Annotated in this window: 211 protein-coding genes, 2 tRNA genes and 3 pseudogenes (1 of these 216 cut by a window edge); 71 read left to right on the forward strand and 145 right to left on the reverse strand. The window is 40.7% G+C overall.

The window, feature by feature from the left end; genetic code table 11:
• A pseudogene (locus ESV85_RS00005) lies at window positions 1–251 on the reverse strand (hypothetical protein); the annotation flags it as partial.
• A 190-nt stretch (window positions 252–441) separates the two neighbouring features.
• On the opposite strand from ESV85_RS00005, the gene ESV85_RS00010 reads away from it, so the two are divergent.
• Window positions 442–1863 carry a Gfo/Idh/MocA family oxidoreductase gene (locus ESV85_RS00010; RefSeq protein WP_146914245.1) on the forward strand — a complete coding sequence of 474 codons (1422 nt, stop codon included), beginning with the start codon at window positions 442–444 and terminating at the stop codon, window positions 1861–1863.
• Between the two features lie 215 nt (window positions 1864–2078).
• On the opposite strand, the gene ESV85_RS00015 is transcribed toward ESV85_RS00010, so the two are convergent.
• Entirely contained in the window at window positions 2079–3125 is a 1047-nt protein-coding gene (locus ESV85_RS00015) for a type IX secretion system membrane protein PorP/SprF (protein WP_146914246.1), read from the reverse strand.
• Between the two features lie 82 nt (window positions 3126–3207).
• On the opposite strand from ESV85_RS00015, the gene ESV85_RS00020 reads away from it, so the two are divergent.
• The 5 genes from ESV85_RS00020 (at window position 3208) to ESV85_RS00040 (ending at window position 14855) form a co-directional block, all read left to right on the forward strand.
• Window positions 3208–8745, forward strand: coding sequence for a gliding motility-associated C-terminal domain-containing protein (locus ESV85_RS00020; protein ID WP_146914247.1), 5538 nt, complete (start codon window positions 3208–3210; stop codon window positions 8743–8745).
• 1 nt (window position 8746) lies between these two features.
• Complete coding sequence (gene yaaA, locus ESV85_RS00025; protein WP_146914248.1) at window positions 8747–9499, forward strand: peroxide stress protein YaaA; 753 nt, start codon at window positions 8747–8749, stop codon at window positions 9497–9499.
• Window positions 9500–9603: 104 nt separating this feature from the next.
• Window positions 9604–13104 (forward strand): gliding motility-associated C-terminal domain-containing protein, encoded by a 3501-nt coding sequence (locus tag ESV85_RS00030; protein WP_146914249.1) that lies wholly within the window; start codon window positions 9604–9606, stop codon window positions 13102–13104.
• A gap of 137 nt (window positions 13105–13241) precedes the next feature.
• Complete coding sequence (locus tag ESV85_RS00035) at window positions 13242–13511, forward strand: gliding motility-associated C-terminal domain-containing protein (protein ID WP_146914250.1); 270 nt, start codon at window positions 13242–13244, stop codon at window positions 13509–13511.
• Between the two features lie 114 nt (window positions 13512–13625).
• The gene (locus tag ESV85_RS00040) at window positions 13626–14855 is read left to right on the forward strand and encodes an MFS transporter (RefSeq protein ID WP_146914251.1); all 1230 of its coding nucleotides are present in this window, start codon (window positions 13626–13628) and stop codon (window positions 14853–14855) included.
• A 73-nt stretch (window positions 14856–14928) separates the two neighbouring features.
• Here ESV85_RS00040 and ESV85_RS00045 read toward each other — a convergent pair whose 3' ends face one another.
• Window positions 14929–15189: a hypothetical protein gene (locus ESV85_RS00045; protein WP_146914252.1), complete on the reverse strand. Its 261-nt coding sequence runs from the start codon at window positions 15187–15189 to the stop codon at window positions 14929–14931.
• A gap of 100 nt (window positions 15190–15289) precedes the next feature.
• Window positions 15290–15363, reverse strand: a tRNA-Arg gene (locus tag ESV85_RS00050).
• 181 nt (window positions 15364–15544) lie between these two features.
• On the opposite strand from ESV85_RS00050, the gene ESV85_RS00055 reads away from it, so the two are divergent.
• Complete coding sequence (locus ESV85_RS00055) at window positions 15545–16300, forward strand: porin family protein (RefSeq protein WP_146914253.1); 756 nt, start codon at window positions 15545–15547, stop codon at window positions 16298–16300.
• Window positions 16301–16347: 47 nt separating this feature from the next.
• Here ESV85_RS00055 and ESV85_RS22415 read toward each other — a convergent pair whose 3' ends face one another.
• Window positions 16348–16749, reverse strand: a complete 402-nt coding sequence (locus ESV85_RS22415; RefSeq protein WP_223275874.1) for a PA-phosphatase — start codon at window positions 16747–16749, stop codon at window positions 16348–16350.
• A gap of 218 nt (window positions 16750–16967) precedes the next feature.
• Complete coding sequence (gene rpoN / locus ESV85_RS00065) at window positions 16968–18422, reverse strand: RNA polymerase factor sigma-54 (RefSeq protein ID WP_146914255.1); 1455 nt, start codon at window positions 18420–18422, stop codon at window positions 16968–16970.
• A 177-nt stretch (window positions 18423–18599) separates the two neighbouring features.
• Here rpoN and asnS point away from each other — a divergent pair, with 177 nt between their 5' ends.
• Window positions 18600–20051, forward strand: a complete 1452-nt coding sequence (gene asnS / locus ESV85_RS00070) for an asparagine--tRNA ligase (protein ID WP_146914256.1) — start codon at window positions 18600–18602, stop codon at window positions 20049–20051.
• A gap of 38 nt (window positions 20052–20089) precedes the next feature.
• Here asnS and ESV85_RS22725 read toward each other — a convergent pair whose 3' ends face one another.
• The 9 genes from ESV85_RS22725 to ESV85_RS00115 form a co-directional block, all read right to left on the reverse strand.
• A complete protein-coding gene (locus tag ESV85_RS22725) occupies window positions 20090–20365 on the reverse strand; it encodes a type II toxin-antitoxin system RelE/ParE family toxin (RefSeq protein WP_146914257.1) in 276 nt (91 codons plus the stop codon).
• A 17-nt stretch (window positions 20366–20382) separates the two neighbouring features.
• Window positions 20383–20607, reverse strand: a complete 225-nt coding sequence (locus ESV85_RS00080; protein ID WP_146914258.1) for a hypothetical protein — start codon at window positions 20605–20607, stop codon at window positions 20383–20385.
• A gap of 51 nt (window positions 20608–20658) precedes the next feature.
• Window positions 20659–21846, reverse strand: coding sequence for an MFS transporter (locus tag ESV85_RS00085; protein WP_146914259.1), 1188 nt, complete (start codon window positions 21844–21846; stop codon window positions 20659–20661).
• 62 nt (window positions 21847–21908) lie between these two features.
• Window positions 21909–23378, reverse strand: coding sequence for an NAD(P)H-hydrate dehydratase (locus ESV85_RS00090; RefSeq protein ID WP_146914260.1), 1470 nt, complete (start codon window positions 23376–23378; stop codon window positions 21909–21911).
• A gap of 2 nt (window positions 23379–23380) precedes the next feature.
• Entirely contained in the window at window positions 23381–24694 is a 1314-nt protein-coding gene (locus tag ESV85_RS00095) for an MFS transporter (protein WP_146914261.1), read from the reverse strand.
• Window positions 24695–24753: 59 nt separating this feature from the next.
• Window positions 24754–25215, reverse strand: a complete 462-nt coding sequence (locus tag ESV85_RS00100; RefSeq protein WP_146914262.1) for an ExbD/TolR family protein — start codon at window positions 25213–25215, stop codon at window positions 24754–24756.
• 1 nt (window position 25216) lies between these two features.
• Window positions 25217–25852, reverse strand: a complete 636-nt coding sequence (locus ESV85_RS00105) for an ExbD/TolR family protein (RefSeq protein WP_146914263.1) — start codon at window positions 25850–25852, stop codon at window positions 25217–25219.
• A gap of 1 nt (window position 25853) precedes the next feature.
• Window positions 25854–26183 carry a hypothetical protein gene (locus ESV85_RS00110; RefSeq protein ID WP_146914264.1) on the reverse strand — a complete coding sequence of 110 codons (330 nt, stop codon included), beginning with the start codon at window positions 26181–26183 and terminating at the stop codon, window positions 25854–25856.
• Window positions 26184–26235: 52 nt separating this feature from the next.
• Window positions 26236–27042 (reverse strand): MotA/TolQ/ExbB proton channel family protein, encoded by an 807-nt coding sequence (locus ESV85_RS00115; RefSeq protein ID WP_146914265.1) that lies wholly within the window; start codon window positions 27040–27042, stop codon window positions 26236–26238.
• Between the two features lie 590 nt (window positions 27043–27632).
• On the opposite strand from ESV85_RS00115, the gene ESV85_RS00120 reads away from it, so the two are divergent.
• From ESV85_RS00120 to ESV85_RS00130, 3 genes are all read left to right on the forward strand, one after another.
• Window positions 27633–28088, forward strand: coding sequence for a hypothetical protein (locus ESV85_RS00120; RefSeq protein WP_146914266.1), 456 nt, complete (start codon window positions 27633–27635; stop codon window positions 28086–28088).
• 519 nt (window positions 28089–28607) lie between these two features.
• Window positions 28608–29969 (forward strand): Gfo/Idh/MocA family protein, encoded by a 1362-nt coding sequence (locus ESV85_RS00125; RefSeq protein ID WP_146914267.1) that lies wholly within the window; start codon window positions 28608–28610, stop codon window positions 29967–29969.
• Between the two features lie 105 nt (window positions 29970–30074).
• Window positions 30075–30704 (forward strand): hypothetical protein, encoded by a 630-nt coding sequence (locus tag ESV85_RS00130; protein ID WP_146914268.1) that lies wholly within the window; start codon window positions 30075–30077, stop codon window positions 30702–30704.
• Here ESV85_RS00130 and ESV85_RS00135 read toward each other — a convergent pair.
• Entirely contained in the window at window positions 30701–31984 is a 1284-nt protein-coding gene (locus ESV85_RS00135; protein ID WP_146914269.1) for an aspartate kinase, read from the reverse strand. The two genes, ESV85_RS00130 and ESV85_RS00135, sit on opposite strands and share 4 nt — an antisense overlap.
• 57 nt (window positions 31985–32041) lie before the next feature.
• On the opposite strand from ESV85_RS00135, the gene fbp reads away from it, so the two are divergent.
• Together fbp and ESV85_RS00145 are read left to right on the forward strand one after the other, a co-directional pair.
• On the forward strand, window positions 32042–33079 hold the full coding sequence (fbp, locus tag ESV85_RS00140) for a class 1 fructose-bisphosphatase (RefSeq protein WP_146914270.1): 1038 nt from the start codon (window positions 32042–32044) through the stop codon (window positions 33077–33079).
• Between the two features lie 69 nt (window positions 33080–33148).
• The gene (locus tag ESV85_RS00145; RefSeq protein WP_146914271.1) at window positions 33149–34315 is read left to right on the forward strand and encodes a PQQ-dependent sugar dehydrogenase; all 1167 of its coding nucleotides are present in this window, start codon (window positions 33149–33151) and stop codon (window positions 34313–34315) included.
• A gap of 203 nt (window positions 34316–34518) precedes the next feature.
• On the opposite strand, the gene ESV85_RS00150 is transcribed toward ESV85_RS00145, so the two are convergent.
• The 3 genes from ESV85_RS00150 to ESV85_RS00160 all read right to left on the reverse strand — a co-directional run bounded on the left by ESV85_RS00150 (window position 34519) and on the right by ESV85_RS00160 (window position 37818).
• Window positions 34519–35577: an NAD(P)H-dependent glycerol-3-phosphate dehydrogenase gene (locus ESV85_RS00150; RefSeq protein ID WP_146914272.1), complete on the reverse strand. Its 1059-nt coding sequence runs from the start codon at window positions 35575–35577 to the stop codon at window positions 34519–34521.
• Entirely contained in the window at window positions 35555–37252 is a 1698-nt protein-coding gene (locus ESV85_RS00155) for a 1-acyl-sn-glycerol-3-phosphate acyltransferase (RefSeq protein ID WP_146914273.1), read from the reverse strand. Before ESV85_RS00155 ends, ESV85_RS00150 begins: the two co-directional genes overlap by 23 nt.
• Window positions 37253–37338: 86 nt before the next feature.
• Window positions 37339–37818: a DUF4199 domain-containing protein gene (locus tag ESV85_RS00160; RefSeq protein WP_146914274.1), complete on the reverse strand. Its 480-nt coding sequence runs from the start codon at window positions 37816–37818 to the stop codon at window positions 37339–37341.
• A 148-nt stretch (window positions 37819–37966) separates the two neighbouring features.
• Between ESV85_RS00160 and ESV85_RS00165 the strand changes: the two genes are divergently transcribed.
• On the forward strand, window positions 37967–38941 hold the full coding sequence (locus ESV85_RS00165) for a polyprenyl synthetase family protein (protein ID WP_092898919.1): 975 nt from the start codon (window positions 37967–37969) through the stop codon (window positions 38939–38941).
• Between the two features lie 309 nt (window positions 38942–39250).
• Here the strand turns inward: ESV85_RS00165 and thrC are convergent, their stop codons facing one another.
• Genes thrC through thrA form a run of 3 tightly spaced genes read right to left on the reverse strand, consistent with a single transcriptional unit; the run spans window position 39251 to window position 43939 of the window.
• Window positions 39251–40546, reverse strand: coding sequence for a threonine synthase (thrC, locus tag ESV85_RS00170; RefSeq protein ID WP_146914275.1), 1296 nt, complete (start codon window positions 40544–40546; stop codon window positions 39251–39253).
• Between the two features lie 4 nt (window positions 40547–40550).
• Window positions 40551–41489, reverse strand: a complete 939-nt coding sequence (locus ESV85_RS00175) for a homoserine kinase (RefSeq protein WP_191321866.1) — start codon at window positions 41487–41489, stop codon at window positions 40551–40553.
• Window positions 41489–43939 carry a bifunctional aspartate kinase/homoserine dehydrogenase I gene (thrA, locus tag ESV85_RS00180; protein WP_146914276.1) on the reverse strand — a complete coding sequence of 817 codons (2451 nt, stop codon included), beginning with the start codon at window positions 43937–43939 and terminating at the stop codon, window positions 41489–41491. Before thrA ends, ESV85_RS00175 begins: the two co-directional genes overlap by 1 nt.
• Window positions 43940–44360: 421 nt before the next feature.
• Between thrA and ESV85_RS00185 the strand changes: the two genes are divergently transcribed.
• Entirely contained in the window at window positions 44361–44783 is a 423-nt protein-coding gene (locus ESV85_RS00185; protein WP_146914277.1) for an META domain-containing protein, read from the forward strand.
• A 7-nt stretch (window positions 44784–44790) separates the two neighbouring features.
• Here the strand turns inward: ESV85_RS00185 and ESV85_RS00190 are convergent, their stop codons facing one another.
• The 3 genes from ESV85_RS00190 to ESV85_RS00200 are packed head-to-tail and all read right to left on the reverse strand — an operon-like array spanning window position 44791 to window position 46405.
• The gene (locus ESV85_RS00190) at window positions 44791–45246 is read right to left on the reverse strand and encodes a hypothetical protein (protein WP_146914278.1); all 456 of its coding nucleotides are present in this window, start codon (window positions 45244–45246) and stop codon (window positions 44791–44793) included.
• Window positions 45247–45252: 6 nt separating this feature from the next.
• Window positions 45253–45705 (reverse strand): nuclear transport factor 2 family protein, encoded by a 453-nt coding sequence (locus tag ESV85_RS00195; RefSeq protein WP_317130762.1) that lies wholly within the window; start codon window positions 45703–45705, stop codon window positions 45253–45255.
• Between the two features lie 22 nt (window positions 45706–45727).
• Window positions 45728–46405 carry an SDR family NAD(P)-dependent oxidoreductase gene (locus ESV85_RS00200; protein ID WP_146914280.1) on the reverse strand — a complete coding sequence of 226 codons (678 nt, stop codon included), beginning with the start codon at window positions 46403–46405 and terminating at the stop codon, window positions 45728–45730.
• A 59-nt stretch (window positions 46406–46464) separates the two neighbouring features.
• Here ESV85_RS00200 and ESV85_RS00205 point away from each other — a divergent pair, with 59 nt between their 5' ends.
• The 8 genes from ESV85_RS00205 (at window position 46465) to ESV85_RS00240 (ending at window position 57122) form a co-directional block, all read left to right on the forward strand.
• Window positions 46465–47358 carry a mechanosensitive ion channel family protein gene (locus ESV85_RS00205; protein WP_146914281.1) on the forward strand — a complete coding sequence of 298 codons (894 nt, stop codon included), beginning with the start codon at window positions 46465–46467 and terminating at the stop codon, window positions 47356–47358.
• A complete protein-coding gene (locus ESV85_RS00210) occupies window positions 47339–47677 on the forward strand; it encodes an MGMT family protein (protein ID WP_146914282.1) in 339 nt (112 codons plus the stop codon). The genes ESV85_RS00205 and ESV85_RS00210 overlap by 20 nt, the downstream gene beginning before the upstream one ends.
• Before the next feature lie 240 nt (window positions 47678–47917).
• Complete coding sequence (locus ESV85_RS00215) at window positions 47918–49087, forward strand: ATP-binding protein (RefSeq protein WP_146914283.1); 1170 nt, start codon at window positions 47918–47920, stop codon at window positions 49085–49087.
• 161 nt (window positions 49088–49248) lie between these two features.
• Window positions 49249–53535 carry a DNA polymerase III subunit alpha gene (dnaE, locus tag ESV85_RS00220; protein ID WP_146914284.1) on the forward strand — a complete coding sequence of 1429 codons (4287 nt, stop codon included), beginning with the start codon at window positions 49249–49251 and terminating at the stop codon, window positions 53533–53535.
• A gap of 168 nt (window positions 53536–53703) precedes the next feature.
• The gene (trxA, locus tag ESV85_RS00225; RefSeq protein WP_092898939.1) at window positions 53704–54024 is read left to right on the forward strand and encodes a thioredoxin; all 321 of its coding nucleotides are present in this window, start codon (window positions 53704–53706) and stop codon (window positions 54022–54024) included.
• 66 nt (window positions 54025–54090) lie between these two features.
• Window positions 54091–55146: a tRNA 2-selenouridine(34) synthase MnmH gene (gene mnmH, locus ESV85_RS00230; protein ID WP_146914285.1), complete on the forward strand. Its 1056-nt coding sequence runs from the start codon at window positions 54091–54093 to the stop codon at window positions 55144–55146.
• Window positions 55118–56161 carry a selenide, water dikinase SelD gene (selD, locus tag ESV85_RS00235; RefSeq protein WP_146914286.1) on the forward strand — a complete coding sequence of 348 codons (1044 nt, stop codon included), beginning with the start codon at window positions 55118–55120 and terminating at the stop codon, window positions 56159–56161. The genes mnmH and selD overlap by 29 nt, the downstream gene beginning before the upstream one ends.
• Window positions 56162–56210: 49 nt before the next feature.
• Window positions 56211–57122: a TolB family protein gene (locus ESV85_RS00240; RefSeq protein WP_146914287.1), complete on the forward strand. Its 912-nt coding sequence runs from the start codon at window positions 56211–56213 to the stop codon at window positions 57120–57122.
• On the opposite strand, the gene ESV85_RS00245 is transcribed toward ESV85_RS00240, so the two are convergent.
• The 9 genes from ESV85_RS00245 to cmk form a co-directional block, all read right to left on the reverse strand.
• Window positions 57123–57677 (reverse strand): DUF502 domain-containing protein, encoded by a 555-nt coding sequence (locus ESV85_RS00245; protein WP_146915127.1) that lies wholly within the window; start codon window positions 57675–57677, stop codon window positions 57123–57125.
• Between the two features lie 86 nt (window positions 57678–57763).
• Window positions 57764–58393 (reverse strand): DUF1080 domain-containing protein, encoded by a 630-nt coding sequence (locus ESV85_RS00250; RefSeq protein ID WP_146914288.1) that lies wholly within the window; start codon window positions 58391–58393, stop codon window positions 57764–57766.
• A gap of 136 nt (window positions 58394–58529) precedes the next feature.
• Entirely contained in the window at window positions 58530–59141 is a 612-nt protein-coding gene (gene nqrE, locus ESV85_RS00255) for an NADH:ubiquinone reductase (Na(+)-transporting) subunit E (RefSeq protein ID WP_146914289.1), read from the reverse strand.
• 15 nt (window positions 59142–59156) lie between these two features.
• The gene (locus tag ESV85_RS00260) at window positions 59157–59840 is read right to left on the reverse strand and encodes an NADH:ubiquinone reductase (Na(+)-transporting) subunit D (protein ID WP_146914290.1); all 684 of its coding nucleotides are present in this window, start codon (window positions 59838–59840) and stop codon (window positions 59157–59159) included.
• A 30-nt stretch (window positions 59841–59870) separates the two neighbouring features.
• Window positions 59871–60635 (reverse strand): NADH:ubiquinone reductase (Na(+)-transporting) subunit C, encoded by a 765-nt coding sequence (nqrC, locus tag ESV85_RS00265; RefSeq protein WP_146914291.1) that lies wholly within the window; start codon window positions 60633–60635, stop codon window positions 59871–59873.
• The gene (locus ESV85_RS00270) at window positions 60622–61839 is read right to left on the reverse strand and encodes an NADH:ubiquinone reductase (Na(+)-transporting) subunit B (RefSeq protein WP_146914292.1); all 1218 of its coding nucleotides are present in this window, start codon (window positions 61837–61839) and stop codon (window positions 60622–60624) included. Before ESV85_RS00270 ends, nqrC begins: the two co-directional genes overlap by 14 nt.
• Window positions 61840–61844: 5 nt before the next feature.
• A complete protein-coding gene (locus ESV85_RS00275) occupies window positions 61845–63197 on the reverse strand; it encodes a Na(+)-translocating NADH-quinone reductase subunit A (protein ID WP_146914293.1) in 1353 nt (450 codons plus the stop codon).
• A 134-nt stretch (window positions 63198–63331) separates the two neighbouring features.
• Window positions 63332–64228, reverse strand: a complete 897-nt coding sequence (locus tag ESV85_RS00280; RefSeq protein WP_146914294.1) for a 4-hydroxy-3-methylbut-2-enyl diphosphate reductase — start codon at window positions 64226–64228, stop codon at window positions 63332–63334.
• Window positions 64212–64916, reverse strand: coding sequence for a (d)CMP kinase (gene cmk, locus ESV85_RS00285; protein WP_146914295.1), 705 nt, complete (start codon window positions 64914–64916; stop codon window positions 64212–64214). Before cmk ends, ESV85_RS00280 begins: the two co-directional genes overlap by 17 nt.
• 129 nt (window positions 64917–65045) lie before the next feature.
• Here cmk and ade point away from each other — a divergent pair, with 129 nt between their 5' ends.
• The 6 genes from ade to ESV85_RS00315 all read left to right on the forward strand — a co-directional run bounded on the left by ade (window position 65046) and on the right by ESV85_RS00315 (window position 71997).
• Window positions 65046–66692: an adenine deaminase gene (gene ade, locus ESV85_RS00290; RefSeq protein ID WP_146914296.1), complete on the forward strand. Its 1647-nt coding sequence runs from the start codon at window positions 65046–65048 to the stop codon at window positions 66690–66692.
• Between the two features lie 250 nt (window positions 66693–66942).
• Window positions 66943–67236 (forward strand): hypothetical protein, encoded by a 294-nt coding sequence (locus ESV85_RS00295; RefSeq protein ID WP_146914297.1) that lies wholly within the window; start codon window positions 66943–66945, stop codon window positions 67234–67236.
• A 139-nt stretch (window positions 67237–67375) separates the two neighbouring features.
• Window positions 67376–69808, forward strand: a complete 2433-nt coding sequence (locus ESV85_RS00300) for a TonB-dependent receptor plug domain-containing protein (protein ID WP_191321867.1) — start codon at window positions 67376–67378, stop codon at window positions 69806–69808.
• A gap of 357 nt (window positions 69809–70165) precedes the next feature.
• On the forward strand, window positions 70166–70348 hold the full coding sequence (locus tag ESV85_RS00305) for a hypothetical protein (RefSeq protein WP_146914299.1): 183 nt from the start codon (window positions 70166–70168) through the stop codon (window positions 70346–70348).
• A 97-nt stretch (window positions 70349–70445) separates the two neighbouring features.
• A complete protein-coding gene (locus ESV85_RS00310) occupies window positions 70446–71594 on the forward strand; it encodes a DUF4221 family protein (RefSeq protein WP_146914300.1) in 1149 nt (382 codons plus the stop codon).
• Window positions 71584–71997 carry a hypothetical protein gene (locus tag ESV85_RS00315; protein ID WP_146914301.1) on the forward strand — a complete coding sequence of 138 codons (414 nt, stop codon included), beginning with the start codon at window positions 71584–71586 and terminating at the stop codon, window positions 71995–71997. The genes ESV85_RS00310 and ESV85_RS00315 overlap by 11 nt, the downstream gene beginning before the upstream one ends.
• 39 nt (window positions 71998–72036) lie before the next feature.
• Here ESV85_RS00315 and ESV85_RS00320 read toward each other — a convergent pair whose 3' ends face one another.
• Together ESV85_RS00320 and ESV85_RS00325 are read right to left on the reverse strand one after the other, a co-directional pair.
• A complete protein-coding gene (locus ESV85_RS00320) occupies window positions 72037–73617 on the reverse strand; it encodes a peptide chain release factor 3 (RefSeq protein WP_146914302.1) in 1581 nt (526 codons plus the stop codon).
• Between the two features lie 313 nt (window positions 73618–73930).
• A complete protein-coding gene (locus ESV85_RS00325; RefSeq protein ID WP_146914303.1) occupies window positions 73931–75166 on the reverse strand; it encodes a sensor histidine kinase in 1236 nt (411 codons plus the stop codon).
• 238 nt (window positions 75167–75404) lie between these two features.
• Between ESV85_RS00325 and ESV85_RS00330 the strand changes: the two genes are divergently transcribed.
• Entirely contained in the window at window positions 75405–75875 is a 471-nt protein-coding gene (locus ESV85_RS00330; RefSeq protein WP_146914304.1) for a Dps family protein, read from the forward strand.
• Window positions 75876–75933: 58 nt separating this feature from the next.
• Here ESV85_RS00330 and ESV85_RS00335 read toward each other — a convergent pair whose 3' ends face one another.
• The 8 genes from ESV85_RS00335 to ESV85_RS00370 all read right to left on the reverse strand — a co-directional run bounded on the left by ESV85_RS00335 (window position 75934) and on the right by ESV85_RS00370 (window position 88165).
• Entirely contained in the window at window positions 75934–77226 is a 1293-nt protein-coding gene (locus tag ESV85_RS00335; protein WP_146914305.1) for an OmpA family protein, read from the reverse strand.
• Window positions 77227–77352: 126 nt separating this feature from the next.
• On the reverse strand, window positions 77353–77901 hold the full coding sequence (locus ESV85_RS00340) for a lipocalin family protein (protein ID WP_191321868.1): 549 nt from the start codon (window positions 77899–77901) through the stop codon (window positions 77353–77355).
• Between the two features lie 10 nt (window positions 77902–77911).
• The gene (locus ESV85_RS00345; protein ID WP_146914307.1) at window positions 77912–78697 is read right to left on the reverse strand and encodes a tryptophan-rich sensory protein; all 786 of its coding nucleotides are present in this window, start codon (window positions 78695–78697) and stop codon (window positions 77912–77914) included.
• 2 nt (window positions 78698–78699) lie between these two features.
• Window positions 78700–80091 (reverse strand): mercuric reductase, encoded by a 1392-nt coding sequence (locus ESV85_RS00350; RefSeq protein WP_146914308.1) that lies wholly within the window; start codon window positions 80089–80091, stop codon window positions 78700–78702.
• 121 nt (window positions 80092–80212) lie between these two features.
• On the reverse strand, window positions 80213–80794 hold the full coding sequence (locus tag ESV85_RS00355) for a hypothetical protein (protein ID WP_146914309.1): 582 nt from the start codon (window positions 80792–80794) through the stop codon (window positions 80213–80215).
• Window positions 80795–80964: 170 nt separating this feature from the next.
• A complete protein-coding gene (locus tag ESV85_RS00360; RefSeq protein ID WP_146914310.1) occupies window positions 80965–83898 on the reverse strand; it encodes a prolyl oligopeptidase family serine peptidase in 2934 nt (977 codons plus the stop codon).
• 334 nt (window positions 83899–84232) lie between these two features.
• On the reverse strand, window positions 84233–85936 hold the full coding sequence (locus tag ESV85_RS00365; protein WP_146914311.1) for an amidohydrolase: 1704 nt from the start codon (window positions 85934–85936) through the stop codon (window positions 84233–84235).
• Between the two features lie 147 nt (window positions 85937–86083).
• The gene (locus ESV85_RS00370; RefSeq protein ID WP_146914312.1) at window positions 86084–88165 is read right to left on the reverse strand and encodes a T9SS type A sorting domain-containing protein; all 2082 of its coding nucleotides are present in this window, start codon (window positions 88163–88165) and stop codon (window positions 86084–86086) included.
• Between the two features lie 94 nt (window positions 88166–88259).
• On the opposite strand from ESV85_RS00370, the gene ESV85_RS00375 reads away from it, so the two are divergent.
• Window positions 88260–89555, forward strand: a complete 1296-nt coding sequence (locus tag ESV85_RS00375) for a UDP-N-acetylmuramoyl-tripeptide--D-alanyl-D-alanine ligase (RefSeq protein WP_146915129.1) — start codon at window positions 88260–88262, stop codon at window positions 89553–89555.
• Here the strand turns inward: ESV85_RS00375 and ESV85_RS00380 are convergent.
• On the reverse strand, window positions 89548–89967 hold the full coding sequence (locus tag ESV85_RS00380) for a type II toxin-antitoxin system VapC family toxin (protein ID WP_146914313.1): 420 nt from the start codon (window positions 89965–89967) through the stop codon (window positions 89548–89550). The two genes, ESV85_RS00375 and ESV85_RS00380, sit on opposite strands and share 8 nt — an antisense overlap.
• Window positions 89957–90283, reverse strand: a complete 327-nt coding sequence (locus ESV85_RS00385; protein ID WP_146914314.1) for a DUF6364 family protein — start codon at window positions 90281–90283, stop codon at window positions 89957–89959. Before ESV85_RS00385 ends, ESV85_RS00380 begins: the two co-directional genes overlap by 11 nt.
• A 133-nt stretch (window positions 90284–90416) precedes the next feature.
• Here ESV85_RS00385 and ESV85_RS00390 point away from each other — a divergent pair, with 133 nt between their 5' ends.
• The gene (locus tag ESV85_RS00390; RefSeq protein ID WP_146914315.1) at window positions 90417–91094 is read left to right on the forward strand and encodes a DUF2461 domain-containing protein; all 678 of its coding nucleotides are present in this window, start codon (window positions 90417–90419) and stop codon (window positions 91092–91094) included.
• 31 nt (window positions 91095–91125) lie between these two features.
• Here the strand turns inward: ESV85_RS00390 and ESV85_RS00395 are convergent, their stop codons facing one another.
• The 7 genes from ESV85_RS00395 to ESV85_RS00425 form a co-directional block, all read right to left on the reverse strand.
• Complete coding sequence (locus ESV85_RS00395) at window positions 91126–91962, reverse strand: Cof-type HAD-IIB family hydrolase (protein ID WP_146914316.1); 837 nt, start codon at window positions 91960–91962, stop codon at window positions 91126–91128.
• A complete protein-coding gene (locus ESV85_RS00400; protein WP_146914317.1) occupies window positions 91962–92234 on the reverse strand; it encodes a hypothetical protein in 273 nt (90 codons plus the stop codon). Before ESV85_RS00400 ends, ESV85_RS00395 begins: the two co-directional genes overlap by 1 nt.
• 17 nt (window positions 92235–92251) lie before the next feature.
• Window positions 92252–92674 carry a hypothetical protein gene (locus ESV85_RS00405; RefSeq protein WP_146914318.1) on the reverse strand — a complete coding sequence of 141 codons (423 nt, stop codon included), beginning with the start codon at window positions 92672–92674 and terminating at the stop codon, window positions 92252–92254.
• Between the two features lie 44 nt (window positions 92675–92718).
• A complete protein-coding gene (locus tag ESV85_RS00410) occupies window positions 92719–93138 on the reverse strand; it encodes a hypothetical protein (RefSeq protein ID WP_146914319.1) in 420 nt (139 codons plus the stop codon).
• Window positions 93139–93260: 122 nt separating this feature from the next.
• Window positions 93261–93334: transfer RNA gene (locus ESV85_RS00415), tRNA-Ala, on the reverse strand.
• A 48-nt stretch (window positions 93335–93382) separates the two neighbouring features.
• Window positions 93383–94003: a recombination mediator RecR gene (gene recR / locus ESV85_RS00420; protein WP_146914320.1), complete on the reverse strand. Its 621-nt coding sequence runs from the start codon at window positions 94001–94003 to the stop codon at window positions 93383–93385.
• 12 nt (window positions 94004–94015) lie between these two features.
• Window positions 94016–94309 (reverse strand): ATP-dependent Clp protease adaptor ClpS, encoded by a 294-nt coding sequence (locus ESV85_RS00425; protein ID WP_146914321.1) that lies wholly within the window; start codon window positions 94307–94309, stop codon window positions 94016–94018.
• A gap of 53 nt (window positions 94310–94362) precedes the next feature.
• Here ESV85_RS00425 and ESV85_RS00430 point away from each other — a divergent pair, with 53 nt between their 5' ends.
• The 3 genes from ESV85_RS00430 to ESV85_RS00440 all read left to right on the forward strand — a co-directional run bounded on the left by ESV85_RS00430 (window position 94363) and on the right by ESV85_RS00440 (window position 96678).
• Window positions 94363–95805: a sodium:solute symporter gene (locus tag ESV85_RS00430; RefSeq protein WP_146914322.1), complete on the forward strand. Its 1443-nt coding sequence runs from the start codon at window positions 94363–94365 to the stop codon at window positions 95803–95805.
• A gap of 6 nt (window positions 95806–95811) precedes the next feature.
• Window positions 95812–96309 (forward strand): hypothetical protein, encoded by a 498-nt coding sequence (locus ESV85_RS00435; protein ID WP_146914323.1) that lies wholly within the window; start codon window positions 95812–95814, stop codon window positions 96307–96309.
• Window positions 96310–96459: 150 nt separating this feature from the next.
• Window positions 96460–96678: a hypothetical protein gene (locus ESV85_RS00440; protein ID WP_146914324.1), complete on the forward strand. Its 219-nt coding sequence runs from the start codon at window positions 96460–96462 to the stop codon at window positions 96676–96678.
• A 60-nt stretch (window positions 96679–96738) separates the two neighbouring features.
• Here ESV85_RS00440 and rsmG read toward each other — a convergent pair whose 3' ends face one another.
• Genes rsmG through ESV85_RS00455 form a run of 3 tightly spaced genes read right to left on the reverse strand, consistent with a single transcriptional unit; the run spans window position 96739 to window position 99121 of the window.
• On the reverse strand, window positions 96739–97383 hold the full coding sequence (gene rsmG / locus ESV85_RS00445) for a 16S rRNA (guanine(527)-N(7))-methyltransferase RsmG (RefSeq protein WP_146914325.1): 645 nt from the start codon (window positions 97381–97383) through the stop codon (window positions 96739–96741).
• A complete protein-coding gene (locus ESV85_RS00450) occupies window positions 97383–97994 on the reverse strand; it encodes a sigma-70 family RNA polymerase sigma factor (RefSeq protein WP_092899014.1) in 612 nt (203 codons plus the stop codon). The genes rsmG and ESV85_RS00450 overlap by 1 nt, the downstream gene beginning before the upstream one ends.
• The gene (locus tag ESV85_RS00455; protein WP_146914326.1) at window positions 97985–99121 is read right to left on the reverse strand and encodes a glycosyltransferase; all 1137 of its coding nucleotides are present in this window, start codon (window positions 99119–99121) and stop codon (window positions 97985–97987) included. Before ESV85_RS00455 ends, ESV85_RS00450 begins: the two co-directional genes overlap by 10 nt.
• 121 nt (window positions 99122–99242) lie before the next feature.
• Between ESV85_RS00455 and tgt the strand changes: the two genes are divergently transcribed.
• Genes tgt through ESV85_RS00470 form a run of 3 tightly spaced genes read left to right on the forward strand, consistent with a single transcriptional unit; the run spans window position 99243 to window position 102357 of the window.
• Window positions 99243–100373 carry a tRNA guanosine(34) transglycosylase Tgt gene (gene tgt / locus ESV85_RS00460; RefSeq protein WP_146914327.1) on the forward strand — a complete coding sequence of 377 codons (1131 nt, stop codon included), beginning with the start codon at window positions 99243–99245 and terminating at the stop codon, window positions 100371–100373.
• A 1-nt stretch (window position 100374) separates the two neighbouring features.
• Complete coding sequence (locus tag ESV85_RS00465; protein WP_146914328.1) at window positions 100375–101448, forward strand: LptF/LptG family permease; 1074 nt, start codon at window positions 100375–100377, stop codon at window positions 101446–101448.
• Window positions 101449–102357 (forward strand): DMT family transporter, encoded by a 909-nt coding sequence (locus ESV85_RS00470; RefSeq protein ID WP_146914329.1) that lies wholly within the window; start codon window positions 101449–101451, stop codon window positions 102355–102357. It begins immediately after the preceding gene.
• A gap of 6 nt (window positions 102358–102363) precedes the next feature.
• Here ESV85_RS00470 and ESV85_RS00475 read toward each other — a convergent pair whose 3' ends face one another.
• The 3 genes from ESV85_RS00475 to ispE all read right to left on the reverse strand — a co-directional run bounded on the left by ESV85_RS00475 (window position 102364) and on the right by ispE (window position 103817).
• Window positions 102364–102696, reverse strand: coding sequence for a type II toxin-antitoxin system PemK/MazF family toxin (locus ESV85_RS00475; RefSeq protein WP_146914330.1), 333 nt, complete (start codon window positions 102694–102696; stop codon window positions 102364–102366).
• A complete protein-coding gene (locus tag ESV85_RS00480; RefSeq protein WP_146914331.1) occupies window positions 102683–102925 on the reverse strand; it encodes a CopG family transcriptional regulator in 243 nt (80 codons plus the stop codon). The genes ESV85_RS00475 and ESV85_RS00480 overlap by 14 nt, the downstream gene beginning before the upstream one ends.
• A gap of 82 nt (window positions 102926–103007) precedes the next feature.
• On the reverse strand, window positions 103008–103817 hold the full coding sequence (gene ispE / locus ESV85_RS00485) for a 4-(cytidine 5'-diphospho)-2-C-methyl-D-erythritol kinase (RefSeq protein WP_146914332.1): 810 nt from the start codon (window positions 103815–103817) through the stop codon (window positions 103008–103010).
• A 535-nt stretch (window positions 103818–104352) separates the two neighbouring features.
• Here ispE and ilvD point away from each other — a divergent pair.
• The 9 genes from ilvD to leuB all read left to right on the forward strand — a co-directional run bounded on the left by ilvD (window position 104353) and on the right by leuB (window position 115611).
• Entirely contained in the window at window positions 104353–106032 is a 1680-nt protein-coding gene (ilvD, locus tag ESV85_RS00490) for a dihydroxy-acid dehydratase (protein ID WP_146914333.1), read from the forward strand.
• 3 nt (window positions 106033–106035) lie between these two features.
• Window positions 106036–107730, forward strand: a complete 1695-nt coding sequence (gene ilvB / locus ESV85_RS00495; protein ID WP_223275875.1) for a biosynthetic-type acetolactate synthase large subunit — start codon at window positions 106036–106038, stop codon at window positions 107728–107730.
• A gap of 9 nt (window positions 107731–107739) precedes the next feature.
• Window positions 107740–108240 (forward strand): acetolactate synthase small subunit, encoded by a 501-nt coding sequence (gene ilvN, locus ESV85_RS00500; RefSeq protein WP_057939693.1) that lies wholly within the window; start codon window positions 107740–107742, stop codon window positions 108238–108240.
• A 62-nt stretch (window positions 108241–108302) separates the two neighbouring features.
• Complete coding sequence (gene ilvC / locus ESV85_RS00505; RefSeq protein ID WP_146914334.1) at window positions 108303–109346, forward strand: ketol-acid reductoisomerase; 1044 nt, start codon at window positions 108303–108305, stop codon at window positions 109344–109346.
• A 19-nt stretch (window positions 109347–109365) separates the two neighbouring features.
• Complete coding sequence (locus ESV85_RS00510; RefSeq protein ID WP_146914335.1) at window positions 109366–110874, forward strand: 2-isopropylmalate synthase; 1509 nt, start codon at window positions 109366–109368, stop codon at window positions 110872–110874.
• A 2-nt stretch (window positions 110875–110876) separates the two neighbouring features.
• Window positions 110877–112283 (forward strand): 3-isopropylmalate dehydratase large subunit, encoded by a 1407-nt coding sequence (gene leuC, locus ESV85_RS00515; RefSeq protein WP_146914336.1) that lies wholly within the window; start codon window positions 110877–110879, stop codon window positions 112281–112283.
• Window positions 112284–112391: 108 nt separating this feature from the next.
• Window positions 112392–112982: a 3-isopropylmalate dehydratase small subunit gene (gene leuD, locus ESV85_RS00520; protein WP_146914337.1), complete on the forward strand. Its 591-nt coding sequence runs from the start codon at window positions 112392–112394 to the stop codon at window positions 112980–112982.
• A gap of 6 nt (window positions 112983–112988) precedes the next feature.
• A complete protein-coding gene (locus ESV85_RS00525; RefSeq protein WP_146914338.1) occupies window positions 112989–114575 on the forward strand; it encodes an alpha-isopropylmalate synthase regulatory domain-containing protein in 1587 nt (528 codons plus the stop codon).
• Window positions 114544–115611, forward strand: coding sequence for a 3-isopropylmalate dehydrogenase (gene leuB, locus ESV85_RS00530; protein WP_146914339.1), 1068 nt, complete (start codon window positions 114544–114546; stop codon window positions 115609–115611). The genes ESV85_RS00525 and leuB overlap by 32 nt, the downstream gene beginning before the upstream one ends.
• Window positions 115612–115663: 52 nt before the next feature.
• Here the strand turns inward: leuB and ESV85_RS00535 are convergent, their stop codons facing one another.
• On the reverse strand, window positions 115664–116539 hold the full coding sequence (locus ESV85_RS00535; protein ID WP_223275876.1) for a VOC family protein: 876 nt from the start codon (window positions 116537–116539) through the stop codon (window positions 115664–115666).
• Window positions 116540–116603: 64 nt separating this feature from the next.
• The gene (locus ESV85_RS22705; protein WP_146914340.1) at window positions 116604–117512 is read right to left on the reverse strand and encodes an SRPBCC domain-containing protein; all 909 of its coding nucleotides are present in this window, start codon (window positions 117510–117512) and stop codon (window positions 116604–116606) included.
• A gap of 211 nt (window positions 117513–117723) precedes the next feature.
• On the opposite strand from ESV85_RS22705, the gene ESV85_RS00545 reads away from it, so the two are divergent.
• The 5 genes from ESV85_RS00545 to ESV85_RS00565 all read left to right on the forward strand — a co-directional run bounded on the left by ESV85_RS00545 (window position 117724) and on the right by ESV85_RS00565 (window position 127337).
• Entirely contained in the window at window positions 117724–118704 is a 981-nt protein-coding gene (locus ESV85_RS00545) for a GlxA family transcriptional regulator (RefSeq protein WP_146914341.1), read from the forward strand.
• Between the two features lie 1309 nt (window positions 118705–120013).
• The gene (locus tag ESV85_RS00550) at window positions 120014–123244 is read left to right on the forward strand and encodes a SusC/RagA family TonB-linked outer membrane protein (RefSeq protein WP_146914342.1); all 3231 of its coding nucleotides are present in this window, start codon (window positions 120014–120016) and stop codon (window positions 123242–123244) included.
• A gap of 11 nt (window positions 123245–123255) precedes the next feature.
• Window positions 123256–124731, forward strand: a complete 1476-nt coding sequence (locus ESV85_RS00555) for a SusD/RagB family nutrient-binding outer membrane lipoprotein (protein ID WP_146914343.1) — start codon at window positions 123256–123258, stop codon at window positions 124729–124731.
• Between the two features lie 1053 nt (window positions 124732–125784).
• Window positions 125785–127164 carry a Fic family protein gene (locus tag ESV85_RS00560; protein WP_103923950.1) on the forward strand — a complete coding sequence of 460 codons (1380 nt, stop codon included), beginning with the start codon at window positions 125785–125787 and terminating at the stop codon, window positions 127162–127164.
• Window positions 127140–127337 (forward strand): hypothetical protein, encoded by a 198-nt coding sequence (locus ESV85_RS00565; RefSeq protein WP_146064351.1) that lies wholly within the window; start codon window positions 127140–127142, stop codon window positions 127335–127337. The genes ESV85_RS00560 and ESV85_RS00565 overlap by 25 nt, the downstream gene beginning before the upstream one ends.
• A 187-nt stretch (window positions 127338–127524) precedes the next feature.
• On the opposite strand, the gene ESV85_RS00570 is transcribed toward ESV85_RS00565, so the two are convergent.
• From ESV85_RS00570 to ESV85_RS00600, 7 genes are all read right to left on the reverse strand, one after another.
• Window positions 127525–129135 (reverse strand): bifunctional metallophosphatase/5'-nucleotidase, encoded by a 1611-nt coding sequence (locus tag ESV85_RS00570; RefSeq protein WP_103923876.1) that lies wholly within the window; start codon window positions 129133–129135, stop codon window positions 127525–127527.
• 622 nt (window positions 129136–129757) lie between these two features.
• Window positions 129758–130366: a TlpA family protein disulfide reductase gene (locus tag ESV85_RS00575; protein ID WP_103923875.1), complete on the reverse strand. Its 609-nt coding sequence runs from the start codon at window positions 130364–130366 to the stop codon at window positions 129758–129760.
• A 45-nt stretch (window positions 130367–130411) separates the two neighbouring features.
• Window positions 130412–131839, reverse strand: coding sequence for a bifunctional metallophosphatase/5'-nucleotidase (locus tag ESV85_RS00580; protein WP_103923874.1), 1428 nt, complete (start codon window positions 131837–131839; stop codon window positions 130412–130414).
• 260 nt (window positions 131840–132099) lie between these two features.
• Window positions 132100–133194: an efflux RND transporter periplasmic adaptor subunit gene (locus ESV85_RS00585; RefSeq protein WP_103923873.1), complete on the reverse strand. Its 1095-nt coding sequence runs from the start codon at window positions 133192–133194 to the stop codon at window positions 132100–132102.
• A gap of 20 nt (window positions 133195–133214) precedes the next feature.
• Window positions 133215–136385, reverse strand: coding sequence for an efflux RND transporter permease subunit (locus ESV85_RS00590; RefSeq protein ID WP_103923872.1), 3171 nt, complete (start codon window positions 136383–136385; stop codon window positions 133215–133217).
• 9 nt (window positions 136386–136394) lie between these two features.
• Window positions 136395–137780, reverse strand: coding sequence for a TolC family protein (locus tag ESV85_RS00595; protein ID WP_103923871.1), 1386 nt, complete (start codon window positions 137778–137780; stop codon window positions 136395–136397).
• A gap of 118 nt (window positions 137781–137898) precedes the next feature.
• Complete coding sequence (locus tag ESV85_RS00600; RefSeq protein ID WP_103923870.1) at window positions 137899–138300, reverse strand: hypothetical protein; 402 nt, start codon at window positions 138298–138300, stop codon at window positions 137899–137901.
• Window positions 138301–138842: 542 nt separating this feature from the next.
• Between ESV85_RS00600 and ESV85_RS00605 the strand changes: the two genes are divergently transcribed.
• The 11 genes from ESV85_RS00605 to ESV85_RS00655 all read left to right on the forward strand — a co-directional run bounded on the left by ESV85_RS00605 (window position 138843) and on the right by ESV85_RS00655 (window position 154816).
• Complete coding sequence (locus ESV85_RS00605) at window positions 138843–139322, forward strand: hypothetical protein (RefSeq protein ID WP_146064350.1); 480 nt, start codon at window positions 138843–138845, stop codon at window positions 139320–139322.
• Between the two features lie 55 nt (window positions 139323–139377).
• Window positions 139378–141558: a TonB-dependent receptor family protein gene (locus ESV85_RS00610; protein ID WP_146914344.1), complete on the forward strand. Its 2181-nt coding sequence runs from the start codon at window positions 139378–139380 to the stop codon at window positions 141556–141558.
• A gap of 42 nt (window positions 141559–141600) precedes the next feature.
• Window positions 141601–142020: a hypothetical protein gene (locus ESV85_RS00615; protein WP_146914345.1), complete on the forward strand. Its 420-nt coding sequence runs from the start codon at window positions 141601–141603 to the stop codon at window positions 142018–142020.
• Window positions 142021–142108: 88 nt separating this feature from the next.
• Complete coding sequence (locus tag ESV85_RS00620; RefSeq protein ID WP_146914346.1) at window positions 142109–142369, forward strand: hypothetical protein; 261 nt, start codon at window positions 142109–142111, stop codon at window positions 142367–142369.
• Window positions 142370–142393: 24 nt separating this feature from the next.
• Complete coding sequence (locus tag ESV85_RS00625) at window positions 142394–143902, forward strand: efflux RND transporter periplasmic adaptor subunit (RefSeq protein WP_146914347.1); 1509 nt, start codon at window positions 142394–142396, stop codon at window positions 143900–143902.
• A gap of 11 nt (window positions 143903–143913) precedes the next feature.
• Window positions 143914–147000: an efflux RND transporter permease subunit gene (locus ESV85_RS00630; RefSeq protein ID WP_146914348.1), complete on the forward strand. Its 3087-nt coding sequence runs from the start codon at window positions 143914–143916 to the stop codon at window positions 146998–147000.
• Window positions 147001–147012: 12 nt separating this feature from the next.
• Window positions 147013–148236: a TolC family protein gene (locus ESV85_RS00635; protein ID WP_223275877.1), complete on the forward strand. Its 1224-nt coding sequence runs from the start codon at window positions 147013–147015 to the stop codon at window positions 148234–148236.
• A gap of 440 nt (window positions 148237–148676) precedes the next feature.
• Window positions 148677–149852 carry a DUF4856 domain-containing protein gene (locus ESV85_RS00640; protein ID WP_146914349.1) on the forward strand — a complete coding sequence of 392 codons (1176 nt, stop codon included), beginning with the start codon at window positions 148677–148679 and terminating at the stop codon, window positions 149850–149852.
• A gap of 114 nt (window positions 149853–149966) precedes the next feature.
• The gene (locus ESV85_RS00645; protein ID WP_191321869.1) at window positions 149967–151055 is read left to right on the forward strand and encodes an imelysin family protein; all 1089 of its coding nucleotides are present in this window, start codon (window positions 149967–149969) and stop codon (window positions 151053–151055) included.
• The gene (locus tag ESV85_RS00650; protein WP_223275878.1) at window positions 151042–152418 is read left to right on the forward strand and encodes an HTTM domain-containing protein; all 1377 of its coding nucleotides are present in this window, start codon (window positions 151042–151044) and stop codon (window positions 152416–152418) included. Before ESV85_RS00645 ends, ESV85_RS00650 begins: the two co-directional genes overlap by 14 nt.
• Window positions 152399–154816, forward strand: a complete 2418-nt coding sequence (locus tag ESV85_RS00655; RefSeq protein WP_146914351.1) for a TonB-dependent receptor domain-containing protein — start codon at window positions 152399–152401, stop codon at window positions 154814–154816. The genes ESV85_RS00650 and ESV85_RS00655 overlap by 20 nt, the downstream gene beginning before the upstream one ends.
• A 292-nt stretch (window positions 154817–155108) precedes the next feature.
• On the opposite strand, the gene ESV85_RS00665 is transcribed toward ESV85_RS00655, so the two are convergent.
• The 3 genes from ESV85_RS00665 to ESV85_RS22160 form a co-directional block, all read right to left on the reverse strand.
• Window positions 155109–155693 (reverse strand): haloacid dehalogenase type II, encoded by a 585-nt coding sequence (locus ESV85_RS00665; protein WP_146914352.1) that lies wholly within the window; start codon window positions 155691–155693, stop codon window positions 155109–155111.
• Window positions 155694–155825: 132 nt separating this feature from the next.
• Entirely contained in the window at window positions 155826–155990 is a 165-nt protein-coding gene (locus tag ESV85_RS22155) for a hypothetical protein (RefSeq protein WP_191321870.1), read from the reverse strand.
• Window positions 155987–156160, reverse strand: a complete 174-nt coding sequence (locus ESV85_RS22160) for a hypothetical protein (RefSeq protein WP_191321871.1) — start codon at window positions 156158–156160, stop codon at window positions 155987–155989. Before ESV85_RS22160 ends, ESV85_RS22155 begins: the two co-directional genes overlap by 4 nt.
• A 192-nt stretch (window positions 156161–156352) precedes the next feature.
• On the opposite strand from ESV85_RS22160, the gene ESV85_RS00670 reads away from it, so the two are divergent.
• The gene (locus ESV85_RS00670) at window positions 156353–156553 is read left to right on the forward strand and encodes a hypothetical protein (protein WP_146914353.1); all 201 of its coding nucleotides are present in this window, start codon (window positions 156353–156355) and stop codon (window positions 156551–156553) included.
• A 251-nt stretch (window positions 156554–156804) separates the two neighbouring features.
• Here ESV85_RS00670 and ESV85_RS00675 read toward each other — a convergent pair whose 3' ends face one another.
• From ESV85_RS00675 to ESV85_RS00730, 12 genes are all read right to left on the reverse strand, one after another.
• Window positions 156805–157710, reverse strand: a complete 906-nt coding sequence (locus ESV85_RS00675) for an ArdC family protein (protein ID WP_146914354.1) — start codon at window positions 157708–157710, stop codon at window positions 156805–156807.
• A gap of 848 nt (window positions 157711–158558) precedes the next feature.
• A complete protein-coding gene (locus ESV85_RS22425; protein ID WP_146914355.1) occupies window positions 158559–158789 on the reverse strand; it encodes a GDCCVxC domain-containing (seleno)protein in 231 nt (76 codons plus the stop codon).
• Between the two features lie 3 nt (window positions 158790–158792).
• Entirely contained in the window at window positions 158793–159392 is a 600-nt protein-coding gene (gene merTP / locus ESV85_RS00685) for a mercuric transport protein MerTP (RefSeq protein WP_146914356.1), read from the reverse strand.
• Complete coding sequence (locus tag ESV85_RS00690) at window positions 159389–159754, reverse strand: ArsR/SmtB family transcription factor (RefSeq protein ID WP_146914357.1); 366 nt, start codon at window positions 159752–159754, stop codon at window positions 159389–159391. The genes merTP and ESV85_RS00690 overlap by 4 nt, the downstream gene beginning before the upstream one ends.
• A gap of 522 nt (window positions 159755–160276) precedes the next feature.
• Window positions 160277–161251, reverse strand: coding sequence for a lysozyme inhibitor LprI family protein (locus ESV85_RS00695; RefSeq protein WP_146914358.1), 975 nt, complete (start codon window positions 161249–161251; stop codon window positions 160277–160279).
• Window positions 161252–161388: 137 nt separating this feature from the next.
• Complete coding sequence (locus ESV85_RS00700; protein ID WP_146914359.1) at window positions 161389–163998, reverse strand: DEAD/DEAH box helicase; 2610 nt, start codon at window positions 163996–163998, stop codon at window positions 161389–161391.
• Entirely contained in the window at window positions 163998–164999 is a 1002-nt protein-coding gene (locus ESV85_RS00705; RefSeq protein ID WP_146914360.1) for a virulence RhuM family protein, read from the reverse strand. The genes ESV85_RS00700 and ESV85_RS00705 overlap by 1 nt, the downstream gene beginning before the upstream one ends.
• Window positions 165000–165001: 2 nt before the next feature.
• Complete coding sequence (locus ESV85_RS00710; protein ID WP_410488834.1) at window positions 165002–166603, reverse strand: site-specific DNA-methyltransferase; 1602 nt, start codon at window positions 166601–166603, stop codon at window positions 165002–165004.
• A 69-nt stretch (window positions 166604–166672) separates the two neighbouring features.
• Complete coding sequence (locus tag ESV85_RS00715) at window positions 166673–166870, reverse strand: helix-turn-helix domain-containing protein (RefSeq protein ID WP_146914362.1); 198 nt, start codon at window positions 166868–166870, stop codon at window positions 166673–166675.
• A 112-nt stretch (window positions 166871–166982) separates the two neighbouring features.
• Window positions 166983–167786: an ImmA/IrrE family metallo-endopeptidase gene (locus tag ESV85_RS00720; protein ID WP_146914363.1), complete on the reverse strand. Its 804-nt coding sequence runs from the start codon at window positions 167784–167786 to the stop codon at window positions 166983–166985.
• Window positions 167786–168202 carry a hypothetical protein gene (locus ESV85_RS00725; RefSeq protein WP_146914364.1) on the reverse strand — a complete coding sequence of 139 codons (417 nt, stop codon included), beginning with the start codon at window positions 168200–168202 and terminating at the stop codon, window positions 167786–167788. The genes ESV85_RS00720 and ESV85_RS00725 overlap by 1 nt, the downstream gene beginning before the upstream one ends.
• Before the next feature lie 8 nt (window positions 168203–168210).
• Entirely contained in the window at window positions 168211–168786 is a 576-nt protein-coding gene (locus ESV85_RS00730; RefSeq protein WP_146914365.1) for a hypothetical protein, read from the reverse strand.
• A 291-nt stretch (window positions 168787–169077) separates the two neighbouring features.
• Here ESV85_RS00730 and ESV85_RS00735 point away from each other — a divergent pair, with 291 nt between their 5' ends.
• The 3 genes from ESV85_RS00735 to ESV85_RS00745 are packed head-to-tail and all read left to right on the forward strand — an operon-like array spanning window position 169078 to window position 171887.
• On the forward strand, window positions 169078–170214 hold the full coding sequence (locus ESV85_RS00735; protein WP_146914366.1) for an SAVED domain-containing protein: 1137 nt from the start codon (window positions 169078–169080) through the stop codon (window positions 170212–170214).
• A gap of 4 nt (window positions 170215–170218) precedes the next feature.
• The gene (locus ESV85_RS00740; RefSeq protein ID WP_146914367.1) at window positions 170219–171454 is read left to right on the forward strand and encodes a nucleotidyltransferase; all 1236 of its coding nucleotides are present in this window, start codon (window positions 170219–170221) and stop codon (window positions 171452–171454) included.
• On the forward strand, window positions 171435–171887 hold the full coding sequence (locus ESV85_RS00745; protein WP_223275879.1) for a hypothetical protein: 453 nt from the start codon (window positions 171435–171437) through the stop codon (window positions 171885–171887). The genes ESV85_RS00740 and ESV85_RS00745 overlap by 20 nt, the downstream gene beginning before the upstream one ends.
• A 79-nt stretch (window positions 171888–171966) precedes the next feature.
• On the opposite strand, the gene ESV85_RS00750 is transcribed toward ESV85_RS00745, so the two are convergent.
• The gene (locus tag ESV85_RS00750; RefSeq protein ID WP_146914368.1) at window positions 171967–172176 is read right to left on the reverse strand and encodes a hypothetical protein; all 210 of its coding nucleotides are present in this window, start codon (window positions 172174–172176) and stop codon (window positions 171967–171969) included.
• A gap of 339 nt (window positions 172177–172515) precedes the next feature.
• Between ESV85_RS00750 and ESV85_RS00755 the strand changes: the two genes are divergently transcribed.
• Window positions 172516–172746: a hypothetical protein gene (locus ESV85_RS00755; RefSeq protein WP_146914369.1), complete on the forward strand. Its 231-nt coding sequence runs from the start codon at window positions 172516–172518 to the stop codon at window positions 172744–172746.
• Between the two features lie 415 nt (window positions 172747–173161).
• Here the strand turns inward: ESV85_RS00755 and ESV85_RS00760 are convergent, their stop codons facing one another.
• The 37 genes from ESV85_RS00760 to ESV85_RS00940 all read right to left on the reverse strand — a co-directional run bounded on the left by ESV85_RS00760 (window position 173162) and on the right by ESV85_RS00940 (window position 206156).
• Window positions 173162–173812 (reverse strand): DUF305 domain-containing protein, encoded by a 651-nt coding sequence (locus ESV85_RS00760; protein WP_146914370.1) that lies wholly within the window; start codon window positions 173810–173812, stop codon window positions 173162–173164.
• A gap of 168 nt (window positions 173813–173980) precedes the next feature.
• A complete protein-coding gene (locus ESV85_RS00765; protein ID WP_146914371.1) occupies window positions 173981–174325 on the reverse strand; it encodes a four-helix bundle copper-binding protein in 345 nt (114 codons plus the stop codon).
• 512 nt (window positions 174326–174837) lie between these two features.
• Window positions 174838–177093, reverse strand: a complete 2256-nt coding sequence (locus tag ESV85_RS00770; RefSeq protein WP_146914372.1) for a multicopper oxidase domain-containing protein — start codon at window positions 177091–177093, stop codon at window positions 174838–174840.
• Window position 177094: 1 nt separating this feature from the next.
• A complete protein-coding gene (locus ESV85_RS00775) occupies window positions 177095–179212 on the reverse strand; it encodes a copper-translocating P-type ATPase (protein WP_146914373.1) in 2118 nt (705 codons plus the stop codon).
• Entirely contained in the window at window positions 179209–179766 is a 558-nt protein-coding gene (locus ESV85_RS00780) for a DUF2911 domain-containing protein (RefSeq protein WP_146914374.1), read from the reverse strand. Before ESV85_RS00780 ends, ESV85_RS00775 begins: the two co-directional genes overlap by 4 nt.
• 87 nt (window positions 179767–179853) lie before the next feature.
• Window positions 179854–180318 carry a heme-binding domain-containing protein gene (locus ESV85_RS00785; RefSeq protein ID WP_146914375.1) on the reverse strand — a complete coding sequence of 155 codons (465 nt, stop codon included), beginning with the start codon at window positions 180316–180318 and terminating at the stop codon, window positions 179854–179856.
• Entirely contained in the window at window positions 180319–180909 is a 591-nt protein-coding gene (locus ESV85_RS00790) for a DUF3347 domain-containing protein (protein ID WP_146914376.1), read from the reverse strand.
• A 44-nt stretch (window positions 180910–180953) separates the two neighbouring features.
• On the reverse strand, window positions 180954–182402 hold the full coding sequence (locus tag ESV85_RS00795) for a multicopper oxidase family protein (protein WP_146914377.1): 1449 nt from the start codon (window positions 182400–182402) through the stop codon (window positions 180954–180956).
• A gap of 18 nt (window positions 182403–182420) precedes the next feature.
• A complete protein-coding gene (locus ESV85_RS00800; RefSeq protein WP_223275880.1) occupies window positions 182421–183395 on the reverse strand; it encodes a DUF3347 domain-containing protein in 975 nt (324 codons plus the stop codon).
• A gap of 32 nt (window positions 183396–183427) precedes the next feature.
• The gene (locus tag ESV85_RS00805) at window positions 183428–183778 is read right to left on the reverse strand and encodes a hypothetical protein (protein ID WP_146914378.1); all 351 of its coding nucleotides are present in this window, start codon (window positions 183776–183778) and stop codon (window positions 183428–183430) included.
• A 446-nt stretch (window positions 183779–184224) separates the two neighbouring features.
• Window positions 184225–184719 (reverse strand): hypothetical protein, encoded by a 495-nt coding sequence (locus tag ESV85_RS00810; protein ID WP_146914379.1) that lies wholly within the window; start codon window positions 184717–184719, stop codon window positions 184225–184227.
• A gap of 170 nt (window positions 184720–184889) precedes the next feature.
• The gene (locus ESV85_RS00815) at window positions 184890–185420 is read right to left on the reverse strand and encodes a hypothetical protein (RefSeq protein ID WP_103923825.1); all 531 of its coding nucleotides are present in this window, start codon (window positions 185418–185420) and stop codon (window positions 184890–184892) included.
• Window positions 185421–185490: 70 nt separating this feature from the next.
• Window positions 185491–186612: a hypothetical protein gene (locus ESV85_RS00820; RefSeq protein ID WP_146914380.1), complete on the reverse strand. Its 1122-nt coding sequence runs from the start codon at window positions 186610–186612 to the stop codon at window positions 185491–185493.
• A gap of 39 nt (window positions 186613–186651) precedes the next feature.
• Window positions 186652–187317, reverse strand: coding sequence for a hypothetical protein (locus ESV85_RS00825; RefSeq protein ID WP_146914381.1), 666 nt, complete (start codon window positions 187315–187317; stop codon window positions 186652–186654).
• Window positions 187295–188221 carry a DUF4099 domain-containing protein gene (locus tag ESV85_RS00830; RefSeq protein ID WP_103923822.1) on the reverse strand — a complete coding sequence of 309 codons (927 nt, stop codon included), beginning with the start codon at window positions 188219–188221 and terminating at the stop codon, window positions 187295–187297. Before ESV85_RS00830 ends, ESV85_RS00825 begins: the two co-directional genes overlap by 23 nt.
• A 10-nt stretch (window positions 188222–188231) precedes the next feature.
• Window positions 188232–188861, reverse strand: a complete 630-nt coding sequence (locus ESV85_RS00835; protein ID WP_103923821.1) for a M23 family metallopeptidase — start codon at window positions 188859–188861, stop codon at window positions 188232–188234.
• Window positions 188862–188872: 11 nt separating this feature from the next.
• Entirely contained in the window at window positions 188873–190864 is a 1992-nt protein-coding gene (locus tag ESV85_RS00840) for a type IV secretory system conjugative DNA transfer family protein (RefSeq protein ID WP_103923820.1), read from the reverse strand.
• 42 nt (window positions 190865–190906) lie between these two features.
• A complete protein-coding gene (traN, locus tag ESV85_RS00845; protein ID WP_103923819.1) occupies window positions 190907–191743 on the reverse strand; it encodes a conjugative transposon protein TraN in 837 nt (278 codons plus the stop codon).
• Between the two features lie 6 nt (window positions 191744–191749).
• Window positions 191750–192973 carry a conjugative transposon protein TraM gene (gene traM, locus ESV85_RS00850; protein WP_103923818.1) on the reverse strand — a complete coding sequence of 408 codons (1224 nt, stop codon included), beginning with the start codon at window positions 192971–192973 and terminating at the stop codon, window positions 191750–191752.
• Window positions 192963–193394: a hypothetical protein gene (locus ESV85_RS00855; RefSeq protein ID WP_103923817.1), complete on the reverse strand. Its 432-nt coding sequence runs from the start codon at window positions 193392–193394 to the stop codon at window positions 192963–192965. Before ESV85_RS00855 ends, traM begins: the two co-directional genes overlap by 11 nt.
• On the reverse strand, window positions 193372–193980 hold the full coding sequence (gene traK, locus ESV85_RS00860) for a conjugative transposon protein TraK (RefSeq protein ID WP_103923816.1): 609 nt from the start codon (window positions 193978–193980) through the stop codon (window positions 193372–193374). The genes ESV85_RS00855 and traK overlap by 23 nt, the downstream gene beginning before the upstream one ends.
• Before the next feature lie 2 nt (window positions 193981–193982).
• Complete coding sequence (locus tag ESV85_RS00865; protein ID WP_103923815.1) at window positions 193983–195137, reverse strand: plasmid transfer protein; 1155 nt, start codon at window positions 195135–195137, stop codon at window positions 193983–193985.
• A gap of 78 nt (window positions 195138–195215) precedes the next feature.
• Window positions 195216–196004: a hypothetical protein gene (locus ESV85_RS00870; RefSeq protein ID WP_103923814.1), complete on the reverse strand. Its 789-nt coding sequence runs from the start codon at window positions 196002–196004 to the stop codon at window positions 195216–195218.
• Window positions 196001–196663 (reverse strand): hypothetical protein, encoded by a 663-nt coding sequence (locus tag ESV85_RS00875; RefSeq protein ID WP_103923813.1) that lies wholly within the window; start codon window positions 196661–196663, stop codon window positions 196001–196003. Before ESV85_RS00875 ends, ESV85_RS00870 begins: the two co-directional genes overlap by 4 nt.
• The gene (locus ESV85_RS00880; RefSeq protein ID WP_103923812.1) at window positions 196660–197313 is read right to left on the reverse strand and encodes a hypothetical protein; all 654 of its coding nucleotides are present in this window, start codon (window positions 197311–197313) and stop codon (window positions 196660–196662) included. The genes ESV85_RS00875 and ESV85_RS00880 overlap by 4 nt, the downstream gene beginning before the upstream one ends.
• Window positions 197310–197972 (reverse strand): hypothetical protein, encoded by a 663-nt coding sequence (locus ESV85_RS00885; protein ID WP_146914382.1) that lies wholly within the window; start codon window positions 197970–197972, stop codon window positions 197310–197312. The genes ESV85_RS00880 and ESV85_RS00885 overlap by 4 nt, the downstream gene beginning before the upstream one ends.
• 11 nt (window positions 197973–197983) lie before the next feature.
• Window positions 197984–200476, reverse strand: a complete 2493-nt coding sequence (locus ESV85_RS00890) for a TraG family conjugative transposon ATPase (RefSeq protein ID WP_103923810.1) — start codon at window positions 200474–200476, stop codon at window positions 197984–197986.
• Between the two features lie 2 nt (window positions 200477–200478).
• On the reverse strand, window positions 200479–200760 hold the full coding sequence (locus tag ESV85_RS00895) for a DUF4133 domain-containing protein (protein ID WP_077353341.1): 282 nt from the start codon (window positions 200758–200760) through the stop codon (window positions 200479–200481).
• Window positions 200760–201074 carry a DUF4134 domain-containing protein gene (locus ESV85_RS00900; RefSeq protein ID WP_223275881.1) on the reverse strand — a complete coding sequence of 105 codons (315 nt, stop codon included), beginning with the start codon at window positions 201072–201074 and terminating at the stop codon, window positions 200760–200762. The genes ESV85_RS00895 and ESV85_RS00900 overlap by 1 nt, the downstream gene beginning before the upstream one ends.
• A gap of 47 nt (window positions 201075–201121) precedes the next feature.
• Window positions 201122–201451 carry a DUF4134 family protein gene (locus ESV85_RS00905; RefSeq protein ID WP_103923808.1) on the reverse strand — a complete coding sequence of 110 codons (330 nt, stop codon included), beginning with the start codon at window positions 201449–201451 and terminating at the stop codon, window positions 201122–201124.
• Window positions 201448–201840, reverse strand: coding sequence for a hypothetical protein (locus tag ESV85_RS00910; protein ID WP_103923807.1), 393 nt, complete (start codon window positions 201838–201840; stop codon window positions 201448–201450). Before ESV85_RS00910 ends, ESV85_RS00905 begins: the two co-directional genes overlap by 4 nt.
• A 2-nt stretch (window positions 201841–201842) precedes the next feature.
• A complete protein-coding gene (locus tag ESV85_RS00915) occupies window positions 201843–202187 on the reverse strand; it encodes a hypothetical protein (RefSeq protein WP_103923806.1) in 345 nt (114 codons plus the stop codon).
• Window positions 202188–202189: 2 nt separating this feature from the next.
• A complete protein-coding gene (locus tag ESV85_RS00920) occupies window positions 202190–202843 on the reverse strand; it encodes a ParA family protein (RefSeq protein ID WP_223275882.1) in 654 nt (217 codons plus the stop codon).
• The gene (locus ESV85_RS00925) at window positions 202827–204155 is read right to left on the reverse strand and encodes a relaxase/mobilization nuclease domain-containing protein (RefSeq protein ID WP_103923805.1); all 1329 of its coding nucleotides are present in this window, start codon (window positions 204153–204155) and stop codon (window positions 202827–202829) included. The genes ESV85_RS00920 and ESV85_RS00925 overlap by 17 nt, the downstream gene beginning before the upstream one ends.
• On the reverse strand, window positions 204152–204517 hold the full coding sequence (locus ESV85_RS00930; protein WP_103923804.1) for a plasmid mobilization protein: 366 nt from the start codon (window positions 204515–204517) through the stop codon (window positions 204152–204154). Before ESV85_RS00930 ends, ESV85_RS00925 begins: the two co-directional genes overlap by 4 nt.
• A 152-nt stretch (window positions 204518–204669) precedes the next feature.
• On the reverse strand, window positions 204670–205590 hold the full coding sequence (locus ESV85_RS22710; RefSeq protein WP_103923803.1) for a helix-turn-helix domain-containing protein: 921 nt from the start codon (window positions 205588–205590) through the stop codon (window positions 204670–204672).
• Window positions 205587–206156 (reverse strand): GNAT family N-acetyltransferase, encoded by a 570-nt coding sequence (locus ESV85_RS00940; protein ID WP_103923802.1) that lies wholly within the window; start codon window positions 206154–206156, stop codon window positions 205587–205589. Before ESV85_RS00940 ends, ESV85_RS22710 begins: the two co-directional genes overlap by 4 nt.
• Before the next feature lie 689 nt (window positions 206157–206845).
• Between ESV85_RS00940 and ESV85_RS00945 the strand changes: the two genes are divergently transcribed.
• The 3 genes from ESV85_RS00945 (at window position 206846) to ESV85_RS00955 (ending at window position 208345) form a co-directional block, all read left to right on the forward strand.
• Window positions 206846–207253 (forward strand): helix-turn-helix domain-containing protein, encoded by a 408-nt coding sequence (locus tag ESV85_RS00945; RefSeq protein ID WP_103923801.1) that lies wholly within the window; start codon window positions 206846–206848, stop codon window positions 207251–207253.
• 68 nt (window positions 207254–207321) lie between these two features.
• Window positions 207322–208068 carry a ParA family protein gene (locus tag ESV85_RS00950; protein ID WP_103923800.1) on the forward strand — a complete coding sequence of 249 codons (747 nt, stop codon included), beginning with the start codon at window positions 207322–207324 and terminating at the stop codon, window positions 208066–208068.
• Window positions 208069–208075: 7 nt separating this feature from the next.
• Window positions 208076–208345, forward strand: a complete 270-nt coding sequence (locus tag ESV85_RS00955; RefSeq protein ID WP_014773269.1) for a hypothetical protein — start codon at window positions 208076–208078, stop codon at window positions 208343–208345.
• Between the two features lie 260 nt (window positions 208346–208605).
• Here ESV85_RS00955 and ESV85_RS00960 read toward each other — a convergent pair.
• The 24 genes and pseudogenes from ESV85_RS00960 to ESV85_RS01070 all read right to left on the reverse strand — a co-directional run.
• Window positions 208606–209820: pseudogene (locus ESV85_RS00960) on the reverse strand (IS256 family transposase).
• A gap of 127 nt (window positions 209821–209947) precedes the next feature.
• On the reverse strand, window positions 209948–210178 hold the full coding sequence (locus ESV85_RS00965) for a hypothetical protein (RefSeq protein WP_014773267.1): 231 nt from the start codon (window positions 210176–210178) through the stop codon (window positions 209948–209950).
• Window positions 210179–210188: 10 nt separating this feature from the next.
• Entirely contained in the window at window positions 210189–211055 is an 867-nt protein-coding gene (locus ESV85_RS00970; protein WP_014773266.1) for a patatin-like phospholipase family protein, read from the reverse strand.
• 86 nt (window positions 211056–211141) lie between these two features.
• Window positions 211142–212512, reverse strand: coding sequence for a TolC family protein (locus ESV85_RS00975; RefSeq protein WP_014773265.1), 1371 nt, complete (start codon window positions 212510–212512; stop codon window positions 211142–211144).
• A gap of 11 nt (window positions 212513–212523) precedes the next feature.
• Entirely contained in the window at window positions 212524–215598 is a 3075-nt protein-coding gene (locus tag ESV85_RS00980) for an efflux RND transporter permease subunit (RefSeq protein ID WP_014773264.1), read from the reverse strand.
• A gap of 4 nt (window positions 215599–215602) precedes the next feature.
• Window positions 215603–216637 (reverse strand): efflux RND transporter periplasmic adaptor subunit, encoded by a 1035-nt coding sequence (locus ESV85_RS00985; protein ID WP_103923946.1) that lies wholly within the window; start codon window positions 216635–216637, stop codon window positions 215603–215605.
• Between the two features lie 71 nt (window positions 216638–216708).
• Window positions 216709–217302, reverse strand: a complete 594-nt coding sequence (locus tag ESV85_RS00990) for a TetR/AcrR family transcriptional regulator (protein ID WP_200820542.1) — start codon at window positions 217300–217302, stop codon at window positions 216709–216711.
• Between the two features lie 151 nt (window positions 217303–217453).
• Entirely contained in the window at window positions 217454–217885 is a 432-nt protein-coding gene (locus ESV85_RS00995; protein WP_014773261.1) for a PaaI family thioesterase, read from the reverse strand.
• Between the two features lie 52 nt (window positions 217886–217937).
• Window positions 217938–218426 carry a luciferase family protein gene (locus ESV85_RS01000; protein WP_014773260.1) on the reverse strand — a complete coding sequence of 163 codons (489 nt, stop codon included), beginning with the start codon at window positions 218424–218426 and terminating at the stop codon, window positions 217938–217940.
• A 13-nt stretch (window positions 218427–218439) separates the two neighbouring features.
• A complete protein-coding gene (locus tag ESV85_RS01005; protein ID WP_014773259.1) occupies window positions 218440–219321 on the reverse strand; it encodes a dioxygenase in 882 nt (293 codons plus the stop codon).
• 84 nt (window positions 219322–219405) lie between these two features.
• A complete protein-coding gene (locus tag ESV85_RS01010) occupies window positions 219406–220071 on the reverse strand; it encodes an NAD(P)-dependent oxidoreductase (RefSeq protein ID WP_014773258.1) in 666 nt (221 codons plus the stop codon).
• Entirely contained in the window at window positions 220071–220448 is a 378-nt protein-coding gene (locus ESV85_RS01015; protein WP_014773257.1) for a DoxX family protein, read from the reverse strand. Before ESV85_RS01015 ends, ESV85_RS01010 begins: the two co-directional genes overlap by 1 nt.
• Window positions 220449–220559: 111 nt before the next feature.
• The gene (locus ESV85_RS01020) at window positions 220560–221045 is read right to left on the reverse strand and encodes a hypothetical protein (protein WP_014773256.1); all 486 of its coding nucleotides are present in this window, start codon (window positions 221043–221045) and stop codon (window positions 220560–220562) included.
• Complete coding sequence (locus ESV85_RS01025) at window positions 221017–221370, reverse strand: nuclear transport factor 2 family protein (RefSeq protein ID WP_014773255.1); 354 nt, start codon at window positions 221368–221370, stop codon at window positions 221017–221019. The genes ESV85_RS01020 and ESV85_RS01025 overlap by 29 nt, the downstream gene beginning before the upstream one ends.
• An 83-nt stretch (window positions 221371–221453) precedes the next feature.
• Window positions 221454–222215: an SDR family NAD(P)-dependent oxidoreductase gene (locus ESV85_RS01030; RefSeq protein ID WP_144605546.1), complete on the reverse strand. Its 762-nt coding sequence runs from the start codon at window positions 222213–222215 to the stop codon at window positions 221454–221456.
• A 45-nt stretch (window positions 222216–222260) separates the two neighbouring features.
• Window positions 222261–223130 carry an SDR family oxidoreductase gene (locus ESV85_RS01035; protein WP_014773254.1) on the reverse strand — a complete coding sequence of 290 codons (870 nt, stop codon included), beginning with the start codon at window positions 223128–223130 and terminating at the stop codon, window positions 222261–222263.
• A 96-nt stretch (window positions 223131–223226) separates the two neighbouring features.
• Window positions 223227–223493 (reverse strand): ArsR/SmtB family transcription factor, encoded by a 267-nt coding sequence (locus ESV85_RS01040; protein WP_160111209.1) that lies wholly within the window; start codon window positions 223491–223493, stop codon window positions 223227–223229.
• 370 nt (window positions 223494–223863) lie between these two features.
• Window positions 223864–224862, reverse strand: coding sequence for a DUF2971 domain-containing protein (locus ESV85_RS01045; protein ID WP_103923797.1), 999 nt, complete (start codon window positions 224860–224862; stop codon window positions 223864–223866).
• Between the two features lie 141 nt (window positions 224863–225003).
• Window positions 225004–226209 (reverse strand): SIR2 family protein, encoded by a 1206-nt coding sequence (locus tag ESV85_RS01050; protein WP_103923796.1) that lies wholly within the window; start codon window positions 226207–226209, stop codon window positions 225004–225006.
• Window positions 226210–226296: 87 nt separating this feature from the next.
• Entirely contained in the window at window positions 226297–228207 is a 1911-nt protein-coding gene (locus tag ESV85_RS01055; protein ID WP_103923795.1) for an ATP-binding protein, read from the reverse strand.
• An 85-nt stretch (window positions 228208–228292) separates the two neighbouring features.
• Window positions 228293–228937, reverse strand: a complete 645-nt coding sequence (locus ESV85_RS01060; protein WP_255590697.1) for a tyrosine-type recombinase/integrase — start codon at window positions 228935–228937, stop codon at window positions 228293–228295.
• Window positions 228935–229081: pseudogene (locus ESV85_RS22630) on the reverse strand (phage integrase N-terminal SAM-like domain-containing protein); the annotation flags it as partial. The pseudogene ESV85_RS22630 and the gene ESV85_RS01060, both read right to left, overlap by 3 nt.
• Before the next feature lie 250 nt (window positions 229082–229331).
• Window positions 229332–230348 carry a toprim domain-containing protein gene (locus tag ESV85_RS01065; protein ID WP_160111208.1) on the reverse strand — a complete coding sequence of 339 codons (1017 nt, stop codon included), beginning with the start codon at window positions 230346–230348 and terminating at the stop codon, window positions 229332–229334.
• A gap of 192 nt (window positions 230349–230540) precedes the next feature.
• Window positions 230541–230686, reverse strand: partial view of an AAA family ATPase gene (locus ESV85_RS01070; protein ID WP_103923792.1) — the 3' portion only. It continues 877 nt past the right edge of the window; only the last 146 of its 1023 coding nucleotides appear in the window; its start codon lies off the right edge, out of view; its stop codon occupies window positions 230541–230543.

The following is a 230686-nucleotide window of genomic DNA, read 5'->3' on the forward strand; positions in this document are numbered from 1 at the left end:
TCGATAGGAAACAATACCGTCGTATTAAAACCATAATGTGTGGCAAGGATCTTCGCCATCATCGGCATAGATTCCTCAGACCTATACTCATCGTCACCTGAGATCAACACGATATTTTTGCCTTTTCTAGGCCCATCTTTCCCTTCAAAATGTAAGAAAGTAGTGCCATTTTGGGCTGAAACACAGGAAATTGAAATAACTGCCAGCAAAATCACTAAATACGCAGGCTTGTTGAGAGATTTATTATTCATGGTTTTTTAAAGAATGAATTCGGAAAATAGTAAATCTTTCAAGGGTTTTCGTCCTGAAAGCAAATTTCTATTTCGGTATCGATTCCGTTAATTCTTTCTCCTTTCAACAAAAAAATGAAAAGAGTAGCGGCAAAAAATCCCTACTTTCTCATCCGCAATACAATTCGAACTCCCAAAATACCTTCATAATATGCAAAAGGACAGAAGAAACTTTCTCAAAACTGGTTCACTAGCCGCTTTCGGACTCAGTGGAATTTCAATCATCCCATCCTCAGTGCTAGGCAAATCCATGGGTCATATAGCTCCAAGCGATAAAGTAAATCTTGCCTGTTGTGGTATCGGAAATAGAGGAGCTCAGATAATGGAAGCTCTCTACGCCACCGGCCTATGTAATATCGTAGCACTTTGTGATGTAGATATGGGAGCTCCGCATACCACCGCGATGATGAACAAGTTTCCGAATGCCAAGCGTTTCCAGGACTTCAGAACGATGTTTGATGAGTTTGGAAATGGATTTGAAGCTATTACGGTAGGAACCCCTGATTTTTCCCATTTCCCTATTACCATGCTAGCGATGTCAGAAGGCAAGCATGTCTATACAGAAAAGCCAATGGCTCGTACATTCAATGAGGTTTCGCTCATGATGGATAGTGCCAAAAGACATAATGTGGTCACTCAAATGGGTAACCAAGGACACTCAGAAGCCAACTACTTCCAGTTCAAAGCTTGGAAAGAAGCTGGAATCATCAAGGATGTGACCGCAGTGACAGCTCATATGAACAGCCCAAGAAGATGGCATGGATGGGATGTGAATATGCAAAGTTTCCCAAAAGCTGAGGCTATTCCTTCCACAATGGATTGGGATACCTGGATGATGGCAAGAAGTGAGCATGACTATAACAAAGATTTCATCAACGGCCAATGGAGATGCTGGTATGACTTCGGAATGGGTGCTTTGGGAGACTGGGGAGCACATACCATGGACACGGTACACGAGTTTTTAGATTTAGGCCTTCCCTACGAGGTGGATCCAGTGATGCTCAGAGGTCACAATCCTTTCTTCTTCCCAATGTCATCCACTCTTGCGTTCAAATTCCCGGAGCGCGGAGATATGCCTGCATTGACGATGACTTGGTATGATGGTGTAGACAATGTTCCTCCGGTACCTGCTGACTATGGAACATCAGAATTGAATGCTGATATTCCAGCTGCGAGCAACGGTCAAATCCAGCCTGCTAAACTGAACCCAGGTAAAATCATCTATGGTAAAGACCTTACGTTCAAAGGTGGATCTCATGGCAGCACGCTTTCCATTATTGGAGAGGAAAAAGCTAAAGACATGGCTAGTAAACTTCCTGAAGTACCAGAAAGTCCTTCAAATCACTTTGCAAACTTCTTGAAAGCATGTAAAGGAGAAGAGCAAACACGTTCCCGATTCGAAATTGCGGGACCACTAAGTCAGGTATTCTGCTTAGGTGTATTAGCCCAACAGTTAAATACAACGTTGAAATTTGACAGAGAAACACAACGTGTTACGAATAACCCTTTGGCAAATCAACTGCTGGGCGGTGAAGTACCTAGAAAAGGCTGGGAAGAGTATTATACTCTTTAAGAAAAAAGATATTTAAAGTCAAAAGCTGAAACGAGAAATCGCTTCAGCTTTTTTATTTTCAAACCACGAAGCTCACAAAGGTTTCGCAAAGACCACAGTCTACTTTCCATAAGATAGACCTCAATTCTTTCCTTGATATTTAATCAAAAGGATTGAATATCAAGGAGACTTTGTCAATTCGGGAGCCTCGTCAATCGTAATTCTAAAATCGTAGATTAAAATTTAGGGCAAGGAAGCAGAGTATCTCTTCGCTGTGGTTTTCCTTGGTTGCTATTTGGCAAAGTCCAAGACAAGCTCAACTCATGCGCTCCACCTGACTGAATACCTAATTGTGAAACTGTGTAATCAAAGCTGTAGCCGACATTTAACCCAGAAAGTAGGTTCAAGCCAACCATCATAACAATTGCATCACGATTACTTTGTTGTTCCACCTTTTTGTATGGAAGTCCTCTGTACCAAACACCGAAAACAATTGGCTCAACATAAAAATAAGCTCCTACATCCAGTTGCTCAAAAGGCCCCTGCTTTTTATAATTAATAGTGGGAGTTAAATAACGCTGCTTTCTTATGTGAGTAAAATCGCTTCTCATGGAACCTTCACCCAAAGAAATTCTGTAGCCCGCATGTGCAGAAAACTTTACAGGCAGTGGACTATCGCCATTTATAAACGATTGATTAGGCTGATTTACATGATGGGCTGATCCACCTATCCAAAAATCTTCCGTAAAAAACAGTCCTCCGAAGGAAAGTGAAAGCATATTGACAGGATCACCTAAACCAGCGATATCACTTCCAGGGAATATAGGACCAAATGGATCGTTTGGATTGATTTGATTGGCGAAAATCAGATTTTCATAAAAGCCAATCTCTCTACGAATATAGCTTGCCTGAAATCCAGGGCGAAAATAAGTCTTTTCTCCTAACTTCAACTCGTAAGAATACAGCGCTGAAATGGTGGTAGAGCGTAGCTTGGAAGCTCCCTCGGTATCCTGCATAACCATTACGCCTATCCCAGAGTTATAATCATTCAGGTAAGTATCGTAATACGCCGAAAAAGTAGTGAATTGTGCATCGATACTAGGCCATTGATTCCTATAGTTGAACCCCACACGGCCAGTCAACTCAGATCCTGCAAAAGCTGGATTTAAGTAAAGAGGTGCCGCATAATATTGGCTATATTGCGGGTCCTGTGCATAAGCATTGGTCCCAATAAATAGTCCAACCACACAAAGAAAAACAACGTAAACCAGAGACCGTAACAAGTATTTGTTCGTTAATTTGAATATTCAGTAGGCTTCTTCAACGTTACAGAACGTATGTTGTTTTAGAAGCATTTCGAAAATTATGAAAAGCAGCCCTAATTCCATAAGGTTACCCTACATTTTTACTATTGCCCTCCTATTTACAACTTTTGTAATTAATACTGTTGTCTATTCGCAGGGATTTAACAGCAATGAGTGGATTTTTGGATATTGTGGTGGCGCTACAGAAAACAATTACTTATCCTTCGGAAAAGGCAATTCGCCTACTGTTCAGTCAATTCCAGGATCAATTGTCTTCACGAAAAACAATTCTGCCTTAGCAATTGATCCGATTTCCGGGCAACCCTTTTTTCTTACAAATGGCGAGTTGGTTTATGATTTCAGTGAGAATCCAATCCAAGGTGTGGGTTCAGGCCTAAATGGAAATATCGATGGTGTCCAACAAGTCGCCACTGGGTTTTTAGAATATGACCCAGCTGGCAACAAACTCTTCTATATTTTCTATTTATCTCTCAGTGGAGATTTACAATATGCTGTGGTAGACATGAATGCCCCTGGCCAAGCGACAGGAAATGAAAGGCCATTGGGAGAAATCACATCCAAAGACAATTCAATTGGTAATGGCTCTGGCGCACTGTTAGTTGTGAAAAGTCCTTCATCTCCTTCCTATTTGATCAGTTTCGATAATGGAAATCTAATCTCACGGAGTATAGGTGCGAGCGAGGGGAGTTTTTCAACTACAGACAGCCAAGCGATTTCGTCTACCCCAAAGCAAATTGTCTTCAATGAAGAAACCAGTCAATTAATCATCATACCTGAGTCTGACTCGGATCCTATTTTAGTACTGAATTTTAACACAAGCGGAGGATCATTTGGATCTCCAACTCCTATCTCCCAATCTTCAGGAATCGGAAGTTATGGCGGAGCAGAGTTTTCTCCTGACGGAAATTACATTTATTATTCAGCTGGAGATTCCTTACTCAGAGTGCCTACAGCTGATTTATCGGCAACTCCGGAAGTAATGCCAATCGCTGGTCCCGGCACTCCACCTGCAGGCATTTTCGCAGTCTATGACATCAAAGCTGGCCCTGATGGAAGTCTTTATTACTTGTATGAAGAAGTGGATGGCGGTCCGCAAATGATGGGAAAAGTGACCAATCCGAACGAAGCGGATTTGACCTTGATAGAAGTGGAGGAAGACCCGTTTTCCGGGACAGATTTTTGTGGTACAGTTTTCCCATCTTTTGCTCCAAACGCAGATATAGAACCCACAGTCGATTTCACTTGGGCTCCAGACATGCCATGTGCCAATAACCCAGTCCAACTTACTTCTGTTTTAACCCCTGAGAACTACAGACCTGTAAGTTTCCATTGGGCATTTGATCCTCCACTCCGTGATTCGACAGGGAATGAGTTACCTGCTGATTACACTCAGGAGCATTTTCTTATCCCAGCTGACGCAGCACAGGAAACAAGTTTAAATGTCATCCTCACAGTTACTTTTGCAGATGGAGAGACTAAGGAAGTCAATCATACGATCTCGCTGACCAAAAATGACTTAAAAGCTAATTTCTCTCCTCAAGATACTACACTCTGTGAATCTTGCATAGATATTGGCCCATTGCTATCAGCTCAAAAAGGTGAAGAAGATGGAGGCGGTGTAGGTAGTGGACAGGGCGGAGAAGACAATTATGAATATTTCTGGTCTAATTATCGAAACGAAGGCTGGACCGATAGAAAAGATAATCTGGTATGTAAACCAGGATTGTATTGGGCTTTAGTTCGTGAGCCTGGTTCCTCTTGCTATGCATATGCTGAGATTCGAGTTAAAATGTGGGACGTGCAAGACCAAACCAACAATATTTGGTACTTCGGAGATGGCGCTGGTTTGGATTTCAACCCAGATCCTGACGACCCTGACGCACCTACTCCACGACCAATAGCATCCCGACATCCACAAAATATCCCTGCTGGAACTACTACTATTTCTAGTCAAGACGGTCAAGTGCTTTTCTATACGGACGGGCAATCTGTATGGGACCTTAATGGAGACTTGATGCAAAACGGCAATGATATAGGCGGTGAAAACTCTAGTAGCCAAGGGGTGATCGCTGTTCCAGTTCCAGGAGAAGAAACACTCTTTTACCTCTTCACCACACAAGTAGCCGCAAATGGAGAAAATGTAGCTAAATACTCACTGGTCGATATCAAATCTGAAAACCCAACCGGAGTAGGAAATGTAGTCACTAAAGACAATTTCCTCTTTAGTCCTTCCACTGAGCATTCCGCAGCTTTGGATGCAGGAGACACCACCTGGGTAATGTATCATGAGCTAGGCAATAATACCTTCCGAGCATATCCTATTTCAGCTAGTGGCATCGGTCAGCCAATCCTCAGTTCTGTAGGAAGCAATCATGGTTTTAATTCGGGAGTAGGAGCTATGAAATTCAACTCTGATGGTGACCAAGTAGCAGTCACGATTACCGAAGGAGGCTGTAACAAAGTCGAAATTTTTGATTTTGACAGTGAAACAGGAGAAATGAGTGAATATGCCCGAATTGACTTAGGCTGTAATGGTGAAGTATACGGATTAGAGTTTTCTGAAGATGGGGAACGAGTTCTAGTCTCCTATTTAAATGGCGGACCGGGAATAGAAGAGTTCATCATCAAAGCCAATGATAACGATGATCCTGATGCGGCTATTTGTCCTTCTTGCTTTAATGGAGCCAAGACTAGAGCACAAATAGAAGCCTGTATCATCAGTACCAAAAAGCAAATCAGTCAAACAGCTGGACTTAATCTTGGTGCATTACAAATCGGGCCCAATGGTCAAATCTATGCAGCAGTAGTCGGTGACAATAGGATAGGACAAATCAACGTAGGTTCTGGCTGTAATTCTCAAAGTACCTTCACTCAAGATGGCGTAGAAGCCATGCCTGGCACATCCAATTTGGGGTTACCTTCTTTTGTACAAAACTCAGGGAGTTCAATACCGGAACCTAGCCTCGCTGCTCCATTAAGACTTTGTTTGGATCCTGAGCTTGGCGCTGGAGCGCTTCTCGAAGGCGGTGGAGAACCTGATATTGACAGCTATTTCTGGACCATCACCAACAATGACGATGGTACCATTATCCGAAATGACTATGGTGGACCTGGAGATGAATTCCAAAACTTGGATCAGATTTTCAATGCCCCTGGTACGTACACGATAGATCTTAGAGTGGACAGGTGTGGTGATCCAGAGTATTTCCGCGCGAGTACTGAGATCTTGGTAGAAGCGCCACCAGAATTGACTTTGGCAGATGATGCTACTCTGTGTGCTGGCAATCCTGTTACCTTGACAGCAATAGAAGGATATGACCCTGCTGAGGGTTTATATGATTTCCAATGGACAAATGCTGCTGGGCAAGTTTTCGGTGATGAAAATTCTAATGAAATCATCGTCGATGAGGAAAGTATTTATACCGTCAACGTGAGCTACAGATTGCCAGAGGGACTTTCGGATGACGAAGCATTACTTTATGAAACATGTCCTTCGACTGCAGAGATTTTCGTAGGGCCTGCTTTCGAATTTGATCTTACTCAGACTGCAACGGAAGTTTGCTATGAAGAAACTACGGTGACTTTTGCACCGAATACCCCAATCACCGGCGAATGGTTTTACGAACTAAATGGTGATCCAAACCGAGTAGCTTTAGGTGAGTTCTTTGAGCTTGAGCTTTATATCAATTCTCTTCCTGGACCTGGAGATTACGTAATTATTTTTGTTACTCTGGATCCTATTCTGGCTGAATGTACTATTGAGAAGAAGTTAGATTTACGTGTGAATGAACTACCTCTCTTCACTGCTGTGCAAACGACTCCAGCTACGGATTGTAACACACCGGATGGATCATTTGAGATCACCATGCAGGCAGATGCGGAAACATTAACTGTTTTAGAAACAGGAGATACTTTCTCAACTGTACTCTCAGGGAATTCTATTCAAGTAACTGGATTACTTCCTGGAATTTATACCGTTGAAGCAGAAAATAGTGCTGGCTGTACATACACTGCGTCTGTCACTGTAGAGAATAGCAATCCTCCTGCTGGCTTTGAATACACCATTACTCCAACCGATGAAATATGTGGCCCTTCTGGAGTTCAAAATGGCTTGCTTACTGTAGATTTCACTAATTCTCCTCAGTCTGGCACTTACACAGTAACTAGACAGGGTGATGGTCAAGTTTTCCAAGGCACATTCTCTACTACTAGTCAGTTTGATATTATTGTTCCTTATGGAGATTATGCGGTTGAGATTCAAGACCCCACTGGCTGCGCCATTCCAGATCCGACTATTTATAATATAGCTCAGAAATTCGAAGTAGTGTTTTCGGTTCCTTCAGACTTAACTGCCTGTGAAAGTTTCACTTTCACCCCTACTTCTCCTGATGGATTAACTTACACAGTAACCAATTCCACAGGAACTATCATTTCTCCAGATGCAAATGGAGAGTTTAAACTCACGCTATCTGATACCTATACGGTCAGAGGTGAAGATCCTAATGGTGTAAATTGTCCAAGAGAAGAAACGATTGTGGCAAACATCACACAACCAATTGATTTCGAAATTTCACCACCAATTGTCGATTGCCAAGTAGGCGTTCAATACGAAGCAATTTTGAATAATGTAGCTCCTGCAGACGTAATTTTCCTTTGGAAAGACAATTCTGGTGTGATCGTGGGAAGAAGACAAACATTTGTTCCTAGCAGATCAGGAGATTATACCTTGGAAGTACAACCTGTATCTGGAGGGCTATGTCCGCTTGACAAGAAGTCATTTACAGCAGAAGTTATTTCCCAAAGAGTAGATGTTAGCTTGGACATTGTACCGTTCTGCATAGAGCAAACGAGTACTACCATTACGATAGTAGCAGATATGACCAATGTGGCAGATATAGAGTGGTATTCTGTGGTCAACGGTACAAGGACTAGAATACCTGCATTTGATGGATTACCAATCATTGAGGTGTCGCAGGAAGGAACTTATGAAGTTTTATTGAGAAGCAGTATAGGGTGCGATTTAGGTCGTGCCAACGGGGTGGTAGCGAAGTCTACTATCATTCCACCAGTAGTTCCGGTAGGATTTACGATTTGTGCTATTGAAGGCGTCACTCAGTCCATTGACCCGGGTGTATACGATAATTACTCTTGGAAGCTAAATGGCGTGGAAGTTTCGCAAGACCCGATATTCACTCCGACCGAAGGTGGTATTTATGAACTTACGGTTTCCGATAATTTGGGCTGTGAATACATTGCAACCTTCGACGTATTGGAAGATTGTTCCTTGAAAATAGTCTTTCCTAATGGAGTGGTTCTGAATGATCCGAATAGAAATTTTATCCTTTATGCAAATGAATATATCGATGATATAGAAGTCTATATTTATAATCGTTGGGGGGAATTAATTTTCTATTGTGAGCACGAAAATGTAGAACCTAGACAACCTTTCTGCCCTTGGGACGGACAAGTACGAGGAGAATATGTTCCAAACGGAACATATGCGGTGGTTGTCAAGTTTACTAGCAAAGACCAGAACAAAACCGAAAAATTAACCAAAGCGATTACAGTAATTCAATAGTATGCTTATCCTGATTTCACCAGCGAAAACGCTGGACTATAGTAGTCCAAATTTCACCGAGTCAACACAACCTGATTTTCAAACTGATACTCGCTCATTAGTGAGAATCATGAAAAAGAAATCAGCCAAGGAAATAGGCGAGCTAATGCATATCTCTGAAAACCTGGCGGAGTTGAATGAGGAGCGTTTTAAGACTTTTCAGAAGGATTTCACTTTTGAAAATTCGAAACAAGCGTTATTGGCTTTCAAAGGAGACGTCTATACCAAAATTGATGTGGAGGAGTTTTCTAAGGAGGAGTTTGACTTTGCGCAAGAGCATCTACGAATACTTTCAGGATTATATGGCTTGCTGAAACCTCTTGATTTAATACAGCCTTATCGATTGGAGATGGGGATTAGACTGGAGAATAAAAAAGGAAAAAATCTCTATGAATTTTGGGACAATAAAATCGCTAAAGCAATCAACGAAGCTGCAAATGGTCAAACTATTATAAATCTTGCTTCCCAGGAATACTTCAAAGCCGTACATCAGAAATCTTTAAAAAGTCCTTTGATCAATATTGAATTCAAAGAATTTAAAGACGACAGCTACAAAATCATCGGCTTTTTTGCCAAGCAGGCAAGAGGAATGATGAGTAATTTCGCTATTAAACACAGAATTACTAATCCTGAAGAATTGAAGACTTTCAATGAAGGTGGATATGAGTATTCTGATAAGTTGAGTGATCAAAATAACTGGGTTTTTGTAAGATAATTACTCAAATCGCTTGATCCCTTATACGAGGACACCTCAAATATTTTTTCGACTGTATAAAACTGTAACTTAGAGGCAGTAAATAAAACTTCATAGCCCATATTTTGACCCGAGCATCCTTTAAAATACTGTCAGTTGCCTTATTCACCCTTTTGGTGAGTTTCGTTGCCGATGCGTCATTGGATAAAATGTACAAGGATGGCAATGATGCACTGAGAACACAACTAAATCTTGGTGATCCTGAGCTGATCGGCCCTGGTATGCTTTGTAATATTTCAGGTACGGTGGTCGGGAGTTTTAGCGGTGCTGGAGATCCAGTTACCGACCTCTATGAATGGAAAATATATGGACCTTCCGGTGATCTCTTATTTTCTAAGACTCCCGGGGAATTTCAAAAAATCGATTACACATTTATTACTAATGGTTCCCACAGAATAGAGCTAGGAGTGAGTCGTGGGGGGATTCCAATAGCCAAACTTAGCAAAGTTGTAGAGGTCATTCAAAAACCTGTAAAGCTACTCTCTAATGAGTACATCTCCTGCTCATCAAGCCCTCTAGAAATTCAAGCAATAGACCCTTCAAGCAGTAACTTTTCATCTTATAAATTTGAATGGAAAAATGGGGCGGGCACCGTTGTTTCTACTTCGAATACCTTGATTACAACGGATGAGGGAGATTTTACTGTGAAGTATTTTATTGAAAGCCCGTCAGGAGAAAAAACATGTGAGGCTTTATTGACCACCAAGGTTTCAAATATTTCCACCATAGTGATTGAAAGTTCGGATACAGGAGTTTGTATAGACAGCGAAATTTCTTTTGTAACTAATCCCCAACTGACGGGAGAATGGTTTGTCCAAAAAACTGGGGATCCTTCAAAAAAATCTTTTGGAATTAGAAACTCCTTAACTATTCGACCAGGGTCAGATTTAATTGGTTTTGGCGATTATGAAGTTTCGTTTTTATTATCCAATACCTTAAACCCAGCCTGCGCACCAGAGGGAAAAATAAATTTCCGCTTTAATCCTGAGCCTATTTTTGTCTTTGAATCCGCAGATACCTCAAGCGGATGTCTTCAAGCAGATGGTAAGCTGGTGATGAGAGCCGTGACGGATTTAGATTTTATTAATATTGAAGGTACTGGACTTTCTTACGGTCCCTACGCAGCTGGAGATCTGATAGAAATCCCAGGTCTAAAATCCGGCACTTATAATTTAATTGGAGGCTTAGGTCCATGTATTAATTCATTAGGCTCAGTAGTACCCTTGAACAATCCACCACCAGCCTTGGAGTTTACGGTTGATGATATAATCGGAGAGTCTTGCACGGTAAATGGAAAAATTCCGGGGTCCTTTCAAGTGACTATGCTAAACGGAGCCAATCCCACTGCTTTTTACCGAGTGGTGAATGAAAAAGGGGGAGTAGCTATGAATCAAGTATTACCAAATTCTTCCGTATTTCGTGTGGATATTCCTGGAGGGATATACTTTTTTGAAATTTATGATGATAATGATAAGTGTATTTTGCCCAGTAGAACTGAGCTAATCATTCCTGGAAAAGATCAAACTACCTTTCAAGTCCCAAATACCATAAATATTTGTCAATCATTCAACTTGATACCTGAAACTTCTCAAGCTCTGATTTTCACCATCACACGCCCCGACTTAAGTATTGAAGTGAAAAATGCGGGGGAGGAAATTCTTTTGGATCAAAAAGGGGAATATAAAATTATTGGAACCTTGCCAAATCAGAGTGATGTATGTCCAACTGAAAAAATAATTGAAGTAGATTTAATAGATCCAGTAGATTTCGAAATCACTCTTGTCAGTGAAGATTGCACGGTGGGAAATAGAAGCTATGAAGCTAATATTTACTCTAGAGATCCTGCCACCGTATTATTTTTCTGGAGAAATGAGAAAGATGAAATTATCGGTACTAGCCAAAGGCTTGATCTCCCTCCTACTTCTTTTGGAAATTATTCGCTAGAGGTTCAGCCTGCCAATAGTAAAGCATGTCCTATTGCACCTAAAGCATTTCTTGCAAAAGAACCCGTTCTATCTGTGGATGTATCTTTGACAGCTACCAAACTTTGCGAATTTGGTCCAAAGGCGATTCTTAACATGAGCACCACTTTTCCAGAAGAAGTCACAGATGTAGAGTGGAGAAGATATGACAAGGATGGAAACATTGAGTTTCTCAATCAATATGACGACAAATACCAAATCGAAGTAGACACAGAAGGCACCTATGAGGCAGCCGTTTTCGCACGTGTGCCATCTCTGAATAAAAATTGCGAATTGGGTAGAACTACAATTCAACTAGATTTGACTCCCGACAAAGTCCTCTTTGATATTCCTACTGAGCTGACTGTATGTGACTTTTATGAACTTATCCCAAGCACCACGCAAGATTTAATTTTTTTCGTTACAACTCCATCTGGAGAAATCATCGAAAAAGCTGCTGGAGAAAGTTTTTCGATTGAAGAAGCCGGCGTATACACATTCTTGGCATATGATAGTAATAGCCCATCTGCTTTCTGTCCAGAACAGAAAGAGCTTATAGCTACAGTAGTAGATGCCGTAGATTTCAAACCCGTTCTTTTCGAAGAATCTTGTGATGGAAGTTCTACCTATCAGGCGTCAATCAGTAATTACGCAATTAGTGATGTTGATATACTTTGGAAGGATAAAGGCAATAATGAAGTGGGGACTGGCGAGTTCTTGACTATAATTATTCCGGGGGTTTATAGTTTGGAAGTACAGCCTTCAGGTGCGATCCCTTGCCACATAACCTCAATAACTTTTGAAGTTTTACCACCAGTGTTGTCTATAGATGTGCTACTCGTAGCAGAACCGCTTTGCCCTGATGCCACTTCCGCTGCATTGCGAGTTGAGACTGACTTTGAACAGGTAAGCAAAATAGAATGGTGGTTCACTGATGCAGAAGGAAATGCAATACTCCTTGCCAGTGAAACAAACAAAAGAGAAATTTTAGCTATCAAAGAAGGCACCTATGAAGTAAGGGTTTTCAATCAAGTGCCCTGTTTGTTAGGCTACGATAAAGCTTTAATAATGAGAAGTTCTGATACGAACAGACCTGTTGTTGAGGAAAATTTTCTGATATGCCCAAAATACGAAATTGCTCCAACGATTAATCCAGGCCAATTCGCAAGCTATGAATGGTTTTTTGAGGATCAACTAGTATCTACTAACTCAACATACAAACCACTTCTGATTGGGAATTTTCGTCTGATTGTCTACAGTGCAGAAGGTTGCGCTTATCAGACTGATTTTACTACTGAAGAGGAATGTGAACTGAGGGCAATCTACCCAAATGCTGTGCAGCCTGGCAATCCTGAGAAGGAGTTTTTGCTATATACTAACTATCTAATTGATGAATTAGATTTAGTAATAATGAATAAATGGGGGCAAGTGGTTTTCCAATGCACGCAAACAAACCTGATTTCTGAGGAATCTACCTGTTCTTGGGATGGTACTTACGGTGGAAAAGCCATTCCAAACGGAACATATGCAGTTCGGATCAATTTTAAGAATTACGAAAAAAACATCACAAAAACAGAGTTTGGCTCTGTCCTCATTATAGAATAGTAAATGAAACGGTTGATTAGGAAGGATTGAAATGTTTTTTTAAGTGCCATTGGTACCTACACAGACATTATAAAAACCTAATCAGGTTGGCGATTTCAGGTTATTAGTTACCGCAGAAGATAATCTATCCCAATGCAATGGTTTTGAGTGATCCTGAACGGAACTTTAGAGTGCTTCTGAGCGAAGGAGTGACCAATGCAGAACTATTTATTCTCAATCGTCAAGGAGAGCTTATTTTTCATGCCGCCTCAAGTGAGATACCAATCGCTATACCTGTACTAACATGGGATGGTAAATCCAATGGTAAGTGGGTTCCAACAGGTATTTACGTGGTGGATATTATGCTACGCAATTCAGTTTATGGGTTTGAAGAAAAAGAGGTAGGCTCATTGACTGTACTGGATTAAAGACAGAATTCAGAAGAATATTTTTTATTAGCGGGAAAGCTGAATGCAATATTTTTCCTATTTTTCCATCTTTACAATCGATTGTTCACAACCCAAAATTCTAAAACCTATCATATGACACAAACCATCAACAAAAGTGCGCTGTTCAATGCAAGCTGCTTTGCACTGATTACCACGGCTTTCACCTTCTCCATTCGAGCAGGAATACTACCTCAATTAGGGGCTGAGTTTAATCTATCCAATGAGCAACTTGGGTTTATCAACTCCATGTGGTTCTTAGGATTCCCAATTTCTATGATCTTAGGCGGTCTTCTTTACCATAAGGTTGGCCCAGCTAATATTATGAGAATTGCATTTGTGATGCACACGCTAGGTATCCTTCTTACAATCTTTGCAGGCGGCTATACTACCTTATTACTCTCTACACTATTTATTGGATTTGGAAATGGTTGTACTGAAGCTGCTTGTAATCCATTGATTGCAGATATGTACACTGGGGTAAAAATGAATAAAATGTTGAATCGATTCCACATGTGGTTCCCCGGCGGGATCGTAGTTGGAAGTTTGATTTCAAAGTTTATGACTGATTTTGGAGCTAGCTGGCAAATACAAATGTGGATATTAATGATCCCTACAGTGATTTATGCCGTATTATTCTTTGGCAAAGCATTCCCAAAACCACAAGTATCAGAAGCTACATCAATCCCTATGAACTTGAAGGCCATGATCTCTCCTTTGTTCATCTTCCTATTTGTAGCAATGGCATTTACTGCAATTACAGAGTTCGGCACAACACAATGGGCTAACGTAGTACTGAATAGCTCAGGAGCGAGCGGAATGCTTCTTCTTGCACTTACGACTGGCGTAATGGCTGTAGGCCGATACTTTGGGGGACCTTTGGTGGCAAAACTTGGACAGACAGGCGTACTTCTAGCAGGCGCAATAGTTGCGACCATAGGCATCTATATGTTCAGCACTGTGACAGGCCCTATGGCCTACGTAGCCGCAATTATTTTTGGCTTAGGCGTGTGTTATTTCTGGCCAGTAATGATCGGAGCTACTGCTCAAAGAGCTCCACTTACCGGAGCACTAGGTATGTCCATAATTGGTGGTGTAGGTATGTTCTCAAATTTCATTTTCAACCCAATTACTGGTAGATGGATTGATTCTGCACGAATTGCAAATGAAAAACTTGGTCTTACCGGAGATGCATTGGAATTAGCTACAGGTCAAGAAACCTTGCAGAAAATGATGATGTTCCCAGCGATATTAATTGTCTTATTTACTGTATTCTATTTCTGGCAAAGAGGAAAAAATCCTGATATTGCAGGTGCAGCACATTAAAAAAAGCAGCCTTCGGGCTGCTTTTTTTTTGCTCTTTTGAATTCAAGAAAGATCTAATCAAGAAGGGGATATACTATTCACAAGTATAGCTGGTGTACTCGTCCTTAAACAGTGACCAGATCTTGCCTGCGTCATCCCGATAAGTAATAGTCTGCGTTTTCTCTAAGATCTCAATATTGCCATTAGAAACGACTGTACTCCCATCTACCAGCACAATAGTACATGAGCCATTAATCTCCTTTACATCCTGCAGCAAATCACAGCCTGAAAGGGAGACACCAAAGAGTGACACAAGGAGGAGTTTTAAGAAAATAGTGTTGATCTGGCTTTTCATAGTAGAAGATCCGAAGTTGAGTAAAAATAACAATTGAATCAACTTATAGGACAACTAGTGCATAAAAAAGAAAAAGGTCTGATAATAATATCAGACCTTGTGACCTCGTCAAGATTCAAACTTGAAACCTCCTGAGCCGTAATCAGGTGCTCTATTCAGTTGAGCTACGAAGCCGAATTGGAATGCAAAGGTATTTAAAATTAGATTTTATGCAAGTACACCCACATAAGAAATTTATATTTTTTTGTAATGCCACTAGTTTCCACTTAAGAATAATTAAGATCAAAAAAGGGGTAAATCCTTTGGGATTTCCTATTTTTGCCCGCATTGAGTGCATTTTAAGTAAACCAATTTGATGAAAAAAATATACACCTTCCTGCTCGCTTTTCTTTTGATTCAAGGAGCCTTCGCTCAGGACAGTTTGCAAATCGCTAAAAAGCCAAAGACTCCTATCGGAGGCAGACCAAATATTCCAAGTGACCTGAAGTTCGAATTTGGCTTTAATCAACTCAACAACAGATCAGAAGACCTAGGCATCAGTTTCTTTGCCTCTCGTACTTTCAATGTTTACTATCAATATCCAGTCTCCATATTTGGAGATGCCTCTGGATTTACAATGGACATTGGCCTTGGTTTAGGAACTGACAAATACGCCTTCAAGGATGATCAAACCTTGTATAACAATCCTACTGCAGGTCCAGAATCTAGCGTCTTAAAAGACATCAAAGATGTGTTGGGAGATGACATTAACATCAGCAAGAATGTGGTCGCAGCAAATTACTTTGATATCCCGCTTGATTTCACGTACCACTTCAATAAAACCAACTATTCCAAAGGTTTTAAAGTAAGCGTAGGCGGTAAATTTGGTTACTTGTATGAATCACATACTAAAGTGAAATATGAGGACGCTAATAGCCTTAAACGACAAGTTAAAGATTCTCAGAATTATGGTTTTGAAAAATTCAGATACGGATTATCATTTAAGGCTGGTTCTCCAGGATTCTATGTATGGAGCTATTTCGGCTTGAATCAAGTATTTCAAAAAGGTCTGGGTCCAAATGATACCCAAGCTACTCAAGTCAACTTTGGTGTAGCTGTAAACGTTTTCTAAGGCTTTATTCTTTAAAGAAATTTAAACCGGGCAAATGCTCGGTTTTTTTATGCCCAAATCCAGCTAAACCCAATAAAACAAGTTGAAAAACCAAAGATCAATCCCACATAAAGCTCAACGGGTTTATGTGCATTTAGGTACAACCTAACGGTTCCTACCAAACCCGTCAACACCAATGAACCCAATAATGGATAAAGGGGCTGAAAATTGGGAAACTTGAGCCCTAGCACAAGTACAGCTGCAAGTAATCCGCCCATTCCTGTCATATGCGCTGACATTTTCCAGAAAAAAGTAACAATCGTCAGCACAAGTATAGCCAATGTAATGACACCCAGTACCTGCCACAGAATTGGATCAAACTCTTTCTTCTGATATAAAAAATATACGGTGAGTATGTAATAAATGCTAGTAACCGAGAACGGGATAGCTCTATCTTTCAATTCGGCCATGTGAACACTTTTGAGTGTCCCACTTAGCCGCAACCCAAACACAGTAACCATTGGAATAACCAAAGTAGATAAAGCTATTAGGTAAAATAATGAGCCCTTGAATGAGTCTGGAATACTAGTAGCTTCGGGAACAACAAATAGTACCAATCCAAAGACTAAAGTTGGAATGACCAATGGCTGTAAAAGGACTGAAACTATTAACGAAATAATCCTCCGCACTACAATTCCTTTCTTAATCTTGCTACAGGGATTTGCAGTTGCTCTCTGTATTTAGCCACAGTTCTTCGTGCAATGTTATATCCTTTACCGTTAAGCATTTTAACAAGCTTATCGTCTGAAAGTGGCTTCTTTTTATCCTCGGCATCCACCATGCTTTGCAGTACGGATTTAACTTCACGATTACTTACATCTTCTCCACTATCAGTAGCTATACCTTCAGAGAAGAAATATTTAAGCGGATAAACTCCAAACTCAGTCTGAATCGCTTTACTATTTGCAACTCTAGACACGGTAGAAATATCCATATCAATTCGCTCAGCGATGTCTTTCAAAATCATTGGGCGAAGATTAGTCTCATCTCCATCAATGAAAAACTCTTTTTGATACTGAAGAATTGCCTCCATTGTTCTTAAGAGGGTATTTTGCCGCTGTTTAATTGCATCAATAAACCACTTGGCTGCATCCAGCTTTTGCTTCACAAAAGTGACTGTATCCTTTAGCTTCTTATCTTTTTTATCACTCTTATCATACGCATCAAACATCTCAGAATAGGATCTGGAAATCCTCAACTCTGGCGCATTCTTAGAGTTTAAGCTTATCTCAAACTTGCCTGCTGTATTAGTAAGCATGAAATCTGGTATGATGTATTGCGTCCGAACCAAGCCATCAGCAACTCCTCCTGGCTTTGGATTAAGCTTAGTAATCAAATTAACAGCATCCTTGGTCTCTTCATCATTGAGATCACAACGCTTCTGAATCTTAGCATAATGCTTTTTGGTGAATTCATCAAAACAATCCTGCATAATCCTTAGCGCATTCTGCACTATTGGATCATCTGGATGCTCTTTGCGCTCAAGCTGAATAATAAGACACTCCTGAAGATTTCTGGAAGCTATACCCGCTGGATCAAAATTTTGGATTTTTCTCAAAATCTCCTCCAGCTCGTCAATATCGGTTTCAATATTTTGGCTGAAAGCCAAATCATTAATAATAGACTCTAAATCTCTACGGATGTATCCATCATTCTCAATACTTCCTATCAATTGCTCACCGATGATCTTTTTCCTATCGTCAAGTCTAAGGAAACTCAATTGAGAAACTAACTGCTCGTGAAGTGAGGATTGACTGGAAATAGGAATTTCTCGATCTTCCTCATCTGCATTGTAATTTCCATCACCTTGCATTTTATAACCACCATACTCATCGTCTAGATAGTCATCGATATTTACATCACGATCATCTTGCGGAGATTCCTCTTCATAATTATCTTCAAAGTCATCATCGGCACTGTCTTTTTCTTCTGTTTTGCCTTCTTCCAGCGCAGGATTAATCTCGAGTTCCTCTTCAATTCGAGTATCTAATTCGGCTGTCGGTACCTGCAGCAATTTGATAAATTGTATTTGCTGAGGTGAAAGCTTCTGGGAAAGTGATTGGCTAAGATTTAACTTTTGCATTCGGGATTGGGTAAAACCTGCTGTTAGGGTTCAAAAAAGGCCTTTTCCCCTGAAAAAGCCCTTATGCCAAAGTTAGGAAAAACGAGCAATCTTTTGATAAAAAGCTTATTTAATCGTTTTTTTGCATTCCTTTAAATTATTAGCGGGCTTCGTGGCACCGCATTAACATATCACCAAATGGCATTTAACAAACGAGTCAAAATCAAGACCATCCTGGATACTAATCCTATTGGAACAGAAGTGACGCTCATGGGCTGGGTTCGTACAAAGAGAGGAAACAAAAATGTTTCATTCATTGCACTGAATGACGGTTCCATCATTACCAATTACCAAGTGGTGGCAGACCCCAATCTGATTTCGGAAGAAATTCTTAAGAAATGTACAACTGGCGCTTGTCTTAAAATAACAGGACATGTCGTCGAGTCTCAAGGTGCAGGGCAAAGTTCTGAGTTAAATGCTACTACTATAGAAGTATTGGGTGAAGCTGATCCTGAAAAATACCCTTTGCAGCCTAAGAAGCATTCCATGGAGTTCCTTCGTGAAAATGCTCACCTGAGAATGCGTACCAATACTTTCAGCGCAGTATTCAGAGTGAGACATGCCTTAGCTTTTGCTGTTCATAAATACTTTAATGATAAAGGCTTTTTCTACATCCATACGCCTATCATCACTGCTTCAGATGCAGAAGGAGCTGGAGAGACCTTCAAAGTCACTACGCTTGATTTAAAGAACCCTCCAAAGACTCCTGAGGGAGCGATTGATTACAAGCAGGATTTCTTCGAAAGAGAAACAAATCTGACTGTATCTGGCCAATTGGAAGGTGAATTGGCAGCAATGGCACTCGCTGATATCTATACCTTTGGACCAACTTTCCGTGCTGAAAATTCCAATACAACTCGTCACTTGGCTGAGTTCTGGATGATCGAACCGGAAATGGCTTTTTATGACGCGGAAGACAATGCGGATCTAGCTGAAGATTTCTTGAAATATGTGATACAATATGCACTTGACAATTGTGCTGAAGATTTGGCCTTTCTTGATTCAAGACTTCAGGAAGAAGAAAAATCTAAGCCAGCTGACCAACGCAGCGAAATGAGCGTACTAGATAAACTGAAATTTGTAGCCGATAATGACTTCGTAAGAATCACTTATACTGAGGCTATAGAAATATTACGTAACTCTACCCCTAACAAGAAAAAGAAATTCTCTTACCTCATCGACGCTTGGGGAGCTGATTTGCAATCTGAGCACGAGAGATTCTTGGTGGAAAAGCATTTCAAAAAGCCAGTTATCCTGACAGACTATCCTAAAGATATCAAGTCGTTCTACATGCGTCAAAACGACGACGGAAAGACTGTTGCTGCGATGGACATACTTTTCCCTGGGATCGGCGAAATAGTCGGTGGTTCGCAGCGTGAGGAGCGAATGGATGTACTCACAGCGAGAATGGAGGAAATGAATATTCCACAGGACGAAATGTGGTGGTACCTAGACACCAGAAGATTTGGAGCTACACCGCACGCCGGTTTCGGACTTGGCTTTGAGCGAATGGTACTCTTCGTCACTGGAATGGGAAATATCAGGGATGTGATCGCATTCCCACGAACTCCTGGAAATGCAGAGTTCTAAAAATTACAAATCCCCGGCAGAAATGTCGGGGATTATTTTTACGGCCAATTTTGAGGATTTCTCCGTACATCGAAAACCTCTAAAACGATTAAGTTCTTTGCGTCAAACCGGTAAAACAAAATAACCTGTTTTCGTAGTACAAATGAATAAATAGCTCGCTCGTTAGAAAAAACCCTTCCTAATTCAGGACTATCTGACAAAAGCATTAAAAGACCATCAAGCCTGAGAAAAAACTTCTTAGATGTGTTGACCCCAAACTTTGTTATCAAATACTCCTGAATTAAAGACAAACTGCGAGTCGCCTTTTTCATCATTCGTACCTTCCTCCCCACTAAAGAAAACTTTTTTTAAGATCAAACCAATTCTCAAGATTTGATTCATCAAAACTTTCGTCATAAGATTTGAACAATTGTTCTCGCTGCTCTTGTGTAAGCTGAAAAGCAGAAGAATCATCATCCAGGTGACTAACAACATCTATTAATACCTCTAGAACTCCTTCATCAGAAATTGATTCTACTTTTTTCTGCAGTATTTCCTTTAGATCAGTAACAGACATGATTAATAGCGGTTTAAATAAATTTACACTGAATCTACAAAATAAAAAAAATTAACTCACCACCTTAATTCTCAAAGCTAGCGGAATACATAGCAAACTAAATGCAATGGCTATATAGCCAACCACATTGTAATTGGTCAATTCACCTGCAGCATTTTCGCCGATGATAATCCCTGCTAGTAAAGTTGCTACTCCGGTCGCTAATTGCTGCACGGCTGAGTTGAAACTCAGAAAGCTACCTCTGTTTTCTGGCTTGGCAGTTCCCGTCACAATCGCCGCTGCTGGCACATAACGACCATTAGAGGTCACAAAGAACATCGTTGAAATCATTAACACAAATGGAATAGGAGTCACACCCAAGTGAGTAATGATGGCAATAGGAATCAAGTTCAAAAGCATGAAAATGATAAAGATCTTTTGCTTACCGTATTTATCAGAAAGCTTTCCTACCCAAGGCGAAGTGAAAATCGTAAATGCTCCACCCGCCATGTAGATGTAAGTGAGTTGAAGTTCGGTAAAACCAACATTTGCAACCGTATACGGACTCAAAAAGGGGATTATCATGAATTGACCAAACATCATCATGACAGAAAGCGTGATAGCCCGCATCTGGTTGGAATCACTAGTAACTCTACGTATCACCAAAAGTGGATTCGGGCGTACGATTTCATTTTTAAGGTGTTCTGTGATATTTGGAATGTACTTAATGATCATCCCAAGACTTAATACAGATAGTCCTGTAAGTAAGAAAAATGGCGTGTGCCAATCAGATAAACTAGCTAGAAACAACCCAAGAGGCACTCCCAGAACTGAAGCAACTGAGAAAGCTGCCATGACTAATCCCATAGCTCTTCCTCTTCTGGAATCTGGAATCACATCACCTATAATTGCCAAAATCAATGCTGACGTTAATCCACCAAAAATACCAGAGATTACTCGGGCAGCCAAAAGAACAGGATAGCTAGGTGATAATGCACAACCTAAGGTGGAAATCGCAAAACCTATATAAACCCAAACGAGTATTTTCTTACGATCAAATCTATCCAATACAAATGCTCCAAAGAAGCTGGAAATCCCCGCACTGAAGGTATAGCATGAAACCAATAGCCCAAATTCACGAGGCGAAATATCAAAGATCCTCATCAATTGAGGCCCTAATGGCATCAAAATCATGAAATCGACGATATGGATAAAATTAATGGCCGCTAGGGTCCAAAGCAAAAGCTTCTCTTTGTTCATGGTAAAAATAGATATTCGAAGAACTTCATAGAAGCTTATAAAGTTTGCCTAAAAACAACTAATCATGAGATATTTAACTGAATGTATGTTTCTGGTATAGCAGCAATGATGTCACTGGCAATCATAGACCTCCTTTTCGATTTGGAGGCAATTTCTCCTGCCATGCCATGATGAAACACCCCACATAGCGCGGCATTCTCAGCGATATACCCCATCCCTAAATAGGAAGTAATCATACCAGTAAGCACATCTCCAGACCCTCCTGTAGCCATGTATTTGTTTCCAGAGGAATTAACGACTTGTCTTCCATCTGGTAAACTAATGACTGTATTTGCTCCCTTAAGTACCAAGATCAACTCGTTATCCATCGCAAACCTTTTGGCTAGCTCAAGTCTTTCCAAATGATTATTTGCTTTCCCAACTAACCTAGTGAACTCACCTATATGTGGCGTAAGAACTGAATTTTTTGGAATTAAAGGTAATAAGTCAGGGTTTCTAGCAAGCAAATTCAATCCATCAGCATCTATAACAATTGGCTTTTTGAAATCTTGCAAAAACTGCTTAAACAACCTTGATCGATTTTCTGTGCCCCACCCTGGTCCTATACCTACAGCATCATAAAATTCAGGATTTGGAATCAATCCCCATGAAGCCATAGCTTCTGGTACAGAGGTCTGAATAATTAAACGCTCAGAATCTTCCATATGACAGGTAACTAGCCCAGAACCTGTTCGAAGTGCGCTTTTAGCACAAAGAATAAGAGCTCCCATCTTGCCTGGACTTCCCCCCACAAGAAGGATTTTTCCCATGTCACCTTTATAACTGAATCTATTAAAAGTCTTATGTAACACAGGGATGTCTTTAGACTCTAAATAATAAAAAGATGAATGCAAACCTTCATATGCCTCACCCAATATCCCAATCTTGAGTACCACCAACTCTCCTACAAATTCAGCATGCTCCGGGAGAATAAGTGAAAGCTTAGGGAATGCAAAACTGATTGTAAAATCAGCTTTCACAGCCTTTCCTTTTAATATTTCATCTGAAGGCAAACCCGAGGGAACATCTACACTGATCACTATCCCCGCAAATTCATTTAGCTTTTGGATAATCTTAATGCCAGTAGGTCTAAGATCACCTTTTAACCCAACGCCTAAATACGCATCAATTAAAATTCCATTTTCAGGAAACAACCAATCTTCGAACTCTAAGACCGGTATAGAGTTAGGTAGATTCTTAAAGTTAAAAAGGGAATCTGAACTCAATTTATCTACAGAGTCAAAACACTTAAGTATACTAACGGAATAAGATTGCTCTGATAGTAATCTAGCAATCGCTAATCCATCACCCCCATTATTCCCTCCGCCTACTGCGATTTGAATAATACTCTCAGTAGAAAATCCATGTTCTAAGAACCAACTCTCAAAAGCAAGAGAAGCAGATTCCATCAACTCGTGACTACTTTGTCCAGTTAATTTTAAATGTTGCGAATCAAGTTCTTTGACTTGTACTCCTGATAGTATTTTTTGCATGGTTATGCTCTTTCAGTATCCAACCCCTTTTTAGGGATAGATACTAAAAGTAGGAAACCTAGCCCAACAAGAAAAAATATACCTAGCGAAAGAGCGCTATTTCTCATACTTCCTGTGATTTGCTCAATAAACCCATAGGAAAATGTTCCAAGGACAATAGCCAACTTTTCTGTCACATCATAGAAGCTAAAATAAGAAGCATGATCTGTGGTATTTCTAGGAATCAATTTGGAAAAAGTAGATCTAGACAAGGATTGAATCCCCCCCATCACCAATCCAACTACGAATGCCAAAGCAAAAAATTCATATACCGTGTATACATAATAGGCACCAGCACAGATCCCAACCCAAATCAGTACCATGATCACTAAACTTTGCTTATTCCCGTACTTCTTTGAGATAAATGCAAAGAAATAGCTTCCAGCAATCGCTACAATCTGAATAATCAATATGGTCATGATCAATTGATCACCAGGTAATCCTAGTTCCTTGTCTCCGAATGTGGCCGCTAAATACATTACCGTCTGCACTCCCATCGAGTAAAAGAAGAACGACGCCAAGAAGCGATACATAACTTTAATATGCTTAACCTCAATCCACACTTTTTTGATTTCATGATAACCTTTAAGCAAAAACTCCTTCTTAATATCTTTACCAAAAGGATTGTGAGGTAGAACTCTGAAAGGAATCTGGGAAAATCCAGCCCACCATAGTCCAGTAATCAAAAAAGAGAATCGTGCAGCCATTCCATCATCTGATAACATAAACCAAGTTGGAAACTGAATCATCAGCAAGTTAACCACTAGCAGAATTACACTACCGATGTACCCTAGCGCGAAACCCTTAGCGCTTAATATATCATATTTATCAGGAGTCGTGATCTCAGGTAAGTATGCATTATAAAACACAATACTGCCTGCATAGCCTACACTTGCCAGAACACTGAAGCATATACCCCACTCCAAGTTATTCCCATCAAAAAAGAATAAGGCAATACATGATAGGGAGCCTAGGTAAGCAAAGAACTTCATGAATTGAAGTTTCTTTCCACTTGCATCTGCTATACCTGAAAGTATAGGAGAGATCAAAGCTATAATCAAAAATGAAAAAGAGATGGAATAGGAGTACAAAACAGTATTGATGATTTCAAAACCAAAAAAATCAACAGTATCATTAGCATTATGTCCCTTAGTAACACTGGAGAAATAGACAGGGAAAATAGTAGAGGTAATTACAAGACTATAGACTGAATTTGCCCAGTCGTACATCGCCCAAGAATTCTGGACCTTCTTAGTGTTTTTAAGAGTTGCTAGCATAGTACAAAAAAAAGCTATCCCGATTTACAGGATAGCTTTTGTATTAAAATAAAGTATAATTACTTTTTAACTTTACCGATAGATGCATAAAGTATTCTTCTTGCATCGGCTTCTCTAAGTTCGTTCTGAACATCTGAAATAGGTCCCATTTTCACATCTCTATCTACTTTCATAGAAATAGTAATACCGCCTCTATCTGATTCAGGAAGCATATCACGCTCTTGGTTTACCCATTGCACTATCTCAGGAGTATTCAAGAGAACGTCATTTGCCTGTACTCTAGGTTCAATACCATAAAGTGATGTATTCTTAGGCTTTCCAATGAAAATATAAGAAATAAGCGTTTTCTTCTGAAGCTTCTGAAGCTGCGTTGCTGCAGGGATCTTTTGCTCCACTAGAATCTCCTGCTCTCTCAACACAGTACTAACCATGAAGAAAAAGAGCAACATAAAGATAATATCAGGTAACGCAGATGTGTTTATACCTACTTCCGGTTTCTCTTTTTTTCCGAACTTTCCCATATCAATTCCCTCCTATTTTTTCAGGTTCTGCAATGGATATCGCCATCGGTATCCCTTCTTTTCCACGGTCTATTAGGCTTTCTTCCGCATCATTTTTACCTGTCAAAGCCCTGTACTCATCTGTACTGAGATTAACTCTTTCAGCATATATATCAAAATATGCCTTCTTCGCTAAGTCAAATACTTCAAGGTACTTCTCATAGCTCGTACCACGGTCAGTCTTAATTGATATAACCGCTTCCCCTGGATCATCAGATGAGTCTGGGAGCCTAGCCGCTAGCGCTTTCAAAGAAGCTGGTAGCGAGTTATACAAAGCAACTCCTTCTTCATCAGGTGACCCAAAGTTCAAGATGAATGCTTTCAATTCTTCATCAAGTCCTTCTGTGTCATCTCTGTAATCCCCTTCGATCAAATATTGATCATTCGAGTTTATTCGGATAACGAAGATGTTTCTTTCATTCAAATCAATCTTCGGCGGAGGATTGTTTGGGTCTAACTTCGGAGGAAGGACGTTCAAAATACCTTTATCCGATGCGATCGTAGTAGTGACGAGATAGAAGATCAATAGCAGGAAAGCAATATCTGCCATAGAGCCTGCATTTACCTCCGTATTCATTCTTTTTTTCTTTCTAGCCATATTACTTTATCGCTTTAGTCACTTCTGTCAACAAAATGCTACCTAAAGCAAGTATTGAAAGAATGTAAGTGGTGATAAGCATACCGCCAACCAATTGCGACCCACCTGGAGTCAAATTGAAAGGAGATGCTTCAAATTTAGGAAGTACTTCGTTGCTCGAAATAGAGTAGGCAATGAAGAATAATACAACAATACCGACAATCCCTGCAGCAGTTTTAAGCAAGCTTTTAGGGTCGTCCAAAGATTTGATCAATGGCAATAACACCGCCACTGCAGCTCCGAGTATTACAAGTAGGTAACTTCCGTATAATAAGATATCATAAGTATCCATAATGTTAGCTTCTTTGAGGTTAATAAATATTTAAGATAGACAAACTGACGGCTTACTTGCCAGTCAACTTGTGCTTAACCAAGATATCAACCAATGAGATAGAAGCATCTTCCATATCATTAACCAAAGAATCGATTTTAGACACCAAGTAGTTGTAGAACAATTGTAGGATAATCGCAACGATCAAACCAGCAACTGTAGTCAAAAGGGCGATTTTGATACCACCTGCTACGAGAGAAGGAGAGATATCACCTGCAGCTTCGATAGAGTCGAATGCACCGATCATACCAATTACTGTACCCATGAAACCTAACATTGGTGCAAGAGAGATAAACAAAGAGATCCAAATAAGACCTTTTTCTAATCTACCCATTTCTACCGAACCGTAAGCAATAATAGATTTCTCTACCATTTCGATTCCTTCTGAGTATCTCATCAAGCCTTGTGTAAAGATCGAAGCTACTGGGCCTTTGGTGTTCTTAGTAAGGTCCTTAGCTGCTTCAACTCCACCTGACTCAAGAGCATCTTCTACTTTGATCAACAATTTCTTCGTGTTGGTTGTAGATAGATTCAGGGTGATGATTCTTTCCAATGCAACAGCAAGACCCAAGATCAAACAGATCAATACTGGAGTCATGTAAAGAGGATCACCTTCGATGAATTTCTCCTTTACAACTTGGTGGAAACTTTGCTCCTCTGCGACGATCTCGTCATCTACAATTGTGGGAGATGAAGCAGGCTCAACTGCTACTGTGGTTGTTTCTTCTTGTGCTGCGGTCTCTTCTGCCTCTTGTGCGTTAGCAAAAACAGGTGCGAATAGGATGCCTGCAAGCATGAACAAAGCGATTAACTTTCTCATAATGTGGATTTTAAATAGACTTTTGATAAAGGTTAAATGGTTTCTACTCTAGAATCGAGTTTTAAAGTTATCATTTTTTAAATTCAAAAAACAATCGACTCTTTTAGAATTTTGTGAAAAATCAGGCTTATATCTCAGGAATAAGCAAGCTTTTACACGAACGGAAATTTTTCCTTTTCCTTTGAAAAAGACACTTTCCTCCAAAACTCGATCGTAAGGTTCTTATTTTTTCGCAGAAAGAAAAATTAAAATGTTACTGAGGGGCTAGCTTTTTTCTAATTAATCGGAATGTCCTGATTAATTGGTTTTTACATTTTATAGAAATGGAGCAAAATCCCTTCAAATCCTTTGTGGTGCTACATAAACAATAGAAAAACCATATACTAGCACCTGTTTCTTTTCTAAGTAATAGCCGAAAATAATTTTGTTAATATTCCGTAATGACCCATTCTAATTAGAAAATCACCTCTCACATTTATATGAAATTTGTTTCACTTGGCTTTTACTATTTTTCATCATGCTTCCTTCCTTAGCTAAAAACTCCAAAAAAGCGATTTCCAGTTAATGCTATCTTAGTATACCTTTATCGCATGCCCATCTCTTCTTTATCTTTAAGACACTCATCTAATCCAAAACTTGCAAAAGCTGTACAATCGCTGAACTCACTATTGGATGCAATAGGGCAAAAAAACATTCCACAATACACCGAAGCCCACATCAATGAAATTGTGGCAGGTATAAACAATTTTCCGGGACCTGCACCCCAGCTTGTCAAGCAAATTACAGCCTCACAAGCATCTATTTTAAAACTCCTTGAAAAGGAAGTCGGGTTAATCTCCAAAAATCATTTTCAACTGCAATGGCTTGCTTTGGGCATGGCAGCTTTTGGTATTCCAATGGGAGTAGTCTTTGGTGCCGTGCTTGGGAATATGGCATTTATAGGCATAGGATTGCCAATCGGGCTGGCAATTGGTATTGCAGTAGAAACATCAAAAGACGCTGAAGCGGCAAAACAAGGCAAACAACTGGATTGGTCCTCTAATTAAAGATGCTTTGCAGCCAAAACCATGTACTGTAGGAAACCACGTGATTAATAGGATGTAGTTCCATCAGGGTATCTGAAAAGCACTTTTATCTAAGGTTCCTTTATTACTTTCTCTCCTACACTCAAAATGTGAATTGAAGACGCTATATATAGTAATGTCTAGGGCTTTCATAACACCTTCTATTCTTCTACACTATCGTTTGCTCGGCTTGGGCCACATTATACCTGTCTATTTTTAAAACAATCCACAGCAATCGTTGTCGCAACTTATGTCAAGGATAGCTGTAGGCTTACTAAAGCATTTTTATCAAAGTTTCTATTCTCTAAGGCAATCAGGGCACACGCCCGATTGACCAGCATGATAGTATCAAAATTTTATGTGGAAAACACCTTAGACTTAAATGCATTTTTCGGAGCAAAGCATCTGAAACCCCATCGTTCTGATATAAAGCCATACAGCTAAAATGCTCTTGCCAAAGCCGTTGGTTTTTGTAAATTATAACCCTCAAACCCTTAACCTATGAATCCACTAAACAGAAGAGAATTTTTAAAAGGAAGTACAGCTCTTATGTCACTAGCAAGTTTTGGCTTGCTAGGCATGAACTTTAAAGAGCGTGAAGGACCGCTACAAGTGGCGCTTATCGGAACAGGCTGGTACGGCAAATCGGATCTTTTCCGATTGATACAAGTGGCGGATGTGGAAGTCGTGGGACTTTGTGATGTAGACAGCAAGCAATTGGCAGAAGCTGGCAAGCTCGTCGCGACAAGACAGAAATCCGGAAAAGTACCGGCACTCTATGAGAATTATAAAGAACTTCTGGCAACCGAAAAACCAGAGTATGTATTGGTGGGAACGCCAGATCATTGGCATGCGCTGATTGCAATTGATGCACTGAAAAGCGGAGCTCATGTGTATTTGCAAAAGCCTATATCGGTAGATGTGATCGAAGGAGAAGCGATTTTGGCAGCAGCTAGAAAATATGACCGTAAAGTTCAGATTGGTACTCAGCGCCGAAGTACTCCCCACCTAGTCCAAGCAAAAAAGGAAATCATCGACTCAGGAATACTTGGTAAAATCTCACATGCGGAGGTTTGCTGCTATTATCATATGCGTAATAGAAGCCATCCGGATGTCATCCCGGTTCCGGAAAATTTGAATTATGATCTATGGGCAGGCCCTGCTCCTATGCTCCCTTATCGTGGTATTTTACACCGTGGCTGGAGGGCATTTATGGAATATGGCAATGGCATAGTGGGCGACATGTGTGTGCATATGTTTGATGCTGTACGCTGGATGCTGGATCTAGGCTGGCCTGTGCAAGTGACCTCCACAGGTGGGATTTACGTGGACAAAGACTCTATCGCCAATATCTCAGACACTCAAACTGCACTTTTTGAATTTCATGAAATGAATGTGGTCTGGCAGCATCGCACCTGGGGCAATCCTGTGGACAAGGATTATCCATGGGCATTTAAGATTTATGGTGAAAATGGAATGTTGGCAGGAAGTCCTATGAGAGCCGATTTTTATCCTGACGGAAAAGGCGACCCAATTCATTACGATGTGTTACTGGAGAAGGAGCAATTCCCGGAGGACGTCACCGAAAAAGACATAGAAATCCATGCAGCTCCCGCCACAAGAGAGCAAATGAAGGATTGGTTAAAATCAATTGAAAACGAAACGCTCCCAGTTGCAGATGTTCTTCAAGGTCATATTTCTACTGCTTCTTGTATTCTGGCTAACATGTCCATGGCACTAAATGGCAGACCGCTTCGCTATGACCCAAAAACCATGACCGTAATTGGAGATGAGGAAGCCACTGCGCTTTTGAGAAGACCTTACCGAGAAGGGTATCTGCATCCTGAACCTAATACGGTGTAGACCTTAAAATAAGAGTCAAATTTTATTTTAAAGATCTCCAAGTTCTCAGCAATTATTTACAGACTTATAAATTCATTATCCTACCTATATTAAACCCCAAAACCTATGAATCCTATTTACTCCATGTGGTTAATCTTTTGGTTAATCCTAACTCCTCAAATCAAACCTATAGGGATTTTTGAGAACTTCGAAGACATCGGTAATCCCAAATTGAAGGGATCGGCTACTTTTGATCCAAAATCAGAAACTTATACTCTCACAGGGTCTGGCTACAATATCTGGTTTGAACGAGATGAATTTTCATATCTTTTCAATACCATGGAAGGTGACTTTACGCTTTCTGCTGACTTCGAATGGGTAGGTGAAGGTGTGGATCCACACCGCAAAACAGGCTGGATGATTCGCTCTTCAACAGATGACGGGGCCATTCATTGCTCAGCTGTATTACATGGCGATGGACTTACTGTCCTACAATGGCGAGTAGCACAAGATGCGATGATGCGCGATCCCGAGGATGAAATATTTGCAGTGAACTCCCATTACAAAACCCTTGAACTCGAGCGAAAAGGCAACACAATCATCTTCAGAGCAGCTAAAGAGGGTGGAGAAATGGAAGAAATCGGAAAGCATGAAATGCCGGCATTAGCAGGTAAAGTTCTCGCTGGACTTTATATCAATTCCCATAATCCTGAATTGACTGAGAGCATTAAAATCACTAACGTCAAAATTCACTAAAAAGGCTTTTCTGTAATTTTTCTTCGCACTGCCTGATACGTATTTCGAGTACTTTGATTCAGTAGTATATCATACCCATCTAGATAAACTTGGGTTTGATCAGGATCAGCATGCAAAATTGTCAGCAGTTCCAAACCTTCATTATAACGTATCTCAAAACTACCTTTTAGGTTCTGGAGCAACTTCTCCAATTTAAAAAGCTGTGCATCGATCACGATAGAAATGCTGATTGCAGCCACTTGAAGCATGTTGACCCGTAACTTCAATGCTTTCAACTGCTCATAGACTTCGTGGATTTGATCCTCTTCGATAAATTTGAAATCAGTTACCTTAAAGCTGACCAGAATCTGATTTTGTTTCAAAACGACTGTTGGAATGGTAATCTGCACAGCTGAGCTATGAATTTTTGTCCCGGCTGAATTAGGATCAAGAAAAGACTTCACAAATAGCGGAATTCCAGCATTTGCCAGAGGCTTGATCGTCTTAGGATGGATAACTGACGCTCCGTAATAAGTCATTTGAGCAGCTTGCTGATAATCCAGCTCAGCAAAAAGTTTAGTATCTGAAAAAAACTTCGGATCTGCATTGAGTACTCCTGGTACGTCTTTCCAAATTGTCACAGATCCAGCGTCCAAACTTGCTGCCAGAATTGCCGCCGTAAAATCTGAACCCTCTCTCCCCAATGTAGTCGGTCTTCCCATAGGATCTGCTCCTATAAATCCCTGAGTCAAGACTGGGAATTGCTCCAATTTTGGCTTCAGTTGAGTCTGGCAATTTCTGCGCGTTTTCTCCCAATCTACTTTTGCAAATCGGAAATCACTATCTGTACATATCAACTCCCGAGCATCCTGCCATAGAATAAGCAAGTTTTGAGAACACAAATACTCCATGACGATTCGGGAAGAAAGCAATTCTCCAAAACCTATAATCCGGTCATAATACTCATCATAATTTTCCTTAGAAATAGGCTTGTTAAGCTCATGATGGAGCAGGATGAAGTAATTCTCGATTTTAGGAAAAATTACATGGCCATCAGGGAAGAGTTCTTTGCAAATAGCTAGGTGAAAGTCTTTTAAAATTGAACTATTCTTAGAATAATCCAGATTCTCCAATTTGAGTGAAAGGATGTCTTCCAGGTGATTTGTAGTTTTCCCCATAGCAGAAACAACAATCACAAAATTATTCCGCAATCGATTACGGAGAATATCAGCCAAGTTTTGAACTGCGGGCGCATCTTTTACCGATGCTCCTCCAAATTTATAAATTTGAGTTTTTGTCATGAAAATATTTACCTATTTTTCCAAAGTATTCAACTACCAATTGAACTATTCTAATACATGAAAATTCTTCCTTACCAGCCTGACCAAAGCGGTTTAGCCTACTCTGTCGGCACTACGCTAGACCGATTCATCAAACTCAAACAAAGCGACTTCCCTTTTGCTTCGGGTGAACTTTCCCAACTTCTACGCGATATCGCACTTGCCGCCAAGATAGTAAATCGCGAAACTACTCGGGCAGGTCTATCGAATATTGGCGGGGCTTTTGGCCAAGTCAATGTACAAGGTGAAGACCAACAGAAACTCGACGTCATAGCAAATATCAGATTTATGCGTGCCTTAAGTAAAGGTGGCGAAGTCTGTGCCATAGTTTCCGAAGAAGAGGATGCCGTGATTGATTTGCAAAATACCTCTGGAAAATATGTAGTGGCGATAGATCCACTGGATGGCAGCTCAAATATTGACGTGAACATCAGTATAGGAACGATTTTTTCGATTTACCGAAGAAAGACTCCAACTGGCAGCCCAATCCAAAAGGAAGACATAATGCAAGCAGGCACCGAACAGGTGGCCGCTGGCTATGTACTTTATGGTTCTTCTACTATGTTGGTCTATACCACTGGTTGTGGTGTTAATGGCTTTACATATGAGCAGTCTCTAGGTGAATTTTTCCTTTCTCACCCCAACATCCAAGCTCCAACCAATGGAAAAATATACTCTGTAAATGAAGGGACTCAAAGAGAATGGGAAGATGGCATTTTAGCTTACATAGATCAGTGCAAGGATAGGCGATACTCTGCAAGGTACATCGGTTCGCTAGTCGCGGACTTTCACAGAAACCTGCTCAAGGGGGGTATTTATCTCTATCCAGCTACGAAAAAGAACCCTACCGGGAAATTACGACTGTTGTATGAAGCGAATGCCTTGGCACTTATCGCCGAGCAAGCTGGCGCCATGGCCACAGACGGAATCCAAAGAATACTGGAAATTCAGCCCACCACCCTTCATCAAAGAACTCCACTTCTAATTGGCTCATCTGAGATGGTAAAAGAAGCAGAATCCATGATTTCCACTTTAATAAAAGCACCTCTTCTTTAAGTAGCTCGTGTAAAAAGATTTAAGAATCGAAAGATGTGTTTTATCTTGTGTCAAGATTTTAACATAACTATGAAAAATATCAAACGTTACCTACCTATTGCGCTGTTCGTAGCCGGTGCTTCCACTTGGATCTCCTGCTCACCAAAAGAAACAGAAGTTGCCGTTGAACCTATCGATGAGACATATGCTGTTCAAACTGAGAAGATGTTGATCAAAGTCGATACTCTTTACACAGAATTTGACAATCCTTGGGGAATGACCTGGCTTTCCGATGGCAGAATGCTAGTCACTGAGAAAAAAGGAGAAATCCTTATCTTCAAAGACGACAAGTTCACTGGAGAAAAAATCCAAGGACTTCCAGAATTTTGGACCCAAGGTCAATCTGGACTTTTGGATATTTCAGCTCATCCGAAATTTGATGAAAACGGTTGGATTTATATTTCCTATGGAAAACAAATGCCAGACAGTACCTCTTCTACGACCATCATGAGGTTCAAATTAGAAGGTAATAATGCAGTTAGTCAGGAAGAACTCATCCAATCTCTTCCAGCTTGGAAAAGCAATGCTCACTATGGTAGCCGAATTGTATTTGACAATGACGGATATCTCTACTATTCCAGCGGAGAGCGTGCAGACACACCTACGAATGCGCAGGATTTGACTAACTCTCACGGGAAAATACACCGTATTCATGACGATGGAAGAATCCCTACTGATAACCCATTTGTAGACACAGAAGGAGCTGTAGCTTCTATTTGGACCTATGGCAACAGAAATCCTCAAGGCCTGTATTTCGACAAGGAAAACAATAAACTGTATGAAACTGAGCATGGCCCTCAAGGCGGTGACGAGTTAAACTTGTTAGAAAAAGGAAAAAATTACGGATGGCCAGTGATTACTTGGGGTATTGACTACGACGATACGCCAGTTTCTGACATACAGGAAAAAGAAGGAATGGAGCAACCGCTGACTTATTATGTTCCTTCTATTGCTACTGCAGGTATGACGATGGTTACTTCAGATAGGTATCCCGCTTGGAAAGGCGATATACTTATCGGAGCATTGGTTAAGATGCACATCAATCATGTGGATATGGATGGATCAAATGTATTGTCCCAAGAAGTAATGCTTCAGGACATCGGACGTGTTCGTCAGGTTTCTCAAAGCCCAGATGGCTATATCTATGCGATTACCCAAGGCACTGGATTGATGGTGAAATTGATTCCAATTAGATAATTACACTAATAAAAACAAAATGAAGAAGCCCCTTTTGAAGATCAAAAGGGGCTTTTCTAATTCTACTAAGTCCTAACACTTTTTTCTCAAAAACCTGAGAGTTCAATAGCTGGCATAAAGCAATGCTCCAAATCCCGCTTCTGGAGAAGCTGGGTAACTCGGTGCCCTCTGCGCTAAACTCCGCGTCCATTGCGGTTAATAGTCTACACGAAATCCACATCCACATTAAATGGATATTTCATCAAAAACTGAAGAGCTTCTTCTATTTCCAAATCTTCAAAAAGCACACGATAAAGATTCTCTGTAATCGGCGCCCGAAGATCAGCTGTTTCCAAAAAAGCCTTGATGATTCTTACCGTATTGATTCCTTCGGCCACTTCATCCATATCAGCGAGGATAGCATCAAGCGACTCACCTTTGGCTAGCCTAAAACCAACACTGAAATTTCTGGAGTGAACCGAGTTGCAAGTCGCTACCAAATCTCCTATTCCCGCCAATCCCATGACAGACTTGATGCTTCCTCCAAGTGCATTACCCAAGTGAATCATCTCCACCATTCCTCGGCTGATCAGAAGGCCTTTTGCATTTTCTCCCAAACCTAAGCCCGCAAGGGCTCCGGAGGCAATGGCAATGATATTCTTCAAAACCCCACTGATCTCTACACCTATAATATCGGAGTTCCCATAAACCTGAAATTTCTCAGATCGCAATAAGCTTTGACCTTCGAGGATTACCTCATTGTATTTACTGGCGATTACTGTAGCGGCGGGCTGACCTTGTGCAAGTTCTTTGGATAGGTTAGGCCCAGCCAAGCATCCCACTCGGACAGCGACAGTTTCCTGAAGAATCACCTCACTCATGGTCAAAATTTGACTTCGCTTGATTTTCTTAACTGTTTCCAGCGTTTCACCTTCCTTGAGGTTCAGGCAAAGTCCTTTTGTACCATGAATAATCAAATGATAAGGAAATAGAAAAGGAGAAAAAGTGCGCACTACATTCTGAAATCCAGATGAAGGAACCATAAAAAAGAGCACATCGCAGCTTTTGCAAAGTTGCTCTGGATCATTAGAAGCTATTATATTTTCACTTAGCTTTTTACCTTGTGCAGAATGCGAAGCATTTATCTCATCTACCACTTCCTGCTTTCGTGCATAGACCATGACTAGGCTTTTGGCAGCCAAAATATTCGCTATTGCTGCGCCAAAGCTTCCCACTCCGATTACACCGATATACTTTGGTTTAGTAGAGTTTTTCGAGTCCATATCCTGTTAATCTGTTATGATAAAAATAAAGTAGGCTCATGTCGTCCGTACCGATATCTCCATTATTATCTTGAATAATTGGTCGCTTTGCATGATACATACCTACGTTCTCCATTCCCCTCTTGATAATTTCATCCATATCAAGTGAAAGATGAGGAGCAGTATTGATCAGTCCTTGGGACTTCAGCTCATTAATTTTATCCAAAACAAGCTGACAACCTGCCTTAAAATCCTCGTAAGGAATGGAAATCTCTTCTTCCGGTAATCTTAGCAAGTCAAACAAATCTAGCTTTCTGTTTTGCTTTTTGATCATTTCAAATGCCACAAAAGCCACCAAATGAGAATTAAACACCCGGTTGATTTTATGGAATTCCTCCACTATGCGCTTGCCAAGCATATTTGTGTATTCTTCCTCCCGCTGATTATCCACAGATACTTTCCCGTCAGAGATAAAATAATCCCGAGTATTAATCACTCGGCCATGCTTGTCCAAACTTCTCCCATCCACATCTACATAATTCCCAAGTACATCCATTGCTTTACCTACAGACACTGAGATATCAGATCCTTTAGTAAAGAACTTGATTAAGAACTTAGAGATCTTGTATGAATTAGAGAACTCATCATTCTCCTTGTAGTACCTCTCTTGCCCAGTGATGCTTAAATGATCACGGATCAAACTTGGTGCTTCTAGCACAAAATGATAATTGATTGTCACAGGTACGATGAAAATCTTACCCGAAATATCATTTAGCCCATTCTCAAAATTAGCCCGCTGAGCCTCTATGGCGGTACTCAACAAACCAAGTTTCAGCTTCGATTCGATCATTCCGCTTCTGGATCTTGTTCCTCCAGGAAAAAACAACGAGTGACAGCCAAACTGAATCGCTTCTTTGGAATAGGTCTTCAGCGTCTCCAAGTACATCAGGTTTTTCTTTCTTCTATCCACTTTGTAAGCTCCAAGTGAATTCATGAAGTAAGCGAAAATGGAAATATTGAAGAGATTCAATCCAGCTCCGTATATAAATGGTGGCAATCCCAAAACGGAAATCACCCAACCAATCAAAATGCTATCGAGATTACTAAAGTGAGTTGGAACCATCACGACCGTACCTTTAGTCGCCAGATCACGCAACTGATCTGTTTCGCCAGTAATCTGGATCTTATCCTGAAGTGTGTATTGATTACTGAATATCGATTTAAAACCTTTCACTCTTGCCGCATTCAGCAAACGCGAAAAACCATAAGTGACTACAGATCTCGTGAATTTATAATGCGTCGCCTTGAAATTACTCGCAATCTCCTCGGCATAGCGAGCAGTGATGCTATTCAAGACGGACTTATATTCCTGGAATTTTTTGACTTTATTCCTTCCTGCTTCAGTACTTATCTGAACCAAAGAAGATTTCACCCCACTCCAAAAAGACCCATCGTCATCTGGATCAACTACCCAGGGATTTTGCTTGATCCGGAGTTTTTCACGGTACAGCGTCGTTTCCAACTCTTCTTTGAGAATGTCAGGATTATTGCTTGTGAGTTTGAGAATCCGATCTTCAGATAGATCCGCCACTTTTTTCACAAACTCCTTACGTTCTCTTGCCAGCTTCACCACTGGCCATTCGTCTTTGCTCGGGTGTATCGGCTCGTACTTATGTTTGATGTATTTCTCCTCCAAGTGGCTGGTTTTTATTAAAAATCTAATCAAAGATAGTGAAAAAGCCCCTTCTTCCGTGAATGATCAACGTGAAGAATGGATCATCTTTATGACTTTGACTTCACAAAAATAGCTACGATTGCAGACGTAAATATCCCCATCACAAGCGCACCGATTATCGATTGGAGCATATAGCTTTTCAAATTGAAATATTCTTCTGCCGCTTCCTGAGTCATATTCCCAGAACTTACTGCGTACTTTATGATATTAGGAAAGTACTCTGGAGTAATAAATTCCGTAGTAATATATTGTGTAAGCGGGCTAAGAATAGCCACAATAACAGAGATAATTAAACCCGTGATAAATCCTTGCTTATAACTCATCACACCGTGATAGAAATTCTTTCTTTTGTCAAGCAATGCAAAAATATAAATCGCAATGGAAGGAATGGCCACCAAGTTGGTCATCGTGGCATGATCTGCGATTTTCTCATCATGCCAGCCTAGGGACTTTTCTAAAACCATCCAAGCTAGCATCATAAATACAAAGATCAATGCCCATTTGATTTCAATCTTAATAGTTTTCATAGTTTCTTGGGACATGAATACAAAATTCTAAGGTACAAAATACATAATTTCTTAAAATCAACGTCATTTTCAATTGATTGCTACACCTAGGCCCTCAAGCCCTTGTCCATGAGAGAAAGGGTATTATTTTTACAGCATCAAAGACCGGATGAAACCAGACCTTAAAAAAATACAAGTCCCCATAGAAAACGAAATGGTTCAATTTGAACTGAAATTTCGAGACTCTATGAAAAGTAAGGTCAAACTCCTCGACCACATTACTAATTACATTGTCAAGCGCAAAGGCAAGCAGATGCGCCCCATGTTTGTCTTCTTGACGGCAGGTGTTTGCGGCAGTATCAATGACTCAACACATAGAGGTGCTGCGCTTATAGAATTGTTGCACACAGCTACGCTTGTGCATGACGATGTAGTCGATGATGCTAACTACCGACGTGGGTTTTTCTCGATAAATGCACTTTGGAAAAATAAAATCGCGGTGCTCGTAGGAGATTATCTTCTCTCCCGAGGCTTGCTTTTAAGTGTGGATAACGGCGACTTTAAACTTCTGAAAATCGTCTCTAATGCTGTAAAAGAGATGTCTGAGGGCGAACTGCTCCAAATCGCCAAAGCAAGAAAACTCGACATCACGGAAGAAGTTTATTACGATATCATTCGACAAAAAACTGCCAGTTTATTAGCTTCCTGCTGTGCTGTAGGTGCATCTAGTACCGAAAGCAGTGAAGAAATAATTTCAAAAATGAGAGAATTTGGAGAGAAAGTAGGTATGGCTTTCCAGATCAAAGACGATCTTTTTGATTATGGCGAAGATGAAATCGGCAAACCTGTTGGCATTGACATCAAAGAGAAGAAGATGACACTTCCTCTTATTTTTGCTTTGCAAAAAGCTGATTGGCTAGAGAAAAAGAAAATTATTCACTTGATCCGTAATCGAAGCGAAGATAAAAAAGCTGTAAATCAAGTGATCAGCTTTGTGAAGAAAAGTGGGGGACTCGAATATGCTAAAACTATCATGGACAGATATTACATGGAAGCGCTAGATATCCTAAAAACTTTCCCTGAATCAGACTACAAAACTTCCCTGGAAGGATTGGTGAGCTATACGATTGAAAGGAAGAAGTAGGATTTTTTCGTTATTTATGTGCAGATAGGTCCGTGATTAAAATCGCCTTGACATACGGGCCGGAAGACCGGTGACCGGTGACGGAAGTACCGGAATTGCTAGTGTTTATCAGCAAGTAAGCCGCTTTTACTCTTTCTCGATGAATATATGCAAAAGGTGAATCATTTATTCTCATTCCCAATCATCCAAAACATATCCTAGTTAACCTTAAGTTCAATACCCGTGATAGTATCAAATGACACTATCAACGTGGGGTTTTAATCGGTAAGACCGAGCTTATAAAAGACGAATGCTTTCTCTACCCAACTTTTAAAGAGACTTCAAATACCCTTTAAACTCCTCAAAGTCATTTCCCAAAGCCTCCACTTTTTTCTTGCCATCCATAAAAGCCGCTAATCTCTCTGGCAAAGTCAAGGTCAAATCCAGCGCCTTCTCTACAGTTTCTCTGAATTTCCCGGGATGTGCAGTCTCCAAAAACACTCCTTGATAGTCAGGATTCTTGGCCATAAAATCTTTCAATCCCAAATACCCAACTGCTCCATGTGGATCGAGCGTATAGCCTTTCTCCTTCACGGACTGCATCGCTTTCACCGTTTCTTCGTCTGAATAATAACAGCCGGAAACCTGAGATTTCAACTCTTGGTCATCATTATCATACAGCGCCAAAAGTCTCGGGAAATTACTTGGGTTCCCCACGTCCATGCTATTGCTTACAGTAGCAATTGAAGGCTTGGCAGCAAACAATCCACCTTGCAGGTAATCAGGCACGATCTTGTTGACATTCGTCGCAGCTACAAAATGAGCTATTGGTAAGCCCATTTTTTGAGCTAAAATACCTGCCGCTATGTTTCCAAAATTCCCCGATGGAACCGAAAAAACTACTTTTTTATTGCTCTTTGGAAGTCTTGAAAAAGCATAGAAATAATACAGACACTGAGGCATCCAACGTGCCACATTGATGGAATTAGCTGAGGTAAGCAATAGCTTCTTATTCAACTCAACATCCAAAAATGCTTCTTTCACCATACGCTGGCAATCGTCAAAAACACCATCAACTTCAAGTGAAGTGATATTTTGACCCAAGGTCGTGAACTGCTTTTCCTGTAGTTCACTTACTTTGCCCTTAGGGAAAAGTATAATCACTTCCACACCATCTACTCCCAGAAATCCATTTGCTACAGCACTTCCGGTGTCACCCGAAGTCGCTACAAGCACACGAACTTTACGATCGGATTTCTCCATCAGCATACTCATCAATTTGGAACAGAATCGTGCTCCAAAATCTTTGAATGCCAACGTCGGCCCATGAAAAAGCTCCAAGCTGTAGACATCTTCCTCCACTTTCACTAGTGGGGCGTCAAAAGTCAGCGTATGATCTACCAATTCCTTGATTTGCTCTTGACTCAGGGCAGTGGAAAATAGGGCTCCAATTACTTCATATCCTATTTCCTGAAAAGTCATTTCTGGAAACTTATCCAAAAGCTCCTTAGATAAAACAGGAATTTCAGACGGCATATAAAGCCCTTGATCTGGTGCCAATCCTTTGATTACTGCCTCGGCAAGATCTACCTGATGGCCAGGATTATTTGTGCTATAAAACTTCATAATCTTATTTGTCTTCGATGACGTAAGCGCCTCGTGTATTGATTTCAGAGAAATACACATCCACACCCAGACCAATTTTTGAAAACATTTCTTTGCCTGCTTCACCTACAGCTTCAGCAATTTCTTTCCCTCGAGAAAGCGCGAATAGCGTGGGACCTGAGCCAGAAATTCCCATTCCTAATGCACCCGCGACCTTTAAGGCTTCTCTTACTTCGTAAAAACCCGGAAGCAATACCGCTCGATAAGGTTCTGCAATCACATCCCGAAGTGATCTTGAAATCAATTCAAAATCACTTTCATATAAACCTGCAATCAATCCTGCAACATTTCCAGATTGGATCGTCGCATGCTTCATAGGTATCTGATCTCTAAGCACCGATCTAGAGTCCGCAGTTTTCAACTCGAAATGTGGGTGTAATAAGGTACAATACAAGCCTTCTGGTACGGGCAGTTTGATCACATCCAAAGGATGATAATCTCGAATCAACACAAAGCCTCCTAGTAAACTTGGCGCTACATTATCAGCATGCCCAGCTCCACAAGCCACCTTTTCTGCAGCTATCGCAAAAGGCAAAAGATCTTTTTTCTCGAAAGGATCACCCAAAAGCCTGTTAGCAGCAGCTAATGCCGCAATGGCACTTGCTGCACTAGATCCCATTCCCGAGCCCAAAGGCAAACCTTTGGTTAGGTAAATGTTCATTCCAACTTTAGAATCCAATTCATCCAACATGGCTTGAATGGCCACTGCGCAGGTGTTTTTCTCAGCTTCTAGAGGAAGCTTCCCACCGTCTCCTTCTATAGAAACGACCACTAATCCCGGCTCATCTTTCAGAACCAGCTCTACAGTATCACCCATGGCATCAATCGCGAAGCCAAGGATATCAAATCCACAGGACACATTCGCGACAGTTGCAGGAGCATAAGCTTTGACGGAGCGCAACATTATTCTCTAGTGTAGTTACCTATACGAATCACATCTGCAAATACACCTGCTGCAGTTACATCTGCACCAGCACCTGGACCTCTGATGATCATAGGTCTATCTCGATATCTATCAGTGGTCAAGAGAATCATATTATCGCTTCCTCCCAATCCACTGAATGGATGTGAAATTGGAAGCGAATTCAAGCCAACTTTCGCTTTACCATTCTCCAAAGTCGCCATGAAGCGTAATTTCTCTCCTTTCGCTTCAGCAGTTTTCAGCATTTCAGCAAAGTCTATATCGTGTGTTCTCAGCACTTCAAAAAATTCTGGAACTGAAGCTAAATTCTGACAATCCTCAGGAACCATGCTTTGGATCTCGATAGAATCAAATTCCAAATCTTGCTCAGCCTCACGACCCAAAATCAGAATCTTTCTCGCCACATCCATGCCACTCAAATCATCTCTAGGATCTGGCTCAGTGAAACCAAGTTCCTTCGCTTTTTTCACCACTTCAGAGAAAGGATCTCCTTTTTCTAATTCGGAGAAAATATAATTCATGGAGCCAGAAAGCACCGCTTCAATGCGAATCACTTTATCTCCACTTAGCATCAAATCCTGTAAGGTATTGATCACAGGAAGGCCAGCCGCCACATTGGTTTCGTAAAGGAATTTCACGCCACGTTTTTTCGCCAACTTCTTCAATGCTCTATATTGCTCCATAGAGCCTGAATTGGCTTTTTTATTAGGAGTCACAATCGCAACCTTCGCTTCAAGAATTTTGGTGTACAATTCTGCCACATCCTGACTTGCGGTACAATCCACAAATACAGAGTTGGAGAAATTCATCTCTTCCATAGTCTTGATGAATTTGCTGAGGTCAGTTTTGGTGTCCGACTCGCTCAATTCATATGGATTGGAAAGGTCAAAGCCATCTTCATGGAAAGCCATGTATCGACTATTCGCCATTCCATGAATCTGGATGTCCAGCTCATTTTCTCCTCGCAATTTCTGCTGCTGATTGGTAATCATTTTAATCAAAGCCTGCCCAATCAAACCAACTCCTACTAAGAATACGTGGAGCACTTTATTTTCTGAAAGGAAAAAGGCCTCGTGAAGCGCATTCAGAGCTTTCTGCAGATCTGGCTGAGGAATAACCGCTGAAATATTTAATTCCGAGCTTCCTTGCGCAATAGCACCTACGTTAATGTTATTTCTTCCCAATGCACGGAACATTCGTCCTGAAGCTCCTGGGTTATGCTTCATGTTTTCACCTACTACAGCTACAGTAGCCAAGTCATGCAACAAGATTACTTCGTCCATTTCACCAGACTTGATTTCGTAGAAAAACTCCTTTTCCACTGCCTCCTTCGCCAGATAAGACTCATGAGTTTTGATCGCCAAACAAAGGCTGTGCTCTGAAGAAGCCTGAGAAATCAATAGAATATTAACTCTTGCTTCTGCCAATGCTTTGAATACACGACTTGTACCTACTACAGAATCCAGCATTCCTGCTCCTTGCACGGTGACAATCGAAACATTTTGAATAGAGCTAATTCCTTTTATCAATGCTCCAGGGCTTACTTCTCCATTGATTAGGGTGCCTGGATTTTCTGGTTCAAAGGTGTTTTTGATATAAATCGGGATGCTTTTGCGCATCGCAGGCTGCATGGTCGCCGGGAAGATTACTTTTGCCCCAAAATGCGAAAGCTCCATCGCCTCATTGTAGCTCAACTGAGGTATTGTAAATGCTGTATACACCAATTTTGGATCTGAAGTCAACACTCCGGAAACATCAGTCCAGATTTCAAGATTTTCTGCGTCTAAAGCTGCGGCAAAAATAGCAGCAGTATAATCTGATCCAGATCTTCCAAGCGTAGTAGTCTCTCCTTTGGCAGTAGAAGCAATGAATCCTGTGATCACTTTGATCCCATCATGCTTCGCAAAGTAATTTTTGATAGCTGTATTAGTAACTTCGAAATCAACTTTGGCCTGACCAAATCGATCATTAGTACAAATCACCTCACGGGCATCGAGGAACTGGGTTTTGAATCCATGTCCCTGCATAGACTCAGCAAGAATAAATGCTGCAAGTCTCTCTCCAAAACTTGCCACATAATCAAGTGTACGAGGAGAGTTTTCCTTGATAAGGTAGATACCATGAAAAAGATCTTCAAGTTCTTTAAATCGCACTTTCACGAAAGTCATCACGGTGGACTGGCTCTGCACTGAAATAAGTTGGCGTACAATGGTCAAATGCTTCTCTTCCAGAGTTTGAAGCACTTCTCGGTACGCTTCATCACCTTCTCTTGCTAGCTGAGCAATCTTCAATAAGCTCTCCGTTACCCCACCAAAAGCAGAAAAAACAATGGCTACTTCATGCTCTTTGAGTTTGTCCTTAATGATGGAGAAAACTCGCTGTATATTTTCTGGGTTCGCTACGGATGAGCCACCGAACTTGATGATTTTCATAAAATAAAACTTCTGAAATTAACTACTGGGAAATTAATATAGACCTATTAAAAGGCCACGGGGGCGGGTACTTTATAAATTGCGACGGGATCAACCCGTAATCGTGGTACCAATCCATGTCGTCATAGAAAAAGTGGTGCAGGCTCTCGCTTCCATAGCTGGAAGTAGATTTAGGTCTGAAGAGATTTTTACTGCAAATACCATAACTGGACAATTGACAGGACAATCTTACTGCCAAAATTTCTATTAGCCAAACAATCCATTAGAGTTTTTTGAAAAAAACCGAAACTCTGTTAGAAATACCTCAACAATTTCACCAAAAACTGAGAATTGAGTAGAATCATTTCCCTTCTCCTCAAAACACAAAATTGAATTTGGACACAAATCCCTTAAATTAGGTAAGCGCTAAAGCCTTAAACTAATGAGAGCTGTAAAAACCTTATCGATCGGACTTCTGCTCCTGCTTTTTTCAAATTGTGGAAGCACCAAGTCTATAAATCCCCTGAATCTGTTGACGGGAAATAGCTGGGCACTTTCCTCACTTATGGGCAATGGACTCGATATGAATCAATTCGTCGGTGGCATTCCTTCATTAAGTTTTCTGGAAGGAGGCAAACTCGCAGGATTTACCGGTTGCAATAATTTCTCGGGAAACTTCTCACTGGAAGGCACAGGACTACAACTGGATCCTGGAGCAATTACCAAAAAAATATGTCCCGGCTCAGGAGAACAGGAATTCATGGCCACTTTAAACAAAGTCGGGGAACTGAAAGTAGGGAAAGACAAACTCACCCTACTCGATGGAGCCACCGAGTTGATGAGTTTTGTCCCAAAGAAAGACTAAGTTTTAGTTATTGTAATTCTGTAATCGTAATAGATTTTCCTCGGAAATCTAACTGATCATTTTTTTTATGGCCAACCAAAATCTCACCAAGTGGAGAATTTTTGCTTAACATAAATAGTTTTTGACCATCTACAGTTACTTGCCCCAAGCTGATTGAAATCAAATATTTATCTGATCCAACTTGAACCAAGCTACCTTCCTGAACAGTGGAGGAAGGTTCTTTGATGGCCTGAAATCTACACAGTTCATCGAATTCAAAATTCGCTTGCTTGAGCTGATTCTCCACAGTCATAAGATCACGGGACATAGTTTCTCTGCCAGTCTCGAACTTATCGCCTGCACTACTTTTAGTATCCTCCAAAATCCCATCATTGATCGCCTTTCGCTCGGTCTTCAACAGATTGATTTTCTCTTTCACCTGCGCGATGGCAGTCTGGTATATTTTTTCTTTAAACGTATTCATAAATTATCAAAAGCAGCCGTCTTTTCGGCGAGTATCGATGAGGTAAACAATTTTCCAGCCTTCGGCCATTTTTACTAATTGAAAGGAATTCACGCCGCAATGGCTGAATTGGTCATTAAAATAGAACTCATAGGGCGTCCAGGCAGTAGCCATTGGCCCATCAATATTGATTTTGTAGTCGGTGATTCTCTCGTCAAGCTTCGCTTCTGTAGGCAGACTTCCTATTCCCTTGACGAAATCAGCAACGGAACCAGCTTTTACCACACCAGTCTCACCAATCGTTTCTATAGTTTGCATGATTGCATTCTCTGAGAAAACAGCAGCAATCTGATCTGCATTTTTAGCTCTCATTCCGTCAAAAAGAGATTCGATTACGGCTTTTACAGCATCTTCATCAGACTGAGAAAAAGCCGGGATTGCCAGCATCAAGGCCAAAAACGAGAGTAAAAGAGGTTTCATTTTCATAAGGATAATTTATAACTTAAACTTCACCATAAAGTTTGAATGTCATATTTCGCAATGCATGCATATTTACAGCATAATGCATGGTCTCAGCGATCTCATCCGCACGTACCCATTTGCTAAAATCAGCATCTGGCATAGACTCACGGTTTGGAGGAGTATCTATAATACTTGGCACAAAAACATGCGATCTGATGGGTGTATTCTTGGTCTCCTCACCCACTATTTCAGCTAGCGAGATGACTAATTTCTTACTCAAAGAATAGGCCAAAGTCCCACCCGCATCCTCAATCTGCATGGCCGGTCTAGCTCCTACAAAAAGGAAAGTCCCTTTGCCTTGCTTTTTCATAACAGGTAAAAAGCCTTTTACTAAATGAAATGCTGAGAAAAAATTCAGCATGAACATTTTCTCCAGATCAGCCTGACTTGTATCTGCTATTCCTCCCATTGCAAATCCGCCGACTAAAAAAGCCAACGCATCTAGATCTCCATATTGCATGTGGTATTCTTTGATAAACTCAGCAACTGCTTTTTCATCAGTCACATCCACTTCATACGAATCATCCGCTTCTTCGACCTCATGGTTTTTGCCAGGATGCAGAAGCGCTATGATGTGATATCCTTCACGCTTAAACTTCTCAACAACTGCTGAACCCAAATTTCCTCCTGCGCCTGTGATAATGATATTTCTGCTCATACTACTCCGGAATTCTTTCTGATATTTGTTAAAATTAGGCTTAATTTTTCAAAAACGACATGAATCAACTCAAAAGCATCATTAAGAATCAGGAAAATAAGAGAAGAAGGAACTTCCTTTTTAAGCTGATTTTACTGATCATTTTGATTGTAGGTTTTGAATCAAACACCTGGCTCACACCATTTTTTGAACGCTATGTAATATTAGCTAATGTGGTTCGCGCATTGATTTTCCTTCTTAGCGGAAATCTTATCATCTCCCTTGCTCGAATTATCACGCTTCAGTTTTACCTCAAAAGAACTGAGGAGTCCAGAGTGCAACCCAACTTCGTGATTGGTATTGATCGTCTTGCCACTTTGCTGAATATGATCGTCATCTTGGTGACTTTCATGTTGCTTTTTGGTGTCGAACCATTAAAATTCCTTACCAGCATTACAATCGTAGCTGCAGCAATTGCTTTGCTCACCAAAGATTACATCACCAATATTGTGAATGGCTTGATCATCATGTTTTCGGATCAGTTAGAGATCGGGGATAAGATTTTGATTGGGAAAAATGTTGGTTTCATTCGAGACATCACCCTGATCAATATGGTGCTGAAAAGTGAAACAGGTGAGATTATCATCGTCCCAAACACGCTTGCTTTGACTTCTGAAGTGGTGAATTACTCCAAGAACAATTCGCATCAGATGATATTTGATTCGGAAGTACCCTTCTACTCGAAAATTCAATTGCAAGAATTAGAAACTCAGCTCAACAACGTCTTGGATGAATTTTCAGAGTTTGTTTACGTAGAAGGAGCCCAGCTAAATGTGATCGAAAGAAAGCCTGAAAGCATTATTGTCCGTTATCAATTCCCAATTAAGTCAGGCGAAAAGGCAACAGAAGTCAAGGTGAGAAAAGTAATCAATCAAGAACTTATCAACTGGTCTAATGAAACCCGAAAAGCTTAATTACTTTGATCTGGTATATCAAGTCGTCCGATTAATCCCAAGCGGAAGAGTGACCAATTACGGTGCGATTGCTCATTATTTGGGAATAAAAAGTGGTGCCAGAATGGTAGGGTATGCCATGAATGCAGCACATACCATGTCAGATGTTCCCGCTCATCGAGTCGTAAATAGCCAGGGATTATTGACAGGGAAGGGACATTTCTCCACTCCCACTGAGATGCAGGAACTCTTGGAAAAAGAAGGAGTAAAAATTGAAAAAGACAAAGTTCAGAACTTTGATAAAGTATTCTGGAATCCAGATATTGAACTGGCGCTTTGATAGGTTAAAAACACAATACGAAGAGCGCTATTCTTAATTGCATCTTGTGAGATACAACAATCTGTCAATATTATATCTTGAAAGATACATTTTGATATTAAAACTGTACCTCATACGATACAGTTCAAGATTTAAGACTGTACAAATCAAGAATCAAAGTTGTACAATTTCAAAATAGAAACTGTACAATTTCAAAGTAAAGCTTGTACAATTTAAAAGTAACACCTTTATTTGCACAAGATGAAGGTAATTAATAGACAGATATACAATGCTATACGGGAATACCAAAACAAATACCCTATACTAGCACTCACTGGGCCAAGACAATCAGGAAAGACTACGCTTTTGCGAACACTATTCCCAGATTATCGCTATGTCAGTCTCGAAAATCCAGATAATCGAGAATTTGCCTTGAACGATCCCAATGGCTTTCTGGCAGAATACGACGATCAGGTGATCTTCGACGAAGTCCAACAAGCTCCTACTATTTTCTCCTACCTACAAACCATCGTGGATAGCAAACCTGATAGAATGGGAGGATTTATTCTTTCTGGCTCACAAAACTTCCATCTTATGGAAAGGATAACTCAGAGTCTAGCTGGCCGAGTGGCTATTTTCAAGCTTTTGCCTCTGGACATCCAAGAGTTATCAGCCGCAAATTTGCTTGCAGACGATCCTTTTGATCAATTGATTCATGGATTTTATCCGGCAATGTATGATCGAAAGATTTCGCCAAGTGTATTCTACTCGAATTATATCCAAACCTACGTCAATCGTGATGTGACAGAACTAATGGAAGTCAGAGACTTGAGACAGTTCCAGAATTTCCTGAGTTTATGTGCGACACGTGCTGGTCAGCTCTTGAATCTAAGTTCCTTAGCCAATGAAGCGGGAATCACACAACCCACAGCTAAATCTTGGCTTTCCGCTTTAGAGTCGAGCTACATCACGTTTCAATTATATCCATTTCATAAGAATTTCAGCAAACGGGTAGTGAAGACGCCAAAGCTTTACTTTTACGACACTGGGCTTTTATGTCACTTACTCAAGATCAACAAGCGGGAAATGCTACTTACGCATCCAGTAAAAGGCGCACTATTCGAGAATATGATGATCGCTGAGTTTTTCAAACAAATGCACCATAGTTATCAAAATCAAAGTCCTTGGTTTTGGAGAGATAACCATGGCGATGAAGTGGATCTGCTTTTGGACAAGGGAACATCGCTTGATATATTTGAAATGAAAGCCAGTGAAACAGTCCTCAACGAAAACTTCAAGGGCTTAGCAAAATTCGAATCGATTTCTACCATTCCATTATCCTCAAAAGGACTGGTGAATGCAGGTAGTCTGAATCAAAAAAGATCCTATGGAAACGTAATATCATGGAGAGACTTCCCTGCTTTCTCCTGATCCACCATTTCGCCAGGAAACAATCTTCCTATTCAAAGACTCAAAGTCTATCACTTAAGGCTCTTTTGTTTAATCAGTGAAAATCCCCGACAATTACCTCCGCTTCACTTGTCTCCTTTCAGAGATTAGCGGTAATTTGAAGTCTCAATTCCCCAAGCTGTATGTATTTAATTTTTGATACCGAGACCACCGGCCTTCCCCGCGATTACAATGCTCCCATGTCTGATGTGGACAACTGGCCAAGGCTAGTCCAGCTCGCATGGCAACTGCATGATGGGAAGGGAAATCTGATTTCCAATCATAATTACATCATCCGACCAGATGGATTTACCATTCCATACAATGCTGAGAAGGTCCACGGGATTTCTACCAAGCGTGCCTTAGCAGAAGGACATGACCTAAAGCAGATCCTTGGAATATTCGAAGGAGATGTTCAAAAAGCCACCTATCTGGTGGGACATAACGTCGAGTTCGATGTCAATGTAGTCGGATCGGAATATTACCGAGCGGAAGCGACCATGCCACTGACGGCAAGGCAGCTGGACACCAAAGACATTTCCACAGATTTTTGTGCGCTTCCTGGTGGTCGAGGAGGCAAATTCAAATGGCCCACACTTACTGAACTTCACCAAAAACTTTTTGGAAAAGGCTTCGGCGATGCCCACGATGCGGCTTATGATGTGGACGCTACAGCTCGCTGTTTCTTTGGACTGATCACGCAGGGAGTGCAAGCTCCAGTCGCTGGAATCACGGTTCAAGAAGTAATATATGAAGCGCCGAAGCTGGAGGAAGCAAACTTTGCGCAAGCAAAAGACACGCAGAAAGCTGCCGCAAAGGATGTCCTGAAACAAGCTGGAAAAGCCGATATCTCGGATCTTACCGACATCCCATTCACACACCTGCATGTGCATAGTCAGTATTCGGTACTGCAGGCTACATGTGAGATTCCTGCTATGGTAGCTCGCGCAAAAGAACTGGGAATGCCAGCCATTGCGATGACTGATCATGGCAATATGATGGGGGCATTTCACTTCGTGAAAGAAGCTTTGACAAAAGACATCAAACCGATTTTGGGCTGTGAATTTAACCTCTGTAGGGATCGAAAAAACAAATCAAACAAAGACGATGGCTACCAAACCGTCCTCTTAGCAAAAAATAAAGCTGGCTATCACAACCTTGCAAAACTAGCTTCCTACGCCAATATCGAGGGTTTCTATTATTTGCCCCGTATTGATAAAGAGCTTTTGGTTCAGTATAAAGGCGATCTGATTGCCACGACAGGCGGACTTTGGGGAGAGATTCCATTCTTGATTTTGAACGTGGGCGAAACCCAAGCAGAGGAAGCTTTTGTCTGGTACAAAGAGCAATTTGGAGAGGACTTTTACGTAGAGCTGAATCGACATGGAGTTCCTGAGGAAGAGAAAGTAAATGAAGTGCTGCTGGAGTTTGCTAAGAAATACGATGTGAAGTATTTCGCAGCAAATAACTCTTACTACAGTCTGAAATCAGATGCTAAAGCACACGATGTGTTGCTTTGTGTAAAAGATGGGGAACTGTACGACAAGCCTAAAAAGTACATTGGTAAGCGTGGACGCGAGTTTCGCTATGGCTTCCCCAATGATGAATTCTACATCAAAACTCCCGATGAGATGAAAAAGCTCTTCGCGGATATGCCAGAAGCCATCGAGTGTACCAATGAGATTACCCAGAAAATTGAAACCTATAAACTCGCACGAGAGGTGCTTCTTCCGGCCTTTGAAATCCCTGATGAATTCAAACATGCCGAAGATGAAGTGGATGGTGGAAAACGTGGAGAAAATGCTTTCCTAAGACACCTTACTTATGAAGGAGCGAAGAAACGTTACAAAGAAATCACTCCTGAAATCCAAGAGCGATTAGACTTTGAACTCGCCACTATCCAAAACACCGGATACCCAGGTTACTTCTTGATCGTTCAGGATTTCATCGTTGAGGCGAGGAGAATGGGAGTTTCTGTGGGGCCAGGTCGTGGATCCGCAGCAGGTTCTGCCGTTGCTTATTGCACGAGTATCACCAATATTGATCCAATCGCATACAATCTCCTTTTTGAGAGATTCCTAAATCCGGATAGAGTATCCCTTCCCGATATTGATATTGACTTTGACGATGAAGGTCGCCAAAGTGTGATTGATTATGTAATCAAGAAATATGGTTCTAATCAAGTAGCCCAAATCATCACTTACGGTACAATGGCTGCGAAATCTGCCATTCGAGATACTGCTAGAGTGCTGAATCTTCCCCTTGCTGAAGCTGGAAGATTGGCCAATTTGGTACCTGACATCAAATTGAAAGCACTTTTTGGCTTGGCTGGAAATAGAGCTGCTCTTTCAGACAAACTGAAAGGTCAAGGCGAAATGATTGCTAAAGCCGATGAATTAATTAAAATCTCGAAAGGACAAGATGAATCTGCTAAAACGATCAATCAGGCCACGATGCTTGAGGGATCAGTGCGAAATCTAGGAATCCACGCCTGTGGTGTCATCATCACTCCCGATGACATTACCAATTATGTGCCTGTCGCTTTAGCAAAGGATTCCGACATGGTTTGTACTCAGTTTGACAACTCAGTCGTAGAATCTGCGGGTCTGCTGAAGATGGACTTTTTGGGTCTAAAAACCCTGACGCTTATCAAAACAGCCATCAGAATTGTGAAGGAAAGACACGGAATCGAACTAGATGCTGATCATTTCCCGATCGATGATGTGAAGACCTATGAGCTTTTCCAACGTGGTGAAACAGTCGGTATCTTCCAGTATGAATCTGCTGGGATGCAGAAATACATGCGTGAGCTGAAGCCTACTGTTTTTGCAGATTTGATTGCCATGAATGCCTTGTATCGCCCAGGGCCTTTGGCATATATTCCTTCTTTTATCAAAAGAAAGCACGGAACGGAGCAGATCGAATACGATCTGGATGATATGAAGGAGTACTTGGAGGAAACCTACGGAATTACGGTTTACCAAGAGCAAGTGATGCTTTTATCGCAAAAACTCGCAGGATTCACCAAAGGTGAGGCGGATGTTTTGCGTAAGGCAATGGGTAAAAAGCAAAAGGATGTCCTGGATAAGATGAAGCCAAAATTCGTCGAGCAAGCTTCAGCCAAAGGTCACGACGCCAAGAAACTTTCGAAGATCTGGACTGACTGGGAAGCATTTGCCTCCTATGCATTTAACAAATCCCACTCAACTTGCTATGCTTGGATTGCCTATCAAACAGCTTATCTAAAAGCGCATTATCCTGCGGAATATCTTGCTTCTGTTCTAAGTAACAACATGAATGACATCACGCAGGTGACGTTTTTCATGGAAGAATGTAAGCGGGCTGGGATTCCAGTTTTGGGACCAGACGTGAACGAATCCAAAAATGGATTTACCGTAAATGCTGCAGGAGAAATTCGATTTGGAATGGCTGCTATCAAAGGTGCCGGTTCTGCTGCAGTAGATGCCATCATTCAGGAACGTGAGAAGAATGGCCCTTATAAAAACATTTTTGAGTTTGCGAAGCGTGTAAGTTCCAAGGCGCTCAATAAGAAAACTATGGAAGCTCTGGCGATGGCAGGTGGATTTGATTGCTTTCCTCAGCACCATAGAAGACAATATTTAGAGGCTGCAGACAATGATTTAAATTTGATCGAGAAGGCTACCAAGTACGCTCAGAAAGTACAGCAGGAAGAAGATAGTAATCAAGTTAGCCTTTTTGGCGGAGGTGCTGGAAACATGGAAGTCCCACTTCCGACTATTGCCCCAATGGAGCCTTTCACGCAGCTGCAGCAATTGAATATCGAAAAAGAAGTGGTAGGTCTTTACATTTCAGGTCATCCGCTCGATCAGTTTAGACTGGAAATAGAGTCTTTTACCAATGCTTCTTTGCCTGATCTGAATGACTTGGAAAGTCTGAGAAATCGAACTGACATCAAACTGGCAGGATCAGTTTCGACTTTTGCGCATCGCACAACCAAAAACGGAAAGCCATTCGGAACTCTGACGCTGGAAGATTATCAGGGAGCTTTTACCTTCTTCTTGTTTGGAGATGATTATGTGAAGTTCAAAGAATACTTTATGCCAGGCTGGTTCTTATTTATCAGTGGAACAGTAGCCGGTAAGCGCTGGGCGGAGAATGAACTTGAATTTAAAATTGCCAACATTACGCTACTCGATGAAATCCGTGGCAAAATGGTGAAAGGCCTTCGTGTCAACATTGATCTGGATGATCTCACAATGGATTTGATGGAAAAGCTGCAGGCAATTACAGAGAAATATAAGGGAGATGCCAAGTTGTATTTTGATGTGGTGGACCGCAAGGAGAATATTGCTTTGGAGCTTTTCTCTAAAAGATTCTCTATTGATCCAAGCGCTGAAATGATCAAGGAACTGAAGGAAATCCCTGAGGTGGTATATCGGGTGGTTTAAATTAAACTTGAAATATTCTAAATCTAATCTAGTCTCCCAAAAGGTTTTAGTCATAGTTTCTATCAATTCCTGATAGACAAAAAAATTAAATCCTTCGGAACTTATTAATACGCTATTGGCTTTTGGTCATATATTTGAAAACTCTGAAATTTAAAAACCAAACATACAATGTCAAAAGCAATAGAAATTACTGACGCAAACTTTGAAGAAATCATCAAATCTGAGCAGCCAATCCTAGTGGATTTTTGGGCAGAATGGTGTGGGCCATGTAAAATGATCGGTCCAGTAGTAGAAGAACTAGCTGGTGATTATGACGGAAAAGCCATAATCGGAAAAGTGGACGTGGACGCAAATCCAGGCGTAGCTCAAGCATTCGGTATCAGATCAATCCCTACGCTTCTATTCTTCAAAGGTGGAGAAATTGTAGATAAGCAAGTTGGAGCAGTTCCAAAATCTGTTTTATCCCAAAAACTAGACGCTCAACTTTAATTAGTTGACTATATTACATTCAGAGCCGCAAGGAATTCCTTGCGGCTTTTTTTATCTTCAAACTTTATGGCGGAGCAATTAATTTCTTTATCTGAATTTTGGAGTTTACGGGATCAATTCCCATTGATCGATGCGCGCAGTGAAGGAGAATTTGAACAAAGCCAGATCCCCGGATCCATCAACATTCCAATCCTGAATAACCTGGAAAGGATTGTAGTAGGAACACTCTATAAAGAAAAAGGATCAGAAGAAGCGACAATCAAAGGTTTCGAATTGGTTGGCCCTCGGTTTCACCTAATTCTAAAAGATGTTCTCAAGCAATTCCCTCAGAAAAAAGTAATTGTCTACTGTTGGCGCGGGGGAATGCGAAGTCAAATACTATCCTGGCTACTGACCATGGTAGGTTTTGAAGTTTATCGTCTGAAGGGCGGATACAAAACATACCGAACCTATAGCTTTGACTTGGTGAGACAAGACTGGAACCTGCTAGTCTTAGGAGGCAAAACCGGAACTGGTAAAACTAGATTACTTCAGAAACTCCAGGAAGCTGGCGAGCAAATTATCGACTTGGAAGGACTTGCGAATCACAAAGGATCTTCCTTTGGATCAATCGGACAACCTGCTCAACCCACTGTAGAGCAATTTGAAAACATATTCGCAGAAGCTTTGCGTAAGCAAAATCCAGAAAAATTTATTTGGATAGAAAACGAAAGTCGGAAAATCGGAAGACTGATTCTGCCGGACAAATTCTATCATCAAATGCTGGCGGCACCGCTTATTGATATCCTGAAAACTGAACAAGAGCGAATCGATTTGATCGCTGAAGAATATGCTGTATTGCCCGCAGATGAATTAATACTTGCTGTTTTGCGACTAAAAAAACGTCTGGGCGGTTTGCGTACTTCGCAGGCTATCGAAGCAATAGTAGAAGGAAATCATCCGGAATGGATATCCAACATGCTGATCTACTATGATAAAGCTTACACATTTGACTTGGATAAGCATGCCGAAGGAAAAACAATCCAACTAGACCTATCTGGAATTGACCAAGATACATCCATCAAAAAACTACTCGATGCAAAAACCAAATTCCATGGAAAACACACCAACAAGACTGACTGAATGGAGTGAAGGCTCCGGCTGTGGGTGCAAGATCGCGCCAGCAATCCTTGATCAGATCTTAACGGCGAGCGGATCTTTTTCACAAAATGACCCAAATCTTCTGGTTGGAAATTCTCATAAAGATGATGCGGCTGTGTATCAGGTTTCCGAAGATTTAGCAGTGATCAATACAGTGGATTTCTTCACACCGATAGTAGATGATCCCTTTGACTTTGGGAGAATCGCTGCTGCAAATGCCCTTTCGGATGTGTATGCTATGGGTGGTAAGCCAATATTTGCTAATGCAATCTTAAGCTGGCCTGTAGAAAAACTTTCTCCAGACCTGGCCGCCAAAGTCATGGAAGGGGCAAAGACTATCTGCAAAGCTGCAGGAATCGAATTAGCCGGCGGGCATTCTATCGCTGCAAAGGATCCGATTTTTGGACTTTCAGTAAATGGAATTGTACATCCACATAAGATCAAAACGAATAACGCTGCAAAAGCCGGAGATATCATTTACCTCACCAAGCAGCTTGGGGTAGGCGTACTGGCAACAGCGCTGAAGCGTCAAAAAATTACGGATAAGGATTACCTGAGTTTGGTTGATACGGCCTGCCGATTGAACTCTATTGGTGAAATACTCGGCAATCATGAGGAAGTTCATGCTATGACAGATGTCACCGGATTTGGATTGCTGGGGCATTTGATAGAAATGTGTGAAGGCGCAGGTCTTTCTGCTGAGATAAACCTCCTTAAACTTCCTATGATTGAAGGTGTACAGGAATACATCAATCAATTTATTTTCCCTGACAATACCTACCGCAACTGGAACGCTTACAGCGCTAAGACAAAAGGTGTGGTAGGAATGGACTTGGTAAAACTTTGTGACCCTCAGACAAGCGGAGGATTGATGCTTGCTGTAGACCCTGAAAACAAAGCTTGGTTTGAAGACTCCATGAAGCAGCAAGATCAAGTAATTTGGGAAATTGGTCGCTTCATTGAAAGAAACGAACAGGTGGTGGAAGTTTTACCATAGCATTACTTATTGTTTATTATCTTAACAGAATTAACAGCCCAAACCTATCATGCAAAACCTAAAAAACCTTTTCGCATTACTCTTGCTGTTTACCTCTAGTACACTTTATGCTCAACAAGCTCCGGAGGGAACATCCAGTGAGCTAGTAATCCTCAACGTAAAGACTGGAGAACAGAAGACAATCTTAAAAGAAGTCAGACATTTCGAAGCACCAAATTGGTCTAGAGATGGAAAATACTTACTCATCAATTCTGGAGGGCATCTCGAGAAAGTAGATTTTGATGGCAATAAATTAGGGCAAATTCAGCCTGATAAAATCTCCCGCGCAAACAATGATCACGGGCTAAGTTTCGACGGAAAACTTCTTGTGATCAGCAAAAGTGATCAAGACTTTGGCTCTCGAATTTATACCGTTCCACTTGCTGGTGGCGAGCCAAAATTGATTACGCCAGAACATCCAAGCTATTGGCATGGAATCAGTCCAGATGGAAAAACATTGGTGTATTGCGCTCAGCGAGATGGAGCATGGGATATATATGCCATCCCAACTGCAGGAGGTACAGAGAAAAGGATTACCACTGCCGAAGGTCTTGATGATGGCCCTGAATACTCTTATGACGGCAAGTGGATTTATTTCAATTCTAACCGTACAGGAAGCATGCATGCTTATCGAATGAAACCTGATGGAACTGGTGCCGAACAACTCACCAATGACTTACTGGACAATTGGTTCCCACACCCATCTCCTGACAATAAATCAGCAGTGATTATTTCCTACTTAGAGGATCAAAAAGGATCTCACCCATTTGGCAAGGACGTTAAACTTCGCTTGCTCAATGTGGAGACTAAAGAAATCAAAGATTTAACAAAAGTCTTCTACGGCGGTCAAGGCACGATCAACGTGCATAGCTGGTCGCCTGATGGCGAATGGATAGCTTTTGTGAGATATCATAAGCCTTGATTAGATCAGCGGTGAAACGCCACCTGACACCATGAATTTCATCACGTCGGAGCTTTTCACTCCTATTAGCGGCGTTACTTTGTCTTTGGGTACTAAGAATACATTCCCAGAGACATTGTAGCTATGCGGGAAATAAACGGCTACCATGTCAGGCTCACCAACAACCGACATATCATCCTGAGTGATAAAACCCAAGCGAATAAAAGTATCACTTAGCTGTACTTTCACTGGGGAGGAGAATTTCTTTTTGTCTCCGACAAAAGCTCCCATCAAGTCCTTGATACTTGTGTAGATCAAATTTACCAGAGGAATGCTAATCAGTCCTCGCTCAAACCAATCAAGAATAGGTTTAGCAAAGAAAAGGCTTGCCATATATCCCATGAAAGTGATCAAACCGATTACCATCAAAATCCCAATTCCTGGAATGGGAGCCGGAATAAGGTTATCCAAAAATAGGATAGTTTGATAAATGATGTAGAGGGTTACTGCAATTGGAGTGATAAATAACAGCCCTCTAAGAAAATAGGAAATGATACGTGTGTAAGTAAATTTCATCGATGTAAAAGGAAAATCCTGATTATTACTCAATAATAATCAGGATTTATACTTGAAGATACTTTTCAGTCTATTTTTCTCGCAGATTAATCTGGAAGGATTTTCACTTTCACACTCTTGTAATAAATCACAGATTTAGGATCGTGCGCTTGAAGAGCGATAGTACCATGATCAGCTTTTTTGGTACCTAGACCATCTTTACGGTTTTCATCTTTAGACTGATCATATACATTGACAGTTTCTCCATTGATTTTCACAGTGACTACATCACCTTGAACGATGATATGCTCAGTGTACCATTCTCCGTCTTTTACATAGACTTCTTTCACATCTTGGAATGAATATACACTACCTGTTTTTCTCCAGTCCGTATGGCTTTGATTTACTTGGATTTCATAGCCTACGTTTGGCCAGCCATCTTCTTGGTACTCCGTATGGACAAAAATACCGGAATTCGCGCCAGGCATGGTCTTCAATTCAGCGATCACTTCGAAATTATTGAAGTCATGATTTGCTACATCTCCATTATAAAAAGCATGTCCACGTGGGCCAGCCACTTTAATCACACCATCTTCAACCTGAAAAGATTCAGATTTTTCAGAAATTTTCCAGCCATCAAGGTTTTTACCATTGAAAAGCTCGATCCAATCTCCACTTTGAGCGGAAACTGAAAATGTAAGTGCTATGAAGCAACAGAATGTTAATAGGGTTTTCATAAGAGACAGGGTTTTTGAATAATACGTTTACAGTGTAAAAGTTACTAGGTAATTGACAAATATCAATTACCATTAAAAACAAAAGCTCTGAGATACTATCCCAGAGCTTTCAAATATATTCTTAAACCGAATGTGATTACAAATCAATACCCATAAAGGACATAAATGCCAATCCCATCAATCCAGTCAAAAGCATGGTAATCCCCAAACCTTTCAAGCCATTTGGGACATGGGAATATTTCAATTTCTCACGGATAGCTGCTAATGCCACAATAGCTAACAACCATCCTACACCTGATCCGAAACCGTAAACGGCAGATTCTGCAAGTGTATAATCTCTTTGTGCCATGAAAAGTGAGCCACCTAGAATCGCACAGTTTACAGCGATCAAAGGAAGGAAGATACCTAAAGCACCATAAAGTGCAGGAGCAAATTTCTCTACGATCATCTCCACCAATTGTACCATTGCAGCAATGATGGCAATGAACATGATGAATTGTAAGAATGAAAGATCTATCTCAGCCAAACCTGGACTGATCCAAGCTAATGCTCCTTCTTTCAAAACATACTCGTTTAGCATCCAGTTGGTCGGTACAGTTACTGTCAATACAAATATTACAGCAGCACCAAGACCCATTGCAGTACTTACTTTTTTGGAAACAGCCAAGAATGAACACATTCCAAGGAAGTAAGCGAAAATCATATTGTCGATAAAAATCGACCGAATACCTAAATTAAATAAATCCATTTTTTCGCTAATTAATTAGTGTTCAACATAACCTGTCTTGGTACGCTGTACCCAGATGATGATTCCCAAAATCATAAATGCACCTACCGGTGACACCATCAAACCATTGGTAGCTAATGTGAAATCAGGTCCAAATAAACTAGAAATGTAATCGTAAACAGGAACACCAAATACAGCACCTGAACCGAGTAATTCTCGGAAGAAGGCAACTGCCAAAATGATCCAAGAATAACCCAAAGCAGATCCAAATCCATCCAATACTGAATCGTAAGGTTTATTACCCATTGCAAATGCTTCAAGTCTACCCATTACAATACAGTTGGTAATAATAAGTCCGACGAAAACAGACAGCTCCTTATACATGTCGTAGGCAAAAGCCTTTAATACCTCGTTTACCAAAGTAACCAAAGTCGCTACCACGGCAAGCTGTACAATAATTCTAACACGTCCAGGGACCGTATTTCTCATCAAAGAGATCACAAAGTTGGACATTACCACCACAAAGATTACCGCAATAGCCATAACCAAAGTAGGCTTCATCTGGGTAGTTACCGCCAAAGCAGAACAGATCCCCAATACCTGAATAGTTACTGGATTATCATCCACTAATGGATCCGATATTAATTTTTTCCGGCGCTTAGATAATAAAGCCTCAGCGGACTTTGTCACAATCGCCTTTTCTACAGTTTCAGCACTCATGTTTATGAAATTGTTGAGTTGATAATTTTATTAAAGTGCAGCTACAGCAGTAGATGACTTTTTAGATTCTATGTAAGCTTGATAATAATTGAGGTAATTATAAAGCATATTATTTACTCCCTTGCCAGTAATCGTAGCACCAGACATACCATCTACTTTATGAGGACTATTGGAGTAATCAATACCTTCTCCTTTTTGCATTTCTACTGCTACAAGTTTTCCCGACTCATCATAAATTGTCTTTCCAACGTAGCGAGACTGCACTTCCGAATCGGTGATCCTTGCGCCAAGTCCAGGAGTCTCACCAGCATGTGCTAATGTGATACCTCCTACAGTATTCATGTCAGTATCTAAAGCTATATATCCCCAGATAGCATTCCAAAGACCTGCGCCATATAGTGGCAAAACGTAATTTGCTACATCATCAGGATTTCCTTCGGCATGGTAAATATAAACTGGAAACAATCTTTCCTCTTTTGGCTTCTTGTAATTCTTTGCCACATCTACCGTTTCAGCAGTCACTGCAACTCCATCCTGTTCCGTAACTTCCTTACCGTTGATATCTACTACAACAGTTGATACTCTACTCTCATAGTAAGCATTCACTTCTTTAGGACTCATTGCAGCAATTTCATCACCTGAAATTAAAGCACCTAAGATTTGCTTCTTGTTATCTAGGGCAATTGCTTCTTTCTGCATGGGACCAAGCACCTGCGAAGTACCAGAAAGAAGTAATCCCAAAATCACCGTCAAAATAACGGAGAATGTAATAATATAAGTGTTAGACTGTTGCACGTTGTAACCTCCTTGTTTTATTTGCCTTAACTACATAATAATCGATCAATGGAGCGAACACGTTCATAAACAGAACTGCTAGCATAATTCCCTCAGGATATGCAGGGTTTGTCACTCGTATGATCACAGTAAGAAACCCGATCAAAAGACCATAAATCCATTTACCTGTTTCAGTTTGTGCTGCAGACACCGGGTCAGTTGCCATGAAGACAATACCGAATGCCAAACCTCCCATCACCCAATGATACTGAGGAGGTAGCGCCATGTATTCATTTACTGCAAAAAGATTCATCACAAATCCCATGATATAAGCACCAGCAAAGCCAGAGAATATAATCTTCCAGCTAGCTACCCCTGTAGCAATCAGGATCAATGCTCCAACCAAAGCCATCAACGTTGATGTCTCGCCTATTGAACCAGGTATCCATCCGATAAACAAGTTTGTAAATTCAAATAAGCCTGATCCAAGTACTGTGTTGTGGCTTGCAAGCGCTTCGACTGCGGTCTGTGTTCCTTCAACGCCTGCATTGTATACAACTGAAAGCGCTGTAGCTCCAGAGAAGCCATCCACTGGCATTTTATCACCTAAGTAAGTCCAAACCTGATCACCAGAAATCTGTGCAGGATATGCGAAATATAAGAATGCTCTAGCGGTCATAGCGACGTTAAGCACGTTCATGCCAGTACCACCGAAAACTTCTTTTGCTATCACTACCGCGAAAACAGTAGCCAAAGCTACTTGCCACAATGGCGTAGTAGCAGGCACTACCAAAGGTATTAGCATCCCTGTTACCAGGAAGCCTTCGTTGATTGGGTGCTTACGAACCACTGCGAAAATTGCTTCAACAATACCACCAGCTGTATAAGCTACCAGTACGATAGGAAGAACAAGCATTACACCTATCCAGGTTTTATCACCAAAATTCTCCCAAAGACCTGCAGTGCCGCCAGTCGCCAACAAATGCTGATGACCAGTATTATACATACCAAATAGCAAACAAGGAATCATGGCGATTACCACCGTGATCATCATTCGCTTCAGATCAATAGCATCTTTTACTTGTGCTCCTTTGATACCTGTAGTATGCTTAGGGCTAAACATAAATGTATCCCCTGCCTCAAACGCGTAATATAGACTTTCAAGCTTGCCCCCTTTTTCGAAAAGTGGCTTCTGCTTGTCCAATAAATCTCTTAGAAACTTCATATGGATTAACTGTATTGGATTAATTCAATTCCTTTTCTCACCAACTCCTGCACAGGATGCTTTGATACATCCACAAACTCACAAAGAGCTAAATCTTCTTCCACGATCTCATAGATCCCCAATTCTTCTATTTCGTCAAAATCTTCAGCCATGATAGCTTTCAAAAGATAAACCGGAAGAATATCCATTGGAGTAACTGACTCAAAAACACCAGTCTGAACGAATGCTCTTTCTTCTCCTCTACCGTTAGAATCCAAAACAAATTCTTTGTTTGGAGTAAGGAAGGAAAGCAAACCTAGTGCTCTATGGTAGCTCAATCTAGTGGTAGGCTTTGCCCAACCCATAAATTCATAGTAATCACCTTCAGGAATGACAGTGATCTGATTATGATAAAAGCCTAGAAAACCTTCCAAAGAGATCTTCTCGCCAGTAAGTACATTTCCAGAAACCACTCTTACGTGACCAGAATTAAGATTCCCTTTCACAAAAGTAGAAATAGAAGCACCGCTATAAGTCTTTACATAAGCGGCTTTGGTCAATTCAGATCCTGTAACTGCGATAACTTTAGAAGCATCGTAAATACCTTCCAGAACGAATTTACCAATCTGAACTACTCCATATGGAGTGACAGTCCAAGCAATTTCACCTTTGTTGATTGGATCTAAGTGGTGTATCTGCACACCTACGTTACCCGCAGGGTGTGGACCTGAGAACTTGTTCACTTGTGCGCCTTTCAAATCTGCAAAAACCGCTGGAACAGCCTTAGAACCATCTACGTTCAAGTGAACTTTGCCACTCGTCAGTTTAGCCAAAGCCTCAATACCTGCCTGAAGATATTTCTCCTGTCCTTGCAATGCAAAAGCATAATCCGGAGCTAAAGGATGAGTATCAAAAGCAGAGATGAAGATACTCTTAGGCGTATCTGCTGGATTTGCGACTATACCGAAAGGTCTTTGGATGATGTTAGGCCATGTGCCACTTGCTGCCAGTTTAGCTGCTAAAGCATCTCTATCCAGAGAAGCTATATCAACTTGTGCAAACTGCTCGTGAATGATGGTCGCATCTGCCAAAATCTTGACTTCAAGCAACTTACGACGATCTCCTCTCTTTATCTCGACAACTTTGCCGGAAACAGGAGCCGCATAAATCACTTGATCCAATGCTTTATCGATCAGGATTGGAGTACCTGCCTTTACGGTATCTCCTTCATTGACAAGTACTTTAGGGCGCTGGAGCCCAATAAAGTCTGTCGGCTTAATTGCGAAGGTTTGCGCCGGGGCGAAATCAGCCAGCTCTTGCTTAGCCTTTCCCACCATATTGATGTCAAAACCTTTCTTAAGCTTCACTATTTTAGACATATCTGTTTTTGAACTATGAGCTTTTGAAAAACGCCCCAAATCTAATAAATAACCTTTTTAATCTGAGCGTATATGAACTTTAATGTTTGAACTTTTGGAAGAATGGCTTCCTTTGTTTTTAATACATCCTATTTTTAGACTGAAAGGACTCCTTCTTCGAGTGATTCCACATATGACCTCACTTGCTCCATCAACCACATCGGGGTAGAAGTAGCACCGCAGATCCCTACTTTTTCATCTATTTGAAACCAATCAGTATTTATTTCTGTCTCATTTTCTATGAAATAGCTTCTTTCGTTTTGTCCAAGACAAACTTGATAAAGCGCCTTTCCATTTGAGCTTTTCTTGCCAGAAACGAATAAGATCACATCATTTTCTTGAGCAAAACGCTCCAATTGTGGTTCACGATTGGAGACCTGACGGCAAATTGAATCATTTGCATTGAAAGTTTCCCTACTCAGTTCTTGCTTAGCTGCCTGGATCCGCTCTTCTATTTTCTGAGAAATCGCGTAAAAACCCTTGGTACTTTTCGTTGTTTGACTGAAAAGCGTCACTGGCCTGGAAAAATCTATTTTGTCCAAATCAGTATCTTCCATCACCACGATAGCTTTTTCAAGCGTCTGGCCAGTCAAGCCAATCACTTCCGCATGGCCCTTTTTGCCATAAATGACAATCTGACCTTCTTCTCGCTCCATTTTGTCAAAAGCCGTCTTCACTCTGTGCTGAAGCTTCAACACTACTGGACAAGAAGCATCAATCAACTCTATATTATTTTCTATGGCAGTTCTGTAAGTCTCAGGAGGTTCTCCATGTGCACGGATCAACACCTTGCAATCACGTAATTCTGACAACTGCTCACGATCGATCACCACTAGACCCTTTGCACTGAGGCGCGAAACCTCCATATCATTGTGCACGATATCGCCAAGGCAATACAGCTGATCGCTTTGCTCCATCTCATCCTCTGCCATTTTGATGGCAAATTCTACTCCGAAGCAATACCCAGAGTTTTTATCAATGGTTACCTGCATAGCTCTCTTGTTTATCTATGATTTGTCTTGCTGCGTGGACAATCTTTCCCACTTGCTCCGCAAAGGTAATATTACTGGTATCTACCTCCACTGCATCTGGCATTTTCTTTAGAGGACTTTCTGCACGGGAAGAATCCACTCGATCTCGCTCTGCAAGATTGGTTCTGATATCCTCCAGATCAACTAGTTCGCCTTTTTCCAAAAGCTCTTCTTGCCTTCTTACAGCTCGGGTATCTAAATCCGCAGTCATAAAAACTTTCAGGTCCGCATTTGGAAAAACCACTGACCCGATATCCCGTCCGTCCATGACCACACCTTTCTTCTTTCCAAGGCGTTGCTGCTGTGCTACCAACTCTTTTCTGATAGACGCGATAGTAGCGATTTCAGATACTTTATTAGAAATACGCATCGTACGGATCTCATCCTCTACGTTCAAACCATTTAGATATGTCTCTTGTTTGAGCGTATCAGGATTTAGGTGAAAAGAAATTTCTAGTGATTTCAACCCTTTTTCCACATCATGTGGATTAGCAGGCGACAGGAAATGATTCAAAAAATGTAGCGTCGCCGCTCTATACATAGCTCCAGAATCGATGTAAGTATATCCCAAATCCTTTGCAACTGCTTTGGCCGTGGAGCTCTTCCCACATCCCGAATATCCATCGATGGCGATGACGATTTTATTCATTCAAAAAACCCGCTTAATTCGTTTTTTTATTCCTGCGCAAATATAGTAGTTTTAATCTAAACCAATACCCAAACCTTGGAATCGAATCGCTTATACAGATTCTCTCCAATTAATTTCTCCCACATTTTTATGCAAATCCTAGGTCAATTCGTAGACATCCCAAACCGTGAAATCTATGCTGTTTCTATCAATATCCTAAATGGGAAAATTGCCAAACTGACAAAAATAGAAGCGGATTCTTCATTGCCCTATTTGATGCCTGGCTTTATCGATGCACATGTGCATGTGGAAAGCTCTATGCTTGTCCCTTCCGAATTTGCCAGACTAGCTGTGGTCCATGGCACAGTTGCAACGGTCTCCGATCCTCATGAGATTGCAAATGTCTGCGGAATGGAAGGCGTGGAATACATGATAAACAATGGAAATCAGGTTCCTTTCAAGTTTTACTTCGGTGCTCCTTCATGCGTCCCTGCCACTCCTTTTGAAACAGCGGGCGGAGAAATCAATGCCGCTGACATAGAAAACCTAATGTCTCGTCCTGAGATTCATTATCTGGCAGAAATGATGAACTGGCCAGGAACGGTGAATCGGGATAAATTGGTGATGGAGAAAATCAAAATCTCGAAGAAATACGGCAAACCCATCGATGGACATGCACCTGGACTAAAAGGAGTACTGGCAGAGAAATATGTAAGTGCTGGCCCAAGCACAGATCATGAATGCTTTACAGCTGATGAAGCTCTGGGAAAATTAAAACTTGGGATGAAAATAGCCATTCGTGAAGGTTCAGCTGCCAAAAATTTCGAGGCGTTGATCGATATGATCGATGAATATCCAGAGATGATCATGTTTTGCTCGGATGATAAGCATCCCGATAATCTAGCAGTTTCTCATATCAATGAGCTAGCCGCTAGAGCTGTCGCAAAAGGCAAAGATGTGTTTCATGTACTTCAAGCGGCTTGCCTGAATCCGATTGCTCATTACTCTCTGAATGTAGGACAACTTAGAAAAGGTGATCCAGCTGATTTTATTCTGGTGAAAGACTTGAAAGATTTCAAAGTCATCAGCACCTATATAGATGGAGAGAAAGTAGCTGAAAATGGAAAGACGCTGATTAAGCCAATCAAAAATGAGATTATAAATAATTTCAATACTTCAATAAAGAAACCAGAAGACTTTCAACTCAAAGCAAACGGAACCAAAGTCAGAGTCATCGAAGCTCTGGACGGACAATTGATCACGCCGGAAATCAAAGGAGAGATTCTAATCAAAGATGGCTTCGCAGAATCAAATCCTGCTGAAGACATCTTAAAAATCACGGTGGTCAATCGCTACGAAGATGCTCCACCAGCAATAGCTTTCATTAAGAATTTTGGACTAAAAACTGGAGCCATTGCTTCCTCAGTAGGCCATGACTCACATAATATCATCGCTGTCGGCATCGATGATGAATCCATTTGCAAAGCAGTCAATCTAATCATAGCTGCAAAAGGCGGAGTTTCAGCCGTCTCTGGAGAACAGGAAGAAATACTTCCTCTTCCAGTCGGAGGAATTATGTCCGCTTCGGATGGATACGAAGTTGCCGCTGCCTACACATGTATCGATAGACTTGCTAAAGAAATGGGTGCTACGCTAAATTCCCCTTTTATGACGCTGAGCTTTATGGCTTTGCTTGTAATTCCAGATCTGAAGCTTAGTGACAAAGGGTTGTTTAATGGGCAGAGATTTGAGTTTGAGGAGGTGTTTTTAGAAAGCCCTATGACAGATTCCGGGTGACCGATGTGCCAAATCCTAAAGTGAAACTTATTCTAAGACGCTTTATCCTTTTGGTTCTACCCTTAAGTTAGTGGAAAACATGGTTCTTGTTAGGCTTAAATATCAATGGAGAAAAGGCCAGGAGCATTTTAAGACTGAATATCAGGCTTCTTTAAGCGTTATTCAGCTAGGAGGTAGATTTTCATTACCGGACTTCCATTAAATTCGTGGTAGAACCATCCTTTTTGCTAAAATTATCCTTCATCCTATTTTGAAAGATCCAGACTTCCATATTTTATCCCAAATCCAAAAAGCCCATTCCATTGGGAGTGTAGTGACTCTGATTTCATTTGTTGTAAATGTATTTGCAAGTAGAATAAAGGAGCTAGAGTTTCTAATCATTCCATTGATCATCATCGTGTCCTTTACGATTATCGGTTCAGCATACTTCTTCTTTCAAAGTTTAAAACACAAAGAAGAAATCGAGAATCCAGGCAAGAATAACATCGCCTTCATTTTCAGGATAGGAATAAACCTTGTTTTGCTAGCGCTTATGGTACTTTGAAAAGTAGAATTCTATCCATAAGTAATTGCCATACACCAATTAAAATAAGGCTTACTATTTATCAAAATCATACAAACTAATACTCTAGATTATTCTTAAATATTTATCTTACTTAAGAACTAAATTAAAGATGAGGATTTTGATAAAACCAAAAAAAACAAAGTACCGCCTCGGAACACTGTTTGGCTTTATTGCCTTTTTCCTGATTTCCTTCTCTCCAGCTACTGATCCTTTAGAAAGAATCATTTCCGCTTTTGAGAAATATCTCACTGAAAGCCCCCATGAGAAAGTTTATATCCATGTAGACAAAGAGGACTATGCCGCTGGCGAAACGATTTGGTTTAAAGCCTATCTTACCGCAGGTCCATACCATGAACCATCGTTACTCAGTAATACTATTTACCTCGAGCTGATCAATAGTTCCGGTGAAGTTATCCAGCATCATCAGCTTTTTTCTCCTGATGGTTTTGCGGCTGGTCAGCTAGAATTGGATGAATCGCTACCTGCTGGTAACTACTTGCTGCGATCTTATACCAACTGGATGAGAAATTCAGGGGAAGAATATTTTTTCCACAAACAGCTAAAAATCTGGAATGAAAAAACACAAAGTCAAGAGCAATTAACTCAGGGAAATCTAGACATCCAGTTCTTTCCTGAAGGCGGTAGCTTGGTCGAGGGGATTATGAGCAAAGTGGCATTTAAGGCTATCGGAACAGATGGTCTAGGAAAATTCGTGAAAGGTAGGATTCTTGACGGTGAAAAAGTGATCGCTGAGTTTGAAAGTAATCAATTAGGAATGGGAGTATTTGCATTACTTCCCGAAAAAGGCAAACAATACAAAGCCCAGATAGAGTCAAGAGGTCAGGAAGTGATTTTACCCAGTCCGCTTGAATCCGGCATCGTGATGTCAATAACCAATTCTCCCAAATCATCAGACATCTTAATTAAGATTCAAGCGACTGAAAACTCCACTTTACAATCCGTTTTTCTCTTAGCACAAACTCGAGGTATTGTCGGTGCTTCCAGTAAGGCAGATCTTTCAAAAAAGATCGTTTTTGTCCGAATCCCGAAGACAGAGTTTCCCTCTGGCATTGCACAAATCACGGCCTTGGATGAAACAGGAAATCCACTGGCAGAGCGGCTAGTATTCATTGATCAACAGGATCAGATGACCATCACTGCTTCCATGAACAAATCAGTTTATAAGTCAAGAGAACGAGTTCAAGTCGATATAGAAGCAAAAGATAAAGAGGGAAATCCAGTCGCGGCTAATATGTCATTAAGTGTATTTGATGGTAGTCAGGTAGCTCTGAATGAAAACAAGGAAACGATACAATCTAATCTTTTACTTTCTTCAGAACTTAAAGGACACATCGAATCACCCGGATATTATTTCAATTCCACCAATCAGGATCGTGAAAAAGAGCTAGATATCCTGATGCTGACGCAGGGCTGGAGAAAATTCACAATTAAACAGGCATTGAGCGAAAATGCGCCAGATCCTATTTATAGAGTTGAAAGAGGTTTGTCGATTAGAGGAGTTCTTACAGACATTAAGAATAATCAGCCTATCGAGGAAGGAACGGTTTCTTACTTGTCTTTATTTCCGATTGCTGAATCTAAGACGGCCACAAGCAACTCAATTGGTGAATTTGAAATTCATGACCTTATCTTTTTTGACTCGACGAAAGTAATGCTACAAGGGAAATCTATCAAGGGAAAAGCCGCTACTGTTTCGATAGATAGCTCCTATCATTCTCCGAGTCTTGCCTATCACATCCGTTCTACACTTATTCGACCGAGCGATTTAGAGCAGAGTTTCATGACAAATGCCGCAGAGCGTCAAGCGATAGAAAAAGCCTTTGACCTCGATAACTCAGAACTGTCTCTTGAGGAAGTAGAGGTGAAGGGAAAAAGAATTGATAAACCCTCCAAAACCTCCAGTTCCTATGGTGCTGGAACTGTCCAGATGCAAGTGGCCGGAAAGATTGATCTAGAAAACCAACAGCACCCCCTAGATCTCGTCAAAGGAAGGGTATCTGGTGTTCAAATAACAGGCACTGGACCAAGTTCCAAGATTCTAATCCAAGGTGTAGGTTCCATCAACAGCAGTATGGAGCCTTTGATTTTGCTGAATGATTTCCCCATCAAACTGGAGAGTTTACAAAGCCTACCCGTTCACGAAATTCAAAGTTATACCGTATGGAAAGGACCAGATACCGCGATCTTCGGTGCAAGAGGAGCAAATGGTGTAATAGGATTTTACACCAAAAAGGAAATTGGAGACGCAATCGCAGCAAGTGAAAAAGATGAAAGACTCCAAGTAATAGGCTATCAGATTGCAAAAGAGTTTTATTCCCCAAAGTACCCTCTACAAGAACTTAATCAGGCAAAACTAGATCGACGCGCAACACTTTTTTGGGCACCGAATATTCAAACGGATTCACATGGAAAAGCCTCTGTTTCCTTTTACAATTCTGATGCGGAGAATGTGATTTATGGAGAGATAGAAGGAATTAGTAAAGGTGGTAAACCTGGAACTTCAAGATTTAGCTACATTATTGAAAAGTAAGCGGATAAGTAAATAACCTTTTAGGTTTTTGAAACCTGGAAGGTTTCGACTTTTAATATTCTGAAGTAATGTGGAAAAGTCCGGAGTCCAATTCCGAATTTTTCAATAAAACCGAAACCCCTTAAGATTCCAAAAAAGACTTAGTCAGTTCAATCTCTTTCATCCTCAGTTTTATAAAGTTAATTCTGACGTTAAAATGTTTAAAAATGTTGATTACTAAATTCTTAAAAAAAATATTAATAATTAGTTGCACTTTTACCGCCCCCCCACCTATATTGCTAGTGATCTTTTGGCCAAGTGATTAGGAAAACGAATCCGCCTACACAAAGGGATTTTTTCAGGTAAATTCTATTTAAGATGAAAAAGTTAAAACTATTAGCATTAGGAGTTGGAATTTTAGGTATTAGTGTTTTCGGAATGGCATATTCAGGTTCTTTCGACGCAGAAGCCCAAGCTACTGTTAAATGTAATTGGAACGGCAATGATTGCTTCGATCCTATTTCAGATGCAATGTGTGGATGTGAAGCCGAAGAGGATTAAATTTCATCAACCAAATAATTATTGAAGGAGATTAGTTTTAAATTCAGGGCATTTGAAATGCTATTTAAAACGATCTCTTTCATTTCTAAAAACAAGAATGACAAAGCTTTATAAATTAGTATTTATTGTTGCCATAATTTCCTGTAACCCTAAGAATGTCACGAATGAAATAAACACCTATACTTTTGAAACTTTAAAAATTCCTATCAAAGAAAACTTTGTTCCCAGTATAACTAGAAATCAATACTTAGATAGTGATTCTGGAGAGTATTTGGCTCTGTACAGCAAGACTAGTCAGAGATTGGAATTCTTTAATTTGGAAACCAAACAATCTTCAAAAAGTATAAAAATAGATAGAGAAGGTCCAAATGGTGTCGGATCCTTCAATGGATTTACAATAGCCTCATTGGATTGTTTACTTCTTGCATCAATACCTCCAAAAATTCAAGTACTTGACTTTAGCGGAAATAAAAAAAGAAGTATACCTGTAAATGATCCCAAAAATAAAGTGAATTGGCTGGGTTCTACTAATTTAGTTCCATTTTTATTTAAAGGTGATACTTTGTTCGGTTCTCAACCTTTTTTCTCCGACATTTTCAAAACATCAAAAGGCGAGGCGAAACAATCTACCCCTTTTTTCTACATGAATCTTTCATTAGAAAAGCCTGAAGTAGCGTGGCTTGATATTAATCGACCAGAAGATGAATGGGACAAAGGAAAAAAAGACCCGAATCTATCGTGGGCCGATCGATATGACTCAATCATTGTTTCTCCTCTATCAGATCACAGACTATGGATTATTTCGAAAAACAAAAGAAAACTTCTTGGATACAAGGAAGCTAGATCATCACATTTAAATCAGTTTAATATTTTAAAAGATTATCCCGTTGGGGATCAAGGAATGATTAGAGCATTAGAAGCGGGCAGATATGAAATCTTACTAAATGATCATTATAGAGATGTGTTTTATCGCTTCTTCTTTGCAGGCATAAAATTGGAAAATTATAATCTGACTCCTCGAGAATTATTTACCAACAAACCCAGAGTGGGAGTTTTAGTCCTTAATAAAGATTTAGATATCATTGGAGAGCATTTATTCGAAGACCATGCTGTAGAAAACTGGAATTACTTCGTTGGTAAAAAAGGGCTCTATGTCTCAACCAACAATCCAAATCGGGATGACTTTGATGAGAATTTCCTGCGCTATGACATCATTAGATTTGAAGGATTAGAATATGAGGATTAAAAGAATTCTTATCGTTTCTATTATCTTTTTGGTATTGGGATGTTCAGGTAAAAATAAAAATAGGGTTGCTGAGATTTTGGGAATTCCTGAACCTGGTGACTGGATTTTAGTCATTCATCCCGAAGGATGTAAAACTTGTTTAGATCAGCTGTATCAAGAATTAAGTGACCTTGAACCGGCAAATGGGGCAATAGTCATTGTGGCAAAGAATACTAAAATCATGCGATTGAATCCTTTATTTGAGCAATCATCTGTACCTGTTTACTTGGATGAGGAAAAGAAATTGATTCAGGAAGGTATTGTTGATCTTCAAGATCAGATTTTACTATTCAGTAATGAAGGAATAGAGAAATTTGAAATCTTGAATTATGAGTCACTTTTCACCAGTATTGGCAATTTGTAAAAAAACCCTCCAGATCTTCTACATCTGGAGGGTTTTTGATTAAATATCCGAAGTAAAATGGAACTCTATCTCAGGGTAATTATCCATCACCATTTGAAGCCAGGCTTTTGACTCGGCCATAAAGACCAGCTTGCCGTCCTTGTCATGGGCGATGTGACGGTTTTTGGAGCGGACAAATTCATCCAACTGCTTTTTGTCCTTGCTCGTGATCCAGCAGGCTTTATACAGGTTCATAGGATGAAACTCTACCGTAGCATTGTATTCATTTTTCAATCGGAACTGGATTACTTCAAACTGAAGTTGGCCGACAGTTCCGACTACTTTACGAGAACCCATATCGAAGGTGAACATCTGTGCCACTCCTTCTTCCATGAGTTGCTTCAAGCCTTTCTCCAGTTGCTTGGTTTTCATCGCATCCTTGTTCACCACTTCACGGAAAATCTCCGGAGAGAAACTTGGAATACCTACGAACTGCATGTCTTCGCCATCAGTCAGCGTATCGCCAATTTTCAAGTTACCCGTATCATACAGACCTACAATATCACCTGGAAATGCCTCATCGATCATTTCCTTATCCTGCGCCATAAACTGAGTCACATTGGAAAAGCGCAAAGGTTTAGGACCACGAACGTGATTGTAAGGCTTATTTCGCTCAAAAGTCCCTGAGCATATTCTCAAGAAAGCAATTCTATTTCGGTGATTAGGATCCATATTGGCGTGGATCTTAAATATAAAACCTGAAAATTTCTTCTCATCTGGCTTCACTTCACGATCTTCCGTTCTACGGCTTTTCGGTGCTGGAGCTATTTTGATAAAAGTATCCAACATCTCATTGATACCGAAGTTATTCACTGCCGATCCAAAGAAAACTGGCGCTACTTTTCCCTCCAAATACTCTGTGGGATCGAATTCAGGATATACTCCCTCGATCAATTCCACATCTTCGCGGAGTTGCTTGGCAAAGTTACTCCCGATTAATCCATCCAATTCTGGATCATTCACATCTGCAAATGATTGACGCACATCACTGAGTTTCCGCTGAGAAGGCGTGAAAAGATTGAGTTTATGATCAAACAAGTTGTAAACACCCTTGAAGCTTTTTCCCATACCGATAGGCCAAGAAAGCGGGCGACACTGAATGTTGAGCTTTTGCTCCACTTCTTCAATCAGCTCGTAAGGATCGCGGCCCTCTCTATCGAGTTTATTGATAAAGCAGATCACTGGAGTATTTCTCATACGGCAAACTTCCATGAGTTTCTCCGTCTGAATCTCCACGCCTTTCACGCAGTCAATCACCATAATCACTGAATCGACCGCAGTAAGTGTTCGGTAGGTATCTTCCGCAAAATCCTGGTGACCAGGCGTATCAAGCAAGTTGATTTTGATGTCCTTGTATTCGAAACCCATGACAGAAGTCGCCACAGAGATACCTCTTTGCTTCTCTATTGCCATCCAATCCGACTTAGTTCCTGTATCGATTTTATTCGATTTCACGGCACCGGCAGTCTGTATCGCACCACCAAAAAGCAGCAACTTCTCAGTCAGAGTGGTCTTACCTGCATCGGGGTGAGCAATAATTGCAAAGGTTCTACGCTTCTGGATTTCTTCTTTCAAACTCATGGGAGACATCAAATTAAGGGTGCAAAGGTAGGGAAAAACCGCTAAAAATGAGGCCGGAGTTTTAATGTAACATTTATGAGGAAAATGAGAGCTTCAGATAAATTTTAGATTTACGAAATACGATTTACGAGATTCCCGATAGAGTTAAAATCCACCTACAATTCTGAACATTTCATAAAAAAAAATGGAAGCAATTCTGGGAAGCTCCGAGCGCATCAATTTCATCCATTAAGATCCAAGGCTGTCAACTTTGCGGAATACAAACGGGAGTTCTAGAAAATCTCGTAAATCAAAAATCGTAATTCGTAAATCCTTAGTATTCAAGGATTCCTTCCGTAATAAATTGCGATGCTCCCTCATGACTTCCATGAAGCAAAATCCGGAAAGTGGTTCCTTTTCCTACTTCGGAATGCTTTACGAATATCTTCCCTCCATGATAGCCTTCCACGATTCTCTTGGCAAGTGTTAACCCGAGGCCCCAACCTCTTTGTCGAGTAGAGAATCCTGGATTGAAGACACGCCTGTACATTCTTTTCTCCATTCCCTTGCCCGTATCTGTGATGTCAATGATCACAAATTTGTCGCTGTCCTGAAGAATCTCAATGTCAATTTTCCCTTTACCCTTCATCGCATCCACGGCATTTTTGCAAATGTTCTCAATCACCCACTCAAAAAGTGGCTTGTTCATCATCGCATCCAGATCCTTGGAATCTGCATGAATATTCATTTCCACTTTGGTAGAAATTCTAGGTCGTAGGTAATTGATGGTGTCTTCGATTGTTTCAAAGACATTTCCTGACTGGATCACAGGTTTGCTTCCTATGCTGCTAAATCGCTCCGTCACCATCCGCAGCTTCACCACATCCTTGTCCATTTCAGTGATGATTTCTTTGTTTTCATCCCAGACGGGAGAATTGCGCAGGTAATCAATCCAAGCCATCAATGATGCAATCGGAGTTCCAAGCTGATGTGCCGTTTCCTTAGTCAGTCCAGCCCAAACACGGTTTTGCTCGGCGATTTTGCTTTGATTGAAAAGTGCGTAAGCCAGTACTCCAAAAATCAAAATAACTCCCAACTGTACGTAGGGATAGTATTTTAGATTAATAAGTAATTCCGAGTTTCTATAAAAAACTTGAATGTCCGCTTCAGGAAGTAAGATAGGTTCGTATTCAGCACGCATCTCAGCCAGCTCCTTTTTCAACGTTTCTACAGAATCCTCGGCACTCGCATTATTCTTAAAAGGGATATTTCTGAATTCGATTGGATTTTCAGTATCATCCACCATAATGATAGGTATGGAATAGTTCTGCTGGATAATTTCCTGATTGATAAAAGTCAGGTTCTCCATCGTCGTAGCCGCATACTCCAAGGCACTGGAAAGCAGCTCTATTTGGCGCCTTTCTCGCTCTCGCAATTCCTCCACCAAGCTATTTGTATACCAGATTGAACCAGCTCCTATCAATAAGGATGCAGCAACAACAATCCATTTGACCTGCTTCTTGTTGGTGTAAAAGTCTAAGGAGGTAAGGTCTTGAAATCTTTTTTTCATTAATCGAACTTGAATTACTACCGTTACTAACTTCCTAATCACATAGATAGTATGACTTGGAGATAGATTTTATCAGTTGGGAAGGCGTAGGCCTATTGAGTAAATTTATACTTTAATTCAAGTAGAGAAAATTAAACAACTTAAATATGAATTCGAGCATCCCTCGGGCGTCACACACCGGGATGATTATATTGCACGCGAGATTCCATATGAGCATTGAAAAAGAAATAATAAACATATGAAAACGAACGACATCGGATTAGAGATCAAAGAAAGTAAGGTTTTGGTGGAAAAGCTCAATGACTTGCTTGCTAATTACCAGGTTTACTATCAGAATTTGAGAAATTTTCATTGGAACGTATCAGGCCCGAATTTCTTTGAACTTCACGCTAAATTCGAAGAACTCTACAATGCTGCTAATCTAGCTGTGGATGAAACGGCCGAACGAATCCTCACTCTGGGAGCTAGACCACTTTCTTCCTACCAGGAATATATAGAAACAGCTACTATCAAAGAAGCAAAAGAAATCCTTGAGCCTACTAAAATGGTGGAGACTGTAAAAAGTAATTTGAACACCTTATTACAATTAGAAAGAGAAACTCTGGAAGCTGCAGAATCTTCGAATGACGAAGGAACTGCCTCTTTGATGAGTGATTACATCACCGCCAAGGAAAAGGTGGTTTGGATGCTTTCGGCATACCTTAGATAAAACATAAAAACCCGGCTCCAAAAGGAACCGGGTTTTTCATTTTAAGGTTATAAAAACCTTATTTCACTTCGAAGCTAGCTCTTCTAGCCAATTGTCTTGCGTCAGCAGAGGTTTTGTCCACACTAGTATCTTCTCCGTACCCTTTGTAAGAAAGTCTTGAAGCATCTACACCTGAGGCTACCAAAATATCATATACTGATTTAGCTCTTTTTTCAGAAAGCTTCCTATTGTAATCTTCAGGTCCTAATTCGTCTGCATACCCTTTGATTTCAACACTTACTCCTGGATTCTTTTTCAAGAAGTTTGACACATAGTTTGCAGCGCTAGTAGAGTATCCAAGTGGCTTAGCACTATCGAAAGCATAATACACATTTACATAGCCGTCATTAATTGCTTTTCTGAAGAAGTCAATTTGCTCTGTTACTTCTTCTACCGGGCATCCGTTTGTAGATGCTGGACCAGGAAGGAATGGGCACTTGTCAACGTGATCTGGAGTGCCATCTCCGTCAGAATCCATCGTGGAGCCATGAGAATCTACTCTAGCTCCAGCAGGTGTATTTGGCTCTTTGTCCAAGTAATCAGGAATGCCATCACCATCAGAATCTTTCAACATGTCTTTGATGCCATTGATCTGCGTAGCCAGCTCTTCCTTAGTAGCATATTTGTCCGCAGCAATATACCAATCAGCATGCTCTTCATTTTTACCTAAATAGAAATTCAAACCCAAAGTTCCTGTCCACCAAGTGGCAGGTGCATGAACTAGTGGATTGGTATTAGGCTGTGCGGGCTGCACGTTGGCGTTGTACTGATTCCCATCCAAAGTATAAGTCTGTCTGCCATTTAGAATCATGGAAATATCTCCTGTAAGCGCCACTCGACGACCTAACTTTAATTGACCAGTCACACCTGTAATGAAGTTATAAACGTAATCAGGCTCAGTGTTGAGGATCGTATACTCGTAGCTAACTCTTCCTGCTCCTGCTCCAAAATGGCTAAGAAGTCCAATATTTCTGGAGAAAGATTCAAAATTCATGATCCTACCAATGTTGGCAACACCCTGTAGATCCGCTCTAAAATAGTTAGTGGCAAATGACGGACTGTGACCTTTAGCCTCCGAAAAGGAGCCGAAACCTACATCTCCTTTGAAACCAAATTTCTCATTAAACATGTAGCGCACACCGAAATCAAGATGGCCAATATTCAAAGTAGGCGACAGGTAACCCGGAGTGAGGGGAGCCATAGCTTTATTGAAACCCGCATTAGTTTCTAGAGACCAGTGATTGAACTCATTTTGGGCCAGAACAAGATTCGTGAGTGCCAAAAGTACAAGTGTAAGGAATTGTTTTTTCATTATAAGATGAGGGTGATTAGAATGACAGGGCAAAACTACACAAAATCCATGCTCAATTATACCTAAGCTTAAGCACAAAAAAGCCCGGACATTTATCATCTCCTAGCTTTTGCAAATAATCCTTTATCAATCACACTGAATCGTCTTTTCGAGTTTGCTGGCATCAAACCCCTTTTCTGTTACTGAAGTTACTAGCTTTTGGTAGGTCCCATCATCCATCTTTGGCGTCCTAGACAGAATCCAGAGGTAGTTGCGATTTGGGTGTCCCACTACCGCGTAAGAGTAATCTTTAGCCAAGTCAATGATCCAGTATTTCCCTTTGAATGGCCAGAAGAATTGAACTTTGAGCTTGGCATTTCCAGACCCTTCCTCCACAAATGCCTTGGCTTTGGAAGTTTTAGTAGTTCCTTTATCAGGAATGTTACATGTATTTTCTACGTTTATCGTACCATCATCATTAGCAGAATAGGTGGCTTTGGTACACGTACAACCTCTTTGGAAGGACTGAGGAAAAGAAGCTATTTCGAACCATTCTCCTGAATATTTTTCAAGATCCACATAAGGAACCGTCTCCAAATCCTGAGCTTGTGCTTTCTGTGAAAAGAACATAATGCCTGCAGCAGCCAATATTGGTAATACTAAGGCTAGTTTTTCAGATCTATTTAAAATTCTCATGTTAGTTGATTTAGTTAAACTTGAATGGTGCCGTTGCTCTGTTTTTATAACCATGATAACTGATCGCTATGAAAAGCACTATCGCTCCGAAAAGCGCTGTCCATTGTAGCTCAGGTATACTTCCCCAATGTCTCACTGAAATTGCGATCAATGCCCAAACTCCAACACAAGCAAATTCCCGTAGGTTTCTTGTGAAGATCATAAAGAGGTTGAGGATTACGGCGACGATTATCATAACTATAGCCCAAGTGATCTCTGAGTCACCAGCTCCCCAGCCGGCTTTTCCCAGATAAGCTGAAATATTAGCAATAGTCGCCACAGCAATCCAGCCACTATAAAGTGCAATAGGCCACCATAGCCAAAAGATGATCGGCCTTGGTGCGTCCCATCGCTCCATATTTGTATTCAGGATAGTAATAACGAGATTGGATAAAATACCCAACATAATGATGACACTGATCCCTGTATATTCCATCAGCCACATGTAGACCCACAGGCCATTCCCTATATTTGCCATAATCAAATAGGGGCCGATTTGGGACAAAAAATCAGAATCTTTGGTGGAGCTAAAAGCACGAGAAATAAAGAAGATTGCCTGTCCGAATAGCGCTAAAAAGATCAATCCCCAAATGGAAAATGCATAACCAGCTGGCGTGAATAGATTTTCATAGTCGGCACTTACCGAACTAACGGTTTTGCCATCCAGACCTTTTGCATTCACCCAGTAATTCCAGAAGATTACTACGATCAACACGATCATATTCAGGACGGCATATGCTTTATGTGATTTTTTCATAGTTATTTCTTAACTGGCTTGAGCTGCTGAAGTAGTGTAGGAATCAGCTCTGTAACCGTAGGGTGAGTTTGCACGGAATTCATCAGGATTTTGTAGCTCATTTTGCCATACATGGCGGTTAAAAAAGTCCCGATGATTTCATCTCCTCCTGTCCCCAAAACTGCTGCTCCGAGGATTTGTTCAGAATCTGCATCAACAATGACATCCATTTTCCCCGCTGTTTCTCCCTTTTCTTTTGCCCGCGAAATATCACTCATAGGCATACGTGCAAAGAGTAAATTTTTCCCGGATTCCTTTGCTTGAGAAAGTGTCATACCCACCCGTCCAAGTGGGGGATCGATATATAAAGCATAGTTGGTTATCCTATCATCTAAGGTTCTTTTCTTATCTCCCAAAAGCTGATCTACCATGATTTCATAATCGTTGTATGAAGTGTGCGTAAAAGCTCCTTTACCATTGCAATCTCCCAAAGCGTAAATGCTTCGAATATTTGTTTCAAGCTTTGAGTTCACTTCTACATAACCTTTATCGCTAATTATCAGGCCTGCCTTTTCAGGTTTGAGAAGATCGGAATTAGGCATTCTTCCTGTTGCGATGAGGAGATGAGATCCACTGACTTGCTTATCTTTTCCTTCTTTGTGAAAAGTAACTGTGGCACCACCAGATTTCTTGCTTTTGCCTTGCAGGCATTTGGCTCCGCAAATCACTTTTACCCCTTCATTTTCTAAAATTTCTCTGACAAGGTCTGATGTGTCATGGTCTTCTTTTGAAATCAGATAATTACCCATTTCCAAAACGGTAACTTTCGATCCCAATCTTCTAAAAATCTGTGCGAACTCTAATCCTATGTAGCTACCTCCGACTATGATGAGATGGTCAGGAACTTTCTCAAGCTGTAGTATAGAAGTATTAGTGAGGTAATCTACATCTTCAAATCCCTCTGGAATTCTAGCTCTAGCCCCTACATTCAAGAATATTTTGTAAGACTTCAGGACTCGAGAACCTACTTTTACCCTAGTTTTATCTAGGAAAGTAGCTTCGCCTCTAATCATGGAGATTTGAGGCGAATCAGCAAGAGCTTTTCTAATTCCTAACCTAGAGCCATTAACAAGTTTGTCCTTTCTTTTTTTGACTGCTTTCAAATTGACTTTAGGCGACTTGGGCACTTCAATTCCCAGCGTATGAGCATTAGCTATAGCCCAAGCAGCTCTGGCACTCGCGACGTATGCTTTGGTGGGTGTGCATCCTGTATTTACGCATGTTCCTCCTAAAGCGCCTTTCTCTACTATGGCCACTTTCCATTTTTCTTTGGCTAGTGCCAACGCAAGCGGGTTTCCAGCTTGGCCAGATCCAATTATGATGGCATCAAAAGTTTCTACTCTGTCCTCAGTCATGCTCAAGAAAAGTTTGGTGAGTGAATTTCGTTTGTCTAGAAGTTACAAACAGAAAGCCAAAGACAAAAAAAAGGAGACTGATATCCAGACTCCTTCTCTAAAACTTACTGAAATTATATTCTTAGACTTTTGAAAGTATCAAGCTCCTTACATTTCCATGAAATTCATTAATGGCTTTTGTATGAAAATATGGATAGATGAATTTATCTCTGAACATGGATCCGCTACGATAGAAGGTCTTATGAGAAACTTCTGTTTTTCCATTTGGCAATGTTTTAAATCGGATCAATTGGGAGCCTTCAGACTTTGAGTTTTCCAAGTAGCATATTTTGATCAGATGATTCTCCTTATTCACTTCCTTGACTTCATGTCCTACTACCAATTTCACTACCCCGCTGAATACATGAAGCGTTAGCAAAATCACTTGTCCTACACCAATACCTCCAGTATACACTTGCCCGGGAAAAACTTCCTCACCGTTTATTCTAGAATACAATTGCTTGAACCGGACCATTTTACCTCCCCATGCTTTTTCAGGAGAAATATTGACATAACTATCCCAAACACTATCAAAATCCTCATCATAAATATAGGTTTCGAGGTGTTCGTGATAATGTGAATCCATTTCCTGATGGCATATAGACTTGAGCTTCGCAATGTCAAATTCTGAGTTAACGATTTTTTCTGTGGTGATTTCTTGCATGGGTTGTATTGATTCGCTTTTGCGATTGGTTTTTAAATAAAGCGAAAGTGAAACAATTACCCAACCGTTTGATGATAATAGGGGCTATTTGATGGAAATGCGATAGATATTATCATTCATTAGGCATCTTGCAAAGAAAAAAGAGGAGCCTTTTACAGCTCCTCCTTAATTTAAAATGCTCTTTCTTTAAGATGTTCATCCAGATCAATCTTGTCAATTCCTTTTGACATCCAATCTGGCGCATCAGCTCCTTTCAGATGGTGATCAAAGAATTCCATCATCCGTACGGAGTAATCCTTTCGGTTTTCGAGTTTTCCAAGACCGTGATTTTCGCCTTTATACTGAACTAGTATCACTGGCTTTTTCAATCTTCTTAAAGCTGAGTAATACTCAATTCCTTGAGTGAAATCTACCGCGCCATCTTTATCATTATGAAGCATCAAAAGTGGCGTAGTTACATTCTTCACATGATAAACTGGGCTATTTCGCTCATACGATTCCCAGTTTTCCCAAGGCGCTCCAGTAAATCTACCCTGAGAAGCTTCGAAAATCGACATATTTCCTCCACCAGAATTCCAGTAGATCAAATCGTACATGGAAATCATATTGGTCAACGGAGCACCTGCCGCTGCAGCTTTGAACATATTCGTCTGAGTGATCAGGAATGCCGTTTGATAGCCACCCCAAGAGTGACCGTGGATTCCGATGTTTTCCTCATCGATGACTCCAGTTGCAATAGCTGCCTTCACGCCAGGAATCACACACCAAACAGCAGACATTCCTGGATCATCCATTGTGTACACGATATCTGGAATAAATACAGCATAGCCGTTGCTGGTATACATGTTTGGATTCCAGCCTGTGCCACTGAAGCCAGGATTCACCCAGTTGTGACGAGTTTGGGATAGTTTCTCGTAGTAATAAACTACGGTAGGGTATTTTTCACCTTCCACATAATTGGCTGGGAGGAAAAGTGCTCCTTGAAGCGTATCTCCCTTGTCAGACACATAATCCACTAACCTTGTGCCTGATGACCACGCATAATTCCCTGCATCAGGAGCATTTTCTGTCACTTTGATAGGCGAAGAAAGAGAAGCATCTGCCGCATAAATCTGATCTGGTTGGTTGAATGTTTCCTTGTTGAAGAAATACACTTCAGCCTTCTCAGCTTTCTTCAAAGATCCTACGCTAGCATCTTCCCAAACCAATGCTTTCGCTCCAGGTACCAATCCTTTTTTTGAACTACTGATTACAGATATACCGCTTTTCTTAGTCCACTCTCCGTAAATTTGGATATAAAGTGGCTTATTGAGATTTATACCTTTTTCATCTGGATCAAGAGAAAAACGGTACTGATATCTGATTTTATCTGTTCTCCCGTTTTCGGTCAAATTCACAGCTTTGGCCTTTGCTGTAACAGGAACTTGCCAGATATCCCAGCCATCATTCAGCAATACATACTGACTATCACTACTCCAGCCAAGTGAGCCTTCCAGTGGCTTTTTCACATTGTGATCGTCTTCCACATCTACAAAAGTCACTGGCAAGCTTGCCGTCAAATTCATCTCTTCACCTGATGCTATATCATAGCTGTAATAATTGCCGTCGTATCCATACATCAACTTCGTGCCGTCCGGCGAGCTGCGAGGGTAGGAAGAGTATCCTGGTAGATAGAAATTTGTAAAAAGTGTCTTTTTATCTCCAGTCATTAAATCTACAATATAGAAGTCACGGTAATTTTGACCATCCAAGTTAGACTCTAACTCATAAGACTGATTGTCTGAGCCGATCGCATATTTCTCCTTGTCAAGAATGCTCAAGTCCCGCATAGTGCTGTCTTGCAGCTGAATGTGCTTTCGTGCAGCCACATCATACATTGCATAGAAGCTGTAGTTCTTATCCTGGTTTTCCAGTACCTGCTGGCGAGATTGGAGTCTGCTGTCGTTCCAGTGCCAGATGGTCATATCTGGTTTGTCAGCATCGTTATCTTTCGAACTTACTTTTCCAGAGTCCAATTTGGAAAGTGCTTTCTTAAGGTCTGAAATGGAATTAAGAGAAGTATCTGCCATGATTCTCTTCATCGCTTCCGCTTCTGCTAGTTTCACAGAATCCTTATCTACTTCTTTCTTCTCCTCTTCTTTTTTGGCTAAAACAAGCGGATGAATGCCGTAGAAAAGTCTGGTCAAATCCTCCGACCACATTGGGCGACGATTTGGACTGATCGTGTATTCTTTCGAAAAGCCTGTAGAATCTTTAGCTGGATCATATACCGTCACTTGCGGACTTGTTAGGTTTTTCACCCCAACTAATTTCCCTTGATCTTGCTTATACTTCTTGTCCTTAACCATTTTCAGAGCGGCGAATGCATCTCCCTTTTCGGTCCAGTTGATTGACTTATAAGCAGCCTTGTCCGAGTCAAGCACAGAAATACTGTTGTTGTTCAAGTTCAATAAGTAAATACCATTTCCGGATTCGTTCGCAGCATCTACGGTATATGCCAAGTAGTTGCCACTCTTATTGAAAGAGAATTCAGCTACATTCCCAAGATTCTGCGTTTTTTTTGTGTTGAGATGATAGATCAAAAGATCTGAGCCTTTGGCATCTCCGCCACCGTCTTTGGTCAGGTTGATAGCAAGATGAGTAGCTGCTTCTCCATTGAAGGAGAAATTGCTTACGTTTTCAAAAGTCATCTTGTCTTCTTTCTCCTTTGAACCCAATTTCATTAAGGTGACCTTGTCGTGAAGCGGCTTGCCCTTAGACTTTTTGTTGGCTTCCTTCTCCTTAAAAGTTATATATTCTTTGAAAGCAATCCACTTGCTATCCTCACTGAATTCAATGGATGGAAAAGTTGTGAATCCTATTTTGAATGTCTGCGTGGAATCGGGATCAATCACATATTGAAGAATCACTTCTCCATCAGCCTCCAAGGCGGTCATACCGTAGGCAATCCATTTGCCGTCAGGTGAGATTTTGAAAGAACCATTGTTCATGTATTTCCAAGTTGGAACATCCTTCCAAGTCATTGGCTTGGGCGCTTCGTCTTGGGCAAGCGCCAGGTTACTTATCAGGCAAAAAAGCCAGAAAAAGGTAAAGAGTCTTTTCATGTGTTTTATAATTATTTTAATGGACACATGGAATCTCGCATTGTTTATAATCATCTCAGAATGTGTAGTCTGCAACATGCTCGATTTCATCGTGAATTATGTTTAGATCGGAAAATAGGAAAAAATAATGAGTTCGATAGATTAGGTTCAGCCCATATCTGAAGAATTTCAGGTTTTGATTTACAATTTAAAATGAGTTTGTGAAAACAGGATAGATCAAGTTAGACTGGGCTTTGGCTCATTCTGAATTTTTCCTTGCTACAAAGGTTTCTAGCCGCTGGGCCTAAATTCGAAAATGGGTTTACGGGAAATTATTATATCTGAAACCTGATCACTACTTTTTATACACTACTTTACCTCCGACAATTGTCATCGATACTTTGGTGTTTAGAATTTCATCCTCTGGAACTTCCATGATATTCTTATCAAAAACAGTGAAATCCGCTGCTTTACCTACTTCAATGGAACCTTTATAATCCTCATCAAATTCTGCGAAGGCACCATCCAAAGTATATGATTTCAATGCTTGGTCGCGAGTCATTTTCTGATCTCCCTCGTAGCCTCCCTCTGGCAATCCTTGCAAAGTCTTGCGAGTCACAGAAGCATAAAAGGAAGGAATAGGATCAACTGGCTCCACCGGTGCATCCGTTCCGTTAGTGACTACAGCTCCAGATTGCATCAATTTTTGCCAAACATAAGCTCCATCAATGATGCGCTTTTCACCTAGTCTATCGATTGCCCAAGGTCGATCTGAACTCAGGTGAATCGCTTGCATAGCCGCAATCACTCCTAATTCACCGAACCTAGGAATGTCATCTGGATGAATATGCTGTGCATGCTCAATTCGGAATCTCAGTTTTTTGAAATCTGGATAGTTTGCAAAAGCAGCTTCATAGCGATCAAGAATTTCCTGATTTGCACGGTCGCCAATGGCATGTGAGCAAACTTGGAAACCTGCTGGAATTGCTTTCTCGGAAACTTCAGAGACAACTGACATAGGTAAGGTTTCATGACCACGATGCCCTGGGCGATCGGAGTAATCTTCCAAGAGCCAAGCGCCTCCGGATCCTAATGCTCCATCACAATTCAATTTAATCGAGCGAACTGTTAGCATGTGATCTGCCGAATCGATCATTGGACCTCTTTCGTACCATTTCTCCAAAAGCGCAGGTTGTGTTCCTGTCAACATTACGTATTGACGGACAGTAAGCTTTCCTTCGTTTTTGAATTTTTGGATTAAGTCAATGGTTTTTTGACCTGCACCAGCATCGTGGAAACTTGTAATCCCCTTTTCATTCAATTCTTTCAGTGCCAAAGTCAATGCCTCCTCAGCTCTCTCTGGAGTCTCAGCTGGAATCAATCTTCCGACAAGTCCCGCCGCTCTTTCAGAGAGTATTCCTGTAGGATTTCCCAATTCGTCAAGAATGATTTCCCCACCTTCTACTTCACCTGGTCTTTCTCCTTTCAGGTTACTGATCCCAGCAAGTTCTAGAGCTTTGCCATTGGCAAAAGCTGCGTGTCCACTTGCGTGAGAAAGGTAAACAGGGTTGTCAGGAGAAACTTCGTTTAGTTGATCGTTAGTTTGGAAACCTTTCACCATTTTTTCAGGCTTCTCTATCCATTTGTCCTGATGCCAGCCTCGTCCGGTGATCCAATCGCCAGGTTTAGCTTTGGCGACAGCCTCAGCTACTTTCTCGACTAGTTCGTCATATGTCTTGACATACATGAGGTCAAGTTCCAGCTTATTATAGCCGATTCCCATCAAGTGCGCGTGGGATTCGATGATGCCAGGAGTCATTGTTTCTCCCTGTAAATCGATCACTTCGGTCTTTTCACCTTTGTGTTTTTCGATTTCTTCGGATGTGCCTACGGCTAAAATCATCCCGTCTTTTACTGCGACTGCTTCAGCCGTGGGCTGAGATTCATTGACAGTGTAAATTATGCCATTGGTAAAAATCAGATCGGCGGGCTCAGCCTTATCCGAGGAGCAAGAAATGAGGAATATCCCCAAGATTGCAAGTAAGTAGATGTTTTTCATGTGTTTATATTTTTTTTATGGCCACATGGAATCTCGCATCTTTGATATCCTCTTCAGTGTGTAACTGTAACGCATACTCGATTTCATGGATTTATATTATATCCAAAACTACCCCATTTCAAACAATTCAAAAAGCCAATCCTGTAATTAGCGTATCCAGATTTTACCGGATTTGGTGACTTTCCCGTCAATCTCCAGATTCAATATATAAAGTCCCGGAGCCAAAAACCCTGCTTGAATCTCTATCTCAGTATTTGCTGGAATATCAATATCCGTGAGTAGAATTTGCCCAAGTGAGTTTATTAATCGCGCTTTGGCAGGAGCATTCGAGATCACTTTGATGGGCCCATCCGTAGGATTTGGATATATTTTGAATTGGTATTCTCCATCCGGAAGCTGCGAAGAATCCGTGGAACTCAAGTAAATCAACCCTCCAGCTCGAGTACCAAGTACCAAATCAGACGAGCCAGATAAAGGCGGACTCACTAAGGCAATCCAAGTATTTCTCCCCAGTTTCGTCGGTAGATTCTGATCACCTAGTTGAACCAAAACTTCATGACGAGTATCGGAATTCATGAAGTCTTCAATTTTAATTAAATAGCCATTTTGATCCACTGCGTAAAGGTTAGGCTTTGCTTGTGATTCTACTGCGATAGCGAGATTTCTATTGGCAGGATTGTCTACAAAACCCAGAAAATCTTCTTGAAGCAAAGTCGTTTGAAGTGTAGCAAAATCAACTTCATAAAGATCTAAACTTCCATTTTGCGCAGCCACCAAGAGGTGATCTTTTTGTTGGTAGGTAAAAAACTGAAGGAAATCACCACGCTGCGGAGTATATCCTGAAAAAGTGAGTGGATCGGACCCCATATCATTCAGGTCATAAATCACCTGCGTAGGTATGCTGGCATTGTAATCAATCCCAGAAGCTAGGACATGAAGCTCCCCGCTTTGATCCCTGAAATGTATGTACTGAGCATCCACCAAATCTAGCTGTGCGAGATTTGCGTATTCTCCTTCAACCTTAGAAAACTGTCCATCGAAAACCTGAAATCTATTTAGAACAGATTTGACTTTACCACCTTCGGTTACATTGGAAGTGACGATTAATTCCCCAGAAGCCTTATTTCCTAAAAATATCGGCCTAGTATTTTCCCCCAGATCTATCATCTGGTCCTGTAGAAATACATCTGCGTTTCCCTCATCATTTATTCTCAAAACAGAGTTTGAGAAATCAATTCCATAATTAATTGATGGCTCGCTGGTATTCAAAGAGATGATCAGCTCATTGTCTTGGATCGTACCAATATGGAAAACCGGGAATGCTGGTAGCGGACCGTAATCAGGAAGTTCATTACTGAAACTCGTAAAATAAGGAGTTTCATTTGTTCCTGAATTCGGTAAGAAATAAAGAATATTACATTCATCTCGCCCCAAGAGCAAGTCACTTATGCCATCATTGTCTAGGTCTCGATATAAAATTGAATGCCCTCCTGAATGAAGGATTTTGTCATTTTCGTCAGTGAGTTTTCGAGTATTTAAGTCTTGTCCTTCGCAGGTTTTCCCGAAGGAAATATCTCCACAACCACAAAACTCAAAATTTCCCCAGTGATTTTCCCCGAACGCAAAACCATCAATGTCAGCAGACCCCTTTCGCTCTACGCTGGTGTTTTTGTAAAACTCCATGTAATCACCTCCCGCGAAATTGAAAATCACCAAATCCAAATCTCCATCTCCATCTAGATCTTGGATCATAGGAGTGTCCAGGTTGTTCGCTTGAATATTTCCTGATCCATCAATTTTCAAGAAGTTTTGAGCCAAAGCCCATGAAATCTGACTACCAGTAGAAGTGTTTTTATAGACTTTGACACCTAATTCCGTGGATGTGAACAGGTCCTTTTTACCATCGCCATCAAAATCCTTCAATACCAAAAAGCCAGAGATGTCATTTGGAAAAGAATAGCTCATTTCCGGGAGATGCATGAAGGTTTCTCCATCCTTTTTGAAAACAAGAAGTTGACGCGAATTGATGTCCCAAGTAACCCATTCCTCCACCTGATCACCTGTGAGATCTATGGTTTGGATCTGGGATGAATTGATTCCTCCTGCGAAGGCGGCACTTAAGTTTTCACCACCGATTTCTACTGTAGGTGGCTGATCTATTCTAAAAATTTCCTGTGCGCTCAGCTTGAAACTGATGATTAGAAAAGTGAAAATCCAGATTTTTCTCATGAATTAGAAAAGGGCAAGTCAAAAATTAATACGTGAGTCGCAGTTCAAAGATGTGAATGATTCCTTTATTTTGGGATTAATTTCTTCAGAAACGATGAATATCTCCATTTTATATACGCTCTTCAAAAATAGTACTGGCGTCAGCACAGACACCCGGAAAATCGATAAGGGAAATATCTTCTTTGCACTGAAAGGCCCAAACTTCGATGCCAATTCCTTTGCTCCAACGGCATTAGAAATGGGTGCGTCGGTAGTTGTAATCGACGATATCAAACACTTTTTGGAGGACGATGAGCGTTATTTTTTAGCGGAAGATGGATTGAAAATGCTTCAGGATTTGGCTAATTATCACCGTAAAACCTTAGAAATCCCAATCATCGGATTGACTGGATCAAATGGTAAAACGACTAGCAAGGAATTGATGAAGGAGGTTTTGAGCAAGAAGTTCAAAACAGCTGCAACGGTAGGCAACCTTAATAACCATATCGGAGTGCCGTTAACTTTGCTTGCTATCAAGGAAGATGATGAGATCGCCATCGTGGAAATGGGGGCCAACAAGCAAGGAGATATTGAAGAGCTTTGTCTGATCGCTGAGCCGACACATGGGGTAATTACCAACATCGGCAAAGCACACCTGGAAGGAATGGGTGGCCCGGAAGGAGTGCTGAAAACCAAGACGGAATTGTTCCAGTTTCTTAGAGCAAATGACGGGAAGGTTTTTCTCAATTCTCAGGATCCAATCTTGTCTAATTTTTCGAAAAGATTTGAAGATCCAATTCTTTACCCTGCAAAAGGTGATTTCTGTGAGGTGACTTTTCAGGAAGCCAATCCATTCGTGAAGTTTTCAGTTGAGGGCTCGGAGGAAGTTTACCTAAGTTTTCTTATCGGTGCCTATAATTTTGGAAATATCGCTACAGCTTTGACTATCGGGAAGTTTTTTGGAGTGGAGTTGGAAAAAGCGGTCCAGGCTATCGTGGAATACAAACCTTCGAATATGCGCTCTCAGCTTGTAGAAAAGCGAAGTAATCTTATCATTCTTGATGCCTACAATGCTAATCCATCGAGCATGGAAGTAGCTATTCGCACCTTCGGTGAAATGACTGGTAAAAAGCACAAAATGCTGATTCTCGGCGATATGTTTGAATTGGGAGAGCATGCTGAAGCGGAGCATGCGCGACTGGGAGAAATTATCAGCGAATATGAGATAGAGAAAGTCTGCTTTACTGGGAAGTTGATTGTATCTGCTTTAGCCAAATACCCGAAGGCATTGTATTTCCCAGATCCTTTTTCCTTCCGCGTTTGGCTTCAGGACAGCAAACTTGAGGATTACCTGATTCTGATCAAAGGTAGCCGAGGAATGAAGCTGGAAGGTTTGGTGGATTTTATTTAAAAAGTGCTAGGAATTCTTGTGGAGTAAATACTGGAAGTGTGGATAACTTGTAGTCTTTTTTATTTCGGGCAATGATAGCTTCGACACTCGGGTTTTGATTGGCGGTTTCAAATTGAATAGCATCTTCAAAATCCGTGAATCCATTTCGGAAGGCGTTTCTAATTTCAGAATCTCCAACCGGAAGAATTTGGCAATACTCTAAAATCTGTTGTATGGACTTTATTGTTATCTCTTTCCCAATTTCTTTTCTAGCCACGTAAAAGGAATTGGAAATCATGAGGCTTGAAAGAAAAATTGAAACTTCTCCGTTGGCAGCCAAGAGAAATATTGTGTTTGATTTTTCTGCAAATGGATTTCGTGTTAATAAAGTATCCAAGAAAACATCCGAATCAACAAATATATTATGAGCCATATTTTTTCATTAATTCCTCTGTAAGAGTCTTTTTGTCTTCTGACAATTCAGAATACTCTAATTCAGGATTAACTTTTACCTTACGTGAAAAAAAAACTTCCAACTTCTTTGGAATGGGCTCAGTCCCATCCAAAATCCTCTTCACAAGCTCTGGGTTCTTTGGGGTTATTTTCTCTAAGACTTTTTCCTTAGGTTTAGTAACATCCGCTAAAAACGTTTCAACCAAATCCGACAAACTTTGCCCTTGCTCTTCAGCATACTTTTTTGCTTTTTCGGCAAGTTTTTCGTTGATGTCTAATGTTACCTTCGTTGTCATGACTTCTGGATTATTCGATATAATTTAAGAAGAATTCTTTCCTAATTGAAATCAATTTTGCTTCAATAAAGTTTACTCCCATGTCGGAACACTGACGATTTTAAGATTTCATTAGTTACAAAAAATAAAAATAATGCGTCCATACTTGCCTTTTCTAGCTGCCCTTGCCGAACATAACTCTAAAGAATGGATGGATGCCAATAAGAAATGGTACTTGGAAACAAGAGCTGAGTTTCTGGAAGATGTAGGCGTTCTACTCAAAGGCATTGGTGAATGGGAACCGGCTATGCTGGCATTTCAACCCAAAGAATGTGTATTCAGGCAAAATCGAGACATTCGCTTTTCAGCAAACAAAGCTCCTTATAAATCAAATTTTGGCGCATACTTCTCTCCCAAAGGAAAGAAGTCGGAAGGGCCAGGATATTACCTTCAGATTCAGCCAAACAATTCATTTTTGGCAGGAGGAATATGGATGCCGATGGCTGATACCTTAAAGAAAATTAGGAAGGAAATTGATTACTCAGGAGCAGAACTTGCCAAAATTGAAAGCAACCCAGAATTCAAATCACTTTTTGGTCAAATCGATGGAGAAAAACTCAAAACCAGTCCCCGAGATTACGAGGCTGATCATGAATTTATTGACTATTTAAGGTTGAAGAGTTTTACTGTTTCTTCCAAAATCTCAGATCGTGATATTGAGTCTGGAAACTTCATCAACATCGCTTTAGATGGCTTTCAGAAAATGAGGCCACTACAAGAGTTTTTGACTCAGGCGATTGAAGATGTGGAAGGCGGATCGGGAATATTATAGATCCAAGATTTTAGATTCAAGGATCAAGAGCCTAGACTCCTGAGCCAACTACAAATTTCAAATCTCTTATTTTCTCTAGCGTAGCTGCTACACCATCTTCTTTGTTGTGATGGGTAATTTCGTTGGCTACAGCCTTGACCTCCATTCGTGCATTTTCCACAGCGACTCCCCAGCCTACAGATTGTAGCAGGTCGATGTCATTATAATTATCTCCAAAGGCGACCACGGAGTCCATCCCAAAGTCATACGCATGTTCTAGGATCTTTTTTAAACCTGTGGCTTTGGAAATAGCTTTTGGAGCAATCTCAAGATACGTGTCGCTGGATCTATACAAATGCAAGTCGAGCGAATGCTCAAAATGTAACTCACCGAAAAGCCAGGCTATTTCTTCATTTGTGCCCATGCACATAACTTTGTGAGCGCCGGAATTATCCTTTGACCAAAGATCCAACACGTCCTGACCAGGTAGCCAAGTACAAGCTACTTTCGTGTTCCTCACTTCCCGCTGAGACCAGTAATCATCTTTTTCCTCGTACCAATTTTCTCCCTGATACAAACTCACGTGGATATCAGTTTTATGTGTGAGTTGAAGGATTTTAGCCACCAATTCCACTGAAATGCTCACGTCTTCGAGCACTTCCCCATCAGCGCTAAGTACATAACCTCCATTGTAGCTGATCAAAGGCTGTGGAAAGCGATTCATGTCATGGAGCAAATGCCGCATCGCATCAGGCATGCGAGAACTTGCTAGTATCACTGGGAAATCTACGGGTAAATCTGCCACCACGGCTTTGAGGCGAGGCGATAAATCACGCAATGAATTGAGGAGTGTGCCGTCAATGTCAGAGCAAAAAGCTTTTATTTCCATTAATCGAAGTCGGACCAGTTCACATCATCAGCAAAGTTGGCGAAGACACCAAATCCAATGACGGCGATAAAAATTATTACTGCGGCGAAGATTATAAGTTTGACTATCAATTCAGCCTTGGCCCATTTTGCCTTTTCTGGATCAGTCTCTTTGTCCGTCGCCCATATGATGAGCATGATGAGACCGATCAGAGGAATGCGCTTTATAAGAACGGCTATTATCCAATCTCCCAAAGAGGTAGGTGGTTTTTTGTATTCGTTTGGTAATTCCATGGATTAAATAGGTTTAGTTAAAAATCTTTCGTGTCAAACATATATTCCTGCATGGCTACGTTTTCGGGATTGTTGGGGTCCGTCTGAATAAACTGCACAGTAATTTGCTGATATTCTGTCGCTTTTTCAAAATCTCGGAGATAAAGTTCTGCACACTTTCGGGCAAGAATTTCCGGCTGATTTCCTAAAACCAGCGGATCACCATTTTCCAGTTTAAGGTAAATGGTAGAAATGGTAGTATCATTTGAGGTTGATTTGCTGAGGTTCACATTCATGCCTTGGAACTTACCCAACATTCGAATTTCCTCAGAAGGCATAAATCCTTTACCCATCATTGCTTCCATCCCTTTAAAAGCAAACCTTGCAATGTTTTCAGGATTACAGGAGCAGGAACTGATTGTTGCTACAAAAAATAGAAGGATGAAAATTCGATTTCGCATGTTGATTTCCGGTTAGAAATAAAGTCATGCGAATTTAAACAATCTTAAGTAGATCTTTTTGAGATGACTAAAATGGCACGCTTATCTTCAGTCTTGTGCGGATTATTTAGATCGGAATAGGGAATGGCATCTATCAGCTTCACAGTATATTCTGAGGTGGAAAACTCATCAGCAAAGCCACTTGCATTTTTATTTGTGCTTAGCTGCAAGTCAATATCCTTCCCCTCGATTTTGAGCTGTGCTTCCACTACAATCATCCCTTCCCAAATACATACTGCCCCAGTTGGGCATCGCGAATCCTGAATATCTAAAAGTGTAATGGATATATTTTTAGGACAGTTTTCAAGAGTTTCATTGATGGCTATTTCGAATTCTTTCCCTACATCAAATCCCTCACAATCATTTTTATCATCACATGAGTAGAATAGCGACATAGACAAGAATAGAATCAATAGGTTGCGCATGGCGATTGGATTTAGAGATAACTCAAAAGTATAACTTATACGGATTTGAGGAAGGAAGTGCTACAAATCACATTCGGTTTAAAAAACAAAAAGCTCCACATTTCTGTGAAGCTTCTTAAAAGTGGAGAATAACGGATTCGAACCGTTGACCCCTTCACTGCCAGCGAAGTGCTCTAGCCAACTGAGCTAATCCCCCTTTTGGTTTGCAAATATAGACGTAGGTTTTTGCTGTGCAAAGGAAATCTTACTCGGTGGAGTAATTAATTCGAGTCATGATGCTTCGACCAAGTGTGACTTCATCTGTGAATTCCAATTCTCCGCCCACAGGGATTCCGCGTGCGATTGAACTTACCTGGACACCTTTTTCTTTTAGCTTTTTTGCCAGATAAAATGAAGTGGTATCGCCTTCCATCGTGGCGCTAAGTGCCAAAATTACTTCTTGGATAGGTTCGTTTTGTGCAGCGATCTCAACCCGTTCAAGCAAAGATTCTATCTTCAATTCCTCTGGTCCTATGCCTTGTATAGGAGAAATCACACCTCCCAGCACATGGTATTTTCCCTGAAACTGATTTGTGTTCTCTATCGCCAGCACATCACGAATGTCCTCTACCACGCAAAGAATGGAACCGTCCCGGCGATGGCTGATGCAGATACTGCATTCTTCAGCATCAGAAATATTATGGCAGGTTTTGCAATACTGGATCTCGGAACGCATGCGAGTGATTGCCAAAGCCAAAGCTTCGGTATTTGCCTCGTGCTGCTTGAGAAGATGAAGTGCTAGGCGAAGTGCAGTCTTCTTACCGATTCCTGGAAGTCGGGAGATTTCGGTGACAGCATCTTCTATCAGTTTGGAAGGGAAATTCAATTGTGGGTGGATTTAAACGATTTCGGCTTGGATTCCAGCATCTAATATAGCTTCACACATAGGTTTTAGCTCTGTAATACTGCCTTTTTTTACCGCACATTTTCCCCTGTAGTGAATAGTGATAGCACATTGTTCTGCTTGTTCATTAGTATGCTTGCAGACTTTCATCAGAATCTTGATCACATGATCGAATGTGTTGAATTCGTCATTGTACACAATCAGGTCGTTGGATTCAATATCTATCAAATCCTCCACCAGAACTTCTGATTCTTCGATATATGGAAATGGGTCGTTTGAATGATTCATTTTGCAAAATTAAGAATATTGAACAACTTAGCGAACCCACTTCAATACGATTTATGAATTCCCAACTAGTCTTACTGGTAATCTGTTGTTATTTTTTACTGTTATTCCTTATTTCCTGGTTTACTTCCCGCAAAGTTTCCGCTGATACCTTCTTCACTGGAGATCGTCAGTCTCCTTGGTTTTTGGTAGCATTTGGGATGATAGGAGCCTCACTTTCAGGAGTTACGTTTATTTCGGTTCCTGGTGAAGTTGGTAATTCTAACTTCTTTTACTTCCAAGTTGTTTTAGGATATACGCTGGGATATTTTACGATTGCGAAAGTGCTACTTCCGCTTTATTACAGGCTGAATTTAGTGTCGATCTATTCTTATCTAGAGGATAGATTTGGCTTTTGGTCATACAAAACTGGTGCTTTTTTCTTTATTCTTTCGAGAACTTTAGGCTCATCCATTCGCGTGTTCTTAGTTGCGACCGTACTTCAGTTGATCCTTTTTGATTCCTTAGGTATTCCATTTTGGTTTTCTGTATTGATTACGGTTGGCTTGATCTGGCTTTATACGCACCGTGGCGGCATCAAAACAGTCGTTTGGACAGATACTCTACAGACATTCTTTATGCTCGCAGCAGTGGTAGTATGCGTGATTATGGTGGGAAATGAATTGAACTTCGACGGAGTGAGTGATTATGTCAAGGCAGTTTCGAATGACCCACGTTCACAGATCTTCAATTGGGACTGGAAATCCAGTACCAATTTCTTCAAGCAATTTATCTCTGGCGCATTTATCACCATTGTGATGACAGGTTTGGATCAGGACATGATGCAAAAGAATCTGACCTGTAAAAACATTGGCGATGCTCAGAAGAACATGTTCTGGTTTACGACGATTTTGGTCTTCGTGAACTTGCTTTTCTTGGCTTTGGGCGTCTTGCTTTTTCTATATGCTGAGACTCAGGGAGTACAGATTCCTACCAAAACTGATGAGCTTTTTCCATTGCTGGCAACAGAATATTTCTCGCCTTTTGCAGGAATTGTGTTTGTACTTGGTATTACCGCCGCGGCGTATTCCAGTGCTGATTCTACGTTGACAGCGTTGACGACCTCATTTTGTATAGATTTTCTTGAGATTGAAAAAAGATATCCTGCGGAAAAGCGGGTATCTGTTCGTAAGAAAGTTCACATCGTATTCACCTTTGTAATGTTCTTGGTGATTATGGCTTTTCACTGGATCAATAATCAGAGTGTGATCAATTCCGTCTTTGTGATTGCGGGATACACTTATGGCCCGCTGCTTGGGCTTTATGCTTTTGGCTTATTCACGAAGTATCAGGTCAAAGACAAGTTTGTGCCTTACCTCGCTGTATTTGCACCCTTGCTGACTTTTGCGATTGCATCTAATTCAGAAGAACTATTCTGGGGTTACAAGTTTGGCTTCGAAGCGCTGATCTTGAATGGGCTGATCATGTTTATTGGGTTGTATTTATTGAGGAGGAAATAGTACCATATGATTAATGCATTGAAATTGAATCATGAAAGGATTCTATATTGGCTTGGCTTAGCTACTTCAGTATCTTTTTTTTTAGCTCTATGTGCCTATTTATTTTTCTTTTATCATTACAATCCACAATTAATTGGGTCTCATAATATTCCAATTTGGAATGAAGAGGTAAAATATTTTGCTGTCACTATTACAATTAATTTGATGATTATTGCTTCTGCATTTGGGTTGGCAAAGCTTAAAAAAGCTGGATGGTTTGGTTTTTTGTTTTGGCTTGCTTTAAATTTTTTTTTAGCTCTCGAATTTTACATTCCATCTGGGTTTCAGGAAGAGAAAAGTCATTTCTCAGTCATTATAGAACTGATGATATATTTTGGATTAATGTACTATCTAACAAGTACACCAATTCGAAAAATATTCAATTTCAATCACTCTCAATATTTGATGATATTTATTTTTCTCGCATTTGGGTTGGTGTCATGGTTATTTCTTTATCTAATTTAGATAGGCGATTATCAAAACCACAACTCCACCTCTATTTTTGTATTTCTGCCAATTCTACACTCATCTACTTTTCAGAAATCCAGATGGTTACAGTAATTATACGCAACTTTAATTTTTGCTTTCGTTAAATTTATTTCAAAATACGAGACCATGAATTTACAGACTAGGAAATTGAAGATGATAGAAATAATCGTCGAAATGGACGAAAAAGCTATTCAGAAGTTTGAAAGCTACTTTAATAAAATCCTCGATGATTCTATTTCAATTCAAGAATACGACAAAGAGTTAGAGGATGCTGTAGGCGAAATGGAAAGAGGAGAATACCTCGAACATAAATCTGCTATAAAAAAAAATCAGGATTGGCGATGAGAATCGTTTGTATCGATCTGGCCACATCGGTCACCTTACATCAAACATCCCACATCAATCCTACCTCTTTTCCTCCCAAGGAATATAGATCACTTTTTTGGTCTCAAAATAGTCTTCTTTGAAGTAATCCTGCATGTGATAAACCACGTAAGACTTGTCCAATTCCTCCATTTCCTCATCTACCTCTCCGCCTTTCAGATAGAGGATACCGTTGGCAAATTCGCTTACATCTTCCTTACGGATTTTATTTTTCACCCAAGGATAAAAATTAGCCATTCGAGTCACTGCCCGACTGATCACAAAGTCATATTTTCTGACCAATTCCTCAGCTCTAGCTTGCTGCGCTTCTACATTGGTAAGTCCTAACTGCTTCACCACGTCCTTTACTACCGTGATCTTTTTACCAATAGAATCAACCAAATGGAAATGCGTCTCAGGAAACATGATAGCAAGAGGAATTCCTGGAAAACCGCCTCCAGTACCAATATCAAGTATTTTGGTATCCGGCTCGAAAGGCATCACTTTGACTATCCCTAAGGAATGCAGCACATGGTGCACATAGAAATGCTCCATATCCTTGCGGGAGATCACGTTGATTTTCGAGTTCCAATCTTCGTATAGCTCCTGAAGTTTGTCGAATTGCGCTAGCTGAACCTCAGTAAGGTCTGGGAAATAAGACTGGATAAGTTGAGTACCGGAGTTCATTAAATGTGTTTTTCTTTGCCTGCGGCAATTTCGTACAGTAATTCTCTGGAGCGGTGAAGTTGTGCTTTCACTGTCCCTAGTGGTTTTTCCAATTCTTGTGCTATCTCTTCATAAGACAGCTCGTCAAAGTATCGTAGTTGTACGAGTTTTCTATATTTAGCAGGAAGTTTATCTACAAAGATCCTCACCATCTCGATACGCTGCGTACGGATGAATTCATCCTGCGGATTGTTATCATCATCTTCCACATCGATAGTCACGGAGTTCCCTCCGTCATCCGACATGGTTGTGTTCAAGCTCATCGTTTTGAGCTTCTTCTTTCGGATAAAGTCAATGGTGTTATTCGTGGCAATTCTAAAAAGCCAGGTAGAAAATGTATAGTCTTTTTTGAAGCGATGCAGATTTTTGAAAGCTTTGGCGAAAGCCTCCATCGTCAGATCCTCAGCATCATCAGCATCTCGGATCATTTTCAAGATCATGTAATAAACGGCCTTTTTGTAGCGCTTCATCAAAGAAGCGTATGCTTGCTGATCCTGGTGCTGTACTGCCTGATCGATTAGCTCAAAATCTTCGAGTGCTTTCTTAGAAAAACCGCGTTCGTTTATTTCCATTGGATGTCTTTTGCCTGGTGGGATATAGTCCCTAAAATCCAAAAGTAACCTAAATACAAGAAATCAAGCATCCAGATGTTTTTCGGTGGTTTAGTTCCTTGGATCTTCTTTTCTGCCGCTTTGAAGATTCGAACAACAAGAATAGATCTCAATAGGATAATACCGAAAACAACGGAAAAATGTTCCCAGCTTTCCGCTAAACCGAAATAAATAAGCAATCCTACCCCTCCAATCCAGAATAATGCATGAGAAAAGGTATATAATCCAATCTTTCTCTTGTCTTCACTCCGGTAATACTTTCCAGCATTCATATGCCTTTTCTTTTGAATCAAGTATTCCTTACTGGTCTCTTTTGGCTTGGAAATCGTATTTGCTTCAGGATCTAAAACAATCGTAGTATTTCGCCCACTGGCATACTGATTAATAAAAAGATCATCGTCCCCACCTTCTATATGCCAAAGTCCTTTGAATGCTTTTACCTCCATAAAGAACTCTTTGCGGTAGCATAAATTCCTTCCAATTCCCATGAAAGGTCTTCTCCATAGTCCAAAGGACATGTAATAAAGTGCTGTAAGTAAGGTTTCGAATTGAATCCAGTTATTCAAAAAGCCAGGTTTTTGTTCATATCCTGAGAAACCAACTGCAAAGGTTTTGTTGTGATTTCTAACAGGCGCAGTCATTTTCCGAATCCATTGATCAGTTTGCGGCAGACAATCTGCATCAGTCAACAGAATAATATCGTTTTTGGCGACTTTGATACCAAGGGTGAGTGCGTACTTCTTTGCGGTCACGTGCGCCGGTGTGTATTTGACCGTGACAGATCGGAGCTTTGGATAGATCTCCATCATTTTCTCCAGCAATCTCTTGGTACTATCGGAGGAGCGATCGTTGACTACCATTACATCAAAAACAGGGTAATCTTGTTCGAATATCTTGGGAATGAGTGTCTTAAGATTAGAAAACTCATTGTGAGCACAAATGACCACGGTCACCCCTTCTTCATTTGGCGAAGTAGATTGAGATTTATTGCCCGGGTAAAAGGCAGTCTTACCAAAAATAAATAACAGGTAAACTACCTGAACAAGTATTCCGATACCGAAGAATAACCAAAGTAAAAATAGGCCCATAGGTCAATTTTGCTGCGCAAATATAAAATCAAAATCAGCAAACCATTTAAGAATAAGCGTATATTTTTGTGGGCTGAACGGGACAGTCTGTAGAATGTCTCTCCAGCAACCATTTATAGATATGAAGTTTACCTTAGAATATAGTGATTCCAAAAGCAAAGCCAGAGCAGGTGTAGTAAGAACCGATCATGGTGATATTCAGACACCTATTTTTATGCCCGTGGGCACTGCCGGTTCTGTGAAGGCCGTTCATCAGCGGGAATTGGATCAGGATATCAAGGCACAAATCATCCTTGGAAACACCTATCATTTATATTTGAGACCAGGACTTGACGTGCTGGAAAAAGCTGGAGGACTCCATAAATTCAATGGCTGGGAGAAGCCAATCTTGACAGATAGCGGTGGATACCAGGTTTTTTCTCTTTCTGGAACGCGCAAAATCAAGGAAGACGGCGTGATGTTCAAGTCACACATCGATGGCTCCAAACATCATTTCACTCCAGAGAATGTCATGGATATTCAGCGCACAATCGGTGCTGATATCATTATGGCCTTTGATGAATGTACGCCATATCCATGTGAATATGGCTATGCGAGAAATTCCATGGAGATGACTCATCGCTGGTTGACGCGCTGTATTGGCAGATTTGATGAGACGGAAGGAAAGTATGGCTACAATCAAACGCTCTTCCCTATAGTACAGGGATCTGTTTATAAGGATTTGCGTAAGCAAAGTGCGGAATTCATCGCATCGACCAACCAACAGGGAAATGCAATCGGTGGACTTTCTGTAGGAGAGCCAGCCGAAATGATGTACGAGATGACGGAATTAGTCACTGATATTTTACCTAAGGACAAGCCACGCTATTTGATGGGTGTGGGTACTCCAGCGAATATTCTGGAATGCATCGCTCTCGGTGTGGATATGTTTGACTGCGTAATGCCGACTCGTAATGCCCGAAACGGCATGCTTTTCACTTCTGAAGGATTTATCAATATTCGGAACGAAAAGTGGAAAGATGACTTTACCGGTATCGATCCAGCAATCGGTGGCTACGTGAGCACCTTTTATTCCAAAGCATATTTGAGGCATTTAACGATAAGCAAGGAGATATTGGCAGCTCAAATTGCCAGTATTCATAACCTGAGTTTTTACCTTTGGCTCGTTGGCCAAGCTAGAGAACATATCCTAGCAGGCGATTTTGCCGTTTGGAAGGATCAAATGGTAAAGAAAGTGAGCACCAGACTCTAATATGAAGATACTCGACAAACTGATCATCAAGGATTTTCTCAAGACCTACTTCTTCGTAGTGGTCATGCTGATTCTGGTGGTTTTGGTTTTGGATTTCACAGAGAAGAATGATTCCTACATCCGAAACGATGTTCCTTCTGGAGAGATATTCAAGTACATGATTAATTATGGATTGTATTTGAATAACCTATTGACTCCTATCACGGTCTTTATCTCTGTTATTTTTATCACTTCCAAAATGGCTGGAAGAACTGAGATCATTGCCATTCTGAGCAGCGGAGTAAGTTTCATGAGAATGCTAAGGCCCTTTCTTTTTGCTGCAAGCATGATCGGTGGCGTGAGTTTTCTATTGAATGGTTGGGTCCTGCCTGGAGCAACAGAAGGAGTAACAAAGTTCCGAATCACCTATTTAGATAAAGAAAAAACATCTTCTGAATCCAATCTTCATATCAAAGTAGGCACAGATTCTTATGCATATATCAGCCGATTTTATAACACTTCAAATACTGCTTACACTTTCACTCTAGAGACAATAAAAGATGGTGAATTATTGGCGAAGCTTTCTGCAGACCGAATTGAATGGGACACAGCCAAGCACGTATGGACACTTCACAATTGGAGACTTAGAGAACTACAGGAGCGCGAAGAAATTTACACAGTAGGCGAAGAACTCGATACTACTCTATCCATTACACCAGCAGATTTCGATGTTCCGCCCAATCATCACGAAACCTTAAAACTTCCGGAACTTGGTAAACAGATAAAGATCTTGGAAGAGCGGGGAGCAGACAATGTTGGTTTTTATAAAATTGAACGCTATGTGCGCTTCATGTCTCCTTTTGCCGCAATCATTTTAACTTTTATAGGCGTGATCATGTCCGCCAGAAAAACCCGAGGAGGGTCTGGTTTCCAAATTGCGATGGGCTTTTTGCTTGCATTTGTATACATCATCTTATTTATCCTGTCAAGAACTTTTGCTGAAAATGGTGCCGCTTATCCCATCTTCGCAGTCTGGCTACCTAATATTATTTTTGGTTTAACAGGTCTTCTACTCTACAAAACAGTTCCACGCTAAATGAACCCTACGATCAAGGATTACTTGATGCTTCATTTGATTGTTCTCATTTGGGGTTTCACCGCTATTCTGGGTTTGCTGATCAGCCTGCCTGCTATAGAATTGGTGTTTTACAGAACCTTGATTGCAGCCATTGGAGTTGCAGGTCTTTTTCTCCTAAAAAAGAAAAACTTACTCATGCCTTTTCCAGACATGATCAAAGTCACCGGGGTAGGTTTTGTCATTGCCATGCACTGGATCCTATTTTTCTGGTCAGCACGGGTTTCTACAGCTTCTGTATGCTTAGCTGGAATGGCCACAACGTCACTTTGGACTGCTTTCGTGGAACCACTATTCAATCGCACCAAAATCAAATGGTATGAGGTTGGGCTTGGTCTGATGGTAATTTCAGGCCTTTTGGTGATTTTCAGTTTTGAGTCAGGTTATTGGCTTGGGATAAGCATGGCGTTGGGCTCAGCATTTTTGGCAGCGATTTTCTCAGTACTTAATGGAAAGCTAGCACACAAACACCATCCTTACCAGATCACTTTCTACGAGATGGCAGGAGCCTGTTTGTTTACGCTTCTCTTTATGCCGATCTATTCTAATTTCATGACAGAAGAAGGACTCCAGCTTACCTGGGTTGGTTACGACTGGTTTTGGCTATTTATACTTGGAGGGGTTTGTACGGTGTACGCTTTTTCCGTTTCTGTGGAATTGATGAAGAGACTTTCAGTCTTTTCGATCAACCTAACCGTAAACCTTGAGCCAGTTTACGGAATAATTTTGGCCGTTTTGATTTTTGGAGAAAGCGAAAAAATGACACCACAGTTTTACTTAGGGACTGGAATTATTCTGGTGTCAGTGCTGACTTACCCTGTACTGAATTATATAAATAAAAGAAGGAAGCCAGTGAGACCGCTGGGGTGAAAGATTCTAAAGCGTTGTAATATCTTTCAGAGTGGCCAGACCCATAGTTAATTCATCCTTTGATATTTCCCCTATTTTTTCGATTAGCCTATCTTTAGATATGGATCGAATTTGAAAAACCATCAGTTCAGACTCCAGTTTCAAACCATTGCTATTTGATGGTTTTAAAATTGGGTTTCCCTGATAGTTTTTGATTTTGGAGGTTAAAGGAGCCGTAATCACTACTTGCAAGAATTTGTTCATCAGATCACCACTTAGGATCACGACAGGCCTTCGTCCGGCTTGCTCAGAACCTATCACAGGACTGAGATCAGACATCCAGATATCACCCTGCTTCATCTTCGATTTGCTTTAGATAATATTCCATTCCTTCTTCTGCCACCATTAGAATGTCATCATCCTGAGCTGCTTTTTTGTAGGATTTGACATATTCAGCTCTTTTTAGATGATCCAAATAGAGATTCAGCGCATTTTCCATCAATTTATTCTTTGGCAGAGAAAGCTTTTTAGCATAATCGGCGAGCCTTTGAAGGAGGTCGTCGGGAAGTGTACTAGTGTAAGTTGCCATTGCGTTTTATATTTATGATTTACAAATATAAATAACAAAACTCTGAACCCACAATCTGACTAACTCTTTTATTTTTAGTATTTTATAATAATTCCTCAAATTTAAAATAGCTCTCATCCCAATTAATCTTACTCGGCTTCTCATCAAAAAGTCCAAAAACCGAAGAACCCGAACCTGACATAGCAGCATAATAAGCTCCATTTTCATAAAGCTTCTCCTTTATAGCTGCGATCTCGGGGTGATTAGGGAAAATGCTTGCCTCGAAGTCATTCACTAGCTCGTTTCTCCATCTACTTTTGTCAGCCAAAACTTCTTCTAGTTTCACTTTTGGCGAAGCTGGAGTCACTCCTGCATAAGCCTCTTTGGTACCAATGTGAATGCCCGGATTGATCAAAACCAGATGAGTCCCTTTCAAGTCTAATTCCATCGGTTCCAAAAGCTCTCCTCTCCCTCTAGCGATTTTCGGAGTATTTTCTATAAAGAAAGCGCAGTCAGATCCGAGTTGGGCAGCATATTCTTCGAGAAAGAAATCGTCTAAGATCAAATCAAAGAGATTGTTCATCATAGTCAGCGCAAACGCTGCGTCCGCAGAACCGCCACCCAATCCCGCTCCCATTGGGATGTTTTTGTGCAAATGAATGGCAAGATGAGGCAAGTTTGGAAAGTCTTTCTTTAGAAGCTGATAGGCCTTCAGGATAAGATTGTCTTTGGAATCCCCAGGAACTTCAAGTCCAGTAGTAGTAAAAGTTGTTTTCTTAGAATCAATGATCATTTCCAGAACATCCAAAAGAGGAATAGGGATCATGCAGCTCTCTATATCGTGGAATCCATCTTTCCTTTTGGAAGTAATATGAAGTCCTAAGTTGATCTTAGCGTTTGGAAATGAAATCATTGAATTGAATGTTTGGTCAAAAATAGAATAAAAATCAGGGGTTTTGAAGTTTTCTCCAATTGAGAATTCGGTAAAAAATCTAGCATCTATTGAAGTAAATGTGGTATATCATTTTTCTTATTAAAAAAAAGAGAATAACTTTTGCGTTAAGTTGAAGAAACTTGAAATCAGTACAAAATTTTGAGAATCGAAAATTTAGACAAATCATTTGCTGTAAAACAGGGGTAATTAGTGGGTATTGAAGATTTTTATTTTGAAAAAATAAATTTTTCCTGCATTTTTTATCTGAGTAACTTGAAAAATGTAAAATTAAATATTGTAAGTCTGAAAATTCGGTTTTAAGTTTGTCATGTACTTCGGCATCAAGTCGAGGGTAAGCTCGAAAAACAGTATGTATAAAGTAGTCATTTTGCTAAGCGTAATTATTCTCATTGGATTTTAAATGTGAGGCACTAGACTATTCTTTATAAATGAAATAAAAAAAAAATCTGAAGTGCCTCACTAACCTGAGGCACTTTTTTTATACCCCATGAATATGACCCTGAAAAAACACAGTTGGGAAATAAGCGACAATGACGAGCATCCAGCAGGTAAAGCCATGCTTTACGCTACTGGTATGAGCGATAAGAAAATGAAACAGCCATTTGTAGGGATAGCCAGTTGTGGTTATGAAAGTAACCCCTGCAACATGCACTTGAACGACTTTGCCGGTCTGATCAAAGCCTCCTCTCAGGAGCATGATCTGACCGGTTTGGTTTTTAATACCATCGGGATCTCTGACGGAACCACTATGGGTACGCTAGGAATGCGTTATTCATTGGTTTCAAGAGAAATCATCGCTGATTCTATCGAGTCTTTTATCATCGGTCACTCGTTCGATGGTTGCGTATCTGTGGCTGGCTGTGATAAGAATATGCCAGGAGCAGTAATGGGAATGATACGTACTGACAGACCGGGAATTTTGGTTTATGGCGGTACCATCGCCTCGGGTAATTATAAGGGAGAAAAACTGAACATCGTCTCAGCATTCGAAGCATTCGGAAAAAGAGTCAATGGCAACATCTCTGACGAGGACTATGATGGCGTGATGCGCAACTCATGTCCTGGACAAGGCGCTTGCGGCGGAATGTACACTGCAAACACCATGTCTTCTGCAATTGAAGCAATGGGCATGTCTTTGCCTTACTCGTCTTCCTATCCGGCCAACTCTCCAGAGAAACTTAGAGAATGTCGTGAAGTAAATAAATACATGAGAGTCCTTTTAGAAAAGGACATTAAACCTAGCGATATCATCACTAGAAAAAGTATAGAAAATGCAGTTACTGTTGCGATCGCTTTAGGCGGAAGTACTAATGCGGTGATGCACATCATCGCGATAGCAAGAACCGCCAAGGTGGATTTTAACATCGAAGACTTCAAAGCAATCAATGCGAAGACTCCAATGCTTGGTGATTTCAAACCATCTGGGAAATTCATGATGGAAGACCTTCACGAGCAAGGCGGCGTTCCGGCATTCATGAAGTACATGTTGCAAAACGGATTCCTGCATGGAGACTGTATGACTGTGACTGGGAAAACAATAGAAGAAAATCTTAAAGATATAGAACCAGTGACTGTCTCTATGGTGAATGTAATTCATCCATTAGAAACTCCTATTAAAGCTACTGGACACTTATGTATTCTTGATGGCAATTTGGCACCGGAAGGAGCCGTAGCTAAAATCACAGGTAAGGAAGGCAATGCCTTTACTGGCCCAGCTCATGTATTTGATTCAGAGCAAGAGGCAAACGATGCAATCCGAGATCACAAGGTGCAAAAAGGCGAAGTTCTTGTAATTAGAAATATCGGCCCAAAAGGTGGTCCTGGAATGCCAGAAATGCTGAAACCTACTTCAATGATTATTGGAGCTGGATTAGGAGCAGACGTAGCCTTGATCACAGATGGAAGATTTTCTGGGGGCACACACGGATTTGTAGTAGGACACGTTACTCCAGAAGCTTGGTGTGGCGGGCCAATTGGATTGGTACAGAATGGAGATATTATAACTATAGATGCTGTAGGATTGAAGCTTTCTGTAGCCGTCTCTGATGAAGAGTTAGCTGAAAGAAAGAAATCCTGGAAGCAGAAGGACATTTCCGACTTGCAGGGAACATTGAAAAAATACAACAAATTAGTATCGACCGCATCCGAAGGCTGCGTAACAGACAAATTCTAACCCATGAAGGATTCAATGATAAGAGGAGCTGACATCGTTGTTAGATCACTCATTGCCGAGAATGCGGAAATAATCTTCGGGTATCCCGGAGGGGCAATAATGCCAGTTTATGATGCATTACATGATTATCATGATCAGCTAAGGCATGTCCTGACACGCCATGAGCAAGGAGCGATCCATGCTGCGCAAGGATATGCTAGAGTATCTGGTAAAGTTGGAGTCTGTATTGCCACTTCAGGACCAGGCGCTACTAATTTGATTACAGGTTTGGCAGATGCTCAAATCGATAGTACACCTTTGGTTTGTATCACGGGACAAGTTGCTTCTCACTTACTTGGTACAGATGCTTTTCAAGAAACTGACGTAGTAGGCATCTCTATGCCCGCGACTAAGTGGAATATCCAAGTCAGAAGAGTAGAAGATATTGCGTCAGCTATCGCCAAAGGCTTTTATATAGCCAAGTCAGGAAGACCAGGACCAGTATTGATTGATATCACTAAAGATGCCCAGACTAATTTTGGTGAGTTCAATTACAGCAAATGCTTAGGTTTCAGATCCTATAGAACGCATATTCCTGTGGAGAAAACGGCGATTCAAGAAGCTGCCTTTTTGATCAATATGGCTAAAAGACCATATTTGCTTTTTGGTCAAGGAGTAGTTTTGGGAGAAGCTGAGGAAGAATTGAAAGCATTCTTGGATAAGTCTGGCATACCTGCTGCATCTACTTTGCTTGGATCAGGTGCCCTTTCTGAGGATCACCCAAACTATGTAGGTAAACTTGGAATGCATGGAAACTATGCTCCAAATTTACTTACAAATCAATGCGACGTTTTGATCGCAGTTGGGATGAGATTTGATGACCGGGTGACTGGTGATTTGAAGCGCTACGCGAAGCAAGCAAAAGTAATTCATCTTGAACTTGACCCTGCGGAAATCAATAAGATCGTAAAGTGTGAGGTAGCCGTACTTGGTAGCTGTAAAGATAGCCTGAGCCTACTTGCTGACGCTGTTAATGTAAATGCTTATCCAGACTGGATGGCAAAATTCCAAGAGTTGGCTGACCAAGAGAATGCGACTGTGATTCAACCTGATTTGAAGCCCACCAAGCCTGGTTTGACCATGGGAGAAGTGATTCACCAAATCAACCAATACAAAGCAGATGACGCAATATTAGTAACTGACGTTGGTCAGCATCAAATGATTGCTTGGAGATATTTCAATTACAAAAAACCAAGAACTCAGGTTACTTCTGGTGGTTTGGGAACTATGGGGTTTGCCCTTCCTGCCGCATTGGGAGCTCAGATGTATGATTTCTCCAGACAGGTAGTTTGCGTAGTTGGCGATGGCGGCATTCAGATGACTATCCAAGAATTGGGTACGATCATGCAAACCAAAGCTCCAGTGAAGATTGTTCTGCTTAACAACAACTTCCTTGGAATGGTAAGACAGTGGCAGCAAATGTTTTTTGACAAACGCTATTCTTTTACCGAACTTGATAACCCTGATTTTGTGAAAATAGCCGAGGCATATAGTATTCAAGCCCAAAAAGTCACCGAACGTGGTGATTTGCAAGAGGCGATTGAAGATATGCTGATTCACGATGGACCTTATTTCCTCGAAGTAGTAGTGGAAAAAGAAGATAATGTATTCCCAATGATTGCCACTGGCTGTTCAGTGGAAGAGGTTAGACTTAGCTAAACCAACCCTATGAAACGATATACCATATTCGTTATTACCGAAAATTTCATCGGTATCCTAAATCGCATCACTATTATTTTTACCCGTAGAGGTATCAATATCGATGCACTTACAGCCTCTGAAAGTCGCCTGGAAGGGATCCATCGGATCACGATAGAGGTGACAGCTTCTGAAGACACGGTCATTCAGCTAGTCAATCAGATCGAAAAAATCATCGATGTGATCAAAGCTTTTTACCATGAGGATGAAAGCGTAGTCTATCAGGAAATCGCATTGTACAAAATTCCTGTTTCGAGATTAGATGGTGGATTGGAGAAAATAATTCGTCAGCATAATGCGAAAATCATTGCAGCAGAACCGGACTTTGTAGTCTTGGAACTGACAGGTCACAAGGAGCAGACGCAGGAATTGCTGGAAATCTTAAAAGGTTATGGCCTCCTGGAATTTGCTAGATCAGGCAGAGTAGCTGTCGCAAAAAGAATGTTGACAATTGACAGTTTTGTCAAATAATAATAAACCAAAAAGGGATTCCGCGGGAACCTATTAAACACTAGTAATAAATAAAAAAGCTCATGAAATTAAAATTCGGCTCAACAGAAGAAAACGTAGTAACTAGGGAAGAATTTCCACTGGAAAAAGCAAGAGAAGTACTCAAGGACGAAGTGATCGCAGTATTAGGTTACGGCGTTCAAGGTCCAGGTCAGGCACTTAACTTGAAAGACAACGGATTCAACGTGATTGTAGGTCAGCGTAAAGGCTCCAAAACTTGGGACAAAGCTGTAGCTGATGGCTGGGTTCCTGGCGAAACACTTTTCGAATTGGAAGAAGCTTGTGAAAAAGGTACTATCCTTCAATTCCTTCTTTCCGATGCTGGTCAGATTGCTCTTTGGCCTACCGTAAAGAAGCACCTTACTCCAGGTAAAGCTTTGTACTTCTCTCACGGTTTCGGTGTGACTTACAAAGACAAAACTGGTATCATTCCGCCAGCTGACGTAGATGTGATCTTGGTAGCTCCAAAAGGTTCTGGTACTTCTTTGAGAAGAATGTTTGTAGAAGGTAGAGGCTTGAACTCTTCTTATGCAATCTATCAGGATGGAACTGGCAAAGCTTATGACCGTGTTGTAGCTCTTGGTATCGGTGTTGGTTCAGGATATTTGTTTGAGACAGATTTCTACCGTGAAGTAACTTCAGATTTGACTGGAGAAAGAGGTACCTTAATGGGCGCTATCCAAGGTATTTTCGCAGCTCAGTACGAAGTACTTAGATCAAATGGTCACAGTCCTTCTGAAGCTTTCAACGAAACAGTGGAAGAATTGACACAGTCATTGATGCCATTGGTAGCTGAAAACGGAATGGACTGGATGTATGCTAACTGCTCCACTACTGCACAAAGAGGTGCTTTGGATTGGTGGAAACCTTTCAGAGATGCTACTAAGCCAGTATTCGAAGAATTATATGCTAGTGTAAAATCTGGACAAGAGGCTCAGAAGTCTATCGACTCTAACTCAAAAGATGATTACAGAGTGAAATTGGAAGCTGAATTGAAAGAATTGAGAGATTCTGAAATGTGGCAGGCAGGTGCTGTGGTCCGTCAATTGAGACCAGAAAATAATTAATATAAAACCCCCAAGAATTATGAGTGAGAAGCTATGGATATTTGACACTACCCTGAGAGATGGGGAGCAAGTACCCGGGTGTCAGCTGAATACCCAGGAGAAAATTGTGGTTGCAAAAGCGCTGGAAGAACTAGGTGTAGATATTATCGAAGCCGGCTTTCCAATTTCGAGTCCAGGAGATTTCAATTCTGTCCTCGAGATTTCAAAGGCAGTATCAAACCCGATTATCTGTGCCCTCTCCAGAGCTGTTGAAAAAGATATCGAAGTAGCGGCTCAGTCCCTCAAATTCGCTAAAAAAGGTAGGATTCACACGGGTATTGGTGTTTCCCCTTATCATATTCAATTCAAACTGCGCTCCACTCCCGAGGATATTATTGCTCGGGGTGTAGCAGCAGTGAAGTTTGCCCGACGATTTGTAGACGACGTGGAGTTTTACGCTGAAGATGCTGGTCGTGCAGACGAAGACTTCTTAAACAAGATCATTGAAGAAGTGATCAAAGCTGGAGCTACTGTGGTCAATATCCCTGATACTACTGGGTATTGTCTTCCAGAGCAATACGGAGCTATTATCGCTAGTTTGAGAAACAATGTTCCAAATATCGATAAAGCAATCATTGCTACCCATTGCCATAATGACCTCGGGATGGCTACTGCCAATACCGTATCTGGTGTGCAACATGGGGCTCGTCAAGTGGAAGTGACTATCAATGGTATTGGTGAAAGAGCAGGGAATACCTCACTGGAAGAAGTGGTCATGGCAATCAAATGTCATAAATCCATTGACGTCCATACTGAAATCGTTACTCCTAGAATCTACAATACAAGCCGATTGGTCTCTAAGTTGATGAATATGCCTGTGCAGCCAAACAAGGCTATTGTAGGAAGAAACGCATTTGCGCATTCATCAGGAATTCACCAAGATGGTGTATTGAAGCACAGAGAAAATTACGAAATCATTGACCCTAAAGATGTGGGTGTCGGTGAGTCAACTATCGTATTGACAGCAAGATCTGGAAGAGCTGCCTTGAAGCATCACTTGGATGCATTAGGAGTAGAATTGGAAGGTGAAGCACTTCGTGAAGTATATGAGGAATTCTTGATCCTTGCTGATAGCAAGAGAGACATTGGCAGAAAAGATCTTTTGGGATTGGTAGGCAAATACGTAGAAGATTCAAATTTCATTGAACTAGGTAAAGTATCCTATTCTTCCAACGGGACTATCCAAGCTCAGGTATCCTTGAAAATTGGTAATGAGGAACATACTTCTACCGCTCATGGCAACGGCCCTGTGGATGCAGTACTTAAGGCAATTGAAAAAAGCGCCAAGCCAGCAGTTGAACTGGAAGAATTCCTAATTCAAGCCATTACACACGGAAGTGATGATGTGGCTAAAGTCCACATGAGATTAATCAAAGGAGACAAGCCTTACTATGGTTTTGCTTCTCATACTGACATCGTTTTGGCATCAGCACAGGCTTTTGTCGATGCACTCAATAAAATACCGGTCAAAGAATACGCGACCGCATAATTATGGAAAAGACAACATTATTTGATAAAATCTGGGATGCTCACGTAGTGAAATCCGTTCCTGCTGGGCCAGATGTATTCTTCATTGATAAGCATTTTATCCATGAAGTAACATCTCCAGTAGCGTTTCTAAATCTGGAAAAGCGTGGAATAGGAGTAAAAAACCCAAGCAGAACAGTTGCTACTCCTGATCACAACGTACCTACTGTAGATCAAGATAAAACTATAAAGGATAAGCTTTCCCGCATGCAGGTAGAAAGACTGCGTGAGAACTGTGCCAAATACGGCATTGAACTTCACGATTTAGGTTCTGCTCATCACGGGATTGTACACGTAATCGGTCCAGAACTCGGCATCACCCAGCCTGGTATGACGATCGTATGTGGCGATAGCCATACTTCTACTCACGGTGCCTTTGGAGCAATTGCTTTTGGTATCGGTACTTCTGAAGTTGAGATGGTTCTTGCTACTCAGTGTATCATGCAGTCCAAAGCCAAGAAAATGAAAATCTCCATTGATGGAGTGGCAGGCAAAGGAGTGACATCTAAAGATTTGATTCTATATGTGATCGCTCAGATCTCTGCTGCTGGCGCTACTGGATACTTTGTGGAATATGCTGGATCTGCTATTCAAAGTCTATCTATGGAAGCAAGAATGACCGTGTGTAACATGTCTATTGAGATGGGTGCACGTGGTGGCTTGATCGCTCCTGATGAGACTACTTTCGAGTATCTAAAAGGTAAAGATTACGCTCCAAAAGGTGAAGACTGGGATAAAGCTGTTGCTTACTGGAAAACTTTGAAAACAGACGAAGGTGCTGTTTTCGACAAAGAATATCACTTCGATGCTGCAGATATCGAGCCGATGATCACCTACGGTACTAATCCAGGTATGGGTATCAAAGTGAAAGGAAATATCCCGACTACTGAAGGAATGGAAGGAAGCAACAAAACTTCTTACCTGAAATCTTTAGCCTATATGGGCTTTGAGCCAGGTGAAGCCATCAAAGGTAAAAAAGTTGATTTCGTCTTCGTAGGATCTTGTACCAACGGAAGAATAGAAGATATCAGATCTGTAGCGGAATATGTAAAAGGCCATAAAAAAGCTGATAACATCACCGCTTGGATCGTACCAGGATCTCGTGAAGTCGAGAAAATGGCACATGAAGAAGGATTGGTGAAAATTCTGGAAGAAGCTGGATTTGAACTTCGTCAACCAGGCTGTTCAGCTTGTCTAGCGATGAATGATGACAAAATTCCTTCTGGAAAATACGCAGTCTCTACTTCCAACAGAAACTTCGAAGGTCGTCAGGGACCTGGAGCTAGAACTATGCTCGCATCTCCTTTGACTGTAGCAGCAGTAGCCATTGCTGGCGTAATCTGCGACCCAAGAGAAGTGTTTCAAAATTAAAAATACGAAGTCAGAAATGGGAAGTACGAGTTTGAATCGGTAAGTAAGGTTTAAGTACCGATCAAATCTTTCAATTTTCCAATCTTCCAATCTTTCAATCAATAAAAAATGGCTTACGATAAATTTACTGTTCTCACGAGCACTGCGGTTCCTTTACCGACAGATAATGTCGATACAGATCAAATCATCCCAGCTCGATTCCTGAAGGCTACTGAGCGTGAAGGTTTCGGCGACAATCTTTTCCGTGACTGGAGATATGATGTAGAAGGCAATCCTAAAAAGGATTTTGTCCTAAACGATCCAACTTACAGCGGTAAAATCTTGGTTTCTGGAAGGAACTTCGGTTCAGGATCTAGTAGAGAGCACGCGGTTTGGGCACTATATGATTATGGATTCAGATGTGTAGTCTCCAGCTTTTTCGCAGATATCTTCAAAAATAATTGCTTAAATATCGGAGTTCTTCCAGTGACAGTTTCTCCTGAGTTTTCTGATAAACTTATGGATGCAATCACTGCAAATCCTGCAACAACTATCACAGTTGATATTCCTTCTCAGAAGATCACATTAGATTCCACTGGTGAATCTGAATCTTTTGATATCAATGAATACAAGAAAGACAATATGCAGAATGGCTTCGACGACATCGACTACTTGTTGAGTATGTCTGAAGAAATCGATGCTTTCGCAGCAGATAAATAAGTGGAAATGACCGCAGGGAAGCGCATTGAAATAATGGATACAACGCTGAGGGATGGAGAACAGACCTCAAGCGTTTCCTTTTTGCCTTCTGAAAAGCTGCAAATCGCTAAACTTTTGCTGGATGAATTGAAGGTGGATCGTATAGAGGTAGCTTCAGCTAGAGTTTCAGATGGAGAATTGGCAGGAGTCCAGAAAATCACCCATTGGGCGGCTGAAAAAGGCTATCTGGACCGGGTAGAGGTTTTGGGTTTTGTGGATACACCAGCTTCGGTGGATTGGCTTGTAAAAGCTGGTGCCAAAGTGATGAATCTACTCACCAAAGGCTCACTGAATCACCTGACTCACCAACTTAAGAAAACTCCAGAGCAGCATTTTGAAGACATACAAAAGAGCATAGAATATGCTCAGGAAAATGGAATCGGCATAAATGTCTACCTCGAAGACTGGTCAAATGGCATGCGTAATTCTCCGGAATATACCATCGATCTGATCGCGTTTTTGACGACGCAACCGGTGAAAAGAATCATGCTCCCGGATACTTTGGGGTTACTTTCTCCAGAGGAAACCAAAACATTTTTCATACAAATCACCAGGGAGTTTCCTGATACACATTTTGATTTCCATGCGCACAATGACTACGATCTTTCTGTCGCCAATGTCATGGAAGCTATCATGCACGGCGCCTCCGGAATTCACACGACAGTAAACGGTCTAGGAGAAAGAGCTGGAAATGCTCCACTTGAATCTGTAGTGGCGGTGATCAAGGATTTTACTGATTTAGAAATCGGTGTGAAAGAGCAAAAAATCTACCGTGTAAGTAAACTGGTAGAGCAATTTTCTGGTCAACATATTCCGGCAAATAAGCCTGTTGTAGGTGAAAATGTATTTACTCAAACTGCAGGAATTCATGCCGACGGAGATAATAAGAAGAACCTTTATTTCAATGACCTTCTCCCTGAGAGATTTGGTCGTCAACGGAAATATGCCCTTGGTAAAACTTCTGGAAAGGCCAATATTCTAAAGAATCTGGAGGAATTGGGAATTTCTTTGGAGAAGGATGAGCTCACTAAAGTGACTCAGCGCATCATCGAACTCGGTGATAAAAAAGAGCGAGTGACTACGGAAGATTTGCCTTACATTATTTCTGATGTGCTTCAGAACAATTCCATTTCCAAAAACATCTATATAGAAGGCTACCACATGACTCATTCTCATGGCCTAAAGCCATCCGTGCAACTTAGACTTAATATTTATGGGAAATCATACGATGCCCATGCTTCTGGAGATGGTCAATATGATGCATTCATGCGTGCTGTAAAAGAGATTTACAAATCCAGAAAAAGACAACTTCCTAAGTTGATCGACTACCATGTCTCTATTCCTCCTGGAGGCAAAACAGATGCTTTTGTGGAGACTGTAGTGACCTGGGATTATGGGAAAATATTTAAAACAAAGGGTTTAGACCCTGATCAAACAGTGGCTGCGATGATGGCCACAGAGAAAATGCTAAACATCGTCGAATCATTCAATCAAACACCAACGAAAGAAGAATCCAAGTTTTATGGAAATGAATATCGCGCTGTTGCCGGGTGACGGCATCGGACCTGAAGTAATCGACCAGGCTGTAAAAGTAGTGAAAGCTATAGGCCAGAAATTCGGACACAAAATCACGTTTACAGAAGCAGTAGTAGGTGCTGCCGCAATTGATGCGACTGGCGAGCCTTATCCAGATGCTACTCACGAAATCGCTGCAGCTTCGGATGCGGTTCTTTTCGGAGCAATCGGAGATCCTAAATATGATAATGATCCTAAAGCAAAAGTTCGTCCTGAGCAAGGATTGTTGTTGATGCGTCAGAAACTTGGCTTGTTTGCCAATGTTCGCCCAACTTTCACTTTTCCTTCATTGGTGCACAAATCTCCTTTGAAATTGGATCGTGTGGATGGTGTGGATTTGGTGTTCTTCAGAGAATTGACTGGCGGGATATACTTCGGCGAGCCAAGAGGAAGAAATGAGCAAGGAACTAAGGCGTTTGATACCAATGTGTACAGCAAGTTTGAGATTGTTCGCTTAGCGAGAATGGGTTTTGAAGCTGCGCAAAAAAGAAGAAAACTCCTGACTTGTGTGGACAAAGCAAATGTAATGGCGACTTCCAGACTATGGAGAGAAACTGTGCAAGAACTTGCTCCGGAATACCCTGATGTCAAGGTAGAATATGAATTCGTAGATGCGGTAGCGATGCGTTTGATCCAGTGGCCAAAAGCATACGATGTCTTGATTACCGAAAACTTATTCGGAGATATCTTGACTGACGAGGCTTCTGTGATCTCAGGATCTATGGGGTTGATGCCATCTGCTTCTTTAGGTTTAGGTGTGAAATTATTCGAGCCAATTCACGGATCTTATCCACAAGCGAAAGGGAAGAATATTGCTAACCCGTTAGCAACGATACTTTCTGCTGCAATGATGTTTGATTATGCTTTTGATCTGAAAGAAGAATCTGAACTAATTTCCAAAGTGGTTAATCTTTCCCTAGAGGAAGGATATGTTACGGAAGATATCGCTGATGGCGGTACAGCTTACAAAACTTCGGAAGTTGGCGACTGGCTAGCTGCTAAGATTTTGGCATAACCTCCAACAGATATACTATAAAAAACCACCTCTTTCAAGGTGGTTTTTTCATTTAAGCATTTTTCAGCTCCTCGATATCAAACTTTTTCATTTTCATAAAAGCCTGAACCACTCGACCGGATCGTTCGGGATCTGACATTAATTCAGAAAGAATTTCAGGGACTATCTGCCAAGACACGCCAAATTTGTCTTTCAACCAGCCACACTGACTTTCCTTCCCTCCTTCTACCAATTTCTCCCAGAAATAATCGATCTGATCCTGATCCCTGCATTCTATTACAAATGAAAGTGCTTCGTTGAAATCAAAATTATGCACAATCGAACTGTCCATAGCCGCAAATAAATTTCCATTGAGTGCAAATTGCGCATGGTTGATTGTTCCATCTTGACCATTAGCATCATTTGCTCCATATCTAGAAATCATCTTGATATTAGAATCTTCAAAGATGCTTGTGTAGAAATTTATTGCCTCTTCGGCTTTTCCAAAATTAGTCCCAGAGAACAATAAAGCTGGAATGAATTTCTGATCAGAAAACTCAGGCTTATCGATAGTGAGCTGCCAAGTGACTCCAAATTCATCCTGCAGCCAACCATACTTTTGGCTCCAAGGATAAGTATCTAGAGGCATCAGCGCTCTTCCGTTTACCATCAATTTATCCCATACTTCCTGAATCTCACCTTCATTTTGAACAATAGTATAAAATGAAATCGCTGGGGTAAACTTAAATTGTGGACCGCCATTGAGACACATAAATTTTTGACCTGCAGCGATAAAAGTCACCACCATAGGGTTTTCTTCATAGATCGCTGAATCCGAAAACACTGAGCAATAAAAATTCGCCGCTTCTTTTGCATTCCCATCAAACCATAAGCATGGATAAATGGGCTTATTCAGGGCATTCACAGACTGATTATCCATTTCTTTCATGTGTTTATATTTGTTTTTGAATGGTCCTCCCGATAGCTCGGGAGGTATTTCGCATGACCGATAATCAACCCGCTATTTGACTTTTTTTCTCATGCTTTATTTCACAGATTTCCTTGAGTTTTCTCAAAGCTTTTGGCCAAATTCCGGTAAAATACTCATCAAATTCCATGGAGGAATCCAAGTCAATCAGGAGTAAGGTATTCTCTCCTTTTTCTTCAAAAGTATATTTCTCATGAGCTCCCTTCCACATTTCTACTTCTTTTCCCTCCATTATTTCCACACCCTCCTTCAGCTCTCCTAAATGCTCAACATCTATATGCTTATTTGGGATATTTTTAATGACTTTGCTCACAAGTCCATTTTGATTTCCTTCTTCACCTAAAGACACGAACAGGATTTTACTTCCCTTTTCCCAAGTCCCTATGTAGGTAGAACCAGGAGAAAATACATCCGTCCATTCTTCATAAGTCGGCTTTTCCAGCATCATTCGATAGACTTCTTTGGGAGTATTTTGTATGAGTATCTCAAAATGCAATCTGACCAATTTGGCTTCTGATTCTGTATAGGTTTTGAAATTATCTAAAATAGACTGCCAACCATTTTTTTGCATTTCTACTGGATTCTCCATTTCAGCATCGAAAGTCTCAGTGACTTCTACTCCATCAGGTACTTTCCTAAAAGAAACTTTCGCATAGCGTCCGTCCTCCATGATGTACGAGTAAAATGAATGCTTTTCCACTTCCTGATATACACCTCCGAAATCGAAGCCCATGCTTCCATCTTTTGCTTCCATTCTAGAAGTAAAACTTCCGCCAGGCTGAAGGTCATTCTCTGCTCTTGGTGTATGCCAGTCAGGGGATGCATTATTCCAATGTATGATATGCTTGGGCTGAGTAAAGTAATCCCAGACTTTTTCTAATGGTGCATCAACAATTGACTTAACGGTAATTTTGGTTTTTTGAGTAGTAGTCATGATTTTCTGATTTATTTTCAAAAATTTACTTTACAAATTTATCTAGTGAAGAAATGATTCTCCCTGTTCAATTCAGACAAATGATGGGCGAAATACGACAGGAAACATTAAATTCAAGTTATGAAATCGAGCATGACTTAAGAGTCACACGCTGAGCTGATTATTAATTATGTGAGATTCCATGTGTCCAAATAAAATCAATTATTCGCACATGAAAAATATTACCATTCTCGTTCCAGAACAATCTGTTTTGCAGGCAATTGCGGATCCTCAATATTGTTTCTCGGCAGTTAATGAATTCTTGGTCAAGTCTGGAGGAGATCCACTTTTTCATGTTGAACTGGTAGGGCTAAACCCAGAGGTCAAATTAAACGACAAACGCTATTCCGTCTTTCCGGATCAACTATTGGCTACCGCAACTGCGCCGGATTTGGTTGTCATCCCTGCACTATTTGGAGATATGAAACAGGCAGTAAAAGCCAATGAAGACTATATTCCGTGGATTAAAGCCCAATATGAAGCTGGAACAGAGATCGCTTCGCTATGTGTAGGAGCATTTCTCCTCGGTGCCACTGGGCTGCTAGATGGTAAAAAATGTTCTACACATTGGGGATTTACAAATCTATTTCGGGAGCTCTATCCCGAAGTGGACGTTCAGGATGGGGCAATAGTAACTGAAGAAAATGGAATATACTCCAGCGGTGGAGCAAATTCTTATTGGAACTTATTACTTCATTTGGTCGAAAAATATGCAGATAGGGAAATAGCGATTTTGACAGCAAAGTATTTCGCCATAGACATAGACCGGGACAGTCAGACTGCCTTCTCCATCTTCAAAGGCCAAAAATCCCACCAGGATGAAGCGGTGAAAAAAGCTCAGGAATACATAGAAAGGAAACTTGAAGAACGCATCACAGTTGATGTACTCGCTGATGAGGTTGCAGTAGGACGTAGAAGCTTCGAGCGTAGATTCAAACGAGTAACCAATAACTCCGTGCTTGAATACATTCAGCGAGTGAAAGTAGAAGCTGCCAAGCGCAGCTTTGAAACCACTATGAAAAACATCACCGAAGTGATGTTCGATGTAGGCTATTCAGACACCAAAGCCTTTCGCACCACATTCAAAAAAATCACTGGCCTTACGCCAATAGAGTACAGAAATAAATATAATAAGTGGGCTAGGATGAATTGAGGTAAAAATTAAGATTCCGGTTTAACCTAATTTTCATTTTGGACAACAGTAAAGTGTATCCTCAAAAAAAGTACAAGAACTATATCCATACTATAAGCAATTCAATAATTCAGAATTATAACTTGAATCGATTTTTTAAACGACCGCACTACTTTTAAACTCAGGTAATACACCCAAACATCTCATCTGGAAATCTTAACTATCCAACACATCCAAGCGCTAGGTAAAGGAGAGCACCTAAAATTTCTAGAATTTCCAGTACCAAAAACCCAAAGTGAAATCTAATCCCGTATATGCCTATTGATGCGGTTTTGATACCCTGAAGTTGCCTTACTTAAAGTGCAGCATTTCGGATAAAAGTTCTATATAAAAGCCTACTCTTGCAATTTCTTATTCTTCAAAAAGTAAAAGGAAACTAATTCTAATATCCTTACTAACAGAGCAACCACTTAAGGTGTCAAAGGACAAGCCTGGGATCATTTCTCTAAATACAGTTCCATTTTTTTTAAAAAATTTCAAGTAAAGACTCCGATTATTTCTAACCGGCTTCGTAGTAGCGGGAATAGGCCTTTTTTTAAATACTGATTCACCACACCTCCCAAGTAAAGGAATACAAAAAAGGGAACAAGTTTGTTGATGAATTCAACGAAAAATATTCTTTCGACTGGTATTAAAAATAAGATACCAATGCTACGCCCTTTTGGCGACTTCATGCTCAATCTAGGTTAATAAAAATCGGAGTAACTCCTCTATCTTAACACACCTACAAATTCGACTTAAGAAGATTAAAAATCAAAATATTTCTCTAGCCATCAACTGCTTTTATCAATCCTGAATTTTAAAAAAACAGAAAACACAATCATTCAATTAGAAAATGACTGATTTTGGAAACCCATGGATTAAGAGTCCTATGATCTCTATTGAAAAAGAACTATACGGAGATTTGTAAGGTCATAGCCTTACAATCATATCAAACAAAGGCTAAACAGAATTAGGGATCCAATCAATTGAATTCTCATCCTCTACATCCTATTCAAGAAATAGGAATAAATTTTTATCGCACAGAGTTACAGAACAATATTTCGGAGAAACAACAGCTGCTGAAAACCTTTTTTGATAAAAATCAACTTGAAAATCAGAAATAGAATAACCTTTTAAATCAACCAATTATTTAAACATTCGTGTTTATTTTTTAATTATTGGCATAAAAACAAACCATATTTTTAAATTTTAACATTTTTATAAATAAAAATAGATAATTTTTAACGTACATTAACATCGAATTCATATCAAACTTAAAACCAAATCTATGAGAAGAATTTTATTGATTTTCTCGTTCGTACTTGTTGCTACAAATCTGCTAGCACAAGAGCGAACTGTTACAGGTAAAATTATAGCTGCTAATGATGGCGGCCCTTTACCAGGAGTAACCGTACTACTAAAAGGGACAGCAAATGGTACAGTTTCCGATATAAATGGTGGATACAAGTTATCAGTGCCATCATCAGGGGGAACGCTCACATTTTCTTTTATTGGTTATGAGACCCTAGAAGAAGATATTGGTGAGCAGTCGGAGATAAATGTTTCACTCGGAGAGGATGTTACTAGTTTATCGGAGGTAATCATAACAGCACAGGGTATTGAAAAGACTAAGAATGAACTTTCTTACGCCGCTCAGTCTGTCAGTGGAGAAGAGCTTAGCAAAGCACGTGACAACAACCTTATGAACTCGTTATCTGGGAAAGTTTCAGGAGTTCAGATACAGAGAAACAATAGCATGGGGGGTTCCACGAACGTAATTATTCGTGGTTTTAAGTCACTTACAGGAAATAACCAAGCTCTTTTTGTAATTGATGGTGTTCCTATTGACAACACCACTCACAATGCTGGAGGAGTAAATCGTGGATATTCAGGTGTTGACTATGGAAACGTAGGAGCAGACATCAACCCTGATGATATTGAATCAACCACTATTTTGAAAGGGCCTGCGGCAACTGCACTATATGGATCAAGAGCTGCCAATGGAGTAGTCATGATTACAACCAAAAAAGGCAGAAGGAATGGAATAGGAGTGACTATTAATTCTGGTATTACTGTTTCGACTATTGATAAATCTACCATGCCAAAATATCAGACACAATACGGTGGTGGTTATGGCAAGTATTACGGTCCAACGGAAGATGGGTACTTTGATATGGCCGATGTAGACGGGGATGGAACTTTGGATCCTATTGTACCAACCTATGAAGATGCATCTGTAGGGGGGGCATTTGATCCAAATCTACTGGTTTACCAATGGAATGCGTTCGGTGACCCTACTAGTCCAACCTATTTGCAAAAAACACCTTGGGTTGCAGCTTCCTCAGGTCCTTCTGATTATTTTAAGACAGGCTACGTTTATAACAACAGTGTTGTTATTGACGGGGGCTCTGAAAAAGGACAATTCAAACTGGGCTATACACGAACTAATGAAAATGGGGTTCAACCTAATAGTACGTTAAATAAAAACTACTTAAACTTTAGCGCTTCCTATGAAGTGGTTAAAAAGTTAACAGCAACAGGCGCTATAAATTTCACCCAACAAGATGCTGTAGGACGTTACGCTACTGGCTATGGTGGAAACAACAACTTGTCTAGTTTCAGAGAATGGTGGCAGGTTAACGTAGACATTAATGAATTAAGGAATGCCTACGATAGAACTGGTCAAAATATTACCTGGAACTGGTCAAGTGGTCTACCAAATAAAACCGGATTGATCTATTGGGACAACCCTTACTTTGCTTCCTATAAGAATTTTGCAAGTGATGATCGCCTTCGTTACTTGGGTTATGTAAAGCTTGATTACAAAATTACTGATTGGTTAAATATTATGGGGAGGGTTTCTTTAGATTCTTATAACCAGCTTCAGGAAGAACGAACTTCAGTAGGTAGTATCAATTATCAGCCAGGAGAATATCTTCGCAGAAACATTTCGTTCAGTGAATATAACTACGACTTGTTAGCAACGATTAGCAAAGAGTTATCAGACGATTTCAAACTAACTGGAGCCTTAGGATCAAATGTTCGCAGAACTTCCTTTTCTGGAATTAGTGCAGTAACAAACGGTGGTTTGACCGTACCTGGTATTTATGCATTATCAAACTCTTTGAGCATGATTGAAGCGCCTTTAGAATCTTACTCAGACAAACAGGTTAACGGCTATTTTGCGGATGCTGAATTAGGCTATCAAGATTATCTTTTCGTGACAGGAGCCTTCAGAAGAGATGTGTCATCCACTCTTCCGGCTGGAGAAAATGCCTATAATTATTTTAGAGTGTCAAGTGGTTTTGTGTTCTCCAAGTTTATCCCTCAGAACGCATTTTTCACATATGGCAAATTGAGAGTTAACTATGGTGAAGTAGGTAACGATGCTCCGTTTAATTCCCTGGCAGATCTTTATGACAAGCCAACCGGCTTTGGATCTGCTCCACTATTCTCCATGCCCGGCACTAAGAATAACAGTAGCCTGAAACCGGAAAGGACCAAGAGTTATGAAATCGGAACCGAGATGACCTTTTTTGATGGAAGACTAAGTTTGGATGTCAATTATTTCAAATCATCCACCATCAACCAAATTCTCCCGGTAACTGTATCTACAGCAACTGGCTACTCTTCTAAATATGTCAATGCAGGTTCGGTAGATAATAAAGGATGGGAAGTGACTGTTGGCACTAACGTCGTGAAATCAGGAGATTTTAAGTGGGATGTTAATATGAACTGGACTCGTATTCGAAATGAGGTTACAGAACTTTATGGTGATGTAACAAACCTGCCTTTGGGCAACTTTCGAGCTGGTGGTGGATCACTGAACGCTCCACTAGGTGGAGTATACGGCACCATCTATGGCTATGATTATGTATATACTAATGGGCAAAAAACGGTTTTGCCAAATGGCAGATATCAACGAACAACCACCGCTTCTAACCCCATAGGAAACATCAACCCTGATTGGACAGGTGGAATTCAAAACACCTTCTCTTACAAGTCCATTGCGCTGAGCTTTTTATTAGACATGAAGCATGGTGGTGACGTGTATTCAGCTGATATGTACTACGGCTTGGCAACAGGTCTATATGCTGAAACAGTTGGAACCAATGAATTGGGCAACCCTATAAGAAATCCAATTTCTGAAGGTGGAGGGATACTAAAAGAGGGAGTGCAGGCTGATGGATCACCAAATACGGTAAGACGGGCAATGGATGAATATCCTATGAACGGTGGCACTGTTAACCCAACTTCCGCTTATGTATATGATGCGAGCTATATCAAGCTAAGAGAATTATTAGTTTCTTATTCAATCCCATCCCGTGTTATTGAAAATTGGAAGGCTATCAGAACTTTAACATTCTCCGTCGTAGGAAGAAACTTGTGGATTATTCATAAGAATCTTCCTTATGCCGATCCTGAAGATAACTTGGGAGCTGGTAACAATCAGGGATATCAGGTTGGAAGTTTACCGGCTGTAAGAAATATCGGTTTCAATATCAAAGCATCCTTCTAAAGAAAATCAAAATGAAAAAATATATTTCAAAGTCAATTCTTGTCGCTTCAGTAGTGTTAGCGACAGCATGCGTGGATGATATTACATCACTAAACGTAAATCCCAAAGCTTATCAATCTGGATTGGTACCAGAGGGACCGTTTTTCGCAAACGCATCCCGAAACGTGGTGGATGAGGTGACATACGGGATGAGTTTTAAAATTTGGGCACAGCACTTTGCCGAGACCACCTATTTCACCACCAGTAATTACACCTTGACGGATGTAGGTAGCGGGTTTTGGTCCTCTTTGTACCAATCTGTATTGAATGATTACAAGGAGTCTAAAAAGATTTTGTTGGAGAATCCTTCTTTTTACGCAGGGGTCGACAAAAACAAATTAGCACAGATAGAAATAATGGAAGTATATACCTATTCGCTGTTGGTAACGACTTTTGGTGATATCCCATATTCTGGAGCACTTAATCCAAGTCTAAAATCTGAAGCATTAGATCCGGAAAATCTAACTCCTGGATACGATGACGGAGAGGAAGTTTACTCTGATTTGCTTAACCGGCTAAATTCGGCAATTGGTAATCTTGATCCAGCAGTAGACAATGGTGGAGATCTTGGTTTCGGAGCTTCGGATTTACTGTTTGGAGATGATATTAACCTATGGATAAAATTTGCGAATTCGCTGAAATTGAGAATGGGCATAATCATATCCGATTCTAACCCAAGCTTGGCTAAAAGCGTGGTAGAAAGTATCAACGTGGCGGACTTGATCTCTTCAAATGACGAAATTGCTCAACTACAATACTTAGCAACAACTCCTAACACAAACCCAATTTGGGTTGGCTTGATTCAAAGCGGTCGTGAAGATTATGTAGCCTCAAATACCATGATGAATATTATGGAGGAGCCGGCGGTGGATGATCCTAGGATTACAGAATATTATACCGTTGATAATTATGGAGGATACTCTGGCGGTACATACGGAACAAGTAATGCCTATGTCAACTTTTCCAAGGCTGGAGCCAAAGTAACTTCTCCAACTTGGCCTGGGATTATCATTGATTATACAGAAGTAGAGTTTCTATTAGCTGAGGCACTTGCAAAAGGATTTTCAGTTGGAGGCACCATTGCCGAGCATTATGAAAATGGAATTCGAGCTTCAATGGATTATTGGGATGTTGATGAGTCTGTTGCAGACCTCTATATTGCTGATCCTGACGTTGCCTATGCGACTGCTATTGGAGGCAATGATATCCAGAAAATAGCGCGGCAAAAATACATTGCTATGTTCAATAGGGGCTTTGAATCATGGGGCGATTATAGAAGATTTGGATATCCGGTATACAATGTTCCACCTAATCCAGGAGGCCCATTCCCCTTAAGATATACTTACCCTGTTTCCGAGCAAACATCTAATGGCGAGAAATATACTGAAGCTGCTGCTGCTATAGGAGGAGATGATCTTAATGTAAAACTTTTCTGGGATGTTAACTAACTAATCAAAAATTGTCTTAAAAAGACCGCTCGATTTTCGAGCGGTCTTTTTTTTGAAAATATGGGCAGCGCATAAACTAAAGCCATACTACAAATAAAGATAATTGCCACTCACTATCGATTTAAACCAACCTCTTTTGTACGAGGCATATTGGCGGCGCCAAGATAATCTGAAAGATATGTAATAGGAGGCTTTTCAGAGCTGTTGACTGTGCGAAATATTAAAATCGAATCAAGAAAAACAGTTTCCTAAAATAAGTTTTGTAGCGGATATTAAATTAAAAGATGCCATAAATAGTAGAGTCATGAACAGTACCGAAAGATAACTCAGGTCGATCTAAGACTTGAATATCATAAACAAAAAAAGGACACCATTTCTAGTGTCCTTCGTAGTAGCGGGAACAGGACTATTTTAAAATACTGGTTATTAATAGGTTATGACTTATAGAGGACAAATAGGGGGACAGGTTCATTTTGAGGCAACAATTTCAAATTCATTTGAATTGGTTTTAATCTACAACCTAAAATTATCAATAAAATCACGATTTATAAGCCAATTAAGTCATTCGAGATTTGAATAATTTTTTCTTTTTGCCGTAAAGATTCTGATTTTAAAAGAATTTCAGCTACTGAGATCAGAAATCGAATTTTTGTGACTCTGGAATTTAGCCATGCCCAATCCATTTGAGTGATTTCGAATTTCAACCCTCGAACAATTCGTACCGTGCGATATGTACGAGCCGTTCGAGGTGTACGAATTCTGGATTGCTTTTTCTTTTTGCTGTTTGAACCTCTTTCTTGGAGAAGAAAAGCACCACTCGATTACTTTGCACTTCAACTATCAAATTGTGCACATAGCGTGTGCACAATCAAAACTTAGTAATTAAACTCAGCTACAATTCTTCAAAACGACTCGACAAAAGCGGAGAAATAGAGAATCGACATTCTTACCAAAGAATGACGCGATTTAAATATTGCGTCAATTATCGTGACACAATTCTTTTTATTACGTGATTTTTATGATATTATTGTCGCGATACAAATGGGATTGAAGATGAAAAATCGAGATGAGCTACAACTGATTAAAGAAATAATTGCATCATCATCTGATGGCTTAGGAATAGAACAACTCCTTAGGTTGCTCCCATTTAAAATTGAAAAGAGAGCGCTTCAAAGACGACTAAAAAGCCTTAGAGAAAAGAATCTGATTCTAATAAAAGGAGAAGCTCGATCCACAAAGTATTATACAAATGTCCCTGAACAAACTCAAGATTCTGGAAGAATAAAATCAGAAGAGGAGCGACAATCGACCATTCCCCTTTCACAAGATGGCAAAGACATTTGGGCCTTGGTCAAACGTCCTGTAGCACAAAGGAAACCTGTCGGATACGAACGAAGTTTCTTGGAAAATTACCGTCCCAACATCGACAGCTTTCTCAGCAAAGAAGAAAAACAAAAACTGGCTGAATGGGGAAATACTAGGAATGGAGAACAGCCAGCCGGGACCTATGCCAGAGAAATATTAAATCGCCTTTTAATCGACCTTTCTTGGAATTCAAGCAGACTGGAAGGCAACACCTATTCCCTCTTGGATACGGAACTGCTTATCCATAACGGAAAAACCCCCTCGAACAAGTCTCCGATGGAAACCCAGATGATTCTCAACCACAAGGAGGCTATCGAGTTTTTGGTAGAATCGTCTGATGAGGTGGGCTTCAATCGCTATACTTTTCTCAATCTCCATGCCCTGCTTTCAAACAACCTGTTGCCAAATCCGGCTGCATCCGGCAGGCTTAGAACATTTGGCGTGGGAATCACCAATTCCGTATTTACTCCGTTGGGAATTCCGCAACTCATCGAAGAATCTTTTGACCTAATACTGGCAAAGGCAAGCCAGATCAAAAATCCATTTGAACAAGCTTTTTTTGTATTGGTTCAGCTTCCCTATCTCCAACCATTTGATGATGTCAATAAGCGAGTATCCAGATTGGCTGCCAATATTCCGTTAAATAGATACAACCTTGCTCCTCTTTCATTTATAGATGTACCGGAAGAAAGCTATATCAAAGGAATGCTTGGCATTTATGAATTAAACCGAATCGAATTATTCAAGGATGTTTTTCTGTGGGCATATGAGCGATCCGCTATGCGCTATGCCGCCATCCGACAATCTTTGGGTGAACCTGATCCATTTCGTATGAAATACCGGGAAGAAATACGTGGGATCGTCTGCCTAATCGTCAGCAATGCAATGGATAAAGAAGCAGCATCCGAAGCAATAAAATCTGAAGTCAAAAAATTACCAGAACCAGACCAATCTAGGTTCACTGAAGTAGTAGAAACCGAACTCCTCGGACTTCATGAAGGAAATTTTGTTCGCTATCGAATTAGACCCTCCGAATTTTCTGCTTGGAAAAAGAAATGGGATTCTTAGAAAGCATAAAAAACTTGCCAAATCCCCGAATCTCTGTTAAATATCATGCATTCAATTGGCCAGAATTAGAAAAATCTCAGGTGAAAAATCAAAAAAGAGGACAAAATGAGGGACAAATTGGAGGACAATTTGAATCAAACAAAATCAATTTGAATTTACAAACCGCAATATAGAGGGTATAAAACACAAAAGTTGACCGTAAAACGATCAACTATTTATTGAGTATCTGGAACAGGACTATTTTAACTATCTGTTTTTCAATTATTTACAAATCAAAGGGGATAAAAAAAAAGGGCAAATAAAAGTGACCACTCCTGTAATAAAGGTTTTTAAGCCCGATTTAATGCCGGGTTCTCTCTTTTAGTCCTTGATTATTTTAACTTCTCCCATATTCTTAGGAGAAGTTATTCGGCCCAACGCACGGAATTTTTCCAGTGTGAACTCATTTAGCTGGATTTCCATCTTCTCTGTATTTTTTCCATTTCCCAACTCATTATATCGATGGAGACCTTTAAGCATTCCGGTGTGCGTAACAATTTTATAATCCTTCTTCAACTCCAGTTCCTCTCTGTTCACTTTTACATTACTAATCCTGCTACCTGCAGGTTTAGTGTAATCTAAGGAGTAGCTCACTCCACTACTTTGAAGCAGGCCTCCCACCACTTCATATTTATCACCTGGTCTTTGATTAGTGGCCGTTTGCTCCAGAGTAGCTTTTACCTGCTCTCCTGTGAGTATAAGAGTTGCTACTTTTGGTGGATGAGGAAAAAGCCGGTAAAGATTTTCCGGTGTAATTTCTCCCAGCAGGGAGACCCCGTATCCCACTCCCGGCAAAAAGGAAATGTTTGCATCATATTCTTCACGAAGCAAATTGCCTACAAGTTTCTCAAAGGGACTTTCACTTTTATATTGTCTGTCAATTACCTCTGTTGCCGTTGCTATTTTCTCCTCCAGATAATCCTTGTGTGGTGCACGTAGGTTTTCAATGAGGGATTCCATTTCCGGATCCTTTTTGTAGTCGCTCACCCACAATAAATGATGTTGCGCCTTTACACCTGCGAGTTGGTTATTCCTAATTTGTAATTCAACTTCACCCAACGCCGCAGCATCTGACAGAGCCTGAACTATATAGGTGTTGTTTATTTTCTCAGGTTTTGAGATCAGGTCATGGCTGTGCCCGCCTATGATGAGGTCTATGTCGCTGAATTCTTCAGCGGTTAACCTGTCAATAGCAGTGCCCTGGTGGGAAAGCAATACAATTATATCTGCTTTCTCCTTAAGCTCCGGTAAATATTCGCGTATTACCTCATTGCCACGACGAAATTTAAGGTCTCCCATATTATCGATGTTGCCGGTAAGGTTTGTATTGTGATAGGCCAATGAAAGAATTCCAATCCTTGTTCCTCCAATTTCCCTAATAAGGTATGGATTATTGAAAATGCTTTTTCCGGTTCGGATGTCTGTTATATTGGCTGCGCCAAAAGGAAATCCCGCAATTTTCATCAGCTCTTCCGTGCGTTCTCTGCCATAATCAAAATCATGATTTCCAAGGGATAAATAGTCATATCCCAGTTGTTTCATCATAGTAATTACCGCTTCCCCTTCTGTTAAATTCCCCAGTAGATCGTCACTAAAGGTGTCTCCGGCATCCAGCAATAAAACATTGCCGTCACCCTTGGCATTTCTGAGTTCCTTCACAGCAGTAGCCAATACTGCAAAACCTCCGATTTCAGCCTCTCTTTCAAAGGTAATAAGAGTATCCCTCTCCGGATCACCGGTCTGAGAGGTTGCACTACCCAAAGTGGTTTTAAATGGCATATAATTCCCGTGAATGTCGTTTGTATGCAGGATGAAGATAGATTGTGTTTCTCCGGTTTTAGGAGAGGTGATTGTTGTTCCGCTTCCGCAGGAAGTAATAACAGAAAGGATCATCATTAAATTTAAAATTCTTTTTATATTACTAGTTTTCATTTTACAGTAAATTTTAAACCTTTTTTAAATTACTTCTCATTATTAAAAGGCTTCTAATTATTTTTAAATTTACCAATCTTTTGAATTGTTTTTCTCTATTTCTGGGACTGAAATTCAGTTCACCGTATGAGATTCTGTTCCCTGATTTAAAAATTAAACAAATTCTCCAATATTCAGTCATAACTCTTTGAGGCGGCTAACAATTCTCCGTTTTCACCAATTAAATTTGCATTCAGCTTTTTGATGATTATATCGAGTTTTTGCTTTCCGATAATCTTTTTTACTTTCTTGACCTTACCAGAAACACACCATTATCTTTAGGCAATTCCGTTTTTTGCATTTGCATAAAGGACTGCAACCCAATATTCCTACATCGACCTTAAAAGCACTTCAGGGTCACTCCAAACATTGGCCTCCATTTCACGACAATTGACACATCCGTTGACCGATGGTTTATCCTGTTATTTTACACAGGCCAAGGCTGCTTTGAAATCAAAGAATCCCTGAATTCCATGGGGGAGGTCTAGGGATCTCCATATTTTGGATTTGCAGAGGATTCTGAAATACCGATGCGATCGGAACCAAAATAGATTTTTATTTCCCTTCCTTGAAAGCCTATTGGTTATTTTAAATCCAGAAGAAATTCTTTGAAATCTTTAGTATCATAATCCCCCATTCCCAAATGGGTTAGGGCAATTTTTTCGTTTGCGTCAATAACATACGTGGTTGGAATGCTTTGTGAGCTGTACATTTGAGGCATTTGTCCGTCAACACTGTATACTTCAAAGTCGTACCCTTTATTTTTATTAAAGTCGATCGCTTTTTGAAAATTCTGATCTACTGAAAGCATTATAAAAACAACGTCTTCTTTATTGACATCATTGTAAAGCTTATTAATTCCGGGCATTTCGGCGATACAGGGAGGACACCAGGTAGCCCATATATTCATGAAAATTACCTTTCCCCGGAATTTTTCCATGCTTACTTTTTCACCTTTAGAATTGATAAGGTTCATACTAAAATCCGCCTTTGGATTTGAATTAATAGTCGCAACCTCGGCTGTAGCTGATTCTGCTTTCTGTTCCAGATCGGGATTCATGATTCCGGTTACCAGAAGCCCCCGTTGCATAAATCCTATTACTTCAGTATGTAATCCTGTGGCAAAAAGCGTCAATATTATGGCGCCAATTACACTGTATTCTATAAGGCTCTTTTTTGTTTTCTTGTTCATGATATAAGTATTTGGTATTTATTGTTTGTAGCCGTTACCCATTTATTACACCAAAGCAAATAAGTTGTCATCATTAACGTCGAATTTTGGGTGTGCCTTCAGAAATTCTGTCATCGCTTCAACGGCCTTGATATCCATTACCTTTCTGTTTTTTCCAATATTTTTTGGAACACCTTGTGAAGTCACAAAACTCACTTTGAAAATTTCTTTGGGATTGAGCTGCTTTTCGCCAAAATAAATTTCCTGTATACGGTGTCCCACGGGATTTTCTATTCGAAGGTTTATACGTAAACCTGAACACCTTTTAACATATCCGCCCATCTGCTTCATCGGATCAGATGAAAAGGTTCGTTCAAGGTTTTCCTCCAGCATATCAATGATTTCCTGTCCAGTTAAATCTACTGTAGAAACAGGTGGGTTCATTGGAATGATATTGAACAAATCTTCCTCTGTGATATTACCTTTTTCTATAGGTACACCATAGCGCCATCCATTTGAAAAAGAGATTTCAGTACCACTTACATACTTAACAGCATTCAATAACAAATTATCCATAGATGAATTCATGGTATTATACCTATGCAATGTCACTTCAGTACTACCGATCAAGTTATTTTTTACTGATTCAAAAGGTTGTAATATGGTATGGATTATTTTTTCCATTTCTGCATCAGGAGAAATGTGACTCCCTACTTTTAATAATTCGTACTGATGCCCAGTAATTAGTTTGTCCTCTATCTTTAATTTTAAATGACCTAGAAATGACCCGTGGCAACCACATTGAATGACTATTGATTTATTCACCAACACAGGTTCATACAAACGATTGTGTGTATGGGCACTTAAACAAATATCGATACCCGCAACTTTCTTAAGCAGATGCATGTCCTGAGGGAATCCATTGTGAGACAACAAGATGATAATATCAACTTGGTCGTTCTTTAGCTGCTTTATGTATCCAGGTAATTCATCAATTCCATCGGTAATTTTTAGTCCTTCACTAAATTCAGAAGGCGTTGTTTTATCAATAATATTAGAACAAATACCAATCACCCCAATTTTCAGGTTTTCTTTTTGTATTGTTATAAAAGGCTGAAGAAAAAGACTCCCATCCTCATTGTAAACATTTATCCCAAGCATGGGAAAATTTAACTTTGACAACAAGTTTTTTAGCTGTTCTGGCCCGTATGCAAAATCCCAATGACCTACCATGGCATTGAAATAAAGTTCATTTAGCACCGGTATAATCGCCTCACCCTTTGAACTTACTAAGGGTAATGTTCCATGAAAAGTATCTCCTCCATCGAATAATAAAGATGTACTATCTTTTTGTCGAATTCCCTTAATTAGCGTTGAAATTCGGGAATACCCACCCACAGATTCGGTGAATTCATCTCTGTTATTGTAGAACAATTCATTGTGCGGCTCTAAATAACCATGCACATCATTTAGATATATTATATTTAATTCCATTTTATTTTTTATTAAGTTTATTTCTATTTACCATCGTGAACAATTAGCACTTTTTCACGATTTGTATTTACTAAAATTTATACCAATTTTTTTTTAATCTTTTTTAAATTCAAAATTTAAGAAATAAATACTACTCAAATCATCAGAAATAATAATCCAGAATTTTATTTGAATTTATAACATTATAAAAGCCCTCTAAATAATAAGGAATGCCATTATTTAGAGGATTTATTCATCTGGCTCCAATTAACTTGGGATTTTTAGTTAATTATTCCTTCTTTTATTTCTTCCGATGGTTTTAACAGGATATTGTCATTTGGAGAAAGGTTACCAAAGACCTCTGTCAGGCTATCCAACCGTATGCCCTCTTTCACGTCGATACGCTGCATTTTCTTTTCATTCAAAGTCATGATGTAAGTTCCCTTCTGCGTACTAAGTACGCTTTGAGTGGGTACCCAATAGGAAGAGTTTTTGCGTTGTAACTTTAGTTTTACCTGTGCATAATCACCACCCTGCAATTCCCCCAACGGGTTTTTTACATCAAACTCCAAGGTAAGGGAGCGGTCTTGTTGGTCTAGCAATCCCGAAGTGCGGGACAATTCAGCAGAGAATGTTTTTCCCGGTTGCGAACTGACGGTAAAGGTAGCTTGCATGCCTTTTTTTACGGAAGCAGCATGTTTTTCTGGAAGGGATAATGTTAAACGCAACTTATTTCCCTGAGCCATCATAAACAAAGGAAGATTTGCTCCTGTACCTACTAATGCTCCCACAGAAATATTCCGCCGGGTAATCACACCATCAAAAGGCGCTAGGATGCGCAGATATTGCTGGAGCTGTGAAGAGTGGGCAGTACCTGCTTTGGAGGCATTATAAGCGGATTCTGCACTTTCCATTATACTCTTAGCTCTGTCCAGTTCAATAGCTGCCACAGCTCCTTCTGTTTTCGAGGCATCTACCATGCGCTCGTACGCTTGAATCGCATATTGGTAATCGCTAAAAACCTTTTGCTCTGTAGATTTATCGGACAGGTATATCTGATTCATTTCAGGAGCTTCCAATATCGCCAAGAGTTGCCCTTTGCGAACATAATCTCCGCGGTCCACAAGTAACTGCTTTACAAAACCACTTACCCTGGCATGTACTTCTACCTGTTCGAACGGTTTCAGTTCTGCCGGCACTGATATTTCATATTCTGGATTGATGAACTTGACGGGGACTGTAGGATATGTAATAGGCTTCACATCCTTTTTTTGCACCAGTTCATTTTTTTCATCGGGTGAACATGCAGTGAAAAATAATATCAGAACAGTGGCGATTGCCAATAATGACTTATTTCTTAAAATTCGTTGATACATCTTATTTGTTATTTTAAGTTTTATGATATCGTATTTTCTAAATAGTATTTGCTCTCTTCATCATCAGGGTCCAAAGAAGGACTGACATTTTTTGTCTTGGACATCAGGGAAGAAAAGAAATGCGGGAGCAGAAGTAAAATGGTTGCGGTAGATGCAATAAGTCCACCGATAACAGCCCTCCCCAATGGGGCAACCTGCTCCGCACCGTCTCCCAGTCCAATTGCCATTGGTAACATACCGGCAAGCATGGCTGTGGCAGTCATCAATACCGGTCTCAATCTGGACGAAGCTGCCAGCCTTGCAGCATTTGCAGGTTTCAGAGCTAAATTCCTCCGATAAAATTCAGCTTGGTTTACAAGAAGGACAGCGTTCGATACCGAAACCCCAATGGACATGATAATTCCCATGTAAGATTGGAGATTGAGCGTACTACCCGTCAGGAAGAGAATGATGAGACTTCCGGCAAAAACCGCAGGGACCACGGCAAGTATTATCAAGGGTACTTTGAATGATTGGTAGTATGCCGAAAGCATAAGGAATATTGCAATAATAGCGACACCCAAACCAGCCAGAAGGCTGCCCAACGTATCATCCAGAAGCTGCAAGGTCCCCTCGGTCCAAACCGTAGTTCCGCGAGGTGGTTCACCTGCCTCTTTTATTGCATTTTTTACCGCTCGAGAAGCTGTTCCCAGATCCTTGCCATATACGTTGGCTATGACAGTTACATAACGATTCGGGCCTTTACGGTTTACCTGCGCCGGAGCGATTATCCTGCGGATGGTAGCGACATCTTCCAGTACGGGGCGTATGCTTCCTTTTTTCAAAGGCAGAGACCTCAATTTTTCTTCCGAAGACATAATTGACTCTGGTATCTGTACCTGGACCTGGAAGACCAATCCTGACTTGGGATCAACCCACAGGTTTTTGTCTGTAAATCTGGTAGATGAGGTTGCAGTAACAATGCTCCGTGTAATATCCTGCATGGTCAGTCCGAATTGTCCGGCGAGGTCACGGTTTACCTCGATTTCCAAATTTGGATATGCAACGGGTTCGACAATTCGGACATCCCTCAAATAAGGTACATTTTTCAAGTTGGCTTCAATCTTTGATGCATGCGCAAAAGCTCCTAATACTTGACCGGCACCTACTTTAACTTCAATTGGTGTCATGGCTCCCTGTCCCATTATTTTTTCAGTCAGCTCCGTAGGCTCAAAATTGAACTTGGATTCGGGATGATTTTGAGCAATTACTTTTCTGATTTTTTCTTTCAAATCTTCCATTGAGCCACTATAAATCTCTTGATCTACAGACACCTGCAAGACAGCTTCATGCGAAGCATTGGTGAAAAGAAAAATGGCATTGATTGGGGAGCCTGCCGGATGCATACCGACAAAGGCTGAGGTGATGATTATTCCATTTTCAGGAAGCTGCTCTTTAATATCGTCGGTAATTTCCCGAACAAGTTTCTCTGTCACTTCTAGCCTGCTGCCTTGTGGCGCCTGTATCCGTAATTGAAAATCACCACTATTTGAAACCGGCATGACATCCGTACCAACAACGGTTAACAGCAATGCTGATACACCACCGGCAACAACAACATACAGAATGAAAAGGGAAAGCGATTTTTTTGAATACTTACGCATCCTGTAGGAATAATTCACCCTAAACTTTTCAAAGAAAGCCCGTTTCCTTGGTGTGTTGGCGACCTCATGGTGTTTGTTTTTCATCATCCAATTGGCCAGTATCGGTACAAAGGTCTGTGATGCCAGAAAGGAGGCAATCATAGCAAATGCAACTGCCATGGATAAAGGCATGAACATATCTCTTGGGAGGCCGGTCATAACAAAGGCAGGCGTTAAAACGGCAAGGATACAGAACAAGATCAACAGTTTGGGAGTGGAGATTTCAAGCAGAGCATCCACGATGGCCCGATGCTTTCCTTTCCTCATTTCCATATGCTGGTGGATATTTTCTATCGTCACCGTCGCTTCATCTACCAGGATTCCTATCGATAAAGCCAGGCCACTCAATGTCATGATATTGATGGTTTGGCCAAAAAGGTAAAGAACCATAACAGCAGAAAGAACAGCAATCGGGATAGTCAATACGACTATTAAAGCCCCACGGGTATCACCCAAAAACAAGAGTATGATCAGTCCTGTGAAAACGGCACCCAAAATACCCTCATGGATAAGGTTTGAAAGTGACCTTTCGATATAAGTGGACTGATCAAACTCGTATCGGATATTGACATCTTCCGGCAATTGATTTTTCAACATGGGAAGAGCCGATTTAAGGTTCTGCACTGCGTCCAACGTTGAAGCATCTGCCTTTTTGATGATCGGAAGATAAACCGACCGTTTGCCATTAATCAGTGCATATCCGACGGTTTGATCGGCCGCGTCTTCCACACTGGCAACATCCCGGACATACACGGTACGATTGTCACCCGTTTTAATAGGTGTGTTTAAAAATTCTTCAGGGCTCTTTGCTAAGGAGTTTAGTGGAGCCATCAGGTTTTCATCCCCTATTCGAATATTTCCGGCGGGAGAAGGAAGGCTACTCTTCGTAATTGCTACAGTTATTTCCTCGGGACTTAGCCCGTTTGCCTGCATCGCTTCGGGATCAACGTTGATCACAATCGATCGGATATTACCACCGAACGGAGCCGGAGCAGTGATGCCGGGAATCTCTACAAACATCGGCCTTATTCTCGTCAGCACCAGCGTCTGTATTTCATTAACAGACCTCTGATCGCTTTCAAAGATTAGTTGCCCAACGGGAAGTGAACTTCCGTCAAAACGAACAACGATCGGGGGCACGGCTCCGGATGGCAGGAATCCCATTGCCCTTGAAACCGATGTAGAAACTTCACCTGCTGCCTGTGACATATTGGTCCCGGGATAAAAGGTAAGTTTCATCAGGGTTAATCCTTGAATACTTTTAAAATCAATATTCTTTACCCCACCTACAAACAGCAAGACCTTTTGGAACTCGTTGGCCATAAATCCATCCATGTAAGCAGGTGACAATCCTCCATAAGGCATCGCGATGTACATCGCCGGTAATTCCACCTCCGGAAAAATATCTACGTTGATTTTACTTATCGTGCTATAGGAAAAGACAGCTATTGCCAGCACCACCACCATTATGGCAATTGGCTTCCTTAATGCAAATCTTATTAAGTTCATACTTAAAAATTAAAGGTTGTTAAAGAGAAAGTCGAAATCGGCGGTCAGTTCCGCCTCGTAAGCCAGGAGCATCCAATATTCACGGGAAGCCTCGATATGATTATTCTCGGCCTGTTCTAATAAGGTGCGTACCTGCAACAACTCACTGAGTGTGATAAGACCACTCTTGTATCGCGCCAGATACATGTTGTAGGCATCCCGCGATTGGTTTACCCCGAGCCTGGTTTTTTGAAGCTGTTCAGATTGTTGGAAGATTTTTACCTGCGATGCAGTCAGGTCGGCTCGCATAGCCTGCTCGTATTGTGAGTACAGCAGTTTTTCACTTTCAGCTTCTTTAAAGAGCTCTTCTCCTTTGAAATAGTTGGTGCGAAGGCTGGTAATATTCCAAGTGATACCGATACCCACGAGAAAATTATTGGTGTTATTATTAAAACCGTCTTTCCATGCTCCCGATTCGGTCCCATTGGGGTTGATTCCTGTCCCTCTGTAGGCATAACCACCCAGCAAATTCATAGATGGCAATGATGCTCTTTTCTGAGCCTCACCGCTTAATTCATAGAATTGGGCCTGTTTTTCCAGCGCGCTGAGTATAGGATGCGAAGGATCAACAGTGTTATCGGTATTTAAATGATTTCTTTCCGGATTACTGAAACGGTAGGCGGATGCGGTATAATTGACCGTATCTCCGCCAAATAACTCCAATAATTTAATAAACGAGGCTTCCTTATATCCCTTCCATTTATCATTCTCACCCATTGATTGGATATAGGAAGAGGACGCGAGTAAACTATCCGCAGCCGGTTTTAGGCCGGATGCCGACAACCCGGAAGTGGTTTTGCGAATATCATCGAGACGTTGTACGTTCGTTTCCGACCAGTTCAGCTTGGCATCATTATATAAAAGAGAAATGTAACGTTCTGATAATAACTTTTTAAGGTTAAGTAGGTAAGCATCCTTTTCACTCATGGATTTACCGGATAAGGCATTCGCGGCCTCATTTTCCTTGCGAAGTCTGCCGAAGGAAAATAGCTCCCACTCGATTGTAGCGGAACCGAAACTGTTGGCTGCCATATTGCTCCCGTTTAGGGAATTTCCAGAACCGCTTACATTGAAGAAACCTGGTTGCGGGAAAAATGCTCCTGCACTTCCTTCGTATGTACCATAGGTAGTTTGTGCCTGTGCTTTTAGCTGGGGAAGCATTCCGCTTTTTACAGCCCGCTCATTGAGCTTTGCTGCTTCAACAGCTGAATTTTTTACCCCGACACCGGGATATTTCTCTTCTACTTTTGGCCACAAATTGCCTAAAGTATTCTCTTTTGGTTGCTGCCCATACAATGGGAACGAGACAGCAATGGCAAAGCACATGACTGTGATTGCTATAATATGTTTGATCATCCTACTATAGAATTTTTGATAGATCGGAAAAACGATCCATGATTATTAAAATGAAAACAAAAGAAATTCTGCCTATTGAAACCTGGCGGTCAATAGGAAAAAGAAATGTAGGATGGTATTAAAGGATGAGTTTCCGGTATTGGAGAAAAATAGGTAAAGTACCGTAGATCTTTAAATTCCCGTAAAGGGGATGTGATTGTTCCTTGCAGAAAATATAACCTAGCAGGAAAAGAAAAGTGGCCGTTAATAGAAGGGCAGGCAATAAATCGTTTGCGCTGATAGAAATCTCCTGAGAGATTATTGTATCCGCAGTTTCACTGTAGAAACATTTTTCAACCCCGTATCCAGAGATAAGATTGGTTTTTTTAGCTGAGCCTTGTTCCGTATTGACCGGAATATCAGCCAGACTCAAAAGGCCGTTTTTGATTGGGCATGATGTTAACAACACCAAAAGCATAGCAGCGAATACAAAAAAGTCTCGCAACTTATTTTTGGAAATATTTTTTGCAGCCTTATTCATGAAGTGACAAAAGTAGGTTATTAATAGCTCTGCGCACATGAAAGGATTTCAGAATTAGCTATTTTTAACATGCATAATTTTTTCATGGTATGCTTGATCAAGCTGATTTAAGGACCATACTTTAACATTAAACATGCATTAACCAATCTATTTCCACTAGTAATTTTTTCACATTCAGTGATTTACATGCTTTCTTGCCCTCCCCTGGTTTCGCAGACCGAATTCAAAAATCGAAAAGGGTATGCCCCGACCCCACACAAAGAAAACTGAGTCAGGGGCTCTTCCCATTATCCGCAAAGGTAACCCGCTCCCATTCCGTCGAAAATTAGGCTTATCAGTTTTTTAAAAAATGAATGCGACCATTTTATTGACCGATTAGATGTTTAATTAAGACCTGATATTGATTTCAAAATCTGTTTTTTTATCTAAACTTATTTAAATTTACTTTAGCCTTCCCAATGAAAAAATCTGCCCCATTTGTTCTTCTAATCTGCTTTAGCCTATACCACCTCGGATTTTTTGCGGTGCAGTTCCTTATGCCTATGGCAATACATCAACATTGGGAAAATCAGATTTGGGAAAATGACGAAGACTTTCTTGAGGGAAAACTGATCCGAATTCCTTTTGCCATGCCGTATGGGCAGAATCAGGAAAACTTTCAAACGGTGAATTTCCAGATGGAAATTGAGGGAAAAGTGAACCGCGTAATAAAACAACGGTATTTTGAAGATCACCTGGAGGTAGTCGTGGTGAAGGATGAACTCCAAACGAAACTTAATGAACAAGTGAAACTCTGGATAGTTTCTCTCGCATCTGATCAGGGAGATTTTGAGGGGCCGCCTTTACAGAAAGTACTTTTAAAATCCTTCGCAAAAGACTTTGTCCCACGCGTACACGATTTCTCCCTTGCACCAAAACTTACCGAAATATTAATCCGGCATTTTTCTCCTTTTTTAGTCAGCATTCCGAAGGGAATCAAGGATATCCTACTGCTTCCTCCCCAGGGAATCCAGTTCTCTTGAATCTTTTTTCAGGGAAATAATCCCTGAATTTTCCCATCAATTATGACTTCTACTTATGAATTACAAGTATTATTTCTACTTGCTGATGGCCTATTGCTGCCTTTCAGGCAGAGTATATGCACAGCAAGACACTATTAAAACCTTATCTCTCGAAGAGATTAAAATCCAGAATTTCCGACTTCAAAACCCGGTCACCAGTCTCCCCTCAACGAATGGATTGATGATAATCGGAGGAAGGAAATCCGAAGTTATTTCCCTGAGCGGACTGGCTACTAATCTTGCAGAAAAGACAGGCCGTAGTCTTTTTGCAAAGATCCCTTCTGCATTTATTTATGACATGGATGGCACCGGCAATCAAATCAACCTCTCTGTAAGGGGATTAGATGGCCACCGCAGTTGGGAATTCAACGTGCGGCAAAACGGCGTAATGATCAATACCGATATCTATGGGTATCCTGCCAGTCACTATTCCATGCCAATAGAAGCGGTCGGGCAGATAGAATTGATTCGTGGAACCGCCGCACTTCAGTATGGTCAGCAGTTTGGTGGCATGCTCAATTACGTGCTCAAAAAACCCGATCCAAGCAGAAAGTTTAGCCTTGAAAACATCAGTTCCGCAGGTTCTTTTGGCCTCTTATCCAACTGCACCTCAATCGGAGGGACGGTAGGGAAGTTCAGCTATTTTGGGTACTACCAAAAGCGGAATTCCAATGGATACCGAGATAACGGAAAATCAGAGTCTGATGCTCAGCATGTGGAAATTTCGTATCAGTTTAATGATCGGCTAAAAGGCAAAGCAGAACTAAGCAGAAGTATCTTCTTGTACCAGATTCCAGGTCCGCTTACAGACGCACAATTTGAGCAAGACCCAACCCAAGCAACCCGAACACGCAATTATTACAGTCCGGAAATATGGGTTCCTGCAGTGACGCTGGAAGGCAAATTGGCTGCAAACACCAGTTTCAGTTTGGTTGGAAGCGGAGTATTTGGTCAGAGAAGCTCTGTCACTTTTGATGCCTTTGCCAATGTGCCCGACACCATCAATAGCTCAACCTCCAAGTACGCAGCTAGAAATGTAGATATAGATAATTACCATACCCGGACTGTTGAGGCCAGAATTCTTCATGGATATAAATTAGGATCTGTACGAAACGATCTCTCTTTTTCCGTCCGATATTTCAACAATTCTTTTGATCGGAGGCAGCGTGGAAAGGGAACAACCGGTACAGACTATGACCTTTCAGTAATGGGTGAATTCCCTAGAGATATCAATTTGAAGAGTCACAGCATTGCCGCTTCCCTGGAAAACCAATTTCACCTAAATGACCGATTTTCAATTTCCCCGGGAATACGGATTGAAAATGGAAATTCGGTAATGAGTGGGACCATAAGTTTTGTGGAATCAGCGCAGGTACCTCAGGAAATTGAATATGATTTTGTGGCTTTAGGAATCAACGCCAATTATCACTTTTCGACTTCCAATCGCCTCTATGCAGGAATTTCCCAAGCCAACAGACCTGTCCTGTTTCAGGATATCATTCCCGGAAATCCCCTAACTATAATCAACCCAAACCTCAAACACAGCTTTGGATACAATTCGGAAATAGGCTGGGAACTCAGCCCCAAGGAGGCGATGAATTTAAACACCACTTTATTTTATACATTTATAGGTAACCGTGTTGGTAATATTTTGGTGGAACAAGATGAAACTTCTCTGATCCAAAAAAGCAACATAGGTGACAGCGGAACGGCCGGAGTGGAACTCCTCTGGGACTGGGAATTCCTGAAGAAAAATCGCTTTGCTCTTTCCTTTTATACCTCATCGAGTTGGATGCGGGCTAGATATCTTAATGGTTTAGTGGCAGGATCGGAAGGAAATGAGGAAATTGAAGGGAATTATGTAGAGGCTGTTCCCGAGTGGATCAGCAGAAACGGGCTAACCGCTTCCTATGGTTCTTTACAATTGGCTCTACAGCATCAGTTTGTAAGCGAATCTTTTTCCGACGCACTCAATACAAAAAGTCCACCTCCTTCAGGTGCAGTGGGTTTGGTTCCTTCCTATCACATCTGGGATCTTCAGGGAATTTATACCTATGAAAACCTGACTTTGCGGGCAAGTTTTCAGAATATTTTCGACAACTCCTATTTCACAAAAAGACCTCAAATGTATCCGGGACCAGGGATATGGACTTCTGATGGAAGAAGTTTGGTTGTGTCCCTTGGGTTTAGAATCTGATCAATTCCACCTTCTTACATTTTAATTCCTATCTTTGGTTAGATGTTAAAAAGAAATTGGACCATAGTGACAATGCTTTTAGCTCTGGCAATCATGCTGGGGCATAACATCTTTCCCCATCATCATCACGAGGAGAACAAAGAACTGGCTCAGCATCATCATTCAGATGATCACCATCATGATACTGATCATGAGAGTCCGAGTGAATCTCCTGACTTCGAACATTTATTTTCTGTACTCCAACACGCAGGAAATGGAGTTACCTTTTTAACCGGTAATGACCTAAGTAAACTAGAGGAAGGTAAAATCATTTCATCCATCGATGGAGTAACCTTCACTTTATTTTCTCCCATTTCTTCGTCGATAATCGGAGAAAAATCACCCCCCTTCCGGCCAGTCTTCCGGAATTTTAAATATTTCCTTCCCACAGGATTACGAGCACCCCCGGCTCGCATCGTTTAATTCCTTTTTGTATTAAAGGGTACTTCACCAGCCATTTTTCTGGGGCTTGCTGTGACCCTAATTTTATCAAATCAAAAATCAAAAAACGATGAAAAATTCACTTCTAATATTTGCTGTTGCTTCTCTGTTGGTTGTCGGTTGCGGAAATAAAAAAACTGAAGATCACGCTCATGATGCCGACGGAAATCACACAGAGGCTGAAGGCACTCACCAACATGAAGATGGTGCAGTTCACGACGATCATGAAGAAGTCGAGCTCAAGCAAGAAGAGTTTACTGCCCCTGCAGACAGTGCTGCGAAAGCATCGGATGAGCACGGCCATGAGCACGAAGAAGGCGACGACCATTAATCCCTCTATTTAAATCCTTTTAAAATGACAAGATCATCATTACTGATGGTCTTGCTCATCTTTTCATGTTTGAGTTGTACTCGGACTTCGGAAGATGGGCAAGACCTTGGGACAGAAATGAGTGCTTTACAGCCGCTGGCTTACACCATTTATTCCGATAAAACTGAACTCTTTGTAGAATTCAGACCACTGGTAGTTGGAAAAGTATCTTCCTTTGCTGCTCACTTTACACTTTTGGGTGAAAATTTTCTACCTCTTACCGAAGGCAAAGTCACCGTTAGTCTGCTGGTAGGAGAAAAGGGAATCAGGAGCACAGCGGATTCTGCGAGTTCTCCCGGTATTTTCCGCCTGGCCCTCAATCCTAATACTGCCGGAACAGGCAAGCTCATTTTTGATATTATCACGCCAGAATTCAGTGATCAGATCGTGATCGAGAATATCAATATCTATGCGGATGAAAATGAAGCCTTGGATAAGCAACAGGTGCTGACACCGGAAGCAGACTTGATTACTTACTTGAAGGAGCAAGCATGGAAAGTGGAGTTTGCAAACGCACCTGTGGTACGCCAGGATTTTACTGATGTAATTAAAACACACGGGCAACTTCTGTCTGCTCCGGGAGATGAAAGGATGGTCACGGCCAATGCCGGCGGAACCGTGCAGTTTTCCGGCACCAAGACTTTGGTAGGTTCAGAGGTGAATTCCGGTACCGGCCTATTCATGATTTCTGGAGGCAATGTAACCGATGGAAATATTGATGCAGTGTATATCGAAGCAAAAGCCAATTACGAAAAAGCGAAGTTGGATTTTGAACGGTCCAGTATTTTGGTCAAAGATCAGATCATTTCCCAGAAGGATTTTCTTCAAACGAAGTTAGCATTTGAAAATGCCCAAACAGCTTATAACACGATTGGCAAAAACTACACGGCCGGAGGACAGCGGATTTCATCTCCTATAAGTGGATTTGTGAAAAACATATTGGTAACAGAAGGCCAATATGTATCAGCGGGGACTCCTTTGGCTGTCATTTCCAAAAACAAGAAACTTGTTCTTCAGGCAAATATTTCCCAGAAATATTTCAATAAGCTCCCCTCCATCAATGCAGCCAATTTTCAGCTGGCGGGTGTGGAGACGGTTTTTGATACCAAGCAATTAAATGGGAAAGTGATTTCATATGGCAGGAGTACTTCTGCAAATGCGCCGTTTATTCCTATCACATTCGAAATCGACAACATCGGCGACTTGATTCCAGGAGCGGCGGCGGAGGTTTACCTCAAATCATCCCCTATCCCCAAGGCGTTGGTGGCTCCGGCCTCCGCACTGTTGGAGGAGCAAGGCAATTATTATGTTTATGTGCAGACTGCTGGAGAAAGTTTTCAAAAGCGAGAAGTTAAAGTCGGTTTGAGCGACGGCATAGCTGTTCAGCTTCTCTCCGGTGTAGCAGAAGGTGAAAGGGTGGTTTACAAAGGGGCTTACCAAATTAAGCTTTCATCTGCATCTGGAGAATTACCTGACCACGGTCACGAACACTAAAAATCTTCCAGATGCTAAATCGAATTATACACTTCGCACTTAACAATCGACTGCTGATCCTAGTCGCTTCTGTATTGTTGCTAATCTTTGGTTCTTATGTGGCTTCCCGAATGGAAGTTGACGTATTCCCTGATCTGACCGCCCCCACGGTGGTGGTCCTGACCGAGGCACATGGAATGGCTCCGGAGGAAGTGGAAAAGCTCGTCACTTTTCCCATCGAAACTTCAGTCAACGGGGCTACTAATGTGCGAAGGGTGCGGAGCTCATCTTCTGCGGGAATATCAATCGTGTGGGTGGAGTTTGAATGGAATACGGATATTTTTAAAGCTAGACAAATTGTCAATGAAAAGGTCATAGCGGTAGGCGAAAAACTACCAGTTGGAGTCGGAAATCCAGTGATGGCTCCTCAGGCAAGCATCATGGGGGAAATCATGCTAATCAGCATGACCGCAGATTCCACCAATCAAATGGATCTCCGAACCATTGCAGATTGGACGATCAGACCCAGATTGTTGGCTACCGGCGGTGTAGCTCAGGTCGTGGTAATCGGAGGCGAATACAAGCAATACCAGATTTTGGCCTCTCCTCAAAAGATGGAGTTTTACCAAATCTCCCTTTCGGAATTAGTAGAAGCAAGCAAGGAGGCTAATGGAAACTCTTCCGGAGGATTTCTAAATGAATTTGGTAATGAATACATCGTCAAAGGTATCGGAAGAACCAATGAAGTCAAGGAAATAGGGAAATCCATCATCAAAATGGTTGGTGGAAATCCTGTCAAGATTGAAGATGTCGCAGAGATCAAAATTGGACCCGCTCCCAAAATTGGTGATGGTTCTCTGAAGGGCGAACCCGCCATCATCATGACCGTCATGAAACAGCCTGACACCAACACGCTGGAATTAACGGATCAAATAGATGCCGCTGTGGCAGATATACAGGGCAATTTGCCAGGCGATATTCACATTAATACTCAAATATTCCGGCAGGCAGATTTCATCAATGCCTCAATCAGCAATATTCAAAAAGTGCTGATCGAAGGAACCGTTTTTGTAATTATCATTCTGTTCCTGTTTTTAATGAATTGGAGGGCAACTGCCATTTCCCTTGTTGCCATACCGATTTCATTAATTGTCTCTATCCTGACACTTAAATGGCTCGGCTTTACGATTAACACCATGAGTCTGGGCGGAATGGCAATCGCAATCGGTGATTTGGTAGATGACGCAATCATCGATGTCGAAAATGTTTTCAAGCGATTGAAAGAAAATGCCCGAAAACCACTGGCGGAACAGCAAAACAAACTTAAAGTCATTTTCGATGCTTCCTTCGAAATCCGAACTTCCATCATCAATGCCACCTTTATAATTATTGTCGCTTTCATTCCGCTGTTTTTCCTTTCTGGAATGGAAGGAAAACTTCTTGCTCCATTGGGGATTGCATTTATTGTTTCCCTTTTCGCATCACTGATCGTTTCCATCACCCTGACACCGGTGCTTTGTAGCTATTTGCTTACCAATGATAGAATGTTGGAAAAGCAACACAAAGAAAGTTGGTTGGTAGAACGACTTCAGATTGGGTACGTCAGGCTTTTGGAAAAAGCTATTCGCTGGAAAAAAGCCATGATAATTGGCTGCCTGGCATTATTTGCACTCGCTATTCTTGCCTTTGCTCAATTAGGAAGGAGCTTTTTGCCTGAATTCAATGAAGGTTCATTGGTCGTAAGTTTGGTCAGTTTACCAGGAATTTCGCTGGTAGAAAGTAATCAAATCGGCATAAGAATCGAAAAAGCATTGCTTACGGTTCCCGAAATAGCAATTACAACCAGAAGGACAGGAAGAGCGGAATTGGATGAACATGCCCAAGGTGTAAACGCATCTGAAATTGATGCTCCGTTTACCCTCGGTGACAGAAGCAGGGAAGATTTCATGGCTGATGTCAGAGCGAAAACAACCGGAATTGCCGGAGCAAATATCACTATAGGACAGCCTATTGGTCATAGAATTGACCATATGTTATCAGGAACTCGTGCCAATATAGCCATCAAGATTTTCGGAAATGACCTTGGTAAATTGTTCTCCCTTTCTAATCAAATTAAAAATGAGATTCAGAATGTAGAAGGGTTGGTGGACTTGAGTGTGGAGCAACAGGTGGAAATTCCTCATATCCAAATCAAACCTAAGCGAGACTTGCTCAACCACTATGGAATCACGATGGGTGAGTTTAACGAATTCGTAGATGTTGCTTTTGCAGGAGAAAAAGTCTCTGATATTTATGAAAATGCCAAAACCTTTGACTTGATCGTCAGATTCGGGGAAGAAAATCGGACTAAAATAGAACATATCCGAAATGCATTGATCGACACCCATGATGGACCAAAAATCTCACTTCATTACATTGCTGATGTAGTCAGTACCAGCGGACCAAATACCATAAACAGAGAAAATGTTGAGCGAAAAACAGTCGTTTCTGCCAACGTAGCAGGAAGAGACCAAAAAAGCGTTGTTCAGGAAATTCAGCAAATCGTCGGCGAAAAAGTTATCCTGCCGGAAGGCTACCATATCGAATATGGAGGACAGTTTGAAGCTGAAGCTGAAGCATCCCAAACCTTGCTTGCTACCTCCTTACTATCCTTTCTTATCATTTTCTTATTACTCTTTCAGGAGTTTAAGAATGCCAAAATCTCCGGTATCATCTTGTTAAACTTGCCTCTAGCATTGATCGGCGGTGTATTTAGTATTTATTTCACAAGCGGCATTCTAAGTATTCCCGCCATAATTGGCTTTATCACCCTTTTTGGGGTGGCTACCCGAAATGGGATCTTGTTGGTTTCACATTACCAGACACTTCAGGCAGAAGGGATGGATCTTTATCAGACCATTATTCAAGGTTCGAAAGATCGATTAAGTCCAATATTAATGACTGCTTTGACTGCTGGCTTGGCTTTGATTCCTTTGGCTATCGCAGGTGATTTGCCTGGAAACGAGATTCAAAGTCCGATGGCTAAAGTAATTCTCGGAGGGCTGTTAACTTCAACACTACTCAATATATTCATCGTTCCAGCTGTATATTTCATGGCTAACAGGAATGGAAAAGTTTAACCAAAGATAGAAATGAAACAAATAAGCTTGAAAAAAAAGGATTTGAAAGTCCTTTTAATTCATTATTCATTCCTGATGATTTTCCTGATGATTTTCACTTTATCTGGCAATGCTCAAACCAAAGTTGATTCAGTTCTGTCGTCGATTTCAGCAAACAATAAAACCATTCTTGCTAATGAACAGTTTTGGGAGGCAGAAAAACTACAATATAAGGTGGGTCTTTCCCCTTATAATCCAAAAGTTGACTATGACTACCTGAATGGTTCTCCTGCCACGGCAGGAAACCAAACAGAATTTGCAGTCACTCAGTCTTTTGATTTCCCGACTGCTTATGGTAAGAAAAAGCAATTATCCAACGATCAAATTGCGAAAGCAGAACTTCAACTGGCCGCGGCCCGGCAAGAAATACTTCTCCAAGCAAGAAATGTCGCTTTAGAGCTGATTTATAGAAATAAATTACAAGAAGAGTTGATGATAAGAAAGCAAAATACTGAGAAATGGCTTTCAAACTTTCAAACCCGGCTCGATAAAGGCGATGGTAATATCCTTGATGTGAATAAAGCAAAACTCCAATTGATCCAAATCAATTCGGAGTTTCAGGAAAACATTTCTGCTATAAATCAGCTCAATCAGAAACTGACAGAGCTTAATGGAGGAATTTCAATCATCTTGACAGATACAGATTATCCACAACAACCAGAAATACCAAGTTTTGAGGCAATAGAAAATGAAATTGAAGCGGCAAACCCGGTTAGGAAGTATTTAGAGCAAGAAATAAATGTTGCCAAAAGTCAGGTAGTGCTTAGTCGAGCTATGTCACTTCCGAGAATGGAAGCAGGTTATCGATACCAGTCTATTTTGGGCCAAACTTTCCAAGGACTTCATGTTGGAATGACCATACCCCTCTGGGAAAACAAAAACACAGTAAAAGTCAGACAAGCAAGTTTGGTCTCAAATGAATTAAATCTTCAGGAGCATAAAAATGAGCACTTCCACAAAATTCTTAGTCTTTATGAAAAATACACCAACTTGAAGATCACTCTCGATGAATACAAGACGCTTTTTGGATCATTAAATAATACTGAATTATTGGACAAGTCTTTGACTTTGGGTCAGATTTCAAGTATAGAGTACTTCCTAGAGATGGGATACTATTATGATGCGCTTCGTAATTATCTGAAAACTGAAAGAGATTATCACCAGACTGTTTCTGAGCTATACAAATACAAATTGTGATTCCGGAAATTAATTATTGAACAAGCGTGCAGTCAACATATGGTTTTAGAAATCTAAATCCCACTTGAATTACCATTAAAGAGGGATTTTTAGCCTAGTATTCAAGTATTTATGAATTCGATTTTTGGGGAGACCAACCTTGTACTGTCAGATCTCCATTAAATTCGTGGCAGAAATTTAAATACTAATTTGGAGTTGTTAGGTTCGTTCAGCAAACCTTTACTATCCCTTTTGATTTCATCTGTTCAGTCAATGTTTAATGCGGGTCAAACAGGGATTAGTTTAAATCGTTCAACCGGGGTCAATTTCATCGTTTTTTGAAATCGGGAATGACCCACAAGGAATTTTTTCCTTTTTATTTAGAAAAATTCTAAATAGTCTTTTTAGATTCAGTCTAAATAAATAGATTTGTCAAAAATATTTCAAACCAACCAAAATCCATGATTAATTATTTCAAAAACCACGCATTGATATTGGGGATTTGCCTTGTAGGTTTCTCTTCCTGCGAAACTGAAAACGAAAAGCCAAACCTGAGATCTAAGATTGAATACTCCAGTTTGGTGGCTTCTTCCCCCTATTCGGGCCAATTTTTGGCTACTACCGGGACGACCACGGTGGACCTGACAGAGGGAAATACTTCACTAAGAATGTTCCAGTCACTGAATTATTATTTTACCTCAAGCATCAAGGCAAAAACCACAATCCAGGCTCAGAAAGCTTCAAATTTGTTTTCCAACACAGGAAATTCATTTATTGACATAACAGATACCGGAATTTCAGTAAGCGGAACTGCATTGAATAGTTCTAGCCTTAGTCTCAGTGAGATGGTGGCAGCATCAAGATCGCAAGCCGAAGCCACCACGACCAAAACTAATTTCGGATTGATGTTTAGTCAACTAGAACAGGCCAGCCTTTCTTTGAATAAAGCTGCCACTTCAAATACGGCAGGAATGCTGGGCACCTATCTGGTGGACGAAAACGGAATTGAAATCGCCCAGGTAATTCAAAAATCCCTGATCGGAGCCCTTCAATTAGACTATATCGGCAATGTACTGCTGAAAGAAGGTCTCAATGCGGATAATTACAGTTTGGTCGAAGGAAAAAACTACACAAAACTGGAGCACAATTGGGACATGGCCTACGGGATGCTGACCTTGAATCCTGTTTATCTGGAAGGATACACGGACAGTCAGAGAGGACCTTTGTCTGAATTCGGAGCGGGTTCTTACATCTGGGAATACAATAAAGAAAGCTATGCCAAAATTTTCCCTGCCTTCTTAAAGGGAAGGGCTGCCATCGTCAATAACGATAGAGCTGAACTGGAAATTCAGGCACTTTTTATCCGGAAGGAATTTGAAAAAGCCCTTGCTAACGCTGCATTGGGTTACCTGGGAAAATGGAGAACCAGCACCTCTGACGATAAGAGAGCGCACGCGATTGGGGAAGGATTGGGCTTTATTTACTCTTTAAGATTCGCCTCTACCTATCAGGCGGACGCCATGTTCTCGGACGCCATCCTGTTAAACCTGGTGGGAGGCACCAATGATTTTTGGAACCTTGACGCTTCAAAGATCAATGCGGCAGAACTAGCGATCAAAGCTAAGTTTGGTTTATAAATAACACTTGATTCAAGCAAAATGGTACCGGTAAATCCCGGTACCATTTTAATTCTAAATGAAATGGTAAGAACATTGTTTAAAAATTCAATTTGGATCTTTTTAATTGTCTCCATGACCGGATGCCTGGAAGATTCAAAACAAAGTGACAACATTTCCGAAGACGGTTCCAGTGACCGTAAGGAAATGTTGACCTTTTGGGCAGAATCCATGATCCTGCCAGGATATCTGGAGTTTGATTCCCACATGGAAACCCTTGCCCTGAGAGCAAATGCGTTTGCCGCAAGTCCCAATAGCCAAAACCTGGGTTCGTTGAGAGAAGCCTGGAAAAATGCCTACCTCAATTGGCAAAAAGTGGAAATGTATGAAGTCGGCCCTGCCGAAAAATACACCTTGAGAAGCTTCTTCAATATATATCCGGCCGATGTTGCAGGGATAGAATCCAACATATCTGATCCAACTGCAAATCTTGAGTTGCCCGGAGCCTATGCCCGGCAAGGCTTTCCTGCTCTGGACTTCCTCATTAATGGAGTTGGGGCTAATGACCAGGCAATAATAGCTTACTACCAGGAACAGAACCTTGGCTCCAAGAGGCTCGCTTACCTGACCAAACTGACTATCAGGATGGATGGCATGCTTTCTAATGTTATCTCCGAATGGAATGGTGCGTACAAAGAGGAATTCATCAACAAAACCGGACTGGACATCGGTTCTTCCACTGCTGGTATGGTCAATGCTTACGTGCTGTATTACGAGCGCCACGTCAGATCCGGTAAAATCGGAATCCCATCAGGTGCAACCATTGCAGCTTCCGGAGTCCCTAATCCCGATAAAATCGAGGCTTTCTATAGCGAGGAGATTTCTCGGGAATTGGCCCAAACAGCACAGAAGTCATTCGAAGACTTTTTTAACGGAGCAGCAGGTTCTAAAACCGGCCCTTCTCTGAAGTCCTATCTGAACTCATTGGGTGCCAAAGATCCTTCCACGGGAAAATTACTTTCCGATTATATCAACGAGCAATTTGTCGTCATCGACACAAGACTGAACCAGCTAACCCCCAGCTTATACAACCAGATTCTGACCGATAACCAGCCTATGGTCAGCCTCTACAATGAAATGCAAAAATTGGTCAGAATCCTTAAAGTGGATATGACCTCTGCGATGAGCATTACCATTACCTATACAGATAATGATGGTGACTAACACTGCAAGCAAGCTTCATACTTTTTTAACCAAAACGACATCCTGTGCACCCCTGGCGGTATTCAGGATGTTGTTTGGTTTATTGATGTTTGTCAGTATGATCCGGTTTTGGTGGAAAGGCTGGATCCATGAATTTTTCATTTCCCCCAAATATCATTTCTCATTTTATGGTTTTGAATGGGTACAGCCCTGGGGAGAATACACCTATGTGCTTTTTATAATAGCAGCCGGAAGCGCAGGGCTCATTGCGTTGGGACTATGGTATCGCTCCGCCACCATTATTTTTTTTCTGTCTTTCACTTATATCGAACTGATGGATAAGACCACTTATCTCAATCACTATTATTTCATCAGTCTGATCAGTTTCCTGATGATTTTTTTGCCTGCACACGCTTGCTTTGGGTTGGATGCCCGAAATAATAAGAACTTAAACTCGTCCGGAATACCGGCATGGACCACTCTGTCCATCAAAGTCATGGTGGTTATCTTGTATTTCTACGCTGGCTTGGCCAAGTTAAACAGCGACTGGCTGCTGAAAGCTCTTCCCATGAAAATCTGGCTGCCTGCAAAAAATGACCTTCCCTTAATTGGTGACTTATTCGATGAACTTTGGGTTGCTTATGCATTCAGCTGGATCGGATGCATTTATGACCTGAGTATCGGTTTTTTGTTGTCTTATCGACCCACCCGAGTAATCGCCTTCTTGTCAGTCATTGCTTTTCATTTGTTAACCTCCCTTCTGTTTCCTATTGGGATGTTTCCTTACATCATGATTTTCACAGCGATGATTTTCTTCTCCGAAGGTTTTCATGAAAAGCAGCTCCAAAGGATCGGAAAAGCTCTTCGGTTTTCTCAATCCTTTCTTTCCAGCGATCACACCTATCGGTACAGCAAACCGGCAAGCAGGTTCATACTTACCATTTTTACTTTCTTCTTTATGATCCAATTGCTCCTGCCTTTTCGGTATTGGCTCTATCCGGGAGAACTCTTTTGGACAGAAGAAGGATATAGATTTTCCTGGAGAGTCATGTTGATGGAAAAAATGGGGACAGCAACCTTTGTCGTAAAAGATTCTTCAGGAAAGGTTATTGAGGTCAACAATTCAGAGTTTTTGACCCCCCAACAAGAAAAAATGATGGCTACACAGCCGGATATGATGTTAGAATTTGCCCATATCCTGCGGGATTATTTCTCCTCCCGGGGCATGGAAAATCCACAGGTCTTTGTGGACAGCTATGTTTCGCTGAACGGACGAATAGGCAGACCACTTGTAAAACCGGGCGTGGATCTGTCCAAAGAAAACGAGTCTTTCCTTCCAAAATATTGGATAACACCCTTCCACGATGAGATTAAAGGTCTTTAGTTTAGTTACCATGTTGCTGAGTCCATTTTCAGTCTGGGCACAATTCCAGCTGAAAGGAACCGTCAAATCTCAAGACGACAATTCCATCGTATCCTCTTGCACTGTTTATCTCAACGACGGATCCCGGTTGGTCGAGGTTAATCAAAAAGGCGAGTTTGTTTTCAACCTCCTTCCTGATGGTGGCTATACCGTACACTTTACCAGTGGTTCCTTTAAATACAAAAATCTACAGGTGAACCTGGAGGGGAAGGATCAATCGATCCAGGTTTATCTGGAGCCTCAGGCCCAGGAACTGGATGAGGCTTTGGTCACTTCTACCACCACATTGGGGCTGAACAGAATGAATGCTGTAGAAAACATGGGGCTTTATGAAGGAAAAAAATCCGAAGTCATCATTCCCTCAAACCTCACCGCCAACCTCTCTACCAACAATGCCAGACAAGTCTACTCCAAAGTCGCAGGATTGAATATTTGGGAAAATGACGGAGCCGGACTTCAGTTGAGCATCGGCGGGAGAGGCCTGGATCCTAACAGAACTTCCAATTTTAATGTACGCCAAAACGGATACGACATCAGTGCCGATGCATTGGGATATCCCGAGAGCTACTATACTCCCCCTTTGGAAGGAATCGGCAAGATTCAGATTGTAAGAGGAGCCGCTTCCCTGCAATACGGGACACAGTTTGGAGGATTGATCAACTTTGTCATCAAGCGACCTGTAGAGGACAAAAAACTGGAGCTGGTCGCACGCCAATCTCTGGGCTCTTTCGGGTTTTACAATACCTTCACAAGTGTCAGCGGTACAGTTGGGAAAATCAGCTATTATTCATTCCTCCAATACAAAAAGGGAGATGGCTGGAGACCAAACTCCCAATTTGAGAATTACACATTTTATTCAAATGTGAATTATAAGATCACAGAAAAGACTGACATCGGCATTGATTTTACCAAGATGAATTACCTGGCCCAGCAGCCCGGCGGACTTACCGACCAGATGTACGAAGAAGATCCCCGGCAAAGTAACCGGGAAAGAAACTGGTTCAGTGTGGATTGGAATCTATATGCATTCCACCTTGATCATAAATTCAACAAAAACAACTCATTCAATCTGAGGTTTTTCGGCCTCAATGCATATCGCTACGCGGTCGGTTTCCGACCAAATCGGGTAGCCTCGATTGATGACAATAGTCAGCGGGATCTGATCAAGGGCGATTTTCAAAACTGGGGAACAGAAGCAAGATTTCTGAAAAGGTATAGCCTTGGTAAAATCCAGTCCATCGGCTTGATAGGAGCAAGGTACTATAGTGGATTTAACCACAGTACCCAAGGCTTTGGCAGCACAGGAAGTGGTCCGGATTTCGACTACATCGAAGACGATGACAGCCTTTTGAACGATTATCGGTTTCCCAACAAAAATACGTCCCTGTTTTTTGAAAACATATTTTTCCTGACCGAAAAGCTATCTCTGACACCCGGAATTCGCTTTGAATACATCAAAACAACAGCAGATGGGTACTATGCCACTGTTTACCGTGATCTTGCCGGAAACATCCTCGAAAGAACAGTCACTGAAGAATACCGGATCAATACACGGGATTTTCTGATCGGGGGCTTGGGGATCAGCTATAAACCCAGTGTCAAAACCGAATTCTACGGCAACGTTTCACAGAATTACCGTTCGATCACATTCAGCGACATGAGGGTCACCAATCCTTCGGCAGTCGTTGACCAAAATCTCCAGGATGAAAAAGGCTATTCCATGGATTTGGGTGTCCGATCGGATCAGACCGGAGTAATCAATTATGACCTGAGTTTATTTTACCTAAATTATGACAACCGCATCGGAGAGGTCCAGTTTTACGATGAAAACAACCGTGTTTTGAGAAAAAGAGGAAACATTGGTCGGGCTGTAATTCAAGGATTGGAATCCTATGCAGAATGGAATGTAATGAAGACACTCTTGCCGGAACGAACCAAATGGGCTGGATCAGTATTCGGCAACTTGGCTTTGATAAATTCTATTTATAAGGCCAGCGAAGTACCTGGAGTGGAAGGAAACCAGGTTGAATTTGTACCTAAAGTCAACTTAAAATCAGGTCTTATAATAGGTTATCAAGAATTCAAAGCCAATTTCCAATATACCTATCTTTCGGATCAGTATTCAGATGCCACGAATGCAATCGATGGTGGAGTTTCGGCAGTTGTTGGAATCATACCCTCTTATTCCATTATGGACTTAAGCCTTTCATATCAATGGAAGTGGTTTAGACTGGAGGGTAATGTGAATAATTTGGCAAATTCCGTTTACTTTACCCGGAGAGCCACCGGATACCCCGGACCTGGGATTTTACCGTCTGATGGTAGAGGGTATTATTTTACACTTCAATTCAAGCTTTAAGAAGTTAATAAAAAGGGGACACTGAATTTCTGGGGCTACATGAAGGAAATTTCGAGGCCAGGACCAAGCTATTTTGACGAAAATAGTGGTGGCTTAAAAAATGACTTTACGACACGCAACGCCACCTTTAGGACTTGGAATTTAATGCATTTGTCGAAAATGCTGAAAGGTGGATTTCCTGCTTATGCCAACATCCGATCTGAATAGGATAAAAGCGACCATGGACACCCGAATACGGAATAAAGGAAGTTTAAGAATAACTAGATTAAAAACTTGAATTTATAAGGTTTAATCAATTCTTGAAATTTTTTGGGACTTCTTTAAGGTTATGGACTTCAAGGTCAAATGGTTCTGAATAAGGATAATCTGGAACTCCTTCTCTTTTGATCAAACAAGTTTGCAAACCTGCCCTTTTTGCTCCCAAAAGATCCCAAGGATGGCAGGCAACCAACATGGTATCTTTGGCTGAGTAACCCATTTCCTTGAGCACATATAAATAACGAGAGGGATGAGGTTTGAAGTAACCCACTTCTTCAACACTGAATACACGTTCCAAAAATTTAATAAGGCCGCTGAATTCCATTTGGGCATTGGCAACATCCAAACTGCCATTGGTAAGTGCCACCATGGGTATATCCACTTCTTTGAGCTTAGCCATTCCTTCGATCTCATCTCCATGGGGTGGCAACGTTTTTATTATAGATAGTAAGAATTTAATCTCGGATTGCGTGATTTTCCGATCAAGTTTTTCAGCTGTCATTTTTAAAGTAGCATCTGCAATTTCTCCAAAAGGTCTATAGTTTTCAGACAAACTCTCTACCCAGGCATATTGTAGAAGTAGGGCAAACCAGGTGTCAAAAGCAAAGGAATGTTCCAATTAACTATTGATAGCGGATTTTAAGGAAGCCATGTCTAACAAGGTTTCATTGACATCGAAGATTAATAATTTGGCCTTTTTCACAGTCTAGCAGTTAATTATAATAAAAAAGAAATGTGGCATTCAATAACCTCACATCCCAAAATGCACTGAAGCAATAATCCTCTCCGAATCCGTATTCCAACAATCCAAAGACATTTCGGCTAACCCGGAAAGTTTTTCATAAAGAGCCATATCGTATTTTTGGGAGATTTCGGTTTGCATTACCTTCTTTTCGGAATTCAATTTTCTCTTCACCAATTGTACCGGTTTGTTTCCTTAAGCTGACTAGAAATCTTGCAATCTGAATCTTTTTCAAAAAGAGCCGCCATTTGCTTTTGATTCAGCCTGACTGCCTCCTTATCAAACTTTACCTCGATTTGAGTCTGACCGTCACTTCCTTGAAAGATTTCGATTTGGTTATCCATTACTTACTTGAATTTTTCCAGATTTCCCATTTTTGGTATTCTCTCGACAATAAGCCCCTTAAAATTAAAAGATCCAAAATCGTGATCTCTTCTATATTTATATAAATACATCTTTACTCATTAACATCTTTAAATCCAACAACTTTGAATTAGGCCCGTTAATTCATATAATGTAACTTTAAGTGCTTGACTATGTGGAATACAATAAAATTTTTAGGAACAGTTTTCATCAGCTTCATTGCGATGATCGGAGCTTTGGGTGCGGAAAATCCGTTCCCTCTTTTTGCAGTTGCTTGGGGAATTTGGATTATTTATATCCTAGGACTTCGGTCAAAAAGAAAAAAGGAACTTGACAAAGAGCGACTAATCGGAGAAATCCTGGATAAGCTTTAAAAACCAAAATGAAACTTTAAAGACGCAAAGGTTCCCAACAGGAAAAATCAAAACGAACCTAAGCTGACAAGTGTAAAACCCATTCTGGAAAGAAAGGGATTTTTTATGTGTGCGTTTTGGACCAAGGAAAGTGAAAATCCAATACAAAGGAAAAATGAAACGATCTGAAGTGAATTCAACATATTGAAACAACTGTTTGAACTAAATATGAGTTAAGAATGATAGAATAACAATCCAACAAAAAAGAGGGATTATTCCTCCCCCTTTTGTTCTATCCCCAGAATATAATTAGCTGCTTGGTGTGCCTTTTGAGCAGCATAAATCAGCATTTTTGGATCTTCCTTTAGTGGCTTAAACCATCCCTTCAGATAGGCCAAGGAGTTTTTGAAATTGGCATCCTTAATTCCGGCAAGGGCATTCAGGAAACTGGCTCCCATTTCGGCAATCAATTCCTCTTTTGAATATTCCACCGAACCAAAGCCAACCAAAGCCGGTCTTTCTGCAAATCTCCCTAATCTGCTGGAATGGCCTGTGCTATGGATCATTTCATGAAATAGGACTGAATAATATTGCTCGTCTCCTTTGAAGGACTCCTTATCCGGCATATTGATAAAATCTCTGGAGGGGCTGTAAAATGCGTCGTCTCCTTCATGAACTATATGCGGACAGGTGGTAAAGCCTGCAATGATGGATTCGCAAGTTTCGTTTGGGGAAAAAACCCTTTCTTCGACACCTTCAATGGAAAAATCGATACCTTCTATTTGATCGATATTGAAAACCGTCCAGATAAAGGGGGTAAACTTCCTTCCAAAAAGGTCCTCGTTTTCTCCTTCTTCATTGGTAGCCTTTCCTTTTACAAACTTGGAAATCTTCCAAAATACGACTTTAGAGCCTTTTTCATCCTTCTTGACATTTCTGCCTAGGTGCTTCGCCTGATTGTAGGTCAAGAAATAAGGACTTTTGAATTTTTTGGAGATAGTAACCCAGGCCAGCCAAAGTGCATTGAATCCCAAGTAAGGACGGTTTGAAGCATAATTCTTCGGAGAGTTTTTAGGACTCCAAACTTGTTCCCAAGTAAGGTTTTCATTTTGGATACCTTCGATGATTTCGTTGGTAACGGTTTCCGCTAATTGGTTGAAATTTTCCCAAGCATTCATGGTTGTAGAGTTTTAAAGTGTGACAGAAAAGGATTGATAAAGCGATTATTGATTTGTTTATCAGCCACATAAAGCCCAGTTAAATCCAAGGATATTAGGAAGATTGACCCGACACTTAAACCGAGATTTTTCCCGAGTACATGGGGTAATTTTTTTGAAGTAAAGGGCGATATGTGGGCGTGAAGTGACATTTTTTTTATCCACTGGTATTGAGGTTCTGACCGACATGCAACCCATAGAGTGTGGTTCTGCATAGGGCAAAAGCCTGGGATAAAAAACCGGGAGGCAGTCCGTAGGAGGCCCTGTTTTTTAGATCAGGGCGGAGCGCACTTTTGACTGTTGCAGGTTCGCACTTAACCTTTGCATCGTCGTGTCATACACCGAAGACCAAGGGATTGAGAAGAAAAAAATGGAACGGAGCTCTCACCGACCGAAACGGACAAAAATCTCGATTTACTCGGAAGAAAAATCGGAAATAGGCTAGCCCCCCTGAAGGAGGCTCGGGCTACGGCTTCACGAAAGGGCCTTCCCGAGTCCCAGGCTCGCCGGGACAAGGAAGGGTAAGTGGAGTGAAGCGGTAGCCGTGGGGAGTGAAAGCCCTTTCCTAGAGTCGAGAGAAAAGAGCTGTCATTTGAAAAATGGCGCGAATGAATCGGAACGAAAGGAGTGGGCGAAACGGGGAATCAGCCTAAAGATTTGAAAAATAAATACACTTTTATATAAATGAATCTTTACATATCACCATATCATCGTTGCAATTTATTTATGGCCAGTTCGACGGTAAATGTTTCGAACTTGTAGGGTAAATCACCCTATTCAGAGCGATTAGAATGAATTGGTCTTAATCCTCAATTTGTTGGATTACCACAGCAAGAAGATTTTTCTTCACTCTGCATGGGTGGACACACCACTGAACCATAGGAGCAAAACACACAGCAATCTCCTACCTTGGGTTTTAGTAAAGTCTTGCATTGTTCGCAATCATAGAAAAACTGACAAGCATCTGTTGGCATAGTTTCTAATTTTTGATGCCCGCAAGTAGGGCATGTAAGCAGAGAATCAAGGATAATTTCGGACATGATTTATTTTTTTTCTAGAATCTGATAGCCTGTTTTGGAAATGGCTTCTTCTATCGATTGAGGGGAGGTCTTTGTTTTATCAAACTTTACATTTACAGCCGACTCTACATAAATCGCATCTACAGCCAAGATCCCTGGAAGTTTGTTTACTTGATTCTCAACCGCGATTTCACATCCCTCGCAAGTCATTCCCTTAATACTCCAAGTAAAAGATTGCACATCGTCCGTTGACACTAGAATGATTTCTTTTCCATCCGGGGAAGGTGCTATAATCTTCGCATAATTGGGGAAAGCCAATAACATCACGCAGAGGATTGTCATTATACCAAGGAATTTTTTGCTCTGAACAAAGCTGGGATTCTCGTCACAGGCACATTCAAGTTCTGTTTTTGTCTGGGGTTTTAGTGCACGATACCACGCCCATGCTAATATCATACAAGTCAGAATTATCAAAAATGGGCGAAATGCGTCAAGCCAAGCAAAAGAGGCTGCTAATCCTGTGGCTCCAGAAATGACGGCTAGAATTGGTGTAATACAACAGAGCGAAGCAGCGAAAGCAGAAAAAATGCCTGCGCCGGCAAGGGATTTGGAGGAAGATTTCATACCGATAAGGTGGGTTGAATGTGGCTGAATAGAGGCTTCAATAGTTCCAGATGATCCTGACGCAAGGAGTAAAATATCGTCTGACCCACTCGTCTGCCTTCAATTACTCGTCCATCTTTTAGCTTACGAAGATGCTGCGAAACTGCCGGAATCGTCATTCCAAGAATATCAGAAAGGTCACATGGGCACAGTTGTTTTTCGACTGAGAGGAGATAGAGAATCTTGAGCCGAACCTCATTTCCTGCTAAGGAAAGAGCTTCACTGATGCGATTAAATGATTCCTGATTTTCAGAAAGCATTGATTTGCACTGGTTGATTTGGATAGGATCTGCTAAGAGTCGTATACAGGTATCACTTGCCATATTGAAGGTCTATAGGACACAAACATAAAAGATATTTCTTATTTAAGCAATTGCTTAAATATTTACTTTGATTAAATCTGACTCAAAAGCCATTCCTTTATTGTAAAACAAGAAAATATTTGACCCTGTTTTTTAGATCAGGGCGGAGTGCACTTTTGAATGTTGCAGGTTCTCACTCAACCTTTGCATCGTCGTGTCATACACCTATAGACCGGGGGATTGAGAAGGAAAAAATGGAACGGAGCGCTCACCGACCAAAACGGACAAAAATCCCTATGGACTCGGAAGAAAAATCAAAAAAGGCTTGCCCCCCTTATGCAGGCTCGGGCTATTGCTTCACGAAACGGCCTTCCCGAGTCCTAGGCTTGCCGGGACTTAGGAGAAGGGTAAGTGCAGTGAAGCGGTAGCCGTGGGGAGTGAAAGCCCTTTCCTGGAGTGGAGAGCAAAGAGCTGTCATTTGAAAAATGGCGCGAATGAATCGAAACGAAAGGAGTGGGCGAAACGGGGAAAATTTGCTTTTTTTTATACCAAGGCTGTCAGTATCTCCTCAAGTTCCAAAGCTCTTTGCCTAATCCTGTTCATGAAAGAAATTGAGGCTATAAACATTCCTTCGCGTCCAATTTTGAATTGCAAATCATCAAAAGAAAAAACAAGATTCCTGTCAATTTCGAGCTGACTTTCCCAGTGTTTCTGAGAATCTTCGAGCATGGCTTTTTTGCTTGGATCTAGTTTTCGCAATAAAGTATTGAAAACATTGTTTAGTTCTTTTTCCCAAAGATCTCGATGTTTATTGATGCATTCTCCCCATTCAACATTAGTGACCCACTCACATTCTTGGAAAGATTTGTCTATCCAGTGCTCCTTTGCTTCAGGATTAGAATGGGAAAAATTACCTCCCCTGTTTCCGACTTTACTCTCCAGAGATTCAATGATTTTGGGTCCGACTTCAATTATCCATTTTGCTGTCCTCTGATCATATTCCACTCCATGAGAAGCTTGATTTAACACCCCAATCATGTCTCTTAAAACACTTTCCTCTTCAATCGGAATAATATGATGTGACGCAAGGTCCCTTAAGAGATTGTTTATCCCCAACCTCTCAGCCTTTAGATCATATTTTAAAGCAATGCTTCGTAAGACCTTTTCAATATCCAGCCTTAAGCTCACCAAAGCCAGTTCTTGATTTTGTTCCGCTAGCTCAACAAATAGCCTTTTCCCAGCCTCTTCTTCTCCCCGCTCTTTTTTTAAGTCTTCAGAACTAATTAACCCTACCTTTTGGGCCTCCTCTTCAATTTTTCGCAATTCTTGAAATTCAAGTTTTAAGCCACCGGGTAACTCTACCGATTTGAAAAGTGTCTCAACCCATGGAATAACAGCCAAAGCCAATAATGAAACCGTAATAAGGTCAATATTGATCATTGGAAAAAGAAGATGCAGAATGGCGAGCGATGCCGCTACTATTGTTACAGCTATCTTTACTGTCTGTTTGGATTTCATGTCTATATTTTCAGACTGCAACTGTTTTTTGTAGTTCCCACGAACCTTAAACGAATAATACCCCAATCCTCGCTTCTGATTCAAAGCCCAATTCGGAGAATCGAACAGGCCTATTTTTGAGAATCACTTCCAAGGGACTATATATCCTTAATTATTTTTAGAAAGTCCTCAAGCTTGTAGGCTCCATCTACCGTACGCCTTTCATAAACCATAAAATACCGGAAATTATTTCCCGCTTTACTTGCCCAAAATGCTCCTAATCGAATCTTTTGTTCAGCATCCAAATGGTCTCCTTTTGTCTCCAATAGAACAGTCTTATCGCTCTTCGTTTGAATGATAAAATCAGGATAGTGGTTTATGAAGCCATTAATCCGGAATCCTTTTCTGTCAATATTGCGAGACCAAAATGCGATATTGTTCATGTTACCGATTTCATTAATTACCTGCTCTTCAAATCCATTCATCTTCCCTTCTTTCTCATAAAGGGATTTGGTGATGTCCTTAGCCGTATCCCCAGGCGATATGCTTTTGGGCAGTGAGTAGGATGATTTGATGAAGACCTTATCTGTATCTAGAAAGTCTTTGAATTTTTGTTCAGCGTAGGATTCAGAAAGCGCGGTAATTTTTTGCTTTATCTTATCCTTATAGGTGTATTCGTTGTTTGCGAAAGCAGAAAACTGCTCATCAGTAAAGTCCTCTAAGATCCGGTTGATATATTTCGCTATCTCCTTGTCAGCGATAGGATACATGTTCCCAATCAAATCCATGATCCTCCTTGTAAAATTCTTAATCCTACTCTCTTTTCTGGCTGGATCAAGTAGATAGGTCATAACACTTTCTTTGACTAGTCCATCTAAGCGAACAAAAGTAGGGGTATGTTCCTTCTTAGTCTCGTCCAAATCTACCTTATAAAGCTCTGAAGTAATGGTATCAAAAGCGATATTGGTATCTGCTTTACTCAAAGCAAATCCTTCCAATAAGTTTTCTTTTTCTAAAGGAAGCTCTTCTAAGCCTGAGCTAAATAAATCGTTGGAAAGCACCTTGAGATAGAACTGAGGGAGATTTACTTTCTCAGCCTCGTCTTTAAAAACCTCTTTTATCGTATATCTTTTCACCAATTTTTGGATTTCGTTGGGCAGAACTGGAATACCACTGGATTCCATTTCAAAAACTACTTTTTCAAAAGCTTCATTTTGTTCAATCGCCGTGGTTTCTATTTCAGACACCGATTCCACTTCTGGATAATCGTCAGAAACTAAAATTCTTGACACATCAATATCTGAAGTGATATCCTCATCTGATTCCGGCTGATTTTGAGCCACTCCTGAAGTTGGAATTAAAGTAAGCTGTTGTAATGGATCCGCCGGTCTAGCAGGTTCTACGGTGATGGAATCAGCCAACTTATAATCTTTGTCACTAAATCCTGCCTTGTTCAGACCCTTTACAATGTTGTCCAATGTCTCTAAAAATCTGGATGAGGCGGTCAAAACATAACTCACATTGAGCAAGGGGAATTTATGCTTCATTACGTAGGGCTGCCTCAAAACACGCCCCAAAATCTGCTCCACATCCACCGCCGAACTCTTGTCTGCCAAAGAAGCCAGAATGTAGGCAAAAGGACAGTCCCAACCTTCTTTAAGTGCATTTACCGTGATGATGAATCGTACTTCACAGTCTCGACTCATCAAGTCGATATTCTTCAATTCATTTAGATTGGCAGTCTTGATTTTGATTTGCTCCTCCGGAATTTTTAACTCGATGAGCTTCTCCTTCAGTTTTTCGAAAGTTGTGTTATCATCAGCATTTCGGGGTTGGGATTGAAAAAGCACAATCGGGCGAATGTATTTCCCTCCGTTTTTCGCTTCATCAAGTGCCTGTTTCTCAAGTCGCCTCTGGAGCTGCAAGGAAGAGTTGATCACTTCAGTTTTATCCTGATGATTATACACAATCACCGGAAGCTTCACCATATTCTCCTTTTTCAGATCCAGTGCATCTATGAAGCTGATGATGTTACTGTTTTTGCGAGGTGTAGCAGTTAGGTCCAGGATAAAGCAAGGATTGATTTCCTTCAGCATATCCACACTTAGATCACTTTCTGCGTTGTGACTTTCATCCACAACAACCACCGGATTAAGGTACTTTATGATCGCCCCTAGCGTGATCTCCTCATTCTTATCCAGCAAGCTCTCAAAAGATTGAAGGTTTCCATTTTCCTGAAAAACCTTTCTGTCTTCCTTGTTTTTGGCCTTTAAACTATCAAAGCTAAACACCATGATATTCAACTGCTCCTTTACCGAAGTGGCATTGAATCCACTACCCTGGAGGAGGCTAGATTTATCAAAAACCTCAACTTTGTTTCCAAAGTGAGAATTGATTTTTTGTCGATAAGGATGTGAGGGATCTTTAAGGTTTTTGATGGTCTGATCCAAAATGGTAATGGAGGGAACCAGCCACACCACAGCTTTTGGCTTGTCGTAGTTAAATGCATCAAAAATAGTCTTGATGGCATTGCAGGCAATAAAAGTCTTCCCTCCTGCGGTTGGCACTTTCAGACAAATATGGGGCACCCGAGGCACATTGTTTTTATAAGGCTCAATGGCTGTTCCGGGGAAAGGCATCAATGGCGTTTTGGGATGCTCTGACCAAAAATTATGAAATGCCTTAGCCGTGTCCTTGGTTTCTTGCACTCGCTCCAAGAATAGAGACAAATCATTGATGACTTCTTGTTGATAGGGCTTCAGTTCCATTACTTCTTCTTCAATTTTTTAACTTCTTTGTCAAAGTCAGAGATGATTTTTTGGGTTTTGTTAAACTCATCATATTCCTTCACCGCCTTTTTGTCGGCCTGTAGTTTAGAAATCCGGCCTTTTCCGGAAAGGACTCTATATTCATTAAAAGTCAAAAACTTATTGACGCTTTCAGCCAATCCCTCCATGGTAAAGGTATTCTCTCGCTCGATCAGCCCTTCGATGTAGTCGAAATATCCGGTCACGGTTCTTTCCAATTGTTGGATTTCCATTTCCTGAAGGTAATTCTTGGCGATGATCACATCCAACTTTAATACTCGACCCTCCGGGCTGTTTTTCCAAGTGGCCAGGCCCATGTTTTCCTTTTTGGCGTCAGCTGAAAGATGAATAATTTCAGCGGCCGTCTTACCCGTGATGGCAAAATGAAATTTGTTCTGAACCATGGCATAAAAATTCTTCGTAATCTCAGACTTGGGATCATAGTCGATACTGCATTCTGCAAAAATGTCTGTCACCTGTTGGTATATCCTCCGCTCACTCGCACGGATGGAACGAACCCTTCGGAGTAACTCCTTAAAATAGTCTTTACCAAAAGCAGTTGTTCCCTGCTTCAAACGCTCATCATCCAACACAAACCCTTTGATGATATATTCTTTTAGGGTTTGGGTCGCCCAAATCCTGAACTGGGTTGCTTTGGATGAATTGACGCGGTACCCAACTGAGATAATTGCGTCCAGATTGTAGAACTTCTGTTTTCTAGACACCTGACGCTCTCCTTCTTGTTGAACTTGTAAAATTTCTTTACAAGTTGCCATTTCTTCCAATTCACCACTTTCAAAAATGTTTTTGAGGTGAATGGTTATGTTTTGGGGTGTGGTGTCAAATAGCAAACTCATTGCCTTTTGTGTCAACCAAACACTTTCATCCTGAAGGTAAACCTGCACTCGCACTTCCCCAGAAGGCGCGGTATAGAGCAGGAAATTATTTTGTTGTTCACTCATGCTTAGAATCTGGTAATGTCTCTAGGTATCTTCTTAAAAATTAAATGGTGCTTCACCATAAACTCTTTGGTTAGCAAACAATTATCGGCGTAGATCACATATTGTTCAGCTTTGGTCTTGACGCTTGCCAAGAAGCTATGATCCAGTGTAGTGATGGCCTCTGATTCGTAGTAGAAGTAGTAGGAGGTATCGTTATACTTCCCAAGAAAATGGGCATTGTCCTCATGCTTCCCTTCCTTCAAGTGCGTTTTAGTTTCAGTGTACCACACATAATTTCGGATTTTCGGCAGCCCCACAGATTCATTAAGATTTCCATTCTCATCAAATAGTGGCTGGCCTAATTCGTAGAAATCGAAACTTCCTCCTGTACCCTGAACCTCTGTATAGCCGTAAATAACCTTCCTAATGCGATCAGATATAATTGTTTCGGAATAGTCCATCATTTCAACTAATATGAACTTTCTATTTCCCCCATCTTTCTTATTAAGATTTAAAACGGAATGTGCGGTTGTCCCGGAACCTGCAAAAGAATCTAAAACAGTAAAATCCTTTCCGTTAACGATACTAATTAAATATTGAATTAAGGTTAAAGATTTAGGGTAGTCGAAATCAATTCCCATTTTCTTTAACTCACTACTCATATTTTGAGTGCTTCCCATATTAAACAAAGAACTAACAACATGGCTTGCATCCCCCCTTGATTTAATGTTTTCAATAGCTCCAGTTTTAGAAATTGAAAAAGTTGTTTTTTGACCTTTACTATCCTTCACTGGCATGAATTTATTCATGATAAATTCTTCAAAAATTGCCTTTGAACTCCATCCACTAGTTACAATAACTTCATTAGTCAATTTGAAATCCTGGATAATAGCATCCCTGTCATAATGTGGCCATGCATCAGATCTCTCTTGAATTACACCATTTTCTAAATCACATGGGAAACCAATTGGAAGCTTTACTGGACTTATGGGGTTTTTTGGCCCATTTTTAACAATTGTATTTCTTATTTCAGTTTTAAATAGCTTACTTCCTTCTGGTATGTTTGGATCAACGATTTTTGGGTGTTCAAAAAGTTCAATCTTTTTTGCGTATGAGAGAATATATTCATGATTGATCTTGATTTTTGCCTGATTATCAAAATTCCCATCAGTCCTCCAAGTAAAATTTGTTATAAAATTACTCCTTCCAAAAATTTCATCACAAATGCATTTTAAGTTTTGATATTCATTGTCGTCAATGGAAATGAAAATTAATCCGTCATTTGATAAAAGCTTATGAAGTAATTGCATTCTTGGATACATCATGCAAAGCCATTTATCATGTCTGGTTAAATCATCCCCTTCTTTACCAACAGTTTCCCCAAGCCATTTTTTGATTTTGGGATCGTTTACATTGTCGTTATATACCCACCCTTCATTTCCTGTATTGTAAGGGGGATCTATATAGATGCACTTGATTTGGCCTTCATATTCAGGTAGTAGTGCTTTGAGGGCTTCCAAGTTGTCCCCATGGATTATCTTATTCCCGCTTTGCGTTTCGGTGCTAGTCTGTGTTCCGTTATCAAATCCATAGCTATGCTCGAGTACCTTAAAAGGCACGTCCATGTGATGATTGATTACTTTTTCCTTTCCTATCCAGTGTAGTGTAGGCATTGGTTTAAATTAAAGCTTGGTTTAAAAATTATGGCTAGACTTGATGAGTTCTTTTGGGTCCACACCCAAGATTCTGGCAATTTCAAAGAGAACTTCCAATCGTGGTTGGTGCCGATTTTGGACATAGCCATTGACCATGTTATAGCTTTTGCCGAGTTGCTCGGCAAGCCAAGTTTGGGTAATTCCCTTTTCCTCAAGCACTTCTTTGATCCGGTTCATTCCTGAAATTCGTCAGAGACTAAAAATAGAGAATTATCGGGATTATCTCGTTTTTTGAGATAGAAAACAAACTAAAAAGATTTCAATCAAAGTGGCCACCTTATCAACTACTCTACTCCTCCCACACGACCGAAAGAACTGTATTATAACTGGGAGTAACGATACAATATTCATAAAATTTGTAGTTCCGGTCATTCTCCCATTCTTTCATATCAAACCAAGTTGACTTCCAAATTTGTTGTTTGGACTGGGTCTTAGAGTAAATCTTTCCATCTTTAAAATATTCGGCCGCAACAGAGTCGTCAGGCGGAGAAAGATTAATTCGATCAATTATAAAATTCTTGAAGTCTTCCGACTTCTTCCAATACAGAACCTTATTGTTGTGACAATAAAAAACACAAATCGGGTGTGGTCCAAGCTCTAGATATCTAAAAACCGTTGATGTTCGACTTGTTGAGAATTTATCAGAAAGGTGCCTAATCAAACTTGGACTAAACTCATAATCAGAACACTCCGAAAAAAAAATGCCAGATGGCATTAATAGCTCTGAAGCAAACTGGTTTGCTTCTGCCTCTTGGATTCCTTTTTTTGAACGGTTTACCTTATCATCAAACCAGCTTAAAGTACTTTCATTCTCGTTGTGTACTTCCAATGTATTCCGGTGCATTTCATGATGGCCCAATTCATGAGCAATAGTAAACCTTTTTCTTCCTTCAAATTCTAGATTTGAATTAACAGAAATAATGGTCTTTCTTTCTCCAAACACAATTCTACCATCAGAATTTTTTAGTGGCTCATACCTTAAAGTGGCCCCCCTCCCAGAAACTATTAATTCAAGCGGTATTTTAGTTGGATCATCAATCCCACATTCCTCCAGCAACCTCTTCGCTGCCAAAGCCCCTCTCGAAATTGCCATTAGATTTCATTTCTTTTTTCCAATTCCTCCATGAGTTTTGCAAGATCAACATTTGACAAAATTTCACGAATTTCCTCATCGTCTAACTTATCGAGACTTCTAAATTGCACATTTGGTGCTTTTTTCCTCAACATGCCAACCAACATATTCCCAGTTAAACTTAGATTTTCTTCTATCTTTTGTTTGAGCAACACAAGAGCTTTCTCCATCAAACTCTCATCCCTTTCCATATTTACTTGGGCTTTTCTCAAAAACGTTGATTTACGAATTTCCTTAATTCCCGATGTCACATATCTATTTACATCTACTCCTTCCTTCTTTAGAAAATCAGTAGCAGTTTCCTGATTTGAGCTTACTGCCTCTGCATAATCATGAAGAAGTAGTTTAAAGGCTTTTAATTTATTTTCAGTTGACATATTTTCTTTTAATTAAAGGAGTCCAAAATTCTTCTAGATAACCTTCTCAGCCTTCGAATCCTATTATCATATTCTTCCTCAGAAATATTAAGATCTTTACAGATTTCACATCTTTTTGACTCATCGTAATAACGACCGATAAAAATTTCATACAATTCCTCATCGCCAGAAATCTCTCCCTCAATGCTTGCCACAGCTGTGGCAACATCTATAGATTCATCGAGTTCAAACTCTACAGCAAAGAAATCATCAACTTCTTCTAAATCATATTCGTCCTCTTTTTCATCTTGGACAATTTCATTGAGGTTTGCAGCTTTCTTCTTAGCGTTAAAAATCGATTGTCGCAGAATATTGTATTTCAAATATCTTATTAGGTCGGGATTTCTGGATGGTTCAAATTTCTTGGGTTCATTCAAATACTTCGTAATCGCATCAATTGCAAAATCGTAAGAAAGCTCCTCCCTAGATCTAACCATCCTCTGATTGCTCACTCCAATTAGGGCATATGCATAGGCCATGAGCACTGGAATAACCTTTTCCCAGTCAACATTTTCATAGTCTGATTTGATTTCAAGTCGTTCCAAAAGGCGCTAATTAATTGTAATGCTAATTAAAAAGAAAAAATTGCCATGCCGCGGCAATTTTTTCTTCGCCAGTAGCATACTATTTTATCACGTTCAAACTACTAAAAACGATGGCCACAAACAAACCAACAGGAGACAATGCTCGAAAAGGAGCTGTCAGAAAACGATCACAAGTACAAAATCCCAAGACCGGTCTCTGGACAAAGAGAAATTCTGAAACTGGGCAATTTATGGATGTAAAAACGTCCAATTCTAAACCTTTCAAGGGAATCCGAAAAGAGAGATAAGAAAATGGCAAAAAATGTAAATCGACCAAACATCCCCCCAAAAGTCAAAACCAATTTATGGCGGTCTTCTGGCGGACGGTGCCAGTTCAATAATTGCAACACTCCCCTATGGTTGCACAAAGCAACGATGGACCAAATGAACAAAGCATACATAGCCCACATATTTGCATTTTCTAAAGGAGGAGCCAGATATGATGAGGTAAAGTCACCTTTGCTAGAAAAGGATTTCTCGAATCTTATGTTAGTGTGTGATGAATGCCACCGTACGTTTGACGATAAATCAAAAGAGGAAGAATATCCAGCAGATCGCTTGATAACGATGAAAAGAGTCCATGAAGAGCGTATTGAGCTTTTGACCGGAATTGCACCTGACATGAGAAGCCATATTCTTCTCTTTGGTGCTAAAATAGGACAAAATGCCTCTCCTTTAAATTTTCATTCCGCGACTCAAGCTATACTCCCGAATTACTACCCTTCTATGCCACGGCCGGTGGAAATTGGAATGCAATCAGCTTTGGAAGATCATGCCGAAAGCTACTGGCTAGCCGAAGAAGAAAACCTGATAATTAAATTCAAATCAGAAGTTCAGTATTTGAAGGGAAAACATGAAACTCAACACTTTTCCATCTTTGGTCTTGCACCTCAACCATTGCTTATAAAGCTAGGCACCTTATTAGGTGACCTTTACGATGCGGAGGTTTATCAACTTCATAGAGAACCTACCACCTGGAAGTGGCTAGATCAAAAGTACGATGTTAAGCACCAAATTGTACCTGCTTCAACAGACCACAAAGTTGTTGCCCTCAAATTTGAATTGAGCGCAACTATCACTGATGATCGGATAAAGAATTCTCTTGGTGAGGAATCTAGCATTTGGTCGATTACCCATAGTAGCCCTAATAATGACTACCTAAAGTCTCGCCTCCATTTGCAGGATTTTCGCCGAATAGCACGCAAAGCGCTCGATCAAATAAAAGCGCGGCATGGAGAGGATGTAATAATCCATGTATTTCCAGCTATGCCAGTTTCTACTGCTATTGAACTAGGAAGGGTTTGGATGCCAAAAGCAGACCTTGCAATGATAATTTATGATCAAAACAGAAGGGAAGGCGGTTTTATTAAAACTTTAAAAATCTCTTAAAAGTATGTTGACACCGGAACAAAAAAAACAATTTAGTGATCTCCTTGAGGCGCTAGGACAAGAACTAGATATTAGCAAAGAACAGTACGATGCTGTCGTAAAAAGCTATCAAGCGGTAGGTAACCAACTTTCAAAAGAAGGATCTCTACTGTCACCTTATAAACCGGAAATTCTTCCTCAAGGATCATTTCTATTCGGTACGATGATAAAACCAGTAAACGAGAAGGACGACCTTGATATTGACCTGGTGTGTAAATTAACAGGTAAGCAGCCGTCTTGGACCCAATACAACCTGAAGCAAAAGGTTGGAGATCAGCTAAAAGAAAATACTGTTTACCGAAAGATGCTGAAAGAAGAAGGTCGAAGATGTTGGACGTTGGTTTATTCCGATTCTGCCAATTATCATATGGATATTCTACCTTCTATTGTCGATTCTGGATATCAAATGATTTTGGAAAATGCATTTTTAAATTCTAAAACGACTGATCTGAATGAACTTGCGATCAGAATAACTGACAGGTTTAGAGATGATTACTATTCTGAAACCGATCATAAAATTTGGCTTAAATGCAACCCTTTTGGTTATGCCAAGTGGTTTACAAATGAGGCTTCAATTGACTTAAGTAAAAGAATAACTTTAAGTGAATCGATAAAGCCAGTTCCCCAATATCAAAAAGATAAGCTGCCCCTTCAACGAGTTGTTCAAATTCTTAAAAGGCATCGCGATCTTTTTTTCAATGGAGATGAGGACAAACCAATATCAATTATCATAACTACTTTGGCTGCAAGGGCCTATCAGAAGGAGACTTCTATCATAGATGCATTATTGAATGTAATCGACCGTATGCATTTGTTTATCAAAGAAAAATTTAATCCAAAAACAGGTAGGATGATCAAATGGATAGGGAATCCTGTAAATGAGGAAGAAAATTTTGCGGATAAATGGGAGGAGGCTCCCCAAAAAGAAAAAAACTTTGAATTGTGGTTACAGGCTGTTAAAACCGATGTTAGACAAGCCTTAGACCAAAAAGATAAAGGTTTACATTCTGTTATGGAATCCTTAAAATCACCATTTGGAGAAAAATCGGTATCTCTAGCATTTGCCAACTACGGGGAAAAGCAGTTGCAATTAAGAAACGCAGGAGGATTAAAAATGGCGGGAATCACTGGAATGATAGGCTCAGTAGGTAGAACTTCAATCATTCAACACACAAATTTTGGTGCGAAAAAGGATCAATAAACCAATTCCGCTAATTCAACAGGAAGTGGCATTGAAGTCATTTTTCCCTGGATCAAAGATCAGTCGTAAATCCGATTTTGAAATCAAGTGGACACATACTGTAAAACCTACTCCACTAAGTGAATGCTACACCCTCCTTCTTCATTATAAAAAGGGCGAAGGAGCTAAAGTCTATGTAGTTTCTCCCAAACCACTTCAATTGGCGAAAGGAAAAACCAGACTTCCACATGTTTACAGTCATGCAGAACAGCGCCTTTGCCTGTACTATCCAAATGACGATGAGTGGAATTCTTCTATGCTGTATATAAAAACCCTCATTCCTTGGGCCTGCGAATGGCTTATGCATTATGAAATTTGGGTCGGGACTGGGGAATGGAAAGGAGGAGGTATTGAGCATAATGAGAACCCTGATGAAAATGAAAAATCTGAATAAAATTATTCTCCTTACCCGAAGAGGAAAACGAAAATCCAAGGGTAAAAAAAGCCCTTTCGGGCTTTTCTCAAGATTCTTCCTAATCCGGTTCTTTGACCGAAACGTAAACTGTGTGGGTTTTTCCGTACTGATCCGGTTCTTTTAGCTTGGCGACATTGAACTTGACGAAGGTTTCTCCTTCATACTCGAAGGTGTGGTTTTGAAGCTCAGTCATATTCAGGCTCACTTCCACAATGTTTCTATTTTCGACTTGCTTTCCTTTTCCGATGTACTTTTTTGAGAATGCCATAGTATTTTGGTTTTAGTTAAAATTTATGCAGGTCATTTAGGATGGCCGGGAAAGTGATGAAAAATTAGAATTTAAAAACCGGGAGGCAGTCCGTAGGAAACCCTGTTTTTAGGAAATTCTGCTAAAAGCCTCAATTTTTTGAAACTGACAGGCCATCCGACCTTTGTGCATACAATTGGATAAAACCTGAATAGGGCTTGTAAATACTTCGGGAAAAGGCAAGATGAAAAGACCGAACTGGCCAAACTCAATTAAGGGTAATCTCCTCAGCAAGTGGCACAGAAACTTCTCCAGGAGGCATAGCTTCAAATTCAAATTGTCGATAAACTCCCCTACTCCATGCTCTTTGAGCAAACAGCCATCAGTAAGAAACAGAAGGAGACCATCAAATCCTATCTGGAAAAATTGAAAAATCAAGACCCGATCAATCCGGATTGGTCTTTCGAGATCCATTCTTTCCCGGATCACCTGATCGCTTCGGGTCACTTACAGATGTTCAAAACAATTGGACCGCACCACACACTGGCCAGAAAACTGATCACTAATTGCCGCGGAGAATACCGCAGTTAGACCCCGGCTGAGGCAGATCCAGTTTGCTAACTATTGAATCATAACCTATGGTCTGGAGCATCTTAGAGAAAAGAGCATACCACCCCAAGGAGTAATTTCCTTTCTGTAAATTCAATTTTTAAAGGCTTCATAGGATAAAAAAATCTTAAGGGAAAAGAATCAAAAAGCATCTCAAAAAAGTTTTCAAAATCAACATTTTTAATTGTTTACATGCAAAAACCTCTAATGAATGTCATTAGAGGTTTTTCCTATAGACGGATTTGGGTTAAAATGACCTATGTCATCGTTTTGGGATTCAAATAACACTAAAATCTGAGTTCTGGATTTTTTGGACCTCAGATAATTATAATTTATAAAATGTAGAACTACAGGCTAACAATTTCGTCTCCTGCTATTTTCATAGTTTGATTTTAGATTATTGTCTATAAGGTCCGTTAATCTTCAACCAAGCAGCTAAATCGGTTATTTCTTGATTTTGATCCTCGATCATTTTGTTAGCCATTTCTTTTATCTCATCGTGGTGGCCATGATGTAAGATTGATTGAGCGTTATCGAAGGCGTTTTGATGGTGAACAATCATAAGTTGTGCAAAATCATTATCCGCGTCACCTGTCAAAAGCTGGATGTCTTTCCAGTTTTTCATCTTCTCCATCACGTTCATAATTTCATTGGCAAATGCCTGACCTTCTGTGTTGGAATCCGGAGTATGGTTTTCAAGCCAAGTTGTTAGCTCAGTTTTTTCTGCTGTCTGCATATCAATGATTTGCTGTGCCATTGCTCTTATTGTAGGATCATTCCCGTTCATAAGTTCTTTATTGGCCATATCTATAGCACCCTGATGGTGGATGACCATCATACTGGCAAAATCATGATCTGCATCGCCAGTCATTTGCATGGCATCCATCTGCGAATTCATATTATGCATAATTGTCATAAACTCATTGTCATCATGGCTTTGTAATTTCAAGAATTCATCGTCTTTATCACAAGAGAGTAAACACATGAATGCAAGCGGCATTATTGCTAACCGCGATTTTATATAGTACGTATTTTCAAAGATTTTCATTTTGATTATTTTTATGTAAAACTCATTGTTTTATCAATACACGTTTCATGTCTAACAAAATTTCAGCATAGTCGATTGACAAGTATTCATCATGGACGTATTCTGTAAAAACTATTTCCAAAAGGATGTACTTCAAAAAGTATATCCTCTTGGACTGCAGCAACTCTCTCAAGCGGCCATCTTTCTGCATTCTCCAGCGCATCTTTTACAAGCTTCTGCACAATTTTTACAGTGCTCTGATTGATGACTGTCGCATTCTGCTCCACATTCTTCACAAATCGTGGCGCAAAGACCACATAATTGGCGGGAATAATTTTCACCAATATAGCTATCGGCTCGGGCCATAAAGCTGGCAGCCATACGGCAGATATCAGCACAATATCTATTCAACTGGATACATTTTGCCATTGCTTTTACATCTTCCTCTTGAAGACATGCTGTTGCACAGTGGTCGCATTCACTTGCACATTCATAACAGGCATCGATACAATTTTTAAATTTTTCGTGACTCATAACTAGTTAATTTAAATTTTCTTCAGGTCCGCTGTTGCCCGGCCTTCAGTATCGCTGTTGCCCGATGATAAGACATCAAGGTGCCAAGTGTTTGTTATTGAAATTGTAGAATGCATCTACCGTACCAAGTATGCAAATTGGATTAGTTTTTTCAGAACCGAGAGCGGACCAAACTACTCTAAACATAAAGCCTCCTACAGTTCATGCAGGAGGCTTTAGTGTCGTTATCAAAAGGTCTAGTGTCTGTTAACCTTCTGTAAATTTCAGGATTTAAACTTTTCACCAAGTGCCTTAGGGTGTACCAGAGTATTTCTATCAGATTTTTTGACTACTGAAACCAAATTATTACCGAAATAGTGAATGGAGTCTTGTATTTAAAATCGTACAATTACTGCTACTTCCTTTATAATAGATCTAAAGATAACTTCCTCAAAACCTAGCCTATAATTGAGGCAGTTTAGTCAAGCTATTTATATCAATATAGTTTAATCTTATTAATTGAACATCAGTACTCAATAATTCAACATCAATCCCACTCCAAAACCCATATCACTGTCATAATGTGTTCTAAAACCAAAGTTTTTAGCTAGAATGTAATTTAACCCTACCATATATTCTTTGTCAGTATTTACCATAAAGTTTGCCCTGATTCTTTTTGAAACAGGAATATCGTCTCGTCGTAATTGAACTCTGACATTGCCATCTTGGTAAACTTCAGTTTGTAAAATAAAAAGCATAGGTAAGGTATAAGCAACTCCTACACTGAATTGAGCGCGGTTGTCTTTCGTGCTTTTCTGTCCAAAGATGTTTTGCTCCACTTCGCCGTGTCCTAGTTTCCTGTAGCGCCAATCAAAACCAACAAAAGGCATTAACCATTGCATTCTTCCAAGATATCTGCCTACGTGCGTTTCACTTTCATAACCGTGCTCATCATTGTACCCTAGTCGCCATTCAGAGCCAAAACTCCAACGCGTATTTTGCAACATTGCCACTCCGTCATTTCCATTGGTGGCAAAGTCATTTTGAGCCATAAGGTGTAATTGGTTGCTTTCTTGTTGCAATTTTTTATAAGCCCATTTTTTCTCCGGTAAAAGGGGATTTGGTTCTTGTTTTTCATAACTGAAAACCCGGTTCATGCCTGCCATCATATGATAGAGAATGTGGCAGTGGAAAAACCAATCTCCCTCTACATTAGCTTCGAACTCAATTACGTTGGTTTCCATTGGCATAATATCCATTACGTTTTTGAGCGGAGCGTACTCCCCTTGTCCGTTGATCACCCTAAAATCATGTCCATGCAAATGCATCGGGTGGCGCATCATCGAATTATTGAAAAGGGTAATTCGCACGATTTCCCCTTTTTTTATCAATATTTTATCGGATTCTGAAAGCACCTTATTATCCATACTCCACACATAGCGGTTCATATTGCCTGTCAGTTCAAAGCGCATTTCCCTAACGGGTGCACTAGCAGGTAATGTGGTTTTAGTTGGAGATTTGAGCATTGCATAATTGAGGGTTACAATGTCCGTATTGCTAGAACCGTGACTCGAATGATCCATGTTTTTCATATCCATTCCAGGCTTTTCATCCATTTTCATCGGTTTCTTTTCGCCGGAAATTTCAGGATACATGACTGTGTTCATATCCATTTGTTGCAGGCTCATATTCATCCCCATATCGTTCATGTCGCCGTTCATTTTCATCATATCGTTCATCATCTTCATGCCTTCAAAATATTTCAATTTGGGCAATGGACTGACCAATTGTTTGATGCCCGAACCGATGTAAATGGAAGCTGATTTGGTGCGGTCCTCCGCTGTAGCAAGAAACTCATAGGCAGTATTTTCAGCAGGAATGGTCACGATTACATCATAAGTTTCCGACACACCAATAATCAACCTGTCGACTTCCACAGGATCTACATCGTTGCCGTCATTGGCTACAACGGTCATTTTGCCGGCTGCATAGGTGAGCCAAAAGTAGGAGGAAGCACCGCCGTTTGAGATTTGCAATCGTACTCTATCACCTGCTTTGAATTGGGATAATTGGCTTTCATTTTTGCCGTTAATTAGAAATCTATCATAATAAATATCACTCACGTCCATTGCCAACATTCGTTTCCATTCGTTGGCAACTTTGGTTTTAAAATGACCTTCCCTTATAGCCTCTGCATAACTTTGAGTGGTTCCTTTTTTAATAGCGAACCAATCAGAAGCATTGTGCAACATCCGATGCACATTTTCAGGTTTGTAGTCTGTCCACTCACTTAGAATAATAGGGACAGTCGGAATATCGTCAATCCCTGCCCTTAATCCTGGGTCATCCTCCCGCTTTTTTAGTATCATGGAGCCATACATTCCTATTTGCTCTTGCAGTCCGCTATGGCTATGATACCAATGTGTGCCATGTTGGATTATTGGAAATGTGTATTTGTGTGTCGTGCCGGGTTCTATCGGCATTTGCGTTAGAAAGGGAACACCATCTTCCTTATTGGGTAAAAACAAGCCATGCCAATGTAAAGAGGTGCTTTCTTCGAGTTGGTTGTGCACGTATATTTCTGCTATATCACCTTCGGTAAAGGTCAGTGTTGGCATCGGAATTTGCCCGTTTACGGCAATGGCCCATTTTTCTTTGCCTGAAAAATTGACAAGGGTATCCTTTACATACAAGTCGTATCGCACTACTTTTTGTGCGAAAAGCGAGTTGGTTACCAATAGCACAACACCTATTAGCAACAACTTCTTATAAATATTACTTTTTATCATTTTAGGAATTTGAATTATTTAGTTTTAATAAGCTTGCATTTATAGCAACTACTATGGTACTGACACTCATTAACACTGCACCCATAGCAGGGCTTAGTACAAAGTTTGGATAGAGCACACCTGCGGCAAGGGGAATAGCGATAATATTATAACCTACTGCCCAAATAAGGTTTTGTATCATTTTCTGGTAGGTTCGTTTTCCGAAATCGATCATTTTGGCTACATCTCTTGGGTCGCTATTTACCAGAATGATATCAGCGGTTTCGGCGGCCACATCGGTTCCTGAACCCACAGCTATCCCCACATCTGCCTGTGCCAACGCAGGTGCATCATTGACCCCATCCCCTGTCATCGCTACAATTTCGCCTTTGGCTTGGAATTCTTTAATTTTCTCTTGCTTGTTGTGCGGGAGCACGTTGGCAAAAAAACCGTCCATTTTCAACTCATTGCTCACTGCTGCAGCAATTTTTTCATTATCGCCAGTAAGTAAGTATGATTTGATGTTCATATCCTTCAAATCATCAATTGCCTGCTGTGAGCCTTCACGAATGGTATCTGCCAACGTAATTATACCCACTACTTCATCGTCAATCAGCAAAAAATTCACGGTTTCGGCATCTTGATTGATGTCCTTAGGAAGGTCAGGCAGGGCTAAAGTTTTGTCCTTGAAATAATTCGGCCCGGCTGCTACTACAGACTTACCTTCAACGGTTCCCGACACACCAATTCCCTGCATCAACTGAAAGTTCTCTGATTTCCACAGCTCGAGATTTTTGTCTTTTAGAGTTTGGAGTACACCTTTTGCAATATGGTGTTCTGAATTTTGCTGAACTGCTGCTGCGTATTGGATGATATCATCCTCAGTATATTTATCTGTTAACGGAATAGTTTTCTGAACCCTGTGAGATCCTTCAGTAAGTGTTCCGGTTTTGTCAAAAATGATTACCGATAATTTCCTTGTGGTCTCAAAAGCAGTCCTATTCCTGATTAAGAGGCCATTTGTAGCAGAAAGGGTTGTAGAGATAGCAACTACTAATGGGATAGCAACCCCCAAAGCGTGAGGGCAAGCGGTGACCATTACCGTTACCATTCGTTCTAATGCAAAGGATAAATCTCCGCTATTGCTGTACCAAAAAATAAAAGTTCCCACGCCAACAGCGATAGCAATGAAGGTGAGCCATTTGGCAACCCTATCTGCAAGGTTTTGGGTGTTGGATTTTGCTGCCTGTGCATCCTGCACCAGATTGATTACCTTATTGAGGTAGCTGTCTTTGCCTACTCCAGTAGCCTTAATCTTTAAAACCCCATCCCCATTTATCGAGCCTGCAATGACTTTTGCATCTACCTGCTTTTTCACAGGTACACTTTCGCCCGTAAGCATACTTTCATTGACAGAAGAAGAACCTTCCAATACCAATCCATCAGCGGCAATTTTCTCTCCTGGCTTAATGATGACAGTATCGTCATTCATAAGCTCTTCCAACTTTATTTTAACTGCTTCACCATTGCGTTCAATAGTTACTTCATTGGGCAGTAAAGCCACCAAAGACTGTAATGCCTTTGAAGCAGCCATTTGAGAACGCATCTCCAGCCAATGCCCTAATAGCATAATTACAATCAAGGTGGCAAGCTCCCAAAAGAAATCCATTCCTGGAAATCCAAGAGCTACAGCCATACTGTAGAAGTAGGCCACTGATATAGCCAATGCGACCAAAGTCATCATACCAATGGCTTTGGATTTTATTTCGCCAACCATTCCCTTCAGAAATGGCATCCCCCCATAAATATAAATGGCTGTTCCCAATGCCATTAAAACGTATCTGTCTCCAGGGAAGGAAATGCTGAATCCTAACCATTGCTGTATCATATGAGATAGCAGCAAAATGGGAACCGTAAGAATTAAACTTACCCAAAACCTCTGGATGAAGTCACTGGTATGATGACCTTCGTGTTTGTCAAAATCAGCTTTTGAATGTTCCGCCGGGTGCTTTGAAGATTTGGAATGGTGAGAATGTTTGGCCTTTTCTCCAAAAGGCACCAAGTCCATCCCACAAATAGGACATTTTCCCGGTTCGTCTTTGAGCACCTGAAGGTGCATCGGACACGTATATTTTCTCACTTTTCAGCGTTTTTGAAATCAAACGAAACGCTCACAAACTCCCAACTTATCTCTATTTTGCCTTGGTTTTCATCTGTTTTAACTACCTGATATTGTAAGGATTCAATGAGATCATCATTCTTTTTTGGTTTAACTTTTATCCTGATCAGATCGTTTTCCGAATTGTAATCATCCGCCAAATGCATATCCCAATCTTTACTAAGTATAAGTATCCACTCCCCCTCATTTGGAATGGTAAAAAACCCATACTTTCCTTTAGCAATTAGTTGATTGTTGATTGTTACATCCTCCGAAAATTCAATCCACGTAGCTTTGTGCGCACCAGTCGCCCAAACTTGTCCATAAGCGACCAGACCATTCCAAATGTTACGTCCCCTTACGCTTGGGGAGCCATAATCAATATGTATATGGTTGTCTCCAATCATTGCCATAGCGGATGTACGGGGACTTTTGGATTTTACAGTAGTATCTTTCTCTGTCTGATGATGTTCGTGTTGAGCGAAAGTAATAATAGGTGACAAACCAAATAGTAGTATTATAATTAATTTTTTCATAAGTTTTTGGTAAAATTTATATGTTAAACTAATAGTGAGGATAATGATTTTTTTTCAATTTAATGGGAAGCAAGTTAACCTACTCCATTACTTTTGTTTCAGTTCTCTATTTACCCAATTTACTATTTCAATTTTGTCTGACTCTGATAATTTTGAATCTCTATGAATAAAGGTATAGGACCTAAGAGGCATATCATTTGCTTTTATTTGTTTTGAAATTCTATCTAATTTGTTTTCTTGTTTACGCTTAGAATAGCTACCAAATTCACTAAAATTCAGATTTTCTTTTCCTTCTTTTATATGGTATTCCATTAAAATCCTCCCAGGTTGTATGTATGAATACCAAGGGTAATTCGTGTTGTTGCTGTGGCAGTCATAACAGGAGGTTTGGAGGATTTGTCTTACGTTAACGGGTATATCTAATACTTCTGTAATGTGTAAAGGTGTAACCTGACCCTCATCCATATTGCGGGCAGGCTGGTAAAATTGTATCAATACCAAAACACCAAACCCGATCAGGAAAAATATTTTAAAGTATCTCAATCTTAACATTTACAGTTCCTTTTTTATGGAGCCGCAGGTCAACATTTTGGTGCCAAGATAAGGATTCTTTATTTCCTTGTATTCACTGATCCAAACAGCCCCTTTGCCATCTTCATACATCGGGCAAAAATCTTGGTAGAGTACTTTGGAAGTTCCAAAAACACCAAGGAGATCATCGACATCCCTACTCAACATGGCAAAATGCTCTCTTTGATGAGCTATATTATTGGCATTGTCGGCAATATGCTCTGCCTGCTCCAGAGCATCATCCATCACTTCGTCATAGATCTTTTTCTGCTCGGAAGTAAAAGAATCAACATCAAACTCAGAAATCTCCGATACTACCTTTTCGCCAAATCTTGCCGCATCTTTAGCATTATCTGCTGTTAAGGCATTTTTCAGATTCAGATACTCGGTAATTAGATTATCCATAGCATCTTCCTGCGTATTGCCAGCTTTTGTTTCAGCCTTTACATCCATAGTCTCGGAATTTGTTGCCGAGGCATCATGATGCTGTTCGTTTGATTCTGCTTCTTTTGTTTCTTTGGATTGACATGCTCCCAAAGAAATTATTAATGTTATAAATAGTATCTTATTCATTTTGTTAGATTTTAATTTCTATTAACTAATTTAATTAATATGTTTTATAGGACTTTAAAGTTCAACATCATCCCGTCGTCCTCATGTTCCAAATTATGACAATGGACTACGAATTTGCCTAGTTGTTCAAATTTCATGATTACCTGAACCTTTTCCCTAGGAGCAACTAACACAGTATCTTTCCAACCTCTTTCATGGGGTACTATCGTATTTCGGCCTCCGGTCCGTGCTACAATTTGAAAGTGGACACCATGCACATGCATAGGATGGGCTTCATCACCACTAGTGTTATCAAATTCCCAAATCTCTGTAGATCTCAGTTCCACCGTCTCATCAATCCGATCAGATTCAAATACTTTTCCATTGATTTGATGCATGCCACTCATATTTTGGCCCATATTCATGGTAAGCTTGAAGGGTCTTGTCTTACTGGCACCTGAAAGATTGGTTAACGGTATCAGCGAAGTTGGTAAAATGAATTCGGCATTTTCGCTATTCCTAACATTGAATCTTATGATGTTGAAGCTTTGGTCTCCTTGAGCGGATCCCATACCGGAAAACTTCTCATTCATAAGGTAAAGCATTTTACCCTCTTTAACATTTGAAAAATCAATGAGGATATCTGCTCTTTCTCCGGAGCTTAGCAACAAGTTTTTTACGATTTCTGGCTTTGGCAGCAGCCCACCGTCTGAACCGATCACATAGAAATCCCCACCATCGCTCAATGCTAGGTTGTAGATCCTAGCGGTGGAACCATTGAGAATTCGAAAACGATAAAAACGAGATTCGACTTCAAGAAAAGGCTTGTTGGTTCCGTTCACTAAAATAGTTTCGCCCAAGAAACCTGTCATTACCTCCCCCATAGTTGGGTTGTATGTAATGCCACCGCCGGAATTGAGGCGCTTATCCTGAATTATTAACGGAACTTCATAAGCACCACTAGGGAGATTGAGTGCTTTTTCTTCTTCGCTTTCCACAATAAACATTCCTGCCAATCCTTTGGTAACCTGCTTGCCAGTGAGGCCATGCAGGTGAGGATGGTACCAGTTTGTCCCAGCTTGTTGGATGACTGGAAATTGAAAGTTAAAAGATTCATTGGGCATGATCATGTGATCTGGGTGGCCGTCCATTGCGGCTGGGATCACTAAACCATGCCAATGAATATTGGTATGTTCTGACAGTTTATTTGTAAAATTAAGGTTTACATTCTGATCTTTTTGGACTCTAATCGTGGGGCCCAACAGTCCAACTCCGTATCCCAATACCGATACTTCCCCGCCATTTCCCAAGGTTTCCATACCACCTTGAGCACTCAGAGCTGAAGTACCATTGATTGTTTCAGGGACCTTCAATGGATTATTAAATACACCGTCCACAACATTTGGAGCTTCTCCTCCCATGCCATGATCCATGCATGAAGTCAAAAGACTTGGTCCTGCCGCAATGGCAACTGTACCCAATCCCATTCTCTTTAAAAATTCACTTCTGTTCATTCAGCTACAACATTGGGATTAATTAATTTTTTCAACGGTACTTCCGCAAGTCATCATCATTGACCCATAATATGGATTCTTGATAGAGCTTTCTTTACTAAGCCAGTTTGCTCCTTTCCCATTGTTGTACATGGGACATTTTTGGTAATAAACGGTTGGTCCGGCTGTAGAAAGCTTCATCAACTCATACATAGGCTGTGAAAGACCTGAAAAATAAACGCGTTGATCATCAGCATCGGTGGACTCGCTGATTTTTTCTGCATTTTCGCTTAATGCTTTCATTTTCACCATCCACGCTTCATGGGTTTTTGGTTCCAGTTCGCCCATTTTCACTTTGCGGATTGCAGTTACGAGAGCCTTTGCTGCAGTGGATGCTGACTTCCCATCTGATTGCACCAAGGCATCTTTTAAATCAAAGTATCGGTCGAAAACAGGCTGAAGCTCACCGGCATTTTGCATCTGAATGTTTTCTGAGGGTTTTTCCCCATTTTTCATCCCCATTTCCGCGCCGTGGTTGGCATGGCTTCCCATTTTTACGGGCTGTTCGGAATGTTTTTCCATTTTCATACTCGAGTTTGGCATGATGGTTTCTTTTTTATTTATTCTTTCGTATTGACAACATTCAGAAAGTATTGCATACGCTTTATCTGGCGCAAGAAACTGGTCGCTATCGTAACCTGCCAATGCAATGCGCTTCAAGATCTCATCAGAATTGGTCAATTTTTCATCAAAGGTGATTGTAGCCATTTTGGTATCTTTATTCCAATCTACCTCCACTGCATTTTTTACATTACCCGCTCTTTCAATGGTTGCTTCGCACATTTGGCAGTTCCCATAAATTTTTACACTCTCGGTTTTAGTGTTTTTGATTTGAGCATTTATAGCTGTAGACGATAGCAATGCCATGATTGCCATCAATATTTTTATTGATTTCATTTTTTTAAATTTTAATGAGGGAAAGAAATTATTAAGAAAGCCGGTAATTGCTTTCAATTAGACAGTTCTGTGGCTGTAATGGAAAAAAATCAGCCTATTTTAGGCGGTAGCCAAACTGATAAAAAACCTGATGAATAATTGGTTCTCTGATAGTAAAAGATAGATTCGCTCCATTTCAAACCACCTGAAAATTGGGCATTGGTAAGCAATAGCGGAATAGGACTATTGGATGGGCAATGGCAAGCGTGATCCGAACACTGTCCGTTACATCCTTCTGAATCTTTTTCAGAATGACCATTTGCGCAGCATTTCTTGGTTTCAGAATCATATTCGCTGTCACACGTCTCAGTCTTGGGACTCTCAGCTTTTTCGCTCGACTTACCGCAAGCATAGGTATCTGATGGGTTCAAAAAGAATCCAAGAGAAATTAAAAACGCCATGAGTGCAAACTTTTGCATATCTAGGAGACGAAGATACACGATTTTTGTTGTCTTTTTATGGCGCCAATATCAGCCGACACTCCCAGAATGAATTGGGCTAACCGCTCTGAAATCTTGGCTTCAGTTCAGATTTGTATTCCTCAGGTCTAATGTTCGAAAAAGAAAACCTTTCATCGACCATTTCCGAGTATTTTTTAAAATTCAACAGTTTGTTCATATTGGAACAGCCGTCGCAATTCAAACATTGTTCCCGAAGAAATGTAGGTTTTCCATCGACATACTGAAAAACAAATATCTCGTAAGGATTCTTGCAACATTCATCAATTTTTATCCGACTCCAAAGTTCACAATCCTTACAAACTATGACGGCATCAAATTGATAGTCGTAGGTAATTGAAATGTTGTTGGACCCTAAATTTTTACAGACCAACATATCCTTTACCAAACTATTGAAAATTAATTTCCTCAGCAAGTGGCACAGAAACCTCTCCGGGAGACAAGGACTCATACTCAAACTGTCGATAGGCTTCCCCATCGGCCAAAACACTGACTGTCGCTGAAAGTGGCTGGAAAGAATCATCGGTTTCTCCTCCCAAGTGAACGGCATTGAAAACTAGACCCAGGCTATGGATCGGGGCTGAGGAAGTGGCTGAAATGGTTGGGACTTCTGGCTCGAAAGAAAGTGTGTAGGTATTGCCTTGTTCGATCACTTGAGTCCAGGTGAGTTCGGTCGGCTGATCCAACACCGGAGCGACAAAAGTAGATGTGCCGCTCAGCATGCTGTGAACCGAAAAAGTCACCAAATAGTCGGCGTAATTACCATCCATTTCAACTTCGATGGTCACAGATTTTTCAACAGATTTTGGAGTCTCATCCTCAGAAGAACAGCTAAAAGAAAAAACAACTACAGCGAGTACTAACAGGTATTTCAAGTTTCTCATGGCGTAAAATGGTTTAGTTTAAAATTAAATACTTAAAATTTCAAGGCCGATTGGTCTATTTGACTTACAGTTGTCTACGAATCAATTTCAAGGATATCAGCAAGTAACTTTCTTAAAAAGTTAAGAACCTGGCTGATTAACTATCACAGCCAATATCATACACGGTGGTGTTACTTAGGCGTTTCATTTTTTCTACCTAAGACTTGTATAAAATAACGGTTCAGAAGTCCGGGGCCTTGAAACCTTTTCAAAACTTCGGAACCTGCTTCAAATTCAGCTTTTTTATATTCCTCTTTCTTAGAGTCCAAACTACCGAGGTAAGCCATTTTATAAATTTTGTCGTCAGGATGCTCATGATGAGCTTGTCGAAGCAATTCTTTTCCTTGACTTTCTAAGTCTTCATTATCACCGTATTCATCAGGAAAAATAGAAACTGTCCACCCAGCGATGAATTTGAATTCAGTTAAATTTTGAAAACTTTTTTGCCCCTCTTCATACATTTTTCTCAGCCTTTGTCTAAGATTTATTCTATCGTGAAACTCTGATGAAGCATCTTCAATGGCAATCCAAAGAAAAAAGTAAAAGTGTTTCCAGATTTCAAAATCAGTTGAGTTTCTTTCATAAAGCTCTTTATACAAGGCGAATGCCTCATCAAAGTCTTCTTGGTCTTCTAGTTGTAAAATGTGCCGAATATTTTCCAATATCTTCTATTTAAGCCTTTTCTATAAAAGAGTTAGGTAAAGCGACTAGGATTGGTTCGCTTAACCACCCTCACCTACCCATTTCCTGAGACAGTGAAGGTAAAACGTTCAATTTCTTGAAATCCATGTCATAAAACTGGATTTTCTTAAACTGAGGATCGGCCTCAATCAATACCGGCTGCCCGGTCTCCAAAGTAGCCATTTGGATATTTCCACGACCTAAACTTGAAATAAGCATTTCCTTTTCCTGAGGAGTTACCAGCTCATTGATCGGGAATCTGCCAAGTTCAGATTCCAGGTTGAAGCCATAGTTCTGATAGAATTTCTTGAAGCCATAATTTCCATCCTCGGTCTTTTGATCAAAATCCAATTTGATCCAAATGTTCTCATTTCGCTTCGGAGCTTCGACCGACACTTCATTGCCCTCTCGATCAAACTCAAAAATTTTATGGGACTTAGACTCATGCAGAATCTTGAAGCCTTTGATATCCTGCTCAGGATTAGCATTTTTTAGAAGGGCCTCCTTTGCATCCAAGGCCAGGTTTAAGTTGTCATAAAGATGATGGGATGTTTCATGCTGATTGGTTGATCTATCAAAGTAGGAATAGGAAAGAAATACTTTGCCTTCAGGCATGGATGAAAAGTCTTTGCCGGTTGCTCCATCATAGGATCTCAACAGGTAGCCCTTTGCATAGAGATCGTATGAACCGTGAACATTGATCTTATTCTTCACATTTTCGGCGATGATCTTGGAAGCCTCTTCAGTGCTGGATACTATCATTTCCTTCCCTCTTATTCCCGCATCGTCAATAAAGCTCAAAGTAAACTTGTCGATTAGGATGGCCTTCTTCAAAACAGAAGCTCCTCTGAGCAAATTATAGGCTTCCTTTGCCGTCACGTCATTTCCCTTTCCATACGAAAATGTGTTCTGGATTTGGTCATTAAGGGTGACTTTTACGCTATCCAAAAAATAATGGTAGGGCTTCGAAGATCTCGAGAAATTCAGCTCATAATTAACCTTGTCCTTTACCAGGCTTCCATCCTTTTGCCTGGCATTAAAATCGGCTGAAACTCCGATTTTAAAGAACTCCTGTCGCTCAGAAACTTTAGCTTCAAGTGCAGCATTTAACGAAGTGCCAAAGCCAAGGAATTTCAGGTTCTTTTTAAGGAATTCAAGATTATTATTCTCCATAATTTTGGGTGACAAGCGTTTAAATATAGCAAAACCATATCAATCGAGATCTTTCCAATGCAGCTGGTTTAGCTGATAAAAGGACTCTACTCCCTTTTGTTTAGGCTTAAATGTCCGGACGGTTTGAATGATCGCTTGCGAAATGCAGTAGGTTCGAAGTGAAAAGGTGAAAATCGATTCCTTAGAGACCTTATTCTTTTTAGGGTTTTTAAGCTGAACACAATCATTGTACAAATAATACCCGCAGTTCCGATCATAAACCAGATCCTGAACTTTACAATCCATCACCCTTCCCAAAATCGAGGTGCTAAAAACGGTATTGATCTTGGCCTTTTTTGAGACCTTCCTGAATGCTTGGGTCAGCAAGCTCAAGTCAAACTCAGCCCCGATGATCAAGAAGCCAGCTTCATCAAATGAGATTCTGGATTTGAACTGATTGGCAAAACAGATCAGGGAAGCATAGGAATCAGAGACAAAAATTGTCCGCGAATCTTCTGAAAGATTAAGGACAGAAATTCCTCTGGAAGCCTGCTTATTCCGGTAAAGGCTCAGTATTTCACAATCCACTTTTCCGCCTTGCTCATCAAAAAAATCGAAAACGATCTGGCCCGTTTGATCCTGATGGGCAAACTTGGAAAACAGACCTTGGATAGCCTTATCCACCCCTTTGTAGCTCAAAATATCAAAGGTCTCTGTCAAAGCCATTTTCTTGTCCGAAGCGTTTTCTTGGGTTCTTTCCTTCCTCCGTATCGATGCTGTTTAGCCGCTTGATGACATTGATATCGAATTCATCCCTAATCGCTTTTGGGAGTGAGGAATCTGCCGAAATCTTGGAGTATTCCTCCTTGATGTTGTTCAAATCACGGATTGCATCCCTGTCATTTGGGTTTCGGGAAATTCGTCGCTCTGCTTGTTTTTGAACCTCCTTGATGGCTTGAAGGTATCCTTCGCTATACGCTTTATTCTCCTGGCTCTCCTTTCCTAGCAATTTCTGAACACCGGTGATCAATAGGTAGGACAAGCCCCCATCAATCAAAACTGAAAGGACTAACCCGGATTTATTTGATCTGAGTCCCTTAGGAGCAGATGGCGAAAGTTGAAATGCTGTCCCATCTGCCAACAGCACCGTTTCCCCTTCCTTGTATGTCTTCTTTTGGTGTGGATCGAGTTCTTGCCCATTAACCGATTGAGGAGCTTTGATGTCTCGGGGATTGTAGGAGAGAAATTGTTTGGTTCGCTGATCGTACTCGATAATGTCGGTCTGAATGTTTCCTTCTTTGTCCACATAGCTTTTTTTGATGTTGGCCAATTCTTTCCGGACCAGCTGATTCCGCTCAGAGTCATTCAAACTGGGATGTCGGTTCGGTTCCATGTAAACCGGATCAATCCGCAAGGCAGGATTCCCATCTTCTCCCCTAACTATCGAAAGTCTAGCCGGTAATTTATCGATGTAAATATCCTTCCCTTTCAGATCGGTCAATTCCACGATATCAGTCATTCCGCCATTTTTCAGGGCGTTGACTTCTTTTTCAGGAATGGTAAATTTTCCGTTTTTGATGACTCCAAAAATCTCCAAATCCTTCATCGGTAATCCATTTTGGCTTTTCATAGTGCTTACTTTATGGTTTTGATAAATAAGTTATTGCCTCTTCTTTAGTCGATAGTTTTGAAATCAATTGAATGAATAAGATTGGATTGACATATTCCTTTCCCTTTTTAATACTCAAGTGCAGATGATCGCCAGTAGCTCTTCCTGTACTTCCGGAAATTCCCAGGATCGTACCCGGTAAGACGCGCTCGCCATTTGTTACAAAGGACTGAGAAAGGTGAGCGTAAGTCGATTCATACTTGCCGTGTTGGACTTTGACAAAAATTCCCAAAAGCGAATCATTGCCCACCGACACAACCATTCCATTAAGCATGGAAAGCACCTTTGAACGCTTGGTTTTCAAATCGATTCCCCGATGAAATTTCGTTTCCCCGGAAAATGGATCGGAGCGGTAGCCAAACTTTGAAGTCAGGAAAAAATACTCCAAGGGAAGGGAAGCCAACACAAGTTCCTCCCCTTTTTCCATGGGTAGTTCTCCTTGGGACAACGAATGAATTTCAGTTCTCTCCGCCTCTTGCTTCAATTCAGCCAGCTTGATCACGTTCACGGAAGTCAATTCCTTTCGAAATTCAATGGAATTGAATTGAGGAAATGCCTGGTGAGCGACAAAAAGAAGTATAATCGATAGGTTCCTTTGCATGATTTCAAGGCTTAATCTAGGATTGCCATTTCCCGGTGCTTTTCAATAATCTCGGTAACCTGAAAATGGATTTTCTCAAAGTGCTTGGTCAGGATCTCTTCTTTCTTGCCTTTGAAATCATAGAATTTCGGAGTGCTTCGATAGGAGTTTTCCTCCTGCTTGATCTCCCTCATATCCAAATTGACCCGACAATGAACATTGGATGTTTTGTATTTCCCGTCAAACTGAGTTCCTTCTGTGGCGATAATTCCAGCAATCTCCCCGGTGTGCATAGACGCTATTTTACCCGCAGGAATCAGCGGATCATATCGCTCACTATACGAAATCGAGGTTTTATCCCGATCAATCGAAACACTCTGCCCCAATTGCTTTCGCTTTCCAAACATCATCTCTAACCAGGAAAGCGTATCCTTATGGCGAACTGAACCACAAAGGACATTTCCGATCACCGAGGTCATGGTCGAAGCTGTTTCCTTTCCCTGAAGCTGGTTTAACTGGGGCAGCTCCTGAAGGCCGAGTAAAACCGCTACTTTATTACTCCGGGCAGTTGAAATCAGGTTTTCGATTTTATGGATATAAAAAGTCGGCGCTTCATCCGCTATCAAGGCGGTCGGAAGATTCCCTTTGGTATTTATCAATCGGGTTAGCCGGTTGATAATGACCGAATAGCAGGTTCCTGTGATACTCTGCGTTTCGGTACTATTGGCAAGGACTAGAATGGATGGGCTATTGGGATCTGAGATTTTGAGGTCGAAATCATCCCCGCTGAATACCCAGGCGGTTTCTTTGGTATTCAGTCTGGAAAGGAAAATCTTCAAGGTACCGACCTGCCCTTCCAGCTGTTTGTAAACCTTCTTTTCAAAGGCACTTCGGAAGGGAGATACCATGGATCTGAGTTCGGGATATTTCGTCAGACAGTTAAAAATATCCTCATAGTCCCTGTTGAGAAAATCCAGCACATGGGCGAAGGTGGAATATTTGCCTTCCTCATATCGAGACACAAAAAAGATACAGGCGGAGAGAAAGTTGATGGCGGATTGCTCGAAAAACTTGTCTGCTCCTCCGGACGAATCAGATTTTTGAAGGGATTGAAAAATAGCCTCTGCTGTTTCCGAAGCATTGGCCACCGTCTTCAAATACCTTCTGTTGATCGGATTAATCCTCCTGGAATATTCTACCTCGTCCAGATTGATGACATGGAATTTGAAATTTAGGTTTTTCTTCTTGTCCTGTGCTTTGAGATAGTGGAAGTAGGCAATCTGAGCCAAGTCAGGAAACTTGAAATCATAAAGGCACATTGTAAATCCCTTGCCTATCATCTGACGGATAAAAGGATTAATCACCCCGAAAGACTTACCGGAACCTGGGGTTCCAATCACAAAAGTCCCTCTAAATGGATTGACCAAGTTGATCCATCCTTTCCGGACTTTTCCCCTGAAATAGAACTTCATGGGGATGTTGACGGAATAGGGATTTTCGATTTTTTTGGTGTCTTGCATGAAGGACTCCCCTTCGATATTCCATTCATCCTTTCCCAGTCCCGATTTGATCAATTTCGACACATTGTCCAATGAGGTATGGATCAAAACAGCCCCTATAAATAAACAAAGGCTGTACCCGAGGTCTTGAATGGAAGTGAGATCCATCACCAAAAATGAATCTTCCAGCGAGTAGAGATAGATCGAACCAAAGAATAGCATCAACCCGATGGCCAAGGGAAAAATGATCTGATTTTTCGGGTTTAAATCCAGGTTCTTTCTCGATACTGTACCGATGGCTGAAAGGCAAATCGCTATCAAAATGGCCAATTTGCCAAGAAGCACATTACTGTAAATCTTCAGGTTTTGCAGCTTTTCGAAAAGGGGAAAAAGAAACCTTCCCACCCCATCCATGGCCAACAACTGTGGGGCATAGACAAACATCATAATGTCCAAAAACACCATCAGGTAAACAATGAATTGAAAGGTCGCGTGAAGGCTTTTTAATTCTCTTTTCTCATTCATAGCATGGACTTAATTGAGGGGAAAATCATCTTTTGGTGAAATTCATAGCGTGTCTGCTGCCAAAAGATCAGCGTACTTTATCTCCAAAGAGAGCGTTCTTCCACTGATTTGGGATTCGGAAAGCTCGATGGTGAACACCTTGGAATTGGGGAAGGTGAACTTTTTGAACACGTAGATATTGTGATATTTCTTCTCAAAGCTCTTCGGAGTGAAAAGCTGGTATTCCGGTTCTATCTCTATGGATTGGACATTGGTTGCTTTGGTGATTCGCTTGTCCTCGATCTTAAATCTCAACTGGTCCAGATCAAATTTGAGATTGGTCTTGTTCGTAAAGGAGATGTCCAAAAAGATATAATCGTCAACGGTGTAGATACTATTCACCTGACCGGTAACTCCATACTGGCTGCTTTTGGTGATGTTATCCTTCTTCTTCCCTTTAAATGCCTCTATTGAAAAATACCGAAGCTCTTGGTCGCTCAGGGGAATTTTACCGACCTCCAAGGGACTGGTATTGATAGGGAGAATTTCAATTTGAGTCTTCAGCTGTCGCTCATCATGCGCATACCATAAATCGTACTGCGCGATGAATTTCTGCCCGATAATGGTAACCACTCCCAAAGACTTATTGTAACCATTGAGGTTGGAAACACTGTCGCGGATGGCTTTTACCCGAAACACATTTTCCAATGGAATATCTCCGATCATATTGTCGGTCGAGATATCCACGTATTGGATGGGTTCGGGGGAAAGGAAGTGAAGGGAGATTTCCTCGTCGATATAGATCTTGGGAAGTTGGCTTTTCAACAGCGTACCGTTCTGCTGGGCATAGACCGAAATGGTTACCGCCCAAAGGATAAGAGTTATTATTTTCTGTGTCATGTCAAATCAGTTTTGGTTTTGGATCATTTTTCCGTTTTCCTGCAATTCGTTGGTATCGATCAGATAGACAGAAGTCCCATACTTGATATTGGCCTTGTTCTTTTTGATGGATTTGGAAACGGCTTGGGAAGTTGAGGTAAACATTCGTTGGAGGGCAGACATATACAGTTGGCTCAATTCGTCTGAGTTTGGCTGCATAGTCAGATTCATTCCTCCGGTAGTGTTTCCTCCGAGTTCTTTGGAAAATTCCCTGAAGGCACTGGCCGGAACATACAGGCCTTCCATCCCATCCACGTCATAGATGGAGAGTTTAATCGGGAAGATTCGGTCATTGATCATGACCGAAGAGATGGTCAGCTTCACTCGCTGAGCTTCATATCCGGAAATCAATGCATAGAGATAAGTTCCTCTGCCCACGATTGCATTTCCAATCAGAATATCATCTAAAAGTCGGATTCTCAATCTGGCTCCAAGAGTACCGCTCTTGATATCCTGGTCAATGATTGCTTCGATGAACTTCCCCTTTTTTTCTCTGGTGACGGTATTGAATAAGGTAGCGGACCCTTCTGACTTCTGAACCCGATAAACTGCGTTTTCGGTCTCTTTGGCTACTGGCTGGTTCTCCTTTTCTTTTAGCTGTAGCTCTTGATAAGCCGGATCATTCGCCTTGGAAATGGAGTCTATCACAGCCATCTGCGCTTTGAATAGCTCCATGGGATCTTCGTATTTGTTAGCGGGAACTTGGGTCTTTTTCCCTTCCAGCTGATTGATGGCATTCAGTAATTCTTCATCTTCCTTAGAAAAGCTTTGCTGTCTGGAAAGTTGTGGCAAAACAGATGGGATCGAATTGCCTGTTTCGGGTTTTCCGGAGTAAAGACCTGCGCTTTTTAAAGCGTTGTCGATAGAATCCAGCAGCCGTTTTTCCTCCTCGTTATACAGCGTTTTGATTTGGCTGGATTCTTCAACCTCCAGTTCCAAGCCTTTGATAGCCGTGTATCCATCATTTGCTCTTTTATAGGTTTCTCTCGAAGCATCCAGTTTGGAATCAATCGGTTTTTTCTGGATCTGTTCCGATACTTTGCCGATCTCGGATTGGATTCCACTGAGCCCCTGAACAGGCTCAGCCGGACCGTCTTTGCTGAAGGATTTATACCCGTAAAACAGCAAACACAAAAACGGGAGCATGATAATCGGCAGAATGTATTTGGGTTGTTTGAAGTCAATTTTCATGGGAGTGGTTGTTAAAATATTGCAGTTTCTCAATTGCTTTTTCCAGGTATGCGGAATCCGACTTTGAAATGGAATCCTTGTCGATAATCCGTTCTATCTCAGACTTTAACTCCGCCATTTTCGCAGCTCTCAGGGTCAAATCCTGTAATGCTGAAAATTCCCCTGACAGTTCTCCCGGAATGGCCTTCAGTTCTTTTTTGATATGTTCAGCCTGATTCTCCGGGTTAGGATTCAGCACAAAAAAGGTCAGTATGAAAGAGGCTACGATGAGAAGAAGCATGACACAAAAAATGATTTTGGCATGACGATCCATCAACCCCTTCAAATGGCCATTAACCCCTGCCATGTGAGGAAAAAGCTCATTTTTAAGTTCTTGGAAAATGGTGGTTTCCCGATCCTTAGAAGGTGTTTTTCGAAACATTGCTCAGGTCTTTATTTTCGATGGTTTTCCAATTCGTGATCAATACCCCATGGCTGTTATTCTCACTTCTCGGGATATCTATTAATTCACCTTCGGTGATAATCGATCGGGTGATCGTGGCACTTCTTCGATCTATCTTTTGCTTGCCGTAATACCGGAACCTGTTCTGAACAAGGATAATCGAATCCGTCTGGATAGAAAGCACAGAACTTGAGGAGAGAATGGAATTGAAGTAGCCCTTTTCTTTCAGGTTATTGTATTGACCGACTCCTGTCTCATCCACGAAGTACATAGCCCGACTCATTTGGTATTCGATGTGCTTATCGTCGGGAGTCAGGTTGAAAAAAAGGCTATGAAATAAGTCCACGGCTGCTTTGTACTCAGCGGGCCTATTCATTTGCATATTGGCCTGCTTGGCCAAAATGGGTATATCATTGTCCAGGATATAAATGGACTGCCTTGCGTTGGCTACCTGTTTATAGGCGTAAACCGAAACAAAGCCGCAGATAATGATTGAGGTAATCAGGCTCCCAAGGGAAAGAACCGTTGCCAATCTGATTTTCGATTCAATGTTTTGGATGATCATGGTTAGATTAGTTTAGCTCTTGAAATTGATTTTGAAGCGGAAGATCCCATCCTTCCGGCGGTGGTTGCTGCTGAGGAAATTCCTGAAGTGGAAATGATCCAAGTGGAAATCGAGGGCACGGTAGTGATGGCAATTGCGCTGACAAAAAATGCTACAATCACCAGCCCGAAACTCAAAAAGCCATTGGATGCCAGCCAAGCCATTTTTTCAAGCCGATCTGCTCCACCACCGGTTGAAAGCAAATACTCGTACTTGTCAATCTCTACCTCCAAAGCATATTGTTGGAGCCTTCCTGTTATGTAGAGAATCAAATATGCCACTCCTACATAAAGGTTGACGGAGACAAACCTTGCTATCCAGGTAGTGAACGCATCCCGAAAGGCTGGAAGAATACTCACCACCACTGAAAATGGCCCAAGTATCACCAACACCGTCGAATAGATGATCTGCAACATGAAAATGATATAGACACACACCCTTAGAATCCATATGGCCACCAATTCGATGATTTGGGTAGCGAGCAGTTGAAGGCTGGTTTGCATCCTAATCCTCATTTGGACAATAGGAGCTAGAATCTGATCGGAGAAAAATCCTTTTACCCCATCCACAATCACCATCCCCAAATCTTTATCGGATTCTTGCGCCTGTTCCGATGCCATCTCGGTCACTGCCTGATATTCCACCAGCTGATCGGCCATCTCGATCATGTAGGCCGCCCGGTCAAGTCGCAAAGCATTATTGGTGTCATTTTGGATCCCGAAAAGCGCTTCTGTTTTGGCAGCGATCAAATCGGTAGGAAAAGCTATGATCTGGCAGAAAATTGGCCACCACATCAAAAGAATCACCAACGCAAAAGGTCTTAAAAGGGGCATAATTTCAAGCTTCTTATCCCCTGCCATCATTTCGTAGCATTTGAGACTAAAAAAAATCAGCATGAAAATACAGGCCAAGGTCTGAGCATCTCTCATGAAAGGGTCGGAATGAGCAAAGCCATAATCCCTCATTTCTTCAAAGAAGGTCATCACTCCCCTGTCGTAAATGCTGTTTCCCTGCAAATAGCTTATGGTCTCCTTGTACTGGTCATGGTTGGCCGATTGAGCAAATCCGGGGATTGACAAGCCAAGGAGAATAGATAGTCCTGTGATCAGCTTCTTCATTTCATGTGATTATTAATTGATTTTCAATGGCCACATGGAATGCCCTAGATAGCCATAACCATGCGTGATGAGCCTTTCTCATGGGCATTTTAGGACTTGGGTTTGGTTAGCAATTTTCTTGGCTCTATCCTCCTCGCTTTTTGGATTTGAAAGGGTAATCTCTCCGCTGATTTTCCGCTGGTTCAGCTTTCGGAAGGCAAGCATATTGGAAGACATGTCCAGCTTGTATTGCCACTTTTTAAGGATATCTCTCATTTCAAGCATGATTCTGTGATACATCAGAATCCGTTGTCCTCTTTCCATATCCAGGCTCTTTGCAAATTCATATCGCTCCGAAAGCGAAGCCATGTTGTTTAAGTACCATTGGTAAGCCCCATGATCAGTCATGTAATGGATTACTTCCGCAGGAACACCCTGAAAAGCAGTGGCTTCAGGATTTTCCAGAGGCCTGAGCTCTCGCTTATAGTAGAATTGATAAAGAGGATCTGTCGCTGAAAAAGCTCCTGAAATGCGAGCCATTTCAGCCGTTGCCAAGTTTTTGACCGTATCTGAGTGCTGCTTGTAGTAGTTAGAAGAAATCTGCATGGCCGCTGCCAATCCCAGCCTTTGAGTCTGTTCTCCCCTTGGAGATAATGGCCTTCGGTCCAGATCCGGGTAATTGGGGTGCAAGCCCCAGGTGATATACCAAATCGGATTCGTTGGGATTCCGAGCAGTCTATTGGGTTCAGGATAGAATTTATCCTCATCCCACTGCTTATAGACCATCCGTTCCTGCTGAGCGACAATCGCTTTATCATGGATTGGAGTCTGTCCGTAGCTGTGAATACAAACAGAAAAAAGGATCAAAAATGAGAGAGTCGGCTTCATCGGGTAAGGATTTTCTGTTTGATGATGATTTCATTGATCAATCCTAAATCACGATTGATATAGGCTTGGTAAGGATTGAGGGATCGGATTATCCCATTGGTCTTGGCCCAGTAGATGCTGTTTTTTGCAGCTAGTACCAAAGCAAGAATTACCTGTAATTCCTCCTGTACCGAATCAAGAAGCTCGTCCCGGACATTGTAATTCATCAGTAGATTATCGCCCTCTTTGAGAATAAGTGATGAAACTTCCGTAGCCAGGTTGAGACTTCTGGTTTTTGCCTGGCCCGTGTACTCTTCGACAAAAAGAAAAAGGATGGGATTATCGCCAGCCAACTGGAATGCCTCTGCGGAAATGGAACTGATATCCAAGACAGTCTCAGCTATCATCCTTACCTGTATTGCATCCTTGAACCCTTCATTGATTTGGGTGAGGGAGTTGACAATCATGGTTTGAACCAGTGCCAGGCTGGATGAATTGAGAATGATATCATCAGTGTTTTGCCTGATGATATCCAAAGTTTGGTGATACCCTATTTCACTGACATTTCGTACAGCAGCGTTGGCATTGACTATCGAAAAATGCTCTTTGTCAAATACCACGGTCTGGGGATAAGATTCAACAGCCACGAAACACATGAAAAGAAAAAGGAGATTTTTCATCGGATTAGGGTTTTGGCGTTTTGAATGATTTCTTCTACCAAGGCCATTTCCGTTGCTACATACTGTAGGTAAGGATTGATTCCTCTCTTCCTTTCGAGATAGTGCTGAAGTGATTTGGAAACGGTGTAGGAAAGTCCGTTGATCTCCCTCAGCTCGTCCAGAATATGTTGGAAAAGGATTCTTCTTTCCGAAACTTTCATCTGGTTGACCACTCCGATACTTGCCGAAAGGCCAAAGAGATAATTCAAAAGTGAATAGGATCTTTCGACGAAAACCCGTTCCGACTCTACCGCAAAAAGTACTAATTCCGGATTTTGGCTACAGTAGAAAACGATTTGCTGCTGGTTATCAATAATGGAATTGACCAAGGGCTCAGCCGCAGCACCAATTCCAAAAGCATCGATGACAATGGAGAGTTTGGCAAATCGGTCCTGGACGGCTCGGTATTTCTCCTTTACAGACTTGACCAAATTGGTATTGACCTCCTCGTTGACCGAGTTCCTTCCCTGATTTCCTTTTGCCTCTTTTTGAAGGTTATATTCAGACTTGGATTCCTCGACTAGCTGGTGGAGAAGGGCCACATTGGTTTGAGCAAAACTCATCCCAAGGGTTGCCAAAAAAACGAAGGGTAAAAGCCAAAAAGATTTCATGGTTGGAGGGTTTTGGCTTTTCTGGCTATATCCTGCCCAAGCTGGATATCTACGTTGATGTACCCTTGAAAAGGATTTAGAGCCCTCACAAATCCTTTCATCTGAGCAAAATACATGGCTCGATACATGCCATAAGAGTAGGATCGCAGGATGACCATCTCAGTCAAAATCTGATTGATCAGTTTTGACCGCTCACCTGCATCCATGAGATTGTTTTCTCCTCCCTTCAACACAAATGAACTGACCTCCAAGGCCAAAGAAGTTGCCCTTTGCTGAAATAGGGTAGCATTCCGTTCGGCAAACAGGAGTAAAGCGGGATTCTCTCCGGCTAAGTCCATCACCTGGCTAAGGTCACTTGAAATCCCGGTGGCTATTCGAGCGATTTCCTGCACATTGGAAAGGTTGGTCAAAATCGAACTGACCTCAGAAAGTCCTTTGTAGATTTTGTCCTGCATCGTATTGACAATGGTCAGGTTTCCGGTAATCGCCAGCTGTCCCCGTTCAATCAAAGTCAATCGTTCATTAGTGGCATTCAGCTGAGAATTGATGACCGCAGAATGTGCCGCCGTTGCTCCTGCTACCGCTGGATCCACATAGATAGTTTGCCCTAAGGCAGATCCCGAGAGGATCAGAAATACCAGTATGTTCAAGCTTTTCATCTTTGTAATGGTTAAAAAGTGGCAGTTAGTGTTTCTCTTACCGGGGCCCCTTGCTTGTTGACCTCTCCAAAAAACTCATGGAGTGAAAGCTCAGAAGCCTTAAAATCCTCGACAAAAGCGTCCAGTCCCATTTGGTACCCTCTAAAGGCTTGGATATAGATTTCGATGGCTGATTTTTCTGGCTTTTCCGTGGTATAGGTCAGGTATTGGTACAAGGAAACTTCCACCCCATACACCTCACCGGCAGATCCTCTTCGGATATATACTTCCTTGAATCTTCCCCTGCCCTCATGATTATCCAGCTGATTGATCGTGAAGATCTTTTTCCTTTCATTTTCATTGATGGAAAGCAGGGAGGCGATTTGAGAATAATTGTCTTTGAATTTTGTCTGATCCAAAAGACAGATCGTATCCGAATTATTGATAATACTGTCTTTGACTACCGCATTTCCGATGATATCTCCCAGCTCTTGGGTTACCACTATGGCTTCCCCCCAGAATTTTCGGACTGTTTTATAGAGGTATAGAATGTAGCCTGCCATGAGCGGGGAGGCTATGGCCTTCCAAGCTTCTTCGATGATGAGTGCCTTCCGGTATTTGGTTCGGAACCTCATTTTCTGGATGAAAACATCCATGATAATGAGTGTCACAATCGGGAAAAGCACCTTGTGCTCTTTGATGCTGTCAATTTCAAAAACCACAAAAGATTCGGTAAACAAGGACTGGTCAACTTCCTCATTGAGTAGGTTTTCAAACTCACCTCCCTTGTAAAACTTCTTGAGTACAAAGCGGAATTCTTCAAGTTCAAATCCAATGCTTTCACGCTCTTTGATTTCTGGGATTTTCTCCAGGGCGAATTCATAAAAGCTGTTGAAGCAAAGCCGATCGATAGTGCTTTCCTTGGAGAAAAAAGAGGAATAGTAGGCCGAGATCGTATTGGAAATAACATCGGCTTCAACCTGAGAGACTGTTCCTTCCGCTGTCTTCCACAAGAGGGAAATCAGGGTCAGGAGATAGTCTTTCTTCTCGATGTTGTACTCTTCTTCAGTAATGGAAAAAGGGTTGGTGGTTATTGGCTTTTCCTCGGTGTAAGTGATGTATTTCCCTTGGTAGTATTGGCAAAGTCCGGAATACGAGTGGCCGGTATCGACAATGACTACATCCATCAGCCACTTAGGATTGGGCCGCTTATTCCACATGCAATACTGCTCGATCAGGGCATTCATAAAGAATGATTTCCCCGAACCGGAAGGCCCCAGTACAAACTTGTTTCGATTGTTGATCCGATTGGTTTGCATCGGCAAATCAGCGGGATCAATCTTCAAAGGGATTCCCTGTCGATCCGTAAATCGGATTTGGAATCCACTTATCTCATCCTTGTTCAGTGACTCCTTCAAGAAAAAACATAATGCAGCATCCGATGTGGTCAGGAAGTAATCGTAAACTTTCAACTCAGCGGTATTGCAGGGAAGCAGTGTCCTGAAAAGCTCCAGTTGGTTATAGGAATTTTTATTGGCCACAATGCCCTGTTGGAAAAGGGAGGATTCCACATAATTACAAGCTCCTTGGATGTGCTCCTTCTTGGCAGAAACAACCACATTGAAGTGGCAATTGACCAAAAGCTGGTTATGTCTGGCCACGTCTTCCAATAGCCTGTCGATATCTTCCACACAGATATTATTGGCTGGATCGGGTATCCCGGAATGCCGCTTTCGCTTCAATTCAAGCTTGGTAAGCGTTGATCTCTGCTCAATAATTTCAATGACCTGGTTATAAACTATGGTTTGGAAATTAGGGACATCGAAAAGGAAGGCCATATTATCAACAGGAAACCCTTTGAGGCTATCCTTATCGTTACGCTCCAAATGGGTGGTCACCTTTTCCGGTAGTTCTACTTTGTCGGTATCTACCAAAGTGATCGACCGAAAAGCTCTTTCTCCGCTTTCCACTTGGCTTTCTTCAGCAAGCAGGTTGTCCAGCACAATCTTTTCCTCGTGGAAGTTCATGCTGAGAATCCGTTTCACATATCGGTCAGTCTCAATTCTTGAGAGTGCCTCTGTCTTGATTCCTGCACGTTCAAAAAGGTCGGTCACCTTTCCCAGTGTCTGAATAAAGTCCATTACTGACTTTTGACTGTATCTGCCTTTTACCCGTTTGGTAATCACCAAAAATGTCTTCATTGAAGTATAGGGCCGCCCCTGGAAATGGTCATCATACTTTTGCTGTAGGTATTCTTTTGAGGATTTTTCGCTGTAGGTCTTTCTGGAAAAAATGTCCTGCTTTTGGATCAGATGCCCTTCACCAAGTATTTTGATCAGGTTGGTGTATAGCTGATGAAAGGAATCGTACTTGGAAGAATCCGCTGAATATTGCAGGACAGGATTGTCCAATCCAAGGATGACACCATAGTCACCCTTCAGATTGAATAGACAATGAAAACCATGGATCTGATCTTCAATCCCCAGATAGGGAAGCTTAAATTCATTCCTTTTTTTCCCAAACATGATTACTTTGATTTTAAGGATGTAGCGATCTGAAATACCCCTTTATACCTTGTTTTGCTATGCAGGCCTTTTTTCTGTTGCTGAGAGGTGATGAAAAGTCCGGTAGTCATGACTGATAGGGTAATCACCCCACCTAAAACCATACTGGTTAAGCTTCCGATTAATCCTCCTGAGACGACCGCGATAACTAAAGAAGCGACTCCCCATCCGATGTATTTTCCCTGAAAGCCCCGATATATAAGAGGCTTCTGAAGCCCCTTATATATCGGAAATTGCTTAGCCATCAGACACCGAAAAACGCTTTGATGATCACACTGACCAAGACCAAAAACAGGCAGGAGCCGCCCCATCCCATCAATTCTTTATTGATGTCTTGATCACCGGAATTCCATTTGATGTAAACTCTTACGCCTCCTATCAGCCCTACTACCGCCCCAATAACAAGACAGAGACTGGCTACGGGATCCACATAGGCGAGTAGAGACGATTCTGCTGCGACAATTCCCTGAACACCTTGGGCTCTGGCGGCTGTAGTTGCAAGCATCACAAACAATGCGCTTGAAATCATTTTTTTGGTTTTGTTGAACATGGTTTTCATAGTTTATTGAGAAAATATTGACTGTTGATTTTGCTTTTTTTGGGGTGTCAAATCAGTGGGACAGCATACAGTCCGCTGAGAAAAAAGCCAATAGTGGCCAAGAATAGGCAGGCTCCGAACCAACTGATGACCTGAACATCGATCTGATGTCTTCCCATTTGCCAGTTGTTGTAAACCCGAAGACCGCCAAGCAATCCTGAGACTGCGCCCACGACAAATGAGAGTCTGGAAATAGCGACATAGAAACTTTTCATATCGGTCTCGACCTCCTGAAATTTTGAAACTCCCGGAGGGGATTGGCCATAAGTCTCCGATCCCGACAAAAAGAATAAGAGGGAAAGGAGAGCACATAGGAATAGCCGATGAAGGAGCTTCATGAGAACACGACTTTCTTTTTCATTTCAATACTGCCTTCCTTGGCGAGTACAAAGAGGGAATTGAGCGTAGTCACCCCTCCTGTAGATTTGACTGGGCTGGGATCATTGATTTCAAATTCGATATCTTCTGAATCCTCCTCGCTGTTGACCCATACTTCCGTCTGGGAAGCAGATTCTGTCTTGGGCTTCACAGGATCAGGCACCGGGTCATTATCCTCAATCACCGTTGGACTTTCATCAAACTCATTGAGGTCCGTCTGGAATGTGTAGGCATTCCCTGCCGACACTTCTGAAAGTTGTGGTTTGCGCAAAACATCGAAGACGACATTTACCGCATAGTACACCACATAGAAAAGGGATAGGTATAGAAAGAAGTCTGTCCAGCTCATGGCTATAGTTTTTGTATGGATTGTTTGATTTCATTGACCAGTTCTGGATTATTTTCCAGAAAGTCCCAGCACAGGAAATTCACGAAGGAGGTCACGTCCACTCCAAAAGTGGGACTGATTAGCTTCAGTACTTCCTCCGTTCGAGCGTCCATCCGAATCAGCCTTTTGGAATCTCCGTTTACTTCAAAATTCTTGATGGCCTCTATCAGCTCATGGATTCCTTGGCTTCCGATCTTGTCAGTCTCATTACTTTTAGACTTTACCAAAGGCTTTACCTCAGGTTCAGGCAATACCAATTCTGACCTTACTCCTTGGACAAGTTTGCTTATGTAGTCCCCGTTTGCCATGGCTAATCTGCTTCTATATGGTCATCAAATAATTTGTTGAAAATGGGATCCAGGATAGGCACAAGCGATTCCGGAGTGTAGGAGGTAGTGAGTCTTTGGAAGTCTATCCGATCCGATACCGGGGAGGTCAATTCACCAAACTGGCCAAGTGCCTGATTGACGCTCTCCAAGGTTTCGTATTTGACTGATGTTTTGACTCTGTTGGGGATTAGGATAATCCGGCTTTCAGGATTCACCTTTTTGACCACGTAGCAAAATTCAAACGTGCTGGTGACGCTGTATTCATCGTAGCAAAAAGGGCAGATGATCAATTCAGACTCCTTGAGTACCGGCACCAGGTTGTCGTCATCCATTCTCCCAGCAAGATCAATCACGGTGAGAATTTTAGGATCTTGAGCAGCTCTTTTCTGGATAGACTTGAATCCTGGAATATTCGATAGCTCAACTTCATACAACTTCTCATTTTCCAAGAGCTCCGAATTGAGATACTTGTTGTAAAGTGACTGTTGAAAGTCCATATCAAAGACTTTCACCTTTCTTTTCCTTTTCTGGACGGCAAAATTTGAAAACAGCACCGCGAGCGTACTTTTTCCCACTCCACCTTTTTGGTTTGCGAATAGAATGATCATGGCTATCTTTTTATCTAGTGATTTCATTGTCTCCCTTGCGCTTTTTGCTTCTTTTCCTACCGTGCACAGCTTCATCATCGATGTCATTGGCGATTTGGAGTACAAGAACCAGGTCAAAAATCTCTTGACTCTGTATGGCTCTATGGGCTTCGCTATCTTGGAAGTATTGACTTAATGCCAGCTGCTGCTCGGCAGAAAGAATGTCACTGGCAGCGATATCTCCTTGGGCTGTTTTCAGGTAAGAATTCCCATCTCTATTCTCCAACTTCAAAGCGTGGTGTTCCAAGCCTTGCCGAACTGTCGAGAAATCATTGAGAGCAGATTGGAGCCTTACTTTTGCCTCGATCAAATCGATCGGCTTATCCTTGTTCGGTTTCTGGGATTGATAGGATTTACGTTCACCTTCCTGTTCAAAAAATCGCTGGATTGGGAATACTTCAATGCCTTTAAAAATGATCTTATTGGCATGGTCAATCAGGGAATAACCATAAGGCCTTTTTCCATCTTTGCCATGGAATACGAGCTGAACCCCAAATTTATCCCGTATAAAATCACCTAGATCCGATCGATACCCGGTTTGGTTTCCTTTTTTACCGCCGGGTTTAGGTTCAAATAGACAAGTGAGCTTAGTTTGGTAGACCTTGGAATATCTATCCAAAATCGCTTTCAGCTGTTTTGCTCGATCCTTATCCAATTGATAGGATTGGATCTTTTGGTTGAATTCTGAAACAGGAATCTGACCTTGAACTGAACCATATTTGATCAATTCTATCTGCTCACCTTTTTCCCTCACCTTGAATCCCAAGTTTTCGAGGATTAAGAATCCTTGGGCTTTGGTACTGAAGCGAAACTCCATCAAGCTATCCGCAGCTTTCACTGCTTCATGCTTGGGATTGAGTCTCATGATCTCATTGATTGCTTCTTGTGCCCTTAGCTTCTCAAATGAATCACTGATCTTTTTGCCATCCCGATCAATTCTCGATGACACAATATGAACGTGGTTATTTGCCGTATCCTTGTGAAAAACGATCAGGAAAGGGTTATTCCCATAGCCCATTTTATCTATCCATTCATGGGCGATTTCTGTCAGCTCTTCTTTGGAATACTCCCTGCCCTTGCAGCTGATCATGGCATGAAACTGCTTGTCCTTGACGAGTGCATTTCTGTTCGAATGAGTTATCAGGTAATTTTTCACCTCATTCGGCCCCACATCCTTGGTGTCCTGCAAATACCCAAAATTCCGGAGCCTAGTCAGCTCTCCCTTTTCATTTTGGGTTTTGTTCGTGTTGTAGGTCACCCCATTAAATGAACTTGCGCTGGAAAGGATTTTAACTCTCATTTGATTGCCTGATAAATCTGTTTCAAAAACTTGTTCATGAAGTCCCTATGCTCAAGATGCTTGGCCATCTGTTTGGTGTGATTCAGAAAAATCTCCGGGGAAATTTTGTCTCGATACGTATTGGCATGCTTGGCCAACTGGTTGATATTATTGTTAACCCTAGCCTGTTCGGCAACCACCTTATCAATTGCATTTAGGATTCCCTTGGTGTCAATGATCTTGATCGTTTCAGAGCTAAGCTTCATTCTGATCAAGTGACTCAAAGACACACCAAGGGACCTACTTTCCTCCTTCAATCGGGTAAAAACATCCGGCTTTAACCTGACAGATACCCAAGAGAGATTTTCTCTTTTCTCCTTCATGGCTACATGTTGATGGGGGTAAAGAATTGGATTCTCTAGGCGAAAAAAAATACCTAGAACTGCGTAAATGCGATAAATAGGCATATCTGCGTATAGAAAATCGCCTATACGCAGATATGCTTAATCAATGGGTTCGTCCCTTAAAATCTGTTTTATGAATAGGAGTTTAGGGCGTTGATCAGCTCAACTCGGTTTTTGCTGTCCGCCTTTTTAAAAATCGTCTGAAGGTGTTTGTTGACTGTTCTTTCTGAAATAAAAAGTACTTCTGCGATTTCTTTGCTAGTAAGTCCTTGGGCTACTTTCTCAACCACTTCGCACTCTCGCTTGGTAAAGCCCAATTCAGCACATCGTTGGCCGAAAAAAGTACTGGGATCAATCGGTGGCCTCTGGTCGGTATCATTGATTTTTGCAAATACCTTTCTGTTTTCGAAGATCATCTTTCGGATAAACAAAAAAGTAATGATGATAAAGCCACCATTTGTGCAAATTACTTCCACAAATTGGGAAGCATCGACATAGCTAAAAACTGGCAGCAATACCCAAGGCACCGCCGCAGAATAAGTCAAAATTGCTTCCAGTGAATTTTGAGACCCCTCAAATTTCTTTCTAATACTCAGAAAAATGATCACGATCAGATAAATCGCATAAACCAAAGGGATCGCCAATCCATACCAAATGGTTGCGGGAAGATCACCCAGTAATGGAAGCCCAATACAAAAGAAAAGCAGGAATGGAGCTATTAAGAATATCCAGACCCCAATTCGCGCATTCCACCTCAAATCATCCAGTTCGAAAACCCGATAAAAATAGTATGGAAAATATGCTCCCATTACAAACCCGGTTCCATAAGCCAAGTTGATCTGAAGATTCAATGAAATAGGGAGCTCTGGATCTGGGAACAAGCCACCTGCAATATTGTAGATGATCAACAATCCCAAAAGGATCAAATAGTATTGTCGATTCTTTTCAGCAGGATTTTGGAGATATAAAACCAACTGAGAAACAAAAAATAGCACCTCGCACACGACAAAAATAAATGTCGCCAGATGCATGTCAGTTCCAAACACTGTCATAGCAAATCCTTTTTGTAGAAGTAAAATGGAAAACCAAATTCATCGGAAGATGCATAAACTGAGAATCCGAAATTCTCATACCATCTGAAATTTCGCTCGGTGGAAGTTTCCAGGCAGACAGGTAGGTTCTTTTTCTTCGCCAACTCGAGTACAGATTTGAGAAGCATAGATCCTTCTCCTTTACCTTGGTTCTCTGGCTCTACACCGATAAACCAAACGTAAAGAAATGGCTCATTTGGTTGGACCCTTTCGATGCTTGATTCCCTTTTGAGCACCTTCGAAATTTTTGAAATTCCAATTCCCTGGAGAGCCAGTTTTAAGTCCCAAATCCATAGATTAAAAGACTTTCGCTTTCGGTTAGAATACTTGATCAAGACGCATGATTTTCCACTTTCGGAGATATACACCTCTCCGTTTTCCAGACAGTTTGCCAAACTGTACTCCATCAAAATTCTCCTGGAAGTGGCCGAATTACCAACCACAAAATCAACCGATTTATTGCCTTCAAAAGAATTCACTAAAATAGTAATGACTTTTTCTCGATCCTGTTCAATGAATTTTCTCATGGTTCAGTCAATTTAAATTTTACCGAGTTGCGAGGTTAAATCCCTCCATTTTGAATGATTCAGCAAAGAAACATCGGAATGGCAAGTGCGTGTTTGTGAAAAAAATTCGGCAGAATTTGTGTCACAAATACACAACTTGCAAGGAACACGCAAAAGGTTCCTCAACACGCTCTTTCAATTTTACATGCTGAAAAAAGCAAAGATATTTCTTCAACATTCCTCAAACCCACCACTTTCCCGCGAGGAAAAAAAGGTGCTAAAATTCATGGCCTGAGATTAAATCAAGCCCATTTTTCAAAACCAGAATGATGCTTTTATCACTTGAAAAAAGACATCGAAATATTCCTATATCTGTACATATCTATATATAGATATACAGATATGTATATATTCAGAAAACCAATAATTGCCTCACAAAATACATTTGTATGTATATATTTGCCTTAGAGGATCAAGTTATGATCTGCAAAACAGAAAAAGGACTATATTCAATTTCACAGATAACACTTTCTTGATTTAGGCTCTGAACTTAAGATATCAACTAATGAAAAGGTCTGGAAGATCATCCCAATCGAACAATCCGAAAAGACCAACGGATAATTCCTTTTGAATATATCTATTTTTAAAAATATATGGTTTTGCTATATTATTAAAAAAATTTATCGTTTAAAAATAAGAATCACTCATAAATGACTGAAAATCAACGCCTAAAAATCATCCGGAAATTCTTAAAAGAAACCCAAGCAGATTTCGGGGCTTCTTTGGGCTTGACTCAGGCAGGATATTCAGACATAGAACGAGGCAAGAACAACGTTTCTGGAAAGATTAAGATCCTCCTAAAGCGAGAACATAACATCAACCTAAGTTGGTTAGCTACGGGTGAGGGAGAAATGTTTATTACCACCATCGAGGATAGTGAAATGGACTCGGACAAACTAGGGAGCGAGCAAAACTTTTTTGACCGGCTCCAAGCAGAAATCGAAAGACTTCAAAATGAAGTGAAACGCCTAGCTGCTGAGAATAACTCATACAGTGAATTGGTGCGATCAAAGAACCTGATCATCGAGAACTTGGAAACCAGAATTAATCAAAAGTAAATACATATTTATATAAATACTTTTTTATGGAAAAATGTTTTCATATCTTTAGTTAAAACCAAAGAGCCATGAAAACAATCTCCATCATGAATCACAAGGGAGGAACTGGTAAAACCACCTCCTCCATAAACATCGGTGCTGGGCTTGCCAAAAAAGGTTTCAAAGTTTTGTTGTTGGATATCGATTCCCAAGCAAACCTGACTGAGGGACTGGGAAAAGGTGATCCTGAATTATCTGTTTATGATTCCATTCGGGAGAATAAAAAGTTACCGATCCTTAATGTCTCCGAAAACCTGGACTTGGTTCCCTCCTCCATCGATCTGTTGGGAGCTGAAATGGAGATTGTATCCAAAATTGGAAGAGAGCAAATCCTCCATAAACTCCTAAAGCCTATCCGCTCAGAATACGACTACATCATCATTGACTGCCCTCCTTCGGTTGGGTTATTGACCGTCAATGCCATGGTAGCGAGTGACACCATTTTGCTACCATTACAAGGAGAGTACTTTGCTTACAAAGGAGTGGACCGGCTTTTGGGCATAGTGAAAGAAGTCCGGGACAACCTAAACGATAAATTGGAAATCGGTGGAGTGTTTATTACCCAAATCAACCCAAACCGAATCCTGACCAAAACCATTGTGGAGAAACTCACCGAGGATCTCCAGGATAAAGTGTTCGACACCAAAATCCGAATCAACGTAGCATTGGCCGAAGCACAGCTGCAGGGACAAAGCATATTTGACTATGCACCAGACTCGAACGGAGCTAAGGATTATGAACTGCTGGTCGATGAAATTTTAAGCAAGTTAAACTGATAAAAATATGGCGAAGAAACTGAACGATCCTAGCAAGGGAAACAAAAACCTTGGCGCAAAACAAAGAGGTCTCGGAATGCTGATCAACCCTGAATCTGAGATACAACAAAAAGAAAAATCATCAAGCAAAGAGTTTGACACAGAAGATGTGAAAATCTACTCACTCCGGATTCCAACTGATATGTTCGATAAGTTAAAATATGAGATAGGTAGGGAAACCAAGGCTTCAATGAGAGATATGATTCTGACGGCGGTTGCTAAGCATTATGGGATTTAGGAAAAGGTTACTCCTTTTTGCACAATTAAAGCCACCTGAAAGGATGGCTTTGTTTCTTATGAAAGACTTTACGTTTTGCTTGATTTTAATACGGTTTTTTGAACAAAGACACGCACATGTAAAAAATTAATTTGTAGAAAAAGGCTAATCAAGCACTTCAGCCCTAATTACGTTTATACAATGTGGGAGGGGAGTGTTAGCCGAACTCTGTCCTTCCCTTCTCTTGGGGTAACCCAAGAGAAGGGAACTAAATAATTATTTTATTCCGCGTCCAAAACTAACCTCCCCTCAAATCTAATGGCAAACTGTTGGACTGTCAACCCCCAGTTATGGATAGGGGCCGTCCATTTCCGTTCGATCCTCTTTGCAGCAAGATACACCAGTTTCAGCAGTGCCATATCACTTGTGAAAGCCCCTTTTATTTTGGTGACTTTCCTAACCTGCCGGTGATAGCCTTCAACCGCGTTGGTGGTATAAATGATCTTTCTGTTGGGTTTGGTATAGGCAAAATAGGCACTAAGACGTTCCCAGTTGCTGTTCCATGAACGGACCACCACAGGGTATTTCTTCCCCCACTTTTCTTCCAGGTCCAACAGGGCAGACTCTGCCCCGTCTTTGGTATCTGCCCCATAGATAAGTTTCAGGTCAGCGGCAAGCTCCTTCTGCTCCTTACTAGCTACATACTTCAGGCTGTTGCGGATCTGGTGGACGATACAGAGCTGTACCTCAGCCTTAGGGAAAATAGAATGGATTGCTTCAGGGAATCCCGTCAGGTTATCTGTACAGGCGATCAGGATATCCTTTACCCCACGGTGCTGCAGGTCACTTAGGACCTGGAGCCAGAAGTTGGCCCCCTCACTTTCAGAAAGAAACATGCCCAACAGCTCTTTCTTCCCTTATTTGTTGATACCCAAAACATTGTACAGGGCCTTATGCCTCACCTTACCATCTTCCCGCACCTTGAAGTGCATCGCATCAAGCCATACGATACAATATACATCCTCTAAAGGACGGCTCTGCCATTCTTTCACCTTTGGGACCACCCGGTCTGTAATCCCGCTGATCACTTCGGTGGAGACCTCTGTATATACATCTCCCGGATATGGGCTGATATATCCCACATACTGCCTCCCATGCCATACAGGGCGGATCTGGTCTTCCAGACTGTCGGCTAATATGCGCTGCCTTTTTTTCACTATTTTAGGCTCAAAGCCACTTTTTCGGTCCTGTGGGGTCTCGATCGTTACTTCTCCCAGGTTACTCTTGACAATCTTGTTGCCCGTGCCGTTTCGCTTGTTGCCCGATGACCAACCATTTTCTTCATCCCGAAGATGCTCTTCCATCTCTGCGTGGAGCGCCTCTTCCAAAAACTCTTTGAGTATCGGCGCTAAGGCTCCGTCCTTTCGGAACAGGTTGTCACCTGATAAAAACTGTTTTAATACTTTTTTCTTGAATGCTGATTCTTGTTCTTTCATACTGCTCTATCTTAAAATTCAAAGCTTTAGACAGAGTTAAGATTACACACTCGATCGATAGAAATTCCATTATCGGATTTTCATACATTTTGTATTTCTTTTGTGCACTCATGTCAATGTGTTTTAATTATTTAATCAATTTTTCTATAATATAAGCTGGAACCTGGGCTGAATACGCATCTTCATCATTAAGTTGATTTTTGGTAACAAGTTCCAACTCGAAGATTAGCCCTAATACAAAAACCTTATCCATTTTTAGCTCTTGATAGAAGTTGTCATATTTTCTTTTTCCCAATAAATTGATCCCATAGAGATGAAAAACATGAATAATTTTACGGAGTTTAGAATAGCTTCCCATCTCTTAATAATTATAATATTCTATACTTTGTTATTTGTTCACTGGCAACCATTTCCCCTATTTTTATCAGTTCATCTGCTTTATGAAAGTCGAAGGTATTGGCCGAATCATTAGGGATATTGATTAAGATATCCGGTTTGTACCTTTCAATATGCTGCCTGGCAATTTTATGTATCATAGCAGCAGTGGTTGTGGTTAACATAGAATAATAACCTAAACTTCCTTTATCTCCTGATGAAACCAGTTTGGCCATATTTTTCATGAGGCCATTAAGCTGGTTATCGTTCGAATTGTTATTTGGCAAAACATTTTTGTTTAATTCATTTTTTTTATCTCCGTATAGATTTACCACAACAAGAATGTAATCCTGTTTACGTTCTACATACTCAATGGGAACCGGATTTAACACCCCCCCGTCTACCAGCAATAAGTTCTTATACATAACCGGTATAAAAACGGTTGGAATTGCTACCGATGCCCGAATGGCCTCATAAAAACTACCCGATTTAAAAATCATTTCGCGTTCGTTCAGCAGATCAGTAGCTACAGCCGCAAAAGGAATACGCATCTCCTCAATGTTCATGTCGGGGATAATTGTTTTCATTTTGTCAAATACTTTATCCCCTTTCAGTAACCCGGAGGTTGACAAAGCAAAATCCAAAAGTCCCCAGATTACCTGTCGGTTTATTGTTTTTACCCAATCGGTGTATTCGGGTAATTTACCCATCGCGTGGAGTCCGCCAATAACAGCGCCTATAGAAGATCCCGAAATAGAGGATATTTCAAACCCTTGTTTCTCCAATTCATTAATAGCACCAATATGAGCCAGCCCTCTTGAGCCGCCACTTGATAATACTAATGATACTTTCCTTTTCATCTTTTAAAATTCATTCATTAATTTCTATTCTATCATTTAATCCAGATGGTTAGCCATTTCTACTTTTGAGTACAAATAGCATTGCTTTAACGCATGTTCTTAACCTCTCTACTGGTACCGGTAACTTGTAAATAGGTTGATATTGCCAGTTGATATTGAGTTTTGGCTTCAATCAATTTATCAGCAGTTTCTGTTTGCAGTGCTTGTGCTTCCAGTAAGTCCGAAAGGGTGACAACACCACTGTTATAACTGGTCTGCATTACTTTCAGATTCTCATCGGTTTGCTTTACAGTTTCTTCCATCATTATAATTTGACGATAAGATTCGTTTACATCAGTCCAGGCTTTTTCCATCTGAAGCTTTAATAAACCTTTGGTATCATTGAAAGTGTTCTCGGCAATTTGTTCCTTGATTTTATGTTCCTTGATGGCGTGCGAGCCTCCCCACCAATCGGAAATGGGTATAGACACTGTGCCATAAACCAAACCATTGGTAGTAGTATTAGTTCCTTCGTAATAGCTGTTGAAGGAATAACCAGCAGCACCTACAGCTAACTGAGGCATATAATCGCCCCTTTTCATTTTAGTTTGTAACTGCTCTGCTTTTACCGATTGCTGCAACAACTGATATTCTGCCCGGTTTGGTAATGCAGCTTCGATATCGGTGTAATAAGTGTTTGGCAATTGTATGTTTTGCAAATCTTCCTGCAATACCAGCGCTGAGTCATACACTATACCGATGGTTTGACAGAACTGCCTAATCGCTAACTGCTTGCCGCTTTGCAGTTTGCTTTTATTGGTTCTAAGTTCACTTTGCTTTATCTGTACTTTCAACGCATCGTTTTTAATAATTAACCCTGATTTGAAGGCATCCTTTACTTGCTTGCTTACATCGTTTAACAACGCTTCATATTGTGCGATGGTCTTTTCTTTTTCCTGAAGCACTACAATCTGCCAGTATTGTTGTTCTGTTTTTAATAGCGTTTCATTTAAACTTAATTGTTGTTGCTTCTCTTTTACGTCAACTCCCAATTGGGCGAGTTTATTTCCGTTGCTGATTTTTCCACCAACAAAAATGGGTTGGGTTATATTGAGTAATCCAACCGTTGCTCTATCTAAAAGCTGGAGGTTTAAACCTGGAAAATAAGCAAACTCTGTTGCCGTTGCGAGGTTAGCCGGATTGCCGTCATATACCGGCAAATTTCCTCCCGGCATATTGAATTTAATGATGGGGTCCATCGCACGCATAGCAAATGCTGTTGCACTTACTTTAGGAAAGTAGTTGGTAAAAGCATTTTTCTTTACCTCCTGAGCCATCTCCATTTCCAATGCACTGTTTTTAATGTGTACATTATTTTTAATCGCCAAGTCTTTACTTTCTTGTAGGCTCAGCGTTGTCTGGCTGTATCCTTCTGTTATGAGAAATAAAGTGGCAGCTATGATAATTATCTTTTTCATTCTAAAGAATTTTAAGCAATTGATTTCTTAAGTGATTGATGATACATCACAGGCAGCACATACAAGGTAAGTATCATGGATATCAGCAGTCCAAAGCAAACTACAGCACCTAAAGGCCCCCAAAGAGATGAGCCACTTACAATCATCGGCACCACGCCAACGGCAGCCGCAAAAGAAGTGAGAAATATGGGGCGCATTCTACGCTTACCGGCAGCCACCGCTGCTTCCGCCAATAACATTCCGTTCTTGTTGCGGAGCTCTTCAGCATAATCAATCAGGATAATGCCATTGCGCACGACGATACCCATAAGGCTCATTATTCCGAGGAAGGAGGTAAGCCCAAAAGGATAACCGGTAAGTACTAAACCCATAGCCGCACCCAGAAAACTTAAAGGCATGGTCAGCATCACTAAAAAGACTAATCTCGATCGCTTAAACTGGAAAAGCAAAATAAAATAAATCAACATTACGCCTGCCAGCATGGCTTTGCTCAGCGGTGTATAATTTTCCAATTCACTTTCCTCCTCACCGCCATACGTGAGTTGAACATCGGAACCTGTTTTTATTTTTTTGAGTTCCGGCTTTAGTTCAGCTAATATTTTATAAGGTAGCACCCCTCTTTTTACATCCGCTCGCACCGTAATAGTTCGTACACCGTTCCTGCGGATAATTTGCCCTTCGCTCCAGTCGGTGGTTATGGTAGTTACCTGTCGCACAGGAACTGTGGCACTCAAAAACAGGGATGTTACATTTTGATTTTCGATATCATCAAAACCATCTCTTTTATCGATTGGATTAATGACCTTCACATCTACCGGATAATCTCCTTCCCAAACTGTACCTATAGGTATCCCAGAGAAACCAGATGCTATTGAAGAGGCGATTAGTCCTCGGGTCAACCCTAACCGGTTGGCGAGTTCATCATTCACATCTACACGCACACCCTGCCTTTTATTAAGATAATCCGTACGCGCCCATATAACAGCATCGTTTTGTTGCATTATACTTTTTACATTTTCAGCGATGGCTTTTATGGAATCAATGTTGTTACCGGAAATCCGTACTTCAATCGGAGCGGTTGTGCTCAGCATATCCAATTGTTTCATGCGCACATAGGCATTTGGAAAAATATTGCGTTTTGCTTCATATTCATCCAATATTGCCACGGCATCGTCGGCTGTTATGGTATTGACTACCAACTGCGCATAATTTTTTGATGGGAAATTAGGTGCGTAGGTAGTGTGGAAACGTGGTGAGCTGGTACCCATGAAGGAGGCTACATTAACCACCCGACTATCACTCATGAGCAATACCTCCATACTATCGGCAACAGCAACTGTTTGGGCAAGTGTGTATCCTTCCGGTAGATAAATTTCTACGGCAAACTGATTCCTCTCCACTTTTGGAAATAACTGTCGTGGCAACAGTGCCATGATTGCTCCGCCTAATAAAATGGAGAGTAAGCCTACCAGCATGGTCAGCTTTGGTCCTCTGAAGGCACTTTCGAGTGTGCTATTATAAAACTGTTGCACCCAATCGAGTAGTGACTTCTTATCGGCTTTTGCTTCTTCCGCTTCTCCTTTCCTGACTCCTTTTTTGATAAATACATAGCTCATGTAAGGAACCAGAAAGTAGGCCACCAGCATAGACGTAAACAAGGCCACACCAATGGTAACAGGCAGAGAACCAACAAAATCACCGGTCATTCCAGATAAGAAAAATACCAAAGGAACATAGGTAGCGATAATGGCAAGGGTAGCAGAAAATACCGGAACAAAAAGTTCTGTCGCACTTTTCCAGGCAGCATCCCAGGGCGTTTCGCCATGATCTAATTTTTCTACATGACTATCAATAACAACAATGGCATTATCCACCACCATGCCTAATACAACGATTAATCCTGCAAGCGAAACGGTGTGTAGTTCAACACCTAATAAATATAAAATGCCTACGGTTATAAAAATGGTAATGGGGATCGTTACGCCGGCAACCGCAGCTACCCGTAAAGGCAATAACAACATCGTAACGATGATCACAGCGATAATAGCAATGAAAAATTCTTTCAGGAAATGAATAATGGAACGATCTACGGCTGTTGGCATATCAGCAATCTTATCCAGATTTACATCAGAAGAAATTTTAGTCCGGATGGAAGCGAGGGATTGATCCACCTGTTTCCCAAAATCAACAATGTTGTTGCCAGGTTGCATTTCCAATGACACCAGCAAGCTTTTTGCCCCATTGTTTTTTATGAAAGAGTCAGGTTCCTTATATTTTCTAACTACAGTAGCAATATCTTTCATCCGGATGATGTTACCAGCAGGATCGGCATACACGATTTGGTTTTTAATGTCTTCTTCCGATTTGAAATTTGCTGGAATATGTATCGGTGTAATCAATTCTGAATTATTGAGTTCGCCACCGTAATACACAGCACCCTCCAATTGCATGGCGGCAAGCACCGTAATAGGACGCACACCGTAATAAGCCAGTTTAGCATTATCCAGATAAATGGCTATCTGTTCCTGTTGAATTCCGTAGTGTTTTACTTTAGAAACGGCCTTTATTTTTCGCAATTCCGTTTCGATAATTTTCAATTCTTTCTCCAGCTCTTTATAGGTTTTGCTTTCTGATTGTATGGTAAGTAGCAAAGCGGCTGTATCGCCAAAATCATTGTTGGCAATCAGCGCAAGTACCTGCGGTGGCAACTGTAATTTTAATTCGCTGAGGCCGAATTTTATTTTATCCCAAAAGCCATCAGGGTCTTTTACGTTGTTGTTTACTTCCACAAACACAACCAACATTCCTTCTCTGGATATGGAATACGTTTTCTCCCGGTTTACTTCTTTAAAACCGTAAAGAAAACTTTCCACTTTGGTGGCTAATTGGTCTTCCACCTGTTCGGAAGTAGCCCCCGGAAATACACCGATGATCAATCCCTGTCGAATGATGAACTCAGGAAATTCATTTCGGGGCATTACCCAAAGAGAAAATATACCAAACAACACCAACAGACTTGTTATGGTAATGGCTATTTGCTTATACCTCATAGCCAATTCTATGACATTAAACTTATGTGTCGTCATGATGCTATTTTATAATGTTTACCTGTGAGCCCTGGCGAAGTTTGTCTTGCCCTGCCACAATGATTTTATCACCTTCTTTCAAATTTCCGCTGACCAGAATTTTTTGGTCGATTAAAGCAATGGTTTTCACCGCTCGCTTTTGAGCCGTGTTATTTTCTATCACATATACAAACTGCGTCCCTTGTAAATCCTGCTGCATTGCTTTGTTAGAGATAAGAACACCGGTCGCCTTGTTTTGGGTTGCAAAGTTGACTGTACAAACCATACCCGGCTTAATGGCTAAATCAGAATTGTCAACTTCAAGTCTTACCGGATAGGAGTGTGAAAATATATCAGCCGAAACACCAATTTCTCTTACAATACCGGTGATTGTTTTAGAGATAGCTCCAACAGTAATGATGGCCTGATCTCCCTTTTTGAACGAACTGATCTCATCTTCTGGTACGGGAATTTTTACATATACTTTACTGATGTCGAATAATTCAAAAACTGTAATATTTGGAAATACATTCTCTCCCTCCTGAATCGATTTTTTACCTATCACACCCGCTGTAAAAGCATATAGTTTTGTATCGTCAAGTCCTTTTTTTGCAATGGCTGTAGCCGATTTTGCCTGACTTAATCCTGTTTCTACCTCCACCCATTTTATTTCAGACAGGGTACCATTTTCATGCATCGGCATTAACCGGTTATACGCATCCTGTGCCTGTTGTAATTTTTGAAATGCCATCTGGTAGGTGTTCTCCATAGTCGATGGATTTAGTTGTGCCAGCAACTGGCCTTTGTTTACCTGCTGTCCTTCTTCTACTGCTATTTTCGAAACGGTTCCCGGCACCGAGAAACTGAGTGGTGTATTTTTCTTTGGCACCACAACCCCGGAATACCCAACTGTATGGCTTCCTTTAAATTGAATTACTTCTTCTGTTTTAACATTAAGGGAAATGTGCTTCGCACTTTCCGATGATGTATTCTCTCCTGACGAGCATCCGGCCAGGATAACGGAAAACCAAAGAGCGATGTGCAGTTTATTGACTTTCATATTCATTGTTAGTTCTATTAATTACAATTAGACTATTTTAGTTTTTTGGTCGATAATGGGTTAAAAAAAAATTACCTCGCTATGATTCCATAAAAAAGCACGTTCAGCAATCCTTCAAACCGATTTTCTGTTTTTGCATAATTGTTTTTAATGAATAAAGGATATTCTAAACCCTTCAGTGCTGTGACCAGGGCAAAGGCGGTGAGGTTGATGTCTTCTATTTTAAAATCACCTTCTTCAACACCCGTCTTCAATATTCCTTTGATGGTGTTAACCTCTTCGGTGTCATACTTCACTCTGACATTTTCAATGAAACTGTAATGCTCCAGATATTCATCTTTTAAAGCACTGTATAGATTGGTTAATTTGTTAATAACTTTCATTCTTGTTAAAACATAAGCCCGTATTTTTTTTTCAGAGGTAGTTTCTGCATTGATTGCTTTTGCTATGGCAGCACTTAACACATCCGATTCCTTTTCAACGATTGCCTTGAAAATATCTTCTTTGCTTTTGAAGTAATGATAGATGGAACTTTTGCCTTTTCTTGAAGCATGAGCTATTTCATCCATTGTGGTTTTCTTAAAACCATATCTGGCAAAGATGGTTTTAGCGGAATTTAGGATGACCTCACTTACATCGTCTTTAATGTCCATTGTTGTTTCCATTGTTTCTTCCCAAACTATTTATCGACCAAATTAGTTTTTTGGTCGAGTGCAAAGATATACATTTTTTTTAAACCCACTCTTTTAAGAATTCTTTCGGTTGGGGAGTTTAGCTCAAACAAGCTGATTTTTGCATAAATTTGAGCGGCTCATGTTAAGATTCACTCCTTAATGCGCTATACACACATCTTGCGAGGGCGACCGGTTCTTTATTATCGGGCTGAAACAATTCTACATCAACCTTAATGATTGTCTTCCCTTGTTTAATTATTCGTGCTTTTGCTTGTACATCCGCCTTAACGGCTGCATGTAAATAATCAATGCGCATATCAATGGTGTTCAGCCTGTCATTGGGTGAATGTAAAGCCGTTGCCCCGGCCACTCCTCCGGCAGTATCGGCAATGGCGGCCAGAATACCTCCATGCCAGCGGCCTTGTATAAAATCACCAATAAACTCTTCTTTGAATGGAACATGAATATGAACCGAGCCTGCTGTAATCTCAACTATTTTTAAACCGAGTATTTTGTTAGCAGGCATCATGTTTTCGATGGCGTGCTTCAATATTTGAAAATCATTTTCGTGCATGGTTAATTTTTTTTTAGTAGAATTTATTTTTACTGACCCAAACTTCGCCTCATTAATCGCTTATTTCACCTATTGCAAATTGGTAGGAGCGAAAAATAATTTTTTTAATCTCATCGGCCTCCTCTTCGTTTCTGGGCGCGTAAACCATTATGAAGTTTGGCGGCAACCATCCTTTATGCACTACAGGATGCAATTCGCCCCAACCCAGTTCAATTACTTTTTTTACATCACGCTGCGGGAGGCCTAAGTGCATACTGCCATCCGGAGCAGGATGAAAATGCGCAAATTCCGTTTCAACCATAAAAGCATTACAATGTGTGCACATTTTTTCTTCTGACATACACATGGCCTGTGCTCCGGGTACAGAGATTTTGCTATACTCCTTTGAAATATCAGGAAGCGAGAATGCCCAACCAATGAGTTCATCCACCAGCTTTCTGTCTTTTGGTTGTTGATCCAATTGCATGTGAGGATTGCTCGGTGTGGTAGTTGGTTTGGCTCCTGTTCTTTTTGGAAGCTCAAAATCATAATGTAAGGTCATGTTATACTATTGTTTAATGGGTTGATTCAATGATGAAACTACGGTCGCTAAATGCAGGCAAAAGACTTTCATAGGTGTGCTCTATAGTATCGTTGGTATTCAGCATAGCCATAGAATAAATTAGCGGCACATAATGATCGGGAGTCGGGGCAGCCATTTTTCCAAATTTTGTTTTTTCATAATTCATCAAACTTTTTATGTCGCGGTCCACCACTCTCTGTTTTATCCATTCATCAAATTCCTTATCCCATCCATACAAGGTTTTATCGCCTTTGAAAAGTCTGGAACTTGCCAATTGAAGATTATGAACAACGGAACCGCTGCCGATAATCAAAACACCCTTCGTTCTTAATTTCTTCAGTTGAACTGCTAACTCATAGTGGTATTGAGGAGATTGATAATAATCAATGCTCATCTGAAAAACCGGTACATTGGCATCTGGGAAAAGATGACGAAGCATGGGCCAATTGCCATGATCGAAACCCCATTCGGTTGTAGTTCTAATTGCAGGGATGGCTTCTGCTACATTTTTGGCAAATTCCGGAGCACCTGGAGCCATGTATTTTATAGTGTAATATTCGGGAGGGAAACCGTAAAAATCGTAAATCGTTTCCGGCCACGGAGAAACATTTACGTATGTGCCTTTGGTACACCAGTGTGCTGATACTACCAATATGGCTTTAATTTCTTTTGGATATTTTTTTCGTAAGTCAACACCTAAATCAAAAAGATAAGTTAAAAAAGGATTCGCTTTATGAGGAAGGTGTATGTCCATTGGGTTTCCGTGCGAAGTAAAAAGAACCGGAAGGGTTACTTCCTGTTCGGGTAAGCCGGTTATCGAATTGGCCCAGCTCTTTACATTTGAAGTCCCAAAACCTATTGTTGCTGCTCCCATTATTTTTATAAAGTCTGATCGGTTCATTTTACAATTCAAAAGGGAATTTAAATCGGACGCACGTTACTCCGCTACCGGATAAAGTCATTCTGATGAAATAGAAAGTTCTTGCTGGTAATACTTTTCATCATCAACAATGTCCAGCATAAAGCGGGCAACATCTTTTCGGCTGATGGTCATGTTTAGTTTTTTATCGCCTTTAATGCTTACCCGAACTTGCTTCTGCTTTTCACTGCTGCTAAGGCCAACCGGTCGAACAGATGTCCATTTCAGTCCGCTTGTACGAAGTACTCTTTCCTGATCTTCATGACCTGCGTAGGCTACACCAACGTTGGTCTTTTTGATAAGAAATTTAAATATCCAATTTGTTTCTTTGTAGCTATCGCCTGTTCCCCAGGCTGAAACAGTTATCACCCGCTTTACACCGTTTTCATTCATTGCGAAAATTATATTTTTCATACTTGTATACAATAAATCAAGTGGCGAAGTCACTTTTGCCCAAGGCAGGTCAGATTTCCTTCCAATGTTGAGCGCAACAAAGATGGCATGTGTTTCCTTGATAACTTTCCTCACATCATCTATACGCATAGGATTTCCTTCAATGACTTGTAGATTGGGATTTGCAAGTTTGATTTTTTGTTTGTCGCGAACCAATGCTTTTACAACCCAACCTTTTTCCAGGGCTTGTTTTACAATTTCAATTCCAGTTCGGCCATTGGCGCCTAATACGGCTATTGCTTTTATGTCCATTATTTTTTCGTAAAACTTGCCAGCATTTCGGGATTGCGCAGGTAATTACCAATCCAGATCACAGTCAAAATAATGGCAGGCATTATAAACGATTCCTCATGTTGTAGATGAGTGGCAATGGCTCCACCAAAGTGGGCGGTTAACAAAAGAAACCCAAGGGAGGATGTTCTGGGAATAATAAATAAAATGATGAAAATCAATTCGCCAATTCCTATAAACGTGAGGTTATCAATCAATCCCCATTTAGTGAAATTAGTTACCAATTCTTCAGCGTGTGTCAGTTTCATGGTGGCGCTCATAATAACCAACGCACCCACTAGTCCAATTATCACCCATGCGGCAATTTTTCTTGTTTTACTCTTTGTTTGCTTTTCCATGATGGTTTTGTTTACTAAATGAATTTCATTTCCATAAATTCTATACTTAAGCATGATGCTCAAGCAAGAACTGCCAAGTAGTTCACTTACCTGGTTTATATCCGATCAAAATCAGGGCAGGAGATAAACGATTACAGTAATAATCAATCCTGTACCAAAAGCATAGGCAAGCAATTGCCAGGCTCTTGCTCTGTCTTTCACCCTGAATTCTTTTTGATCGATGGTATCTGTTTTCCCCACCTCTCCTAAATTGAACATGTGCCCAAATCCGAAATACACGCAGAACTTATTGTACGCCTGTATGAATCCTGTTGCTCCCATTACTGCCGGAATGAAAACTACAAGTCGCATCCAGTGAGGTGCACTGAACCATAATAAGAGAGAAATGGTAATTACCGTTAGTACCAACCCTGTCCATCCACTTGCTTTTCGCCTTTTGATTTCCTCTCTCCCCATATTGCAGGTTCCGGGAATATATTTTTCATTGGAAGGGTTGCTTCCATTATTTTCATTAAACGATGACATAAAGGCAATGGCTTGATCGAGTGAAATTGCTCTTGTTTTGATTTTAGTTAGTTGAATAATAAAAACGTTCATGAATAATTTGGCCGTCCTTCCATTTTTGCACGGCCACCTGGCACATTTTCATGCGGGGCGCGCCTTTGTAGGTGACATCAAATTCCCATTCTACCATAGTCACATTGTCGCCCACGGCAACTGCTTTTACTTCTGCTCCGTGAAACGTTTCAATCATCTGCATCCCTTGAATTTCCCTTTCCCTGTTGGCTGATTTGCCAACCATTGGGGGTTTGGAGTTTTCCTGCATTACTACATCTTCATGATAATACTTTTCAAAAGCATCCATTTGTTTGCCCGACAGCATTAGCTTGATTAGGTCTTCGATTTTTTCTTTGATGTTCATGGTTTGATATTTTTTCGTGTATAAATAAATTCGGTTTTAGAGCAGATAACTATGTAAGTGCCGATGTTGAATAAACAGAGAATCTAATATGCCGCCATTCCTCCATCTACCACATTAATGGTTGCAGTTATAAATTGGCTATCGTCAGAAGCTAAATACAAAACTACATTGGCTACTTCTTCGGGCTGAACATACCTTCCCAAGGGAATACCTTTTATAAATTCCGCTTTTATTGCCTCTGCATGTCCTGGAGCCATTCCTTCTTCCAGAGAACGCATCATCCGGTTATCAACGGTCCCCGGATTAACTGTATTTACCCTGATTTTTCGTGGGGCAGCCTCCTGTGCTGTGGCTCGCATAATACCAATGGTGGCGTGTTTACTTGCATTATAGGCGGTCATTCCTGAGATGCCAATAAGCCCTGCTACGGAAGATGTAATGATAACACTTCCTCCGTCATTCATTCTTGGTAACACATGCTTCATGCCCAACCAAACCCCTTTCACATTGACAGCAATAACTTTATCAAAATTTTCCTCCGGGTATTCTGTAATTGGCTTTACCACCCCTTCGATCCCTGCATTATTGAAGAACACATCTATTTTGCCAAATTTATCTACTGTTTTCTGTGCATATTTTTCAACATCAGAACTTTGGGTAACATCTGCTACGCAATAATCAACATTTGGTGATTGTAATTCTGTTGCAGCATTTTTCAACGAATCCTCATTTACGTCAACAAGCATTATTTTCGCACCGTTTTGTAAAAAAAGTTTGGCGGTAATCAGGCCGATACTGCCGGCACCACCTGTAATGATTGCAACTTTGTTTTCTAATTTTCCCATATTGGTTTCATTTATGAATTTCTACTATTTAAGGTTTTATTTATCCTACAAGGATTTTGTGCCATATACACTTTTTAGAAAATCCTTTAAATCAAGAGGAGGATGACCAATTAATTTCTTTAATGTATCATCGGCATAATCAAACTCCCCGGCTTTCATGGTCTCGGCAATACTTGCCATCATACCCGTAACATTTTCCGGCAAACCATGTTGCAGCATGCCCTTTTTCAAATCTTCCAGTGGAATATCTACATAGTTTACAGGGGCATTTACAATATCCGAAAGCATAACAGCTATCTCTGTAAAGGTATATGCTTTTAATGCGGTGATATTATACACTTTATTCTGATGGGCAGAAGGGTTGGAAAGTACAACTGCATTGGCCTCTGCCATATCATTTCGTGACGCAAAATTTACCCTTGCATCACCAGCACTGTAATAAATAGCTCCTGTATTGGTAAAATCTCCTAACAACATCGGTAGAAAATCAGCATAATAGGTATTTCCCATAATGGTATAAGGAATTCCTGATGCTTTAATCTCTGCTTCTGTTTTTACGTGATCCATACCTCCACTGAATTTGGAATCAGGGGAAGATTTCAGCACACTGGTGTAAACGATATGCTTTATGCCACTCTCTTTTGCCGCTTTTATGGCATTAGAATGCTGCTCATAACGTCCGGTTATGGAACTTGATGAAACCAGTAAAAGGACATCTACCCCCCGCATAGCCGCAAGCAATGAATCATAATTAAAGTAATCTCCTATGGCAATATCCACTCCTTTTTTTTTGAATGGAGCTCCTTTTTCTTCGGTTCTTACCAATGCCCTAATTGGGGTTTTAGGATTTTTTTTCAATAAAGATTCGATAGTGGCCGCCCCTAAATGCCCGTTGGCTCCTGTAATTAATATCATAATTTTTTGTTTTTAAATTAGTTGGTAGATGTTTTCACAAACTTAATCAAAATTAAAAGATATATTGAAATATATCTATATATTGAATAAAAAAAATTACTTGACCAATTCTTCTTTAAGGGATGTGAGGTATTTTTCTAACAACTTCTTATTTACCGATAAAAGCGAATGTTGTCCATCCTTTTTTGCATGGATAAGTCCGCAATCAAACAGTATTTTAGAGTGGTGTGAAATGGTAGGTTGAGAAAGCGTAAAGTGGCCTTCCAATTCACTGCAACTGATTTCTCCTTTTGCCATGAGTATCTTTAGAATTTTGAACCGCGTGGCATCAGCCAGTGCTTTTGATATTTTGAGCAAATCCATTGTCATTTTGTTTTTTGTAAAGATAATGTTTTGTAAAGAATTTTACTGTTGACCAAAACTAATAGCGAATAAAATAAGGTGCTTTATTGCTGGCCAGGCTGAACTTTATAAGTATAATATACTTAGGGTATGGATGATATTACTGACCTATCTCGAATTCACACTGCCTACTATTTATAGTCTGGCGCGGCTATGGCATGTGCCAAATGCTTGGGGCAATTCGGATGACAACTCTTCTTAAAAATGCGAAGGGTCGGGCCGTTTCTTTTTCTCTCCATGCGTTGGCATATTATTCATAATATTCCCATTCAATAAATTCTAGGTCTTTCCCGTTTGTCGGTTTACATTCAAAGTATTGTAGTTCTTTTGCTTACTTATCAAAAATGTGAAAGATTCTCTTCTTTACGTTTTCTGGAGTTCGCATACCAAAATAGATAGCTTTCAGACTTTCAAGTGGATAATGTCGGATTCTTTCTTCTGGTTCTTGGGGATTTCCAAAGTTTATATGAATCGCTCTCCATTCCTTTTCATATTTCCACGGTGCAGTTTTGGTAGAGAAAACCCATTCTAATTGATGAGCAAAATGATGTGTCCAAGGTTTTGAAAGACCTATCAAATCACAATCGTGTTCATTTTCAAAAACTTGTGAAAACTCGAAAAAATTTATAAACGGCTGTTCGCTCTCATAATTAACTTTTTTAATTCTGTCCCAATACACGTGGGTTTCTAAATCCCATTTGGATAGTCTTTCTTTGTATTTTTTGCAATCTAATTTCCTTCGAGCTTTCCCGATGTAAGGGAAAAGACCTGAATTTTCTAACGCAAACTCTAAACAGATTCCTGAATGCTTGCTGGAATAGTGCGACCACATTAAAAAATCATCATTGCTTTCTGAAAAGCAAGTAGCATAACTATTTTCAAGAAATTTTGACGATATACGTTTAAGTACGCTTTTGAAATTCTCTGAATCAAATTGGAATTCTAGATTGTGTTTCTTTGATGCGGAATCAATAATGCTTTTAATATCAATATCCCAAACTCTTTCTTTTTCATCTTTTAGCTGGTTTATATATTCAAAAACCGTTTGCTGAAATTCTGCAACCTTTGTTCTGTTGTCATTGAATGCAAGTAGGTTTTTGTCGTTCTTCCTTTTTTTGTCAGTTAAGGCATCATTGAGCGATAGGGTTGACTTAAAAAGAAAATAAATCAGATATTCTACTTGCTCGGATTTCTCACAACTAAATTCAATCCGAGCCGACAAATCAAGCGGGTCATTCAATTCGAAGTAGGAAGCGAAGTACAACTCTTGATAGTAAAGTTCCTTAAAAAGAAATTCTGAAAGTGGGCGATATTTATAGAGAATCTTCAATTTCCTGCAGTGGTAATAATTTTTCAGTCAGCTATCCTTGTATGCAGCACAACTTTTGGCTATGAGTATTATCCCTAAGTGGAGCGGCATAGGTGGTGTTACAAGTTTTTTATTATTTATTTTTTATTAAATGAACAGTTTTTATTCAAATTTAAAGGTTTCATCAAAGTATTCCTTTTTGACGATGATGTAAGATGAGGGTATGCCATAATCAAATGTGAATCTTTCAAAGATCAAATCCGGGTTGGGATTATGGATAATAATCTTTGGAAATGTTTTCCGTTTGAGAAATGCCGATTTAAACAATTGATCAGTTCTAATATCAGTTACAGGAAATGAATATCCTATTATATAGATTTCCTCTGCGTTTTCAATTTCTCTTTGTGCTTCAGCCCAAACTCGAGTAAATAATGTTCCAAATAAATCGTATTCTTTATTTTTTACCGGGGGAATTATTAATGGCATAGAATACAAACCTTTATCATTCGATTTTCCTTCAGGCATCAAAGGGTTTTTAATTCTGCTTTTTACTATTGTATAACCTTCAGGAGCAGGTTTACCTATCAAGGGAAGATTTGGTGGATAATAGCCATATGAGAACTCTTCATATCCAGACATGTATCTACCAGCATAGGTTGCATATGGTTTAGTTGCTCGTTCGAAGACATAGAAGTCTTCTACATTAGTTTCCTGGCTTAATTCAAATTTGCCTTCTTTGCTAGGTATAATATGACTTGTAATCCAATTACTAGAACCGTGAAGTTTTAACAACTTCGGGAAATTTCGTTCAATAGATTGATCATCATTATAAATCCAATCATCCCTGAAAACGGCAGAAGGCTGTACAAAATATCCATTTCCACTATTCCAATCAGTTTCTTTCATTAAAGCTCTGTCCATCAAAGTATCCCAATTAAAAGTTATGATTGAGTCTCTCGTAGAAAGTTGTTTAGCTAAATTTTTATGAGTTAAAGATTCATCACCATTCTGAATTTCATTTATTACACTTACAAAAAGAAATATCAATTCATTATAAGCCTTTAATTGTTGAATACCATCTGGGTGTCTAAAAATATTTCCACGATGTAAAGCCTTGTACAATTTTTTTTGAATTTCAGAATGCAGTAATTCGATATCTTCAGAAAAATTCAAAAATTGGAGTGCATCAACTTTATCTCTATCAGATATATAGTTAATTAAATGTCCAATTAATACCCAAGGATTTTCTGAAATTTCAAGTTTTCTAAAGGTTTCAAAAAAGTCTAATGCAACAGGCATTTTCACACCTGTTTTAGATTTGTTATAGCTTTTAGAAGCCCCTGCTCCAAGTATTATTGCTCTTTTCATTTAAAAAATAACGTCAATGTAAGAATCGTAGTTTTGGTTGTGCTGTAGCAATGAAAGGCTCTAATTTCTACAAATTGTTATGGCCTATTAATTTTCTAATAAGTTCATTTGACCGTTAAGCTCTTCTTCCAGTCTTACATTTTCGAGAAATGGTGAATTTTTTACTTTGTCATAAAGATTTAGTAATCGGCTGTTAGCCCGTTTTACTACAGTATCGTAAAGTAAAGGAATTATTTTAGTTCCCCCTTGATGCGTTTCCTGAGCTTCAAGTGGATCAATTTCCGAACCGAGAACGAAACATGTTATTTTATTTTCAGGAGTGACATATCCTTTTTTTGTTAACTCCTTCACATATCCCCATGCTTGACTTTTTTGCTCTGAACTAAGGGGAACACCTGGCTTTTTTAATTCCACTATCGTAAGTCTATCTACGCCAATTTCACCGCCTTCATCATCATATTTAGGATATGAGTAGAGACCTACTGTACTGTCACTTAAAATTGCGAAATCTGGTCTTTTTCTTGAGCCTTTCTCTATTCCTCCGTATAAATTTTGTATTACTGATGTCATTCCTTGATTTGAGGTGTATTCGATAGTTTCGTATTCGGGTCCAAAAATCCATAGGCCCTTTTTGAATAAAGGTTGCAACTCCTGAACCTCATCAGTATCCTTTGAAAGTACTTTGATTTTTAACTGCTCCAATAATTTTAGCCTAAATTGAAGTTCATCCAAAACTATTTTTGCAAGATCCACATTCCATTCTTCTAGAATCTCATTGAGATTATCCAGTTGATTTGGATCAAGTTCATATAGAGCGTGTATAAGGCTGAATTGAGATTGTGATTCCTCCAAATTGGCTAGGATTGTCCCAAGCTTTGCAAGTTCTGTTTCATTAATTGATGGGCATTCCTCCTGCACTTGAGTTATAAACGAATTCCATTTTGTTTGACCAATTAGCCCAATCCTTTTAAGAGTTTGATTATTTTGTGATTTGATGTCATAAAAAGTTTCTTTACGTTTTTCTTTAGAAATATCCAAAACAAAATCTTTAACCTTGTTGAGTACAACCTCATTTACTGATTGAAATTCGTCACTATTTGATTTAAATCCAGACCAATCCGGATGTATGTTTTTTTCGGAATTTAAAATATCTGCCAAAACGATAAAGATAAATCTTTTGGCTTCTATACGTCTTCCGTCAATAAGATGATCCATACCAGTTCCTTTCCACGAACACTCACCAACTAACCTCCCATTCACATGCCATGCAATGCCATGTTGATGGGTAGTTTTGTCAGTTGATAAAGTATCGATTGCAATTAGTTTAACTTCTCCAAAACCTTCCACGGTTAGAATAAACTCCTTAATATTTTTCTCTGGTATATCTAGAAAGGTTATTTTTTCTCCATCAATTGCAACTTCGAAATTTGGGTCAGTAAGGAATCTCATACCAATCTCTCTTTTGATTAAATTAGCCGAGATTATGGGAATTTTGGCATTATCTGCATAAACCATTGTTCCATGTCCAGTTACTCCTTCTTTACTATCTATTTTCTGGAAGAATATTTCGCCTTCATTCCCTTTAAATACTTTTACAGTAACTTCATTATTCTTTTTCCATGTTTTAACAAAGAAAGACGGACCAAAACAAAACCCTGCAAATCGTCCTTTGCCGTTTTTTCCAAAAGCAAGTCGTTTTGAAATAAATGAGTTTTCTCTAGGTATTTCAGCATAAATACCCTGATCTCTTTGCCTATTATATGCCAATTTTCTAAAACGTTTATCAAATTCGGATTCAGACATCCCATGTCCATTATCTCTGATGAAGAAAGAATTGTCTGATTCGTTAGGCCATTTGATTTCCACTTTAGAGGCACCTGCATCCCAAGAATTTGCAATTAGCTCTATTATAGCAATCTTTGGTTCACTCACTATTCCAGTACCAGTAAATGATTCGAGGAATCTCTCGTCAAATAATGCTGTTTGTTTTCCTTCCATGAGTTTTCATTATTAGCTATAATACTTTTTGGTTACAGCATCACCACTTCCCTATTGCCTATATATCACCATTGTCCACAGGTCTTTAGGGATCTGCTGTGACCAAATTAAGGATTTCGTCGATCCCATCAAGTGGACTTTGAATATTTTTATTTGATATCGATAGCACATGCGTATATATTTCAGTGGTCTTACTACTTTCATGACCAAGGAGAGCTTGCACATAACGCAAATTTGTCCCCTTTTGAAGTAGATGAGTTGCAAAACTGTGACGCAAAGTGTGTACAGTCGCCCAAGGGTTTGAATTGCTATTCTTTATTGCTCTTCGAAAAACGGCTTGAATGCTTGTCGCTGAATACTGACCTCCTTCCTGCCCTTCAAATAGCCAATAACTGGGCTTATAAGCTTTGTAATACTCTCTAAGCATTACTAGCAGAATTGGTGAAAGCACAGTTTTCCTATCTTTTTTTCCTTTTCCTCCCTTGATGAAAATGTAACCATCATCAGAATGAATATCTCGTTTTCTTAGGTTTAGATATTCCGACGAAAGGTTGATAGCTTCACTTATTCTTAATCCAGCACTGTAAATAAGCATCAATACAGCTCGGTGCTTTATATTCTCCACACTGCAAAGGATTGCTTTGATCTCTTCCTGACTGAGTACATTGGGCAGCGTTAGGCTTTTCTTAGGTCGTTGGATATCATAAATAGTCCGTTCTCTACCCAGCACGTGTTCATAATACGCCTTAATCGCGTTTATCAACGTATTTTGCGCACTTTCTGAAATTTTATATTTGGTGATCTGATGATAGACAAAGGCTTCTATTTCTTCCTTTGTCACATCCTTAATATTTCGACTTTCAAAAAAAGATAAAAATTGAGTTAATGATGATCAATAGTTCTTTACTGTAGATGGGCTATAGGCTTTAAGAATTAATTTCTGCTCCAAATCTGCCAGTGCCTGGACGGATTGCGTATTCATGATTCTAACTGGTACTGCAACTTTTCTTTCAGATGGCCTGACTTCAGATTTACCTTTATATAACATTTGAAGTTGATCCCAATTAGCTTTTGTATTGACGAGACTCCAAAGTATTCCACTTTAACCCCCAGACCGAATATTGTCACTTGTGAACCCCACCCACCAAAAATGCATTAACATCCTCAAAACCAGAAAAGTGACATCTTTGATCAGAAACATTCGTTTGGATCTTCCAGATTTCCATCGCTTCTGAAGGAATGATTTTCATATTGGAAAGGAGAATTCCAATTTTGTCCCTACTCCCCCTCAATGCCTCCAAATCCCAATCGGTAGGTGATCCTTTTTGAAGGCAATAACGGAATAGCTGGGCTACTCTAATAAAATTAATTGTACACTTCTCTCCCGTAACATCATTATCCAAATAGAGATCAACTACTTCACACTCTTCCAAAACATCCAGAATTAAGCGAAAACTGAGATTGGCAGTACTATTCAGAATAATGGCTTTGAAATCTGTAGCTCTAGAAAGCTTCAGATAACTCAGAAAGTCAAACCAGCCTTCAAAAACTTTGATGCCTTTAACAGTCCCAAGGATTCGAATTGAAGTACCTCCTCCAAGAATGTTCCCCTTAAAAATAGAGGATCGAAGTACCCATCCACCCGATTCATTTGGAAAACCCACTGCGAAATATCGCTTTCCCTTATTCCGCCAATGCACCTCTTTACCGAAAGGAGCAATATCCTGAAGATCAATACCCCTGCCTCGAATGTATTGGATAAGTGCATCATGGCTGATCTCAGCCACCTTTTCCACCACTATTTTCTGGGCAATCTCAGGTTTTTGTCTAGGAACAAATTTTCTTACCGGAACTGATCCAGAGAGGCTTTCCACTGATTCGAAGAAGGTTTTGTTTTCAAATTCCTGGACTGCTGCGATAACGTCTCCGCCCTTTCCTGCGGCATGATCATACCACACATTCGCTTTGTCATCTACGGCAATCGAGCCAGTCCGCTGTTCCAGGAAACCAAAAAAATATTCTTTCCCGTGGATGCCTTCGAATTTCAGAAATCCTGATCTGACCAGGCTATGGAAATAATCCAGCACAGGGAATTCCTGTTTGATTCTGGCAGCCGCTTGTTTTACTTCAGAGTAGTTCATAATATTTACATTTTTATATAAATACATCTATACATAAATAATACATCTTATTGATTTAAAGGAGTCTTATCTTTCCTTTTGTCGTGAATTGTCGGATTACCTGCAAAAAGAAAAAGAGGGGTAGTGGTAAGTGGAAATCGTACGATTCGCACACCTCGTACCCCTCGTACAGTTCGATTTTTACGATTGAGCTTACTCGTCTAACTCAAGTTGCTTGAGCCATTTCCTCACAGCTCCTTCTGACACTCCGAGTTCCTGAGCTATCTTCACATTGGTATGGCCCTCATTTTTGAGATCCAAGGCCTTGGTCTTCATTTGAGATTTATCGACTGGATTCA

It is taken from the genome of Algoriphagus aquimarinus, from assembly GCF_007997215.1.
Taxonomy (GTDB): domain Bacteria; phylum Bacteroidota; class Bacteroidia; order Cytophagales; family Cyclobacteriaceae; genus Algoriphagus; species Algoriphagus aquimarinus_A.

Excerpts from the sequence above, each read along its gene's own strand:
- ESV85_RS00610 (WP_146914344.1), top strand. The coding sequence starts at position 139,378 with ATGAATTACAAGTATTATTTCTACTTGCTGATGGCCTATTGCTGCCTT.
- fbp (WP_146914270.1), top strand. The coding sequence starts at position 32,042 with ATGAAAATTCTTCCTTACCAGCCTGACCAAAGCGGTTTAGCCTACTCT.
- ESV85_RS00995 (WP_014773261.1), bottom strand. The coding sequence starts at position 217,885 with ATGCACGAAAATGATTTTCAAATATTGAAGCACGCCATCGAAAACATG.
- ESV85_RS00820 (WP_146914380.1), bottom strand. The coding sequence starts at position 186,612 with ATGGAGAATAATAATCTTGAATTCCTTAAAAAGAACCTGAAATTCCTT.
- ESV85_RS00545 (WP_146914341.1), top strand. The coding sequence starts at position 117,724 with ATGAAAAATATTACCATTCTCGTTCCAGAACAATCTGTTTTGCAGGCA.
- ESV85_RS00120 (WP_146914266.1), top strand. The coding sequence starts at position 27,633 with ATGCCCATCTCTTCTTTATCTTTAAGACACTCATCTAATCCAAAACTT.
- ESV85_RS00430 (WP_146914322.1), top strand. The coding sequence starts at position 94,363 with ATGAATTCCCAACTAGTCTTACTGGTAATCTGTTGTTATTTTTTACTG.
- mnmH (WP_146914285.1), top strand. The coding sequence starts at position 54,091 with ATGGCGGAGCAATTAATTTCTTTATCTGAATTTTGGAGTTTACGGGAT.
- ESV85_RS00980 (WP_014773264.1), bottom strand. The coding sequence starts at position 215,598 with ATGACGACACATAAGTTTAATGTCATAGAATTGGCTATGAGGTATAAG.
- ESV85_RS00310 (WP_146914300.1), top strand. The coding sequence starts at position 70,446 with ATGACAAAGCTTTATAAATTAGTATTTATTGTTGCCATAATTTCCTGT.
- ESV85_RS00710 (WP_410488834.1), bottom strand. The coding sequence starts at position 166,603 with ATGGACGTGCCTTTTAAGGTACTCGAGCATAGCTATGGATTTGATAAC.
- ESV85_RS00640 (WP_146914349.1), top strand. The coding sequence starts at position 148,677 with ATGATTAATTATTTCAAAAACCACGCATTGATATTGGGGATTTGCCTT.
- ESV85_RS22425 (WP_146914355.1), bottom strand. The coding sequence starts at position 158,789 with ATGTCCGAAATTATCCTTGATTCTCTGCTTACATGCCCTACTTGCGGG.
- ESV85_RS00335 (WP_146914305.1), bottom strand. The coding sequence starts at position 77,226 with ATGAAAAAACAATTCCTTACACTTGTACTTTTGGCACTCACGAATCTT.
- ESV85_RS00990 (WP_200820542.1), bottom strand. The coding sequence starts at position 217,302 with ATGGAAACAACAATGGACATTAAAGACGATGTAAGTGAGGTCATCCTA.
- ESV85_RS00330 (WP_146914304.1), top strand. The coding sequence starts at position 75,405 with ATGAAAACGAACGACATCGGATTAGAGATCAAAGAAAGTAAGGTTTTG.
- ESV85_RS00100 (WP_146914262.1), bottom strand. The coding sequence starts at position 25,215 with ATGGGAAAGTTCGGAAAAAAAGAGAAACCGGAAGTAGGTATAAACACA.
- ESV85_RS00470 (WP_146914329.1), top strand. The coding sequence starts at position 101,449 with ATGAACCCTACGATCAAGGATTACTTGATGCTTCATTTGATTGTTCTC.
- ESV85_RS01035 (WP_014773254.1), bottom strand. The coding sequence starts at position 223,130 with ATGATATTAATTACAGGAGCCAACGGGCATTTAGGGGCGGCCACTATC.
- ESV85_RS00585 (WP_103923873.1), bottom strand. The coding sequence starts at position 133,194 with ATGTATCAACGAATTTTAAGAAATAAGTCATTATTGGCAATCGCCACT.
- ESV85_RS00425 (WP_146914321.1), bottom strand. The coding sequence starts at position 94,309 with ATGAATCATTCAAACGACCCATTTCCATATATCGAAGAATCAGAAGTT.
- dnaE (WP_146914284.1), top strand. The coding sequence starts at position 49,249 with ATGTATTTAATTTTTGATACCGAGACCACCGGCCTTCCCCGCGATTAC.
- ESV85_RS00360 (WP_146914310.1), bottom strand. The coding sequence starts at position 83,898 with ATGAAAAGACTCTTTACCTTTTTCTGGCTTTTTTGCCTGATAAGTAAC.
- ESV85_RS00795 (WP_146914377.1), bottom strand. The coding sequence starts at position 182,402 with ATGAACAGAAGTGAATTTTTAAAGAGAATGGGATTGGGTACAGTTGCC.
- ESV85_RS00380 (WP_146914313.1), bottom strand. The coding sequence starts at position 89,967 with ATGGCTCATAATATATTTGTTGATTCGGATGTTTTCTTGGATACTTTA.
- ESV85_RS00165 (WP_092898919.1), top strand. The coding sequence starts at position 37,967 with ATGAAACCAGACCTTAAAAAAATACAAGTCCCCATAGAAAACGAAATG.
- ESV85_RS00260 (WP_146914290.1), bottom strand. The coding sequence starts at position 59,840 with ATGAGTGCTGAAACTGTAGAAAAGGCGATTGTGACAAAGTCCGCTGAG.
- ESV85_RS00910 (WP_103923807.1), bottom strand. The coding sequence starts at position 201,840 with ATGAGCTGGACAGACTTCTTTCTATACCTATCCCTTTTCTATGTGGTG.
- ESV85_RS00720 (WP_146914363.1), bottom strand. The coding sequence starts at position 167,786 with ATGGCAATTTCGAGAGGGGCTTTGGCAGCGAAGAGGTTGCTGGAGGAA.
- ESV85_RS00465 (WP_146914328.1), top strand. The coding sequence starts at position 100,375 with ATGAAGATACTCGACAAACTGATCATCAAGGATTTTCTCAAGACCTAC.
- ESV85_RS00695 (WP_146914358.1), bottom strand. The coding sequence starts at position 161,251 with ATGAAATCCAAACAGACAGTAAAGATAGCTGTAACAATAGTAGCGGCA.
- ESV85_RS00475 (WP_146914330.1), bottom strand. The coding sequence starts at position 102,696 with ATGAAGCAGGGTGATATCTGGATGTCTGATCTCAGTCCTGTGATAGGT.
- ESV85_RS22710 (WP_103923803.1), bottom strand. The coding sequence starts at position 205,590 with ATGACAGTGTTTGGAACTGACATGCATCTGGCGACATTTATTTTTGTC.
- ESV85_RS01065 (WP_160111208.1), bottom strand. The coding sequence starts at position 230,348 with ATGAACTACTCTGAAGTAAAACAAGCGGCTGCCAGAATCAAACAGGAA.
- ESV85_RS00700 (WP_146914359.1), bottom strand. The coding sequence starts at position 163,998 with ATGGAACTGAAGCCCTATCAACAAGAAGTCATCAATGATTTGTCTCTA.
- ESV85_RS00965 (WP_014773267.1), bottom strand. The coding sequence starts at position 210,178 with ATGGGAAGCTATTCTAAACTCCGTAAAATTATTCATGTTTTTCATCTC.
- ESV85_RS00115 (WP_146914265.1), bottom strand. The coding sequence starts at position 27,042 with ATGAGAAAGTTAATCGCTTTGTTCATGCTTGCAGGCATCCTATTCGCA.
- selD (WP_146914286.1), top strand. The coding sequence starts at position 55,118 with ATGGAAAACACACCAACAAGACTGACTGAATGGAGTGAAGGCTCCGGC.
- ESV85_RS00750 (WP_146914368.1), bottom strand. The coding sequence starts at position 172,176 with ATGGCATTCTCAAAAAAGTACATCGGAAAAGGAAAGCAAGTCGAAAAT.
- traK (WP_103923816.1), bottom strand. The coding sequence starts at position 193,980 with ATGATCATCCAAAACATTGAATCGAAAATCAGATTGGCAACGGTTCTT.
- ESV85_RS00975 (WP_014773265.1), bottom strand. The coding sequence starts at position 212,512 with ATGAAAAAGATAATTATCATAGCTGCCACTTTATTTCTCATAACAGAA.
- ESV85_RS01015 (WP_014773257.1), bottom strand. The coding sequence starts at position 220,448 with ATGGAAAAGCAAACAAAGAGTAAAACAAGAAAAATTGCCGCATGGGTG.
- ESV85_RS00405 (WP_146914318.1), bottom strand. The coding sequence starts at position 92,674 with ATGCGAAATCGAATTTTCATCCTTCTATTTTTTGTAGCAACAATCAGT.
- ESV85_RS00090 (WP_146914260.1), bottom strand. The coding sequence starts at position 23,378 with ATGCAAAAAATACTATCAGGAGTACAAGTCAAAGAACTTGATTCGCAA.
- ESV85_RS00280 (WP_146914294.1), bottom strand. The coding sequence starts at position 64,228 with ATGCAGGTAACCATTGATAAAAACTCTGGGTATTGCTTCGGAGTAGAA.
- ESV85_RS00110 (WP_146914264.1), bottom strand. The coding sequence starts at position 26,183 with ATGGATACTTATGATATCTTATTATACGGAAGTTACCTACTTGTAATA.
- ESV85_RS00250 (WP_146914288.1), bottom strand. The coding sequence starts at position 58,393 with ATGAAAACCCTATTAACATTCTGTTGCTTCATAGCACTTACATTTTCA.
- ESV85_RS01020 (WP_014773256.1), bottom strand. The coding sequence starts at position 221,045 with ATGAACGTTTTTATTATTCAACTAACTAAAATCAAAACAAGAGCAATT.
- ESV85_RS00655 (WP_146914351.1), top strand. The coding sequence starts at position 152,399 with ATGAGATTAAAGGTCTTTAGTTTAGTTACCATGTTGCTGAGTCCATTT.
- leuC (WP_146914336.1), top strand. The coding sequence starts at position 110,877 with ATGGAAAAGACAACATTATTTGATAAAATCTGGGATGCTCACGTAGTG.
- ESV85_RS00410 (WP_146914319.1), bottom strand. The coding sequence starts at position 93,138 with ATGCGCAACCTATTGATTCTATTCTTGTCTATGTCGCTATTCTACTCA.
- ade (WP_146914296.1), top strand. The coding sequence starts at position 65,046 with ATGCAAATCCTAGGTCAATTCGTAGACATCCCAAACCGTGAAATCTAT.
- ESV85_RS00645 (WP_191321869.1), top strand. The coding sequence starts at position 149,967 with ATGACCGGATGCCTGGAAGATTCAAAACAAAGTGACAACATTTCCGAA.
- ESV85_RS00770 (WP_146914372.1), bottom strand. The coding sequence starts at position 177,093 with ATGATAAAAAGTAATATTTATAAGAAGTTGTTGCTAATAGGTGTTGTG.
- ESV85_RS00735 (WP_146914366.1), top strand. The coding sequence starts at position 169,078 with ATGGCAAAAAATGTAAATCGACCAAACATCCCCCCAAAAGTCAAAACC.
- ESV85_RS00135 (WP_146914269.1), bottom strand. The coding sequence starts at position 31,984 with ATGACAAAAACTCAAATTTATAAATTTGGAGGAGCATCGGTAAAAGAT.
- ESV85_RS00625 (WP_146914347.1), top strand. The coding sequence starts at position 142,394 with ATGACAAGATCATCATTACTGATGGTCTTGCTCATCTTTTCATGTTTG.
- ESV85_RS00855 (WP_103923817.1), bottom strand. The coding sequence starts at position 193,394 with ATGTTTCGAAAAACACCTTCTAAGGATCGGGAAACCACCATTTTCCAA.
- ESV85_RS00575 (WP_103923875.1), bottom strand. The coding sequence starts at position 130,366 with ATGAACAAGAAAACAAAAAAGAGCCTTATAGAATACAGTGTAATTGGC.
- ESV85_RS00440 (WP_146914324.1), top strand. The coding sequence starts at position 96,460 with ATGAATTTACAGACTAGGAAATTGAAGATGATAGAAATAATCGTCGAA.
- rsmG (WP_146914325.1), bottom strand. The coding sequence starts at position 97,383 with ATGAACTCCGGTACTCAACTTATCCAGTCTTATTTCCCAGACCTTACT.
- ESV85_RS00450 (WP_092899014.1), bottom strand. The coding sequence starts at position 97,994 with ATGGAAATAAACGAACGCGGTTTTTCTAAGAAAGCACTCGAAGATTTT.
- ESV85_RS00315 (WP_146914301.1), top strand. The coding sequence starts at position 71,584 with ATGAGGATTAAAAGAATTCTTATCGTTTCTATTATCTTTTTGGTATTG.
- ESV85_RS00130 (WP_146914268.1), top strand. The coding sequence starts at position 30,075 with ATGAATCCTATTTACTCCATGTGGTTAATCTTTTGGTTAATCCTAACT.
- ESV85_RS00370 (WP_146914312.1), bottom strand. The coding sequence starts at position 88,165 with ATGAGAAAAATCTGGATTTTCACTTTTCTAATCATCAGTTTCAAGCTG.
- ESV85_RS00885 (WP_146914382.1), bottom strand. The coding sequence starts at position 197,972 with ATGAAAAGCTTGAACATACTGGTATTTCTGATCCTCTCGGGATCTGCC.
- ESV85_RS22160 (WP_191321871.1), bottom strand. The coding sequence starts at position 156,160 with ATGGATAACCAAATCGAAATCTTTCAAGGAAGTGACGGTCAGACTCAA.
- ESV85_RS00675 (WP_146914354.1), bottom strand. The coding sequence starts at position 157,710 with ATGAATGCTTGGGAAAATTTCAACCAATTAGCGGAAACCGTTACCAAC.
- ESV85_RS00870 (WP_103923814.1), bottom strand. The coding sequence starts at position 196,004 with ATGAAGCCGACTCTCTCATTTTTGATCCTTTTTTCTGTTTGTATTCAC.
- ESV85_RS00045 (WP_146914252.1), bottom strand. The coding sequence starts at position 15,189 with ATGAAAAGCCAGATCAACACTATTTTCTTAAAACTCCTCCTTGTGTCA.
- ESV85_RS00390 (WP_146914315.1), top strand. The coding sequence starts at position 90,417 with ATGCGTCCATACTTGCCTTTTCTAGCTGCCCTTGCCGAACATAACTCT.
- traM (WP_103923818.1), bottom strand. The coding sequence starts at position 192,973 with ATGAAAATTGACTTCAAACAACCCAAATACATTCTGCCGATTATCATG.
- trxA (WP_092898939.1), top strand. The coding sequence starts at position 53,704 with ATGTCAAAAGCAATAGAAATTACTGACGCAAACTTTGAAGAAATCATC.
- ispE (WP_146914332.1), bottom strand. The coding sequence starts at position 103,817 with ATGATTTCATTTCCAAACGCTAAGATCAACTTAGGACTTCATATTACT.
- ESV85_RS00160 (WP_146914274.1), bottom strand. The coding sequence starts at position 37,818 with ATGAAAACTATTAAGATTGAAATCAAATGGGCATTGATCTTTGTATTT.
- ESV85_RS00570 (WP_103923876.1), bottom strand. The coding sequence starts at position 129,135 with ATGAAAACTAGTAATATAAAAAGAATTTTAAATTTAATGATGATCCTT.
- tgt (WP_146914327.1), top strand. The coding sequence starts at position 99,243 with ATGAAGTTTACCTTAGAATATAGTGATTCCAAAAGCAAAGCCAGAGCA.
- ESV85_RS00985 (WP_103923946.1), bottom strand. The coding sequence starts at position 216,637 with ATGAAAGTCAATAAACTGCACATCGCTCTTTGGTTTTCCGTTATCCTG.
- ilvN (WP_057939693.1), top strand. The coding sequence starts at position 107,740 with ATGAAACGATATACCATATTCGTTATTACCGAAAATTTCATCGGTATC.
- ESV85_RS00725 (WP_146914364.1), bottom strand. The coding sequence starts at position 168,202 with ATGTCAACTGAAAATAAATTAAAAGCCTTTAAACTACTTCTTCATGAT.
- yaaA (WP_146914248.1), top strand. The coding sequence starts at position 8,747 with ATGCTTATCCTGATTTCACCAGCGAAAACGCTGGACTATAGTAGTCCA.
- ESV85_RS00275 (WP_146914293.1), bottom strand. The coding sequence starts at position 63,197 with ATGTCTAAAATAGTGAAGCTTAAGAAAGGTTTTGACATCAATATGGTG.
- ESV85_RS00270 (WP_146914292.1), bottom strand. The coding sequence starts at position 61,839 with ATGAAGTTTCTAAGAGATTTATTGGACAAGCAGAAGCCACTTTTCGAA.
- ESV85_RS01055 (WP_103923795.1), bottom strand. The coding sequence starts at position 228,207 with ATGGAAGGAAAACAAACAGCATTATTTGACGAGAGATTCCTCGAATCA.
- ESV85_RS00560 (WP_103923950.1), top strand. The coding sequence starts at position 125,785 with ATGAAAAATCGAGATGAGCTACAACTGATTAAAGAAATAATTGCATCA.
- ESV85_RS00525 (WP_146914338.1), top strand. The coding sequence starts at position 112,989 with ATGACCGCAGGGAAGCGCATTGAAATAATGGATACAACGCTGAGGGAT.
- ESV85_RS00340 (WP_191321868.1), bottom strand. The coding sequence starts at position 77,901 with ATGAGAATTTTAAATAGATCTGAAAAACTAGCCTTAGTATTACCAATA.
- ESV85_RS00435 (WP_146914323.1), top strand. The coding sequence starts at position 95,812 with ATGATTAATGCATTGAAATTGAATCATGAAAGGATTCTATATTGGCTT.
- ESV85_RS00125 (WP_146914267.1), top strand. The coding sequence starts at position 28,608 with ATGAATCCACTAAACAGAAGAGAATTTTTAAAAGGAAGTACAGCTCTT.
- ESV85_RS00670 (WP_146914353.1), top strand. The coding sequence starts at position 156,353 with ATGTGGAATACAATAAAATTTTTAGGAACAGTTTTCATCAGCTTCATT.
- ESV85_RS00600 (WP_103923870.1), bottom strand. The coding sequence starts at position 138,300 with ATGAATAAGGCTGCAAAAAATATTTCCAAAAATAAGTTGCGAGACTTT.
- ESV85_RS00200 (WP_146914280.1), bottom strand. The coding sequence starts at position 46,405 with ATGAGCAGAAATATCATTATCACAGGCGCAGGAGGAAATTTGGGTTCA.
- ESV85_RS00945 (WP_103923801.1), top strand. The coding sequence starts at position 206,846 with ATGACTGAAAATCAACGCCTAAAAATCATCCGGAAATTCTTAAAAGAA.
- ESV85_RS00705 (WP_146914360.1), bottom strand. The coding sequence starts at position 164,999 with ATGAGTGAACAACAAAATAATTTCCTGCTCTATACCGCGCCTTCTGGG.
- ESV85_RS00395 (WP_146914316.1), bottom strand. The coding sequence starts at position 91,962 with ATGGAAATAAAAGCTTTTTGCTCTGACATTGACGGCACACTCCTCAAT.
- ESV85_RS00320 (WP_146914302.1), bottom strand. The coding sequence starts at position 73,617 with ATGAGTTTGAAAGAAGAAATCCAGAAGCGTAGAACCTTTGCAATTATT.
- ESV85_RS00825 (WP_146914381.1), bottom strand. The coding sequence starts at position 187,317 with ATGGCTTTGACAGAGACCTTTGATATTTTGAGCTACAAAGGGGTGGAT.
- ESV85_RS00185 (WP_146914277.1), top strand. The coding sequence starts at position 44,361 with ATGAGAGCTGTAAAAACCTTATCGATCGGACTTCTGCTCCTGCTTTTT.
- ESV85_RS00375 (WP_146915129.1), top strand. The coding sequence starts at position 88,260 with ATGAATATCTCCATTTTATATACGCTCTTCAAAAATAGTACTGGCGTC.
- ESV85_RS01005 (WP_014773259.1), bottom strand. The coding sequence starts at position 219,321 with ATGGGAGCAGCAACAATAGGTTTTGGGACTTCAAATGTAAAGAGCTGG.
- ESV85_RS00905 (WP_103923808.1), bottom strand. The coding sequence starts at position 201,451 with ATGAAGCTCCTTCATCGGCTATTCCTATGTGCTCTCCTTTCCCTCTTA.
- ESV85_RS00915 (WP_103923806.1), bottom strand. The coding sequence starts at position 202,187 with ATGGCAAACGGGGACTACATAAGCAAACTTGTCCAAGGAGTAAGGTCA.
- ESV85_RS00325 (WP_146914303.1), bottom strand. The coding sequence starts at position 75,166 with ATGAAAAAAAGATTTCAAGACCTTACCTCCTTAGACTTTTACACCAAC.
- ESV85_RS00020 (WP_146914247.1), top strand. The coding sequence starts at position 3,208 with ATGAAAAGCAGCCCTAATTCCATAAGGTTACCCTACATTTTTACTATT.
- ilvD (WP_146914333.1), top strand. The coding sequence starts at position 104,353 with ATGACCCTGAAAAAACACAGTTGGGAAATAAGCGACAATGACGAGCAT.
- ESV85_RS00630 (WP_146914348.1), top strand. The coding sequence starts at position 143,914 with ATGCTAAATCGAATTATACACTTCGCACTTAACAATCGACTGCTGATC.
- ESV85_RS00950 (WP_103923800.1), top strand. The coding sequence starts at position 207,322 with ATGAAAACAATCTCCATCATGAATCACAAGGGAGGAACTGGTAAAACC.
- ESV85_RS00835 (WP_103923821.1), bottom strand. The coding sequence starts at position 188,861 with ATGCAAAGGAACCTATCGATTATACTTCTTTTTGTCGCTCACCAGGCA.
- ESV85_RS00715 (WP_146914362.1), bottom strand. The coding sequence starts at position 166,870 with ATGAACCGGATCAAAGAAGTGCTTGAGGAAAAGGGAATTACCCAAACT.
- ESV85_RS00780 (WP_146914374.1), bottom strand. The coding sequence starts at position 179,766 with ATGAAAAAATTAATTATAATACTACTATTTGGTTTGTCACCTATTATT.
- ESV85_RS00840 (WP_103923820.1), bottom strand. The coding sequence starts at position 190,864 with ATGAATGAGAAAAGAGAATTAAAAAGCCTTCACGCGACCTTTCAATTC.
- ESV85_RS00080 (WP_146914258.1), bottom strand. The coding sequence starts at position 20,607 with ATGTCTGTTACTGATCTAAAGGAAATACTGCAGAAAAAAGTAGAATCA.
- ESV85_RS00055 (WP_146914253.1), top strand. The coding sequence starts at position 15,545 with ATGAAAAAAATATACACCTTCCTGCTCGCTTTTCTTTTGATTCAAGGA.
- ESV85_RS00095 (WP_146914261.1), bottom strand. The coding sequence starts at position 24,694 with ATGCTAGCAACTCTTAAAAACACTAAGAAGGTCCAGAATTCTTGGGCG.
- ESV85_RS00590 (WP_103923872.1), bottom strand. The coding sequence starts at position 136,385 with ATGAACTTAATAAGATTTGCATTAAGGAAGCCAATTGCCATAATGGTG.
- ESV85_RS00305 (WP_146914299.1), top strand. The coding sequence starts at position 70,166 with ATGAAAAAGTTAAAACTATTAGCATTAGGAGTTGGAATTTTAGGTATT.
- ESV85_RS00245 (WP_146915127.1), bottom strand. The coding sequence starts at position 57,677 with ATGAAATTTACTTACACACGTATCATTTCCTATTTTCTTAGAGGGCTG.
- ESV85_RS00900 (WP_223275881.1), bottom strand. The coding sequence starts at position 201,074 with ATGAAAACCATGTTCAACAAAACCAAAAAAATGATTTCAAGCGCATTG.
- traN (WP_103923819.1), bottom strand. The coding sequence starts at position 191,743 with ATGACACAGAAAATAATAACTCTTATCCTTTGGGCGGTAACCATTTCG.
- ESV85_RS00810 (WP_146914379.1), bottom strand. The coding sequence starts at position 184,719 with ATGAGAAACTTGAAATACCTGTTAGTACTCGCTGTAGTTGTTTTTTCT.
- ESV85_RS00510 (WP_146914335.1), top strand. The coding sequence starts at position 109,366 with ATGAGTGAGAAGCTATGGATATTTGACACTACCCTGAGAGATGGGGAG.
- ESV85_RS00535 (WP_223275876.1), bottom strand. The coding sequence starts at position 116,539 with ATGAAAGAAATGGATAATCAGTCTGTGAATGCCCTGAATAAGCCCATT.
- ESV85_RS00955 (WP_014773269.1), top strand. The coding sequence starts at position 208,076 with ATGGCGAAGAAACTGAACGATCCTAGCAAGGGAAACAAAAACCTTGGC.
- asnS (WP_146914256.1), top strand. The coding sequence starts at position 18,600 with ATGGCATTTAACAAACGAGTCAAAATCAAGACCATCCTGGATACTAAT.
- ESV85_RS00880 (WP_103923812.1), bottom strand. The coding sequence starts at position 197,313 with ATGAAATCTTTTTGGCTTTTACCCTTCGTTTTTTTGGCAACCCTTGGG.
- ESV85_RS00480 (WP_146914331.1), bottom strand. The coding sequence starts at position 102,925 with ATGGCAACTTACACTAGTACACTTCCCGACGACCTCCTTCAAAGGCTC.
- merTP (WP_146914356.1), bottom strand. The coding sequence starts at position 159,392 with ATGAAATCTTCCTCCAAATCCCTTGCCGGCGCAGGCATTTTTTCTGCT.
- ESV85_RS00085 (WP_146914259.1), bottom strand. The coding sequence starts at position 21,846 with ATGAACAAAGAGAAGCTTTTGCTTTGGACCCTAGCGGCCATTAATTTT.
- thrA (WP_146914276.1), bottom strand. The coding sequence starts at position 43,939 with ATGAAAATCATCAAGTTCGGTGGCTCATCCGTAGCGAACCCAGAAAAT.
- ESV85_RS22415 (WP_223275874.1), bottom strand. The coding sequence starts at position 16,749 with ATGGCCGAATTGAAAGATAGAGCTATCCCGTTCTCGGTTACTAGCATT.
- ESV85_RS00920 (WP_223275882.1), bottom strand. The coding sequence starts at position 202,843 with ATGAAATCACTAGATAAAAAGATAGCCATGATCATTCTATTCGCAAAC.
- ESV85_RS00755 (WP_146914369.1), top strand. The coding sequence starts at position 172,516 with ATGCTCTTTGAGCAAACAGCCATCAGTAAGAAACAGAAGGAGACCATC.
- ESV85_RS00805 (WP_146914378.1), bottom strand. The coding sequence starts at position 183,778 with ATGGCGTTTTTAATTTCTCTTGGATTCTTTTTGAACCCATCAGATACC.
- ESV85_RS00385 (WP_146914314.1), bottom strand. The coding sequence starts at position 90,283 with ATGACAACGAAGGTAACATTAGACATCAACGAAAAACTTGCCGAAAAA.
- ESV85_RS00205 (WP_146914281.1), top strand. The coding sequence starts at position 46,465 with ATGAATCAACTCAAAAGCATCATTAAGAATCAGGAAAATAAGAGAAGA.
- ESV85_RS00925 (WP_103923805.1), bottom strand. The coding sequence starts at position 204,155 with ATGAGAGTTAAAATCCTTTCCAGCGCAAGTTCATTTAATGGGGTGACC.
- ESV85_RS00930 (WP_103923804.1), bottom strand. The coding sequence starts at position 204,517 with ATGAAGGAGAAAAGAGAAAATCTCTCTTGGGTATCTGTCAGGTTAAAG.
- ESV85_RS00595 (WP_103923871.1), bottom strand. The coding sequence starts at position 137,780 with ATGATCAAACATATTATAGCAATCACAGTCATGTGCTTTGCCATTGCT.
- ESV85_RS00365 (WP_146914311.1), bottom strand. The coding sequence starts at position 85,936 with ATGAAAAACATCTACTTACTTGCAATCTTGGGGATATTCCTCATTTCT.
- ESV85_RS00875 (WP_103923813.1), bottom strand. The coding sequence starts at position 196,663 with ATGAAAAATCTCCTTTTTCTTTTCATGTGTTTCGTGGCTGTTGAATCT.
- ESV85_RS00765 (WP_146914371.1), bottom strand. The coding sequence starts at position 174,325 with ATGAGTCACGAAAAATTTAAAAATTGTATCGATGCCTGTTATGAATGT.
- ESV85_RS01040 (WP_160111209.1), bottom strand. The coding sequence starts at position 223,493 with ATGGATTTGCTCAAAATATCAAAAGCACTGGCTGATGCCACGCGGTTC.
- ESV85_RS00940 (WP_103923802.1), bottom strand. The coding sequence starts at position 206,156 with ATGAGAAAATTCATTGAACAGGATCGAGAAAAAGTCATTACTATTTTA.
- ESV85_RS00035 (WP_146914250.1), top strand. The coding sequence starts at position 13,242 with ATGGTTTTGAGTGATCCTGAACGGAACTTTAGAGTGCTTCTGAGCGAA.
- ESV85_RS00740 (WP_146914367.1), top strand. The coding sequence starts at position 170,219 with ATGTTGACACCGGAACAAAAAAAACAATTTAGTGATCTCCTTGAGGCG.
- ESV85_RS00240 (WP_146914287.1), top strand. The coding sequence starts at position 56,211 with ATGCAAAACCTAAAAAACCTTTTCGCATTACTCTTGCTGTTTACCTCT.
- ESV85_RS00350 (WP_146914308.1), bottom strand. The coding sequence starts at position 80,091 with ATGACTGAGGACAGAGTAGAAACTTTTGATGCCATCATAATTGGATCT.
- ESV85_RS01010 (WP_014773258.1), bottom strand. The coding sequence starts at position 220,071 with ATGGACATAAAAGCAATAGCCGTATTAGGCGCCAATGGCCGAACTGGA.
- ESV85_RS00895 (WP_077353341.1), bottom strand. The coding sequence starts at position 200,760 with ATGGCTAAGCAATTTCCGATATATAAGGGGCTTCAGAAGCCTCTTATA.
- ESV85_RS01000 (WP_014773260.1), bottom strand. The coding sequence starts at position 218,426 with ATGACCTTACATTATGATTTTGAGCTTCCAAAAAGAACAGGAGCCAAA.
- ESV85_RS00550 (WP_146914342.1), top strand. The coding sequence starts at position 120,014 with ATGAGAAGAATTTTATTGATTTTCTCGTTCGTACTTGTTGCTACAAAT.
- leuB (WP_146914339.1), top strand. The coding sequence starts at position 114,544 with ATGGAAATGAATATCGCGCTGTTGCCGGGTGACGGCATCGGACCTGAA.
- ESV85_RS00175 (WP_191321866.1), bottom strand. The coding sequence starts at position 41,489 with ATGTTGCGCTCCGTCAAAGCTTATGCTCCTGCAACTGTCGCGAATGTG.
- ESV85_RS00760 (WP_146914370.1), bottom strand. The coding sequence starts at position 173,812 with ATGAAAATCTTTGAAAATACGTACTATATAAAATCGCGGTTAGCAATA.
- ESV85_RS00970 (WP_014773266.1), bottom strand. The coding sequence starts at position 211,055 with ATGAAAAGGAAAGTATCATTAGTATTATCAAGTGGCGGCTCAAGAGGG.
- ESV85_RS00615 (WP_146914345.1), top strand. The coding sequence starts at position 141,601 with ATGTTAAAAAGAAATTGGACCATAGTGACAATGCTTTTAGCTCTGGCA.
- ESV85_RS00635 (WP_223275877.1), top strand. The coding sequence starts at position 147,013 with ATGAAACAAATAAGCTTGAAAAAAAAGGATTTGAAAGTCCTTTTAATT.
- ilvB (WP_223275875.1), top strand. The coding sequence starts at position 106,036 with ATGAAGGATTCAATGATAAGAGGAGCTGACATCGTTGTTAGATCACTC.
- ESV85_RS00605 (WP_146064350.1), top strand. The coding sequence starts at position 138,843 with ATGGCAATACATCAACATTGGGAAAATCAGATTTGGGAAAATGACGAA.
- ESV85_RS00455 (WP_146914326.1), bottom strand. The coding sequence starts at position 99,121 with ATGGGCCTATTTTTACTTTGGTTATTCTTCGGTATCGGAATACTTGTT.
- ESV85_RS00355 (WP_146914309.1), bottom strand. The coding sequence starts at position 80,794 with ATGCAAGAAATCACCACAGAAAAAATCGTTAACTCAGAATTTGACATT.
- ESV85_RS00865 (WP_103923815.1), bottom strand. The coding sequence starts at position 195,137 with ATGAAGAAGCTGATCACAGGACTATCTATTCTCCTTGGCTTGTCAATC.
- ESV85_RS00010 (WP_146914245.1), top strand. The coding sequence starts at position 442 with ATGCAAAAGGACAGAAGAAACTTTCTCAAAACTGGTTCACTAGCCGCT.
- ilvC (WP_146914334.1), top strand. The coding sequence starts at position 108,303 with ATGAAATTAAAATTCGGCTCAACAGAAGAAAACGTAGTAACTAGGGAA.
- cmk (WP_146914295.1), bottom strand. The coding sequence starts at position 64,916 with ATGAATAAAATCGTCATCGCCATCGATGGATATTCGGGATGTGGGAAG.
- ESV85_RS00790 (WP_146914376.1), bottom strand. The coding sequence starts at position 180,909 with ATGAATAAGATACTATTTATAACATTAATAATTTCTTTGGGAGCATGT.
- ESV85_RS00650 (WP_223275878.1), top strand. The coding sequence starts at position 151,042 with ATGATGGTGACTAACACTGCAAGCAAGCTTCATACTTTTTTAACCAAA.
- ESV85_RS22705 (WP_146914340.1), bottom strand. The coding sequence starts at position 117,512 with ATGACTACTACTCAAAAAACCAAAATTACCGTTAAGTCAATTGTTGAT.
- ESV85_RS00555 (WP_146914343.1), top strand. The coding sequence starts at position 123,256 with ATGAAAAAATATATTTCAAAGTCAATTCTTGTCGCTTCAGTAGTGTTA.
- ESV85_RS00040 (WP_146914251.1), top strand. The coding sequence starts at position 13,626 with ATGACACAAACCATCAACAAAAGTGCGCTGTTCAATGCAAGCTGCTTT.
- ESV85_RS00785 (WP_146914375.1), bottom strand. The coding sequence starts at position 180,318 with ATGTTAAGATTGAGATACTTTAAAATATTTTTCCTGATCGGGTTTGGT.
- ESV85_RS00105 (WP_146914263.1), bottom strand. The coding sequence starts at position 25,852 with ATGGCTAGAAAGAAAAAAAGAATGAATACGGAGGTAAATGCAGGCTCT.
- ESV85_RS00210 (WP_146914282.1), top strand. The coding sequence starts at position 47,339 with ATGAAACCCGAAAAGCTTAATTACTTTGATCTGGTATATCAAGTCGTC.
- ESV85_RS00195 (WP_317130762.1), bottom strand. The coding sequence starts at position 45,705 with ATGAAACCTCTTTTACTCTCGTTTTTGGCCTTGATGCTGGCAATCCCG.
- ESV85_RS00620 (WP_146914346.1), top strand. The coding sequence starts at position 142,109 with ATGAAAAATTCACTTCTAATATTTGCTGTTGCTTCTCTGTTGGTTGTC.
- ESV85_RS00580 (WP_103923874.1), bottom strand. The coding sequence starts at position 131,839 with ATGGAATTAAATATAATATATCTAAATGATGTGCATGGTTATTTAGAG.
- ESV85_RS00145 (WP_146914271.1), top strand. The coding sequence starts at position 33,149 with ATGAAAAATATCAAACGTTACCTACCTATTGCGCTGTTCGTAGCCGGT.
- ESV85_RS00150 (WP_146914272.1), bottom strand. The coding sequence starts at position 35,577 with ATGGACTCGAAAAACTCTACTAAACCAAAGTATATCGGTGTAATCGGA.
- ESV85_RS01050 (WP_103923796.1), bottom strand. The coding sequence starts at position 226,209 with ATGAAAAGAGCAATAATACTTGGAGCAGGGGCTTCTAAAAGCTATAAC.
- ESV85_RS00345 (WP_146914307.1), bottom strand. The coding sequence starts at position 78,697 with ATGAAAAAATCACATAAAGCATATGCCGTCCTGAATATGATCGTGTTG.
- ESV85_RS00830 (WP_103923822.1), bottom strand. The coding sequence starts at position 188,221 with ATGAAAAGCCAAAATGGATTACCGATGAAGGATTTGGAGATTTTTGGA.
- ESV85_RS00690 (WP_146914357.1), bottom strand. The coding sequence starts at position 159,754 with ATGGCAAGTGATACCTGTATACGACTCTTAGCAGATCCTATCCAAATC.
- leuD (WP_146914337.1), top strand. The coding sequence starts at position 112,392 with ATGGCTTACGATAAATTTACTGTTCTCACGAGCACTGCGGTTCCTTTA.
- ESV85_RS00400 (WP_146914317.1), bottom strand. The coding sequence starts at position 92,234 with ATGGAATTACCAAACGAATACAAAAAACCACCTACCTCTTTGGGAGAT.
- ESV85_RS00890 (WP_103923810.1), bottom strand. The coding sequence starts at position 200,476 with ATGTTTGGGAAAAAAAGGAATGAATTTAAGCTTCCCTATCTGGGGATT.
- ESV85_RS00215 (WP_146914283.1), top strand. The coding sequence starts at position 47,918 with ATGAAGGTAATTAATAGACAGATATACAATGCTATACGGGAATACCAA.
- ESV85_RS22725 (WP_146914257.1), bottom strand. The coding sequence starts at position 20,365 with ATGATGAAAAAGGCGACTCGCAGTTTGTCTTTAATTCAGGAGTATTTG.
- rpoN (WP_146914255.1), bottom strand. The coding sequence starts at position 18,422 with ATGCAAAAGTTAAATCTTAGCCAATCACTTTCCCAGAAGCTTTCACCT.
- ESV85_RS00190 (WP_146914278.1), bottom strand. The coding sequence starts at position 45,246 with ATGAATACGTTTAAAGAAAAAATATACCAGACTGCCATCGCGCAGGTG.
- thrC (WP_146914275.1), bottom strand. The coding sequence starts at position 40,546 with ATGAAGTTTTATAGCACAAATAATCCTGGCCATCAGGTAGATCTTGCC.
- ESV85_RS01030 (WP_144605546.1), bottom strand. The coding sequence starts at position 222,215 with ATGGGAAAATTAGAAAACAAAGTTGCAATCATTACAGGTGGTGCCGGC.
- ESV85_RS01025 (WP_014773255.1), bottom strand. The coding sequence starts at position 221,370 with ATGAACATCAAAGAAAAAATCGAAGACCTAATCAAGCTAATGCTGTCG.
- nqrE (WP_146914289.1), bottom strand. The coding sequence starts at position 59,141 with ATGGATTTATTTAATTTAGGTATTCGGTCGATTTTTATCGACAATATG.